At 59.4% G+C, this 230,686-nt stretch carries 198 protein-coding genes, 2 tRNA genes, 4 pseudogenes and 1 riboswitch (1 of these 205 cut by a window edge); of the genes and pseudogenes, 93 read left to right on the forward strand and 111 right to left on the reverse strand.

The window, feature by feature from the left end:
* Positions 1–547 precede the first annotated feature (547 nt).
* On the reverse strand, positions 548–2,041 hold the full coding sequence (locus ACZYSM_RS00005) for a CoA-acylating methylmalonate-semialdehyde dehydrogenase (RefSeq protein ID WP_489067611.1): 1,494 nt from the start codon (positions 2,039–2,041) through the stop codon (positions 548–550).
* 142 nt (positions 2,042–2,183) lie between these two features.
* Positions 2,184–3,533 carry an omega-aminotransferase AptA gene (gene aptA, locus ACZYSM_RS00010; RefSeq protein WP_489067613.1) on the reverse strand — a complete coding sequence of 450 codons (1,350 nt, stop codon included), beginning with the start codon at positions 3,531–3,533 and terminating at the stop codon, positions 2,184–2,186.
* 124 nt (positions 3,534–3,657) lie between these two features.
* Here aptA and ACZYSM_RS00015 point away from each other — a divergent pair, with 124 nt between their 5' ends.
* From ACZYSM_RS00015 to ACZYSM_RS00025, 3 genes are all read left to right on the forward strand, one after another.
* Positions 3,658–4,578, forward strand: a complete 921-nt coding sequence (locus ACZYSM_RS00015; RefSeq protein ID WP_489067615.1) for a LysR family transcriptional regulator — start codon at positions 3,658–3,660, stop codon at positions 4,576–4,578.
* A gap of 102 nt (positions 4,579–4,680) precedes the next feature.
* On the forward strand, positions 4,681–5,343 hold the full coding sequence (locus ACZYSM_RS00020; RefSeq protein ID WP_489067618.1) for a TetR/AcrR family transcriptional regulator: 663 nt from the start codon (positions 4,681–4,683) through the stop codon (positions 5,341–5,343).
* Between the two features lie 13 nt (positions 5,344–5,356).
* Positions 5,357–5,938 carry an IMPACT family protein gene (locus ACZYSM_RS00025; RefSeq protein WP_489067620.1) on the forward strand — a complete coding sequence of 194 codons (582 nt, stop codon included), beginning with the start codon at positions 5,357–5,359 and terminating at the stop codon, positions 5,936–5,938.
* Positions 5,939–6,647: 709 nt separating this feature from the next.
* Here ACZYSM_RS00025 and ACZYSM_RS00030 read toward each other — a convergent pair.
* Positions 6,648–7,127, reverse strand: coding sequence for a hypothetical protein (locus tag ACZYSM_RS00030; RefSeq protein ID WP_489067622.1), 480 nt, complete (start codon positions 7,125–7,127; stop codon positions 6,648–6,650).
* An 82-nt stretch (positions 7,128–7,209) separates the two neighbouring features.
* Here ACZYSM_RS00030 and ACZYSM_RS00035 point away from each other — a divergent pair, with 82 nt between their 5' ends.
* The 5 genes and pseudogenes from ACZYSM_RS00035 (at position 7,210) to ACZYSM_RS00055 (ending at position 11,003) form a co-directional block, all read left to right on the forward strand.
* Complete coding sequence (locus ACZYSM_RS00035; RefSeq protein WP_489067624.1) at positions 7,210–7,560, forward strand: MerR family transcriptional regulator; 351 nt, start codon at positions 7,210–7,212, stop codon at positions 7,558–7,560.
* A 25-nt stretch (positions 7,561–7,585) separates the two neighbouring features.
* Entirely contained in the window at positions 7,586–8,272 is a 687-nt protein-coding gene (locus ACZYSM_RS00040; protein ID WP_489067626.1) for an SDR family oxidoreductase, read from the forward strand.
* A 143-nt stretch (positions 8,273–8,415) separates the two neighbouring features.
* Positions 8,416–9,774 carry an 8-oxoguanine deaminase gene (locus ACZYSM_RS00045; RefSeq protein ID WP_489067628.1) on the forward strand — a complete coding sequence of 453 codons (1,359 nt, stop codon included), beginning with the start codon at positions 8,416–8,418 and terminating at the stop codon, positions 9,772–9,774.
* A gap of 41 nt (positions 9,775–9,815) precedes the next feature.
* Positions 9,816–9,971, forward strand: a pseudogene (locus ACZYSM_RS00050) (2OG-Fe(II) oxygenase); the annotation flags it as partial.
* A gap of 78 nt (positions 9,972–10,049) precedes the next feature.
* Positions 10,050–11,003 carry an adenosine deaminase gene (locus tag ACZYSM_RS00055; protein ID WP_489067630.1) on the forward strand — a complete coding sequence of 318 codons (954 nt, stop codon included), beginning with the start codon at positions 10,050–10,052 and terminating at the stop codon, positions 11,001–11,003.
* Positions 11,004–11,061: 58 nt separating this feature from the next.
* On the opposite strand, the gene ACZYSM_RS00060 is transcribed toward ACZYSM_RS00055, so the two are convergent.
* The gene (locus tag ACZYSM_RS00060) at positions 11,062–12,444 is read right to left on the reverse strand and encodes an MFS transporter (RefSeq protein ID WP_489067632.1); all 1,383 of its coding nucleotides are present in this window, start codon (positions 12,442–12,444) and stop codon (positions 11,062–11,064) included.
* A gap of 131 nt (positions 12,445–12,575) precedes the next feature.
* A complete protein-coding gene (locus ACZYSM_RS00065) occupies positions 12,576–13,505 on the reverse strand; it encodes a LysR family transcriptional regulator (RefSeq protein ID WP_489067634.1) in 930 nt (309 codons plus the stop codon).
* Between the two features lie 136 nt (positions 13,506–13,641).
* Between ACZYSM_RS00065 and ACZYSM_RS00070 the strand changes: the two genes are divergently transcribed.
* The gene (locus tag ACZYSM_RS00070) at positions 13,642–14,655 is read left to right on the forward strand and encodes a zinc-binding alcohol dehydrogenase family protein (protein ID WP_489067636.1); all 1,014 of its coding nucleotides are present in this window, start codon (positions 13,642–13,644) and stop codon (positions 14,653–14,655) included.
* Positions 14,656–14,803: 148 nt separating this feature from the next.
* Complete coding sequence (locus ACZYSM_RS00075) at positions 14,804–14,983, forward strand: hypothetical protein (protein ID WP_489067638.1); 180 nt, start codon at positions 14,804–14,806, stop codon at positions 14,981–14,983.
* Between the two features lies 1 nt (position 14,984).
* On the opposite strand, the gene ACZYSM_RS00080 is transcribed toward ACZYSM_RS00075, so the two are convergent.
* Positions 14,985–16,181: a multidrug effflux MFS transporter gene (locus ACZYSM_RS00080; RefSeq protein WP_489067640.1), complete on the reverse strand. Its 1,197-nt coding sequence runs from the start codon at positions 16,179–16,181 to the stop codon at positions 14,985–14,987.
* A gap of 95 nt (positions 16,182–16,276) precedes the next feature.
* Complete coding sequence (locus tag ACZYSM_RS00085; RefSeq protein ID WP_489067642.1) at positions 16,277–16,474, reverse strand: heavy-metal-associated domain-containing protein; 198 nt, start codon at positions 16,472–16,474, stop codon at positions 16,277–16,279.
* Positions 16,475–16,620: 146 nt separating this feature from the next.
* Here ACZYSM_RS00085 and ACZYSM_RS00090 point away from each other — a divergent pair, with 146 nt between their 5' ends.
* From ACZYSM_RS00090 to cueR, 3 genes are all read left to right on the forward strand, one after another.
* Entirely contained in the window at positions 16,621–17,004 is a 384-nt protein-coding gene (locus tag ACZYSM_RS00090; protein ID WP_489067644.1) for a hypothetical protein, read from the forward strand.
* A 306-nt stretch (positions 17,005–17,310) separates the two neighbouring features.
* Positions 17,311–19,707, forward strand: a complete 2,397-nt coding sequence (locus tag ACZYSM_RS00095) for a heavy metal translocating P-type ATPase (protein ID WP_489067646.1) — start codon at positions 17,311–17,313, stop codon at positions 19,705–19,707.
* Positions 19,704–20,117: a Cu(I)-responsive transcriptional regulator gene (gene cueR, locus ACZYSM_RS00100; RefSeq protein ID WP_489067648.1), complete on the forward strand. Its 414-nt coding sequence runs from the start codon at positions 19,704–19,706 to the stop codon at positions 20,115–20,117. The genes ACZYSM_RS00095 and cueR overlap by 4 nt, the downstream gene beginning before the upstream one ends.
* Positions 20,118–20,294: 177 nt before the next feature.
* On the opposite strand, the gene ACZYSM_RS00105 is transcribed toward cueR, so the two are convergent.
* Positions 20,295–21,188 carry a PA4780 family RIO1-like protein kinase gene (locus ACZYSM_RS00105; protein WP_489067650.1) on the reverse strand — a complete coding sequence of 298 codons (894 nt, stop codon included), beginning with the start codon at positions 21,186–21,188 and terminating at the stop codon, positions 20,295–20,297.
* Positions 21,189–21,833: 645 nt separating this feature from the next.
* Between ACZYSM_RS00105 and ACZYSM_RS00110 the strand changes: the two are divergent.
* Positions 21,834–22,766: pseudogene (locus ACZYSM_RS00110) on the forward strand (cache domain-containing protein); the annotation flags it as partial.
* A gap of 129 nt (positions 22,767–22,895) precedes the next feature.
* Positions 22,896–23,624: a methyl-accepting chemotaxis protein gene (locus ACZYSM_RS00115; RefSeq protein ID WP_489068263.1), complete on the forward strand. Its 729-nt coding sequence runs from the start codon at positions 22,896–22,898 to the stop codon at positions 23,622–23,624.
* Between the two features lie 137 nt (positions 23,625–23,761).
* Here the strand turns inward: ACZYSM_RS00115 and ACZYSM_RS00120 are convergent, their stop codons facing one another.
* Positions 23,762–24,553, reverse strand: a complete 792-nt coding sequence (locus tag ACZYSM_RS00120; RefSeq protein WP_489067652.1) for an AraC family transcriptional regulator — start codon at positions 24,551–24,553, stop codon at positions 23,762–23,764.
* Between the two features lie 83 nt (positions 24,554–24,636).
* On the opposite strand from ACZYSM_RS00120, the gene ACZYSM_RS00125 reads away from it, so the two are divergent.
* Positions 24,637–25,665: a bile acid:sodium symporter family protein gene (locus ACZYSM_RS00125; protein WP_489067654.1), complete on the forward strand. Its 1,029-nt coding sequence runs from the start codon at positions 24,637–24,639 to the stop codon at positions 25,663–25,665.
* On the opposite strand, the gene ACZYSM_RS00130 is transcribed toward ACZYSM_RS00125, so the two are convergent.
* On the reverse strand, positions 25,652–26,929 hold the full coding sequence (locus ACZYSM_RS00130; RefSeq protein ID WP_489067656.1) for an acetyl-CoA C-acetyltransferase: 1,278 nt from the start codon (positions 26,927–26,929) through the stop codon (positions 25,652–25,654). The genes ACZYSM_RS00125 and ACZYSM_RS00130 overlap by 14 nt on opposite strands.
* A gap of 120 nt (positions 26,930–27,049) precedes the next feature.
* Between ACZYSM_RS00130 and ACZYSM_RS00135 the strand changes: the two genes are divergently transcribed.
* Together ACZYSM_RS00135 and ACZYSM_RS00140 are read left to right on the forward strand one after the other, a co-directional pair.
* Positions 27,050–28,402 (forward strand): 3-oxoacyl-ACP reductase, encoded by a 1,353-nt coding sequence (locus ACZYSM_RS00135; RefSeq protein WP_489067658.1) that lies wholly within the window; start codon positions 27,050–27,052, stop codon positions 28,400–28,402.
* Between the two features lie 2 nt (positions 28,403–28,404).
* Positions 28,405–29,259, forward strand: a complete 855-nt coding sequence (locus tag ACZYSM_RS00140) for a MaoC family dehydratase (protein WP_489067660.1) — start codon at positions 28,405–28,407, stop codon at positions 29,257–29,259.
* Between the two features lie 9 nt (positions 29,260–29,268).
* Here the strand turns inward: ACZYSM_RS00140 and ACZYSM_RS00145 are convergent, their stop codons facing one another.
* Positions 29,269–29,718 carry a DMT family transporter gene (locus ACZYSM_RS00145; RefSeq protein ID WP_489067662.1) on the reverse strand — a complete coding sequence of 150 codons (450 nt, stop codon included), beginning with the start codon at positions 29,716–29,718 and terminating at the stop codon, positions 29,269–29,271.
* 168 nt (positions 29,719–29,886) lie between these two features.
* Positions 29,887–30,300 carry a response regulator gene (locus ACZYSM_RS00150; protein WP_489067664.1) on the reverse strand — a complete coding sequence of 138 codons (414 nt, stop codon included), beginning with the start codon at positions 30,298–30,300 and terminating at the stop codon, positions 29,887–29,889.
* A gap of 342 nt (positions 30,301–30,642) precedes the next feature.
* Between ACZYSM_RS00150 and ACZYSM_RS00155 the strand changes: the two genes are divergently transcribed.
* The 5 genes and pseudogenes from ACZYSM_RS00155 to ACZYSM_RS00175 all read left to right on the forward strand — a co-directional run bounded on the left by ACZYSM_RS00155 (position 30,643) and on the right by ACZYSM_RS00175 (position 33,489).
* The gene (locus tag ACZYSM_RS00155) at positions 30,643–31,047 is read left to right on the forward strand and encodes a hypothetical protein (RefSeq protein WP_489067666.1); all 405 of its coding nucleotides are present in this window, start codon (positions 30,643–30,645) and stop codon (positions 31,045–31,047) included.
* Between the two features lie 16 nt (positions 31,048–31,063).
* A complete protein-coding gene (locus tag ACZYSM_RS00160; RefSeq protein ID WP_489067668.1) occupies positions 31,064–32,287 on the forward strand; it encodes a type II and III secretion system protein family protein in 1,224 nt (407 codons plus the stop codon).
* Positions 32,284–32,424: pseudogene (locus ACZYSM_RS00165) on the forward strand (pilus assembly protein); the annotation flags it as partial. The gene ACZYSM_RS00160 and the pseudogene ACZYSM_RS00165, both read left to right, overlap by 4 nt.
* Before the next feature lie 58 nt (positions 32,425–32,482).
* On the forward strand, positions 32,483–33,199 hold the full coding sequence (locus ACZYSM_RS00170; protein ID WP_489067670.1) for a tetratricopeptide repeat protein: 717 nt from the start codon (positions 32,483–32,485) through the stop codon (positions 33,197–33,199).
* A gap of 20 nt (positions 33,200–33,219) precedes the next feature.
* The gene (locus ACZYSM_RS00175) at positions 33,220–33,489 is read left to right on the forward strand and encodes a DUF3613 domain-containing protein (protein WP_489067672.1); all 270 of its coding nucleotides are present in this window, start codon (positions 33,220–33,222) and stop codon (positions 33,487–33,489) included.
* A gap of 279 nt (positions 33,490–33,768) precedes the next feature.
* On the opposite strand, the gene ACZYSM_RS00180 is transcribed toward ACZYSM_RS00175, so the two are convergent.
* From ACZYSM_RS00180 to pbpC, 7 genes are all read right to left on the reverse strand, one after another.
* Entirely contained in the window at positions 33,769–34,548 is a 780-nt protein-coding gene (locus ACZYSM_RS00180) for a response regulator (RefSeq protein WP_489067674.1), read from the reverse strand.
* A 119-nt stretch (positions 34,549–34,667) separates the two neighbouring features.
* The gene (locus tag ACZYSM_RS00185; protein ID WP_489067676.1) at positions 34,668–35,138 is read right to left on the reverse strand and encodes a prepilin peptidase; all 471 of its coding nucleotides are present in this window, start codon (positions 35,136–35,138) and stop codon (positions 34,668–34,670) included.
* A 162-nt stretch (positions 35,139–35,300) separates the two neighbouring features.
* Positions 35,301–35,861, reverse strand: coding sequence for a DUF4136 domain-containing protein (locus tag ACZYSM_RS00190; protein WP_489067678.1), 561 nt, complete (start codon positions 35,859–35,861; stop codon positions 35,301–35,303).
* A 41-nt stretch (positions 35,862–35,902) separates the two neighbouring features.
* Positions 35,903–36,511, reverse strand: coding sequence for a DUF4136 domain-containing protein (locus ACZYSM_RS00195; RefSeq protein WP_489067680.1), 609 nt, complete (start codon positions 36,509–36,511; stop codon positions 35,903–35,905).
* Between the two features lie 24 nt (positions 36,512–36,535).
* Positions 36,536–37,285: a methyltransferase domain-containing protein gene (locus tag ACZYSM_RS00200; RefSeq protein WP_489067682.1), complete on the reverse strand. Its 750-nt coding sequence runs from the start codon at positions 37,283–37,285 to the stop codon at positions 36,536–36,538.
* Positions 37,285–37,587: a MazG-like family protein gene (locus tag ACZYSM_RS00205; RefSeq protein WP_489067684.1), complete on the reverse strand. Its 303-nt coding sequence runs from the start codon at positions 37,585–37,587 to the stop codon at positions 37,285–37,287. Before ACZYSM_RS00205 ends, ACZYSM_RS00200 begins: the two co-directional genes overlap by 1 nt.
* A 163-nt stretch (positions 37,588–37,750) precedes the next feature.
* Complete coding sequence (pbpC, locus tag ACZYSM_RS00210) at positions 37,751–40,087, reverse strand: peptidoglycan glycosyltransferase PbpC (RefSeq protein WP_489067686.1); 2,337 nt, start codon at positions 40,085–40,087, stop codon at positions 37,751–37,753.
* A gap of 117 nt (positions 40,088–40,204) precedes the next feature.
* Between pbpC and ACZYSM_RS00215 the strand changes: the two genes are divergently transcribed.
* A complete protein-coding gene (locus ACZYSM_RS00215) occupies positions 40,205–40,498 on the forward strand; it encodes a hypothetical protein (protein ID WP_489067688.1) in 294 nt (97 codons plus the stop codon).
* A gap of 189 nt (positions 40,499–40,687) precedes the next feature.
* Here the strand turns inward: ACZYSM_RS00215 and ACZYSM_RS00220 are convergent, their stop codons facing one another.
* Positions 40,688–45,589: an alpha-2-macroglobulin family protein gene (locus ACZYSM_RS00220; protein WP_489067690.1), complete on the reverse strand. Its 4,902-nt coding sequence runs from the start codon at positions 45,587–45,589 to the stop codon at positions 40,688–40,690.
* 219 nt (positions 45,590–45,808) lie between these two features.
* On the opposite strand from ACZYSM_RS00220, the gene ACZYSM_RS00225 reads away from it, so the two are divergent.
* Entirely contained in the window at positions 45,809–47,158 is a 1,350-nt protein-coding gene (locus tag ACZYSM_RS00225; RefSeq protein ID WP_489067692.1) for an MATE family efflux transporter, read from the forward strand.
* 278 nt (positions 47,159–47,436) lie between these two features.
* Here ACZYSM_RS00225 and speA read toward each other — a convergent pair whose 3' ends face one another.
* The 4 genes from speA to ACZYSM_RS00245 form a co-directional block, all read right to left on the reverse strand.
* Positions 47,437–49,350 (reverse strand): arginine decarboxylase, encoded by a 1,914-nt coding sequence (gene speA, locus ACZYSM_RS00230; RefSeq protein WP_489067695.1) that lies wholly within the window; start codon positions 49,348–49,350, stop codon positions 47,437–47,439.
* 223 nt (positions 49,351–49,573) lie between these two features.
* Entirely contained in the window at positions 49,574–49,945 is a 372-nt protein-coding gene (locus ACZYSM_RS00235; RefSeq protein WP_489067697.1) for a translation initiation factor Sui1, read from the reverse strand.
* Positions 49,946–50,233: 288 nt separating this feature from the next.
* On the reverse strand, positions 50,234–50,791 hold the full coding sequence (locus tag ACZYSM_RS00240; protein ID WP_489067699.1) for an NUDIX hydrolase: 558 nt from the start codon (positions 50,789–50,791) through the stop codon (positions 50,234–50,236).
* A 3-nt stretch (positions 50,792–50,794) separates the two neighbouring features.
* Positions 50,795–51,862, reverse strand: coding sequence for a DUF2333 family protein (locus ACZYSM_RS00245; RefSeq protein WP_489067701.1), 1,068 nt, complete (start codon positions 51,860–51,862; stop codon positions 50,795–50,797).
* Between the two features lie 292 nt (positions 51,863–52,154).
* On the opposite strand from ACZYSM_RS00245, the gene ACZYSM_RS00250 reads away from it, so the two are divergent.
* From ACZYSM_RS00250 to ACZYSM_RS00315, 14 genes are all read left to right on the forward strand, one after another.
* The gene (locus ACZYSM_RS00250) at positions 52,155–53,825 is read left to right on the forward strand and encodes a diguanylate cyclase (RefSeq protein ID WP_489067703.1); all 1,671 of its coding nucleotides are present in this window, start codon (positions 52,155–52,157) and stop codon (positions 53,823–53,825) included.
* Positions 53,826–54,795: 970 nt separating this feature from the next.
* The gene (locus ACZYSM_RS00255) at positions 54,796–55,839 is read left to right on the forward strand and encodes a methyl-accepting chemotaxis protein (RefSeq protein ID WP_489068264.1); all 1,044 of its coding nucleotides are present in this window, start codon (positions 54,796–54,798) and stop codon (positions 55,837–55,839) included.
* Positions 55,840–56,002: 163 nt separating this feature from the next.
* Positions 56,003–57,787 (forward strand): protein-disulfide reductase DsbD, encoded by a 1,785-nt coding sequence (locus ACZYSM_RS00260; protein ID WP_489067705.1) that lies wholly within the window; start codon positions 56,003–56,005, stop codon positions 57,785–57,787.
* 131 nt (positions 57,788–57,918) lie between these two features.
* Entirely contained in the window at positions 57,919–58,374 is a 456-nt protein-coding gene (aroQ, locus tag ACZYSM_RS00265) for a type II 3-dehydroquinate dehydratase (RefSeq protein WP_489067707.1), read from the forward strand.
* A gap of 24 nt (positions 58,375–58,398) precedes the next feature.
* Positions 58,399–58,857, forward strand: a complete 459-nt coding sequence (gene accB / locus ACZYSM_RS00270) for an acetyl-CoA carboxylase biotin carboxyl carrier protein (RefSeq protein ID WP_489067709.1) — start codon at positions 58,399–58,401, stop codon at positions 58,855–58,857.
* 17 nt (positions 58,858–58,874) lie between these two features.
* The gene (gene accC, locus ACZYSM_RS00275) at positions 58,875–60,236 is read left to right on the forward strand and encodes an acetyl-CoA carboxylase biotin carboxylase subunit (RefSeq protein ID WP_489067711.1); all 1,362 of its coding nucleotides are present in this window, start codon (positions 58,875–58,877) and stop codon (positions 60,234–60,236) included.
* A gap of 272 nt (positions 60,237–60,508) precedes the next feature.
* The gene (gene prmA / locus ACZYSM_RS00280) at positions 60,509–61,387 is read left to right on the forward strand and encodes a 50S ribosomal protein L11 methyltransferase (protein WP_489067712.1); all 879 of its coding nucleotides are present in this window, start codon (positions 60,509–60,511) and stop codon (positions 61,385–61,387) included.
* 30 nt (positions 61,388–61,417) lie between these two features.
* Positions 61,418–62,671 (forward strand): DUF3426 domain-containing protein, encoded by a 1,254-nt coding sequence (locus ACZYSM_RS00285; protein WP_489067713.1) that lies wholly within the window; start codon positions 61,418–61,420, stop codon positions 62,669–62,671.
* A 195-nt stretch (positions 62,672–62,866) separates the two neighbouring features.
* Complete coding sequence (dusB, locus tag ACZYSM_RS00290) at positions 62,867–63,880, forward strand: tRNA dihydrouridine synthase DusB (protein ID WP_489067715.1); 1,014 nt, start codon at positions 62,867–62,869, stop codon at positions 63,878–63,880.
* A complete protein-coding gene (gene fis, locus ACZYSM_RS00295) occupies positions 63,877–64,197 on the forward strand; it encodes a DNA-binding transcriptional regulator Fis (RefSeq protein WP_003186237.1) in 321 nt (106 codons plus the stop codon). The genes dusB and fis overlap by 4 nt, the downstream gene beginning before the upstream one ends.
* A gap of 81 nt (positions 64,198–64,278) precedes the next feature.
* Positions 64,279–65,886, forward strand: a complete 1,608-nt coding sequence (gene purH, locus ACZYSM_RS00300) for a bifunctional phosphoribosylaminoimidazolecarboxamide formyltransferase/IMP cyclohydrolase (RefSeq protein WP_489067717.1) — start codon at positions 64,279–64,281, stop codon at positions 65,884–65,886.
* Positions 65,887–66,040: 154 nt separating this feature from the next.
* Positions 66,041–67,336 carry a phosphoribosylamine--glycine ligase gene (purD, locus tag ACZYSM_RS00305; RefSeq protein WP_489067719.1) on the forward strand — a complete coding sequence of 432 codons (1,296 nt, stop codon included), beginning with the start codon at positions 66,041–66,043 and terminating at the stop codon, positions 67,334–67,336.
* A 99-nt stretch (positions 67,337–67,435) separates the two neighbouring features.
* Positions 67,436–70,237, forward strand: a complete 2,802-nt coding sequence (locus ACZYSM_RS00310; protein ID WP_489067721.1) for a hybrid sensor histidine kinase/response regulator — start codon at positions 67,436–67,438, stop codon at positions 70,235–70,237.
* 39 nt (positions 70,238–70,276) lie between these two features.
* Positions 70,277–70,873 carry a MarC family protein gene (locus tag ACZYSM_RS00315; protein ID WP_489067723.1) on the forward strand — a complete coding sequence of 199 codons (597 nt, stop codon included), beginning with the start codon at positions 70,277–70,279 and terminating at the stop codon, positions 70,871–70,873.
* A 24-nt stretch (positions 70,874–70,897) separates the two neighbouring features.
* On the opposite strand, the gene cobJ is transcribed toward ACZYSM_RS00315, so the two are convergent.
* Genes cobJ through cobG form a run of 4 tightly spaced genes read right to left on the reverse strand, consistent with a single transcriptional unit; the run spans position 70,898 to position 75,261 of the window.
* Positions 70,898–72,598 carry a precorrin-3B C(17)-methyltransferase gene (cobJ, locus tag ACZYSM_RS00320; protein ID WP_489067725.1) on the reverse strand — a complete coding sequence of 567 codons (1,701 nt, stop codon included), beginning with the start codon at positions 72,596–72,598 and terminating at the stop codon, positions 70,898–70,900.
* A complete protein-coding gene (locus tag ACZYSM_RS00325; protein WP_489068265.1) occupies positions 72,598–73,329 on the reverse strand; it encodes a precorrin-2 C(20)-methyltransferase in 732 nt (243 codons plus the stop codon). Before ACZYSM_RS00325 ends, cobJ begins: the two co-directional genes overlap by 1 nt.
* The gene (locus ACZYSM_RS00330; RefSeq protein WP_489067727.1) at positions 73,329–73,955 is read right to left on the reverse strand and encodes a precorrin-8X methylmutase; all 627 of its coding nucleotides are present in this window, start codon (positions 73,953–73,955) and stop codon (positions 73,329–73,331) included. The genes ACZYSM_RS00325 and ACZYSM_RS00330 overlap by 1 nt, the downstream gene beginning before the upstream one ends.
* A complete protein-coding gene (gene cobG, locus ACZYSM_RS00335) occupies positions 73,948–75,261 on the reverse strand; it encodes a precorrin-3B synthase (protein ID WP_489067729.1) in 1,314 nt (437 codons plus the stop codon). Before cobG ends, ACZYSM_RS00330 begins: the two co-directional genes overlap by 8 nt.
* A gap of 131 nt (positions 75,262–75,392) precedes the next feature.
* Between cobG and cbiE the strand changes: the two genes are divergently transcribed.
* The 23 genes from cbiE (at position 75,393) to ACZYSM_RS00450 (ending at position 98,767) form a co-directional block, all read left to right on the forward strand.
* Positions 75,393–76,604, forward strand: a complete 1,212-nt coding sequence (cbiE, locus tag ACZYSM_RS00340; protein ID WP_489067731.1) for a precorrin-6y C5,15-methyltransferase (decarboxylating) subunit CbiE — start codon at positions 75,393–75,395, stop codon at positions 76,602–76,604.
* Entirely contained in the window at positions 76,597–77,694 is a 1,098-nt protein-coding gene (locus ACZYSM_RS00345) for a cobalt-precorrin-5B (C(1))-methyltransferase (RefSeq protein WP_489067733.1), read from the forward strand. Before cbiE ends, ACZYSM_RS00345 begins: the two co-directional genes overlap by 8 nt.
* Complete coding sequence (locus ACZYSM_RS00350) at positions 77,691–78,428, forward strand: cobalt-precorrin-6A reductase (protein ID WP_489067735.1); 738 nt, start codon at positions 77,691–77,693, stop codon at positions 78,426–78,428. Before ACZYSM_RS00345 ends, ACZYSM_RS00350 begins: the two co-directional genes overlap by 4 nt.
* Before the next feature lie 295 nt (positions 78,429–78,723).
* Positions 78,724–79,125 carry a DUF2946 domain-containing protein gene (locus tag ACZYSM_RS00355; protein WP_489067737.1) on the forward strand — a complete coding sequence of 134 codons (402 nt, stop codon included), beginning with the start codon at positions 78,724–78,726 and terminating at the stop codon, positions 79,123–79,125.
* Positions 79,126–79,173: 48 nt separating this feature from the next.
* Positions 79,174–79,668, forward strand: a complete 495-nt coding sequence (locus ACZYSM_RS00360) for a copper chaperone PCu(A)C (RefSeq protein ID WP_489067739.1) — start codon at positions 79,174–79,176, stop codon at positions 79,666–79,668.
* A gap of 54 nt (positions 79,669–79,722) precedes the next feature.
* A complete protein-coding gene (locus tag ACZYSM_RS00365; protein ID WP_489067741.1) occupies positions 79,723–80,127 on the forward strand; it encodes a DUF2946 domain-containing protein in 405 nt (134 codons plus the stop codon).
* 90 nt (positions 80,128–80,217) lie between these two features.
* Entirely contained in the window at positions 80,218–82,353 is a 2,136-nt protein-coding gene (locus ACZYSM_RS00370; RefSeq protein ID WP_489067743.1) for a TonB-dependent copper receptor, read from the forward strand.
* Between the two features lie 250 nt (positions 82,354–82,603).
* Positions 82,604–83,986 (forward strand): PepSY-associated TM helix domain-containing protein, encoded by a 1,383-nt coding sequence (locus tag ACZYSM_RS00375; protein WP_489067745.1) that lies wholly within the window; start codon positions 82,604–82,606, stop codon positions 83,984–83,986.
* 78 nt (positions 83,987–84,064) lie between these two features.
* Positions 84,065–84,853: an ABC transporter ATP-binding protein gene (locus tag ACZYSM_RS00380; RefSeq protein ID WP_489067747.1), complete on the forward strand. Its 789-nt coding sequence runs from the start codon at positions 84,065–84,067 to the stop codon at positions 84,851–84,853.
* Positions 84,850–85,809, forward strand: a complete 960-nt coding sequence (locus tag ACZYSM_RS00385; protein WP_489067749.1) for an ABC transporter substrate-binding protein — start codon at positions 84,850–84,852, stop codon at positions 85,807–85,809. The genes ACZYSM_RS00380 and ACZYSM_RS00385 overlap by 4 nt, the downstream gene beginning before the upstream one ends.
* Entirely contained in the window at positions 85,806–86,816 is a 1,011-nt protein-coding gene (locus tag ACZYSM_RS00390) for a FecCD family ABC transporter permease (protein ID WP_489067751.1), read from the forward strand. Before ACZYSM_RS00385 ends, ACZYSM_RS00390 begins: the two co-directional genes overlap by 4 nt.
* 321 nt (positions 86,817–87,137) lie before the next feature.
* Complete coding sequence (gene urtA, locus ACZYSM_RS00395; protein WP_489067753.1) at positions 87,138–88,403, forward strand: urea ABC transporter substrate-binding protein; 1,266 nt, start codon at positions 87,138–87,140, stop codon at positions 88,401–88,403.
* A gap of 176 nt (positions 88,404–88,579) precedes the next feature.
* Positions 88,580–90,082: an urea ABC transporter permease subunit UrtB gene (gene urtB / locus ACZYSM_RS00400; protein WP_489067755.1), complete on the forward strand. Its 1,503-nt coding sequence runs from the start codon at positions 88,580–88,582 to the stop codon at positions 90,080–90,082.
* Positions 90,082–91,161: an urea ABC transporter permease subunit UrtC gene (gene urtC, locus ACZYSM_RS00405; protein ID WP_489067757.1), complete on the forward strand. Its 1,080-nt coding sequence runs from the start codon at positions 90,082–90,084 to the stop codon at positions 91,159–91,161. Before urtB ends, urtC begins: the two co-directional genes overlap by 1 nt.
* Positions 91,158–92,027: an urea ABC transporter ATP-binding protein UrtD gene (urtD, locus tag ACZYSM_RS00410; protein WP_489067759.1), complete on the forward strand. Its 870-nt coding sequence runs from the start codon at positions 91,158–91,160 to the stop codon at positions 92,025–92,027. The genes urtC and urtD overlap by 4 nt, the downstream gene beginning before the upstream one ends.
* 145 nt (positions 92,028–92,172) lie before the next feature.
* Positions 92,173–92,871, forward strand: a complete 699-nt coding sequence (gene urtE, locus ACZYSM_RS00415) for an urea ABC transporter ATP-binding subunit UrtE (RefSeq protein WP_489067761.1) — start codon at positions 92,173–92,175, stop codon at positions 92,869–92,871.
* A gap of 30 nt (positions 92,872–92,901) precedes the next feature.
* Positions 92,902–93,741, forward strand: coding sequence for an urease accessory protein UreD (locus tag ACZYSM_RS00420; protein ID WP_489067763.1), 840 nt, complete (start codon positions 92,902–92,904; stop codon positions 93,739–93,741).
* Positions 93,742–93,873: 132 nt separating this feature from the next.
* Positions 93,874–94,176: an urease subunit gamma gene (gene ureA, locus ACZYSM_RS00425; protein ID WP_489067765.1), complete on the forward strand. Its 303-nt coding sequence runs from the start codon at positions 93,874–93,876 to the stop codon at positions 94,174–94,176.
* Positions 94,177–94,185: 9 nt separating this feature from the next.
* Positions 94,186–94,719: a GNAT family N-acetyltransferase gene (locus ACZYSM_RS00430; protein ID WP_489067767.1), complete on the forward strand. Its 534-nt coding sequence runs from the start codon at positions 94,186–94,188 to the stop codon at positions 94,717–94,719.
* 6 nt (positions 94,720–94,725) lie between these two features.
* Positions 94,726–95,262 (forward strand): GNAT family N-acetyltransferase, encoded by a 537-nt coding sequence (locus ACZYSM_RS00435; protein WP_489067769.1) that lies wholly within the window; start codon positions 94,726–94,728, stop codon positions 95,260–95,262.
* Positions 95,259–95,564 carry an urease subunit beta gene (locus ACZYSM_RS00440; protein ID WP_489067771.1) on the forward strand — a complete coding sequence of 102 codons (306 nt, stop codon included), beginning with the start codon at positions 95,259–95,261 and terminating at the stop codon, positions 95,562–95,564. The genes ACZYSM_RS00435 and ACZYSM_RS00440 overlap by 4 nt, the downstream gene beginning before the upstream one ends.
* A gap of 140 nt (positions 95,565–95,704) precedes the next feature.
* A complete protein-coding gene (gene ureC, locus ACZYSM_RS00445; RefSeq protein ID WP_489067773.1) occupies positions 95,705–97,405 on the forward strand; it encodes an urease subunit alpha in 1,701 nt (566 codons plus the stop codon).
* Positions 97,406–97,621: 216 nt separating this feature from the next.
* Positions 97,622–98,767, forward strand: coding sequence for a sensor histidine kinase (locus tag ACZYSM_RS00450; protein WP_489067775.1), 1,146 nt, complete (start codon positions 97,622–97,624; stop codon positions 98,765–98,767).
* A gap of 233 nt (positions 98,768–99,000) precedes the next feature.
* Here ACZYSM_RS00450 and ACZYSM_RS00455 read toward each other — a convergent pair whose 3' ends face one another.
* Entirely contained in the window at positions 99,001–99,306 is a 306-nt protein-coding gene (locus ACZYSM_RS00455) for a chaperone modulator CbpM (RefSeq protein ID WP_489067777.1), read from the reverse strand.
* Between the two features lie 23 nt (positions 99,307–99,329).
* Complete coding sequence (locus ACZYSM_RS00460) at positions 99,330–100,280, reverse strand: DnaJ C-terminal domain-containing protein (protein WP_489067779.1); 951 nt, start codon at positions 100,278–100,280, stop codon at positions 99,330–99,332.
* 296 nt (positions 100,281–100,576) lie between these two features.
* On the opposite strand from ACZYSM_RS00460, the gene ACZYSM_RS00465 reads away from it, so the two are divergent.
* Complete coding sequence (locus tag ACZYSM_RS00465) at positions 100,577–101,845, forward strand: Hsp70 family protein (protein WP_489067781.1); 1,269 nt, start codon at positions 100,577–100,579, stop codon at positions 101,843–101,845.
* Positions 101,846–101,992: 147 nt separating this feature from the next.
* Here ACZYSM_RS00465 and ACZYSM_RS00470 read toward each other — a convergent pair whose 3' ends face one another.
* The 3 genes from ACZYSM_RS00470 to ACZYSM_RS00480 all read right to left on the reverse strand — a co-directional run bounded on the left by ACZYSM_RS00470 (position 101,993) and on the right by ACZYSM_RS00480 (position 104,338).
* Positions 101,993–103,003, reverse strand: coding sequence for an AI-2E family transporter (locus tag ACZYSM_RS00470; RefSeq protein ID WP_489067783.1), 1,011 nt, complete (start codon positions 103,001–103,003; stop codon positions 101,993–101,995).
* 172 nt (positions 103,004–103,175) lie between these two features.
* Complete coding sequence (locus ACZYSM_RS00475) at positions 103,176–103,478, reverse strand: PsiF family protein (protein WP_489067785.1); 303 nt, start codon at positions 103,476–103,478, stop codon at positions 103,176–103,178.
* A 71-nt stretch (positions 103,479–103,549) separates the two neighbouring features.
* Positions 103,550–104,338, reverse strand: a complete 789-nt coding sequence (locus tag ACZYSM_RS00480; RefSeq protein WP_489067788.1) for an AraC family transcriptional regulator — start codon at positions 104,336–104,338, stop codon at positions 103,550–103,552.
* A gap of 98 nt (positions 104,339–104,436) precedes the next feature.
* Here ACZYSM_RS00480 and ACZYSM_RS00485 point away from each other — a divergent pair, with 98 nt between their 5' ends.
* A complete protein-coding gene (locus ACZYSM_RS00485; RefSeq protein WP_489067790.1) occupies positions 104,437–105,333 on the forward strand; it encodes a DMT family transporter in 897 nt (298 codons plus the stop codon).
* Positions 105,334–105,364: 31 nt separating this feature from the next.
* Here ACZYSM_RS00485 and ACZYSM_RS00490 read toward each other — a convergent pair whose 3' ends face one another.
* Together ACZYSM_RS00490 and ACZYSM_RS00495 are read right to left on the reverse strand one after the other, a co-directional pair.
* On the reverse strand, positions 105,365–106,255 hold the full coding sequence (locus ACZYSM_RS00490; protein WP_489067792.1) for a lipase family alpha/beta hydrolase: 891 nt from the start codon (positions 106,253–106,255) through the stop codon (positions 105,365–105,367).
* Between the two features lie 75 nt (positions 106,256–106,330).
* Positions 106,331–108,406 (reverse strand): AsmA family protein, encoded by a 2,076-nt coding sequence (locus tag ACZYSM_RS00495; protein ID WP_489067794.1) that lies wholly within the window; start codon positions 108,404–108,406, stop codon positions 106,331–106,333.
* A 388-nt stretch (positions 108,407–108,794) separates the two neighbouring features.
* Between ACZYSM_RS00495 and ACZYSM_RS00500 the strand changes: the two genes are divergently transcribed.
* The 7 genes from ACZYSM_RS00500 (at position 108,795) to ACZYSM_RS00530 (ending at position 113,942) form a co-directional block, all read left to right on the forward strand.
* Positions 108,795–109,220, forward strand: a complete 426-nt coding sequence (locus ACZYSM_RS00500) for a hypothetical protein (protein WP_489067796.1) — start codon at positions 108,795–108,797, stop codon at positions 109,218–109,220.
* 167 nt (positions 109,221–109,387) lie between these two features.
* Positions 109,388–110,020 (forward strand): TetR family transcriptional regulator, encoded by a 633-nt coding sequence (locus ACZYSM_RS00505; protein ID WP_489067798.1) that lies wholly within the window; start codon positions 109,388–109,390, stop codon positions 110,018–110,020.
* Between the two features lie 191 nt (positions 110,021–110,211).
* The gene (ureE, locus tag ACZYSM_RS00510) at positions 110,212–110,712 is read left to right on the forward strand and encodes an urease accessory protein UreE (protein WP_489067800.1); all 501 of its coding nucleotides are present in this window, start codon (positions 110,212–110,214) and stop codon (positions 110,710–110,712) included.
* Positions 110,709–111,383 (forward strand): urease accessory protein UreF, encoded by a 675-nt coding sequence (locus ACZYSM_RS00515; protein ID WP_489067802.1) that lies wholly within the window; start codon positions 110,709–110,711, stop codon positions 111,381–111,383. The genes ureE and ACZYSM_RS00515 overlap by 4 nt, the downstream gene beginning before the upstream one ends.
* 9 nt (positions 111,384–111,392) lie before the next feature.
* Entirely contained in the window at positions 111,393–112,007 is a 615-nt protein-coding gene (gene ureG, locus ACZYSM_RS00520) for an urease accessory protein UreG (RefSeq protein ID WP_489067804.1), read from the forward strand.
* A 42-nt stretch (positions 112,008–112,049) separates the two neighbouring features.
* The gene (locus ACZYSM_RS00525; protein WP_489067806.1) at positions 112,050–112,622 is read left to right on the forward strand and encodes a HupE/UreJ family protein; all 573 of its coding nucleotides are present in this window, start codon (positions 112,050–112,052) and stop codon (positions 112,620–112,622) included.
* Positions 112,623–112,808: 186 nt separating this feature from the next.
* Complete coding sequence (locus ACZYSM_RS00530) at positions 112,809–113,942, forward strand: AGE family epimerase/isomerase (RefSeq protein WP_489067808.1); 1,134 nt, start codon at positions 112,809–112,811, stop codon at positions 113,940–113,942.
* A 19-nt stretch (positions 113,943–113,961) separates the two neighbouring features.
* Here the strand turns inward: ACZYSM_RS00530 and ACZYSM_RS00535 are convergent, their stop codons facing one another.
* From ACZYSM_RS00535 to amaB, 13 genes are all read right to left on the reverse strand, one after another.
* A complete protein-coding gene (locus ACZYSM_RS00535) occupies positions 113,962–114,867 on the reverse strand; it encodes a cation diffusion facilitator family transporter (protein ID WP_489067810.1) in 906 nt (301 codons plus the stop codon).
* 152 nt (positions 114,868–115,019) lie between these two features.
* The gene (locus ACZYSM_RS00540; protein ID WP_489067812.1) at positions 115,020–115,790 is read right to left on the reverse strand and encodes an SDR family oxidoreductase; all 771 of its coding nucleotides are present in this window, start codon (positions 115,788–115,790) and stop codon (positions 115,020–115,022) included.
* Positions 115,791–115,893: 103 nt separating this feature from the next.
* Positions 115,894–117,162: a TerC family protein gene (locus ACZYSM_RS00545; RefSeq protein WP_489067814.1), complete on the reverse strand. Its 1,269-nt coding sequence runs from the start codon at positions 117,160–117,162 to the stop codon at positions 115,894–115,896.
* Positions 117,163–117,200: 38 nt separating this feature from the next.
* Positions 117,201–118,445 carry an Nramp family divalent metal transporter gene (locus ACZYSM_RS00550; RefSeq protein WP_489067816.1) on the reverse strand — a complete coding sequence of 415 codons (1,245 nt, stop codon included), beginning with the start codon at positions 118,443–118,445 and terminating at the stop codon, positions 117,201–117,203.
* A gap of 8 nt (positions 118,446–118,453) precedes the next feature.
* Entirely contained in the window at positions 118,454–119,335 is an 882-nt protein-coding gene (gene hflC / locus ACZYSM_RS00555; RefSeq protein WP_489067818.1) for a protease modulator HflC, read from the reverse strand.
* Complete coding sequence (hflK, locus tag ACZYSM_RS00560; RefSeq protein WP_489067820.1) at positions 119,332–120,366, reverse strand: FtsH protease activity modulator HflK; 1,035 nt, start codon at positions 120,364–120,366, stop codon at positions 119,332–119,334. Before hflK (ACZYSM_RS00560) ends, hflC (ACZYSM_RS00555) begins: the two co-directional genes overlap by 4 nt.
* 804 nt (positions 120,367–121,170) lie before the next feature.
* Entirely contained in the window at positions 121,171–121,887 is a 717-nt protein-coding gene (locus ACZYSM_RS00565; RefSeq protein WP_489067822.1) for an ABC transporter ATP-binding protein, read from the reverse strand.
* Positions 121,884–122,759 carry an ABC transporter ATP-binding protein gene (locus ACZYSM_RS00570; protein WP_489067824.1) on the reverse strand — a complete coding sequence of 292 codons (876 nt, stop codon included), beginning with the start codon at positions 122,757–122,759 and terminating at the stop codon, positions 121,884–121,886. The genes ACZYSM_RS00565 and ACZYSM_RS00570 overlap by 4 nt, the downstream gene beginning before the upstream one ends.
* Positions 122,756–124,039, reverse strand: a complete 1,284-nt coding sequence (gene livM / locus ACZYSM_RS00575; RefSeq protein WP_489067826.1) for a high-affinity branched-chain amino acid ABC transporter permease LivM — start codon at positions 124,037–124,039, stop codon at positions 122,756–122,758. The genes ACZYSM_RS00570 and livM overlap by 4 nt, the downstream gene beginning before the upstream one ends.
* 2 nt (positions 124,040–124,041) lie before the next feature.
* On the reverse strand, positions 124,042–124,956 hold the full coding sequence (locus ACZYSM_RS00580) for an ABC transporter permease subunit (RefSeq protein WP_489068267.1): 915 nt from the start codon (positions 124,954–124,956) through the stop codon (positions 124,042–124,044).
* Between the two features lie 191 nt (positions 124,957–125,147).
* Positions 125,148–126,281: a branched-chain amino acid ABC transporter substrate-binding protein gene (locus ACZYSM_RS00585; RefSeq protein ID WP_489067828.1), complete on the reverse strand. Its 1,134-nt coding sequence runs from the start codon at positions 126,279–126,281 to the stop codon at positions 125,148–125,150.
* Between the two features lie 380 nt (positions 126,282–126,661).
* The gene (amaA, locus tag ACZYSM_RS00590; protein WP_489067830.1) at positions 126,662–127,945 is read right to left on the reverse strand and encodes an L-pipecolate oxidase; all 1,284 of its coding nucleotides are present in this window, start codon (positions 127,943–127,945) and stop codon (positions 126,662–126,664) included.
* A 155-nt stretch (positions 127,946–128,100) separates the two neighbouring features.
* Complete coding sequence (amaB, locus tag ACZYSM_RS00595; RefSeq protein ID WP_489067832.1) at positions 128,101–129,591, reverse strand: L-piperidine-6-carboxylate dehydrogenase; 1,491 nt, start codon at positions 129,589–129,591, stop codon at positions 128,101–128,103.
* A gap of 176 nt (positions 129,592–129,767) precedes the next feature.
* Here amaB and ACZYSM_RS00600 point away from each other — a divergent pair, with 176 nt between their 5' ends.
* The 3 genes from ACZYSM_RS00600 (at position 129,768) to nadE (ending at position 132,967) form a co-directional block, all read left to right on the forward strand.
* A complete protein-coding gene (locus ACZYSM_RS00600) occupies positions 129,768–130,679 on the forward strand; it encodes a LysR family transcriptional regulator (RefSeq protein ID WP_489067834.1) in 912 nt (303 codons plus the stop codon).
* Between the two features lie 230 nt (positions 130,680–130,909).
* Entirely contained in the window at positions 130,910–132,136 is a 1,227-nt protein-coding gene (pncB, locus tag ACZYSM_RS00605) for a nicotinate phosphoribosyltransferase (protein ID WP_489067836.1), read from the forward strand.
* A gap of 3 nt (positions 132,137–132,139) precedes the next feature.
* Entirely contained in the window at positions 132,140–132,967 is an 828-nt protein-coding gene (gene nadE, locus ACZYSM_RS00610; RefSeq protein ID WP_489067838.1) for an NAD(+) synthase, read from the forward strand.
* A 192-nt stretch (positions 132,968–133,159) separates the two neighbouring features.
* Here the strand turns inward: nadE and azu are convergent, their stop codons facing one another.
* Entirely contained in the window at positions 133,160–133,606 is a 447-nt protein-coding gene (gene azu / locus ACZYSM_RS00615) for an azurin (RefSeq protein WP_489067840.1), read from the reverse strand.
* A gap of 344 nt (positions 133,607–133,950) precedes the next feature.
* Here azu and ACZYSM_RS00620 point away from each other — a divergent pair, with 344 nt between their 5' ends.
* Complete coding sequence (locus ACZYSM_RS00620; protein WP_489067842.1) at positions 133,951–134,538, forward strand: cytokinin riboside 5'-monophosphate phosphoribohydrolase; 588 nt, start codon at positions 133,951–133,953, stop codon at positions 134,536–134,538.
* Between the two features lie 68 nt (positions 134,539–134,606).
* The gene (locus ACZYSM_RS00625) at positions 134,607–134,795 is read left to right on the forward strand and encodes a hypothetical protein (protein WP_489067844.1); all 189 of its coding nucleotides are present in this window, start codon (positions 134,607–134,609) and stop codon (positions 134,793–134,795) included.
* 355 nt (positions 134,796–135,150) lie between these two features.
* On the opposite strand, the gene ACZYSM_RS00630 is transcribed toward ACZYSM_RS00625, so the two are convergent.
* The 11 genes from ACZYSM_RS00630 to rnr form a co-directional block, all read right to left on the reverse strand.
* Entirely contained in the window at positions 135,151–136,044 is an 894-nt protein-coding gene (locus ACZYSM_RS00630) for a transglutaminase family protein (protein ID WP_489067846.1), read from the reverse strand.
* Positions 136,044–138,530: a circularly permuted type 2 ATP-grasp protein gene (locus ACZYSM_RS00635; RefSeq protein ID WP_489067848.1), complete on the reverse strand. Its 2,487-nt coding sequence runs from the start codon at positions 138,528–138,530 to the stop codon at positions 136,044–136,046. Before ACZYSM_RS00635 ends, ACZYSM_RS00630 begins: the two co-directional genes overlap by 1 nt.
* Positions 138,531–138,618: 88 nt before the next feature.
* Positions 138,619–141,894 carry a transglutaminase family protein gene (locus ACZYSM_RS00640; RefSeq protein ID WP_489067850.1) on the reverse strand — a complete coding sequence of 1,092 codons (3,276 nt, stop codon included), beginning with the start codon at positions 141,892–141,894 and terminating at the stop codon, positions 138,619–138,621.
* Positions 141,895–142,370: 476 nt separating this feature from the next.
* Entirely contained in the window at positions 142,371–144,674 is a 2,304-nt protein-coding gene (locus ACZYSM_RS00645) for a YgiQ family radical SAM protein (protein ID WP_489067852.1), read from the reverse strand.
* A gap of 211 nt (positions 144,675–144,885) precedes the next feature.
* Entirely contained in the window at positions 144,886–146,280 is a 1,395-nt protein-coding gene (gene dnaB / locus ACZYSM_RS00650) for a replicative DNA helicase (protein ID WP_150640431.1), read from the reverse strand.
* A gap of 111 nt (positions 146,281–146,391) precedes the next feature.
* Positions 146,392–146,838 (reverse strand): 50S ribosomal protein L9, encoded by a 447-nt coding sequence (rplI, locus tag ACZYSM_RS00655; protein ID WP_489067855.1) that lies wholly within the window; start codon positions 146,836–146,838, stop codon positions 146,392–146,394.
* Positions 146,839–146,857: 19 nt separating this feature from the next.
* On the reverse strand, positions 146,858–147,751 hold the full coding sequence (locus tag ACZYSM_RS00660) for a hypothetical protein (protein ID WP_489067857.1): 894 nt from the start codon (positions 147,749–147,751) through the stop codon (positions 146,858–146,860).
* 36 nt (positions 147,752–147,787) lie between these two features.
* A complete protein-coding gene (gene rpsR, locus ACZYSM_RS00665) occupies positions 147,788–148,018 on the reverse strand; it encodes a 30S ribosomal protein S18 (RefSeq protein WP_002551829.1) in 231 nt (76 codons plus the stop codon).
* Between the two features lie 28 nt (positions 148,019–148,046).
* Positions 148,047–148,472, reverse strand: coding sequence for a 30S ribosomal protein S6 (gene rpsF / locus ACZYSM_RS00670; RefSeq protein WP_489067859.1), 426 nt, complete (start codon positions 148,470–148,472; stop codon positions 148,047–148,049).
* A gap of 316 nt (positions 148,473–148,788) precedes the next feature.
* The gene (gene rlmB, locus ACZYSM_RS00675) at positions 148,789–149,556 is read right to left on the reverse strand and encodes a 23S rRNA (guanosine(2251)-2'-O)-methyltransferase RlmB (protein ID WP_489067861.1); all 768 of its coding nucleotides are present in this window, start codon (positions 149,554–149,556) and stop codon (positions 148,789–148,791) included.
* Positions 149,553–152,183, reverse strand: coding sequence for a ribonuclease R (rnr, locus tag ACZYSM_RS00680; RefSeq protein ID WP_489067863.1), 2,631 nt, complete (start codon positions 152,181–152,183; stop codon positions 149,553–149,555). Before rnr ends, rlmB begins: the two co-directional genes overlap by 4 nt.
* Positions 152,184–152,407: 224 nt before the next feature.
* Here rnr and ACZYSM_RS00685 point away from each other — a divergent pair.
* The 4 genes from ACZYSM_RS00685 (at position 152,408) to ACZYSM_RS00700 (ending at position 155,561) form a co-directional block, all read left to right on the forward strand.
* Positions 152,408–152,494 (forward strand) — tRNA-Leu (locus tag ACZYSM_RS00685).
* Positions 152,495–152,661: 167 nt separating this feature from the next.
* Positions 152,662–152,748, forward strand: a tRNA-Leu gene (locus ACZYSM_RS00690).
* 222 nt (positions 152,749–152,970) lie between these two features.
* Positions 152,971–153,996 carry an extracellular solute-binding protein gene (locus tag ACZYSM_RS00695; RefSeq protein ID WP_489067865.1) on the forward strand — a complete coding sequence of 342 codons (1,026 nt, stop codon included), beginning with the start codon at positions 152,971–152,973 and terminating at the stop codon, positions 153,994–153,996.
* Positions 153,996–155,561: an ABC transporter permease gene (locus tag ACZYSM_RS00700; protein WP_489067867.1), complete on the forward strand. Its 1,566-nt coding sequence runs from the start codon at positions 153,996–153,998 to the stop codon at positions 155,559–155,561. Before ACZYSM_RS00695 ends, ACZYSM_RS00700 begins: the two co-directional genes overlap by 1 nt.
* 121 nt (positions 155,562–155,682) lie before the next feature.
* Here the strand turns inward: ACZYSM_RS00700 and ACZYSM_RS00705 are convergent, their stop codons facing one another.
* The 12 genes from ACZYSM_RS00705 to ACZYSM_RS00760 form a co-directional block, all read right to left on the reverse strand.
* The gene (locus ACZYSM_RS00705) at positions 155,683–157,617 is read right to left on the reverse strand and encodes a methyl-accepting chemotaxis protein (protein ID WP_489067869.1); all 1,935 of its coding nucleotides are present in this window, start codon (positions 157,615–157,617) and stop codon (positions 155,683–155,685) included.
* Positions 157,618–157,755: 138 nt separating this feature from the next.
* A complete protein-coding gene (locus tag ACZYSM_RS00710) occupies positions 157,756–159,048 on the reverse strand; it encodes an adenylosuccinate synthase (protein WP_489067871.1) in 1,293 nt (430 codons plus the stop codon).
* 54 nt (positions 159,049–159,102) lie between these two features.
* Complete coding sequence (locus tag ACZYSM_RS00715; RefSeq protein WP_489067873.1) at positions 159,103–160,290, reverse strand: ATP phosphoribosyltransferase regulatory subunit; 1,188 nt, start codon at positions 160,288–160,290, stop codon at positions 159,103–159,105.
* A gap of 276 nt (positions 160,291–160,566) precedes the next feature.
* Positions 160,567–161,436, reverse strand: coding sequence for a protease modulator HflC (gene hflC, locus ACZYSM_RS00720; RefSeq protein ID WP_489067875.1), 870 nt, complete (start codon positions 161,434–161,436; stop codon positions 160,567–160,569).
* Entirely contained in the window at positions 161,436–162,614 is a 1,179-nt protein-coding gene (gene hflK / locus ACZYSM_RS00725; RefSeq protein ID WP_489067877.1) for an FtsH protease activity modulator HflK, read from the reverse strand. The genes hflC (ACZYSM_RS00720) and hflK (ACZYSM_RS00725) overlap by 1 nt, the downstream gene beginning before the upstream one ends.
* Positions 162,615–162,710: 96 nt before the next feature.
* Positions 162,711–164,012 (reverse strand): ribosome rescue GTPase HflX, encoded by a 1,302-nt coding sequence (gene hflX, locus ACZYSM_RS00730; protein ID WP_489067879.1) that lies wholly within the window; start codon positions 164,010–164,012, stop codon positions 162,711–162,713.
* 12 nt (positions 164,013–164,024) lie between these two features.
* On the reverse strand, positions 164,025–164,285 hold the full coding sequence (gene hfq / locus ACZYSM_RS00735) for an RNA chaperone Hfq (RefSeq protein ID WP_419117040.1): 261 nt from the start codon (positions 164,283–164,285) through the stop codon (positions 164,025–164,027).
* A 95-nt stretch (positions 164,286–164,380) separates the two neighbouring features.
* A complete protein-coding gene (miaA, locus tag ACZYSM_RS00740; protein ID WP_489067882.1) occupies positions 164,381–165,352 on the reverse strand; it encodes a tRNA (adenosine(37)-N6)-dimethylallyltransferase MiaA in 972 nt (323 codons plus the stop codon).
* Positions 165,352–167,250: a DNA mismatch repair endonuclease MutL gene (gene mutL, locus ACZYSM_RS00745; RefSeq protein WP_489068269.1), complete on the reverse strand. Its 1,899-nt coding sequence runs from the start codon at positions 167,248–167,250 to the stop codon at positions 165,352–165,354. The genes miaA and mutL overlap by 1 nt, the downstream gene beginning before the upstream one ends.
* 8 nt (positions 167,251–167,258) lie before the next feature.
* On the reverse strand, positions 167,259–168,686 hold the full coding sequence (locus ACZYSM_RS00750) for an N-acetylmuramoyl-L-alanine amidase (protein ID WP_489067884.1): 1,428 nt from the start codon (positions 168,684–168,686) through the stop codon (positions 167,259–167,261).
* A complete protein-coding gene (gene tsaE, locus ACZYSM_RS00755; RefSeq protein ID WP_489067886.1) occupies positions 168,687–169,157 on the reverse strand; it encodes a tRNA (adenosine(37)-N6)-threonylcarbamoyltransferase complex ATPase subunit type 1 TsaE in 471 nt (156 codons plus the stop codon).
* Entirely contained in the window at positions 169,145–170,005 is an 861-nt protein-coding gene (locus ACZYSM_RS00760) for an NAD(P)H-hydrate dehydratase (RefSeq protein ID WP_489067888.1), read from the reverse strand. The genes tsaE and ACZYSM_RS00760 overlap by 13 nt, the downstream gene beginning before the upstream one ends.
* A gap of 63 nt (positions 170,006–170,068) precedes the next feature.
* On the opposite strand from ACZYSM_RS00760, the gene queG reads away from it, so the two are divergent.
* Positions 170,069–171,133: a tRNA epoxyqueuosine(34) reductase QueG gene (gene queG / locus ACZYSM_RS00765; protein WP_489067890.1), complete on the forward strand. Its 1,065-nt coding sequence runs from the start codon at positions 170,069–170,071 to the stop codon at positions 171,131–171,133.
* Here the strand turns inward: queG and ACZYSM_RS00770 are convergent.
* Both ACZYSM_RS00770 and orn read right to left on the reverse strand, forming a co-directional pair.
* Entirely contained in the window at positions 171,130–171,741 is a 612-nt protein-coding gene (locus tag ACZYSM_RS00770) for a trimeric intracellular cation channel family protein (protein ID WP_489067892.1), read from the reverse strand. The two genes, queG and ACZYSM_RS00770, sit on opposite strands and share 4 nt — an antisense overlap.
* A 320-nt stretch (positions 171,742–172,061) precedes the next feature.
* Complete coding sequence (gene orn / locus ACZYSM_RS00775) at positions 172,062–172,604, reverse strand: oligoribonuclease (RefSeq protein ID WP_489067894.1); 543 nt, start codon at positions 172,602–172,604, stop codon at positions 172,062–172,064.
* A 107-nt stretch (positions 172,605–172,711) separates the two neighbouring features.
* On the opposite strand from orn, the gene rsgA reads away from it, so the two are divergent.
* Positions 172,712–173,743 carry a small ribosomal subunit biogenesis GTPase RsgA gene (rsgA, locus tag ACZYSM_RS00780; RefSeq protein ID WP_489067896.1) on the forward strand — a complete coding sequence of 344 codons (1,032 nt, stop codon included), beginning with the start codon at positions 172,712–172,714 and terminating at the stop codon, positions 173,741–173,743.
* A 52-nt stretch (positions 173,744–173,795) separates the two neighbouring features.
* On the opposite strand, the gene motB is transcribed toward rsgA, so the two are convergent.
* Both motB and motA read right to left on the reverse strand, forming a co-directional pair.
* Positions 173,796–174,842 (reverse strand): flagellar motor protein MotB, encoded by a 1,047-nt coding sequence (motB, locus tag ACZYSM_RS00785; RefSeq protein ID WP_489067898.1) that lies wholly within the window; start codon positions 174,840–174,842, stop codon positions 173,796–173,798.
* A gap of 3 nt (positions 174,843–174,845) precedes the next feature.
* Complete coding sequence (gene motA, locus ACZYSM_RS00790) at positions 174,846–175,697, reverse strand: flagellar motor stator protein MotA (protein WP_489067900.1); 852 nt, start codon at positions 175,695–175,697, stop codon at positions 174,846–174,848.
* A 165-nt stretch (positions 175,698–175,862) separates the two neighbouring features.
* Between motA and ACZYSM_RS00795 the strand changes: the two genes are divergently transcribed.
* From ACZYSM_RS00795 to asd, 3 genes are read left to right on the forward strand one after another with little or no spacing between them, the layout of a single operon-like run.
* Positions 175,863–177,401 carry an HDOD domain-containing protein gene (locus ACZYSM_RS00795; protein ID WP_489067902.1) on the forward strand — a complete coding sequence of 513 codons (1,539 nt, stop codon included), beginning with the start codon at positions 175,863–175,865 and terminating at the stop codon, positions 177,399–177,401.
* Positions 177,402–177,440: 39 nt separating this feature from the next.
* On the forward strand, positions 177,441–178,256 hold the full coding sequence (rhdA, locus tag ACZYSM_RS00800; RefSeq protein ID WP_489067904.1) for a thiosulfate sulfurtransferase: 816 nt from the start codon (positions 177,441–177,443) through the stop codon (positions 178,254–178,256).
* A gap of 18 nt (positions 178,257–178,274) precedes the next feature.
* Positions 178,275–179,135, forward strand: a complete 861-nt coding sequence (gene asd, locus ACZYSM_RS00805) for an archaetidylserine decarboxylase (RefSeq protein WP_489067906.1) — start codon at positions 178,275–178,277, stop codon at positions 179,133–179,135.
* A 213-nt stretch (positions 179,136–179,348) separates the two neighbouring features.
* On the opposite strand, the gene serB is transcribed toward asd, so the two are convergent.
* Entirely contained in the window at positions 179,349–180,563 is a 1,215-nt protein-coding gene (gene serB / locus ACZYSM_RS00810; protein WP_489067908.1) for a phosphoserine phosphatase SerB, read from the reverse strand.
* Between the two features lie 134 nt (positions 180,564–180,697).
* Between serB and ACZYSM_RS00815 the strand changes: the two genes are divergently transcribed.
* A complete protein-coding gene (locus tag ACZYSM_RS00815) occupies positions 180,698–182,239 on the forward strand; it encodes an AhpA/YtjB family protein (RefSeq protein WP_489067910.1) in 1,542 nt (513 codons plus the stop codon).
* A 350-nt stretch (positions 182,240–182,589) separates the two neighbouring features.
* Here ACZYSM_RS00815 and ACZYSM_RS00820 read toward each other — a convergent pair whose 3' ends face one another.
* From ACZYSM_RS00820 to ACZYSM_RS00860, 9 genes are all read right to left on the reverse strand, one after another.
* A complete protein-coding gene (locus ACZYSM_RS00820) occupies positions 182,590–183,297 on the reverse strand; it encodes a PqiC family protein (protein WP_489067912.1) in 708 nt (235 codons plus the stop codon).
* A gap of 176 nt (positions 183,298–183,473) precedes the next feature.
* Positions 183,474–185,732, reverse strand: a complete 2,259-nt coding sequence (parC, locus tag ACZYSM_RS00825) for a DNA topoisomerase IV subunit A (RefSeq protein ID WP_489067914.1) — start codon at positions 185,730–185,732, stop codon at positions 183,474–183,476.
* A 10-nt stretch (positions 185,733–185,742) separates the two neighbouring features.
* The gene (locus ACZYSM_RS00830; protein WP_489067916.1) at positions 185,743–186,264 is read right to left on the reverse strand and encodes a retropepsin-like aspartic protease family protein; all 522 of its coding nucleotides are present in this window, start codon (positions 186,262–186,264) and stop codon (positions 185,743–185,745) included.
* Positions 186,261–187,244 (reverse strand): esterase-like activity of phytase family protein, encoded by a 984-nt coding sequence (locus ACZYSM_RS00835; protein ID WP_489067918.1) that lies wholly within the window; start codon positions 187,242–187,244, stop codon positions 186,261–186,263. Before ACZYSM_RS00835 ends, ACZYSM_RS00830 begins: the two co-directional genes overlap by 4 nt.
* Complete coding sequence (gene parE, locus ACZYSM_RS00840) at positions 187,244–189,148, reverse strand: DNA topoisomerase IV subunit B (RefSeq protein ID WP_489067919.1); 1,905 nt, start codon at positions 189,146–189,148, stop codon at positions 187,244–187,246. The genes ACZYSM_RS00835 and parE overlap by 1 nt, the downstream gene beginning before the upstream one ends.
* Positions 189,149–189,193: 45 nt before the next feature.
* Positions 189,194–189,802, reverse strand: coding sequence for a YqiA/YcfP family alpha/beta fold hydrolase (locus ACZYSM_RS00845; RefSeq protein WP_489067921.1), 609 nt, complete (start codon positions 189,800–189,802; stop codon positions 189,194–189,196).
* Positions 189,803–189,930: 128 nt separating this feature from the next.
* Positions 189,931–190,746 carry a 3',5'-cyclic-AMP phosphodiesterase gene (gene cpdA / locus ACZYSM_RS00850; protein WP_489067923.1) on the reverse strand — a complete coding sequence of 272 codons (816 nt, stop codon included), beginning with the start codon at positions 190,744–190,746 and terminating at the stop codon, positions 189,931–189,933.
* A 99-nt stretch (positions 190,747–190,845) separates the two neighbouring features.
* The gene (locus ACZYSM_RS00855; protein WP_489067925.1) at positions 190,846–191,298 is read right to left on the reverse strand and encodes a DUF1249 domain-containing protein; all 453 of its coding nucleotides are present in this window, start codon (positions 191,296–191,298) and stop codon (positions 190,846–190,848) included.
* Positions 191,289–191,906 carry an NUDIX domain-containing protein gene (locus ACZYSM_RS00860; RefSeq protein ID WP_489067927.1) on the reverse strand — a complete coding sequence of 206 codons (618 nt, stop codon included), beginning with the start codon at positions 191,904–191,906 and terminating at the stop codon, positions 191,289–191,291. Before ACZYSM_RS00860 ends, ACZYSM_RS00855 begins: the two co-directional genes overlap by 10 nt.
* 212 nt (positions 191,907–192,118) lie before the next feature.
* Between ACZYSM_RS00860 and ACZYSM_RS00865 the strand changes: the two genes are divergently transcribed.
* Positions 192,119–192,865, forward strand: a complete 747-nt coding sequence (locus tag ACZYSM_RS00865) for an RsiV family protein (RefSeq protein WP_489067929.1) — start codon at positions 192,119–192,121, stop codon at positions 192,863–192,865.
* On the opposite strand, the gene cytX is transcribed toward ACZYSM_RS00865, so the two are convergent.
* Both cytX and thiC read right to left on the reverse strand, forming a co-directional pair.
* The gene (cytX, locus tag ACZYSM_RS00870; RefSeq protein WP_489067931.1) at positions 192,834–194,126 is read right to left on the reverse strand and encodes a putative hydroxymethylpyrimidine transporter CytX; all 1,293 of its coding nucleotides are present in this window, start codon (positions 194,124–194,126) and stop codon (positions 192,834–192,836) included. The two genes, ACZYSM_RS00865 and cytX, sit on opposite strands and share 32 nt — an antisense overlap.
* A 151-nt stretch (positions 194,127–194,277) precedes the next feature.
* Positions 194,278–196,167 (reverse strand): phosphomethylpyrimidine synthase ThiC, encoded by a 1,890-nt coding sequence (gene thiC, locus ACZYSM_RS00875; protein ID WP_489067933.1) that lies wholly within the window; start codon positions 196,165–196,167, stop codon positions 194,278–194,280.
* A 164-nt stretch (positions 196,168–196,331) separates the two neighbouring features.
* A riboswitch (TPP riboswitch) is annotated at positions 196,332–196,437 on the reverse strand.
* 194 nt (positions 196,438–196,631) lie between these two features.
* Between thiC and ACZYSM_RS00880 the strand changes: the two genes are divergently transcribed.
* Positions 196,632–198,071, forward strand: coding sequence for a TolC family outer membrane protein (locus ACZYSM_RS00880; protein WP_489067935.1), 1,440 nt, complete (start codon positions 196,632–196,634; stop codon positions 198,069–198,071).
* Positions 198,072–198,140: 69 nt separating this feature from the next.
* Here ACZYSM_RS00880 and waaA read toward each other — a convergent pair whose 3' ends face one another.
* Together waaA and ACZYSM_RS00890 are read right to left on the reverse strand one after the other, a co-directional pair.
* Positions 198,141–199,418, reverse strand: a complete 1,278-nt coding sequence (gene waaA / locus ACZYSM_RS00885; protein ID WP_489067937.1) for a lipid IV(A) 3-deoxy-D-manno-octulosonic acid transferase — start codon at positions 199,416–199,418, stop codon at positions 198,141–198,143.
* 22 nt (positions 199,419–199,440) lie between these two features.
* Positions 199,441–200,331 (reverse strand): LysR family transcriptional regulator, encoded by an 891-nt coding sequence (locus ACZYSM_RS00890; RefSeq protein ID WP_489067939.1) that lies wholly within the window; start codon positions 200,329–200,331, stop codon positions 199,441–199,443.
* 104 nt (positions 200,332–200,435) lie between these two features.
* Between ACZYSM_RS00890 and ACZYSM_RS00895 the strand changes: the two genes are divergently transcribed.
* The 4 genes from ACZYSM_RS00895 to ACZYSM_RS00910 all read left to right on the forward strand — a co-directional run bounded on the left by ACZYSM_RS00895 (position 200,436) and on the right by ACZYSM_RS00910 (position 203,990).
* Positions 200,436–200,768: a DMT family transporter gene (locus ACZYSM_RS00895; RefSeq protein ID WP_489067941.1), complete on the forward strand. Its 333-nt coding sequence runs from the start codon at positions 200,436–200,438 to the stop codon at positions 200,766–200,768.
* A 230-nt stretch (positions 200,769–200,998) separates the two neighbouring features.
* A complete protein-coding gene (locus ACZYSM_RS00900; protein ID WP_489067943.1) occupies positions 200,999–202,174 on the forward strand; it encodes an NAD(P)/FAD-dependent oxidoreductase in 1,176 nt (391 codons plus the stop codon).
* A complete protein-coding gene (locus ACZYSM_RS00905) occupies positions 202,171–202,983 on the forward strand; it encodes an aldo/keto reductase (protein ID WP_489067945.1) in 813 nt (270 codons plus the stop codon). Before ACZYSM_RS00900 ends, ACZYSM_RS00905 begins: the two co-directional genes overlap by 4 nt.
* A 41-nt stretch (positions 202,984–203,024) precedes the next feature.
* A complete protein-coding gene (locus ACZYSM_RS00910) occupies positions 203,025–203,990 on the forward strand; it encodes a metal ABC transporter ATPase (protein WP_489067947.1) in 966 nt (321 codons plus the stop codon).
* A 10-nt stretch (positions 203,991–204,000) separates the two neighbouring features.
* On the opposite strand, the gene hldE is transcribed toward ACZYSM_RS00910, so the two are convergent.
* From hldE to msbA, 4 genes and pseudogenes are all read right to left on the reverse strand, one after another.
* Positions 204,001–205,425 carry a bifunctional D-glycero-beta-D-manno-heptose-7-phosphate kinase/D-glycero-beta-D-manno-heptose 1-phosphate adenylyltransferase HldE gene (hldE, locus tag ACZYSM_RS00915; protein WP_489067949.1) on the reverse strand — a complete coding sequence of 475 codons (1,425 nt, stop codon included), beginning with the start codon at positions 205,423–205,425 and terminating at the stop codon, positions 204,001–204,003.
* A gap of 103 nt (positions 205,426–205,528) precedes the next feature.
* Positions 205,529–206,140, reverse strand: a complete 612-nt coding sequence (cysC, locus tag ACZYSM_RS00920) for an adenylyl-sulfate kinase (protein ID WP_489067951.1) — start codon at positions 206,138–206,140, stop codon at positions 205,529–205,531.
* A pseudogene (locus ACZYSM_RS00925) lies at positions 206,133–206,837 on the reverse strand (sulfotransferase family 2 domain-containing protein). The gene cysC and the pseudogene ACZYSM_RS00925 overlap by 8 nt, the downstream one beginning before the upstream one ends.
* Before the next feature lie 184 nt (positions 206,838–207,021).
* The gene (gene msbA, locus ACZYSM_RS00930; protein ID WP_489068271.1) at positions 207,022–208,827 is read right to left on the reverse strand and encodes a lipid A export permease/ATP-binding protein MsbA; all 1,806 of its coding nucleotides are present in this window, start codon (positions 208,825–208,827) and stop codon (positions 207,022–207,024) included.
* Positions 208,828–208,986: 159 nt separating this feature from the next.
* Between msbA and ACZYSM_RS00935 the strand changes: the two genes are divergently transcribed.
* Positions 208,987–210,840: an O-antigen ligase family protein gene (locus tag ACZYSM_RS00935; RefSeq protein ID WP_489067953.1), complete on the forward strand. Its 1,854-nt coding sequence runs from the start codon at positions 208,987–208,989 to the stop codon at positions 210,838–210,840.
* A gap of 36 nt (positions 210,841–210,876) precedes the next feature.
* Here the strand turns inward: ACZYSM_RS00935 and ACZYSM_RS00940 are convergent, their stop codons facing one another.
* From ACZYSM_RS00940 to glnE, 17 genes are all read right to left on the reverse strand, one after another.
* Positions 210,877–211,602, reverse strand: coding sequence for a glycosyltransferase family 25 protein (locus tag ACZYSM_RS00940; RefSeq protein ID WP_489067955.1), 726 nt, complete (start codon positions 211,600–211,602; stop codon positions 210,877–210,879).
* A gap of 58 nt (positions 211,603–211,660) precedes the next feature.
* Positions 211,661–212,914, reverse strand: a complete 1,254-nt coding sequence (locus ACZYSM_RS00945) for a capsule biosynthesis protein (RefSeq protein ID WP_489067957.1) — start codon at positions 212,912–212,914, stop codon at positions 211,661–211,663.
* Positions 212,911–213,417 (reverse strand): LbetaH domain-containing protein, encoded by a 507-nt coding sequence (locus tag ACZYSM_RS00950; protein ID WP_489067959.1) that lies wholly within the window; start codon positions 213,415–213,417, stop codon positions 212,911–212,913. The genes ACZYSM_RS00945 and ACZYSM_RS00950 overlap by 4 nt, the downstream gene beginning before the upstream one ends.
* A gap of 16 nt (positions 213,418–213,433) precedes the next feature.
* A complete protein-coding gene (locus tag ACZYSM_RS00955) occupies positions 213,434–214,342 on the reverse strand; it encodes a glycosyltransferase (protein WP_489067961.1) in 909 nt (302 codons plus the stop codon).
* Entirely contained in the window at positions 214,339–215,493 is a 1,155-nt protein-coding gene (locus tag ACZYSM_RS00960; protein WP_489067963.1) for a glycosyltransferase, read from the reverse strand. The genes ACZYSM_RS00955 and ACZYSM_RS00960 overlap by 4 nt, the downstream gene beginning before the upstream one ends.
* Positions 215,494–215,567: 74 nt before the next feature.
* A complete protein-coding gene (locus ACZYSM_RS00965) occupies positions 215,568–216,980 on the reverse strand; it encodes a PIG-L deacetylase family protein (protein ID WP_489067965.1) in 1,413 nt (470 codons plus the stop codon).
* An 8-nt stretch (positions 216,981–216,988) separates the two neighbouring features.
* Positions 216,989–217,885: an antimicrobial resistance protein Mig-14 gene (locus ACZYSM_RS00970; protein WP_489067967.1), complete on the reverse strand. Its 897-nt coding sequence runs from the start codon at positions 217,883–217,885 to the stop codon at positions 216,989–216,991.
* Positions 217,885–219,015 (reverse strand): glycosyltransferase, encoded by a 1,131-nt coding sequence (locus tag ACZYSM_RS00975; RefSeq protein ID WP_489067969.1) that lies wholly within the window; start codon positions 219,013–219,015, stop codon positions 217,885–217,887. Before ACZYSM_RS00975 ends, ACZYSM_RS00970 begins: the two co-directional genes overlap by 1 nt.
* Positions 218,999–220,756: a carbamoyltransferase family protein gene (locus tag ACZYSM_RS00980; RefSeq protein WP_489067971.1), complete on the reverse strand. Its 1,758-nt coding sequence runs from the start codon at positions 220,754–220,756 to the stop codon at positions 218,999–219,001. Before ACZYSM_RS00980 ends, ACZYSM_RS00975 begins: the two co-directional genes overlap by 17 nt.
* Positions 220,757–220,909: 153 nt before the next feature.
* Complete coding sequence (locus tag ACZYSM_RS00985; protein ID WP_489068273.1) at positions 220,910–221,239, reverse strand: YceK/YidQ family lipoprotein; 330 nt, start codon at positions 221,237–221,239, stop codon at positions 220,910–220,912.
* A gap of 95 nt (positions 221,240–221,334) precedes the next feature.
* Entirely contained in the window at positions 221,335–222,801 is a 1,467-nt protein-coding gene (locus ACZYSM_RS00990) for a lipopolysaccharide kinase InaA family protein (RefSeq protein ID WP_489067973.1), read from the reverse strand.
* Positions 222,802–222,920: 119 nt separating this feature from the next.
* Complete coding sequence (rfaP, locus tag ACZYSM_RS00995) at positions 222,921–223,727, reverse strand: lipopolysaccharide core heptose(I) kinase RfaP (RefSeq protein ID WP_489067975.1); 807 nt, start codon at positions 223,725–223,727, stop codon at positions 222,921–222,923.
* Complete coding sequence (locus ACZYSM_RS01000) at positions 223,727–224,848, reverse strand: glycosyltransferase family 4 protein (RefSeq protein WP_489067977.1); 1,122 nt, start codon at positions 224,846–224,848, stop codon at positions 223,727–223,729. The genes rfaP and ACZYSM_RS01000 overlap by 1 nt, the downstream gene beginning before the upstream one ends.
* Positions 224,848–225,912 carry a lipopolysaccharide heptosyltransferase I gene (waaC, locus tag ACZYSM_RS01005; RefSeq protein ID WP_489067979.1) on the reverse strand — a complete coding sequence of 355 codons (1,065 nt, stop codon included), beginning with the start codon at positions 225,910–225,912 and terminating at the stop codon, positions 224,848–224,850. Before waaC ends, ACZYSM_RS01000 begins: the two co-directional genes overlap by 1 nt.
* A 1-nt stretch (position 225,913) precedes the next feature.
* Positions 225,914–226,948 carry a lipopolysaccharide heptosyltransferase II gene (gene waaF, locus ACZYSM_RS01010; protein ID WP_489067981.1) on the reverse strand — a complete coding sequence of 345 codons (1,035 nt, stop codon included), beginning with the start codon at positions 226,946–226,948 and terminating at the stop codon, positions 225,914–225,916.
* A gap of 71 nt (positions 226,949–227,019) precedes the next feature.
* The gene (locus ACZYSM_RS01015; protein WP_489067983.1) at positions 227,020–227,943 is read right to left on the reverse strand and encodes a branched-chain amino acid transaminase; all 924 of its coding nucleotides are present in this window, start codon (positions 227,941–227,943) and stop codon (positions 227,020–227,022) included.
* 101 nt (positions 227,944–228,044) lie between these two features.
* Positions 228,045–230,686, reverse strand: partial view of a bifunctional [glutamate--ammonia ligase]-adenylyl-L-tyrosine phosphorylase/[glutamate--ammonia-ligase] adenylyltransferase gene (gene glnE / locus ACZYSM_RS01020; RefSeq protein WP_489067985.1) — the 3' portion only. It continues 298 nt past the right edge of the window; the window shows 2,642 of its 2,940 coding nt (coding positions 299–2,940); the start codon falls outside the window, past its right edge — the gene reads right to left on this strand; the stop codon is at positions 228,045–228,047.

The raw sequence follows: 230,686 nt of genomic DNA on the forward strand, positions 1-230,686 counted from the left end.
TTGTGATGCTGATAATCTTGTTGACTATCAGTCTGACTCCACAAGCACCCACACGAATTGCTTGATTCAGTTGTTAAAGAGCGGTTGGTTAAGATCTTTCGTCTCAACCGAGGCGCGCATTCTACGCCTTCCTCTGTCTCTGTCAAGCGGTTATTTTTCGAAGCTTTCAAAGTTTCCTTTGTAACTTCAACCACTTGGCGCTTCCGATCACTCGTTAGCGGGAGGCGAATTCTACAGCGTTACTCGCTGCTGTCAACACCTCTTTTACACCGCTTTCGACCGAGTGGATCGAACCGTTAATGGAGTCCAACAACACGACTCCAGCAACTCCTTCGGACCTCGATGAACTGAAGCGTAACCGCTGTCGAAAACTGCGTAACTCTTTGTTTTCCAAGGAGTTTTCCGTTTCGACTGCGCCGGAAGTGGGGCGAATTATAGACTTACAGAATCTGCCGTCAAGCCCTAACTTCACAATTCTGTCATATGAGTCAAAAAGACCCAGAAAAGCAAAGGCCGGTCCCAAGGGACCGGCCTTTTACCCTTCTACTTATAAGCTCGGGAAAGCGAACTGCGAAGCTTCGTGGCTGGCACGTTGCGGCCAGCGCTGGGTAATCGCCTTGCGGCGAGTATAGAAGCGCACACCATCCGGGCCATAAGCATGCAGGTCGCCGAACAGCGAACGCTTCCAGCCGCCAAAACTGTGGTACGCCACTGGCACCGGCAGCGGTACGTTGACGCCCACCATGCCGACTTCGATCTCGTCACAGAACAACCGGGCCGCTTCACCGTCACGGGTAAAGATGCAGGTGCCGTTGCCGTACTCATGATCGTTGATCAGCTGCATAGCCTCTTCAAGGCTGTTCACTCGCACAATGCACAACACCGGGCCGAAGATCTCTTCTTTATAGATGCGCATCTCTGGCGTGACGCGATCGAACAGGCAACCACCGAGGAAGAAGCCCTCTTCATGACCCGCTACGCTCAGCCCACGGCCATCGACCACCAACTCAGCGCCGGAAGAAACACCGTCTTCTATATAGCCACTGACTTTGTCGCGAGCCTGACCGGAGACCAATGGCCCCATGTCCAGACCACAGGAAGTGCCTGCACCGATTTTCAGCGCCTTGATTTGCGGCACCAGTTTGGCAACCAATGCATCTGCCACCTGATCGCCGACACACACGGCCACCGAGATCGCCATGCAGCGCTCGCCGCAGGAACCATAGGCTGCGCCCATCAAGGCACTGACCGCGTTGTCCAGGTCCGCATCCGGCATCAGCACCGCATGGTTCTTCGCCCCGCCCAAGGCTTGCACGCGTTTGCCGCGCTTGGTGGCTTCGGAATAGATGTACTCCGCGATGGGTGTCGAGCCGACAAAACTCAGCGCTTTAACTTCTGGCGCTTCGATCAACGCGTCCACCGCGCCCTTGTCGCCGTGCACCACGCTCAGCACACCCTTTGGCAAACCGGCTTCCTGCAGCAATTGGGCGATCAGCAAAGTTGAACTTGGATCACGTTCGGAAGGCTTGAGGATGAAACAGTTACCGCACACGATCGCCAATGGATACATCCACAGCGGAACCATGGCCGGGAAGTTGAATGGAGTAATGCCGGCAACCACGCCCAACGGCTGGAAGTCGGACCAGGCATCAATGTTCGGGCCGACGTTACGGCTGTACTCGCCCTTGAGGATTTCCGGAGCAGCGCAGGCGTACTCAACGTTCTCAATACCGCGCTTCAATTCACCGGCTGCGTCCTCCAGAGTCTTGCCGTGCTCTTCGCTGATCAACTGGGCGATGCGCGCTTCGTTCTGCTCGAGCAATTGCTTGAAACGGAACATCACCTGAGCACGCTTGGCCGGTGGCGTGTTGCGCCACGCCGGGAATGCGGCCTTGGCGGTGTCGATGGCTTTTTGCACGGTTTCGCGGCTGGCCAGAGGCACTTTGTGAATAGACTGGCCAGTGGACGGGTTGAACACGTCAGCGCTGCGACCGTTGTCGGTCACCATTTCGCCGTTGATCAAATGCTGGATAAGGCTCATGCGGGGCTCCTGAAAAGTTGTCCACAGGCGCCTAACATGGGGCACCTGCTAAATAAAGATGGCTTTTTGTAGGTGCACGGCTTGCCGGCGATGGCGTCTTTGAGGCCACCATCGCGAGCAAGCTCGGCTCCTACAGGCTGGATCAGTCGATCTTGTTCAGCACTTCGCCGACCGCGTCGAACAGACGATCAAGGTCCTGCGGCTTGCTGTTGAAGGTTGGCCCGAACTGCAGGGTGTCGCCGCCGAAGCGCACGTAGAAACCTGCTTTCCACAACGCCATACCGGCTTCGAACGGACGCACGATGGCGTCGCCGTCACGCGGGGCGATCTGGATCGCGCCGGCCAGGCCATAGTTACGGATGTCGATGACGTTCTTCGAGCCCTTCAAACCGTGTAAGGCATTCTCGAAATGCGGCGCGACTTCAGCCACGCTTTGCACCAGGTTTTCTTTTTGCAACAGATCCAGTGCAGCCAAACCAGCCGCGCAAGCCACCGGGTGCGCCGAGTAGGTGTAGCCGTGGGGGAATTCCACCGCGTATTCCGGCGTCGGTTGATTCATGAAGGTCTGATAAATCTCAGAGCTGGCAATCACCGCGCCCATCGGAATCGCGCCGTTGGTGACTTGCTTGGCGATGCACATCAAGTCCGGGGTCACGCCGAAGCTGTCAGCACCGAACATCGAACCGGTGCGACCAAAGCCAGTGATGACTTCATCGAAGACCAGCAGAATGTTGTGTTGATCACAGATCTCGCGCAGACGCTTGAGGTAGCCCTGAGGTGGAACCAGCACGCCGGCGGAACCGGCCATCGGCTCGACGAACACGGCGGCGATGTTCGACGCATCGTGCAATTCAATCAGCTTGAGCAGTTCATCAGCCAGAGCGATACCGCCCAGCTCTGGCATGCCACGGGAATAGGCATTGCTCGCCAGCAAGGTGTGCGGCAGATGGTCGACATCCATCATCGCCTGGCCGAACATTTTGCGGTTGCCGTTAACGCCACCCAGGCTGGTGCCCGCGATGTTCACCCCGTGGTAGCCACGGGCACGACCGATCATTTTGGTCTTGGTCGCCTGACCTTTCAGACGCCAGTAGGCGCGAACCATCTTCACCGCAGTGTCAGCGCACTCGGAGCCGGAGTCGGTAAAGAACACGTGATTCAGGTTACCCGGCGTCAGCTCGGTGATTTTCTCTGCCAACTGGAAAGACAGTGGGTGACCGTACTGAAAGCCCGGCGAGTAATCGAGGGTGCCCAACTGCTTCGAAACGGCTTCCTGGATTTCCTTACGGGTATGCCCCGCGCCGCAGGTCCACAGACCGGACAGCGAGTCATAGATCTTGCGACCTTTGTCGTCGATCAGGTAGCTGCCTTCTGCGGCGACGATCAGACGCGGGTCGCGCTGAAAGTTGCGGTTGGCGGTGTAAGGCATCCAGTGGGCATCAAGCTTGAGTTGGCTGGCCAGGGAGACCGGAGCGTTTTCGGGCAAGTTCATGAGCAAAACCTCGCAAGACAAAAAGCAGCGTAGGGATCAAAAGCGTTCTTGCAGCTAAATTGCCACGGGGATAAAGTCGGTGAAATCCAACTTTTCTAACCTTCAGTCAGGTCACCACTAAACTATGAGCAGCCGTCGCCCCGATCCGCTGGCGCAAGTCAGTGACTTTGATATCCGCCTGCTGCGCATATTTCGCAGCGTGGTCGAATGCGGAGGCTTCTCCGCTGCAGAAACCGTATTGGGGATCGGCCGTTCAGCCATCAGCCAGCAGATGAGTGACCTTGAACAACGCCTCGGCCTGCGTCTGTGCCAACGCGGTCGCGCAGGGTTTTCACTGACCGAGGAAGGGCGTGAGGTCTATCAATCGGCCTTGCAGCTATTAAGTGCGCTGGAAAGCTTCCGCACCGAGGTCAACGGCTTGCACCAACACCTGCGTGGCGAGTTGACCATCGGTCTGACCGATAACCTGGTCACCCTCCCCCACATGCGCATCACCCATGCCCTTGCGCAATTGAAGGAGCGCGGGCCGGATGTGCAGATCCAGATCCGCATGATCGCCCCCAACGAAGTAGAGCAAGGTGTACTCGACGGCCGTCTACATGTCGGTGTTGTGCCGCAAGCCAGCGCACTCTCTGGCCTGGAATACCAGCCGTTGTACAGCGAGCGTTCGCTGCTCTACTGCGCGGTCGGGCATCCGTTGTTTTATGTCGATGACAAACAACTGGACGACCAACGCCTCAACAGTCAGGACGCCATCGCGCCGACCTTCCGTTTGCCCTCCGAGATCCAGGCGCATTATCAGGCGCTCAATTGCACCGCCAGCGCGTCGGATCGGGAAGGCATGGCATTTCTGATTTTGACCGGACGCTATATCGGTTATCTGCCGGACCATTACGCCAGCCTCTGGGTGCAGCAAGGCCGACTGCGCGCATTGAAACCCAAGGTGCGGTTCTATGACCTGAGCCTGGCGTCGGTCACCCGCAAGGGGCGTCGCCCTCATTTGGTGCTGGAAAGCTTTCTCGAGAGCCTCGCGGCCACGCGGTAAAACGAACGGCTTCGAGGCTTTTATGGTGACAAGACTTGTCTGATTCTTGTGGGTGCGCTATCAACGCATTGGTTGCACCCACAGAACTGCTCGGAAACGTCTATGACCCTTGAAGTCCCAGCCCACGCCGGTGCCCATTCCGGAAAACCTGCCAGCCGAATTCGTCAAAAGAACGAAGAAGCGATCATAAAGGCCGCCGAAGATGAGTTCGCTCGTCACGGATTCAAAGGCACCAGCATGAACACCATTGCGCAGAATGCCGGGCTGCCCAAGGCCAATCTGCATTACTACTTCACCAACAAGCTTGGGCTTTATGTAGCGGTGCTGAGCAACATCATCGAGTTGTGGGACAGCGCCTTCAACACGCTGACCGCCGAAGACGATCCTGCCGAAGCGCTCACACGCTACATCCGCGCCAAGATGGAGTTCTCCCGCCGCCAACCGCAAGCCTCACGGATCTTCGCCATGGAGATCATCAGCGGTGGCGAATGCCTGACGGAGTATTTCAGCCAGGACTATCGCACCTGGTTCCAGGGCCGCGCAGGCGTATTCCAGGCCTGGATCGAGGCCGGCAAGATGGACCCGGTCGATCCGGTGCACCTGATCTTCCTGTTGTGGGGCAGCACTCAGCACTACGCCGACTTCGCCACACAGATCTGCCGCGTGACAGGCCGCACCAAGCTGACCAAGCAGGACATGGAAGACGCTGGTAATAACCTGATCCGTATCATTATCAAGGGCTGCGGCCTCAAGCCCACCCTTTAAAAGATCCTTGCGCATGCCTTTTACCCTCGCTGGCCTTTGCGAATATCGCGAAGAAATTCGTAAAAGCCGCTTCATTGCCCTCGCGGCACCGATCGGCAGCGCTGCCGAGGCGCAAGCGTTCATCGAGCAGCACAGCGACTTGAATGCCTCGCACAATTGCTGGGCCTGGAAACTCGCCGATCAATACCGCAGCAGTGACGACGGTGAACCGGGCGGCACCGCCGGGCGACCGATTCTGGCGGCCATCGAAGCGCAGGATTGTGATCAAGTCGCGGTGGTGGTGATTCGCTGGTACGGCGGCATCCAGTTAGGTACCGGCGGCCTCGCTCGGGCCTACGGCGGCAGTGCCAACAAGTGCTTGCAAGCCGCCGATCGCATTGCGCTGATCAGCCGGGTGCAGCTGCGTTGCGCCTGTGGTTTCAGCGAATTGGCGCTGGTCAAACTGCGGGTGGCGGAACTCGGCGGCTTGATGCTGGAGGAAGTTTTTACCGCCAATGGGGTGGAGCTGCAACTGGCCGTCGGTGATGCGCAGATCGAAACCTTGCAAAGCCAACTGGCGGACCTGAGTCGTGGGCGGATTTTGTTGCAGCGATAAAAGACAAGATCAAAAGATCGCAGGCTGCGCCAGCTCCTACAATGGATCGCGTTCCGCCGAAGGCTGCGATCTTTTGGAGCAGACCCGGTTTCCAATACACCGAGGAACTTGCCCACATCTGCTGTGCACCCGACTGTGGATAACCTGAGTACATTCCCCTGAACCCCTTCTGCAACGTGGCTTTGCGGCCGTTGCTCATTTTTCATCCAATCTCCCTTCAACCCGATTAATTTAGCCGTAAAACAATCAGTTAGAGCGGTTTATCACCTTTAGAAGAAAGCCTCGCAGTGCTTATGCCCATGCCTTTGGCTTGCGCACAAATACTGTGGAGCAATCTGTGGATAACCCGTGCAAGGCTGGCTCAGTGGCACAGGTGGCAACGCTTCCCGTCGGCTGTTCATTTTTTAACCAGTTTGATACGGACAAAACCGGGGCCTTACCAACGAGCTTGCCCTGAAACAGTGCCGGGGCTGGGATCAAAATATTGCGAAAGAGGTTCCGGCGCAGGCAGAACAACGACGATTCCGGATTTTCCTGACTAATTGGACATGAATCTGCGTTATCCACAGGCATAACTTCAATCGTCCCTAGTCTGTCATGCCAAATCCCATGCCGATCCCTGATCAAACACCCCCACTGCAATTGCGCAGATGAGTCTGAACCTGCCGCAAGCCATCACTCAATTGTTCCAGAGTCTTGAACCAGATATTCAACTGGCTTGACGGACTGGCTCAGGACATGACGCAGCCGAACGCAGGCTTCGCCAGCTGCTACGGGGGCTTCGTTCGTCTGAGGGATGTGTGATTGGCAAGAGTTGAGCAACGCCCCACGCCAGTTCGAAGAACAGGAAAACCGCCAGTAATGAGCTGGCGCCGTGGGTTAATGCGTAGATCTGCCACGTTGCGAACAAAAACCGGCCGGCCGCGTCATAGCGGCCGAACGCTTGCTGCGGATCACGAATCCGTAGCACCGACCAGACGCAAACGATCGAGCCCAACAGATTCGCCATCAACAGGTGCATCGGCTCGAACGGCGGCAGTTCGCCGGATAGATTGAATGCCTGAGAAAGACTCAGCAGCAACCCGTGTAACACCACAAAACTCCAGGGCGTGACGAAAGCGGCGGTCACGATCAGGTCGTACCAGCCGCTCGCGCGGACCAGTTGACGGTATTGGCTTGCAGTCCACATTGAAGCGTCTCCATTTATTCAAGGAGCACGCAGGCTAAAGCCTGGAGTATGCTCCAGGGTCAAGCCTCAAAGAGTCTTCAAGATGCGTATCGGTGAATTAGCCCAGGCCAGCGCCGTCAGCCGCGACACGCTGCGTTTTTACGAGCAACGTGGATTAATCGCTGCGCAACGCAGTGCCAACGGCTACCGCGACTACCCGGCCGAGATGGTGCAACTGGTGCTCTACATCAAGACCGCTCAGCGCTTGGGTTTCAGCCTCGGCGAAATCGGCAGCAGCGTGGCCGCTCTATGGCAGGCCAAAGACCCTGACAGCGCCGTGACCCAATTGCTGCAAGATAAACTGAGCCTGATCGAAACCCGCATTGCCGAACTCGGCGAGCTGCGCCATGAATTGCAACTACGGCTCAAGCAGAGTTGTCCATTAAGACCGTGATCCTCTTTTCCCAAGGAACCCACTTATGAACGCTGCAAAAAACGCACTCATCATCGGCGCCTCCCGTGGCCTTGGCCTCGGGCTGGTGAAACGCTTGCTGGCCGACGGCTGGCAAGTCACCGCCACCGTGCGCAACCCGCAGAAAGCCGAGGCCTTGCAGGCACTGGGTAAAGTGCAGATCGAGCAACTGGACATGGATGATCAGCACGCCGTCATCGCTCTGAGCCAACGCCTTAAAGACCAGGTCTTCGACCTGCTGTTCGTCAACGCCGGCGTCAAAGGACCGGACGATCAGACGCCAGGCAAGGCAACCCTCGCCGAGGTCGGACAGTTGTTCTTCATCAATGCCGTGGCTCCGATCAATCTGGCCCAGCGCTTCGTCGGACAAATCCGTCCGGACAGCGGTGTGCTGGCGTTCATGAGTTCAGTGCTCGGCAGCGTGACCATGCCTGACGCCCCGGAACTGGCGCTGTACAAGGCCAGTAAAGCCGCACTGAACTCCATGACCAACAGCTTTGTCACTCAGTTGGGCGAGCAGAAAATGACCGTACTGTCGTTGCATCCGGGCTGGGTGAAAACCGATATGGGCGGTGAAGGTGCGGACATCGATGTCGAGACCAGCACCCGCGGGTTGATCGAGCAGGTGAATGCTTATGCCGGTAAGGGCGGGCATCATTTTGTGAACTACAGAGGCGAGACGATTCCCTGGTAATTCATCCGTAGATCAGCGGCCCTATGTAGCCGACCAAGAATGTGAGTAAACTCTGCACTTCGCCCTCCCCGGCGACCCTGGATCAGCAGACAGGGCAACACTGAGCTGGCGAACCTGAACCCAACTTTCAGAGGAGCCGGCCAATGCCTGCGACCCGTATCTGGTTAAAAAACCCCCTGGCCATTTTCACTGCCAACGCGCTCGATGCCCGTGGCGGCTTGGTGCTGCAAGACGGTTTGATCGTCGAAGTGCTCGGTATCGGGCAACAACCGGCCACTGCCTGTGGGCAAGTTTTCGATGCTCGTGAGCATGTGATTCTTCCCGGGCTGATCAACACCCATCACCACTTCTATCAAACCCTGACCCGCGCCTGGGCGCCAGTGGTCAATCAGCCGCTGTTCCCGTGGCTGAAAACCCTGTATCCAGTCTGGGCTCGACTGACCCCGGAGAAGTTGGCGCTGGCGACCAAAGTCGCTTTGGCCGAACTGCTGCTGTCCGGCTGCACGACGGCCGCCGATCACCATTACTTGTTTCCCGAAGGCCTGGAAAACGCCATTGATGTGCAGGTCGAAAGCGTTCGCGAACTGGGCATGCGCGCGATGCTCACCCGTGGTTCGATGAGTCTGGGCGAAGCCGACGGCGGGTTGCCACCGCAGCAGACCGTACAGCAAGGTGAAGTGATTCTCGCCGACAGCCAGCGGCTGATCGCCGAGTACCACGAACGCGGTGACGGGGCGCAAATCCAGATTGCTTTGGCGCCCTGCTCGCCGTTTTCCGTCACCCCGGAAATCATGTCGGCCAGTGCTGAGCTGGCCAACAAGCTCGACGTGCGCCTGCACACTCACCTCGCCGAAACCCTCGACGAAGAAGATTTCTGCCTGCAGCGCTTCGGCCTGCGCACCGTGGATTATCTGGACAGCGTTGGCTGGCTCGGACCTCGCACCTGGCTGGCCCATGGCATTCATTTCAACCCCGATGAAATTGCCCGTCTGGGCGCAGCTGGCACCGGCATCTGCCATTGCCCTAGCTCCAATATGCGTCTGGCTTCAGGTATTTGCCCGACCCTGGATTTGATCGCAGCGGGTGCGCCGCTGGGTTTGGGGGTAGACGGCTCGGCCTCCAACGATGCGTCGAACATGATCCTCGAAACCCGCCAGGCGTTGTACCTGCAACGCCTGCGCTACGGCGCGGAAAAGATCACCCCCGAGTTGGTGCTCGGCTGGGCCACCCGCGGTTCGGCGCAACTGCTCGGGCGCACCGATATCGGCGAACTGGCAGTGGGCAAGCAGGCGGATCTGGCGTTGTTCAAACTCGATGAGCTGCGCTTTTCCGGCAGCCATGATCCTTTATCGGCGCTGCTCCTGTGCGGCGCGGATCGGGCAGATCGGGTGATGGTTGGCGGTAAATGGCGGGTGATTGATGGCCAGGTTGAAGGACTGGATCTGAAGGGGCTGATTGCCGATCACAGTCAGGCGGCCAGGCAATTGATCGGCGGCGTCTGATCACCATTGTGGCGAGGGGGTAAGCCCCCTCTCCACAGTCTCCGCGCTCGGTCCAGGATCATCCCTTTAGTCAACCTGCCCGGTTGCCAGGAAGTGAGCACCCGGCGAAATACCCGACCATCACCTGCGCCGAACTCCTGCTGTCGCGCTTTGCCGACACCTACGCTTATCGGCGAGAACAGGAAGCGATCGGATGAACCGGCTGGTCAGGTTTTACCAAATATTTCAGCACCGACCTGTAGAATGCCGTCATTGCACCTGATGAGAATTCAATAATGTACGACTGGCTGAACGCCCTGCCCAAGGCCGAACTGCACCTTCACCTGGAGGGCTCGCTGGAGCCTGAGCTGCTGTTCGCCCAGGCTGAACGCAACAAGATCGCCCTGCCGTGGGACGACGTCGAAACCCTGCGCAAGGCTTACGCCTTCAACAACCTGCAAGAGTTTCTCGACCTGTATTACCGGGGCGCGGATGTGCTGCGCACCTCTCAGGACTTCTATGACCTGACCTGGGCTTACCTGCTGCGCTGCAAGGCGCAGAACGTGATTCACACCGAACCGTTCTTCGACCCGCAGACCCACACCGACCGTGGCGTGCCATTTGAAGTGGTGCTCAACGGGATCGCCAGCGCGCTGAAAGATGGCGAGCAGCAGCTGGGTATCACCAGTGGCCTGATCCTCAGTTTCCTGCGTCACTTGAGTGAAGAAGAAGCCGAGAAAACCCTTGATCAAGCGCTGCCATTTCGCGATGCGTTTATTGCCGTCGGCCTCGACAGCTCGGAGATGGGACACCCACCGAGCAAGTTCCAGCGCGTATTCGATCGCGCCCGCAACGAAGGTTTCCTGACCGTCGCCCACGCCGGTGAAGAAGGCCCGCCCGAGTACATCTGGGAGGCCATCGACCTGCTGAAAGTCCAGCGAATCGACCATGGCGTGCGCGCTATTGAAGATGAACGTCTGATGCAGCGGATTATCGACGAGCAAATTCCGCTGACCGTATGCCCTCTGTCCAACACCAAGCTTTGTGTGTTCGACGACATGTCGCAGCACAACATCCTCGACATGCTTGAGCGTGGCGTTAAGGTCACGGTGAACTCGGATGATCCGGCGTACTTCGGCGGTTACGTCACCGAAAACTTCCACGCGCTGCATACCCATCTTGGTATGACGCAGGATCAGGCCAAACGCCTGGCCCAGAACAGTCTGGATGCGCGGCTCGTTAAACCATAAGGTTCGCCGCGGATCCAATGTGGGAAGCGTCGCCCGGCCCTTCCCACAGTGTCGGTGTTCAACGGACTGTCACTGCTCCGCTCAATTCCTCCAGCGTCTTGCCCCGGGTTTCCATCCCGAACAGCCAGACTACCGCTGCGGCGATCGCAAAACATAGAGCTCCCAAGGCAAATACTCCGCCCTGCCCGGTTATCGGGAACACCAACCCGGTCACTAAAGGCCCGAGCAGCGATCCGATCCGCCCGATCGCCGAGGCGAAGCCTGATCCGGTAGCCCGCGCCGACGTCGGATACAGCTCAGGTGTGTAGGTATAAAGCACTGCCCACATACCGAACAGAAAGAACTGCATCAGCAAACCCGAGCCAATCAGTAGGCTGACATTGCCACCGAACACGGCGCTCTGCCCGTAAAAGAAGGCCATGATCCCACCACCGAGCAACGTGACGATGCACACGGGCTTGCGTCCCCAACGCTCCACCAGCCACGCAGCCATCAAAAAGCCGGGGATCCCGCCAAGGGAGATCAGCACGGTGTAATACACCGACTGCGTCACGGCAAAACCCGACTGCTGCAGCAACGCACTGAGCCAGGAAGTGAGACCGTAAAAACCGAGCAAGGCAAAGAACCAGACGCTCCAGATCATCATCGTGCGCTGCCGATAGAGTGGCGACCACAGCTCTCGGAATGCCGAAAAGAAGGTCACGGGGTGGATGGCGATGCGTGGCAGACGAATCGGTTCAGGCAAATCGGGCCGATTCAACGAGGCGCGAACCCGCTCTTCGATGCGCAGCAATACCTTGTCTGCCGCGTCATGATGCCCGGCCTGTTCCAGCCAGCGTGGTGACTCCGGAATGAAAAACCGGATGGCCAGAACAAATACTGCTGGCACCGCCAACACCAGAAAAATGTCTCGCCAGCCAACGACGGGTAACAGGAAGTAAGAAAGAATCCCCGCCGCTACAAACCCGATGGGCCAGAAGCCGTCCATCAACGCGATGTAACGTCCCCGCCCCTTGGCTGGAATCAACTCGGAGAGCATTGATTGGGCAATCGGAAATTCCATGCCCATGCCAATCCCCAGCAGGATACGGAACAGCGTAAGCATCTCAATTGTCTGCGCCGTGGAGCACAGGTAACTCGCCAGTCCCCACAACACGATGCTCCACTGAAACACCGGCTTGCGACCGAAACGATCGGCCAACATACCGGACAAGGACGCCCCCAGAACCATACCGAAGAAGCTCGAACTGGCCAGCAACCCCGCCTGTGCCGTGCTCAGTCCAAACTCGGCTTTGATCGAGCCAAGCAGGAAGGTCATCATTGCCAGGTCCATGGAGTCGAAGAAAAACGCCAGGGCAATGATGATGAAAATAATTCGGTGGTAACCACTGATGGGTAACCGTTCCAGACGCTCAGCAGCGCTATATCCTTGAATCCCCATACCCTCTCCCCCGAGCCGATAGTCTTCGAATCGAGTGTGCGGGATCGTTTACCGGGTTTGTTGCTGGATGCGACTTGTCTGCATCTGTTAACGACGCTTTAAACCCAGGGACACAGACGTCTTATGGGCGGTTAATCACCAGAGACAAACAATGTTGGGCATTGACTGGATAACGTCTCACAGCGTGACTTAATCATTTCACGCAATAAGTTCACCGGTTTACTTAATTGCGCGCGATGGGCGCACAACAAATTCAGCGGTGCACGCTCACACAACAATTCCGGCATCAGTATTCGCAAGCGTCCCGCGAGTACATCGGCGGCCACATCGAGCCAGGACTTGTAGGCAATCCCCGCACCCGCCACGGCCCATAAACGCACCACATCGGCATCGTCACTGAAGCGATCGCCGCTAACGGTCAGGCCCACTTCGCGCTTGCCATCATGAAAACTCCAGTGATCGTGAACCCGGCTGCCGAGCATGAACAACAGGCAATTATGCTGGGCCAATTGCTCCAGTTGCCGAGGCTCGCCATGCCGGGCCAGATAGCTGGGAGCGGCGCACAACACTCGGCGGTTCTGCGGTGCAATTGGCAACGCCACAAGGCTTGAATCTTCCGGCTCACCGTAACGCAGGGCGATATCCACCGGCTGACGGAACAGGTCGGCGATCCGGTCTCCCAACAGCAAGCGCACCGTGAGTTTGGGGTGTTCACGCTGGAACTCATCCAGCCAGGGCAGCAACACGTTGCGCCCGAAATCGGAAGGTGCCGACAGCTGCAGAATCCCGCTCACCTGATCCTGCCCGCTGGCCAGCAAACGACGACCCTCATCGAGGTTGCTCAGTGCGGCTCTGGCGTATTCAAGAAAACCTTCTCCCTCTGCCGTCAGACGCAGGCTGCGGGTCGAACGTGCCAGCAGCCGGGCACCCAATTGCTGCTCGATACGTTTCAACGCGGCACTGGCCACCGCCGCCGACATATCCATCACCCGTGCCGCTGCAGACAAACTGCCCAAGTCTGCCGCGCGCACGAACAACTGCAGGTCATCGAAACGCAACATCGTTAATCACCGACCGATTATCAAAAAAATATTGAAAGAGACTGCTGTTTTAGCGGGTTTTATCTTCGAGAGAAATAGCCAATGATCTTCCCATCGACTTTTTACTCTTCAGTGAATTTACCCCTCAGGAGCTTCCATGAAAGCCATTGCCTACTACGCGTCCTTGCCCATCAATGACCCCAAATCCCTGCAGGACATCGAACTGCCAGAACCGGTGGCCGGCCCACGGGATCTGCTGGTGGAAGTCAAAGCCATCTCGGTCAACCCGGTGGACACCAAAGTCCGCCAGAACGTCCAGCCCGAAGGTGGCGCTGCCAAGGTGTTGGGTTGGGATGTGGCCGGCGTGGTCAAAGCCGTCGGTAGCGAAGTCAGTCTGTTCAAGGCTGGCGACAACGTGTTCTACGCCGGCTCCATCGCCCGTGCCGGCGGCAACAGCGAACTGCACGTCGTGGATGAACGAATTGTCGGCCACATGCCGAAAACCCTCGGCTTCGCGCAAGCCGCTGCGTTGCCGCTGACTGCGATTACCGCGTGGGAATTGCTGTTCGAACGGCTGCAAGTCCGTGAAGGTAAAACCGACCAGGGTCAAAGCCTGCTGATCGTTGGCGCCGCCGGTGGCGTAGGGTCGATCCTGACCCAACTGGCCAGTCAACTCACCGCACTGAAAGTCATCGGCACCGCGTCGCGCCCAGAAACCCAGAGCTGGGTGCGTGAGCTGGGGGCTGATCTGGTGATCGATCACAGCCAGCCGCTCAGCGAAGAACTCAAGCGTGCCGGCCTGACTCACGTGACCCACGTCGCCAGCCTGACCCAGACCGACGATCACTTCGATCAACTGGTCGAAGCACTGGCGCCCCAAGGCAAACTGGCGCTGATCGATGATCCAAAGGCGTTGGACATCACCAAGCTCAAACGCAAGAGCCTGTCGCTGCATTGGGAGTTCATGTACACCCGTTCGCTGTTCGAAACCGCAGACATGCTCGAACAGCACAAGCTGCTCAACCGCGTGGCTGAGTTGATTGATGCCGGCACGTTAAAAACCACTGTCGGCGAACACTTCGGCACCATTAATGCGGCCAACCTGCGTCGTGCTCACGAACTGCTGGAAAGCGGCAAGTCCAAAGGCAAGATCGTACTCGAAGGTTTCTAAAACGCAGTGGCCTGGGAGTCATCCGCACCGATGCGCAATGCGGATGACACCGTCAGTCAGAGACTTGACCTCGGTCATATTTTTGAACGCATTCGGGGACTACACTTGGGTCCTTTGCAATGTTGTCTTTTACGTGAGGAGGTCAGCAATGAAGATCCTGATAAAAGAACTGGCAAAATCCCATGGCCCTCAATGGCAAGTCCGACTCGACCAACACGCGGTGACATTTCGCAGTGAAGCCGAAGCCCGCGCCTTTGCCCATACGCTGGAAACCCGACTACAAGCCCCCCATCGATTTCCCGACCGTCAGCAGCACGCTGCTGGCTGAGTCAGGCCACCGTTTGCGCTGCGGTCCGGGCGATTTGCAGTCGGCGGGTGACCATGGCCACGGTCACCGCAAGAATCCCGCACAAGCTGATCACCATCGCCATCGGCATTGCGCTGCCGTCATGCAGAACGCCTACCAGTGACGCCGCCCCGGCGGCAACACTGAACTGCAAACAACCCAGCATGGCCGAGGCACTGCCCGCGCGTGCGCCTTGACCGCTCATGGCGCAGGCCGAAGCATTGGGAATGATGCAGCCCAAACTCGCGATGCAGATGAACAGCGGCACCAGCAGCGGCCACAACTCAGTGGTATGCAGCGCGCTGACGCCCAGCAGCGTCAAACCGGCCGCCAGATAAATCCATACTGTACGCGCCAGCAAAAAGGCCGGCCCACGCCTGGACAGCATCCGCGCATTGATCTGCGCCACCAAAATGAAGCCCGCCGCGTTGCTGCCGAACAGCCAGCCGAAGTGTTCGGCCGGTACGCCATAGAGCTTGATAAAGACAAAGGGTGAACCGGCGATGTAGGCAAACATCCCGGCAATCGCGATCCCGCCGGTCAAGGCATGACCAAGAAAGACCTTGTCCGACAGCAGCCGACCATATTGGCGCAGAGCGCCCGACAATGGTTGACGCGGCTGATTGGCCGGCAGGCTTTCCGGCAGTCCAAGCGCCACGGCCAGTGCAGACAGTGCACTGAACAGGGTCAGCACAATAAAGATCGATTGCCAGCCATACAGGTTGACCAACAGACCGCCGAGCATCGGCGCGAGGATTGGCGCCAGGCCCATCACCAGCATCAGTTGCGAGAAGACTTTGGCCGACGCCACGGCATCGCACCTGTCGCTGACCACCGCCCGAGAAATCACCATCCCCGCGCAACCGCCCAAGGCCTGGACGAAACGCGCGCCGATCAGCCAATCGAGGCTAGGCGCAAAGGCACAGGCCAGAGAGGCCAGGGTGAACAGCATGACCCCGGCCAGCAGCGGAATGCGCCGACCGAAGCGGTCCGCCACCGGACCGTAAGCCAGCTGCCCGATAGACAAACCGAGAAAATAAGCTGCCAGCGTCAGCTGAATATGTTTTTCATCAGTACCGAAAGCCAGCGCCATCGCCGGAAAACCCGGTAGATAAAAATCGATCGCCAGCGGTGCGAAAGCGCTCAAGGCGCCGAGAATCAGGATTGTTCGGAGGTTCATCAGGCATCCAGGTTGAGCGTCAGTCAGCAGCCCGACAGTCTAGCCGGGCTTGGATGCCTTGAACATTCCGATAGGTCGCTAACTAATAAAAAGACTCAAGCGAGCGTCACCGCGTAGCCTTCTTCGCTGATCAGGTTGATCACCTCATCTGCCGACAGAGCGCTTTCAACACCCACCTCTTTCGCAGCGAGATCGACGCGAACACTGGCCGCCGGGTCCTTGGCTTGCACCGCTTGAGTAATGGCCCGAACGCAGTGGCCACACGACATACCTTGAACGTTGAATACTTGCATGACATTTCTCTTTTAATGAGGGATGTGGCCATCCTCGACCTTGACACGATGGCAAGGTCAAGTTCTGAAGTGATCTGCCGGGCTGGCAATCGGCGCCATGCTCGGCCAAGCTGCGTCATCCATGACACGACCAGGAGATTCAGCCCATGCGCTGGTCAGCCTTTAGCCTATTGAGCATCCTCAGCCTTTTCGGTGCCGCGCAAACGGTCAGTGCCGCCGGAGAAAATTACGGCGTGCTGATTATTTCCCGCGAACGCCTGGAAGTCGCGACCTCCTGCGAGATCGGTGTGTACATCCAGGATCAGCTGTCTGCGCGACTGTTTCAGGAACAGAGCACTTCGTTCAATTTGCCACCGGGCAACGTTTCGCTACGGCTCAAACTGCTGCCGGGCCAGGCGCCGGGCTGCAACCCCGGGATGCTGGCTCCTGGCTCGCAGAACATCACCCTCAAGGCGGGTGACATTCTCAAGTTCCGTATCGCCATGACCCAGGCAGGTATGTACCTGAAACCGGCGGCGCTGGAGTATTGATCACTCTGCGAGGCTTGCCTGCTTCGCGCATTCCTCGTAGCAGCTGCCGAAGGCTGCGTTCGGCCGCGCAGCGGTCGTAAAATCAGACGCTGTGGTGTTACAGGTTAACCGTGGCGGCATGATTTGCGACTGCTGCGCAGCCGAACGCAGCCTGGCGGCAGCTGCTACGGACCACGTCATTGTTCATCGCGAGCAATCGAGCGTCGACCGGCTGCTCCTACAGTTACTGCGTCCGCAGATTGGCGCTTGACCTTGCCAGCATGGCAAGGTTGATCCTGTAGTTAATTTCTACAGGGAGTATTACCCATGCCCGAATCAACCACCTTCGATCTGCCGATTGCCGGCATGACCTGCGCCAGTTGCGCCGGGCGTGTCGAACGCGCCCTGAGCAAGGTCATCGGTGCCAGCGCCGTCAGTGTCAACCTGGCCACCGAACAGGCTCGCGTCCAGGCGCCCAGCGACAGCCTCCCAGCCTTGATGGAAGCGGTGCAGCAGGCCGGTTACAGCGTTCCTGCCCAGAGCCTGGAATTAAGCATCGGCGGCATGACATGCGCCTCCTGCGTCGGGCGAGTCGAACGAGCACTGGGCAAAGTCGCCGGGGTGAAGAGCGTCAGCGTCAACCTGGCCAATGAACGCGCGCACCTCGAACTGCTAGGTCAGGTCGACCCCGCCCTCTTGATCAATGCCGTCAGCAACGCCGGGTATTCCGCCAGCCTGTGGCAAAGCGAACAATCGACTTCCACCGTTCAAGAACAACGTTTGCATCGCGAACGCTGGGCCTTGCTGCTGGCGATCGCCCTGGCACTGCCGCTGGTGTTGCCGATGCTGGTGCAACCCTTCGGTCTGCACTGGATGCTCCCCGCCTGGGCGCAATTTATGTTGGCGACGCCGGTGCAGTTCATCTTTGGTGCGCGTTTTTATGTCGCCGCCTGGAAGGCCGTTCGGGCCGGTGCCGGGAACATGGACTTGTTGGTGGCTCTAGGTACCAGCGCCGGTTATGGACTGAGCCTTTATGAATGGGCCACCGCCACCACCGGCAGTATGCCGCACCTGTATTTTGAAGCGTCGGCGGTGGTGATCGCTCTGGTACTGCTCGGCAAATACCTGGAAAGCCGAGCAAAACGCCAGACCGCCAGCGCCATCCGCGCCCTTGAAGCCTTACGGCCGGAGCGGGCGATCCGAGTCATCGACGGCCGCGAGCAGGACGTCGCCATCAGCGATTTGCGCCTCAACGATCTGGTCATGGTCAAACCTGGCGAACGTTTCCCGGTGGACGGCGAAGTCATCGAAGGTCAGAGCCATGCCGATGAAGCACTGATCAGCGGCGAAAGCCTGCCCGTGCCGAAACAGCCCGGCGACAAAGTCACCGGTGGCGCCATCAATGGCGAGGGCCGGTTGTTGGTACGCACATTGGCTTTGGGCGCGGAAACCGTTCTGGCGCGGATCATTCGTCTGGTCGAAGACGCCCAGGCCGGCAAAGCGCCGATCCAGAAACTGGTGGATAAAGTCAGCCAGGTGTTCGTGCCCATCGTGCTGTTGCTGGCCTTGGCAACACTGATTGGCTGGTGGATGTATGGCGCACCACTGGAGATCGCTGTCATCAATGCGGTCGCGGTCTTGGTGATCGCCTGTCCTTGCGCGCTGGGTCTGGCCACTCCGACGGCGATCATGGCCGGGACCGGCGTTGCGGCGCGCCACGGCATTTTGATCAAGGACGCCGAAGCACTGGAACACGCCCATGAAGTCAGCGCGGTGGTCTTCGACAAGACCGGCACATTGACCTCCGGCACTCCGCAAATCGCCCACCTCAGTGCCATCGACGGCAACGAAAGCACACTGCTGCAACTGGCCGGCGCCCTGCAACGCGGCAGCGAACACCCGCTGGCCAAAGCCGTACTGGATGCCTGCGCCAAGCGCGATTTACCCGTGGCCGATGTCAGCGCCAGCCAGTCCCTGACCGGTCGCGGCATCGCTGGCACCCTTGACGGCCGCCAGCTCGCACTGGGCAATCGGCGCCTGTTGGAGGAAAGCGGCTTGAACGCCGGCACGCTGAAAGAGTCCGCTCAAGCATGGGAATTCGAAGGCCGGACACTGTCATGGCTGATTGAGCAAAGCCCACAACCCCGCGTGCTGGGTCTATTCGCGTTTGGCGACACTCTCAAGCCCGGCGCCCTGCAAGCCGTGCAAGCGCTGAACGCCCGCCACATCAGCAGCCACCTGCTGACTGGCGACAACCGTGGCAGCGCCCGGGTCGTCGCCCAAGCGCTAGGGATTAGCGACGTACACGCCGAAGTGCTGCCAGCCGATAAAGCCGCCACCGTCGCCGAGCTGAAAAAAACCGGCGTGGTGGCCATGGTCGGCGACGGAATCAACGACGCCCCGGCGCTCGCGGCTGCCGATATCGGCATCGCCATGGGCGGCGGCACGGACGTCGCCATGCATGCAGCCGGAATCACCTTGATGCGCGGCGATCCGCGACTGGTGCCGGCGGCGCTGGAGATCAGCCGCAAGACCTACGCGAAGATTCGCCAGAACCTGTTCTGGGCCTTCGTCTATAACCTGATAGGGATTCCGCTGGCAGCGTTCGGTCTGCTCAACCCGGTACTGGCCGGCGCCGCCATGGCGTTGTCCAGCGTCAGCGTGGTGAGCAATGCGCTACTGTTGAAAACCTGGAAGCCCAAAGACCTGGAGGACACTGAATGAACATCGGTCAAGCAGCCCGTCAGAGCGGCCTGAGCGCGAAGATGATCCGTTATTACGAGTCAACCGGCCTGCTCAAAGCGGCCCATCGCACCGACAGTGGCTACCGCGTGTACGGTGACGTCGACCTGCACACCCTGGCCTTCATCAAACGGTCACGGGATTTGGGTTTCTCGCTGGAAGAGGTCGGCAAACTGCTGACCCTTTGGCAGGATCGGCAGCGGGCCAGTGCCGACGTCAAGGCACTGGCTCGCCAGCATATCGAAGAGCTGAACCTGAAGATCCGCGAGCTGGGACAGTTACGCGACACCTTGCAGGATCTGGTCGAACACTGTCATGGCGATCATCGACCCGACTGCCCGATCCTCAAGGACCTGGCCTCGGGCGGATGTTGTGAAAAGGGTGTTGCCTGATCTGACGCCTTCGCGTGTCTACACAAACCTGTAGGAGCGAGCTTGTTCGCGATGGAGGCCGATATGTCGCGGCTCTCAAGAGAGGTCGCGTTATCGTTTAAGCCCATCGCGAGCAAGCTCGCTCCTACAAGATCAACAGACAAAAAAATCCGGCCGAGGCCGGATTTTTTTAACCAATCACTGCATCCAGGGTGGAGGCGGCTCTTCGGCTTTGTTCGGTGGCGCATCGTCAGCGGCACGCACCGCTTGCCGACGTTCTTCATCGAGCCGTGCGGCTTCGATCTCACGCATGATGCCGCCAACGTCCGCCAGCTCTTCCGGCTCGTCGAACTCACCGGTCAATACGCTGGCCGGGTGCAAGGTGCCAGCCTCATACAAGGCCCACATTTCCTTGGCGTACTTGGTGCCTTTCAACTCCGGGGCAAAACGCCCGAAGTAAGACGCCATGTTGCCGACATCCCGTTCCAGCATGGTGAACGCGTGGTTGTTACCCGCAGCATCCACCGCTTGCGGCAGATCGATGATCACCGGGCCGGTCGGCGTCAACAACACGTTGAACTCGGACAAGTCGCCGTGCACCAGACCGGTACACAACATCAGCACGATCTGCTGGATCAGGAAAGCGTGATACTCAAGCGCCTGGTCCGGTTCCAGCACTACGTCGTTCAGACGCGGTGCCGCGTCGCCGTATTCATCGGCGATCAGTTCCATCAGCAGCACGCCTTCAAGGAAGTCGAACGGCTTGGGAACCCGCACACCGGCACTGGCCAAACGGAACAAAGCCGCCACTTCGGCATTCTGCCAAGCGTCTTCGGTTTCTTTCTTGCCGAACTTGGAGCCTTTGGCCATCGCTCGAGCCTGACGGCTGTTGCGCACCTTGCGGCCTTCCTGATACTCGGCCGCCTGACGAAAACTTCGTTTATTCGCCTCCTTGTAAACCTTGGCGCAACGTAACTCGTTGCCGCAGCGCACCACATAAACAGCTGCTTCTTTACCACTCATAAGTGGGCGCAGCACCTCGTCGACCAGACCGTCCTCGATCAGGGGTTCAATGCGTTTTGGAGTCTTCATCAGCTTTTATTGTGGGTCCTTTATTACCAAACACGCGAATGTCACTCGTTATACGGCAATCCTCTCACAGCGGGGAGGGGTTGCCGACCTATGAACACCTCAGAAGTACTCAATGTGCCAGATTAATCAGCCAAACCTGCCGATATCGATCGACCGCCCCGAATCATAGCCGAGTGCTCTGCTCTTGTTGGCAACCAGATGCAACGGTATTTCCGACAGAAGCTGACACCACGGTGCCAGGTCTGCGCAGGTTTTTTTTCAAAGAGCCTCAATTTTCCCTACCACCAGCCGAAGTCATCAGAGACAAACGGATTTTGTCTGACAATCAGAATAAAGACGCCAGCGTACCGCATTGGCTCTCCTTGATGGAGACCGCCCACGTCGCAGGGTGAAAGGGACTGCAAAAAAACACCGCAAGGCTGTTACGGCTGCCGTTAATCCGCGAGTCATCAGCACTTCGTGGGCTTATAAGAAAAATCTGGAGCGCGGATGAACATCAAACAAAAACTGACGTGGGCGTTTGCAATCATCGCCTGCCTGCCCGTCATCCTGGTCGCCACCCTGGTGGTGCTGAACCTGCGCAGCGATGCGAAAGACAGTTTCGTCGACGGCAGCGGCCGTGAGATTCGTCAGGTCAGCAACGCCATGCAAATATTCTTCGATGGCATCAGCCAGAACGTCAACTATCTGGCCAACCAGCCGCTGATCAAAAACACTGATGACAGCCTCAAAACCTACATCAGCGCCAACGCGGTAGACATTCCTCAAGGGGAAATGGACAAACAGGTTTTTACCCTGCTCGAGAGCATGGGCTCCAGCCATCCGGCTTATGCCTATGCGATCGTGGGAACCAATGCCGGCGGTTACGTCTCCTGGCCTGACGATGCAAAGCTGACCAACTACGACCCGCGTCAGCGCCCCTGGTACAAGGCCGCCATGGCCAATCCGGGCAAACCGTTTCGCACAGAAGCTTATTACTATGCCGCCGACGACACGACCTATGTCAGTACCGTGCGTACCATCGGCAACAAGTTGGGCGCCACGGGTGGCGTGGTCAGCATCGATGTGACGCTCAAGCAGCTCACCGAGATCGTCAAACAGATCAAACTCGGCGAAACCGGCTACCTGATGCTGATGGAAAACAACGGCACGGTACTGGTCGATCCCAAGCAACCCGAACACAACTTTAAGGCCTTGAGCAGCCTGGGCGATGGTTATGCCCAACTGGCCAAGGCCGGTAAAGGCCTGGTAGAAGTCGAGCTGAACGGCGAGCGCTACATGGCCAACGTCTGGCCGTCGGAACAGCTGGGCTGGACCTTTATCGGTCTGATAAAACAAACCGAAGTGATGAGCTCGGCGACCCAATTGACTTGGTTGATCGCGATCATCGCTGCCGTGTTGGCGGTGATCTTCGCCGTAGTCGGGGCGAGTTTCGCCAGCCTCATCGTGCGGCCGATCCGCAGCGTCGCCAGCGGACTGGAAGGGATTGCCCAAGGTGAAGGTGACCTGACGAAGAACCTGCAAATCCGTGGCAACGATGAAACCGCGCAACTGGCCAACTGGTTCAACCAGTTCCTGGCCGCCATCCGCAGCCTGATCCAGAACATCGGCCAGGCAGCGAACAAGATCCTCGCCACCTCCAAGAGCTCGACCCAAGTCTCCAGTGACATGGCCGAAGCTGCCGGGCGTCAGCGCGAAGCAGTGGACATGGTGTCCACTGCGTTCCACGAAATGGTCGCCACCGCCAACGAAGTCGCGCGTTCCTGCAGCCAGGCCGCCGAGTCGGCCGACAGCGGCCAGCGCCAGGCCCGCGAAGGCCAGCAACAGATCGATGACGCGGTCAGCAGCGTCGATCAGTTGAGCCAGGAGATCGAGCAGTCAGCGCAGTCGATGCAGCAACTGGAGCGAGACAGTAATGACATCCAGTCGATTCTGGGCACCATTCGTTCCATCGCCGAGCAAACCAACCTGCTGGCCTTGAACGCCGCCATCGAAGCCGCTCGTGCGGGCGAGCAAGGTCGCGGTTTTGCGGTGGTTGCCGATGAAGTGCGAGCCCTGGCCAAACGTACCGCCGACTCCACTGCCGAGATCGATGGTCTGCTCGGCAATCTGGCCAAGCGCACCAGCCAGGTCACGCAGCAGATGCACGCCAGCCTCGAAGTGTCGCAGCAGTCGGTCAGCCGCATCGGGTTGGCGCGTAGCAGTTTCGGGCAAATCCGTGAGTCAGTGGATGTGATCCGTGACATGAACACCCAGATCGCCACCGCAGCCGAAGAACAGCATCAAGTCGCTGAAGACATCAACCGCCACATCAGCCAGATCCATGGCGATGCGCAGTTGGTGGCGGAACTGGCCAACTCGGCGCGACTGGATTCCCAGAGCCTGGCGGGATTGTCCGATGAGCTGGATGTTCTGGTGAGAAGGTTCCGCACGTAAGCGAGCGAGGGGCAAGCCCAAATCTGTAGGAGCGAGCTTGCTCGCGATGGATGTTAACGATAACGCATGTTTTCTGAATAAACGCGCCGCCCTTGAGTCCATCGCGAGCAAGCTCGCTCCTACAGGGCGCGGCGTACTTATTGTTTGAACAACTCCCCTGGGGTAAATCCGAACAACCCCTTGAACGCCGCAATAAACGCCGAGGTTGAGTCATAACCACAGGACAGCGCGGCGGTGGTCACGCTGTCGCCCTCCTCCAATGAGCTGAGTGATGACAACAAGCGCATGCGCTGACGCCAGCCCCGGAAGCTCAGACCTGTCTCGCGTTGAAACAAGCGCATCAAGGTTTTCTCCGAAGTCCCCAAGCGCTCTGCCCATTCGTGCAAGGTGACGCTTTGCTCAGGGCTGGCGATCAGCTCGTTGCACAGCGCAAGCAAGCGTGAATGGCGCGGCAGCGGCAGAGAGAATCCAACCTCTGGCAAGCTCGCCAATTGGTCCATCAGCACCTGCACAAGGCGTGCTTCACTGCTATCGCCCTGTGGATAATCCACCGGCAACTGGCAAAAACTCTTGATCAACTCCCGCGCCAGCGACGTCACCTCCAGCACCCGGCAACGCTCAGGTGCCCATGTGCAATCTTCACGACGCACATAGAGGCTGCGCATTTCCGCGCGCATCGAAGTCACCACTTGATGCTCTAAGTCGGCAGGAATCCAGATCCCCCACTGTGGCGGCGCAAAGAAGCTGCCCTCGGCGGTGTGCACGCCGAGTACGCCACTGATCGCGTAGGAAAACTGCACCCAATCGTGGCGATGAGGCGGCGTCCATGACCCGGCGCTGAGACTTTCAGCCCGGGCATACAGCGGGCGCGGCAACGCCGTGAGGGCAGGAATTTGCCGTTCGAGTCCACGTTGTCCGTTAGTCGGCATTGATTGGCCTTATGTCGCAAGACGGCTTGTTGCATCGACGTTAGGCTAAGTCATCAATTCTTACAATCCTATCGGTGCCTGATATGCATGCCTTCAAACACCTCAAACGCGTGGTCACCGACTGGTTCTTGTGCGGCATGCTGGTGGCGACCTTGCTGTCTTATCTGTTCCCACGCTTTGGCGCTTCGGGCGGAGCGATGCATGCCGAATGGGTGATCAACATTGGTGTGTTTCTGGTGTTCTTCCTGCATGGGGTCAACCTTTCCAGCGAACAGATCAGACATGGCCTGAAGAACTGGCGCCTGCACGTCATGGTGCAGAGCTTCACCTTTATGGTGTTTCCGCTGATCTGGCTGTTGAGCGACAAACTGCTGGGCTCTCATGTCCCATCGCTGTTGATGCTCGGTTTCCTCTACCTGTGCGCCCTGCCCTCGACCATCTCTTCCTCTGTGGCCCTGACCGGCAGCGCTGGCGGCAACGTGCCGGCGGCGATTCTCAATGCCAGCCTGTCTAGCGTGTTGGGGATTTTCATCACGCCGTTGCTGGTGAGTTTGGTGATGGGCAGCGGCGCGGGCGGGATCGACCTGGGCTCAACCCTGTTGGACCTCTGCGCAATGTTGCTGCTGCCGCTGGTGCTCGGCCAGTTGCTGCGGCCGTTGTTCGGCAGGTTTTTCGCTCGGCACAAGCGCTACACCAACATCGTCGACAAGCTGGTGATTCTGCTGCTGGTCTACGCCGCGTTCTGCAACTCGATGGTTTCTGGGATGTGGCAGCAGCAGGGCAACTCGGTGATTCTCAGTGCCCTGATTGGCAGCGCAGTCCTGCTGGCAATCATTCTCTGGATGACCACCCGCACCGCCCGCGCCTTGAAGTTCAGCCCGGCCGACGAGATCGCCGCGGTGTTCTGCTCCAGCAAAAAATCGCTGGCCGCCGGTGCACCGATGGCCGCGTTGATCTTCGGCGCCCACCCGGGTCTGGGCCTGATCTTGCTACCGATCATGATCTATCACCCCTTGCAGTTGATCGTCTGCTCGGTGATGGCCGAAAGTTACGCCAACCGCAATCGGTTGATCGCCGAGCAGCAACGCGGCGCTGCGATCAACGCTCAATAATCGCCGTCACACCCTGCCCGCCGGCGGCGCAGATAGAGATCAAACCTCGACCCTGCCCCGCGGCGTCCAGCAGCTTGGCCAGGTTGGCGACAATCCGCCCGCCGGTGGCAGCAAACGGATGCCCGGCAGCCAATGAGCTGCCTTTGACGTTGAGCCGACTGCGGTCAATGGCGCCCAGCGGCGCGTCCAGGCCGAGGCGGGTTTTGCAATATTGCGGATCTTCCCAGGCCTTGAGCGTACACAGCACTTGCGCGGCAAAGGCTTCGTGAATTTCGTAGTAATCGAAGTCCTGCAACGTCAGACCGTTACGCGCCAGCAAGCGCGGTACCGCATACACCGGCGCCATCAACAAGCCTTCAGCGCCTTTGACGAAATCCACCGCCGCCGCTTCGCCATCGCGCAGATAAGCGAGGATCGGCAAGCCGCGCTCCTTCGCCCACGCCTCACTGCCCAGCAACACCAGCGACGCGCCATCGGTCAGCGGCGTCGAATTGCCCGCGGTCAACGTGCCTTTTTCACTGCGTTCAAACGCCGGTTTCAGCGACGCGAGCTTTTCCAGGGTCAGGTCGGGGCGCAGATTATTGTCGCGGGTCAGGCCGAGGAACGGCGTCATCAAATCGTTCTGCCAACCCTCGGCATAGGCTGCAGCCATTTTCTGATGGCTTTCCAGCGCCAGCTGATCCTGCTCGACGCGAGGGATGCTCCAGGTTTGCGCCATCAACTCGCAATGCTCGCCCATGGACAAACCGGTGCGTGGTTCGCCGTTGCGCGGCAGTTCGGGTTTGAGGTGATGGGGCCGCAGTTGCAGCAGGGCTTTGAGTTTTTCGACAGTGGTCTTGCTGCGATTGACCTGCAACAGAATTTTGCGCAGCCCTTCATTCACGCCAATCGGCGCATCGGACGTGGTATCGACGCCGCCAGCGATGCCGCACTCGATCTGCCCCAGGGCAATTTTGTTCGCCACCAGCAGCGCCGCTTCAAGGCCAGTACCGCAGGCTTGTTGAATGTCGTAGGCCGGGGTGGTCGGTGACAGTCGCGAGCCAAGCACGCATTCGCGGGTCAGGTTGAAATCGCGCGAATGCTTGAGCACCGCGCCAGCAACCACTTCCCCCATGCGCAGGCCGTGCAGGTTATAGCGTTCGATCAGCCCTTCGAGTGCTGCCGTCAGCATCGCCTGGTTGCTCGCAGTGGCGTAAGGACCGTTGGAGCGGGCAAAGGGGATACGGTTCCCGCCGATAATTGCGACGCGGCGCAGCTGAGTCATGAAAAGCTCCCTATTCTGTGAGTGGTACACCCCCACAAGCGTAGGCCGTATCTCGCTGATCGAACGACTGATGATCATCCGTGGTCCACACTTTGAACCCCTGCTGCAGGAGAGCGTTCCATGTCAGACCGCTATATCGACTTCGCCAACTCGACCATCGGCCATCGCCTGGTCGCAGCCCTTGGCCTGCCGTCACCGGTACGTCTGGAGCGCTGGCAGGCCGGACGCCTGCGGCCCATCGAAGGCGCGCTGCTGATGGGTGGCGGGCCGCTGGCGCAGAGTATCAGCGTGTTTGGCAACAAGCTGACCGATGCGGTTTACAGCTACGGTACCGAGCCGCTGGTGGCGCCCGCCTGGATTCCCGGCCACGGGCCCAAACTCAAGGCCGTGGTGTTCGATGCGAGCGCCATTGTCCAGACCGATCAACTCAAGCAACTGCGCGAATTCTTCCAGCCACTGTTGAGAAACCTGGATCAAAGCCCTCACGTGGTGATTCTCGGACGCGCACCGGAAAGCTTGAGCGACCCGTTCGCCGCCAGTGCCCAGCGGGCGCTCGAAGGTTTCAGTCGATCGCTGGCCAAAGAACTCCGTGACGGCGGCACCTTGCAGTTGTTGTATGTGGGCGAAGGCGCCGAAGAGCAGCTCGAAGGCGCGCTGCGGTTTTTCCTTTCGCCGAAAAGTGCCTATGTGTCCGGGCAAGTGCTGCGTCTGAGTGCCTGCGACACCCAAGTGCAGGACTGGAGCCGCCCACTGGCCGGGCGTAAAGCCTTGGTCACCGGCGCAGCACGCGGCATCGGTGCATCAATCGCGGAGACCCTGGCCCGTGATGGCGCCGACGTCATTCTGCTCGACGTACCGCCAGCCAAAGCCGATCTCGACGCCCTCGCCGCACGCTTGGGCGGGCGCAGTATCGCGCTGGATATCTGCGCAGAGGATGCCGCGGCGCAACTGATCGAACAGCTGCCGGACGGCATCGATATCGTGGTGCACAACGCCGGGATTACCCGCGACAAGACCCTGGCCAATATGACCCCGGAATTCTGGGATGCAGTGCTCGCGGTCAATCTCAACGCGCCGCAAGTGCTGACCAAGGCGTTGCTGGAGAGCAGCACTCTGCGCGATAACGGTCGAGTCATTCTGTTGGCCTCCATCAGCGGCATCGCCGGCAACCGCGGGCAAACCAACTACGCCGCGAGCAAGGCCGGGCTGATCGGCCTCGCCCAGGCCTGGGCGCCGCTGCTGCATGAACGCGGTATCAGCATCAACGCGGTGGCGCCGGGTTTTATCGAAACCCAGATGACTGCACATATTCCGTTCGTGCTGCGCGAAGCCGGGCGGCGCATGAGTTCTCTAGGTCAGGGTGGCCTGCCCCAGGACGTCGCCGAAGCGGTGGCCTGGCTCAGCCAGCCGGGCAGCGGCGCGGTCACCGGGCAAGCATTGCGCGTCTGCGGACAAAGCGTATTAGGAGCATAACCATGGCGGTGAACTGGCATGCACTGAACCGAGCCCCACACCTGGCCGAGCTGTATGTTCGGGCAGCCACGCGGCGCAAAATCACCGGCACCACGCTGCCTGAAGACGGGCTGCGTTGCTGGGTCGATGTCGACCCGAAACGGTTGGTGTCTTATCGAAAGGTCTGCGGCTTTACCGAAAACGGCTTGCTGCCGCCGACCTATCCCCATGTGCTGGAGTTCGCCGTGCAGATGCAATTGCTCACCGCCAAGGACTTTCCTTTCCCGCTGCTGGGGTTGATTCATTTGGCCAACCGCATCCGCGTAATACGGCCCATGGGTGGCGTCGGCAGCGTGCGGGTCAGTGTCCAGGTGCAAAACCTGCAACCTCACGCCAAAGGTGCGGTATTCGATCTGATCACCACCCTCGAAGATCCGCTCGGCCCGCTGTGGCAAGCCGAAAGCCGCATGCTGTGCAGAGGCGTCGAATTACCGGGTGAACCCATCATCGAACAGGACAGCCCGACAGTTGCCTTGAGCGAACTGACGCACTGGTGGGCTCCCACCAACATCGGCCGTCAGTACGCCAAGGTCTCCGGCGACTACAACCCGATTCACCTGAGTGCTGTCAGCGCAAAAATGTTCGGTTTCCCCAAGGCCATCGCCCATGGTTTGTGGAACAAGGCGCGCACCTTGGCAGCACTCAGCGAGCACCTGCCGGCGGCCAACGTAGAAGTCGCTGTGGAGTTCAAGAAACCGGTGCGCTTGCCCAGTGAGGTCACATTACTGACCAGTGCACCGGGCTCCAGTGGGGATTTTCGATTGATGGGTGCCGGGGATCTGGAGCACATGACGGGCAGTTGGCGACCGATTGCCTGAGGCCGCGACTCAACCACGCCGAATCATGAACACCCCGGCCAGGATCAACACCAGCCCGGCCACCTTGCCGGCGCTGATCGGCGTCTCGCGAAAACCGGCCCAGCCGAAATGGTCCAGTGCCAGGGCCATGCCCAACTGACCGGCCAGCACCAGCGCCATGAACAACATGGCGCCGATTCGCGGCCCGGCAAACGCGGCGGTGGTGATGAAGAACGCGCCGAGCAGACCGCCACTCCAGTGCCACCAGGTCAGGCTTTTCAGCGCGTTCAACGTTGGTACTTCACGTTGAACCATGACCAGAATCAGCAGCGCCATGGTCCCGACAAAAAACGAAACCAAAGCCGCAGCCAGAACACTGGACACCTGCTTGGCCAGTTGACCATTGATCCCCGCCTGCAACGGCAGAAAAGCACCGGCAATAAAGGGCAGGCAAAGCAGCCACCAGACAGGGGCAGGCATAGCGTTCTCCAGCTAAAAATAGGGGGACGCAGTATACGGCAATGCCTCTTATTAAATGATCGGCACGCGTACGCCCACAACATTACAGGTGTACGCAAGTCCATTGTAGGAGCTGACGCAGCCTGCGATCTTTTAAGAGTTGTCGTGTTATCACCGGGAGAATGCAGCCTAAGGATTAACCGAATACACCTGCGGCTGCGGAAACAGGTTGTTCAGGGTTTCCAGTAAACGCACGTGATAGATGGGCTTGCGAAACAGGTCCAGTACCTGCAAGCGCAGCATGTCGCTGACATCGTCCATATCGGCATGACCGGAAGTCACGATCACCGGCAGGTGTTGGCGGGAGGTGTGTTCACGCAGACGCTTGATCAGCGACATGCCGCTTTCTTCCGGCATGCGCAGATCGGTGATGACCAGCGCGATATCCGGGTTACGGGTCAGGTGATGCAGGGCAAGTTTGACCGAGGTTGCGGTGAAGCAACAAAAGCCCTCGCCCTCCAGCAGTTCCACCAGCTCCAGAAGCGCGTCCTCTTCGTCGTCCACCAAGAGAAGCTGTTGCCGTGGGGATGAAGAGGGATTCATGGGCAATACCTGTGACTGAGGAAGCAAACACGTTGGTGCAAGATAAACGGATTACGGAACAGGTCTCCTCTATGCCATCAGAGCATTGTCAACAAACCCCTCTCCAACAACTGTAAGAACTGATTAATCACAAAGTATTAGTACAAAGGTTCTCGCCTGATACAGACCGCTGTGGCAAAAAATCCAGACGTCTTCAAGGTTATTTATTATGAATGATGGCGTTTTGTCGTGGCTGGGCTACTTTCAAATAGCGAAACAGTTGCATGTTCATAGCTACCTGATTGCGAAACTGACTCGGTTGAAAATACGGGCAAGTGATGCAGCAGGAGGGGGAGAGCCATCATGAACAGTCGCTTCACCCAGGGCCTGGCCGGACTACTTTTAGTGGGGGCCATTTTTGTCGGCTATTGGGGGCTGGTACTCAGCCACTCACCGGCGCTCGTCGCTGAAACGGTGATCCCGCCCACTGCCCCCATCGCGGTAGACATACCGATGCTCGCAACTCAAGTCGCAACGTTGCGCCTGGCCGTACACAGCAGCGAAGAATGGCGTCTAGCCCGCTATTGGGCTGGAGAGAGCGATTTGCCAGCCACCATCTACACTGCCAACAGTCACCTGTTCCAATTCACCCAACTGGCCCTTGGTGCTGCGTCCAATGGGCTGGCTAGAAACGATCCCGTTGCTACGCTGCACCCACTATCGAGATCACTCGTGGCAACCAGACAGTCCGACAAACCCCTTGATTAAGCAAGGATGCACACACATGCGCAAACATTCCGTGCCAGAGTTCAAACGTCTGATCTGCGCCATGATAGTGGCCGGATTACCTGTCGATATTGCGCTAGCCGCCTCCAGCAATTGCGACGCATTAAGCCAAATGCCAGCAACGATTGAAGTCGGCGAAGGCCTCCAGCAAGAGGTGCATTCGCCTGTGGCGATCACTCGCCTGGCGGTGGGCGATCCGAAAACCGCCGATGTGCACCTCAATGGCAGCAACGCTTTTCTGTTGACGGGTATGGCCCCGGGCGCAACCAGTCTGATGGTCTGGACCGCCTGCGCTGGTGCTCCTCGTCAGAGCATGGTGTTCGTTCAGGGCAAAGCCAGCACCGCCCTGACCAGCACCTCGTTATCACCGTCTGAAGACCCGTCGCTGCCCAGTCAGGTGCAAACCGATATCCGCTTTGTCGAAGTCAGCCGCACCAAGCTCAAGGAAGCCTCGACTTCGATTTTCGGGACCGCCGGCAACTTCCTGTTCGGCGCACCGAGAACCCTGCCGACGATCAACGGAGTGGTCACCCCCAGTGCACCGGTGAATAACGGCCAGTTCAACTTCTCCTGGGTCGGCAGAAAAGCCCTGGTGATGATCAACGCACTGGAGGGCAGCGGCTTTGCCTACACCCTGGCGCGTCCAAGCCTGGTGGCCCTCAGCGGCCAAAGCGCGAGCTTCCTCGCTGGCGGCGAGATTCCAATTCCAGTGCCCAGCTCCGGCAGCGATAACGTGTCCATCGAATACAAGGAATTCGGCATCCGCCTGACCCTGACCCCGACCGTTATCGGCCGCAACCGCATCACCCTGAAGGTAGCACCGGAAGTCAGCGAACTCGACTTCACCAACGCTGTGGTTATCGCTGGCACCACGGTGCCGGCACTGACGGTGCGGCGCACCGACACCAGTGTTTCTCTGGCCGATGGCGAAAGCTTCGTGATCAGCGGCTTGGTCAGCACCCGCAACAATTCCCAGGTCAACAAGTTTCCCGGTCTGGGCGATATCCCGATCCTCGGGGCTTTTTTCCGCGACTCGACAATCAACCGCGAAGAGCGCGAATTGCTGATGATCGTCACCCCGCACCTGGTCCAGCCACTGGCGGCCGATGCGAAACTGCCGTCGCTGCCTGGCGAAAAACTGCGTAATTACGACCCGAACTTCTACCGCATGTACTTCCTGGAAAACGGCGACTTCGACGCAAAAAGTGGACTGTCGCAATGAGTCAAAGCCTGAGTCAGACCCTCCTTGCGATCACTCGCAACAGTACTGACTTCGAGTGGTTGCAAGGCGTACTGGCGCCACTGGGGCAAGTGGTCAACGCCGGTATCGGCAGTCTCGATGAATGGGTCGAGGTCGTACTGGCCGGCCCAGGCTTCTCCGCCACCGCCCGTGCATTGGCTTCCTAGAGGGAACGTTATGAAAGCAATGATTGCTGTACTAAGCTTGCTGATGCTAGGCGGTTGCGCCACCAACGGCCAAGGCTCCTGGTCCTCCCCTCCCGGTCCCTGTGCCAAATTGACCTCCGAACAGGATCTGTCGCTGAGTCTGGCCGACGACATGGTCAATGACGGCAAGCTGCACGCCGGCCTGGCCAACCTGCAAGGCCTGCCCGACAACCTCAACCAGGTGCGTTTTCGCAAGGCCAGAATTTACCGCTTGCTGGGCCGTAGCGAAGCCGAACCGTTGTACCGCGACCTGCTCGGCACCTGCATGGCAGCCGAAGCGGAACACGGCCTGGGCCAATTGGCCGCGGCCAAAGGTGACAACGACCAGGCCTTGTTACATCTACAGCGTGCCGCGCACTTCTCGCCCACCGACGAGAAAATCCGCAACGACCTGGGCGTGGTTTACCTCAACCAGCTGCAGATCAACGAAGCACGCTTTGAATTCCTCACTGCCATGGAACTCAAGCAGACTGACCAGTTGGCCGCGGTGAATCTGGTGAGCTTGCTAATCTATCAAGACAACTGGGGACAAGCCTCAGAGGTGGTCACCCGCGCCGGCCTGAGCCCTGAACAATTCTCCAGTGCCCGGGCACGCGCCGAGCAGCTCAAAACCCGGGTCAAAGCCAAACCGGCAGTACGCGATCAAGTCGCGGCGGTCAGCGATCCACAACAACCGAGTATCAAGTAAGCACAAAGAGAGAGGCCGTGATGAAACTGAATATCCTCTGCTATGTGGGCCTGCTGAGCCTGCCATTGACCGCCGTGGCCATCGACTCCGGGCCTAACTCGCAGTATCAACAAGAAACCGAAAACTGGCTGCTGCTGCAAAATCACGACGCAGTGGCGTCGCGAACGCCGCAAACCGCAACGCCCGCCGAACGCAATCTGAGCATGCAGCGCTGGCTGGACAGCTTTAAGCATCCAATTCCTGCCTTGTATGAGCAGAAGGCGGGGGGGGAGATGAGTACCAACAAGTAGTGGAGCTGAGGGGTGATGCAGCCTCGCTGAATGGTGGCGGTCTTCGTGGACAAGCCCCAAGCCGGAGTCAGTTAAGCTTTACGCGGTCCGTAGCAGCTACCAAAGGCTGCGTCCGGCCCTGTGGCGAGGGAGCTTGCTCTCGCTGGGTCGCGGAGCGGCCCTAAAACCAGCAGTCGCGGCTTTTCAGATAGATCACGTCAGCCGGATTTACGACTGCCTCGTCCGAGCGAGGACCGGCCAGCGGGAGCAAGCTCCCTCACTACAATGAGTGACCAAACTCTAATGCGTCGTCACCCGCTGACGCATCCCCGGATGACCCGGCGACAACGCCAACGCCAATTGCGTGCGGTTGTTCATGTGGGTCAGGCGCAGCACTTGGGACACATAGAGCTTCACAGTGTTTTCGGTGATGCCCAGTTCGCAGCCAATCTGGTAGTTGGTCTGACCCTTGCCCACCAGACGGGCGACATCCAATTGCCGGGGTGATAGCTGATTGAAGATGGCCGGTGTTTGCGCTTCACGGCTCCCCTCGCCCGTTAAGTTCGACAAATGAATTCCCTGCTTTGGCCGAACCTTGTCCAGGTCCCGGTAAAGGTCGTCGATGGACTCAGAGAGGCACTGTAGCTTCTGGTTCAGATGGCTCAATTGAAGGGTTTTATAGCGCTCCTCCAAGACTGCTTCCTGGCGTTGCAGGCCTTCGAGCAATTCATCCAGATCGACAGGCCTCTGGTAGTAGTCGGCGAAGCCGGCACGCAGTGCCTTGATCACATCCTGCTTGTGGGCATTCCCGGTCAGCATGATTGCTTCAAACACCCGCAGCTTGCCGGCAATGCGCTGCAGCTCCTGAACCAACTGGATGCCATCCAGCTCGGGCATGTGCAAATCGCACAGCACCAGACCGATTTCAGCGTCTTCATTGAAACGCTCGATGGCGTGTTGGCTGGACTCACAAGGGACGGTGCGGTAACCGTTTCTTTCGAGAAACACGCAAAGTTCTTCCACATTCAGCGGCTGATCGTCGACCACGAGTACTTTTATCCGGGACGTAAGCTTGTTCACGCGAGACTCCATGCCTGGCAGGCCAAAGCCTGGCCTTTCCTGTACCGACAGCCACTGGCTGTATAGCTTCCGAATGGAAAGTAGACCTGATTTTCGACTCTGTACATGCGCTGATAGCGCTAGGGAATCCAGGCAACCGCCAGGAGCATGCCGACAAAAATGAACGGCGCAAAGGGTTGTTGTGCCGACTCTTTCGGACCGAAGTATTGCAAATGGGCTTTCAGCTTTTTATTCATAAGCGGCCAGAGTCTAGGAGCAATCAGCAGCCAGACCACGCTGGCAATGCCCGCGCCAATGAAGGTTTCTAACAGATGCCGGTTGTCGGTCGCGAGCCCCAGTGCCGCCATCAACTTCACATCGTCCGCCCCCAAACGCCCAAACGCATAGCCCGGCAAAGTGAAGGCCAGCGCAAGGAAGAACGCCCAGACACCCTGCTCCGCACTTGCGCCTAGCCAGGTTGTACCGTTCCACAGTAGATACACCAGGGACACGACCGTCGCACCAAGGGTCAAGCCATCGGCAATTTGGCGTTGATGAATATCCTGCACTGCGCAGACAGCCAACCAGATAAATAGAAGAAAGCTCTGCATCAGGTAAAAAGCGTCCCTTTTGGCTGAAAGATTCTATGCGGACATGGCGTAGTACTTGTCAGGGTAGACGACTGGCGGAGTATCGGTGGGAGGTAAAAAAAGATCGTCCGAACGCGGCCGCAAATTCGGGCCGCATTCGGGCGATCTTTGTCGGGATTTCGATTACCGCGGTGGATAGTTCTCCAGGATCCTGCCCACTGTCGCGCGCACTGCGGCGCTGCGGTCTGTCGGGTTCGGTGTGCTGCTGAGCATTTGTTCGTCACTACCTCTCCAGACCAGCTTGCCGTCCTTGCCATCGAGCAGGTCGATCTGAATAGTCGCAACCTTGTAGGTGACGTTACGGGTTTCGTTGTACATCGGCCCGCCCCAATAGCCGTTCCATGGGCCACCCCAGGCACTGCCACCATAGTTGGTGGTCACTTGTTGCTGACGGTTTTCGACAATCAGGTACGTCTGCACCTTAAGGTCAGCCTTGGTGCCGGCGGCAGCCGGACGCAGACCGCGTTGATCCAGCTGTTCGCTGACCGCCTGGCGGATGCGCTGCTCAGTCAGGTCACTTTTGATCCGAGGATCATCGGGGCGGTATTGCAGGGCGGGTTCTTTCCAGCTCCAGCTACGGTAGGCGGCGAAGTCGCGGCTGGCGTCGAAATCGTGGTTGACCTGATTGGAAGCACAAGCGCTGAGCAGCGCAGCCAAAGCCAGTAAAGCGAGACGGCGGAACATGATCTTTCTCCTGTCGAAGACATGAGTCTGACGGGTTGTTGCTAACTAGGAGGATACGCCGACAGAGCCTTTTCCACAGCTTCGCGTAATGCATCGACATGCTCGCTCAGACTGCCCTGGCTACCGGTTTCGGCGCTGGCACTCCACACCGGTTGGCCGCTGTTGCCGTCGAACATATCGACCCGCACGACCACTACTTGCACCTCGTACGTGCGCACGATCGGCACCGTGTTGTACATCCCGTAGCCACTGCCATAACGGTTGTAACCGCCATAGCCGCCGTACCCGGAGTCGTCCTGCACCTGACGCAGACGTTTCTCCAGATGCAGATCGGCGCTGATCCACAGGTCTGCCGGGCGGCTGTCATGCAATGGGCGCAAGCCACGTTGGTCGAGAGCATTGCTGACCGCTTCGGCAATCTGCGCAGAGTCGGCCCAGGCCGAGCCTGTGGGCAAACGGCCATTGAGCCAGGCCCAATTGCGGTAGCGACCGTAGTCCCGTTGCGGCGCCGGATAGGCGCTGCGGTCGAAGGTGTTGGCAGCTTGCGGCGGTGCTGGCGGAATCGGGTTAGAGCTGGCGACATAAGGATTGCTGCCCTGGCAAGCGCCCAGGCCCAGGCATAACACGACTAATCCGAGACGGCGTTTCATTTTGCTCTCCACTGACTGGGCCGCTTAAACCGGACGACAGATCCAGTGCAAATAACGCCCAAGCCCGGCAAAGCTTGGGTGACGACGATGGGCCAGTTCCATTTCCAGCAAATCCAGCAACTCGGCGCGGGCCTGGAACTCCACCGGCATGTAATCGTGAAAAACCCGCACCCCGCTCTGGGTTTCGACCTGCCAAAGGCCTTCAAGTTGCGCTGCCAGCTCACGTGGATCAAGCGGCTGCTGAGGCGTCAGGCTCTGCTTCTCACCGGCCATGTCGTTCTTACGCATCTTGCGGAAGTGGCCCTTGAGCAGGTTGCGATAAATCAGCGCATCGCGGTTGTAGAACGCCAGCGATAGCCAACCTTCCTTGGTCGTAAGCTGATGCAGCACCGGCAGGATTGCGTGGGGTTCTGCCAACCATTCCAATACCGCATGGCAAAGCACCAGGTCGTAAGGTTCGGTGAGCTGACCGAGCAGGTCCTGCCATGGCGCCTGAATGAACGTCGCGGTTTGACCGGCCTCGGCGAAACGCTGGCGCGCGCCTTCGAGCATCGGTTCGGCAGGTTCGGCCAGCGTCACCACGTGCCCACGCTCGGCCAGCCACAGCGACATGTGGCCAAGACCGGCACCAATATCCAGCACCCGCAATGGGCGGTCCGGCAGGGTTTCGGCCAGATCGGCCTGGAGCACCGCGAGGCGAATCGCGCCTTTGGCCCCCCCGTAGATTTTCTCGGCGAAACGGGTCGCCAATTGATCGAAATGACGGTCATTCATTAGCTGAACCTCCGTTCGCTGTCTGCCAGCTTACTGCGCACGACCTGTTCCATGTCCAACCCCAGTTCGCTGCACAACAGCAATAGATAAAGCACGATGTCGCCCACTTCCTGACCGGCATGGGCGAGTTTCTCCGACGGCAACTGCCGCGACTGATCCTCGCTGAGCCACTGGAATATCTCTACCAGCTCAGCCATTTCCACACTGGCGGCCATGGCCAGGTTTTTCGGGCTGTGGAATTGGCGCCAGTCGTTACGGTCGCGGATGGCGTGTAGGCGTTCGGTCAGTTCGTCAAGGTTCATCGGGCTCTCCTGAAGGCGTATAGCTTCGGGCGGATGGCGAGTGAAGGCAAGCGCCGAACATGACTGTCGCTTCGCGACAGATCCTGAGCACGCTCGCGCCTACACTTGGCCGCGTACTCCTGTAGGAGCCGCCGGTCGACGCTCGATTGCTCGCGATGGCGGACTAATCAACAACACTGAACTCAACCCGTGCGGTCTGCCCGCCCTCATCCAGCACGCTGAGCTGGTAGCGACCGAGCTGATCGAAGGTTGCGTTGATACTGTCTTGATTGGCGCTGTCGCCCAGCGGTGCGCCATTGATGAACCACCATCGTCGACCGCTGCCGCCCAGGGCCGAGAGTTTCAATTGCAGCAGTTCCTGGCTGGCGGCCGGGCGGCGCAGTTGATCGCCTTCGCGCACGCCGACAATCGATAACGGCGAGGCAGCAGCCAGCATCGGTCCCGGGCACTCTGGATCGTTGGCCGGTAAACGTGCTTCCCGACGTTCCACCCTCGGCAACCATGGCTCCAGCGGTGCTGGCCACAACGCAATGTCACGAGCCACGGCGCCCGGGCATTTGGCGTCGACCCGCTGGCCCTTGGCATTGACCCAGATTTTCTCCAGCAAGCCGACACCCAGCGGTTGGTCCAGTGCCTGCAAGGTTGGCGGGGTGGTGCGGTCCAGGGTCCAGGCGAAACGCTGGAGCCGGCAATTAGGGTCACTACGACTCATGGGCTGCCCCAACGGCCAGCAGATCGCCGCTACTGCGACATTCATCGGCACTGGCTGTACCGGCGCGGGGATTCCCCGCTGGCTATCGCGGTTGATCAACACGTCGTGCACTTGCAGCATCAGCGGCGCTGCCGAAGCCAGGCCAAACTGCCCCGGCACCGGCGTACCGTCCGGGCGGCCGATCCAGATGCCAATCAGGTAACGCGGGCCGACGCCAATCGCCCAGGCATCGCGAAAACCGTAACTGGTGCCGGTTTTCCAGGCCAGTACCGGGCGCTGCACCAACTCGGCACGCGGATCGCGATCCGGTCGTGCCTGACCGCTGAGAATCCGCCGCACAATCCACGCCGAACCCGGCGACAGCAACGGCCGCTCACGCAGCACATCGTCGGGCTGCAAACGAAGGTTGGCGCTTTTGCCGCCACGGGCAAATGCACTGTAGCCACTGACCAAGTCCTCCAGACGACTACCGGCCCCGCCCAAAATCAACGCCAGGTTCGGTTCGGCCAACGCTGGCAGCGTCAGCGGCACACCGCCAATGCGCATCTGGGCGGCAAAACGTTTCGGCCCGTAGGCTTCGAGCAGTTGCACCGCCGGCAGATTCAGTGACGTGGCGAGCGCGGCACTGGCCGACACGGCGCCGCTGAAACCCATGGAAAAATTACCCGGCCGATAGTCACCGTAGCGCCTCGGCACGTCCTGAAGCAGTGATTCGGAATGGATCAGCCCGGCATCCATGGCCATGCCGTAGAGGAACGGTTTGAGGGTCGAGCCGGGGGAGCGCATGGCACTGATCATGTCCACATGGCCGAAGCGCCGAGCGTCGTTGATGTCCACCGAACCCAGGTAGGCGCGCACGGCCATGGTCTCTTCTTCGACCACCAAAATCGCCGCGGACGTATGCTCCGGCAAGCGCGCACGCCAACCCAGCAGCAAGTCTTCGAGACGCCGCTGCAAGGTGGCATCAAGGGTGGTGCGGATCAGCGGCGGGCTGTCCGGACGATTCAGCCGTCGAGCCAGCAACGGCGCGAGGCTTGGCTCCAGGCGCGGTGCCAGCAACAGGGGTTCTTCCAGCGCTTCGTTCACCGCTGATTGCGGCCAGACATGGAACTGCGCCAGCCGCCGCAAGACTTTGTCCCGTGCTGCTTGGGCTCGCGCCGGGTGGCGGTCCGGGCGCAAACGGCTCGGCGCCTGGGGCAAAACCGCCAGCAGCGCAGCTTCGGCGTGGGTCAATTGCTGTGGTGATTTACCGAGGTACGCCCAACTGGCCGCAGCAACGCCTTGCAGGGTGCCGCCGAACGGCGCGCGGTTGAGGTACAGGCTGAGGATCTGATCCTTGGACAGATGCCATTCCAATTGCACGGTGCGCCAGAGTTGCCGCAGCTTGCCCGATAGCGTGCGCGAGTGTGGATCAAGCAAGCGCGCCACCTGCATCGACAAGGTGCTGCCACCCGACAATACGCGGCCACCGGTGAGGTTCTGCCACACGGCTCGGCCCAACGCCAAGGGATTCACGCCAGGGTGCTGATAAAACCAGCGATCTTCGTAGGTCAGCAGTGCGTCGAGGTAATACGGCGAAACCTGATGGGTCTCCACCGGGTAGCGCCATACGCCATTGGCATCGGCGAACCGCCACAGCGGCGTGCCGTCTTCAGCCAACACCACACGCGCCTGGTCGTCTTGGGGCAAGGGTAGCGGCCAGATACGGTCGGCGAGCCAGAGCAGCGCGATCAGAAGCAGCAAGGTCATGACCAACCCTCGCAAGATTCTGACCCAGCGGCGCTGCATAACTAATCTAAAACTCAAACCCACGAACCTCTATGCTTTAAGGGAACTCGCCAACGCGATTAATGGCCCAAGGTTCAGGTCTGGCAACGACGCCACCCCTTTCATCAGGACACACACATGCAGGTAGAAAGCTTTTTCAAATGGCTCGGCCAGGCACTCGGTTCAGTCATCCGGTTTATCGTCGATGGGCTCAATGGTCTGTTCAATGCCTTGTCTCACGCCAGCGGCAATTTTATCGAAGGACTTTCCCGGACGCTGGGCATGGACACCTCTGTCATCAGCATCCTCGCGCTGATCATCGGCCTGATGCTGTTGTACTCGGCGATCCGCGCCTTTATGCACGCCTCGATCATTATGGGGATCATCTGGCTAGTGCTGGGGCTGTGGTTGTTGAGCTGGATTATTCATTGAACCCGAGAACGACACGATACCTGTAGCAGCTGGCGAAGCCTGCGCCCGGCTACAGCGGTCGTTAATGGCCATACCGCGTTTTAAGCCAAAGATTGAGTCGTCTGGATTGCGACTGCTGCGCAGCCGGACGCAGCCTGGCGGCAGCTGCTACAAAGGGGCTGTGTTCACCGCAACCCCTCGCGATCTGCCCTATCTTCCCTTGATCACCATCTGCGCCGGTGTTTCGCCTACGGCCTGCCAGTTCGGCCGGTACATGGACTCCACTTGCGGTGGCGGTACGCGGTAGGTGCCCGGGGTTACAGCGCGCGCCAGGTACAGCAGGTGCGTAGTGCCGTAACCGTCCAGGTTCATCGCCGCCACGTAGCGGTCATCGCGGAACTCCTGATGCTTGAGGCTGGCGTTCTGCATCGACACACGCCATTCCTTGACCTTGCTGCTGGCGTTTTCCAGGCTTGCGGCGCTCTGTGCCAGGTTCTGGTTTTCCAGCTCCAGTCCGGCGGGCAACAAATCCACCACCAAGGCATCTGGTACTCGCTGCTTGGCGCTGACCGCCAAGTGCACCAACACCAGATCACCACTGACCAAGGCCTTGAGATTCAACGGCTGGCCGTTCATGCCCAGGTATTCGCGGCGAATGCTCAGGTTCTCGCCACCGGCGACCGGCGCCTGTTGTGGGTAACCCGAAATAGTCAGCTGCTGATACACAGGCTCGCTGCCTTCGTTGTGTAAGGACAGGGGCGATGCCAGAAGCGCACCTTCAAGTTTCAGACCCGGTTGGCTATTGCTCAGCTCACGGACTTCACCGCCGCTGCTCAGTTGCGCGTTCCAGTTGGCTTCCGGTTTGCCCAGCAAACCGCGGCCGGCGAGGAACAGCGAGTTGCGCTCCTGGGTCGACAGGTATTGGCTGGCGGCCAGTTGATCGGACAGCTCGAACAGACGCTCTTCGCGCTTGCCCTTGGCCAGGTCGTTCTCTTCCAGCAGTGCCAGAATCAGTGCCTGATCACGCAGTGGGCTGCCGTAATCGGCGAGCCAATCCTTGCTGTTGCGTGACGTAGCCAACCCTGCGATCAAGGCTTGATCAGCTCGCGGCTGGTCGCCCATTTTCTGCAAGGCGATGGACAGTTGCACCAGCGGCAGACCGGAACGGGCATCGGTGCGACGCTCGAACAGACTGCGCAGCGCACCCAGCGGCGCCTGTTGGCTGCGGGCCAATACCAAACCGGCATAGGCCTGCACCGCGAAACGCGTGTGCTCGGCGTTTTCGCTGTAGTTCACTTCGATCAGGTTGCGCTCCTGCACGTAACGCAGCAGCCGTTCACTGGCTTTTTTCAGCGCCTGGGGCGGAACCGTGAAACCTTGCTCGCGAGCACGCAGCAGGAAGTCGGTGACGTAGGCGGTCAGCCAGTACTCTTCTTCACCGTCCGCGCCCCACAAACCGAAGCTGCCGTTGTAACGCTGCATGCCCAGCAAGCGTTCGATGCCCAGCTCGATCTTGCGCTTGCGGTCGGCATCCGGCTCGCCTGCAAGACCCAGGCGTTTAAGGCTCGCGGCGTCTGCATAAAGCGATGGATACAAGCCGCTGGCAGTTTGCTCCAGGCAGCCATAGGGGTAAGCCTTGAGCGCACGAATCTGTTCGCCAAGGTTTAACGGCGGTCGGCTCGACAAGCTGAGCAAGGCCTCACGCCCGGCCGCTTCGAACAACGACAGCTCTCCTTCCGGCAAGCTCCACGGTTGATCTTTAAGCACGGCGCGATAGTGCTTGAGCAGGGCCGGATAGGCCGGGCGCACGCCCAATGTCCATTCGCGAGTGAACGGAGGCAGGTTCTCGCCCGGAAGGTCGAGTCCATTGACCAGCACGTTGACTTTGCCTTGTCCGAAACCGCCCAGCGCCTGCACCGGGATCTGCAAAGTAGTGCGCTGGCCTTGGGTCAGTTGCACGCTATGGGTCGCTTCGCCGAGCAGGTTCAACTGGCCCTCGGCGCTCAGTTGCACCGTCAATTGCTGTGCCTTGCCAGAGAGGTTCGACAGGTCCAGCGCCAGCTTCGTCTGGTCACCGCCAGCGAGGAAGCGCGGCGCCGAGAGCTCTGCGATCAGTGGTGCGGCGATCACGGTTTTGCCTTCGGCCATACCGTAGCGATCGTCGGTCCAGGCCTGAGCCATCAGACGCAGCTCGCCGTTGAAGTCCGGGATATCGACGCTGACTTCGCCTTCGCCCTGTTCGTTCAGGGTCACCGGCGCGCTTTGCAGGGCAACGATGGTCACGCTGGTGTCCGGGCGCTTGCCGCCCTTGGCAAGCGCCGCGTCACCACCGAAGGCGAGGCTGGCCAAACGGCCCTGCCCGGCTTCGATCAGCTGCCCATAGATGTCCAGTTGATCGGCGCCATAGGCCTTGCGACCGAACAGGCTGGAGTACGGGTCCGGCGTCGGGTATTCGGTGATATTGAGGATGCCCACGTCCACCGCGGCCAGCAGCACATGCACTTGTTTCGGTACGCTGCCGTCGGCATTTCTCGCCTGAATCTTCACCGTCAGCGGCTGTTTCGGACGCATTTTTTCCGGCGCACTCAGGGTCAGGCCGAGTTTGCGCTGGGTGCGATCCAGCGGCAGGTGCAGTACGCCGACCGCGCGTTTCGGGGTGACATTGGCTTTGCGTTCACCGGGACGAATCACTAACGCACTGACATACAGATCATGCCGCGACCATGTCGGATCGAGTTTGACCGCGAAGCTTTTGCCCTCGGCCGGCACGTCGATTTCCTGCCACCACAGTGGTCCGTCGCTGGACTCCACCAGCAGATAGCCTTTACCGGCAGCCGGCGGGGTGACGGTCACGTTGGCCGTATCACCATTGCCATAGGCCGGTTTGTCCAACGCCAGCTTGACCTGGTCTGGACGCACCGCGCCGCCTTCGGCATTGTCCTGCGAACGGTAGCCGGCCCAGAAGCGCAGGCTGCTGACCAAACCGGTCTGCGGGTCTTCGACTTCGACGCGGTAGGGGCCCCACTCCACCGGGAAGCTGATCTTCGCGGTATCGCCAGCTTTGATGCTGACGGTTTCTTCGTCGAGGTTGAGGAACTTTTCGTTGAAGTGATAGCTCCAGCCATCGCTCTCCGAGTAGTTCCAGTAATAGTCACGGCGCTCGCGCACCAGACGGACCTTGAGGTTGTCCGCCGCCAGTTTCTGGCCTTCATTATTGGCCACCAGCAGCTCGAATTCGACCGGGCCATCGCCGTTGGTTTCTTTGCCTTCGAACAACGCTCGCAGCCCCGGCAGGCGATCCGCCGGCCACACCGGCTGCATCACTCGACGGGTGATCGGGCGACCGCCGGACTCTTGCAGACTGGCCTGAACGATCAGTTGCAGCGGTGACTTGGCTTGGGCCCATTTGCTTTCCAGCTCGATGGTCGCCTCGCCATTGGCGTCCAGCGTGCTTTCGTCGAGTTCCAGATCCTGGCTCAACTCTTCTTCGGTGACCGAGCCGAACTGATAACCAGGCAAAGCGTTGACCGCCTCACGCAGCGGGCGCACATACACCTGGCTGCTCAGACGATTACCGGAGGCTGGCGCGCCATACAGGTAGCGGCCATTGACGCTGAATTCAGCGGTATCGGCCGGTTTGATCGGGGCATCGCTGCCTTTGAGCTCAAGGGCCAGACGCTCGGGCAGGAAGTCTTCAACGAGGAACTCATACAGCTGCGGCTTGCCGTCACCCAGATCGAACACCAGTTGCCAGCGCCCGGTCGGCGCTTCACCGGCCAGTTGCAGTGGGTATTGATAGAGGCCGGACGCATCGGCGTCCCAGACGAATTTGCGGCTGACCTGTTCATCCGGACGACGGACTTCGACGCTGACCGGTTGCGGTTTGACCGCATGACCGTCCTTGTCCCGCAGCAAGGCATTAAGCAGCACGGTTTCGCCGGGGCGATACAGATCGCGCGGGCCAAACACAAAAAATTGCAGGGGGTGAGCTTGCGGCCCGCCGATATTGAACTCGGCCAGGTCCAGCGCAGCGCTGTTCAGTCGCAGCATGCTGGTCTGCTCGCCCTGATGGGCCAGCAACACTTCGGCTTTTTTCGGCAGCGCCAACTCGGCATGGCCGCCCTTCTCGGTCTTGCCTTGGCCCACTACCCGGCCCTCGCCGTCGAGCAGTTCGAGGCTGACGCCATCCAGGGCTTTGCCGCCTTCCAGCGCTTGAGTGAAGACGTCCAGACGGTTCTGGTAACGGTGCACCGACAGGCCGATATCGCTCAGGGTGAACAGGGTCGCCGGTTGCGAGTAGTTGTAGGTGCCGGAAGCACGCATCACCGCCAGGTATACGCCGGGTTGCTGCAATTGCTTGAGGCCGGCGATCGGCAGTAACAGGGTTTCCCGGGTATTGCGCGCAGGGTTCAGGTCGAAGCGGCCGCCGTAGACCAGATCGGCCATCGGCAGCAGTTCACGCGATTCATAACTGTGCAGGCTGGTGCTGCGGCCCCACTGCGCCAGAAACGCCGGCAAGGATTCGGGCTTGATCCGGAAGAACTCGACGTCGATCTTGTCGACGTTCAGCGCGATCACCGGCAGCCCTTCGGCCAAACGGGTCGGCAGCAAGGTGCCACGACTGGCGAAGCCTACGGTGGGTTGCAGGTCACGGGTTTCCAGGCGGCTGACGTATTCGGCGGTAAGCTTGGCGTCGTTAATCCCACGCAGCCCGGCATCGACGGTCAGCACCAGTTTGCGCTGCGGCTCGAGGTGACGCAGACGCAGTTCCATCAGGTTATCGGAGAGTTCCCAGGCGCCATCGACCTTGCCGGTCTTGCTGTCCACCAGGTGCAGTTTTTCGTCGAACTTCTGCTCTGGGTCCAGCGGCACCGAAAAACTCACCGACAGCGTGCTGGCGCCATCGAGCTGCACTTCGGAAACGTCCACCACGCTTAACTCACGGCCGACGTAGCGCTGCCTCAGAGCCGCAACGTCCTGAACCGCTTTGGCCTTGGGCGCTGAGACCGTCGCTGCGGGCGCGGCGGTGGACGGCGCTTTATCGGAAGTCGACGAATCGCAAGCGCTTAGCAGCGCCAACGCACAGGCCAGAAACAATCCTTTGTTAAGCATGGGGCACTCATTGGCGGGGGTATCGAAGGGTTGAACTATATATCACTGACGCCAAACCGCCGGTCACATTGATCGACGGAGGGCAGAGGAACAGACCCAGAGACTTTCGGTGCGATCTTTTGGGGACGCTGCGTGTTTAACTCACCAGCATCGGAGCAAGCTCCCTCGCCACAAAAAAGCGGATCTGCCGCTACAATGCCGGCTCAACAAGGAGCCTGCATGTCCACCCTGATCACCGACTGGCGCCACCGCCCAACCCATCGCCGTGTCTGGGCACTCGCGGCGCCGATGATTCTGTCGAACATCTCCGTTCCACTGGTAGCCCTGGTCGACAGCACGGTGATCGGCCATCTGCCCCACGCCCACCAACTCGGTGCCGTGGCTATCGGCTCCAACCTGTATCTCTTTCTGGCCTGGTCGATGGGCTTTCTGCGCATGGGCTCCACCGGTTTCGCCGCCCAGGCCGCCGGGCGTGGAGACGGCGCAGCACTTCGACAAGTCCTGCTGCAAGGCTTGCTGTTGGCCATGGGCTTGGCGCTGCTGCTGGGTGTCATTGGCGTGCCGCTGAGCGGTATCGCTTTAAACCTGATGCACCCCTCTGCCGAACTCGACCAAATGACCCGGGACTTTTTCCATACCCGGCTGTTCGGCCTACCCGCGGCGCTGGCCAGCTACGCACTGGTCGGCTGGTTCCTCGGCACCCAGAACGCCCGCGCACCGCTGGCGATTCTGCTGAGCACCAACCTGGTGAACATCGCGTTGAACCTGTGGTTCGTCCTCGGACTGGACTGGGGAGTGGTCGGCTCGGCGCGGGCTTCGGTCATCGCCGAATGGACCGGTGCCCTGATTGGCCTGGCCATGACCCGCAAAGCTCTGCGCGCCTACCCCGGCCACATCGTGTGGGCCGCGCTGGCGCTGTGGCAAAGCTGGCGACCACTGCTGGCGGTCAATCGGGACATTTTCATTCGCAGTCTGGCGCTGCAATCAGTGTTTTTCCTGATCACCGTGCAAGGCGCACGGTTGGGCGACGCAACCGTCGCGGCCAATGCCCTGCTGCTCAACGGTTTACTGCTCACCGCCCATGCCCTCGATGGCCTGGCCCATGCCGTGGAGGCCCTGTGCGGTCACGCCATCGGCGCCAATGACCGGCAGGCTTTGCGCCGCTCGCTGGTGGTGGCCTGCGGTTGGTCGTTGCTGACAAGTCTGGGCTTCGCCGTGATGTTTATGTGTGCCGGTCATCTGTTCATCGAGATGCAGACCAACATCCAGAGCGTGCGCGACACCGCATTCATCTATTTGCCTTACCTCGCCGCGCTGCCGATGATCGCGGTCTGGAGCTACTTGCTCGACGGCCTGTTCATCGGCGCCACCCGCGCCAGGGAAATGCGCAACGGCATGCTGCTGACCGTAATCATCGTGCTGCCGGTCGCCTGGGCGCTACAGGGCTTTGGCAACCATGGTCTGTGGCTGGCGTTTCTGCTGTTTATGCTGCTACGAAGCCTGACCCTCGGCGCTTTTGCGTGGCTCATAAGCAAAAGCGATGGCTGGTTTGGCGTCAACGCCCGCTGAGCAGGTGCTGTACGAACACAAACGATTCGTTGACTGGAATTGGCGTCTCTCGACAGAAGGGGGGACGTGGGACTCTCGCTGAGAGACATCGTTGATGTAGAGAGCCTGGTACAGATCAGGACGCGGCCTGAATGAAATGAAGAGCTGCGCTCTTTGATCCTTCGAAAATAAATGGCTTGTGCCCTAGACGCCTGAAAAAAAAGCCGCGTCAGGCCATCTGAAAAAACACACGGGTTGCAGTGCATTTTTCAGACAGCCTGAAACGGCTGTTTGTTACCTCAAGAAGACAGGTAAGACGAGCGAGTCAGGCCCAGACGCAGAGCGTCGAGGTATTGAGTGCGTTCGGCCGGGCTGATTTTCGCGCTGGCGACTTTGTCACGGTAGTGAGTCATCAGCTCTTCTGGAGACAAATGCACATAACGCAGCATGTCTTCGATGGTGTCGTGGGTTTCGATACCGGCGCTGTACACGCTGCCATCCGGGTTCTGGTAGAGGTTCACCGAGTCGGTATCACCGAACAGGTTGTGCATATCCCCAAGGATTTCCTGATAGGCGCCTACCAGGAAAACCCCCAGCAGGTAATCTTCACCGTCGTTCAGCGCATGCACCGGCAGGCTGGTTTCGATGCTTTGTTCATCGACGTACTGCTTGATCTTGCCATCGGAGTCGCAGGTCAGGTCTTGCAGCACGGCACGACGCATCGGTTCTTCATCGAGACGGTGCAATGGCAGAATCGGCAGCACCTGGCCGATCGCCCAGGTGTCCGGCAGGCTCTGGAACACTGAGAAGTTACAGATGTACTTGTCGGCGAGCTTGTCATTGAGTTCGTCGAGCACCTGACGGTGGGAACGCTGACGGGCTTTCAACGAGTTGTGCAGGCGGCGGCAGACCGCGAAATAGCACTGCTCGCCCAAGGCTTTGTCGGCCAGGGTCAGTTTGCCATCGGCGTACTGGGCAGCGATGTCGCTCATGTAGTGCGTGGCGCGCCAGTAGGTCTCGGTGACCATCTCGATGTCGGTCGGACCCAACAGGTCAACCAGCCATTGCACGGTTTCCGGCAGTTCTTCCTTGTTGTCGATCAGCGGCACGTCATCGTTGTGTTTCTCGACGTCGGTCACCTGGACCACCAGCATGGCGTGATGGGCGGTCAGCGAGCGCCCGCTCTCGGAGAAGATGTTCGGATGCGGCAGGCTCTGCGCGTCGCAGAATTCCTTGAGCATGCCGACCACGACACCGGCGTAGTCGTCCATGTCGTAGTTGATCGAGCTGGCATTGCGCGAGTGGGTACCGTCGTAGTCAACACCCAGGCCACCGCCGACGTCGATGTGATCCACCGGCAAGCCGAGGTTGCGCAATTCGCCGTAGTAACGGATCGCTTCCTTGAAGCCGTGCCGGTAGTCATCCAGGTTGGCGATCTGCGAGCCCATGTGGAAGTGCAGCAAACGAATGCCCTGGTCCAGGCCGGCCGCGCGGAAACGCTCGACCACCGACAACAGTTGCGCCGCGGACAGACCAAACTTGGATTTCTCACCACCGGTGTCAGCCCACTTACTCGAGGCCAGGGACGACAAACGCACCCGCAAACCGACCTGTGGCTTGACCTTGAGCGAGGCGGCTTCTTCGATCACCAGACCGACTTCGGATTCTTTCTCGATCACGATGAACACGTTGTGACCGAGCTTCTGGCCCATCAGCGCCAGACGAATGAACTCGCGGTCCTTGTAACCGTTGCAGACGATGGTCCCGCCCTTGGGCGCCAGCGCCAGTACCGCCAGCAATTCCGGCTTGGAGCCGGCTTCCAGGCCAATAGAAACGTCCTGGGTGGCGATGATGCTCTCGATCACCGCTTCCTGCTGGTTAACCTTTATCGGGTACAGCGCGGTGTACTTGCTCTGGTATTCCAGACGCTCGATGTTAGCGTCGAACGCGCCGGTCAGCTGACGTACGCGGTCTTGCAAAATGTCCGGGAAGCGCACCAGCAGCGGCAACGACAGCCCGCTTTTACGCAGTTCCTCGACTTGTTCGAACAGGTCGATAGGTGAGCTGCTCGGGCCGTTCGGACGAACTTCAACGCGACCGGCGTCACTGATCGCGAAATACCCGGCCCCCCAATGGCGAATCCCATAAACACTGCGACTGTCCGCAACTGTCCATTGGCTGCCATCGTCTTTGCGTGTGCGTCGTACGGACATCGAAGTCCCCTATAAATGAAGTCAAAAAGCGTCGCCCGAATCCAGGCTGGCGCAGTCTAAAGAGTAAAAGTGACGATTAGCCTGCATTCGAGGGGGATAGACCTCGCCTGCAGCGCGGAGTTTAGAAACCGGTATTGAACAGGCTCTGTGAAAACCATGGAGACGACGGCAACCTGAATCGGATCAGGACTGCGTCAAGTCGGGGTGGTCTTCACAGAGGCTGCTAGCCGCCGGACTTCTTCGCTTTGAAACCGAGTTTGATCAGCTCTGCCAAGAGTAGCTCGACATGTTCGCCCTGGATCTCGATGATCCCGTCTTTCAACGCGCCACCGGTGCCGCAACGCTTCTTCAGCGTCGTGGCCAGCTCCTTTAGCGCGTCTTCGGCCAACGGCACGCCGGTGATGGTGGTCACCGTCTTGCCGCCACGGCCCTTGCTTTCGCGACGCACGCGAGCGATGCCGTCGCCAGCAGGGATAACGGTTTGTTTGCAGATGCAGGCATCCACCGGCTGGCTACAGTCCGGGCAATGTCGACCTGCGTCGGTGGAAAATACCAGGCCACCAAGGGCGGCGAAGGATGCGGCTTTTTTGGCCACCGGCAATCCTCTTGGGAGGACAAAGACTGGTCGAAGCACTTTGGCAAGTGCCATCGACCGCGAAGCCCCACTCAGGCAGGGGCAGCGCTACTGAACCAGGTAACCCTGTAGGAGCGAGCTTGCTCGCGAAGAACGCAAGGACGACGCGTGCAGTCTGAATGCACGCGTTATCGTTAACGTCCATCGCGAGCAAGCTCGCTCCTACAAAAAGCAAAACCGGTCCAGCTTGAAAAGGTCGCGCAGTGTAACGGCAAAAAGCGCACTTGCTAAGAGCCAATCGGCGCCAATTTATGCATCTTTTGCGACGTGTCGGCCCTGTGAGCGCAGATAGCGCTTCAACGCCGCCAGAGAGTCCGGGCAATAAGGCTTTTGCGCAATTTCCTGCATCACCTGGTCGATCGGCATGAAGCGCGCTTCCAGCACTTCTTCGGGCTGCAAACGCAACGGCCCGTCCCAGACCGCCGAGAACGCCGAACACCACAGCCGATTGCCGGTGTCTTCAAAGAAAAAGTGATCATGTGCCGTCAGCTCCACACCGCTCACCCCAAGCTCTTCTTCCAGCTCACGAGCCGCCGATTCGGCATAGGTCTCAGTCGCCAACACCATCCCGCCGGCCGCCACATCCCAGAACCCTGGATAGATGGCTTTGCTCAAGGTGCGCCGATGCACGCACAACTCACCGGCAGAATTGAACAGCATGATGTAGGTACCGCGTCCGATCAGCCCGCGCTCACGCAAATCGGACCGGACCAGGGCACCCAGCAAGTTGTCTTGCTCATCGACCCAGGCGATGTGTTCGGCATCCGAGGCCGCGCGATGTGCGGCCTCTTTAGAGGTAGCGACCATGACTCAGCCTTGGGAAAGCAGTTGACGCAAATCGATGACCGCCGCATTGGCCCGCGAGATGTAGTTGGCCATGACCAGCGAGTGGTTGGCCAGAATGCCGAAGCCGCTGCCGTTAAGGATCATTGGGCTCCACACGGGTTCCTGGGAGGCTTCCAGCTCACGAATGATCTGACGCACGCTGACCGTGGCGTTTTTCTTGGCCAATACGTCGGCAAAGTCGACTTCGATGGCCCGCAGCAGATGGGACAACGCCCAAGCCTGACCGCGTGCCTCGTAGAACACGTTGTCGATCTGCAGCCAAGGGGTTTCTACCACCTCTTCATCTAACTGCGGCACCTGACCGGGTGCCAGTGTTTCGGTTTTCAGCGCGGTGTTGAGTTTGACCCGGCCGACGCTGGCCGACAGCCGCTGCGACAGCGAGCCCAAGCGAGTGGCCACATCACCCAGCCAGTTATTGAGATTGTCGGCTCGGGCGTAGAACAGGGCGTTTTTCTGTGATGGATCTGACAGGCGCGCCTGATAGCGACTCAGCGAATTAATGCCTTCCTGATACTCGGACTCACTGGAAGGCAGCATCCAGCTCTTGTTGTCGAAGTTGAAACGCGGCTCGGCCTTGGCCAGATCAGCGTCTTCAGCGGATTGCGATTGCGAACGGGCGAAGTCTTTGCGCAGGGCACGGGTCAGGTCGCGGACCTGTACCAGCACGCCATATTCCCAACTAGGGATATTGTCCAGCCAGACACCCGGCGGAAAGCGATCATTGGAGAGGTAACCGCCGGGCTTGTTCAGCAGCGTACCGGCAACGGTCTTGAGGGTTTCCACCGTGGTGTAACCGACGACCATCTGCTTGCCTTCCTTCTCGGCCGCCATTTGAGCGTTCTGCTGAACCGGAAACAGTGCCGGCTCCTGGCTCCAGTACCAGCCTACAGCGATGGTCACCAGCAGATACAAACCCACCACCGTGGCCAAGGCACGGCTGAACAGCAAGCCACCGAAATAGCTGCGGGTTGCCGACTTCGGTTCAGCGGCACGTTCAGGCGCGCTGCCTGCGCGGTTCTTCCAATCCAGCATGGCTATATCCTTTCAATCACTTAAGTTCATGGATTCGACCACAACCCTACTCCATCGTGCTTCGGATCGAGCGGATTAAATCAGCCGTCAATCAACGCGCCGCACAATAATCGCGCATCAAGCGGCGACTATCAATGAAGCACAGCCGCCAGCCTGTGCGACCAGCCGGTCAAAAAATGAATCAAGTCGCTTTGCAGATTATTGACCTACGGCACTCATGCGACCGAAAAGAGGTGCTAGCATAGCGCCACCAGTCAATCTCAGCATGCCCCCCTAACTAGTAGTTCAGGATATGACCGAGCCAGAAGACCCCAGCCGTGAGCGCCTCAAGCACCACTTTGCCCAGCGGGTAATTCATCAGGCACGTCAAATTCTTGAGATATGGCAACGCCTGCAGCGAAGCGAATGGTCGACCACCGACCTGTCGGAACTGGCCGAGGCCAACTTGCGTTTGCTGCGGTTTGCGGAACGTTTTGAACAACCTGAACACTGTCAGCTGGCACGCAGCATCGGCCATTCGCTGGAAGCGGTAGATGCCAACCGCGGGCGCCTGAGCAGTGGCCTGATCACCGATCTCAATCGCTTGATGCAACGCTTGTCCCGCACCGGCCTGCGTCATGGCGATCAACTCGAACAAACCTACCTGCCACCGCTGCGCAAGCCGATCTACGTGATGCTGCAAGATCACGACCGCGCCGAGCGGTTGGCCAAACAGCTTGAGTTCTTTGGACTCTGCGCTCAGTCGTTGGACAGTGTGGCGGCATTCCGTTCCTCACTGGTCGAACGGCTGCCCGCTGCGATCGTCATGGACGTCGACTTCTGCGGCACCGGCATGGGCCTGCAACTGGCGGCCGAAGCCCAGGAAGGCCTTGAGCACAAACTGCCGCTGCTGTTCTTCAGCCTGCACGAAACCGATACCCCGACCCGTCTCGCAGCCGTGCGCGCCGGCGGTCAGGAGTTTTTGACCGGCACCCTTGAAGCCTCGAGCCTGCTGGAAAAGATCGAAGTACTGACCTGCGTCGCCCAGTACGAACCGTACAAAGTGCTGATCATCGACGATTCACGCGCTCAGGCATTGCACACCGAACGCCTGCTCAACAGCGCCGGAATCGTCACCCGCACCCTGATCGAGCCGATTCAAGCGATGGCCGAGCTGGCGGACTTCCAGCCGGACCTGATCATCCTCGACATGTACATGCCGGCCTGCACCGGTACGGAACTGGCCAAGGTGATTCGCCACAACGATCGCTATGTCAGTGTGCCTATCATCTATCTGTCAGCCGAAGACGATCTGGACAAACAGCTGGACGCCATGAGCGAAGGCGGCGACGACTTCCTGACCAAGCCAATCAAGCCGCGGCACCTGATCACTACCGTGCGCAACCGCGCGGCCAGGGCGCGCAATCTCAAGGCGCGGATGGTTCGCGACAGCCTGACCGGTTTGTACAACCACACCCATATCCTGCAATTGCTCGAAGACTGCAGCTTCCGCGCCCGTCGCGAAAGCAAGCCGCTGAGCTTCGCGATGCTCGACATCGACCACTTCAAACGGGTCAACGACAGCCACGGCCATCCTATGGGCGACCGCGTGATCAAGAGCCTGGCGCTGTTTCTCAAGCAACGCCTGCGCAAGACCGACTTCATCGGACGCTATGGCGGCGAAGAGTTCGCCATTGTCATGCCCGACACCGATGTCGAATCGGCCTACAAAGTACTCAATGAAATCCGTCAGCGCTTTGCAGAAATTCATTATCCAGCGCAACCTCAGGATCTCTGGTGCACCTTCAGCGCCGGCGTCGTAGAGCTGCGCGAGGATTCCGACGGTCTGATGATGGCCAGCCAGGCAGACGAGGCGCTGTACCGCGCCAAGCACGCTGGGCGAAATCGTGTGCAAGCTGCTCTGCAATCAAAGCAAAGTGCCACCTTTTCATCGGAATTCACCGACTCAGTCATAACGCTGTAACATAAACGCAATAACTTCAGGCACTTACCATTCTGTCGCTGGTAGACCTTTGATGCGCCTGAAGCTGCTGACCAATCTCAATACCCTCCTTTTAGTCGCCGTTTGCCTCGCCTTGGGTGCCACGCTCTGGTGGTCGCAACGAGCGCTGGAACGACCCTATCTGCTGATGGAGCGCTACTTGGGCCTGTCGCAGCAGTTCCAGAATCAGGTGGCGCGCAATATTGAGGACTACCTGGCCAGTGGCGACGCCCTGCGCTTGAGTGCCGCCAACCAATCGCTCGAAACGTTGCAAAAAGAACTCGGCGAGTTGCCTGTCGACCTGGCGCAAAGCCTGCGCCCAAGCCTTTCGAGCCTGGATGACTTCAGCAAGACCGACCTGCTGGCCGCTGGCAAACTCGCCGGTGACCCGCAAGCGCTGCTGCTGCAGGCGGAGCGAGAGCTGGGCGCCAACCTGGAACAGCTCAGCCAGTACGCCACCGGTGCCAATACCCCGAATGCCTCAGGTTACTTGCCGTTGTTACTGGCAGCGTCGCAGCACTTGGCCAAACTGTCGCTGGCCCGGGACAAACTGGTCAGCAGCGGTCGAAGCGAACTGACTGCCGACGTCGAGCGTGAGGTCACCAGCATCCGCGCCCAAGCTGAACAGCTGGAGGCCCTGCCATTGTTAGGTGTCACCGCCAGCAGCGAATCGAATACCGGCGACTTCGCCTCCCTGATGGGGCTGGAGAGCACTGAAAAAAGCACCGCCGAAGACACTGGCGTTGACCTCAAGCGCGAACTCAACAGCCTGCTGACACGTTACCCGGCCGAACTGAGCCGCACTCGCGAGCAGATCCACAAACGCGCCGAACTCAGTGACGCCACTCACCTCAAGATCACTGCCGTTGCGCAGGCAATAGCCGGCCTGGAACCTGCCGTTCGCGCTCAACACGGGCAGATTCAGGGCGAAGTGCGGATCATCCAGGGACTGATGATTGGTCTGATCCTGTTGATCGCTTTGCTCATTGATACCTTGCAGCGACGTCTGGCTCGTGTATTGACCAACCTCGCGCCGGCCTTGTCGACCTGGGCCGAAGGCGACTTCAGTCAGGATATCCAACTGGGCGCCACCAACCGCGAGCTCCACGATATTGAAGCGTCGCTGAATCGCCTGCGGGCGTACCTGGTCGACCTGGTGGGGACCATCCGGCAAAACGCCGAACAGGTCGCCGGCAGCAGCCGCGCCTTGGCCGAGTTGAGCAGCGGCCTGCACAGCGGTGCCGAACGGCAGGCCGGGGATACCGCACAAATACGCGACTCATTGGGCGAGCTGGAAGCCACCATTGTGCAAGTAGCCGGTGATGCCAGCCAAGCAGCCGACGCCAGCCGTCACGCAGGGCTTGCGGTCGAACACGGCCAGAAAGTGATCGGCCTGAGCCTCACTGGGCTGCATGCTTTGGTGGGCGAAGTACAAGGCAATGCACAGATGATCGAACACCTGGCCGAAGAGTCGGCGACCATTGGCGGCGTGCTCACAGTGATCCGCTCAATTGCCGACCAGACCAATCTGCTGGCGCTGAACGCCGCCATCGAAGCCGCTCGCGCAGGGGAGATGGGCCGAGGGTTTGCGGTGGTCGCCGAAGAAGTCCGCTCCCTGGCACAACGTACCGCGGGTGCCACCGCCGAGATCCAGACGCTAATCGCTGGCCTGCAAACAGCGGCCCGGCAATCGGTGGAAGGCATGCGCGCCCAGGTCGAACACGCCGAAGCCACTGCCAACCAGGCACAAGCAGCTGACGGTGCGCTGGATGAAATCGTCGGGGCGATCCAGACCATTTCCGATACCGCCGTGCGCATCGCCGATGTCACCGCCCAGCAGAGCGGTGCCGTCAGTGAAATCCGCGATCACAGCGAGCGGATTCACCAATTGGGTGGGGATAATTTGCTGAGGATTGGCGAAGGGCGTGAGCACGGGGATAATTTGTTGGTGCTCGGAGGGCGGCTGCATACGGCTGTTCAGGCTTTCCGCGTCTGAGGTACCGCCATCGCGAGCAGGCTCGCTCCCACAGGGGTACGCATTCCAATGTGGGAGCGAGCCTGCTCGCGATGGCGCCAGAACAAACACTACAAAACTCCAGGCCCGGCACACCCGCCTGCTGTCCGCTATCATGCGCACACTTTTGATACGCGAGATCGCTATGCGCCGTCTGCTCTGTCTGATGCTGTTATTGCTCACCCTGCCGGTGACCGCCGCCGGGCTGCTGGACAGTCGCCCCAGTTCGACCTTGGGCGCGATCAACAACAGCGCCGACTTCCTGCCGGTACGCGAAGCCTTTCAGTTGAGCCTGGTAGAAAGTACCCCGCAATCGATCAAACTGCGCTTCGTCGCCACCGAAGGTTATTACCTCTACCGCCATCGCTTTCAGTTCCGCGCCGAGCCTGCCGACGTCACGCTTAGCGCCGCTCAACTGCCGCAGGGCGAGAAAAAACATGATGAGTATTTCGGCGACGTCGAGGTCTACCACGGCATTCTCGATGTAGAACTACCGCGCACGCCCGGTGATCAGCGCGCCTTTACCCTGGCGGTCACTTATCAAGGTTGTGCCGATAAAGGCCTCTGTTATCCGCCAGAAACCGAGCGACTGAGCATTGATGGCAAACCCACTTCAGTCATTAGCGCCGAGATGCCAGCGACCGGCCACCAGACCCGCTGGAACTGGCATGAGCTGGCATTGTTCTTCCTCGCAGGTTTAGGCCTGACCTTCACCCCTTGCGTACTGCCCATGCTGCCGATCCTTTCCGGCGTTGTGCTGCGCGGCCAGGTCGGTGGTTTGCGCGGTTTTAATCTGTCGTTGGCCTACGTGCTCCCGATGGCGGCCTGCTTTGCCTTGCTCGGTGCACTGATGGGGATGTTCGGCGCACAACTGAATCTCCAGGCTCGCTTGCAATCAGCCTGGGTGCTGTTGCCGTTTGCGCTGTTTTTCGGGGTGTTCGCCCTGGCCATGTTCGGCATCTTCGAACTGAAACTGCCGCACGCCATCAGCAGCCGTCTGGACCGCGTGGCGAACCGCACCGAAGGCGGTTCTCTGTGGGGCGCAGCGGTGCTTGGGGTAGTTTCCAGCCTATTGGTTTCGCCCTGCGTTTCGGCACCATTGGCCGGCGCTCTGCTTTATATAAGTGCCAGCGGCGATGCGCTGGGCGGCGCACTGAAACTCTTCGTGCTGGGCCTGGGCATGGGCGCTCCGCTGTTGCTGGTCGCCACTGGCGGAGCGGCCTGGCTGCCGAAAAGTGGCCCATGGTTGGTCTACGTTAAACATGCCATCGGCATTCTGCTTCTTGGGCTGGCAATCGGTTTGCTCAGTCGCGTGCTGCCAGGCCAGATCACCTTGCTGCTGATCGGCTTGCTGGCCGCCGGTGTCGGTCTGTTTCTCGGTGCCCTGGAGTTCATCTACAAGGCCCCGAGACAGCGCCTGACACAGCTGCTAGGGCTGTTACTGTTGTTCTATGCGCTGTCCTGCTGGTACGGCGCATTCAGCGGCCAGAGCGACCCGTTGAACCCGATCGGGCGATCACTGACCGTCAATTCGGCCAGTAGCGCACACGCTCAGAACACCCACCAATGGCAGACTATCAATACGCCTGTGGAGCTGGATCGCGTCCTCGCCGAAGCCAAAGCTGCCAGCACCCCACTATTGCTCGATTGGTACGCCGATTGGTGCATCAGCTGCAAAGTCATCGAGCATGAAGTGCTTACCGACAGCAGCGTCATCGAACGGCTCAAGAACTATCGGCTGATCCGCTTCGACATGACTGCCAGCAACCGCGAACAACGTGCCCTGCTCGACCGCTACAAACTGTTCGGACCTCCCGCACTGATGTTTTTCGGCAAGGATGGCGTCGAACGTGGTGACGTGAGGGTGATCGGCGAGATCAATGCAGCAGACTTCGCCGAACGTGTTGCGAAAGCGAATGACCTGATTTAATCAGTTGGTCATATATTTCGCGCAAACATCGGGCATTGTGCTGGCTATTGCAGAGAACTGGACAGTCACAAAGGCTTTGCGGCATAGTCGCCGGGTTCTGACAACTGCACACAGATAACAAGGAACAGCTGATGGCGACCTTACTGGTTCTGCACGGACCCAACCTGAACCTGCTCGGCACCCGCGAACCGGGTGTCTACGGTGCAGTAACCCTGGCTGAGATCAATCAGGATCTGGAACAGCGAGCCCGCAGTGCTGGCCATCATTTGCTCTATCTGCAAAGCAACGCCGAGTACGAATTGATCGACCGCATCCATGCCGCACGCGGCGAGGGTGTGGATTTCATTTTGATCAATCCAGCAGCTTTTACACATACAAGCGTCGCATTACGTGACGCGCTGCTGGCGGTGAGCATCCCATTCATCGAAGTGCATTTGTCTAACGTGCACAAACGCGAACCTTTCCGCCATCACTCTTACTTCTCCGACGTTGCGGTGGGAGTGATCTGCGGCCTTGGCGCCAGCGGTTATCGACTGGCCCTGGAGGCCGCCCTGGAACAGCTTGAACAACAAGCTAAACGCCCCTGACCGACCCTTGGGAGTTGATGATTCATGGATATCCGTAAAGTTAAGAAACTGATCGAACTGCTGGAAGAATCCGGTATCGACGAGCTCGAGATCAAGGAAGGCGAAGAATCCGTACGGATCAGCCGTCACAGCAAAACCCCTGCACAACAGTTCTACGCACCAGCACCAATGGCCGCTCCGGCTCCGGTTGCCGCGCCAGTCGCCGCTGCTCCAGTGGCCGCTGAAGCTCCAGCAGCACCGAAACTCAACGGCACTGTGGTTCTGTCCCCGATGGTCGGTACGTTCTACCGCACCCCGGCACCAACTTCGCCAGCCTTCGTTGAAGTTGGCCAGAGCGTGAAAAAGGGCGACACCATCTGCATCGTTGAAGCGATGAAAATGATGAACCACATCCAGGCCGAAGTCAGCGGTGTGATCGAATCCATCCTGGTAGAAAACGGCCAGCCGGTTGAGTACGACCAACCGCTGTTCACCATCGTTTGAACCGCGGAGAACCAACGATGTTGAAACCTGCGAAGCTGGAAAAAGTCCTGATCGCCAACCGCGGTGAAATTGCCCTGCGGATCCTGCGCGCTTGCAAGGAAATGGGTATCAAGACCGTCGCGGTTTACTCGACTGCCGACAAAGAGCTGATGCATTTGGGTCTGGCCGACGAAAGCGTTTGCATCGGCCCGGCGCCTGCCAATCTGTCTTACCTGCACATTCCGGCAATCATCGCGGCAGCTGAAGTCACTGGCGCCACGGCGATTCACCCTGGCTACGGCTTCCTCGCGGAAAACGCTGATTTCGCCGAACAGGTCGAAAAATCCGGTTTCGCCTTCATCGGCCCGAAAGCTGACACTATTCGTCTGATGGGCGACAAGGTTTCAGCCAAGGCCGCCATGAAGCGCGCCGGCGTACCGACCGTGCCAGGTTCCGACGGCCCGCTGCCGGAAGACCCGGAAACCGCTATCGGCATTGGTCGCGAAGTCGGCTACCCAGTGATCATCAAAGCCGCTGGCGGCGGCGGTGGTCGCGGCATGCGCGAAGTGCACAACGAAGAAGACCTGATCGAAGCGGCCAAGCAAACCCGGGCCGAAGCTGCTGCCTGGTTCAGCAACCCGATGGTCTATCTGGAAAAATTCCTGACCAACCCACGTCACGTGGAAGTCCAGGTACTTTCCGATGGCCAGGGCCATGCCATCCATCTGGGCGACCGCGATTGCTCGCTGCAACGCCGTCACCAGAAGGTTCTCGAAGAAGCGCCGGCACCGGGCATCGACGAGAGAGCTCGCCAGGAAGTCCTCGCTCGTTGCGTGAAAGCCTGCATCGACATCGGCTACCGTGGCGCCGGCACATTCGAGTTCCTTTACGAGAACGGCCACTTCTACTTCATCGAGATGAACACTCGAGTCCAGGTAGAGCACCCGGTATCGGAAATGGTCACCGGGATCGACATCGTCAAGGAGATGCTCAGCATCGCCGCTGGCAACAAGTTGTCGTACACCCAGGACGACGTAAAGATCCACGGCCACGCACTGGAATGCCGGATCAACGCCGAAGACCCGAAAACCTTTATCCCTTGCCCAGGCATGGTCAAGCATTTCCATGCTCCGGGCGGCAATGGTGTGCGGGTCGATTCGCACCTTTACAGCGGCTACAAGGTTCCATCGAACTACGACTCCCTGATCGGCAAGCTGATCACCTGGGGAGCGACGCGCGATGAAGCCATGGCGCGTATGCGCAATGCGCTGGATGAAATCGTTGTCGACGGGATCAAGACCAACATCCCGCTGCACCGCGATCTGGTCCGCGATGAAGGCTTCTGCGAAGGTGGAGTCAACATCCACTACCTGGAACACAAGCTGGCCAAGCAGCACTAAGCTTGATCCAGACCAACAAAGCCGCTTTCGAGCGGCTTTGTTGTTTCTGCTTCTATCTCCTATGCAGGAGCAGCCGGTCGACGCTCGATTGCTCGCAATGAAGCCTGACGCCCCGCAGCGTTCTCAGGCTCATCGCGAGCAAGCTCGCTCCTACAAGCGCACGGGACGGGCGTTTATCGTTTTTGAATACACGCAGGCGCTGAGCTCGCGTAAACTTGCGCGCTTCTCGCAGCCCGCTAGGCTGCACATTATATTTTTCAAAGGTGCCCGCCATGCCTTGGCTGCAAGTCCGTCTCGCCATCAGCCCAGAACAAGCCGAAACCTACGAAGACGCCTTCCTTGAAGTCGGCGCCGTTTCGGTGACCTTCATGGACGCCGAAGACCAACCGATCTTCGAGCCGGAACTGAACACCACCCCACTGTGGTCCCACACTCATCTGTTGGCGCTGTTCGAAGACGGCACCGACGCTGCGAGCGTGCTGGCCCATATGGAGCTGCTGACCGGCGGTCCACTGCCTGAACATCACAGCGAAGTGATCGAAGACCAGGACTGGGAGCGCAGCTGGATGGACAACTTCCATCCAATGCGCTTCGGCCAGCGTCTGTGGATCGTCCCGAGCTGGCATGCCGCGCCGGAGCCGGACGCAGTCAACCTGCTGCTCGACCCAGGCCTGGCCTTCGGTACTGGCACCCACCCGACGACCGCACTGTGCCTGGAATGGCTCGACGGTCAGGACCTGAAGGACTGCAATGTGCTGGACTTCGGTTGCGGTTCGGGGATCCTGGCGATTGCTGCTCTGCTGCTGGGCGCCAAAGAAGCCGTCGGCACCGACATCGACGTGCAAGCACTGGAAGCCTCCCGCGATAACGCCGGGCGCAACAACATTGCCGAAGAACTGTTCCCGCTGTACCTGCCACAGGATTTGCCGCAGGTTCAGGCCGACGTACTGGTTGCCAACATCCTCGCAGGCCCATTGGTTTCCCTGGCTCCGCAACTGTCCAGCCTGGTCAAACCGGGCGGCCGTCTGGCTCTGTCGGGCATCCTCGCCGAGCAAGGCGAAGACGTCGCAGCGGCCTACGCTCATGACTTCGAGCTGGACCCGATTGCCAATCGCGAAGGTTGGGTGCGCATCACCGGCCGTCGGCGCTAGAATGAGTGCCTGCACAGACCGGATTGCCGCATGACTGACAGCTTCGTCACCCAGTGCCCGCATTGCCAAACCAGCTTTCGCGTCAGCCACGCCCAATTGAGCGTGGCCCGTGGAGTGGTTCGATGCGGCTCATGCCTGCAGGTGTTCAACGCCGCACGGCAGTTGCTCGAGCAACGCACTGGCAAGGAAGCCGTCGCACCCGACGTGGCTGCACCGGTTGAATCACCGCCTCAGCGAGCTATCAGCCAGAAACAATGGACGGCCGCCGAACTCGATCTGGACAACCTCGACCTCGACGAAGAACTCGCCAAGCTCGAACAACGGGAAATCCAGCCGACCAAGGAGTTCGGGCAAGAGCGCAAACACAAAGAGGACTCGCTGAGTGCGCGCCGGGATACAACCGACGGCGAGGAAGAGCAATGGTCCGACAGCCTGTTCAGCGGATCGGCTGCCGAACGCGCAGAAGCGATTGAGCCCGCTCAGCCTCCAACCAACACAAACAGCAAGCCGACAGCCCCGCCCGTCGAACCGACCAAACCCAGCCGCACTGAGCCCTCACTGTCTTTCGAGCTGGCCGATCTGGACGACGACCACACGGTGCCGTCTATGCGCCCGGACCATGAGCCGCAAGCGCACGAACACCACGAACGCCTGTCGGCAACGGATGATGCCGACGAAGAACCGCTGGAGGCCAAACCTCCGCGCAAAAAGCGCGCACGCAGTGAGCCCGGCGTGCACGACGAGGTGCTACAGGACCTGGTCGACGAGCCGGTGCACCTTGATTGGCAAAAGCGCCGCTCGCCTTGGGGCAGACGCTTCTTCTGGGTATTACTGATTCTGCTCGGCGCCGCCGCACTGGCAGGTCAGTACATCGCCTACCATTTCGACGAGCTAGCCCGTCAGGACCAATACCGGCCATGGTTCCAGCAACTGTGCCCGAAAATCGGCTGCACGGTGCCGTCCAAGGTAGACATCGCACGCATTAAGAGCAGCAATCTGGCGGTACGCAGCCATCCGGATTTCAGTGGTGCACTGGTGGTCGATGCAATTATCTACAACCGCGCACAATTCTCTCAGCCATTCCCGTTGCTGGAGTTACGCTTTGCAGACCTCAACGGACACCTGATCGCCAGCCGGCGCTTCAAGCCGAGCGAGTACCTCAACGGCGAGCTTGAAGGTCTGGCAGAAATGCCACCACAGACGCCGATCCATATCGCCCTGGACATCCTTGATCCCGGCCCCAAAGCCGTCAACTACAGCCTGAGCTTCCATTCGCCCGAGTGAAACGCGTCAGTCAATCGGCACGGCTACGCCTTGACGGCGGCTTTCTGACTCCCCAGCGCCGAGCCAAACTGCGGGTGACAACAGAATAACTGTTCAGATTTTATCCAATTCAGCCTTTATCCAGTCATCGAGAGCGGGTATCATGCCAACCCTTTTTCGAACTCTAATGATCCGGCCCCACAACAGGGAAGTCCTATGTCGGCGGTACGCATCGGTCCATATACATTGCCTAACGGCTTGATTCTCGCGCCCATGGCGGGGGTCACTGACCAGCCCTTTCGTCAGCTGTGCAAACGGTTGGGCGCAGGCCTTGTAGTCTCGGAAATGGTCACCAGCGACATGAGCTTGTGGAACAGTCGCAAATCGCGTCTGCGCATGATCCACGAAGGTGATCCCGAGCCGCGCTCGGTACAGATCGCCGGCGGTGATGCACAGATGCTCGCGGATGCGGCCCGCGCCAACGTCGAGTTGGGTGCACAGATTATTGATATCAACATGGGTTGTCCGGCGAAGAAAGTCTGCAACAAGGCTGCCGGCTCCGCGTTGCTGAAAGATGAAGACCTGGTGAGGGAGATCCTGCACGCCGTCGTGGCCGCAGTCGATGTACCGGTCACCCTGAAAATACGCACCGGCTGGGATCGGGCGAACAAGAACGGCCTGACGGTGGCGAAGATCGCCGAACAGGCAGGAATCACGGCGCTGGCGGTCCATGGCCGGACCCGCGCCGATCTGTACACCGGTGAAGCCGAGTACGACACTATTGCCGCGATCAAGCAGGCAGTGTCGATTCCGGTCTTCGCCAACGGCGATATCGATTCGGCCGAGAAAGCCCGGTACGTGCTCCATGCGACCGGCGCCGATGGTCTGTTGATTGGTCGGGCCGCCCAAGGGCGACCATGGATTTTTCGTGAGATCGAGCACTTTCTGCGTACCGGCGAAACACTTCCGGCACCGGAGTTGTTCGAGGTGGAACGTATTCTGCTAGAGCATCTGGCCGCGCTGCATACCTTCTATGGGGATGTCATGGGCGTACGCATTGCTCGCAAGCATGTGGGCTGGTATCTCGCAACCCTGCCGGGCGCCAGGGAATTTCGCGCCCACTTCAATCGTTTGGATGATACGGAAGCACAGTGCGCCAACGTTCGTGAGTTTTTCGCCGAACGTTACAAGAGCCTTGTGACAGGGGACGGAGAAGGGGTGGCCGCATGACGATGATGACCGAGACTTTAGTGAGTGGAACAACACCCGTGAGCGACAATGTGAATTTGAAACAGCACCTCAATACACCGAGCGAAGAGGGTCAGACCCTTCGCGGGAGTGTCGAGAAGGCGCTGCACAATTATTTCGCCCACCTTGAGGGCGCTGCCGTCACGGACGTGTACAACCTGGTGCTCTCCGAAGTCGAGGCTCCACTGCTCGAAAGCGTGATGAACTACGTCAAGGGCAACCAGACCAAGGCCAGCGAGTTGCTGGGGCTGAACCGCGGCACCTTGCGCAAAAAACTCAAGCAATACGATCTGCTGTAAGCATTCAATCAAACCAGAAAGGCGCCCGCTTGAAACCGGCCGCCTTTTTTGCTGACTCCTTTGCTTTTGATGGAAATTGAGATGACCGACCAGACTACCCGCCTGCCGATCCGCCGCGCGCTGATCAGCGTTTCCGACAAGACCGGGATCCTCGATTTTGCCCGTGAGCTGGAAGCCCTGGGCGTTGAGATCCTCTCCACCGGTGGTACGTTCAAGCTGCTGCAGGACAATGGCGTGGCCGCAGTGGAAGTCGCGGACTACACAGGTTTTGCAGAAATGATGGACGGTCGGGTCAAGACCCTGCACCCGAAAATCCATGGCGGGATCCTCGGTCGTCGTGGTATCGACGACGCTATCATGAACGAGCACGGCATCAAGCCGATCGATCTGGTCGCGGTCAACCTCTACCCCTTCGAAGCCACCATCAACAAGCCAGGTTGTGATCTGCCGACCGCGATCGAGAACATCGATATCGGCGGCCCGACCATGGTTCGTTCCGCAGCCAAGAATCACAAAGACGTGGCCATCGTGGTCAACGCCAGCGACTACAGCCAGGTGCTGGAAAGCCTCAAGGCCGGTGGCCTGACTTACGCACAGCGTTTTGACCTGATGCTCAAGGCCTTCGAACACACTGCCGCCTACGACGGCATGATCGCCAACTACCTGGGCACCGTGAACCAGGCCGCTGAAACGCTCAGCACCGAAGGTCGCAGCCAATTCCCGCGCACCTTCAACAGCCAGTTCATCAAGGCTCAGGAAATGCGCTACGGCGAGAACCCGCACCAGAGCGCGGCGTTCTACGTGGAAGCCAAGCCTGCCGAAGTCGGCATCGCCACTGCGACCCAATTGCAAGGCAAAGAGCTGTCGTACAACAACGTGGCTGACACCGACGCCGCACTGGAATGCGTAAAGAGCTTCGTCAAGCCAGCCTGCGTCATCGTCAAGCACGCCAACCCGTGCGGCGTTGCGGTCAGCCCGGACGCCGAAGGCGGTATCCGTCAGGCTTACGAACTGGCTTACGCGACCGACACCGAGTCAGCGTTCGGCGGCATCATCGCCTTCAACCGCGAACTGGACGCTGAAACCGCCAAGGCGATCGTCGAGCGTCAGTTCGTCGAAGTGATCATCGCTCCAAGCGTCACTGAAGAAGCCCGCGCCATCGTTGCCGCCAAAGCCAACGTACGCCTGCTGGCCTGCGGCCAATGGTCGGCTGATCGCGCCGCTGCCTGGGACTACAAACGCGTCAACGGCGGTTTGCTGGTACAGAGCCGCGACATCGGCATGATCGGCAGCGAAGACCTGAAAGTGGTGACCAAACGCGCTCCGACCGAGCAGGAGATCAACGACCTGATCTTCGCCTGGAAAGTCGCCAAGTACGTCAAGTCCAACGCCATCGTCTATGCCAAAAACCGTCAGACCATCGGTGTCGGCGCCGGCCAGATGAGCCGCGTCAACTCCGCGCGCATCGCCGCGATCAAGGCAGAACACGCAGGCCTGCAGGTTCAGGGCGCAGTCATGGCCTCGGACGCATTCTTCCCGTTCCGCGACGGCATCGACAACGCGGCCAAGGTCGGCATCACTGCGGTGATCCAGCCAGGCGGCTCGATGCGTGACAACGAAGTGATTGCAGCGGCTGATGAAGCGGGCATTGCCATGGTGTTCACCGGCATGCGCCACTTCCGTCACTGATACACCGATCAACTGTAGGAGCGAGCTTGCTCGCGATAGCGTTCTTTCAGACACATTGATGCTGGATGTGCCGTCGCCATCGCGAGCAAGCTCGCTCCCACAGAAAAGCAGCTGCTTGGCTGCATCAAGAATTAGCGTCATCGAGGTTTTTGAAATGAATGTTTTGATCATTGGCAGCGGTGGCCGTGAACACGCCCTGGCCTGGAAAGTGGCTCAGGATCCGCGTGTCGTAAAAGTATTCGTCGCTCCGGGTAACGCCGGTACCGCCATTGAAGCCAAGTGCGAGAACGTCGCTATCGACGTGTTGGCCCTTGAGCAGCTTGCAGATTTTGCCGAGAAAAATGTTTCCCTGACCATCGTGGGCCCGGAAGTGCCACTGGTGGCTGGTGTTGTCGATCTGTTCCGCTCCCGCGGCCTGGATTGCTTCGGTCCGACTGCAGGCGCCGCCCAGCTGGAAGGTTCCAAGGCTTTCACCAAGGACTTCCTGGCACGCCACAAGATCCCGACCGCCGACTACCAGAACTTCACCGAGATCGAGCCGGCCCTGGCTTACTTGCGTGAGAAAGGCGCACCGATCGTAATCAAGGCTGACGGCCTGGCTGCCGGTAAAGGCGTGATCGTTGCCATGACCTTGACCGAAGCCGAAGACGCCGTACGCGACATGCTCGCCGGCAATGCTTTCGGCGAAGCCGGTTCGCGCGTAGTCATCGAGGAATTCCTCGACGGCGAAGAAGCCAGCTTCATCGTCATGGTCGACGGCAAGAACGTTCTGCCGATGGCCACCAGCCAGGACCACAAACGCGTCGGCGACGGCGACACCGGCCCGAACACTGGCGGCATGGGTGCTTACTCCCCTGCTCCGGTGGTCACTGCCCAGGTACATCAGCGCGTCATGGACCTGGTGATCTGGCCGACCGTGCGCGGCATGGCCGAGGAAGGCAACGTCTACACCGGTTTCCTCTATGCCGGTCTGATGATCGACAAGGCTGGCAATCCGAAAGTCATCGAGTTCAACTGCCGCTTCGGCGACCCGGAAACCCAACCGGTGATGCTGCGTCTGCAGTCGAGCCTGGTGTTGCTGATCGAAGCCGCTCTGGCTCAGGCGCTGGACAAGATCGAAGCACAATGGGATCCACGTCCAAGCGTGGGTATCGTTCTGGCAGCCGGTGGCTATCCTGGTGACTACGCCAAAGGTACGGTCATTGAAGGTCTGGATGCAGCCGCCACACTGGAAGGCAAAGTCTTTCACGCGGGCACTGCACTGAAAGACGGTCAGGTCGTCACCGCTGGCGGCCGAGTGCTGTGCGCCACCGCATTGGGCCAGAGCGTCGACGCAGCTCAGCAGCAAGCTTACAAACTGGCGGCCAAAATCGATTGGCAAGGCTGCTTCTACCGTAAGGACATTGGCTACCGCGCCATTGCCCGCGAGCGTGGCGAAAACCAGGAATAAGCTATCCATTCGGATAGGCAAGGGTCTCTGGCCCTTGCCGTACTATTCCAGCCCCGCGCATAGTTGTAATCTGGCATTAACCTACGAAGGGATTTCGCCGTGCGCTGGCTCAGGATTGCCATAGGTTTCACCGTCAGCCTGCTGACTCTGCTCTGTTTGTTACCGGCTCAGGCCGCGCAAGGCAGTGGCTGGACGGTATTGCTCGACGAAACGGCCGACCTGCAACTGAGCGACATCCGCTCCACCCGCTACACCAATCAATTCAGCCCGATCGAACTGAACCAACTGACCGCTGCCGAGCCTGACGGCGCCTTATGGCTGCGCTTCAAACTCCAGCCAGGCGAACACGAGCAACTGCTGCGCATTTTCGCACCTGATCTGGCGCACCTTAATTTATACGTGCTCGACGACGACAAGCTGATCGAGCAAGTGAACACCGGCAACACTCAGGCTCAGGCCGATAGACCGTTGCCCAGCAGCGACTTCATGCTGGCACTGCCGCAGAGTCAAAAAAACCTTGATGTCTATCTGCGGCTGGTTTCCGAACACCAATTACGTCCTTATATCACTCTGCAATCAGCGGTCATGACTGCGGCCGATCAAGGCCAGACACTGATCTACGGCCTGCTGTTCGGCTGCCTGGCGATGCTGATCCTGCATAACCTGACCCGCTACGCCTACACCCGCTCCAGGAGTAGCGTATGGTTGGCCACCTGCGAAGGTCTGTTGCTGCTGAGCCTGTTGCTTCTGCTGAATCTGGCTAGCCCTTGGCTTCCCGACTGGCACGCCGTACAAACGCCAGGCGCGTATCTGGCCTTACTGCTGACAGCACCTTGCGGCCTGATGTTCGCCTACCGATTCTTCGCCCCCCTTGGCCCACATCCACTGAACAAACTGTTGCTGGGCAATATTCTGTTCATCACCTTGTGTGGCTTGCTGCTGTTGTTTGTCGATACCCTGCCGCTGAACATCATTACTTATGCGCTGGTGGCTCTCGCCGGCCTGAGCATGCTGTTCGTCGCGGCTTATCACTGGCAGAAAGGCTACCGCCCGGCACGCCTGTTCGTTGTGGCCATGGTGATCTTCAACATCGGCACCCTGATCATTCTGCCAGCACTTTTGGGGCTGACCCTGGTGGCTCCGCAAGGTCTGATCATGACGTTGCTCAGCGTCATCTGCATCAGCGGCCTGCTGATGAGCATCGCCTTGGGCGAACGTCAGCGCAGCATCACCGAAGCCCGTTTCAGCGTCAGCCGTGACCTGGCTGCCAGCAACGCCGAGATCAACGCCAAGGCCGAGTTCCTGGCGAAAATCAGTCACGAGATCCGCACACCGATGAATGGTGTGTTGGGCATGACCGAACTGTTGCTGGGCACACCACTGTCCGTCAAACAACGGGACTACGTGCAGACCATCCACAGTGCCGGCAACGAACTGCTCACGTTGATCAACGAGATTCTCGACATCTCCAAGCTCGAGTCCGGACAAATCGAGCTGGACGATGTGCAGTTCGATCTCAACGCCCTGATCGAAGACTGCCTGAGTATTTTCCGGGCCAAGGCCGAGCAACAAAATGTCGAGCTGATCAGCTTTATTCAGCCGCAAGTACCGCGGGTGATCAGCGGTGACCCCACACGTTTGCGCCAGACGCTACTGAGCCTGCTGGAAAACGCGCTGAAGAAAACTGACGAAGGCGAAATCCTGATCGTCGTCGCCCTCGACGAACGCAACGCCAAACCGCGGCTACGCATCGCAGTACAAGACAGCGGCGTACCGATGGACGCCAGCGAACGCGATGCCTTGTTGCATGCTGAGCTGCACAGCAAGAACTTCCTCTCCGCTACGCGTTTGGGTGGCAACCTGGGGCTGGTCATCGCCCGCCAGTTGATCCTGCTGATGCACGGTGAATTCGGTATCAAAAGCGGCAACAATAGCGGCAGCACATTGTGGCTGACGTTGCCCCTGGACCCGGAGCGCCTTGAACACCCCACCTCGGACCTTGATGGTCCACTGCAAGGCGCCCGAGTGTTGGTGGTGGATGACAACGACACCTGCCGCAAAGTCCTGGTGCAGCAATGCAGCGCCTGGGGCCTGAACGTCAGTGCAGTCCCCACCGGCAAGGAAGCGTTAGCTCTATTGCGGACCAAGGCGCACCTGCGCGACTACTTCGATGTGGTCCTGCTGGACCAGAACATGCCCGGCATGACCGGTATGCAACTGGCAGCGAAGATCAAGGAAGACCCGAGCCTGAACCATGACATTTTGCTGATCATGCTCACCGGCATCAGCAACGCACCGAGCAAGATCATTGCGCGCAACTGCGGGATCAAACGCATCCTGGCCAAACCTGTCGCTGGCTACACCCTCAAGACCACCCTGGCCGACGAGCTGACCCAACGCAACAAAGGGCTCGCCATTCCCTATCACGCACCATCAGGCGTGCCTGTACCGATCAAGGTGCCAAGCGACTTTCGCATCCTCGTCGCTGAAGACAACAGCATCTCGACCAAAGTGATTCGCGGCATGCTGGGCAAACTCAACCTGCAACCGGACACCGCCAGCAACGGCGAAGAAGCCCTGCGCGCAATGAAAGCCCAGCGCTATGATCTGGTGCTGATGGATTGTGAAATGCCGATCCTCGACGGGTTTTCCGCCACGCAACAATTACGCGCCTGGGAAGTTGGCAACCAGCGCATGCGCACGCCTGTGGTGGCGCTGACCGCGCACATCCTGACCGAACACAAGGAGCGCGCTCGTCAGGCCGGTATGGACGGGCACATGGCCAAACCGGTCGAGCTCTCGCAACTGCGCGAGTTGGTCGAGCATTGGGTTGCCCAACGTGATGTGCAAAATCAGCCACCCGCTCAAACGTCCTTAGCCGACAGACTGCGCAACGCCTGATAGACTCTCCGTCGCCCTCCTCCGCTGCGAGCTCCAACCATGCTCCACGTGCTGTTCAGCGTTTACCTGAAGATGCTGGTGCTCTACAGCCCCTTCTTCGTTCTGTCCTGTTTCATCAGCCTGACCCGTGGTTATTCCAGTAAGGAACGTCGGCGTCTGGCCTGGAAAGTCGCACTCGCGACGCTGGTCTCCAGCGTCTTGCTGTATCTGTTCGGACGGGTGATTTTCAGCGTGTTCGGCATCACCGTGGACGCCTTCCGCATCGGGGCGGGGAGCGTGCTGTTCATCTCGGCGTTGGGCATGGCTCAAGGCAAGTCGGTGGTGCAGACCGATAACGTGCAGCAGGATGTGACCATCGTTCCGCTGACCATTCCCCTGACAGTCGGCCCCGGCACCATCGGTGCACTGCTGGTCATGGGCGTCAGCCAGCCACACTGGGACGACAAACTCACCGCCATCCTCAGCATCGCCCTGGCCAGCCTTACCGTTGGGGTGGTGCTCTACCTGTCGAACCGCATCGAACGCATTCTTGGCGATCAGGGTTTGCAAATCGTCAGTCGGCTGATGGGACTGTTCGTGTGCGCCTTGGCGGCGCAGATCATTTTTACCGGGGTCAAAGGGTATCTGGTGCCGTAGATCGCTCGGCACCCGCTTCCCGATCTACGGCTTTTCCCCGTACCACCTTGGCGTATACACCCACTCACCACCGTCTGCACGCGGGAACACGCAGGTGGTGGATGAACCAATCAGCACCATGGTGCGCATGTCCACTTGATCGGGTGTCAGCTCGCCAAGGGTGGTCACTCGCAAGGTTTGACCAGGGCGACCGATATCACGCCCTAACACCACGGGTGTTGCGCCCGTACGGTGCTGCGCGACGATTTCCAGTGCTCGACCAAGCTGCCACGGCCGCGAACGGGAGATCGGGTTGTAGAAAGCCAGCGCCAGGTCGGCTTGCGCGGCCAGGTCCAGTCGCTTCTCGATGATGTCCCAAGGTTTGAGGTTGTCCGACAGCGACAGTACGCAGAAGTCGTGACCCAGCGGTGCACCGGCTTGTGCGGCGGTGGCCAGGGAGGCGGAAACACCCGGTAAGATCTCCAGGTCGACGCTGTGCCAGCTCGGCTCACTTGACTCATGCAGGGCTTCAAGCACCGCAGCGGCCATGGCGAACACACCAGGGTCACCCGACGAAACCACCACCACTGAACGCCCTTGGGCGGCCAGTTCGAAGGCATGGCGGGCACGCTGCATCTCTTCGCGGTTGTCGGTGCAGTGCAGCACTTGATCGGCGCGGAACGGCCCGGCCATGCGCACGTACGTTTCATAACCGAGCACATCGTTGGCCTTGGCCAACTCAGCCTTGACCGCCGGCACCATCAGTTCGGCAGCGCCTGGACCAAGACCAATGACCGCAAGACGACCACGGGCGCGACCAACCTGCAACGGATCCAGCGGTTGATTGGCCACTGCGATCGCAATTCCATTGCCGACACACAGTGGCGGCAACAGCTGTGGCACCGCATGCTGCGCCAGCTCGCTGACACTGGCCGCAGCTGCAGCAAAACGCAGGGGCACACCCAGTTCAATAGCCGCTTCACGCAACTGAGGACTGGCCATTTGCGTGTCGGCAGCCAACAGGCACGCGACCGATTGAACGGCGATCTTCGCTTCATGCAGGGCCGCGCGAATCGCTGGCGCAAGATCCACCACGCTGGCGCTCACCGCCACCAACACACTGCGTGGATAGATCAGCAGTTCATTGGCCGCAGGCTCACGCTCGGCACAGCCGACATGGATCGCCAGCCGCGCGTGTTGATCTTCCGGCAACTGCGCCTTGGCCAGCCAAGGGGCCGCACCTTCGATACGCACGCTTTCGCCAGCGAGCAAATCCGAGACAAAGCGCTTGCCCAACTCCAGATCACCCAAGGCATAGCCGCTGGGTGGGTTGAGCAGACACGTGCCAAAGCGCAATTCACCGCTGGTGGTGATGGCTGCCGCGACGCCCAAACCCTGGGCAATTTCTCGCGCAAGGACGTTCACCCCGCCAAGCCCGCCGAGTAACGGCACCACTGCGCTACCGTCTTCAGCGACGGCCAATACCGCAGGCTCGGCGCCTTTCTCCAACAGCAACGGCGCCAGCGTCCGGATCACGATCCCGGCAGCGCACAAAGCGATGATCGGCGTGTCCTGTTGATAGAGCTGGCGCAAGGTCGCGCCGAATTCGTGATAGGTCCGATCGGCGCCTTCGACCCGTTCGGCCAGGCCGTGGATCAAAGCGTCCGGGTACAGCTGCTGGATCTTGCGCGCAGTGGCGAGGCTGCCATTGCCCAGAATGACAATGGCCGGAGCAGAACGAGTCATCAGCCTTGCCACCTTTCGCCGGGAACAATGATCAGCGAGAAGTACGGCGAGGACATCGGTTCAACCTGATCCAGTGGCACGATCTTCTGGTTGGCCATGGTTGCACGCTCGACATACAGAGCCCGATTCGCCAGCCCTAGTTCTTCCAGTACCTGACGAACCTTGGGGAAGTTGCGCCCCAGCTTCATGATGACCGCCGCGTCAGCATCGGCCAAACGGCGCTTGAGGTCTTCGGCGGGCAACACACCGGACAACACCGACAGGCTCTGATTGCGATACACCAACGGCGCACCGAGCACCGAAGCGCCGCCGAGCATCGAGCACACGCCCGGTACCACCTCGGCGTCGTAGCGCTCGGCCAGACGGTCATGCAGGTACATGTAGGAGCCGTAGAAGAACGGGTCGCCTTCGCAGATCACCGCCACGTCGCGGCCTGCATTCAGATGCGCGGCGACTTCCTCGCTGGCAGCGTCGTAGAAATCGCTAATCACTTGCTCATAAGACAACGGCGCCGGCAGTGCTTCGGTGGTCACCGGGTAGACCAGCGGCAGCAAGGTTTGCGCGTCTTGCAGGTGAGCTTCGATGATACCGAAGGCATTGCCCTTTTTGCCCTTGGCGACAAAGTACGCCACCACCGGCGATTCGCGCAGCAGGCGCAGGGCTTTAACCGTAATCAGCTCCGGGTCACCCGGGCCGACGCCCAGGCCAATCAAGCGTCCAGGTTGCTGCATCATTCGATCTCCGTAGCGAGGGCGTTGACAGCGGCGGCGGCCATGGCGCTGCCGCCCAGTCGGCCTTGCATGATCACAAAGGGCACGCCACGGCTATCCGCGGCGAGCATGGCCTTGGACTCGGCGGCGCCGACGAAACCCACCGGAAAGCCGAGAATCAATGCCGGTTTCGGCGCGCCGGCATCGAGCATTTCCAGCAAATAGAACAACGCGGTCGGCGCGTTGCCGATCACCACCACACTGCCTCCCAGATGCGGACGCCAGAGTTCCAGTGCGGCCGCTGAACGGGTGTTGCCAAGCTCGCGCGCAAGGTCCGGCACGCTCTCATCGCGCAGGGTGCAGATCACCTGATTGTTGGCGGGCAAACGCGCGCGGGTCACACCCTCGGAGACCATTCGCGCATCGCAGAGAATCGGCGCACCGGCGGCCAGCGCATCGCGCCCGGCCTTGCCCGCACCCGGGGAGAATTGCAGACCATCGATCGCGTCGACCATCCCGCAGGCGTGGATGACGCGTACCGCGAGTTTTTCCAGGTCGGCCGGGATTCGGTCCAGGCGGGCCTCGGCGCGAATGATCGCGAAGGAGTTGCGATAGATCTCCTGACCGTCGCGGATGTAATCAAGCATCAACGTTGCTCCGTGGGCAGGCGTCGAGCAATGCGCCTGCCGCTTCAATAGTGAGGTTGCGCGCGTGCAGGGCGCCGAAACCCGGCTGCCCTGCATCGCGAAAATAGAGATCGTATTGGCCGGAGGCGACGGCCAACAAGGTAACTGGCGCACTGTGCGCGGCGGCGCACGAACGCGGGCAGCCGGACAGATGAACGTTCAACGCAATGCCTTGGCGTTGCAGCAGCGCAGCCAATTGCAGCGCATCGCCCTTGGTGTCGGCCAGGCCTTTGCCGCAGCCACTTGAGCCGGTGCAGGCGATCAACTGCGCCAACGCCTGATCGGTCGAACACAGCAAACCGAGTTGTTGCAGGCGTTGCGTCACTTCAGACGCATCTTGCGTGCGGATATTGGGTAACAGCAGGCTTTGCCAAGGGGTAAACCGCAGGCTGCCATCACCGAACTCGCTGGCCAGTTGCGCAGCACCGCAGAGCATCGCCGGATCGAGGCGACCCAAAGGCGTGACTGCGCCGACATAGACACGCCCCGTTTCGCGCTGTGGATAAGTGCCGGTATGCAACAGCTTCGGCGCGTGCGGCCGCTGCCAGTCATTGATAGCGATTGACGGCACACTCAAGCGCTCGGCCAACATCTGTAAAAAGTTATCCACCGGCAGTTCTGCCAGCAGATGGCGCATGCGTGTCTGCTCCGGGCGAGCCAGGTCGAGAAACAGCTCCAGCACCGCGACCACCAATTCATGCCCTTGAGCGAGCGGCACTGCGGCCAATGGTTGGTCTATCGGACAACCCGCCAAACCGAAGGCCAGCAGCAACTCACCGTTCAACTCACCCGCCGACAGCCACAGATCATGAGGATGTTCGAGCATTGTCAGCGCTTCGCCGCCATCGAGCTGCACAGCGAACTTGGCCGACAAGTCGTGGAAGCGCTCATGGTTTTGCAGAGTGGCGAGAATCTGCTCGGCGAGCGGCCGAGTGTCGATCAGCATGCGTCGGTCGATCCCGGCGCTTGGGCTGAGCATCAGATTGCGTACATCGTCACCAGCCGCCGTGGTCGGGCCGAGACCGGCGGCGAGCAGGCTGTGGATCAATGCCGTCTGCTCGCTGCCAATCCCGCGAATCTGCAGGTTGGCGCGGTTGGTCGCCTCGATCACGCCACCGGCGTAACGCTCGGCCGCGTCGGCCACCGCACAGGCTTGCGCCGCGCTAATCGAACCGCCAGCCAGCTTGATCCGACAGATGCCGCCGTCCAATGCCGGGACGATACGCAGCAACCCCGGACAGGCCGAGGGGCGTAAGGCGGTGGACATCTGACGTTCGTTCAAAGGGGCAACCGGCTGAGAGGTAGAAGCACTTCGCGGGCGAAGGCGCGGTATTATGCCTGCTTTGTCCGAAGGCATGAAAAGCCTGCCCGTCGGAACGTACAGTTTGAGGAATATAGATGCTGCCCTGGCTGACAGTAGTGGGAATCGGCGAAGACGGCTTCAGCGGTCTGGGCAAGAGCGCCCGACGCGCTCTGCTGGGCGCTTCACGGATTTTTGGCGGCCAGCGGCAACTGGATTTGTTGCCGGTGTGCATCCGTGGTGAGCGTCAACTGTGGTCCAGCCCGTTCTCCCTGGAGCCAGTGCTGGCGCAGCGCGGCGAGCCAGTCTGCGTACTGGCCAGCGGTGACCCCATGCTATTCGGCGTCGGCGCGAGCCTGGCGCGGCAGGTGGCAGGCGATGAGATGCAGGTGTTGTCCGCGCCGTCCTCCTATTCACTGGCGGCGGCTCGATTGGGCTGGCCGCTGCAAGAGGTGGTGACGCTCTCGGTGGTCGCCCGCCCGGTCGCGGCGCTGAGCGCACAACTCTTTAGCGGCGTTCGCCTGCTGGTACTGAGCAACGACGGCCAAAGCCCCGCCACCATCGCCGCGCTGTTACGTGAGCGGGGGTTCGGGCCGAGCCGGATCACGGTGCTGGAGCATTTGGGTGGCCCCGCTGAACGACGTGTCGACGGCATCGCCAACAACTGGAGCGAGGCGTCCATCGCAGATCTGAACCTGGTCGCCATAGACTGTCTCGCCGACCCCAGTGCACCACGGTTGTCGCGACTCGCCGGGTTGCCGGATTCAGCCTTCAAACACGATGGGCAACTGACCAAACGTGACGTTCGCGCCATCACCCTCGCCCGTCTGGCCCCGGTGCCTGGCGAGTTGCTGTGGGATGTCGGCGCCGGCAGCGGCTCGATCAGCATTGAATGGATGCGCGCTCACCCCAGCTGTCGCGCCTTGGCCATCGAGGCCGATGACGGTCGTCAGCAACTGATCGAACATAATCGCGATGCCCTCGGCGTGCCCGGGTTGCAATTGATTCGCGGCAGCGCGCCGCAAGCGCTGGCAGGTCTGGAGCGACCGGATGCAATTTTCATTGGCGGCGGCGTCACCCGCGATGGCGTGCTCGATACGTGTTGGGAGCAGCTGCGCCCCGGTGGCCGGTTGATCGCCAACGCCGTCACCTTGCAAAGCGAAATGACCTTGATGGCTTGGCGCGAACAGCATGGCGGTGAACTGACCCGCATTCATATCGCTCAAGCACAGCCCTTGGGAGATTTCGATACCTGGCGCCAGGCGTTGCCGATTACGCTATTAGAAGTGACGAAACCCTTCGATGCGTGACGAAACCGCCGAACAACCCGCACCGCTGCGCAGCGGCCTGACCACTGGCAGCTGCGCCACCGCCACCAGCCTCGCCGCCGCCCGGTTGTTGCTCAGCGGTATCAGTAACGATGCCGTGGAAATCGTCCTGCCCAAAGGCAAGTACGTGCAGATGCGCCTGGAGTTTTGCCGCCTGACCGAAGACGGCGCCGAAGCCGGAACAATCAAGGATGCTGGCGATGATCCGGACGTCACCCACGGCGCGTTGCTCTATTCCCACGTGCGTTTGAGTGCCGAACCAGGCATACGTTTCAGTGCAGGATTTGGCGTTGGCACGGTCACTCGGCCGGGATTGGTTTTGGGCGTCGGCGAACCGGCGATCAACCCGGTGCCGCGCAAGATGATCACCGATCACCTGCTGCAGTTGGCGCAAGAGCACCATTACGGCGGCGGTTTTGAGGTCACGGTCAACGTCGAGGGCGGCGAAGCCCTGGCACTGAAAACCATGAACCCACGGCTGGGCATCCTCGGCGGGCTGTCGATTCTCGGCACCAGCGGTATTGTCCGTCCGTTTTCCTGCGCGGCCTATATCGCCTCGATCCACCAAGGAATCGACGTCGCCACGACCAATGGTTTTATGCACATCGCTGCGTGCACCGGCAACGCCAGCGAAGACACCATGCGCCGCGTCTACGACTTACCGGAAATCGCCCTGATCGAAATGGGCGACTTCGTCGGTGCGGTGCTCAAGCACCTGCGCAAAGTGCCTGTGGATAAACTCAGCATTTGTGGCGGCTTCGGCAAGATCAGCAAACTCGCTGCCGGACACATGGACTTGCACAGCCGTCATTCGAGCATCGACCTACCGCAGCTGGCGCAATGGGCTGCGGACGTCGGTGCTGATGACACCTTGCAACACGCCATCCGCGAAGCCAATACCAGTCAACAAGCCTTGGCCATGGCCAGCGCCGCGGGCATCTCCCTTGGCGACGCCGTGTGCCAGCACGCGCTGGACTTCGCCCGCAGCGTGGTTCCTGCGCAGGTTCAAGTCGAGGTGTTTGCCATCGATCGTCAGGGCGGCATCGTCGGTCATGCCGGAGGTTTTCAATGAAACGTTTGCTGCTGCTCGGCGGCGTCACCGAAGCCTTGGCGATTGCCCGTACCCTTGGCCCGCAACATGTCTATAGCCTAGCGGGCGTCGGCCGCGTGCCGACTGACTTGACCTGCCAGGTCCGCGTCGGCGGCTATGGCGGCGCGACAGGCCTGGCACAGTTTATCCAGGACGAAGGCATCGACTTGCTGCTGGACGCCACCCATCCCTACGCCGCGCAAATCAGCCAGAACGCCGCGACCGCTGCGCAACTGAGTGGCATCCCCTGTTGGGCACTACGACGCCCGGCGTGGCAAGCACAGGCGGGTGATGACTGGCGGGAAGTCAGCGATTGGGCCGAGTTGGTTGAAGCGCTCAAACCCTTCAAACGTCCGCTGTTCACCCTTGGTCGCGAGCCGTTGCAGCATCTGGATGAAATCCCGGACGGGCAATTCTGGACCTTGCGCGCGCTCGATCCGTATCCCGGCAATGAGCGCTGCGAAGTCATCGGCGCTCGCGGGCCTTTTTTGATCGACGATGAGCGGATGCTGTTCGAACGGTGCCAGATCGATGTGCTGATCAGCAAAAACAGCGGCAGCACTGCCACCGAGCCCAAGCTGGAAGTGGCGCGGGAACGTGGGGTCCCGGTGTTGATTTTGAAAAGGCCGGAGTTGGGGGGGGTTGAGCGGGAGTTTGGGACTGTCGCCAATACGCTCGAGGCGCTGACACAGCAAGGTTATCTGCTACCCCATTAAACTTCTGTGCGGCAGTCATCATTGCGAGTGCTGCGCACTCGATCGCAGGCAAGCCAGCTCCCACATTGGACCGCGTCGATCACGACACCTGTGCCGGGCCAAAACCGGTATTCGCCCAGGCATTACGAATCGAAGCCGCTACACTCTTTCGAAACGGTGAGCCAGAAGTCGCGCGCAGGCCTTTGCAGCTGCTGACCAAAGCACTGCGACACCAAACCGCACGCGGTCTTTTTACTTATCGCCCTTGATCAGGCTAAATACCCCGCTTGATCGTCCACCTCAACGGATCTGACCGATGTCCCGACAACGGCTTGCACTTGCCTGGATCGCCTGCTTCGCAGTGCTGTTCAACATGCTCGCCATGCCGATTTCCGGGGCGATGGCACAGGCTGCGAATCAGTCACCTGCCGAGCAGTTGTTGTGGGGCAGTTTCTGCTCTTCCAGTGGCACCAGACTGGTGGCGATTTCGCTGGGTACGTTTGAGCAAAAAGCGCCGCAAAACGACGATCACTCCAACATGCAGCATTGCTGGTGCTGTTCGGGCTCGGCGCCGTTGGTGGCGTTGCCGGGGCATGTGCCGCAGCTGTATTTCGCTCGATTTGAATCCAGCCAAAGCCTGCCATCTTACTCACTCGAAACACCCACACCGCGCCAGCAATGGCCGAGTCTCAATCCCCGCGCTTCCCCTCTGGTCTGATTCCTACTCGCAATTGATCTGCGTTTTGAATCGTTCTGGAGAACTGCCATGTTGAAACAATCCCTGGTGAAGCAGTCTTTGCTTCTCGCCGCGTTGCTGTTGCCTGCCTGCTTTGCCAATGCTCACGAATACGCTGCCGGCGAGTTGCACATCGCTCATCCGTGGTCGCAGGAGCTGCCGCCGAATGCCCCGACTGTCGCGGCTTATTTCGTCATTCACAACAACGGTAAAACCGCAGACCGCCTGCTCAGCGTGGCCTCGCCGATTGCAGGCCTGGCTCAGCTGCACGAGCATGTGATGCAAGGCGATCTGATGAAAATGCAGCAAGTGCCCAGCGTGGAAATTCCTGCCGGCGGTGAGATCACCTTCGCTCCGATGGCGTATCACGTGATGCTCCTGGAGCTCAAAGACCGCAGCCTGCTGATCGACGGAAAGCGCTTCCCGCTGACCCTGCATTTCGAAAAGTCCGGTGACGTAACGGTTGAGGTCGCAGTGCAGAAACAAGCGCCCGATGGCATGCAAGAGCACATGCACGCCCAGTAATCACAGACCACAACACCTGTGAACGTCCTGCGCTCGCCAAGCGTCAGGCGATCAGTGCCGCCTCGACACTCATTGCGAGTCAAACGCGGCAGCTGGATCAGCCTGTTCGCCATGCTGATGATCTTTATCGGTCCGCTGATTTCCCAAGCGATGCCGATGAATCATGCCATGCCGATGAACATGTCGATGGACATGCGCATGGACGAGCCCGGCTGCCACGGCTCTTCGCAACACGACTCAAAACCCGCCAAGGCGCCTGCCGAGCATCAAATGCTCTGGGAGAAGTGCGGGTACTGCAGTCTGCTGTTCAACTGTCCTGCGCTGCCCGGCAGCCAGTCATTCGCGGTGTTCAATACTCCGCCGCCTACTGGTTTCATCAGCCCTTCCCCGCGCCTGGGTCATGCCCGGCAGACGGTCTTCCCCGGTGCCCGCACCCGCGCCCCGCCCATCGTCACGTAAGCACCCGCACCCCACATCACCCGGCCGACTGTAGAAAAGACAGCCGCAGGCTGCTGGCCGTGTTGTTTACGATTGATTGATGGAACCTTTATGTCCAGGTTTTCTGCTGACACCCGCTTGCGCTTTACTCCGGCACATTCTCTTTTGGCCCTGAACGAGCCAGGTCTTCGCTTCAAACAGGCCATCGCCGTACTCTGCGGCGCGCTGCTGACACCGCTGGTTTTGGCGGCCGAGCAAGCCGATGAACACGCCCAAGATACAAACGAATTGAGCCCGACGGTGATCACCGCCATCGCCCCTAGCTCGCCGCTGACGGTGGTCACCAACCCGAAAGACCCGCGTCAACCCGTGCCGGCGAGCGACGGTGGCGACTACCTGAAGACCATTCCCGGCTTTGCCTTGGTGCGCAACGGCGGCACCAACGGCGACCCGGTGCTGCGCGGCATGTTCGGCTCGCGGCTGAACATCCTCACCAATGGCGGCATGATACTCGGCGCCTGTCCCGGCCGAATGGACGCGCCGACCTCGTATATTTCACCGGAAACCTACGACCGCCTGACGGTGATCAAAGGCCCGCAAACTGTGCTCTGGGGCCCCGGCGCGTCCGCCGGGACGGTGCTCTTTGATCGTGAACCGGAGAGTTTCGGCGAGTTGGGCACACGGGTGAATGCCAGCGTGCTGGCCGGCTCCAATGGCCGCTTCGATAAAGTCGTCGATGCGGCCGCTGGCGGCCCGCTGGGTTATGTCCGGGTGATCGGCAATCAGGCCCACTCCGATGATTACAAGGACGGCAACAACGACACCGTGCCGTCACGCTATGACAAGTGGAACGGCGACGTCGCGGTCGGTTGGACCCCGGACGCCGATACCCTACTGGAGCTGACGGCTGGCAAGGGTGATGGCGAGGCGCGTTCTGCCGGTCGCGGCATGGACGGTTCACAGTTCAAGCGCGAGAGCCTGGGGCTGCGCTTCGAAAAGTCCAATATCGGTGACGTGCTGGATAAGGTCGAAGCCCAGGTCTACTACAACTACGCCGACCACGTGATGGACAACTACACCCTGCGCACACCCTCCGGTACCGGGATGATGGCCGGGCCCATGGCCTCCAACGTCGACCGGCGCACCCTCGGCGCACGGATCAAAGCCACCTGGCGCTGGGCCGATGTGCAGTTGATCAGCGGCATCGATGCGCAGACCAACGAACACCGTCAGCGCGCCAGCATGGGGATTAACACCTATCAGGACTTGCCGCGCAACAAGGACGCCGACTTCCACAACTACGGGGTCTTCAGCGAACTGACCTGGTACGCCGCCGACCGTGATCGAGTGATCACCGGCGCGCGTCTGGACCGCGCTGCAGCCAAGGATTTGCGCCAGACCACGGGCTCCGGGATGATGGCCAAGCCGAACCCGACCGCCGACGAAACCCGCGCCGACACGCTGCCCAGCGGCTTTGTGCGCTACGAGCACGACCTGGCCGACAGCCCGACCACACTCTACGCAGGGCTAGGTCATGTGCAGCGCTTTGCGGATTACTGGGAGCTGTTCTCGCCCAAGTCCGGGCCCGTCGGCTCAGTGAATGCCTTCGACTCGATCAAGCCGGAAAAGACCACCCAGCTCGACTTCGGCCTGCAGTACAAAACCGAGGAGCTCCAAGCTTGGGCCTCCGGCTATGTCGGGCAAGTGCGTGATTACATCCTGTTCGACTATACGCCCGGGATGATGGGCGCGACCTCGCAAGCCGAGAACATCGACGCGCGGATCATGGGCGGCGAGCTCGGTGCGGCGTACCAACTCACGTCCAACTGGAAGGCCGATGCGACCCTCGCCTACGCCTGGGGCAAGAACAGCAGCGATGGCAATGCCCTGCCGCAAATGCCGCCACTGGATACGCGTTTCGGCCTGACTTACAGCCAGGACAACTGGAGTGCCGGCGCCTTGTGGCGGGTGGTCGCAGCGCAAAACCGCATCGATCAGAACAAAGGCAACGTGGTCGGCAAGGACTTCGACACAAGCTCAGGCTTCGGTGTGTTCTCGCTTAACGGCGCGTACCGCATCAACAAAAACTTCAAGGTCAGCACGGGCGTCGACAACCTGTTCGGCAAGGCGTACTCCGAGCACCTGAACCTGGCCGGGAATGCCGGGTTCGGTTTCCCGGCCAATGACCCGCAAGCCATCAACGAACCGGGGCGCACGCTCTGGACCAAGGTGGATATGAGTTTCTAGAAGCAAAAAGACATCGCCCCCTGTAGCAGTTGCCGAAGGCTACGTTCGGCTGCGCAGCGGTCGTAATTCAGGCGACGCCTTCTACCTGAATAACCGCGTTCTGCGGTTCTACGACTGCTTCGCAGCCGAACGCAGGCTTCGCCAGCTGCTACAGGAGTATGCGATTGAGCTCGAAAATACATATTGATGAAGTGGCCGTAACGCGGTCGCAAAAAAAACAACAGATCCATGCCAAAGCGGAGCGCTCCTGATGAGTCAACCTAAAGTGTCTTTCTACAACCTGGCCTGGCGTTGGCATTTCTATGCCGGGCTGTTCGTCGCGCCGTTCATGGTGATGCTGGCCCTGACCGGGATCATCTACCTGTTCAAGCCCCAGCTCGACCCGTTGATGTACGGCAACCTGCTGAACGTCCCGGCCGGGCATCACAACCTCAGTGCCGACGAACAACTTCGACGCGTGCAGATCGCTTATCCACAGGGGCAGATCAAGCAATACCTGCCGCCGGTCAACGCGGAACGTAGCGCACAGTTCGTGGTGCAAAACGACGGTCATGAACTGAACGTCTTCATCGATCCGTATCGCGGAGAAGTCCTCGGCGACCAGGACGCCAAGAAAAACCTGCAAGCCATCGCCCGCGCCATTCATGGCGAGTTAATGATCGGCACCGTGGGTGATCGGTTGGTCGAGCTAGCGGCTGGCTGGGGCATCATGCTGGTGGTTTCCGGCCTGTACCTGTGGTGGCCGCGAGGCAAGTCGTCGGCCGGCGTGTTATGGCCGCGATTGAGCAATCGCGGGCGCTTGTTCTGGCGCGACCTGCATGCGGTGACCGGTTTCTGGGGCGCGGCATTTCTGCTGGTGATGCTGCTCAGTGGCATGACCTGGACCGGCTTCTGGGGCAAGCAATACGCCGAGCTCTGGAACCGTTTCCCGGCGGCCATGTGGAACGAGGTGCCGAAGTCCGATCAAGAGGCTCGCAGCCTCAATACCCCGACGCGTCAGACCGTGCCGTGGGCCATGGAAAACACACCGATGCCGATGTCCGGCGACCATGCCGAACACATGGCTCACACAGGCAACTCAACCGCTGCGGCCGCGCCGACAATCTCGTTGCAAGACGTGCAGAACATTGCCGTCCAACGTCAGGTAGAACCGGGCTACAGCATCACCTTCCCGACCACCGCCACGGGTGTTTTCACCATCGCCGTGTTCGCCGACGACCCACGCAACGACGCGACGCTGCATGTCGATCAATACACCGGCCGCGTACTTGCCGATGTGCGTTGGCAGCACTACAGCAACGTCGCCCGCACCACGGAAATGGGCGTGATGCTGCATGAAGGCAAGATGTTCGGAGCGTTCAATCAGATCGTGGTCCTGCTGGTGTGCCTGATGATTTTGCTCAGCGCCGTCAGCGGTATGGTGATCTGGTGGAAGCGCCGTCCACAAGGTCGGCTCGGTGTTCCGCCATTGCGCCATGACCTGCCGAAGTGGAAAACCGCGATGCTCATCATGTTCGCATTGGCCGTGGCATTTCCGTTGGTGGGGGCGTCGTTGATCGTGGTGTGGCTCTTCGATCGGGTACTGCTGTCACGACGAACGGGGAAAACCGAGTCGGCCTCATCTTCAACCTGAAGACTGCGAGATACATGAAAAGGCTTTGTAGGCCCTACAATGCCGGCCCGCAAAATTTCTCAACGAAAAGAAAACCGCATGACCTCGCTGAACCTCACCAACCTGACCTGGACACCTCTAGGCCATGGCCATTGTCATCACCAGTTTCAACTGCGTGAGGCCAACCTGCAGGTGGCCGCGGGTGAGTTCGTTGGTTTGATCGGGCCTAACGGCAGCGGCAAAACCAGCCTGTTGCGTTGTGCTTATCGCTTCAGCAAACCGGAAAGCGGCGAGGTCAAACTCGAACATCACAATGTATGGAAGCAGTCGCCTCGCTGGTGCGCGCAACGCATCGCGGTGGTGCTGCAAGAATTCCCCGATGCCTTTGGCCTGACTGTCGATGAAGTGGTCGCCATGGGGCGCACGCCGCACAAAGCTCTGTTCGACGGCGACACCCGGGAAGACCGCCGCATCAGCCGGCAAGCGCTGGAATCGGTCGGCCTGCTGGGCTTCGAGGACCACGCTTTCGCCACCTTGTCCGGCGGTGAAAAGCAGCGGGTAATCCTCGCCCGCGCCCTGGCTCAGCAACCGCAGTTGCTGATCCTCGACGAGCCGACCAACCACCTCGACCCACGCTATCAACTGGAGTTGTTGCAACTGGTCAAACGCTTGCGGATCGGCACCCTCGCCAGCATCCACGACCTGAATCTCGCTGCAGCATTTTGTGATCGGCTGTACGTCATCAACGGCGGGCGCATCGTCGCCAGCGGTACACCGAGCGAAGTGCTGACCGTCCCCTTGCTGCGCGAGGTGTTCGGTGTCGAGGCCCTGATCGATCAACATCCGCTGTCCGGCTACCCACGAATCACCTGGATAACCCAACCATGATTTTGCGTTCCCTGCTGCGTACCAGCCTGTCCATCGCTTTGCTATCGGGCACGGCCCAAGCATTCGCCGAGGCCACCCATTACCCGCTGACGATCCAGAGCTGCAACCGGCAGGTGACCTTTAAGCATGCGCCGAAACACGCCCTCAGTCACGACATCAACATGACTCAAATGATGCTCGCCCTCGGCCTCAAGCCGAGCATGGCCGGGTACAGCGGCATCAGTGGCTGGAAAGCCGTGACACCCGAGATGCAGACCATCCTCGACGGTTTGCCGGAACTGGCGAGCAAATATCCGTCGGTGGAAACCCTGCTCAACGCCAACGTCGATTTCTTCTTCGCCGGTTGGGATTACGGCATGCGCGTGGGCGGCGATCTGACGCCGCAGACCCTCCGCCCGCTGGGGATCAACGTCTACGAACTGACCGAGTCCTGCGCCTTCGTGATGAAGCGTCCGCCGGCCACGCTGGAGGACACTTACAACGACCTGCGCAACCTCGGGAAGATTTTCGACGTGCAGGACCGCGCCAACCAGTTGATCGCGCAGATGCAGGAACAGGTCGCCGACGTTCAGAAGGACCTGCCTGCCGAAAAACCCAGGGTGTTCCTCTACGACAGCGGCGAAGACCGCGCCATGACTTCCGGCCGCCTCGGTATGCCACAAGCGCTGATCGACGCCGCTGGCGGGCGCAACATACTCGATGACGTCGACGCCAGCTGGACCCGGGTCAACTGGGAGAATGTAGTCGAGCGCAATCCGCAAGTGATCGTGATCGTCGACTATGGCGAAGTCAGCGCCGAGCAAAAGCAGCAGTTCCTGGAAAACAACCCGGCGCTGCAATCGGTGGACGCGATCAAAAATCAGCGTTTCATCGTCATCCCCTATGTCCAGGCCACACCGGGAATCGACAACGTCGCGGCGATTGAAACCATGGCCAAGGGTTTCCACGGCGAATGATCAATCGTCGTTATGCCTTGCTGCTGATCAGTCTCGGCGCGCTGCTGCTGGTGTCCTGCGTGGTCTCGCTCGGTTTTGGTTCGGCCCGGGTGCCGGTGGACGTGGTCTGGCGGATCCTGCTGTACAAGGCGTTCGGTCTCGGCGAAGTGAGCTGGAGTGCCGGGCAGGAACACATCGTCTGGCTGATTCGCGTGCCGCGGATGTTGCTCGGTGCGCTGGTGGGCGCCGGCCTGGCATTGATTGGCGCGGTGCTGCAAGCGGTAACCCGCAACCCGCTGGCCGACCCACACCTGCTGGGCGTGACTTCCGGCGCCACGCTGGGCGCAGTGATCGTGGTGCTGCATGTCGGCGAAATCGTCGGGCTGCTGACCCTGCCGATCGCGGCGTTTATCGGTGCATTGCTGAGCATGCTGGTGGTCCTGGCCATTGCCAATCGCAATGGTCGTCTGGACAGTGATCGCCTGCTGCTGTGCGGCGTCGCGGTGTCCTTCGTGATGATGGCAATCGCCAACCTGCTGTTGTTTCTTGGCGATCACCGGGCAAGCTCGGCGGTGATGTTCTGGATGCTCGGTGGCCTCGGTCTGGCGCGCTGGGAACTGCTGGCGATTCCTGCCGCCAGCGTATTGCTCGGGCTGATTTTGCTGCTGGGCATGGCGCGCCCGCTGAACGCCTTGATGGCCGGCGAACAGACGGCCGTGACCCTGGGTCAGAATGCCCGCACCGTGCGTTTGCGGGTGTTTTTGATCGCCTCGCTGATGACCGGCGTACTGGTATCCATCAGCGGTTCGATCGGTTTTGTCGGACTGATGGTGCCGCACATCGCCCGTCGATTGGTCGGCGCCGAACATCGGCGATTGCTGCCGGTGTGCGTGTTGCTCGGCAGTGTTTTTCTGGTGTGGGTCGATGTGGCGGCGCGCACGCTGATCGCGCCTGAAGACATGCCGATTGGCGTCGCTACCGCTGCGATTGGTGGTCTGTTCTTCATCGGTCTGATGCGCCGACGTTGAACCAGCACCGAACCTGTGGGAGCGAGCCTGCTCGCGATGGCGACGGCATCTCTAACATCACCGCGGCTGACACACCGCTATCGCGAGCAGGCTCGCTCCCACATTGAGCCAGTGTTGTCCGTAAGTTCTGCGCCCTAATGTGGCGCGCCTCAACGCACCAACGCGCCAGACACGTCCCTTCATGGTGCGCCGCCAAACGGCGCAACCCCTCTAATACGACATTTCCTTGCCTTTCGCCGACTGGGCACAGCCCTTGCAAAAGCTCCTTCAGCGTTCACATCTGCCAACCAAGAAAAATCTTAAATTCATGGAGATCGCACAATGAAGCGTCGTAGCTTGATCAAGGCTTTCACTCTGTCGGCATCGATTGCCGCAATGGGCATGACCTGGAGTATCCAGGCCGCCGAGACCATCAAGGTCGGGATCCTGCACTCGTTGTCGGGGACCATGGCGATCTCTGAAACCTCGCTTAAAGACATGGCGCTGATGACCATTGACGAGATCAACGCCAAGGGCGGCGTCAACGGCAAGATGCTGGAACCGGTGGTCGTGGATCCCGCCTCGAACTGGCCGCTGTTCGCCGAAAAAGGCCGGCAGTTGCTGACACAGGACAAGGTCGCCGTGGTGTTTGGCTGCTGGACCTCGGTGTCACGTAAATCGGTATTGCCGGTGTTCGAAGAACTCAACGGTCTGCTGTTCTACCCGGTGCAGTACGAAGGCGAAGAGATGTCGCCGAACGTCTTCTACACCGGCGCGGCACCGAACCAGCAGGCAATTCCGGCGGTGGAATACCTGATGAGCGAAGAAGGCGGCAGCGCCAAGCGTTACTTCCTGCTGGGCACCGACTACGTTTACCCGCGCACCACTAACAAAATCCTGCGCTCGTTCCTGCATTCCAAAGGCGTGGCGGACAAGGACATCGAAGAGGTCTACACCCCGTTCGGCCACAGCGATTACCAGACCATCGTCGCCAACATAAAAAAATTCTCGGCCGGCGGCAAGACTGCGGTGATCTCCACCGTGAACGGCGACTCCAACGTGCCGTTCTATAAAGAGCTGGCCAACCAGGGCCTGAAAGCCACCGACGTCCCGGTCGTGGCGTTCTCGGTCGGCGAAGAAGAGCTGCGCGGCATCGACACCAAGCCGCTGGTGGGCAACCTCGCCGCGTGGAACTACTTCGAATCGGTGGAGAACCCGGTCAACAAAAAATTCGTCGCCGACTGGAAAGCCTACGCCAAGAAACACAACCTGCCGGGCGCGGATAAAGCCGTGACCAACGACCCGATGGAAGCCACTTACGTCGGCATCCACATGTGGGCGCAGGCGGCGGAAAAGGCCAAGTCCACCGACGTCGACAAGGTTCGTGAAGCCCTGGCCGGCCAGACCTTCGCCGCGCCGTCGGGTTACACCCTGACCATGGACAAGACCAACCACCACCTGCACAAGCCGGTGATGATTGGCGAGATTCAAGCTGACGGTCAGTTCTCGGTGGTCTGGCAGACCGACGGCCCGATCCGCGCCGAGCCGTGGAGCCCGTTCATTCCGGGTAACGACAAGAGGCCGGATTATGCGGTGAAGAGCAACTGATCCGGGCCCCGAGCCTGATGCAATTCCCTGTAGGAGCGAGCTTGCTCGCGATCGGCCGCGAAGCGGTCGTAAAAACGGCCATAGCCGAAGGTCCTGCGGACCTTATCGCGAGCAAGCTCGCTCCTACAGTGTCCAGGTTTACCGCCAGGTAACCGGACACCTTCAAGGACATTGATATGCCCACTGCCCTCTACCGCTTCATCCTCGCCCTCGCGCTGTTATTGCCGATAGCCGCTCACGCCGGCGACGCCGAAGACTTCGTCGCGGCCAATCCCGTCCAGCAAGCCAAGCTGCTGGAGACCTGGGCCGCGCAGCCCGACCCAGCCCGTATCGAACTGATCAACGCCTTGCAACAAGGCCAGCTGACCCTCGACGGCGAAGCCAAAACTTTGCGTCTGAACAACCGCCTGCGCGGTCTGATCGACACCACGTTGGCCAGTCATCAACTGCTCGCCACTGACGCCAAGGTGCGTCTGACCGCCGCGCAGCAACTGCAAAAAAGTGCCAAACCGGCGCAGCTGAAACTCCTCGACCAGCAACTCGCCGGAGAAAAAGACGAAAGCGTTCACGCTGCTCTGAGCCTGGCGTTGGCTAACCTGCAACTGGTCGACAGTGATCCCGCCGTACGTCTGGCAGCCGTAAGGTTGCTTGGCGAAACCGGTGACCCGCTGGCCCGCACACGCCTTGAAGGCTTGCTGGAACCGGGGGTTGAAGCCGACGTGACGGTTCGCACTGCCGCCGAAACCAGCCTGGCACAGGTCAAACGCAAACTGATGGTCGGCGAGATGCTCGGTCAGGCTTTCAGCGGCATGTCCCTGGGTTCGATTCTGCTACTCGCGGCGCTCGGACTGGCGATCACTTTCGGCCTGCTCGGCGTCATCAACATGGCCCACGGCGAAATGCTGATGCTCGGTGCCTACTCGACTTATGTGGTGCAGTTGCTGCTCCAGCGCTTCGCCCCGCAAGCCATCGAGTTCTATCCGCTGGTGGCGCTGCCGGTGGCGTTTTTTGTGACGGCCGGGATCGGCATGATTCTCGAGCGCACGGTGATTCGCCACCTCTACGGCCGCCCTTTGGAAACCCTGCTGGCGACCTGGGGCATCAGCCTGATGTTGATCCAGTTGGTGCGTTTGGTGTTCGGTGCACAGAACGTCGAAGTCGCCAACCCGGCCTGGTTGTCTGGCGGCCTTCAAGTGCTGCCGAACCTGGTGCTGCCGTACAACCGCATCGTCATCATCGCGTTCGCCCTGTTCGTTGTGGTGCTGACCTGGTTGCTGTTGAACAAGACCCGCCTCGGCCTGAACGTGCGCGCGGTGACTCAGAACCGCAACATGGCCGCCTGCTGTGGCGTGCCCACCGGACGCGTGGACATGCTCGCCTTCGGCCTTGGTTCGGGCATCGCAGGGCTCGGCGGGGTCGCGTTGAGTCAGGTCGGCAACGTCGGACCGGACCTGGGCCAGAGCTACATCATCGATTCATTTCTGGTGGTGGTGCTCGGCGGTGTTGGCCAACTGGCCGGTAGCGTGCTGGCGGCCTTCAGCCTGGGCATCGCCAACAAGATTCTTGAACCGCAGATCGGCGCCGTGCTCGGCAAGATCCTGATCCTCGCGCTGATCATTCTGTTCATCCAGAAACGCCCGCAAGGACTCTTCGCACTGAAAGGACGGGTGATCGACTGATGAACCAGCCTCTGATGCTCACGGCTACGCAAAAAGCCGGACCAAAAGTCACTCTGATTGTCGGCGGAGTGATGCTCGCACTGCTGCTGGCGTTGCCACTGTTCTCCCTGTTGTCAGCGGATAATCCACTGCATGTCTCGGCGTATACCCTGACGCTGATGGGCAAGATTCTTTGCTACGCGATTGTCGCCTTGGCGCTGGATCTGGTCTGGGGTTACGCCGGGTTGCTGTCCCTTGGCCATGGCCTGTTCTTCGCCCTCGGTGGTTACGCCATGGGCATGTACTTGATGCGTCAGGCATCGGGCGATGAGTTGCCGGCGTTCATGACCTTTCTGTCGTGGACCGAGTTGCCCTGGTACTGGGCCGGCACCAGCAGCTTCCTTTGGGCGATGTGCCTGGTGGTGTTGGCGCCGGGTTTGCTGGCGTTGGTGTTCGGTTTTTTCGCCTTCCGCTCGCGGATCAAGGGCGTGTATTTCTCAATCATGACCCAGGCCCTGACCTTCGCCGGAATGCTGTTGTTCTTCCGTAATGAAACCGGTTTTGGCGGCAATAACGGCTTCACCAATTTCCGCAGCATTCTCGGTTTCGGCATCACCGAACCGAGCACTCGGGCAGTGCTATTTGTCGCCACGGTGCTGTTGCTGGTGGTCAGCCTGTTCATCGGCTGGCGCCTGGCGCAAAGCAAGTTTGGTCGGGTGCTGACGGCCCTGCGTGACGCGGAAAACCGTCTGATGTTCTGCGGTTATGACCCGCGCGGCTTCAAGCTGTTTGTCTGGGTGTTAAGCGCAGTGCTGTGCGGTTTGGCCGGTGCCTTGTACGTGCCGCAAGTGGGAATCATCAACCCCAGCGAAATGTCCCCGACCAACTCCATCGAAGCGGCAGTGTGGGTCGCCCTTGGCGGGCGTGGCACGCTGATCGGTCCGCTGCTTGGCGCGGGCGTGGTCAATGGCATGAAGAGCTGGTTCACCGTGGCGTTCCCTGAGTACTGGCTGTTCTTCCTCGGCGCACTGTTTATCGTGGTGACCCTGTACTTGCCCAAAGGCGTGATCGGCCTGCTGAAGAAAAGGGGCGAACAATGAGAATCACTGCGACGGCTGAATTCATGCTCGAACCGGTGTTTTTCCCACCGGAGCCCAATAAGGACGCCGGCAGCAGCCGCGACGCAATCGGCCTCGGCCAGCGTGCCGAGAAAGGCCTGAACACCCGCCACGGGACCATCCTGACCCTGGAAGACATCAGTGTCAGCTTCGATGGTTTCAAGGCCCTGAACGATTTGAACCTGTACATAGGCGTCGGCGAATTGCGCTGCATTATCGGCCCCAATGGCGCCGGCAAAACCACGCTGATGGACGTGATCACGGGCAAAACCCGGCCCAGCCACGGCAAGGCCTGGTTCGGCGAAACTCTCGATTTGACGCAGATGAGCGAAGTACAGATTGCCCAATCCGGAATCGGTCGCAAGTTCCAGAAGCCAACGGTGTTCGAAGCGTTGAGCGTGTTCGAAAACCTTGAACTGGCGCAGAAAACCGACAAGTCGGTCTGGGCCAGCCTGCGGGCCACACTCAATGGTGAGCAGAAAGATCGTATTGCCGAAGTGCTGGAGACGATCCGGTTGACCGCCTCAGTGCACCGTCCGGCAGGTTTGCTGTCGCACGGGCAAAAGCAGTTTCTCGAGATCGGCATGTTGTTGATGCAAGACCCGCAGCTACTGCTGCTCGACGAGCCGGTAGCAGGCATGACCGACGCCGAAACCGAATTCACTGCCGAGCTGTTCAAGAGTCTGGCTGGCAAGCATTCACTGATGGTGGTGGAACACGACATGGGCTTCGTCGGCTCGATTGCCGACCACGTCACTGTATTGCACCAAGGCAGTGTGCTGGCCGAAGGGTCGCTGGAGCAGGTGCAGGACAACGAGCGAGTGATTGAGGTTTATCTGGGCCGCTGAGGGTTGTGGAGGTTGCTTTTATGTGGGAGCGAGCTTGCTCGCGATGGACGTTAACGATAACGCGTGCTGTCTGAATGAACGCGTCGTCCTCAGGTTCATCGCGAGCAAGCTCGCTCCTACAAAGGGAATTGAGGAGAATTCAAACATGCTACAAGTCGACAAGCTGCACCAGTATTACGGCGGCAGCCACATCCTGCGGGGTCTGTCGTTTGACGTGAAAGTCGGTGAGGTCACCTGCCTGCTGGGGCGTAACGGCGTCGGCAAGACCACGCTACTCAAATGCCTGATGGGCCTGCTGCCCGCCAAAGAAGGCGCAGTGAACTGGGAAGGCAAAACCATCACCGGTTTCAAACCGCATCAGCGGGTCCACGCTGGAATCGCTTACGTGCCGCAAGGTCGGGAAATCTTCGGCCGGCTGACGGTGGAAGAGAACCTGTTGATGGGCCTGTCGCGATTCCCGGGCTCCGAGGCCAAGGAAGTTCCGGCGTTTATCTACGAGTTGTTCCCGGTATTGCTGCAAATGAAGCAACGCCGCGGCGGCGATTTGTCCGGCGGTCAGCAACAACAGTTGGCCATCGGCCGCGCCTTGGCCAGTCGTCCGCGACTGCTGATTCTCGATGAACCTACCGAAGGCATTCAGCCGTCGGTGATCAAGGAAATCAGCGCGGTGATCAAGAAGCTTGCGGCACGCGGCGACATGGCAATTTTGCTCGTCGAGCAGTTTTACGATTTCGCCGCCGAATTGGCCGATCAGTACCTGGTGATGTCCCGGGGCGAGATCGTCCAACAAGGCCGTGGCGAAAATATGGAAGCCGAAGGTGTGCGCGGGCTGGTTACGATCTAGTCTGTAGCGTCCTGACGATAATTAGAATTCATGAATTTACCTGCCCCTTCCGCCCACTTCACTCCCAGCTGGCTTGCCGAGCTGGAGCTCGGCTATGCCCGATTCGGCGACAGCACGCGCCCGGTCCAGCGCCGGCACAAAGGCCCGCTGCGGGTGCAGAAGCATTTGTATGCCGAAGGTCCGCAAGTCTGCCAGCACATCATCGTCCACCCGCCGGGCGGGATTGCCGGTGGTGACCGGCTGGACATCAGCGTCCATGTCGGTGCCGATGCCTGGGCCCAATTGACCAGCCCCGGCGCGGCCAAGTGGTATCGCGCCGCCGGACCGGCTTACCAGAAGCTGGATTTGCACGTCGCGGCAGGTGCGACGCTGGAATGGCTGCCCCAGGAAACCATCATCTTCAGTGCCGCTCAGGCTGAACTCAGCAGCACCATCGACCTTGAGGGCGACGCCCGATTGTTCTACTGGGATGTGGTGGCGCTGGGCCGACCGGCCAGTGGAGAGCGCTTTGATCTGGGGCATTTCCAGTCGCAGCTGGATATCCGCCGCGACGGGCAGTTACTCTGGCATGAACGCCAGCGCATTGTCGGTGATGACGGTTTGCTCGACTCACCAATCGGGCTCGACGGGCAACCGGTGTTTGCGACATTGTTGGTGAGCGGTGAAATCGACAGTGAGCTGCTGCAAGCCTGCCGCTCGTTGCCCAACCCGGTGCGCGGTGATTTGACGCAACTGCCGGGATTATTAGTCGCCCGTTGTCTGGCCAGTGAAGCCCTGCAGGCGCGAGGCTGGTTGATTGATTTGTGGCGGTTGCTGCGGCCGGTGTTGCTCGGCCGTGAAGCCGTTCCACCCAGAATATGGAACACATGAACACCGCCATCCCTGTAGGAGCGAGCTTGCTCGCGATAAGCGCTAACGATAACGCGGTCAGCATCGATGACTGCGGTGCCTTGGCGTTTTTCGCGAGCAAGCTCGCTCCTACCTAATAACGGACTTCAAACGATGGACCTGACCCCACGCGAAAAAGACAAGCTGCTGATCTTCACCGCCGGCCTCGTGGCCGAGCGCAGACTCGCCCGCGGCGTGAAGCTCAACTACCCGGAAGCCATGGCCTATATCTGCGCGGCACTGCTCGAAGGCGCCCGTGACGGCCAGACAGTCGCCGAGTTGATGCACTACGGCACTACCCTGCTCAGCCGCGAACAAGTGATGGAGGGCATCCCGGAAATGATCCCGGACATCCAGGTAGAAGCGACCTTCCCCGACGGCACCAAACTGGTCACCGTCCACCAACCCATCGCCTGAGACCGCGCCATGACTTACAGCATTCGTGATGCGCAACATGCCGACCTGCCGGCGATCCGCGACATCTACAACGACGCCGTGCTCAATACCACGGCGATCTGGAACGAACAGGCGGTCGACCTCGGCAACCGCCAGGCCTGGTTCTGCGCCCGGCAGTCTCAGGGTTATCCGATTCTGGTGATTGTCGACGGCGACAACAGCGTACTCGGCTACGCTTCGTTTGGTGACTGGCGGCCTTTCGATGGTTTCCGGCACACCGTCGAGCACTCGGTGTATGTGCGCAGCGACCAACGCGGCAACGGCCTCGGCCCACGGCTGATGGAAGCGTTGATCGAACGCGCCAGAGGCTGCGACAAACACGTGATGGTCGCGGCCATCGAGAGCGGCAACGCGGCCTCGATTCGCCTGCACGAACGGATCGGTTTCATCACTACCGGGCAGATGCCGCAAGTGGGCACCAAGTTCGGCCGCTGGCTTGACCTGACCTTCATGCAACTGACCCTCAACCCAGGCGCGGAACCGCCGATCGCCAAAACGGAGTGACCCTCGATGAACACCGCCCAACTGCGTCGTGTCCATGCCGAAAGCTTTGCACACTACCGCCAGGGTTTGATTGATCTGCTGCTCGACTGCGTGAGTAACGGCGCGTCGATCGGCTTCATGGCGGATCTGGATGCCCGCCAGGCACAGGCCTACTACGATGAGGTCCAGGCAGAACTCGAACAAGGCAGTCGCCTGCTCTGGGTGGTGGTCCATGGAGAACAGGTGATGGCCAGTGTGCAATTGAGCCTGTGCCAAAAGGCCAATGGTCTGAACCGCGCCGAAGTACAGAAACTACAGGTGCGCAGCCACACCCGTCGCCGAGGTCTTGGCCTGCAGTTGATGCAGGCACTGGAGCAGACAGCTGTGCAATACAAGCGCGGCATGCTTTTTCTCGACACCGAAGCGGGCTCGCCGGCCGAAGCCTTATATCAATCGATGGGTTACATCCGTGTCGGTGAAATACCGGACTACGCCTGCCGACCGAACGGTCAATACCACCCCACCGCCATCTATTACAAAATCCTGCGCGGAGCGAACCTATGATCCCTGGCGAATACCAGATCACGCCCGGTGAAATCGAACTCAACGCCGGGCGCCGCACCTTGAGCCTTAGCGTCGCCAACAGCGGTGACCGGCCGATCCAGGTCGGCTCGCACTATCATTTTTTCGAAACCAATGACGCCTTGACCTTCGACCGCGCTGCCAGCCGTGGCATGCGCCTGAACATTCCTGCCGGTACCGCCGTGCGCTTCGAGCCAGGGCAGAGCCGCGAGGTCGAGCTGGTGGACCTGGCCGGGCATCGCCGGGTGTTCGGGTTTGCAGGGCGGGTCATGGGTGATCTGTAAGTAATGCGGAGCCTGCACCGACCCCATCGCGAGCAAGCCCGCTCCCACAGTGAAACGCGCTCCCCTGTAGGAGCTGCCGAAGGCTGCGATAGCGAGCTACGCGAGCGGTCTCAAACTCAATTGAATCTCAAGGCAAACCCATGAAAATCTCCCGACAAGCCTACGCCGACATGTTCGGCCCGACCGTTGGCGACAAGATCCGTTTGGCCGACACCGAGCTGTGGATCGAAGTGGAAAAAGACTTCACCACCTACGGCGAAGAAGTGAAATTTGGCGGCGGCAAGGTGATCCGCGACGGCATGGGCCAGGGTCAACTGCTGGCGACGCAAGTGGTCGACACACTGATCACCAACGCGTTGATCATCGACCACTGGGGCATCGTCAAAGCTGACGTTGGCCTCAAAGATGGCCGCATCGCCGCGATCGGCAAGGCCGGCAACCCGGACATCCAGCCCGATGTGACCATCGCCATCGGCGCCAGCACTGAAGTGATCGCCGGTGAAGGCATGATCCTCACCGCCGGCGGCATCGACACCCACATCCACTTCATCTGCCCACAGCAGATCGAAGAAGCGCTGATGAGCGGCGTCACCACCATGATCGGCGGCGGCACGGGCCCGGCCACTGGCACCAAAGCCACCACCTGCACCTCCGGCCCTTGGCACCTTGCGCGCATGCTCCAGGCGGCCGATGCTTTTCCGATGAATATAGGCTTCACCGGTAAAGGCAACGCCAGCCTGCCGGAGCCGCTGATCGAGCAGGTCAAGGCCGGGGCCATCGGCCTGAAGCTGCATGAAGACTGGGGCTCGACGCCGGCGGCCATCGACAATTGCCTGAGCGTCGCCGACCAGTACGACGTGCAGGTAGCGATCCACACTGATACCCTGAACGAATCCGGCTTTGTCGAAACCACCCTCGCCGCCTTCAAGGGCCGGACCATCCACACCTACCACACCGAAGGTGCGGGCGGCGGTCACGCCCCGGACATCATCAAGGCCTGCGGTTTTGCGAACGTGCTGCCGAGCTCGACGAACCCGACCCGACCGTTCACCCGCAACACCATCGACGAGCATCTGGACATGTTGATGGTCTGCCATCACCTTGATCCGAGCATCGCCGAGGACGTGGCCTTCGCCGAAAGCCGTATCCGTCGCGAGACGATTGCCGCCGAAGACATCCTGCACGACCTCGGTGCGTTCTCGATGATCAGCTCCGACAGCCAGGCCATGGGCCGTGTCGGTGAAGTCATCATCCGCACCTGGCAGACCGCCGACAAAATGAAAAAGCAGCGCGGCCCACTGCCGGGTGATGGCGAAGGCAACGACAATTTCCGCGCCAAACGCTACATCGCCAAATACACCATCAACCCGGCGATCACCCATGGCATCAGCCATGAAGTGGGCTCAATCGAAGTGGGTAAATGGGCCGATCTGGTGCTCTGGCGCCCGGCGTTCTTCGGCGTCAAACCAACGCTGATCCTCAAGGGTGGAGCGATTGCCGCCAGCCTGATGGGAGACGTCAATGGCTCGATCCCTACCCCCCAGCCGGTGCATTACCGACCGATGTTTGCCAGTTATGGTGGCTCGTTGCACGCCACCAGCATGACCTTTATCAGCCAGGCGGCGCAGGACGCCGGCATTCCCGAAAAATTGGGCCTGAAGAAAAAAATCGCCGTAGTCAAAGGTTGCCGCGAGCTGAAGAAAACCGACCTGATCCATAACGACTACCTGCCGAACATCGACGTCGATCCGCAGACTTATCAGGTCAAGGCTGATGGTGTGTTGCTCTGGTGTGAGCCTTCGGATGTGTTGCCGATGGCGCAGCGGTACTTTTTGTTCTGACACCGGGTTATGTTCCGGACAAAAGAAAGCCCCAAAAGCAAAGGCGCTAACCGTTGCATTCGGGGCCTTATTCAGGACGAGCGTCCGCTCCCAGGCTCAACCGTAAAATCCTCTTGCGGTATAGCTGGCGTCTGTATCAAAACCAAATATAGTTTTCAAAGGAGCTAAGCTACTTCACGTTTCAACACTATCGCCGCCCCAGCAAGGTAACCGGCCATGCACCTACCTGAGTTCATCGTGCAACACATAGACCGCATCGTTGATGAATGGGAGCAGTTCGCCAAAACCATCACCCCTGCTGCCGACTCGATGGACCGGGCTACATTGCGTGATCACGCCAAATCGATCCTGATGGCCGCTTCAAGGGACATGACGACCGCACAAACAGCCCGCGAGCAAGCCGCGAAAGCCAAGGGTGACGGGCCAGAGAAAACCCCGAGCCTGGATGAAGCGGCCGCCAGTCACGGTGAACTGAGGCATACCGTAGGCTTTGACCTGGTACAGATGACGTCGGAGTTTCGGCATTTACGCGCCTGCGTGATTCGCTTGTGGGTCAACAGCCTGGAGTCGCCGGAGCTGGCCTATTTTCAGGACATGATTCGCTTCAACGAGGCCATCGACGAAGCCCTGGCCGAGTCCACAGCGGCGTATGCCGAACAGGTGAATCGTTCACGGGATATTTTTTTGGCCATCCTCGGCCATGACCTGCGCGCACCGCTGCAGGCGGTGAGCATGTCCACCGAGATGCTGTTGCGCAAAGTCAAACTGGATGCTGATGCACAGGGCTTTGTAGCCAATATCAAAAATGGCGCGCGGCACATGGCCGTGATGGTCAGCGACCTGCTGGAGTTCGTGCGCAGCCGTCTGGGCAGCAGCCTACCCATCGAACCGGCGCCCATGGACCTCGCCAGTGCCGCTCAAGCTGCCATCGACGAAGCCTGCGCTGGACAGCCCGGCTGCCAGGTGCTGTTGAACATCAAGGGGGAGACTCAAGGTATCTGGGACCGCGGGCGGCTTGATCAACTGCTGCAAAACCTGATCGGCAACGCGTTGCAGCATGGCACCAATCGACGCCCGGTCACCTTGACGGTCACAGGCTGCGAAGACCAGGTGATACTGACCATGCATAACTATGGTGCGCCGATCCCCGCGGACGCCATTGGCACTATCTTTGACCCATTGGTGCGCAGCGCCAGCGAGGAGGTCGCCGGTGCCTCCACCAGCCTTGGCCTGGGGCTGTTTATCGTCAAGGAAGTGGTCACCGCCCATCAGGGTACGATCGAAGTCAGCTCGAACGAGACCGACGGTACGACCTTTACCGTGGTACTGCCCAAGCGTTCGCGGCCTGCGCAATCCCTGTAGGGATGGTTGGTTTTTTCTGTCAGGTTTTGAGGGGGACAACCCAAAGGAGAAATCCCCCTATCACACCTGAAACCAGCCTGTCAGATGGACATTCGGTGAATTGAAGATCCATCGCGAGCAAGCTCGCTCCTACAGTAGATTTGTGTCGAGTCACCATTGATGGCCCTACGCATATTCATTGTAGGAGCGAGCTTGCTCGCGATAGCGGCCTCAAGGCCAACAATAATCCCGGCTTATTCCACCACCAAACGCCCCAATCGCTGTTTGAGCATCTGATTCTCCGCCCGCAGTTGCTGGACCTCTTCGAGCAGGTCCAGGGCCAGGGCGACTCCTTCCCATTCGAGTTCCAGGTCCCGACGCAGCTTGGCTGCGCGCTTGGCCACGGCCAGTTCGTAGTCGGTGAAAAGCCAATCCTTGGGCGCTTTACCCTGAGGTTCGAGGATGCCGTGCTCGACGATTTCGATCACGTAGGCTGCCGACAAGTCAGTCACCTCACAGAATTCTTCCATGCCCAGTTGAACGATCAGGGTACTGCTCATGATCAGTTACTCCGTCTCTCTAATCAAAAGTGTTCTCTTGGGTCGAAAGCAGCTTTTTGCGCCAACTCCTGCCACAACGCCTTGACCGCGTCGTCGCTGTGTTTGGGCATGACCACTTTCAATTGCACAAACAGATAACCGCGCTGACCGGCCTTGTTCAGCAGGCCATGGCCTTTGGCGCGCATGCGCTGGCCGTTCTGACTGCCGGCCGGAACCTTCAGATGGATCTTGCCGGTCAGGGTCGGCACCGCGACTTCAGTGCCCAGCGCCAGCTCCCAAGGGGCCAGCGGCAGGGTGATGATCAGGTTTTCGCCTTCGACGTCGAACTTGGGATGCGACGCGAAGCGGATGGTCAGGTAGAGGTCGCCATTGGCCCCACCACCCACGCCCGGAGCACCCTGGCCTTTGAGGCGGATGCGCTCGCCGTCGGCCACGCCGGCCGGGATCTTCACATTCAGGCTTTTGCTGGTATTGCTGACGTGCTGGCCAGCAGCGTTGTACTGCGGTACCTGGAAACTGACCTTCTTCGACTCGGCCGAGAGGGTTTCTTCCAGAAAAATCGGTAATTCCATTTCCACATCTTGTCCTCGACGACCGGCACTACGGCCTGATTGCCCACCGCTGAATCCACCACCACGCGAGCCGAAGATCGAACTGAAGAAGTCCGAAAAATCGCCAGTGTCCTGCCCATAACCACCTGCACCCGCGCCGCCACGTCCCTGCCAACCCGGCGGGCCCTGGAACGGCTGGCCATGCTGGCCGTATTTGCGCAGATCATCGTATTCGGCGCGTTTGTCAGCACTTTTCAGCGCCTCATACGCCTCGGACGCGTCTTTGAACTTGCTCTCGGCGTCCTTTTCCTTGCTGACGTCGGGGTGGTATTTGCGTGCCAGTTTGCGGTACGCGGCCTTGATTGCCTTGTCGTCCGCCGTCGGCTCCACACCGAGAATCTTGTAATAGTCTTTGAAGTCCATCTAAGGATCACCATCCGTTATCGATATCGCGCAGCCAGGCATAGCATGCTCTCTTTGGCGGCGTTTGGATTGACCGATCTCAATCTTGTGACCGAGCGTCGCATCAGAAGTTTATCGGCAGCCGGCGCACATATTTTGATCATACCGAGGCTGCCAGGCCCATGCCTGCAAGTTTGGGGGTGAAGGATAGTCTTTCAAGTCTGCTTAATCGCGTGATTTAGCAGATAGTCGGCCTACGATTATTCGGCGCACTGGCATACACTGCGCGGCCGTTTTTTAACCGGAACTCGAAAGACATGAAAAACGCATCTCCAGCCCGTGCCTGCGGCATCGACTTCGGCACGTCCAACTCCACTGTCGGCTGGCTGCGCCCCGGCATGGAAACGCTTATCGCGCTGGAGGACGACAAGATCACCCTGCCATCGGTGGTCTTCTTCAACATCGAGGAACGCCGCCCGGTCTACGGCCGGCTGGCGCTGCACGAGTACCTGGAAGGCTACGAAGGCCGGCTGATGCGCTCGCTCAAGAGCCTGCTGGGCTCCAAGCTGATCAAGCACGACACCAGCGTGCTCGGCACGGCCATGCCGTTCAAGGATCTGCTCGGGCTGTTCATCGGTCAGTTGAAGAAACGCGCCGAGGCGACCGCCGGTCATGATTTCGAAGAAGTCGTGCTCGGCCGGCCGGTGTTTTTTGTAGACGATGATCCGATGGCCGACCAGGAAGCTGAAAACACGCTGGTGGACGTGGCCCGGGCTATCGGCTTCAAGGATGTGTCCTTCCAGTACGAACCGATTGCCGCGGCCTTCGACTATGAGTCGACCATCGAACGCGAAGAGCTGGTGCTGATCGTCGACATTGGCGGTGGTACTTCGGACTTCTCGCTGGTGCGTTTGTCCCCGGAGCGCCGCGCCCTGGACCACCGCCAAGACGACATCCTCGCCACCGGCGGTGTGCATGTGGGCGGGACCGACTTCGACAAGCAGCTGAGCCTGCAAGGCGTAATGCCGCTGTTTGGGTACGGTAGCCGGATGAAGAGCGGCGCCTACATGCCCACCAGCCAGCACATGAGCCTGGCGACCTGGCACACCATCAACTTGGTCTACTCGCAGAAATCCCAGATCGCCTTGGGCAGCATGCGCTATGACATCGAAGACACCGGTGGCATCGACCGTCTGTTCAAGTTGATAGAACAGCGCGCCGGGCACTGGCTGGCGATGGAAGTGGAAGAAACCAAGATCCAGCTGACCCACGCCGAAAGCCGCCATTTGCCGCTTGATCGCATCGAACCAGGTTTGAGTGTGGAGTTGAGCCGGGCGCTGTTCGAGTCGTCCATCGATAACCAGCTGGAGCGCATCCGCAACAGCGTCACCCGGTTGCTGAGCGATGCCGATGTACGCGTCGATCAGGTCGACACAGTGTTCTTCACCGGCGGTTCGAGCGGTATCCCGGCCCTGCGCCAAAGCGTCTCGGCAATGCTGCCGAACGCGCGGCATGTTGAAGGGAATATCTTCGGTAGCATCGGCAGTGGTTTGGCGATTGAAGCTATGAAGCGGTACGGCTGTTGAGTCCTGCCTGACAGACCGAGGCGACTCCATCGCGAGCAAGCCCGCTCCCACAGGTCCGTGTCGAAGCACGATGTTGTGATTGACAGCGATTGTGTAGGAGCGAGGCTTGCCCGCGAAGGCGTTAGCTCAGGCGACTCAACCTACAGCCTAAACCAACCCCACCTGCTTCAACTCACTTTTCAAATACGCGTAATAAATCGGCCCCGCCACCACTCCCGGCAGGCCGAATGCGGCTTCGAACACCAGCATTGCCAGGAGCAACTCCCAAGACTTGGCACTGATCTGCCCGCCGACGATCCGCGCGTTGAGGAAGTATTCCAGCTTGTGGATAAAGATCAGATAACCCAGCGCCGCCACCGCCACCCAGATCGACAGCGACAAACCGACGATGGTGATCAGTGTGTTCGACATCAGGTTACCGATGACCGGTAGCAGGCCGAGCAGGAAGGTCAGCACGATCAAGGTTTTGGTCAGCGGCAATTTGATCCCGAACATCGGCAGGATCAGCGCGAGGAAGATCGCAGTGAACGTCGTGTTGAGCAGGGAAATCTTGATCTGCGCGAAGACGATATTGCGAAACGCCTGCACCAACAGGTGCAGCCGATCAAACAACGCCGCCGCCAGCGGTTTACGCGTGGTGAGGTCCGGCGCCCGCTGCAAGGCAATGATCGCACCAAGCACCATGCCGATCAGCAGTGTCACAAACATGTGCGCTGCGTCCTTGCCGACCAATTGCAGATCGCTCAGGTGTTTGCTCAGCCAGTCGCCGATAGCTACGCGAAATTCCGCTGCGCTGGCCGGCAGATAGGCGTCGATAAACGGCGGCAGTTGCTCGCGAGCCTTGTCCACCACGCCCATGAATTTATCCAGGGAAGCGCCAGGGTTCTCTGCTTCATGCAGCAGGAAACTGATGGCCCCGGCAAAGATCAGCGCCAGCACACTGACCACCAGAGTGCCGAGTAACGCCACTGCCAACCAGCGCGCCCGTCGCCCTTCAATCAGTCGTTGCAGTTGCGGGGTGAGCATGTTGACCAGCTCGAACACCAACAGCCCGGCCAGAAGGCTCGGCAACAGCCGCAGCGGCAAGACCAGTAACAAGCCACCAAAAATGATCACCCAACTGAACAACAATAATTGACGCTGCGAAAACGTTGGCATAAAGCCTCAAGACGAACGGTGCTAAAGGATTGGCAGTCTGCCAGCGTTCAGACGATGAAGCGAGTGGATGAGTTGCCGGGCGTGTTGCGCTGACAAGATCCCAGGCTTCGGCAGATCCTACGCAAATCGCATTTTTATGTAGGAGCTGGCGTAGCCTGCGATCTTTTGATCTTTACTTTTTCTTCAGGCAATCACTCATGAAGGCTTTGCGTGCATCGCCTTTAAGCGCCTGAGTAGCAGCCGTGGCGTTGCAGGTTTTCATCTTCTCTTGTTGAGGAGTCATTGGTTTGGCTGCTTCTGCCGGCGCGGCTTTCAGACAGGTGCTCATGAACGCTTTGCGCTCGTCGCCCTTGAGAGTTTTCGCGGTGGCGTCAGCGTTGCAGGTGGTCATTTTGTTCTGTTGGGCAGTTGCAGCAAAGCCTTGGGAACAGATCAGCAAACCCATCATCAACAAAGGGATACGCAGCATCTTCATGGAGTTTTCTCCTTGTTACCGCACCGAGGGGCACGGCCTATCTCGCAGTGTAGACAACCGCTGTTACACCCTTACCTAATCTGTATGTGGGTCCGACGATAGTGCTCCGGAGTGCAGCCCGCCTGGCGCTGGAACATCGCGATAAACGCCGAAGCGGTGCTGTAACCCATGTCAAACGCGACTTCCTGAATGCTGCGCTGACTGTCCAGAGCTTCGATTGAAGCCAGAAAACGCAGGCGTTGACGCCACTCGCCAAAGCTCATACCCAGCTCGCGAACGAATTGACGGGCCAGGGTGCGCTCGCTGACATGCACGTGGTCAGCCCAGTGTGCCAATGGACGGTTGTCACCCGGCTCGGCCTGCAGCGCTTCCAGCACACTGAGCAGGCCGGGGCTGCTGGCATAGGGCAGATAGCACGTATGCACCGGCGCCTGCTGCAGTTGGTCGACCAGCACCTGGGCCAGCCGAGCGTCGGTCTCATGCTCGGGAATTTTCACATCACGAGCCGCGAAGTCCTTGAGGATCGCCTTGAGAATATCGCTGATCGCCAGTGTGCAGGCTTGCTGCGGCAAATCGCGACACAACTCCGGTGCCAGGCAAACCGCGCGATAAATGATCGGCTGGGCGCTATAGAAACTATGCTCGGTATCGGGCGGCACCCACACCGCGTATTGCGGTGGCGACATAAAGCGGCGCCCGGCAATTTCCATGTGCATCACCCCAAAAGCCGAATACTCCAGGGTGCCCCAAGGATGGCGGTGAGCCGAGGCGTGGCTGTGGGCATCGAAATCGGCGTAGCGGAAATACACCGGCGCCGGTAAATCGCTGAAATCCAGGAGGTCGATGTGTTTTTTGTCCATGCTGTCCGAATACAGAGGCGGGTTGTCTGGATCGAAGTATAGGCATTGATTCGGACAGGCGGATAATCCCCCTTCATTAACGTTCTGGTTTTTCCCTCATGCAATACGCTTATCCATTACTGGCCATTTTCATCTGGGCCGGCAATACCGTGATCAACAAACTGGCGGTCGGGGCGATTTTCCCGGCCGAGATCGGTTTCTACCGCTGGCTGCTGGCGGGCATTCTGTTCACGCCCTTCATGCTCAAACCGGTCATCGCCCATTGGGCTGTGATCCGCCCGAATCTGGGAAAAATCTTTGTCCTCGGTGTGCTCGGCATGGCGGTCTATCAGAGCCTGGCCTACTTCGCCGCGACCCTGACCTCGGCCACCAACATGGGGATCATTCTGTCGCTGATGCCGTTGATGTCGCTGGCTATGGCGATTGCAAGCCTTGGTCAACGGCTGACCGCCGGTGCCTTGGCCGGAGCCGTACTGTCGTTTGCCGGTGTGCTGGTGGTGGTGTCCTCGGGCAGCCTCGGTGCGCTGCTGGAGCACGGCGTGAACCTGGGCGATGCGATGATGCTGATCGCCACCCTGGCCTATGCGATCTACAGCACACTGCTGAAAAAATGGCAGCTGCGTTTGCCACCGCTGGTGCTGCTCTATCTGCAAGTGCTGGTGGCCGTCGCGGTGTTGTTTCCACTGTTCCTCGCCTCACCGAAAGTCGGCCCGACCCTGCAGAATATTCCGCTGGTGCTCTACGCCTGCTTGCTGGCGTCGATGCTCGCCCCGCTGGCCTGGATGCAAGCGGTGATACGCCTGGGACCGAGTCGCACCACGTTGTTCTTCAACTTGCTGCCGCTGATCACCGCGCTGATTGCCGCTGTGGTGCTCAATGAACAACTGGCGCGGTATCACCTGGTCGGTGGTGCGCTGACGCTGGGTGGGGTGATTATTTCGGAGCGTTGGAGGACGGTGTTGGGGCGAAAGGTCAGCGTCGCTTGCTCGCGATGAACGATAACGCGGTTAATTTGAAGAACCGCAACTACACCCCCGCCGCCTTCAACCTCTGCGCATGCTCGACAAACAACCGAATCGGCTCAGCGCCTTTGCCCACCAGCCCCAGTGACTGGTTGACGATGTCGAAGTGATCCAGTGGGTACTCGTCGCCGATCACCGTGCCCAAATGGGAGCTGTAGCGCCCGACCATTCCATCGCAGTGCCCGGCTTCGTGGACGAAGGTTTTGGCAAATAACCGGCAACTGCGGTTAGTGCAATCGAACAGGTTGCGCCCGCGATCAGTCTTGCCCGGTTGCAAGGTTCCGGACCAGGAGTAATAGCGCACACCGTTGACCACTTCAGCGCCGTGCCCGCCCCACGTGTCGGGCAACCCTTGCGGGTATTGCCGATTGAACAGCGCCACACCCTCACTGGTCAGCGATTGGTGTGAGGCCTGGATATCCACCGGCAATTTCGGCCCGCGATAGCCGGTTTCCAGCAGGCTCATCAACGCCCCAATCACCCACAGAGCGAAGCTCAGCAGACGCCCGCGAGGACTGTCGGACGGGTAATGGGTGTGTAGGTAGTCCGCCAACTCTGACCCATGATTCGGACCCGCCACCGAAGTCACTGAGGCCACCCAGTCCGGGCGTTTGGCGGCGGCATAACGCGCGGTGAGCGCCCCCTGGCTGTGGCCAATCAAATTGACTTTGGCGGCGCCGGTTTCGCGCAGAATCTCTTCGATGCGCATCAACAACTGCTCACCGCGTACCTCACAGGAGTTGAGCGGTGAGACCTGCACTGCGATCACCGTCGCCCCACTTCGGCGCAAGGCCGAAATAATTCCGTACCAGTACGGGTAGAGCAACAAGCGGATAAACCCCAACATCCCTGGGACCAACACCAATGGATAACGCGTGGCAGATTCTTGCGACATGGGCGAGCGTCCCTGACCTGAGCTGAGTTTCCCATCCTAGACATAATGATTGGGGAATGAGCAAGGGCAAGCCCATCACTTACTCGATTTGACCGTCACCGGCGCCTTACCCGCCTTCATCTGTTCCAGCAGCGGCGCACATTGATTCGGTTCCCCAGCGCTTGGCGCCACCAAAGCCAACAGCCCTGCAGCAGGCCCCGCAATCACTCCCAGCGTCACCATCCCGGCACCGCGCAACATCAACGCCCCCCCTTTCACGCCGGCATCCGGTTTGATAAAGGGCCCGCGTACATACAGCGGCGAACGCAACGAGAGCAGGCGCATGCCCTTGGACTCGGGGGTGATCGTCAAATCCAGCTGCTCGCTGGTCATGTTGGCCGTGCCGTCGATATAGACGATCGCGTTCTCGGTGTCGAAGACGAACAAACGAGTCGTGGCCAACCCGGTCTTGATATCAAAGTCCGCCGCCGCACAGTTGATCTTCACTTCCTTGTCGCCAAATATTTTCCCAACCACGTAGTTACCAACGTTAAGCCCGGCGAGCTCCATCAGTTCCCGGCTGATGGCGCCATCGTTGATCAGCATTTTCAGATTTCCATTGGCGGTCCCCAGCAACGCCGCCACCGAGTTGCCGCGCCCCGCGATATCCGCATCACCGTTGAGCGCACCAAAGCTGGTTTTCATCGGTTCGAACGTCGGGAACAGCTGTTTGAGCTTGAAGTTGCGCGCCGTCAGTTTCGCCCGTCCTTCCAGCGGCGCCGCACGTCCGTCAAGACGAATCTGCGCATCCAGCTTGCCGCCGGCCACGCCAAAACGCAGCGGCTCAAGGCTCAGTTGGCCGTCATTGAGCATCAGATGAGTGTAGAGATCGGTGAACGGCAGCTTCTCACTTTGGACAATGCGATTGCCGGTGAACTCGACATCTGCATCCATATCGCGCCAGCGCTCGGTACGAAACTCTTCGACCGGCAGCACTTTGGTCGCCGGCTGCTTGCTTTCGCCGCCACGGGCTTTTTGCTTGGCGTTCGAATCGGCACCAATCAGCGGCGCGAGGTCAGCGAACAGCAATTGATCGGAGACTAGTGCGCCACTGAGTTTGGGCCGCGGTTTACTGGCGACATAGGCCAGATTGCCGTGAATGTCGCTGCTACCGATCTTGCCGTTGAACTCTTCATAACGAAACGAAGCGCCATCCGGCTCATGCAGCTTGGCGATCAGATGACCGTCTGTGGCATAGGGTGGTGAATCCGGCAGTGTCACGCCAGTCAGGGGATAGAGATTACCCAAGCTGGTGCCGGCCAGTTTCAGACGCAAATCCAGCGCGCCGAGATTGAGCGGGTCAGTCAGGGTGCCCGCCAGTTCGACGCTGGTGTCTGCGATCCTGGCCTGGGCTTGCAGCGGGAATGGCTTGGCGGCGTCCTGCAAAGCCAGCAGCCCACCGATCTTGCCGGTACCGGCGAGATTCTGGCCGTGGTATTGGCCTTTGACCTTTAAGGCAAACGCGTAATCCTGTGGCGCGGAACCCTTCTCCAGTGCCTTTTTCGCCGCTTTGTCGCCAACGATGTCGCTGAACGGAATCGGCTTGCCCAACGGATCGATCAGTAAGTCGAGCTGGGTCTTCAGGCGTTGATCGTTGAGGGTGACGTGGCCTTTGTCGAAACCGATGGCGCCAATGTCTACTACCCAGCTGGAGGGCTTGGCGTTCGGGTCTTTCGGATCAAACTGGAAGACCCAGTTGGCGCGACCATCGGCCAAGCGCTCCAGAGTGGCATTGGGCTCAGAGAGATCAATACGCGGGATCACCACCCGCCGGGCCAGCAACGCCAGCGGCGAGATGCGCAACTCGACGCGCTTGAGGTTGACCATCTGCGGACTTTTCGACCAGTCCGGGTTGCCCAGGGTCAGGTCTTCAGCCACCACATGCGGCCACGGAACCAAGGCTCGCCAGCTACCCTCGTCGGGCTCTTGTTGCCAAACCACCGCCAGATTGCCATTGATGGCGAAGGGTCGGTGCAACTCTTCAGAGACTTTGGCGTTGAGTGGAGGCTTGATCCGGTTCCAATCGAAAAACGCGATGATCAAAACCAGCATGGCTAGCAGAAAAACAAAACTGGCGACCGTCCAGACAAGAATTTTACCAGTGCGCTTCATTGCACAAGGCTCCTGAGTATGGCTGAGCGCCCCAGTTGCGACGCACGTGTGAAGCGGCAGGCCTGGCATCGACCCGCTATAGAAACTACGACCGACAAAAGGCTCACTGGTTTAACACCAAGACCCATTCAAGCGCAAATACCGGTGATTTTCTGACCGATCAGACAGTTTCTCGTTACCAAAAACGCACTATTGCAAGGTGCAGGCAGGTCGAAAATACCCACTTCAGTGCAAAAACGCTCGCCGAAAACGCCCGTCCTAGAGCCTTTACGCAGAACAATCAATTCTGTTGATTATTACCATTGCCCTTATGAGCTTTTATATCGATTTAGCGAGAGTAGCATTGGCTCCGTACCCACTTTATCGCCCTCCCAAGGAGCAATCCATCATGAAACGCCAATTACTGCTTAGCCTGACCCTCTCAATTCTGGCCGCCAATGCTTTCGCACTACCAGCCGCCGAGCAAGCCACGCCTCAAGTGAAAGCCAGCCACTCGGTTTTCAGCCAGACCGTCGCTGAAGGTGGTTCGGACCGTTTGATCGAACGTAACAAAGTCGCTGCCGATGGCTACGACCGTACTCCACAAGCTCAAACCGTTGCCGAAGGTGGCTCGGACCGTTTGATCGAACGTAACAAAGTCGCTGCCGATGGCTACGAGCGTACTCCACAAGGTCAAACTGTTGCCGAAGGTGGCCGTGATCGTCTGGAAGAGAAAGGCCTGGTAGAAGATGGCTACAACCGCACTCCACAAGGTCAAGCTGTTGCCGAAGGTGGCGGTGATCGTGTAATCGAACGCAACAGCGCTGTGAGCTAAGCCCATGGCGGCCCTGAAAAAAGCCCGATCCCTGGATCGGGCTTTGACTTTCTGTAAATTGCGCCTTCTTGCTTCACCCTGCCCTTATCTCCTCGACTCAAGTTCGACGCCGGCAAGGTTGATTTGCTAGAGTGCGCCGCTATCTTTGACCAGAAATCAGTCACCCGATGCTGCCCCGCGCCGAACAGAAACAACAGACCCGCAACGCCCTGATGGACGCTGCCCGCCACTTGATGGAATGTGGCCGAGGATTCGGCAGCCTGAGCCTGCGCGAAGTAGCGAAAACCGCCGGGATCGTACCCACAGGTTTTTACCGGCACTTTGCCGATATGGACCAATTGGGTCTGGTGCTGGTGAGCGAAGTCGGCCAGACCTTCCGTGCAACCATCCGCCTGGTGCGGCACAACGAGTTTGTCATGGGTGGCATCATCGATGCCTCTGTGCGGATTTTTCTCGATGTGGTCGCGGCTAATCGCTCGCAATTTCTGTTTCTCGCCCGCGAACAATACGGCGGCTCGCTGCCAGTGCGTCAGGCGATCGCCGCCCTGCGGGAAAACATCAGCTCGGACCTGGCAGCAGACCTGGCCTTGATGCCTAAACTGCAACACCTCGATGTCGCCGGCCTGACGGTCATGGCCGACTTGATCGTCAAAAGCGTGTTCGCCACCCTGCCGGACATCATCGACCCGCCTGCCGAGGCACTGCCAGAGCACCTCACGCCACAGGCGAAAATCACTCAGCAGCTGCGGTTTATCTTTATCGGCCTCAAACACTGGCAAGGTCTGGGCAGCACTGAGTAGCAAGCGATCGCTCCATGCGCCACAAAGTGGTGCATATAAAAACCATCACGCACCAAACTCACCCAAGCTCCCGCCAAATCACGCAACATTCAGAAACATCCTCTATGCTCCGACAGGGATTTCCTACGCCTCGGCCGATTGGCAAGCCCCTTGCTCTAGCCTGAGCATTGTCCTTTGCTGGAAGCCTTCCAATGCTGGTGATTCATCGCAGAATCGACCCTCAACCCGTCTGGGCCGCCGAGTTGCACCTGAACTTCGAGGCGCGCAGCAAAAGCCGTCTGCGCTGTTTCAGTGCCGAGGGTGAAGACGTTGGGCTGTTTTTGGAGCGCGGTCAGCCACCGCTGCATGATGGTGAGTGCCTGCAAGCCGAAGACGGACGCATCGTTCGCGTCTGCGCTCGCCCCGAACAACTGCTGCATGTCACCTGTGCCAACGCGTTTGAACTGACCCGCGCCGCCTATCATCTGGGCAATCGGCATGTTGCACTGCAAGTGGGTGATGGCTGGTTACGCCTGCTCGATGACTACGTACTCAAAGCCATGCTCGAACAGCTTGGCGCCCAGACCGAGAACATCGAAGCACCGTTCCAGCCAGAGCACGGCGCCTATGGCGGCGGTCATCATCACTCGCGGCACGGTGATGAGGATTTCAATTACCCACCGCGTCTGCACCAGTTCGGCGTGCGTACATGAATCCAGCCTGGGCCTTATTGCGCCTGGCCAGTCCGCAACTGCCGATTGGCGGCTACAGCTATTCCCAAGGCCTGGAAATGGCCGTGGAACAAGCGCGCGTGATCGACCCACAAAGCGCCCGACGCTGGATCGGGGATCAGCTGCTGCTCAATCTGGCACGTTTCGAAGCACCGCTGTTGCTCGCCCATTGCACCGCCGCAGCTAATGACGATTGGGCAGAACTGCTGCAACTCTGCGAGCAACACCGCGCCAGCCGCGAGACCCGTGAGTTGCACCAGGAAAGCCGGCAGATGGGCTATTCCCTGCAACAACTGCTTAACGGCTTGCCGGAACTCGACGACCCAGCCAGGGACTTTCTGGCACAGCGTCCTGAACCGCACCTGGCCCTCGGCTGGGCACTGGCCGCCCGTGCCTGGCAGATCAGCCCGCAGGACGCGCTGGCCGCCTGGCTCTGGAGCTGGCTGGAAAACCAACTGGCAGTGCTGATGAAGACCATGCCCCTCGGCCAGCAAGCCGCTCAACGCCTCACCAGCGAACTGCTGCCGCTGCTACAACAGGCTCAGCAACATGCGTCGAACATCGCTCCCCAGCATTACGGCAGCGCCGCTTTCGGCCTGTCCCTGGCGTGCATGGCCCATGAGCGCCAGTACAGCCGTCTATTCCGTTCCTAGGAGAAACACATGAACGCACAACCGTTGCGCGTTGGTATCGGCGGCCCAGTCGGTTCCGGCAAGACTGCCCTGACTCTGGCCCTGTGCCTGGCCCTGCGCGAGCGCTACAACCTGGCGGTGGTCACCAACGACATCTACACCCGCGAAGATGCTGATTTTCTGGTGCGCAACGAGGCGCTGGCGCCGGAGCGGATCATCGGCGTAGAAACCGGCGGCTGTCCGCACACCGCGATTCGCGAAGATGCTTCGATCAACCTGGAAGCAGTCGATCAACTCAATCGACGCTTCCCGGGGCTGGACCTGATTCTGGTGGAGTCCGGCGGCGATAACCTGTCGGCAACCTTCAGCCCGGAACTGTCCGACTTGACGATCTATGTGATCGACGTCTCGGCCGGCGACAAGCTGCCGCGCAAGGGCGGCCCAGGGATCTGCAAATCCGACCTGCTGGTGATCAACAAAATCGACCTGGCGCCGCTGGTGGGCGCATCGCTGGAGCTGATGGACAGCGACACAAAACGCATGCGTGGCGATAAGCCGTTCGTCTTCAGCAACCAGAAAACCGGTCTGGGCCTCGACGCGATCATTGCCTTTATCGAACGCCAGGGGCTGCTGACTGCGGTCTGACGCCTCGATGGACAAAGAACATCAACAAGGAAAGCGTAATCCATGAGACTCAAACGTATCCTCGGCGCCCTCGCCCTATTGCTCACCCCGGCCCTCGCCCTCGCCCACCCTGGCCATGGCGACAACGGTTTGATCGCCGGTATCAGCCACCCGCTTGGCGGCCTCGATCACCTGCTGGCGATGCTCGCGGTCGGTCTGTGGGCCGCGCAACAGCAAGGCGCAGCGCGCTGGGCGCTGCCGGGCACCTTTGTTGGCACCCTGCTGATCGGCGGCATGCTCGGTTTTGCAGGGCTGGACCTGCCAGCGCTGGAGAGCGGGATCGCCGCTTCGGTGCTGGCGCTGGGCCTGGCTGTGGCATTGGCGGTACGGCCACCATTGAGCCTGGCGATTGGCGCAACCGCGCTGTTTGCCCTGTTTCACGGCGTAGCGCACGGCCTGGAACTGCCGGACATGTCCAGCCCTTGGGCGTATGCGGCGGGTTTCGTTGCCGTCACCGCTGCGTTGCATGCCGTCGGTTACGCGGTAGTGCGCGTATTGCCGCAAGCGGCTGGGCCACTGGTTCGCCTGGCCGGCGCAGCGTCGGCGGCGACTGGGGTTGGGTTGTTGGTGGGCTGATTGTTCTATCGCCTGGGCGGACCTCATCGCGAGCAAGCTCGGCTCCTACAGGTGATGTGTCGTCCGCCGCAAATCCTGTAGGAGCCGAGCTTGCTCGCGATGGCGGCCTGACAGACACCGCATCTCTCAGGCCAGCCTCTCTGCTACCATGTCGCGCAAACACCCCTGCCGTGACGACGCCAGCCGATGCCCGATGTTTCCAGCTCTGCCTCCCAGCCTGAATTGACCGCCCTGTTCGCCTCGGTGCAACAGCACTTCCAGGACGTGATCGTGCCACTCTGGCAAGGTCCCGGCTGGAACGCAGAACTGGCGCTGCCTTACGAAGCGCTGGACGCCGAACATCGGCCATTGCCGCCACAACGCTACCGGGCCATGGCTTGCGCGCGTCAGTTGTACTTGTTCTCAAGCCTGATTGGACAGCCCGGCGCACCTGCCGCCCAGGACCGTGCTGGCGCATTGTTCCGCTCCTTGCAGCGGCATTTTCACGATGCCGAGCATGGCGGCTGGTTCTACAGCATCGACGCCCATGGCGCGCCGCTGGACAAGCGCAAAGACCTCTACACCCACGCCTTCATCATCTTTGCCTGCGCCCATTACTGGGCCAAGGTTCGCGAGCCGCTGGTGGAATCGGTACTCAACGCTGCTCTGGAAGTCGTGGCCGAGCGCTTCGCCACAGACGACGGGTTGTACGAAGCCAGCCTCGACCAGGACTGGTCATCGCTCAAATCAGGGCCACTGCAGAACCCGTTGATGCACCTGGCCGAGGCTTTCCTCGCCACGTTGTCGGTTCGCGAGGACACCTCTGTGCAAGCGGCCCTCGGCACCTTGTGTGAAGGCATGCAAAAGCGGTTCATCGATCGCCAGCACGGCGTGATGATGGAGAAACCGCTGGGGGCTGTGGATAACTGGTTCGAACCGGGGCATCAGTTCGAGTGGTTCTTCCTGCTTGAGTCTTCCCCATTGCTCAAAGGCATGGCGCTGCATTCCTCGCTGGAACGCGCCTTCGCCTACGCCGAACACGTCGGTGTCGATCCGCAAACCGGCACTGTCAGCGGCATGTTGGATATCAACGGCACAGTTCGCGACGGCACCCAGCGCATCTGGGCACAGGCTGAGTACTTGCGGGCGCTGACGTTGCAGCCTGACAGCCAGGCGCGACTAAAACGCCAATTGAACGCGCTGCAACAGCGCTTTCTGCATGTCGGCGGCTGGTATGAGTGTCTGGATGCAGCCGGTACAATCAGTCGTCGGGATATGCCATCGACCACCCCTTATCACTTGGCGACCTGTTATCGCGGGTTGATCGACTATTTCGGCTAACGGCTAGACCGCTATCGCCTCAGGCAATCCACTTGCGGTCACCCGTAAAGCTGATGGTCAGCCAACGCGCTGAATCAGCCTTACCGAGCTTCTCCGAGATCTCTTCGCGGATCCGATCAAGCTGCCCTATACCGTCCAATCGATACTCCGTCGGCAGCACGATATGAATTTCGATGAACCGCGCCCGACCATGCTTTTGCACGTATGACACATAGTCATCGAAACCATGCTCGACTTTGGCCTCGTCCATCACCTGACGGACCTTGTCATCCAGTTGGTCAGGAGCAATCCCCAGCACGTCGCGCAAAGCCGGCGTGAGGATTTTGAATGCCGGCGCCAGCATGCTCAGGGCTAACAGAATCAGGATCATCGGGTCGACGTAGACCGCCCACTCGGCGTAGCCCTGATGTTTGAGCAGCAATGCGGTGAGAAAGCTCACCAGCAAGCCGACCGAGAGCATCGCGTCCACCAACCAACTGATGTTGTCGAACTGGATCAGCGATGATTTCAGGCTGCGATTACGGTGGCGAACATAGAAGAAATACGCGAACTCAACGACGGTAAACACCGCCGCGTAGATGATCACCAGCCCCAACTCGATCTCGCGCCCACCATTGATAACGCCGAACACGCCGTTGAGAAATGCGTAGATCGCAATCAGCAGCAAGAAACTGCCCTCGATCAACAACACCATGGGCTCCAGGTGCCAGAAGCCGAACTGGAAACGCTGGTTACTCTCCTTGGCGATCAACTTGGCGGTGATCAGCATCAGGACTTTGATGAAGGTTGCGATCAAAGAGAAAAACCCATCAAACAGGATGGATTGGGAACCAGAAATAAAGCCGGTGACAATCCCGGCGATCGCCACAGCGAGCATCAGTGCGGTCGATTGTTTGAGCAGCGCCTGCTCACCTCGGTTACTCAAAAAGCCTCCCATCAATCCTTATGCCGTGTATTGCCTGTTCCGGCCCCATCGCGAGCAAGCTCGGCTCCTACAGGTCACGCGTCGTTCGCATCATCGCGACACGACACAATCCTGTAGGAGCCGAGCTTGCTCGCGATGGCCGTTACCCGGTACTACTTCTTGCCACCAGTACGCTCAATGGTGAAACCGCCCCAGGTCTGGCTCACCGGCATCAGCTCCAGGCTGTTGATGTTGATGTGCGCCGGAGCGTTGAGGACCCAGAAGATGGTATCGGCGATGTCCTGCGGCTGGATCGGTTCGGCACCGGCGTAGGTGGCATCGTAGCGGGCCTGGTCACCGGCAAAACGCACCAAAGAGAACTCGCTCTCGCACAGGCCGGGCTCGATGTTGCTGACCCGCACGCCGGTACCTTGCAGGTCGCAGCGCAGGTTCAACGAGAACTGTTTGACGAAGGCTTTGGTCGCGCCGTAGACGTGGCTACCCGGGTACGGATAGTTACCGGCGATGGAGCCCAGGTTGATGATCCCGGCGCCGCGGCCGTGAGCGATCAGCCGTGGCAGCAACAGGCGAGTGCTGTACATCAGTCCTTTGATATTGGTATCGACCATGGTGTCCCAATCGTCCAGATCGCACTTGGGTGCTGGATCAACGCCCAAGGCCAGGCCTGCGTTGTTGATCAGCCCGCGCAGTTTGGCGAAGGACGGCGGCAGGTTGGCAATCGCGTCCTCCATGGCCTTGCGATCACGCACGTCGAGCACCAGGCCATGGACCTCGGTCTGCTTCGACAACTCGGCGCACAAGGCGTTGAGGCGCTCTTCACGACGGCCCGTCAGCACCAGTTTCCAACCGGCCTCGGCAAAACGACGGGCGCAGGCTTCACCAAAACCGGAGGTCGCGCCGGTAATAAACAGGGTGTTGGACATCGTGTTCTCCTTGCTGGGCCTGAATCAGCCATCATTGAATAAAAGTCGCCTTGCAGCATGCCCGGCTGGCGTCGTAGCGGCAACCGGGTCTTATCCGATCGCGTCACTGGGTAAGCGCACACTGGATCTGCGAGAAGCTACCACCACTGAGCGTGACGATAGTGGCGCTGGTTTTTTCAATCTCGCTGGGCGGTGTCAGGTGCAGTTCCTTGATTGCATTTTGCTGGTTCTCCCAGAGAATTTTCTTGTAACTCACGTAACCCGTGGCTTCACCGCCGCCGGTGACCATCCGTATCGAGCTGCCGCCGGGGCGATAATAAAGGGTGGTACTGGCACCCGTGCAGACGTAGACGTTGTCCTTTTTCGGCGTAGGTATAAGACCGCCGGACAGACCGCCAATCAAGCTGTACAGCAGCCCGCTGATCAAGAAAATCCCACCGAGCCCCGCCAGCACCGTCACTAACCCACTGTAGGCGCCGAATATTCGACCTGGCGGCCGGGGCGACAGGTCGACCGCCTCGGCGGCACAGGCCTCCAGCGCAGGTGCTATGGGTTGCGATTGGGGGTCAGTCACGGCAACCTCGCACGCGACTACCTGCGGCGCAACCGGCTCACTGAGCGGGCTGTCAGGCTCGACCTGCTGCACTGGCGAGGGCATGGGCCGCAGCCTGGGTGCAGGCTGCGGCAGCCGTGCGCGCTGGCGACGGATGATGCGCGCCTGGACCAGCACAAAGGTCGCACACAGCAGCGGCACCATCTGATTGAGCGCAGGCGATTGGCTGTTGACCCAGCCGACGACGACCGGATCAGAGACCGCGATATCCCCCGCGACATAACCCAGCAATGCACCGCCGATCGAGACCAGAAACGGCTGACGCTGAAGCAGACGGGTGATCTGCAGGCTGCCGAACATCAACAGCGGCACACTCAATAGCAACCCCAGCACCAGATAGAAGACACTGCCCTGAGCCACGGCCGCCAGCCCGACCACATTGTCCATGCTCATGATCAGGTCTGCGGTCAACACGGTCACTACCGCGCCACTCAGCGTCGACAGTGAGCTGTCCGCCAGATGGCCCTCCTCGTCCGACTCCTCTGCGGTCAATAGCCGAATCGCGATCACCAGCAACAGCACCGCGCCGGCCAGCTTTAGCCAGGGCACCAACAGCAGCCAGCCGGCCAGCGTGGTCAGCAGCACCCGCAGGACAATAGCGCCACCGGTGCCGATCATCACTGCCCGTCTCACCTGCTGCTGCGGGAGCCCGCGACAGGCCAGAGCAATCACCAACGCGTTGTCGCCTGACAGTATCAGGTCCAGCAGGAACACCTGAAAAGTCATGCCCAGCGCGTGCAGCGCACCTTCAAATAACATGGAGTGGTTTCCCGACAAGAGAATGCGTCATGGGAACATCATCCCAGCGAACCGCTCAGCCCGGCGTACAGTCCGAGCGCCGAGGTCAGCGTGAAAATGACAGCGACAGCCAGCGCGTAATGCCCGCGCAAACGATGTACAGGCGGCAGGGCGCTACGCGCCAGCAAGAACAAAAACAGCAACATGAATGGAATCAACAACGCATTGAGCACCCCGACCGCAATCGACAGCCGGATCAGGTTGACGCCGGACGCCACCAGCAGTGCCCCGGCGATCAACAATACGGCGAAGGGGCCGTAGAACCACGGTGCATCCAGCGGATGTTGCTCCAGCGAGTGATGCACCCCAAGCGCCTCACCCACTGCCCAGACGGCGCTCAGGCACACCACAATAGTTGCCACCAGCGCGCCGCCGGACAGCCCGATAGCGAACACCAGCTTGCCCCAGGTCGGCCCGATCAGTGCACCAAAGGCTTCACCAATCTGGGCGATGTTGTCCAGACCAGCACCATGGCCGCCCAGTGTTGCTGCAGCGGCGATGACGATGGCGGCGGTCAGCACCTGACAAAACACCGTACCGACCAGCGTATCGATCCGCGCCAGCCGCAGATGATCCGGATTCAAGCCTTTATCGATCAACGCCGACTGCTGGTAGAACACCGTCCATGGCATCACGCTGGTGCCGAGGTTAGCCGCCACCAGGTACAGATAATCATGGTCGTCGAGCGGCATCTGTGTGACGTCGTGCAGAATCTGCCGCAAATCGGGTTGCGCGTTGAATGCCATCACCAAAAACGCCAGGCCGAACAGGCCAACAGCAAGGGTTACGCGCTCGACCGAGCGGTAGGAGCCGGTCAGCACCATGCCGAGGATAAACACCACCAGCGTCAGCAAAATAAGCCAGGCCGGAATGCCGAACAGGCTGCCCGCGCCCACCAGACCGCTCATCTGGGTAAGCAGCGCGCCAAAACAGCTGAGCAGCAACACCACGGCGGAGATCATCGCCAGCCCCCGCCCAAAGCGCTGGCGCACCAGTTCGACATAACCTTTGCCGGTGCACAACCCCAGTCGCACCGTCAGTTCCTGAGCCATGAACATCAACGGAACTAACAGGAACTGTAGCAACAACAAGCGATAGCCCCACTGCGCACCGCTCTGCGCAGCAGTCACCACGCTGCCGGCCTCGGTGTCAGCCATCATCACCACCAGCCCCGGCCCCATAGCCGCAAGCAAGCGGGTCAGGCGTTGCCTGAACGCTCTGTGGTCTGCTGGAAGGTCGCTCATGGCTATCGCTACTTGGCGCTGGTCGCTGCCGGCCCGGTGCGAAATTGCTTGAGAAACTCGGCGTCCGGCGTCAACACCAGCATGGGCTGGCTGTCGGCCAGTGACTGACGGTAGGTCTGCAGCGAGCGGTACAACTTATAGAACTCAGGGTCCTTGCTGAAGGCCGCCGAGAGAATCTGGTTGGCATCGGCATCCGCTTCACCATGGGTGATCGCCGACTGGCGTTGGACCTCGGACAACAGCACCGTGCGATCGCGGTCGGCCTTGGCCTGGATCTGCTGCGCCCATTCAAAACCTTGTGCGCGTAGCTCCTTGGCTTCGCGTTGACGCTCCGATTTCATCCGGTCGTAGATCGCCTGGCTGGCCTCCAGCGGTAGGTCGGCACGGTGCAGGCGCACTTCAGTCACCTCGATGCCGAGCGCCCGGGCCTTGTCCGCAACGTCCTTCTCGATGGTCGCAACTTCCTCCTGGCGGGCCGGCGACAACAACGAGCGCAGCGAGATCTCGCCCAGCTTACGCCGTAGCGAGGAGCTGACCATTTGCGTCAGTTGTGCATTGGCTTGATCCAGAGTCCCCACAGTCTGATAAAACCTTAGCGGATCACTGATGCGAAAGCGGGTGTAAGTCTCGACTTCAATGCGCTTCTGGTCGCCCAGAATCACCTGCTCGGCAGGGGACGCGAGGGTTTGCAGGCGGCTGTCGTAGAACACCAGCGAATCGCTGAACGGCACTTTGAACTTCAGCCCTGGCTCCCCGGCCACACCCATGGGCGCACCAAAACGGATAATCAGCGCCTGTTGCGATTCGTCGACCACATACATTGATGCGGCCAATGCCCAGAGCGCAGCAGCGCCCAGTGCCACGGCCAGCCATTTGAGCTTGAGGTTCATGGTCGGGCCTCCTTCTGCACAGGTTTTCCCTGATCGCTCAGCGGCATATAAGGCACCACACCGGACATGCCCTTCCCAGAGGAGTCAATGATGACCCTGGAGGCTTTTTTCAGGACTTCGTCCATGCTTTCCATGTAAAGACGCCAGGCGGTGACGTCCCTGGATTGCACATAGCTGTTGTAGACCGAGAGAAAACGTTTGGCCTCCCCCTCAGCCAGGTTGCCGACTTGGGCCTTGTAGGCCTCGGCATCCTGAGTGATGCGCGCCGCATCGCCGCGAGCCCGGGGAATCACGTCGTTGGCATAGGCTTCGGCTTCGTTGCGCGCGCGCTCCTGGTCGGCGCGAGCACGCTGCACGTCGTTGAAGGCGTCGATCACCTGCGGCGGCGGGTCGACCCGCTGCAACTGCACCTGGGTGATAAGGATCCCGGCCTGCTCGCGGTCCAGCAGCTGTTGCAACAGGTCGCGGGTTTCATCGGCAATTTGTGCACGCTTGTCGGACATCACCGACTGAATCGGCGTGCGCCCGATGACTTCGCGCAGGGCACTTTCGGCTGCGATCTTCACCGACCGCTCCGGGTCACTGATTTTGAACAGGTAGAATCGCGCGTCCTTGATCCGCCAGAACACCGTGCAATCAGCCTCGACGATGTTCTCATCGCCGGTCAGCATTTGCTTGTCGCGCGAGCCATTATTGGCGGAGGTCAGTGCGCTGCCGCCGCTGCCCAACTGCAGTTGATTGACCTGGGTGATTTTGGGCAGCAGTACGGTTTCAATGGGATAGGGCAAGTGATAATGCAGCCCTGATTCAGCGGTCTGCTGCCAGCGGCCGAAGCGCAGCACGATACCTTGCTCGTCCGGCTGAACCTTGTAGATGCCGGAGGTGATCCAGGCCAGCAAGATCAGCCCGCCGATCAGCATCAGGCCGCGCCCTCCGAGGTCCAGCACAGCCACGTTGTAGGTGATTCGCTCGCGCAGCCTGGCCATCGGGCTGGCAGGCTCGACAGGAACAAAAGCGGGACTATCGGTCATGCAGTTGCTCCAAGTCGTCAAATGACGAACGCCCATATGGAGGCGCCAAGGCGCGCAGAGTACCTGAACCCAAAATCACAATAATGAAGATTGTGTCATGTCAGCTGTACAAAAAACGACCAGACACGCCAGCGTCATGTCCACCGCGGCTTGCAGCCAACTGCACGCATCTTATCCACAGGCCCGTCCACAGTCTTTGGGGGCAAGTGCAAAATGCTCAAAGCCACTATCCACAGGGCCTGTAGCGCGAGCCTGCAAGTTTTTTGCTTGACCTGCAGAGCGCCACATGTAGCAGTTTCGAATCCGCGTAACCATACCGTCATCAGGACGATGGCGCCAAGCCAGTAACTACGCCGCCTTGCCGAGTCTTTCCAGAGTTTAACCACAGACTTATCCACAGGCTGCCCCACGCCTTTTTGACCCTTTTCCTGTGACAATAAAAAGATTGACAACACCCATTCAAAGCCACGTAAAAACGCCTGATCAAAAAACAACCACCTCACTGCAAGCCACGCCAATCAAGGCTTACAGCCAGCTACTCCCACGTTACCCACAGCCAGCTCCACAGCAAACGGGGACAAGTCAAAACCGTGATAAAACAACTATTTGCAGCGGCTTTATGTCGCGTTTTAACAGGTTGTGAAATTTGTTTTCCACAATTTGCCGGTGCACGATCTTCAGGGGGAAAAGCAAAAACAAGATCAACAGATCGCAGCCTGCGGCAGCGCCTATGGATGGCTGTCATACACGCAAAAAAACGCCCTGACGGATAACCCGTCAGGGCGCTTTTATTACGACAGTTGCTTAGTGACCGCCGAGATAAGCGTTGCGCACCTCTTCGTTGACCAACAACTCCTCGCCGGTGCCGGTCAAGCGGATTTTACCGTTGACCATCACGTACGCCCGATCCGACAACTTCAGCGCATGGTTGGCGTTCTGCTCCACCAGGAAGATAGTCATCCCGGAGGCTGCCAGTTCACGCAGGGTATGGAAGATCTGCTTTACGATGATCGGCGCCAGCCCCAGCGACGGTTCATCGAGCAGCAGCAACTTGGGTCGACTCATGAGTGCCCGAGCGATAGCCAGCATTTGCTGTTCGCCGCCGGACATGGTCATGGCGCGCTGATTGCGACGCTCCTTGAGTCGCGGAAACATCTCGAACATGCGCTGCATGTCTTCCGTGGCGAACTGGTCGCCGATGGGGATGGTGCCCATCAACAGGTTTTCCTCGACGGTCATGTCGGGGAACACCCGCCGCCCTTCCGGCGACTGCGCAATGCCGTTGGAGGCGATGTAGTGCGAGGACTTGTGCGTGATGTCGACGCCGCGATAGATGATCTGCCCACTGCTGGCCCGCGGCTGACCGAAGATCGACATCAACAGCGTCGACTTGCCGGCACCGTTGGAGCCGATCAGGCTGACGGTTTCACCTTCGTTGATGTGCAACGATACTTTTTTCAGCGCCTGGATCGGTCCGTAAAACACTTCGATCTCTTTTAGTTCGAGGATCGGTTCGCTCATACCAATTCCTCTTCATCAGCACCCAGGTACGCAGCAATCACTTTCGGATCGTTGCGGATCTGGTCCGGACCACCTTCGGCAATCACGTTGCCGTGATCAAGTACCACGATGTAATCGGAAATACTCATGACCATGCCCATGTCGTGCTCGATCAGCACCACGGTCAGGTCGTGTTCGTCGCGCAGTAACCGAATCATCTTGCTCAGGGCTTCGGTTTCCTGCGGGTTGAGGCCGGCAGCCGGTTCGTCCAGGCAAATGATCTGCGGCCGTGTGCACATGGCCCGGGCAATTTCCAGACGCCGTTGTTGGCCGTAGGACAGTTCCCCGGCCAAACGGTTGGCGCAATCCACCAGGTCCACCACTTCCAGCCAATAGAACGCATGGTCCAGTGCGTCGCTTTCGGCTTTGCGGTAACCCTTGGTGTTGAGAATCCCCGCCACCAGGTTGCGATTGACCCACATATGCTGGGCCACTAAGAGGTTTTCCAATACCGACATTTCCCGGAACAGACGAATGTTCTGGAACGTCCGCGCCAGACCCGCACGATTGATCAGGTGCGTGCCGCCGAACATCTTGTAGAACAGACGGCTGCCAAAGGCTTTTGGCGAGACGAAATCGGTCGCCTTGAACGGCTCACCCAGCAGCTTGATCACATTGGTGTTGGTGCCACGGCTGTTGAGCTGGATGCGGCCGCCCGTGGCCTTGTAGAAGCCGGTCAGGCAGTTGAACACCGTGGTCTTGCCCGCACCGTTGGGGCCGATCAGGGCAGAAATCGAATTGCGTTTGATCTTCAGGCTGACGTCACTCAGGGCTTTGATCCCCCCAAAGTGCATCATCAGATTCTCGACCGAGAGAATGACATCGTCGTTCATGGCGCCACTCCTTTACGCGGGGTCACACCGGTACGGCTGATACGAATCAGACCACGCGGTTTCCAGATCATCATCAGTACCATGAGGATGCCGAACAGCAACACTCGGTATTCCGCGAAGCTGCGCAACAGTTCCGGGGCGACAGTCAGCACGAACGCGGCGATCACCACTCCGACGGTAGACCCCATGCCGCCGAGCACGACGATGGCGAGGATCAAGGCCGACTCGAAGAACGAGAACGAGGTCGGGTTGACGAAACCTTGATAGCTGGCGAAAAACACACCGGCCAGACCGGCAGTGGAAGCCCCCAGAGTAAAGGCCGACAGCTTGACCAGTACATGATTGAGACCCATGGCGCGGCAAGCGATTTCATCTTCGCGCAAGGCCTCCCAGGCACGACCGACGGGCATGCGAGTCAGGCGATGCTTGATGTACAGCACCAGCATCACGACGAGGAACAGCACGCCATAGATGAGCATGAACTTTACGTTCGGGTTGTATTCAGTCCCGAAAAATTGATGGAAGGGTATCCCGCCATCCTTCGCCACACGCCCGAACTCAATACCGAAAACCGACGGTGATGGCACCGGCATACCGTTCGGCCCGCCCGTGAAGGACAGCCAGTTGGTCAGTATCAGGCGAATGATTTCACCGAAGCCCAGGGTCACGATGGCCAGGTAGTCGCCGTGCATGCGCAACACGGGAAAGCCGAGTATGCATCCGGCCATCGCCGCCATGAGTGCCGACAGCGGCAACATGGTCCAGAAGCCCAGGCCAAGGTAGTGATAACCCAGTGCCAGGCCATAAGCGCCGATGGCGTAGAACGCCACGTAGCCCAAGTCGAGCAGACCCGCCAGACCGACCACGATGTTCAGGCCAAGGCCCAGCAACACGTAGATCAAGCCCAGGATCACCACCGTCAGCAGGTACTTGTCGGCGAAGATCGGAAACACGATAGCGATCACGATCAAACCCGGGATGATCAAGCGCAGCCGCGACTTGTAATCAGGCGGCAGCACATGCACGCCTGAGCCGGTGACTTCGAAGCTTTGCTGGACCTTCACGCCCGTGGCGGTCTGCATGAACAGGCTCAAGACAAAACGCCCGATCATCACCGCCCCGACCATCCAGGCCACACGCGTCGGCTGCAGGTTGTAGCTATAACCTTCAAGCACTACGCCCACGATCGGGCCGAAGACAATCAGGGCAATCAACCCAGCCAGAACGGTGTCGATCAGACTTTTTTTGACGTCGATAGGTTTGTTATTAGTTGCTGACATACTTACACCTTCGCCACGAGTGGGCGACCCAACAGGCCTTGAGGACGGAAAATCAGGATCAGTACCAGCAGCGAGAAGCTGAAGACGTCCTTATAGTCAGAGTTGATCACGCCGGAAAACAGCGACTCGGAGATGCCGAGAATGATCCCGCCGAGCATGGCGCCAGGCAGCGAACCAATCCCGCCGAGCACCGCAGCGGTGAAGGCTTTTATGCCGATCACGAAGCCTGCGTAGAAATCGAAGGTGCCGTAGTTCACCGTGATCAAGACACCGGCCAGCGCAGCCATGGCGGCACCGATGATGAACACGTAGGAGATCACCCGGTCGGTATTTATCCCGAGGATCGAGGCCATCTTGCGGTCTTGTTGGGTCGCACGACACATGCGCCCCAACTTGGTGTATTTGATGATGTAGGTCAGCAGGGCCATCCCGACAAACGCGGCGACCAGAATAAAGATCTTGGTGTAGGTGATCTGCACAAAACCAGTACCAATATCGAATCTCAGCCCACCGCTCAGCAGCGTAGGAATACCCTGTTGCCGTGAACCCTGAGCAATCTGTGCGTAGTTCTGCAGGATCAGAGAAACGCCGATAGCACTGATCAGCGGTGCCAGTCGGGTGGAGTTGCGCAGCGGTTTGTAAGCGATGCGTTCGATGACCCAGCCATACACACCGGTCACGAAGACAGTGAACAGCAGGGTGCCCAGGATCAACAACGGAAAGGATTCGATACCGAAGTAGGACAGTAGAGCCAGGCTGATCGCCGCGAGGTACGCGGAAATCATATAAACCTCGCCGTGGGCGAAGTTGATCATACCGATGATGCCGTAGACCATTGTGTAGCCGATGGCGATCAGGCCGTAGACTGACCCGAGAGTCAGACCATTGATAACTTGTTGCAGGAAAATACCGTCCATCATGCACTCTCACTAACTTGAGAGGCCATCGCGAACCCGGTGTCGATGAGCCCTTGTGAGGCGCACCTGGCCGGGTTCATGTGGCTCAGAAGAAAAATACCGGGTCGGCACGTTTGCAGAACCCATGACCAAAGCCGGGCCTGCGCCCCACGACGTGTATCGAGGGACCCAAGCCTGGCGATGCGTTTATCTCACTTCTGTTTTTCCAACTGGTGGTATTTGCCCGCAGCATCCCACTGGTAAACCACGTAGTCAGAGATTTTCAGGTCGCCCTTGCCATCCCATTCCTTCTTGCCCATCACGGTTTCCACCGGGTGCTCTTTCAGCCATTTGCTGGCTTCTTCACCTTTGTTCGACTTGGCACCGTTGAAGCCGGCAGCCAGGGCTTGCACCGAGGCGTAGGCATACAGGGTGTAGCCTTCAGGCTCGTAACCGGACTTGCGGAAGGTTTCTACAACAGCCTTGCTGTCTGGAATCAGACGCGGGTCAGCACCAAAGGTCATGTACACACCGTCGACGTACGGAGCACCACCGGCAGTAGTCACCATTTCGTCAGTCACGATGCCGTCATCGGACATGAACTTGACGTCTTTCAGACCTTGCTCACGCAGTTGGTGAACCAGTGGGCCGGCTTCCGGGTGCAGGCCGCCGAAGTAAAGGACATCAGCCCCTACCGAACGGACTTTGGTGATCGTGGCGCTGAAATCTTTCTCGCCACGAGTCAGACCCTCTTCAAGAACCGGCTTCACGCCACGTGCGGTCAACTGCTTGGAAGTCGCGTCCGCCAGGCCCTTCCCGTAGGTGTCCTTGTCGTTGATGACGGCAACTTTCTTGCCTTTCAGGACGTCGACGATGTAGTTACCCGCGACGATACCTTGCTGGTCATCACGCCCGCACATACGCAACATGGCGGGCAGGCCGCGCTCGGTGACCGCAGGGTTGGTAGAACCCGGAGTGATTGCGATGATGCCTGCGTCGGAGTAGACCTCAGAAGCAGGGATAGTCGACGACGAGCAGAAGTGCCCGACAACGCCAATAACCTTGTCCTGCACCATTTTGTTCGCGACAGCCACAGCCTGTTTCGGCTCGCAAGCGTCATCGCCCTGGACCAGTACAATTTTTTCGCCGTTGATGCCGCCCTTGGCGTTGATTGCATCCGCCGCAGCTTGCGCGCCTTTCATGTATTGCAAGCCGAAGGAAGCGCTAGGACCGGTCATCGGGCCCGCTACACCAATTTTGACATCAGCCTGAACAAACGAAGAAACACCCAATGCAGTAGCAACTGCCATTGCCAGAAAACCTTTCCTGTAAAACGTCTGCGACATGTGATGGTGCTCCTGAGGTTTTTTAGTTAGCACAGCAACTTCAGCGGAAGCTTTGATTCAGCTACAAGCGCAGAGCAAGTGGCGTGCCATTGGTTTTTTATTCTGAAAAAAGTCGCTCTTTTATTGTTATATCGACTGTTTTGAGCCCATTTTCATTGGGCGTGCAACCGTCTAAACCGCGAGAGGTAAAACCTTTATTTTTAAAAGGCGCAACCAGCAAGTGCCATCATTGCAACCAAGACACTTAATGATGTGCAACTACCCTGTAACAGCCTGCGTCACCGAAGTGCACACTTACGGTGCGAGACTGCTACAACCCGCACCACTACAGGCTAGCCGCTTCGCTGAAAAGCGCCGCATCCAACAACACATTTCGACAATCAGATAACGATCCGCAGGCACTGGCCTGCGTGATACAGGGAGAAGCCCGCCTCGTACAAACAGCTGCGCAACCCAACCCCGGCCAGTGGTTGCATGGGCGCGAAGGGAATCGGCAACGCTTGAGGATTTCCATTACACAGGTAATCGGCGAAGGCTTTGCCGACCACGGTGCCGGTGGTCACGCCGCGACCGTTGTAGCCAGTGACTGCCACTAAACCGGGCGCTGGTTCAAACAAACGCATCAAATGATCGGGCGTAAAGGCGATGCAACCGGTCCAGGTGTATTCCCATTCCACTGGTTTGAGGTAAGGGAAGTAGTGCTGCTGAACCCGATCGGCCCAGGATTTCAGGAACCAGGTCGGCTTCTGATTGCCATTACCCAGGCTGCCGAGCAAAAGACGCCCATCGGCATCCCGACGAATACTGCTCAGTACCTGACGGGTATCCCAGGAGCCCTGGCCGCCGGGCAAAATCTGTTGCGCCGCTTCTTCGGTCAGTGGTTTTGAGGCCACTTGATAGTAATAACCGGGGAAGAAGTTACGTCGCAGTTCTGTCCAATCGCCTTCCGTGTAGGCATTGGAGGCGATGACGACTTTCTCGGCCAGCACCGAACCCTGCGCCGTCTGCACCGACCAGCGTTGGCCTTGACGTTCCAGTCGAGTGACCGGCGAATGGTCGAATAACTGACCGCCCAAACCGACCGCAGCCTTGGCCAGACCAGAGGTGTAGGCCATCGGGTTCAAGGTGCCCGCTCGCCGGTCGAGCAAGGCTGCGGCAATTTTTTTTGTGCCCGTGGCGGCTTCGCAGGCCGCACCGGTCAACAACTCCACCGGAGCACCGCGACGTTTCCATTGCTCCTCGCGACTGCGCAGGTCTGCTTCGCCACGGGCGTTGTGGGCCATGTGCAGCGTGCCCTCGCGACGCAGCTGGCAGTCGATGTTGTATTTGTCGATCAGGCTGAACACCAATGATGGCGCCGCGCCGAGCATGCGATTGAGCTGGCTGCCAACCGCCTTGCCGAAACCCGCTTCGATTTCGTCCGGAGGAATCCACATCCCGGCATTCACCAGCCCGACATTGCGCCCCGAACCGCCATGGCCGGCGCGATGGGCCTCCAGCACACAGACGCTTTTGCCCTGCTCAAGCAAATGCACCGCCGCCGACAAACCGGTGAAACCTGCGCCGATCACGCAGACATCCACCGTCACCTCGCCTTTGAGCGCGGCATTGTCAGGCCTTTGCGGCGTCAGTTTTTCCCACAGACATTCTTCGCGTAACGGCATTGCCAGACTCCGAAAATGAAACCTAACCACCACACAATTCAGTGTGGGAGCGAGCCTGCTCGCGATGACGGCGGCACATCCAGCATTGATGTGACTGACAGACCGCTATCGCGAGCAGGCTCGCTCCCACAGGGGATATCCGTTTGACTCAAGATTTAGTCAAACGTAATCCCCTGGGCCAACGGCAACTCCAGCGAGTAGTTGACGGTGTTGGTCTGGCGGCGCATGTAACCGCGCCATGCATCGGAGCCGGACTCACGGCCGCCACCGGTTTCTTTCTCGCCGCCAAAGGCGCCGCCGATTTCCGCGCCGCTCGGGCCGATGTTGACGTTGGCGATGCCGCAGTCGCTGCCCACCGCCGACATGAACTGCTCAGCCTCACGTACGTCAGTGGTGAAGATGCACGACGACAGACCTTGTGGCACCGCATTGTTCAAACGCAATGCTTCGGCGAAATCCTTGTAACCGACCACGTACAGAATCGGCGCGAAGGTTTCAGTGCAGACCACATCGCTCTGCTCCGGCATCTCGACGATCGCGGGCGACACGTAGTAGGCGTTGGGGAATTTGTCTTCCAGTTGGCGTTTGCCACCAAACACCCGGCCGCCTTCGCTCAGTGCCTGCTCCAGCGCGTCCTGCATGTTCTCGAAGCTGTGTTTGTCGATCAGCGGACCGACCAGATTGCCTTCCAGCGGATGACCGATGCGCACTTTGGAATAAGCGGCTTTGAGGCGGGTAACGATCTCTTCCTTGACCGATTCGTGAGCGATCAAGCGACGCAGCGTGGTGCAACGCTGACCGGCGGTACCGACTGCGCTGAACAGAATCGCCCGCACGGCCATGTCGAGGTCGGCGCTTGGGCCGAGGATCATCGCGTTGTTGCCACCCAGTTCAAGAATACTGCGGGCGAAACGCGCGGCGATTTTCGGTGCCACCTCGCGGCCCATGCGGGTACTGCCTGTGGCGCTGATCAACGCTACACGCGGGTCGTCGACCAACGCTTCACCGGCATCGCGACCGCCGATGATCACTTGGCTCAGGTACTCAGGTGCATCACTGAAATTCTTCAGCACACGCTCGAACAGCGCCTGGCAAGCCAGTGCGGTCAACGGGGTTTTCTCCGACGGTTTCCAGATCACCGCGTTGCCGCAGACCAGCGCCAGCGTGGTGTTCCAGGCCCAGACCGCGACCGGGAAGTTGAACGCGCTGATCACCCCGATCACCCCCAGCGGATGCCAGGTTTCGCGCATGTGGTGGCCAGGACGCTCGGAAGCGATAGTCAAACCGTACAGCTGACGAGACAGGCCGACAGCGAAGTCGCAGATGTCGATCATTTCCTGCACTTCACCCAGACCTTCCTGAGTGATCTTGCCGGCTTCCCAGGACACCAGCTCACCGAGGTCTGCCTTGTATTCGCGCAAAATATCGCCCAACTGGCGCACCAACTCGCCACGGCGCGGCGCCGGGACTTTACGCCAGAGCTCGAACGCATGCTCTGCGCGACTGACCTGCTGCTCGACTTGCGCGGCACCTTCCCAGTTCACAGAGGCGATACGGCTGCCGTCGATCGGCGTATGCACGGGCTGTTTACCGGATTGATACAGGGCCGGATTTACACCAAGACGATCAAGCAATGCGGCAACCATAGGTCACTCCTTAAGCATGAAAAACAGAAATTTCGTAGCCGGTAAACGCGACTATTCAGACCTGTAGTTGTAGCCGGACTGAGACTTGCCAACAAACGACGTTTAGGCGAGATATCATTCCGTTTATTCATGCTGCAACGGCACAGCAGCGCTGAGACAAGAATAAGGGCCCACCCATGCTGAATAAACGCTACCTGCCATCGATCACCGCGTTGCAGTGCTTCGAGGCGGTCACCCGTCACTTGAGCTTCACCCGCGCCGCTGAAGAGCTGAACCTGACCCAAAGCGCGGTCAGCAAACAGGTCGCGCAGTTGGAGGAATTGCTCCAGCACCTGCTGTTCCGTCGTGTTCGCCGACGCCTGCAAATGACCCCGGCCGGGGATCTGTACCTGGTTGAAGTGCGCAAAATCCTCACCCAGGTAGAGATGTCGACCCATTACCTGCGCTCCTACGGCGGCGAAACAGAAGTGCTGCGGGTCTCGACGCCCTCGACCTTCGGTGCGCGCTGGCTGGTACCGCGGCTCAAGGGCTGGCGCCTGCGCCATCCGCATATCCATCTGGACCTGTGCAACGAACAGGAAGCCGACGATTTGCTGCAAGGCCGCAGCGACCTGGCCTTCTACTTTGGCCAGGGCTCGCGACCCGGCACCGAGAGCCTGAAGTTGTTCGGCGAAGAGCTTGTGCCTGTGTGCGCGCCGAGCAGCCTGCCAGACAAACCGTTCACTGATCCGACGCAACTCAGCGAACTGGTGCTGCTGCAAAATGCCTCCCGGCCCCAGGCCTGGCACGACTGGTTCGACAGCCAGGGCTACCATACCGAACACAGCTATCACGGCCCGCGTTTCGAAACCTTTTACATGTGCATCCGCGCCGCCCAGGTCGGCTGTGGCGTGGCGCTGTTGCCACGGTTTCTGGTGGAAGAAGAACTGGCCGACGGCAAATTGGTGATCCCGTGGCAATACGCGATGCCCAGCAACGACGCCTATTACCTGGCCTACCCGGAGCATTCGGCGGAAGTGCCCAAGGTCCGGGATTTTGTGAAGTGGATGCTGGAGCAGCTCGATAGCCCGGATGCCCCGCAAATTTGAAGCTTCCCATAATCCCTGTGGGAGCGGGCTTGCTCGCGAAGGGGCCGGCACATTCAACATTAATGTTGGCTGGAATTACGCCTTCGCGAGCAAGCCCGCTCCCACAGGAATCTGCTGCGGTCTAAAAAATCACTGGCAATACCCACCACCGATATGCGCCACTAGCCCCATTCATTGAAATAGCTGAACGGTCGCGGCCTAAAGCAGCGACCCGTCTGGAGATTCCCGTTATGAGCGAGAGTGTGTTTGCCGATCGCATCGTGCAGAACCTGCTCGACACCGACTTCTACAAACTGACCATGATGCAGGCGGTGCTGCACAACTACCCCAACGTTGAAGTCGAATGGGAGTTCCGCTGCCGTAACAGCGAGGATCTGCGCCCGTATCTGGCGGAGATTCGTTTTCAGATCGAGCGTCTAGCCGAATTGAGCCTGAGCGCCGATCAACTGAGTTTTCTGGAACACATCAGCTTCATGAAGCCGGATTTTTTGCGCTTTCTCGGGCTGTTCCGCTTCAACCTGCGCTACGTCCACACGGGCATCGAAAACGGCGAGTTGTTCATCCGCCTGCGCGGTCCGTGGCTGCATGTCATCCTCTTCGAAGTGCCGCTGCTGGCGATCGTCAGCGAAGTGCGTAACCGCTATCGCTACCGCGAGATCGTCATGGAGCAGGTCCGCGAGCAGCTGTACCGCAAGTTTGACTGGCTGACGGCCAACGCCAGCGCCGATGAACTGGCGCACCTGCAAGTGGCCGACTTCGGCACCCGCCGGCGCTTCTCCTACCGGGTCCAGGAAGAAGTGGTCAACGTGCTCAAGCACGATTTTCCCGGGCGATTCGTCGGCACCAGCAACGTGCACCTGTCTCGCGAACTGGACATGAAGCCGCTGGGCACCATGGCCCACGAATGGATCATGGCCCACCAGCAACTCGGCCCACGGCTGATCGACAGCCAGATCGCTGCGCTCGATTGCTGGGTCCGCGAGTACCGCGGCCTGCTGGGGATCGCCCTGACCGATTGCATCACCACCGATGCCTTCCTGAGCGATTTCGATCTGTACTTCGCCAAGCTGTTCGACGGCCTGCGCCACGACTCCGGTGACCCGATCCTCTGGGCTGAAAAAGCCATCGCTCACTACCACAAGCTGGGCATCGAGCCGATGAGCAAGACGTTGGTGTTCTCCGACAGCCTGACGCTGCCCAAGTCCCTGGAGATATTTCGCGCGCTGCGGGGTCGGATCAATGTCAGCTTTGGCATAGGCACCAACCTGACGTGCGATATTCCCGGTGTCGAGCCGATGAACATCGTGCTTAAAATGAACGCCTGCAATGGCGAGCCCGTCGCGAAGATCTCCGATGAAGCGGGCAAGACCCATTGCACGGATCCAAACTTCGTCGCTTACTTGCGCCACGTTTTCAAAGTACCTGCCGCCCTATTTGGCACATCAAGCAAGGAGTGAATCATGCAAGCCGTACAGCGTGAGATTGCTGAACAGCTCAAGGTCCAACCGCCCTTTACCGACCACGCCGCCCTCGAGGCGGAAATCGCCCGGCGGATTACCTTTATCCAGGACTGCCTGCTCAATTCCGGGCTCAAAACCCTGGTGCTGGGTATCAGTGGCGGTGTCGATTCCCTGACCGCTGGCCTGCTGGCCCAGCGGGCGATGGAACAACTGCGCGAGCAAACCGCGGACCCGCAGTACCGCTTTATCGCCGTGCGCCTGCCCTATGAAACCCAGTTCGATGAACACGACGCTCAGGCATCGGTGGACTTCATCGCACCGGACGAGCGCCACACCGTGAATATCGGCCCGGCGGTCAAGTCCCTGGCCAACGAAGTCGCGGCCTTTGAAGGCAAGCATGCGGTCTCGGTGGATTTCGTCCTGGGCAACACCAAGGCGCGGATGCGCATGGTCGCGCAGTACACCATCGCTGGCGCTGCTCATGGTCTGGTGATCGGGACTGACCACGCGGCGGAAGCGGTGATGGGCTTCTTCACCAAGTTCGGCGACGGCGCCTGCGATCTAGCGCCACTGAGCGGGCTGGTGAAAAATCAGGTTCGGGCCATCGCTCGACACTTCGGCGCCCCGGAGTGTCTGGTGGAGAAAATCCCGACCGCCGACCTGGAAGATCTATCGCCCGGCAAACCGGACGAAGCCTCCCACGGCGTGACTTATGCCGAGATCGATGCCTTCTTGCACGGCCAACCGGTGCGTGAAGAAGCGTTCAAAATCATCTGCGACACCTACAAGAAAACCCATCACAAGCGTGTGATGCCGTTCGCGCCGTAAACCACGGTAGGACGCAGGCGAAAAAAAGCCCACTGAAGAGTTAAACCTCAGTGGGCTTTTTCTTGGCTGAATCTTGCGTTGATCATTCAGCCGCCATCGCGAGCAAGCTCGCTCCTACAGGTTATGTATTGAACCATGTAGGAGCGAGCCTGCTCGCGATGAACGATAACTCGGTCTGAATGAAGCAGCCGATCACTTAAGGACAACAGCGCCTTTCATCATCGAGTTGTGACCCGGGAACGAGCAGAAGAACTGGTAGCTTTCGCCGGCGGTCAGTTTCGAGACGTCGAAGGTCACCGAGTCTTTCTCGCCAGCGCCAATGATCTTGGTGTGGGCGATGATGCGGGTGTCGCCTTCTTTCAGGTAGTTCTTGTCGATACCGGCGGCCATGCCGTCAGTGGCGATACCAGCCATGTCTGCGGTTTTGCTCAGTACCCAGTTATGGCCCATGACGTTTTTCGGCAAGCTGCCGGAATGCGCAAGGTTGACGGTGAAGGTCTTGCAGCTCTTGTCGATGGTGATTTCCTTGGTGTTGAAGGACATCTGATCGGTGGAGTCGACATCGACCTTACACTCGGCAGCCATCAATTGGCTGCTGGCCAGTGTCAGCAGGGAAACCGCAACGAGTTTGGCAAACATGGTGAATCTCCAAGGCAGGGTTAACAAAAAGGCATATAGAGTGAAGACTGCCTGAAATCCCGGCAAGTTCCTATGACCTGAATCAAGAAATTGTATACAACTTTCAGGCTATGACACTGATCGAAACAATCAACCAGCCAGACGCCCGGCACGGACCTATGATCAGGTCGTCATCACCTTCTGGAGCGTCTGTCATGCACCTTAGTAGCCTGTTTCGCAGTTTGCTTGCCGCTTACGCCTGCGGTGCCAGCGGCACCTACGAAAAGCCGCAACGCGAGGTTTAACACTTGGAGAGCCGTCCGCCAGCCATTACTCTGAGGTCGTCACTGACCACGGAGTAAGGCATGTCTTTAGCGTCTGTTTGTGTATTTTGTGGTGCCAGTACCGGCACTAATCCGGTTTACCGTGAAGCCGCCGTTGCCTTGGGGCGCGAGCTGGCCAAGCGCAAGCTGACCCTGGTCTATGGCGGCGGCGCGGTCGGCTTGATGGGGATCGTCGCCGACGCTGCACTGGCGGGGGGCGGTGAAGTGATCGGGATCATTCCAGAAAGCCTGAAGAACTCGGAAATCGGCCACGAAGGCCTGACCCGCCTGGAAGTCGTCGACGGCATGCATGCGCGCAAGGCCCGTATGGCTGAGTTGAGCGACGCCTTTATCGCTCTGCCTGGCGGTTTGGGCACCCTGGAAGAGGTGTTTGAAGTCTGGACCTGGGGTCAGTTGGGCTACCACGGCAAGCCGCTGGGGCTGCTGGAAGTAAACGGCTTTTACGAGAAACTCACCGGTTTTCTTGATCATGTCGTCGGCGAAGGCTTCGTTCGCGACCATCACCGTGCCATGCTGCAAGTGAGCGAATCGCCGCAGCATTTGCTGGACGCGCTGGATGCCTGGAAACCTTTGGTACCGCCAAAATGGCCCGGACAAAAACCCAGCTAACCCTTGCACCCTGTTTAAAGGCAGAATACGCGCCGCTCAACCTCACCTTCGACCCCAGAGGATCGCCCATGGCTAAACCTAATTACTCGTTCGCCAAACGTCAGAGAGACTTGGCTAAAGAGCAGAAGAAAGAGGAAAAGCTTCAACGCAAGAAAGCTACAGCTGAAGAAGAAGCAGCTGCACTGAACCCGGATGCAGAAGGCGAAGTGGTTGCTGATGATGTTGAAGCACCGAAAGATCAGGCTCCTGAAGCCTGAGTCCCTCCGGGCCCGATGATCTGATCAGGCCCACCGGATCTGTGTCCAGGGTCAGCAGTTACGCTGCTGACCCTCACAGTCCCACAATCGAATTGCACAAATCCCCGAAGCAGAAAACCATCCGGCATTGATCGCCCGCGAACCTTGTGGCGAGGGCGCTTGCACCCGCTCGGCTGCGTAGCAGTCGTGGAATGCCAAACCGTGTTTTTACTGTAAGAGTCGGAGTGACTGATTTTGCGACCGCTTCGCGCTCGATCGCGGGCAAGCCTCGCTCCTACAGAGGCGGTGCAATACCAGTAGGAGCGAGGCTTGCCCGCGAAGGCGGCTGCACAATCACTACAAGTGCCGACTGGCGTCACGCCTCTAAAGGCATCACCGTCACCCGCACCTCCGGATCATGACTCCCTCCCCCCAGAATCACTCCCCTCAGAGGCGACACATCGGAAAAGTCCCGGCCCCAGGCCAGAGTGATGTGCTCCAGCGCTGGCTGCACATTGTTGGTCGGGTCAAAGTCGACCCAGCCCAGCACCGGACAAAACACCGAAACCCAGGCGTGGGACGCGTCCGCCCCGATCAGGCGCGGTTGGCCCGGCGGTGGCTGGGTCAGTAGGTAGCCGCTGATATAACGCGCCGCCAACCCACGGGAACGCACGCACGCGAGCATCAGGTGAGCAAAGTCCTGACACACCCCTCGCCGACGCTCCAGCACTTCCACCAGCGGCGTTGCAACCTGGGTGGCCTCGGCATCGAAGGTAAATTCGCTAAAGATCTTCTCCATCAACGCCTGAACCCCTAGCAATAAGGGCCGACCAAGAGGAAAGCAGCTCTCGGAAAACTCAACGAAGCTGCTCTTCAAATGCACGTAAGGCGACTCAAAGCGATAGCGACAGGCTTCCAGCAGCGCCGGTGAAATCGGCTGGCTGCTGTAGGTCAGCGCACTGCGGGTCGCGTCCCAGGCCAAAGACTGGTTGAAATTCAGTGCTGGCCTGGCCAACACCTCGACCGTCAGTCGGGCGTTGACCAGCAGTTCATCGTGGGGCCGCTCAAAGGCCAGGCGAGTCAACGGGTTGCCGAACACATCCAGCTCATCGCGCCGCGAGGTCGGCTCCGGGCTGATCAGCAGTTGCTGCTCGGTACAGCGCTGCCAGGCACAAGGTCGCGGCCATAAGTGAGCAAGCTGCTGGGCCAGTGAGACAGGGCTGTCGTAGTGATAATGGGTGTCGTGGAGAATCTGGTAATGGGCGCTCATCAGACAGACACCGTTTGCTGGCTGATATCATCAACGTGGGCGAAATGCCGCAGCGCCAAGCGGTCGGACACTTGCCCGCTGGCGTCGGCGACTTCTTGCAGCAGGTCCGCCAAGCCATCAAGGGCGGCGCGCACACTGGCCTCGCCGAACAGAGCGTTTTCCAGGCAGCTCAAGTCAAAGCACGCCAGGCGTTCCACCAGTCTGGGCAGTCCCACCTCGCCCGGCACGCCGAAGTCGTCGTTCAAACGCTTGAGGGTGCGTGCCACCAGCTTCAACTGAAACAGCACCGCGTGGGGATTCTGCTCATCGAGCAGCAACAGGTCGAGCACCGGAATCAACTGCGCCACCGCGAGGTAGCGCGAACGATAAGTGATGCTGCTGTTGCCCAATTCCAGCAGCCATTCCAGCCCAGCCTGATCAAAAGCTGCAGCACCGCGCAAGAATGCAGCGAGACTGCTACTGAGAAACTGCAGCCGCTCAAGTCGCCGACCGATCATCAAAAAACGCCAGCCTTCGTCGCGAGTCATGTCGTCCAGGGCAAAGCCGGACAGCGCCGCCAGCGACATCACCAAACGGTTGAGGAAATCCAGCAACTCGCCAAAATCCGGCTCTTCGGTTTCCAGCGCCATGGCTTCGCGTTGCAGTTCCACCAGCGCCTGCCAGTTCTCCCGCGAGAGTTTGCCGCGCACCTGGGAGGCCGCCCACTGCAAGCGCTGTAGATTGGAGCGCAGGCTGAACGCCCAGTCATCGCCGAGCAACGCTGCCAGCAGCCGCTCAGGCAATTCGCCTTCCTCCGGTAGCAGCATCAGGCTCTCACCCAGATCGACCGCCGCCTGCAATGCTTGCGGATCATCACCGTCGATATACCGCGCCAGCATGATCCGCAGCAGTCGGGCACTGTCGTCGCAACGCTCGCAATAACGGCCGAACCAGAACAGGTTCTCCACCACCCGCGAGGGCAAGTACGGATCTCGGCGCACCAGATCGTGCACGCCAATGGTCCGTTGGGTCTTCCATTGCTCGCCGTTCGGCGCGCGCTCACCCAGCACCCAAGTGTCCTTGCTCGCACCGCCGCGCTGCATCGACACCACCTCGGCATCAGCCTCGGCCGCCACCCGAGTCAAGCCGCCGGGCAGCACGCGATAACCGTCGTCACTGGCCACCGCATACACTCGCATGCCGATGGCACGCGGCTGCAACTGGCCGTCTTCAGCCTGCCAAATCGGCGCATGGGACAGCTGCGCCAATTCCTGCGCGACGTAGGCGTAAGGCCGGGCCTGCATGCGCTCGATCAAGGCCTGGCGCTGCTCGTCACTCAGATCGCGACCGAACACCGGAGCAAAACTTTGTGAGGGGAAGGCTGGTTTGATCAGCAGCTCCGGCATCTTTTCCAGCGCCTGAGCCAACACCGGCACCTCGCCACACCACCAGGTGGCAATCGACGGCAAGATCAATTCTTCGCCGAACAAAAATTGATTGATCCGTGGCAGAAACCCCAGCAATCCCGGCGACTCCAGCACCCCACTGCCCAAGGCATTGGCCACCAACACCCTACCCACGCGGACTGCCTCAAGCAGGCCCGGCACACCCAGGGCCGAGTCGGTGCGCAGCTCCAGCGGGTCGCAGAAGTCATCGTCGAGCCGGCGCATGATGGCGTGGACCCGACGCAGACCGCTCAGAGTCTTCAGGTAGACCGTGGCGTTGCGCACGGTCAAATCACCGCCCTCGACCAGTGGATAACCAAGCTGGCGCGCCAGATACAGATGTTCGAAATAACTCTCGTTGAAACGCCCCGGCGTCAGCAGCACCACCAACGGTGCTTCATCATCGCTCGGTGCCTGGCGAGCCAGGGTTTCCTGCAAGGTGCGGAAAAATCCGGCCAGATGCTGCACTTTCAGATCGCGGTACAGCTCTGGAAACGCTCGCGAGACGATGGTGCGGTTTTCCAGTGCATAACCGGCGCCGGATGGAGCTTGAGTCCGGTCAGCCGTCACCCACCAACGACCATCAGGGGCGCGCGCCAGATCCACGGCGTACAGATGCAGAAAGGCCCCGTCAGGTGGCTGAATGCCCTGGCAAGGCCACAGGAAATTGTTGTGACCGAACACCAGTTCGGCCGGCAGCAGCCCTTCGGCGATCAAACGTTGCGGGCCGTACAGATCCGCCAACACCGCATTGAGCAACCGCGCGCGCTGGGCTATCCCGGCGGCGAGTTGCTGCCACTCATCGGCGGCAATCACATGGGGCAGCAAATCCAGCTCCCACGGGCGATCAGCGCCCTTGGGGTCGGCGTAGACGTTGTAGGTCACGCCGTTTTCCTGGATCTGCCGAGCCAGCAGCGCCTGACGCTGCACCCGTTGCGCCGGGGTGCTGCGTTGCAATTGGTCGAACAGCCGACGCCAGTGCGGGCGCACCGCGCCGCTGTCGTCGAGCAATTCGTGATAAGTCCCCGCCGTCAGCGGGTAGCGGTCAAGCAGGTCAGGCATGGAAAACTCGGCAGATACCAAGGAAAAGGCAGATTAGCGCAGACAGATGACGCCCGGATATGCGAGAAATCCGAGCGTCGTGTCTGCTTTAGAAACGTCGCAAATCGAGCGTCATCGGCAGCTCGTCGTTGATCGTCAAAGTCGGCACCGGCAACTTTCCGGGGCTGTGGCCGAGGCGGAAGAAGCGCGCCATCCGCCGACTCTCGGCTTCGTTGGCATTCACCGGCAAACTGTCGTAGTTGCGCCCGCCCGGATGGGCGACGTGGTACTGACAGCCGCCCAGCGAGCGCTGCATCCAGGTGTCAAACAGGTCGAACACCAACGGCGCATGCACCGGGATGGTCGGTTGCAGGCAATTGGCCGGCTGCCAGGCGCGGAAACGCACGCCAGCGACAAATTCGCCGACCCGCCCGGTCGTTTGCAGCGGCACCGGGATGCCGTTGCAGGTCAGCAAATAGCGCTGGGTTGGCAGGCCGGTGAGCTTGACCTGCAAGCGCTCCAGCGACGAATCGACATAGCGCACCGTGCCCCCGGCCGTGCCCTCCTCACCCAAGACGTGCCAGGGCTCGAGGGCCTGGCGCAGCTCCAGCTCGATACCACTGACCGCGTAATCGCCGACCTTCGGAAAGCGGAACTCCAGATGCGCGGCGAACCACTCAGCACGCACGGCATAGCCTGCGGCGTTCAGGTCGACGATAACATCGGCGAAGTCCTGCTCGATAAAGTGCGGCAGCAGGAAGCGGTCATGCAGTTCGGTGCCCCAACGGGCCAGCTTGGCCGGCGCGTAAGGCTCACGCCAGAACCGCGCCACCAGCGCCCGCAGCAGCAGTTGCTGAGTCAGGCTCATGCGTGCATGGGGCGGCATTTCGAACGCTCGCAGCTCCAGCAGCCCAAGGCGACCGGTAGCGCCATCAGGCGAATACAACTTGTCGATGCAGAACTCGGCGCGGTGGGTGTTGCCGGTCACGTCGATCAACAGGTTGCGCAGCAAGCGGTCGACCAACCATGGCGGGCATTCTTCACCCGGTTCGGGCATTTGCGCGAAGGCGATCTCCAGCTCATACAACGCATCGTTACGCGCTTCATCCACCCGCGGCGCCTGGGACGTCGGGCCGATGAACAATCCAGAGAACAGGTAGGACAGCGACGGGTGGTTATGCCAGTAGCTGATCAGGCTGCGCAGCAAGTCCGGGCGACGTAGAAACGGAGAGTCGGCCGGTGTCGCACCACCCAGTACGAAATGGTTACCGCCGCCAGTTCCTGTGTGGCGACCATCGATCATAAATTTCTCGGTGGTCAGTCGCGTCTGCCGCGCCTCTTCGTAGAGAAATTCGGTGCGCTCCACCAGTTCGTCCCAACTGGCGGACGGCTGTACGTTGACCTCGATCACACCCGGGTCGGGGGTGATGCGAAAGTTGCTCAGACGCGGATCGCTCGGCGGCTCATAGCCTTCCAGCAACACCGGGCAATGCAGCTCCTCGGCGGTGGCTTCGATGGCACTGACCAATTCCAGATAGTCTTCCACCCGCTCCAGCGGCGGCATGAACAGATACAACCGCCCTTCCCGCGCTTCGGCGCAGAACGCGGTGCGGGTCAGCCAATCGGCGGACTCATCAAGTTCAGGGGTGCGCTCATCGGCGAGTGCCGGATCGCCGTGGATCTGCAACTGCGCAGTATTGGGCAACTCCGGCAGGTCCTGATTCGGATCGGTGGGATGCACAAACGGATATTCCGCCGCCGTCACCCAAGGCTGTGAAGCCAGCGGCAAGCGATAACCCAATGGCGAATCGCCCGGCACCAGTCGGCAATGGTTTTCACGCAAGTACCAACGACCGCTCTGCCATTGATCGCCCTTGGCGGTACGCGCCAGCGGCAGGACCTGGCCAATAACTTTGTCCAGGCCTTGGCTGAAGACTTTATGCAGGCGCGCACGTTCGAGTTCGTCGCCCAGGCGTGAGTCTTCGGCGCTGACGTTCAGCGGCAAGGCGCCTTCGCGCCAGAGATAATAGAAATTGTCTTCGTAGGCCGGAAACACAAAGCGTGTCGGCAGCTTCAGACGTTCGGCCACACTCGCCAGAAAACGCCCGGCCAACTCACCATCAGCGCCGTAGTCTTCCTGCTCATCGGCAATCAGCGCGCTGTTGTGCCAGATCGGCACGCCATCGCGCCGCCAATACACGTTCAGCGACCAGCGCGGTAGCTGCTCGCCGGGGTACCACTTGCCTTGGCCAAAATGCACCAGTCCCTTGGGGGCGTAGTGTTTGCGCATGCGTTGAAACAGCTCGGCGGACAACGTGCGCTTGGCTGGCCCCAGCGCCGCGGTGTTCCATTCAGCGCCATCCGGATCGTCGATAGAGACGAAGGTCGGCTCACCGCCCATGGTCAGCCGTACATCGCCTTCAAGCAGGTCGGTATCGATCTGTCGGCCCAGGGTCTGAATCGCCAGCCACTGGTCTTCGGTGTAGGGCTTGGTGACCCGCGGCGCCTCCCAAATCCTTTCCACTGACATTTCGTGGGTAAATTCGCACTTGCACGGTTCGACCAAGCCACTGATTGGCGCGGCAGAGGACGGATCGGGGCTACAGGCCAACGGAATATGCCCTTCACCGGCAAACAGCCCGGAGGTTGCGTCCAGGCCGATCCAGCCGGCACCCGGCAAGTACACCTCGCACCAGGCATGCAGGTCGGTGAAGTCCACCTCTGTGCCGGATGGCCCGTCGAGGGCTTTAACGTCGGCGGTCAGTTGAATCAGGTAACCGGAGACAAACCTCGCCGCAAGGCCGAGGTTGCGCAGCAATTGCACCAACAGCCAGGCTGAATCGCGGCAGGAGCCGGAAGCATTCTCAAGGGTGTGCTCGGGCGTCTGCACACCCGGCTCCATACGAATCAGGTAGCCAATGTCTTCGCTCAGGCGCTGATTCAGCGCGACCAGAAAATCGACACTGGGCAGTGGCGTACGGTCGATACCGTCTAGATACGCTTTGAGTTTCGGCGTCAGCGGCAGCGTTTCCAGATACGGCGCCAGCTCACGCTGTTCGTCAGCGGCGTAGGCGAAAGGAATCTTTTCCGCGTAGGGCTCAAGGAAGAAGTCGAACGGATTGAACACTGCCATCTCGGCCAGCAGATCGACCTCGATCCGCAGCTCTTTGGTTTTTTCCGGGAATACCAGCCGTGCCAGGTAATTGCCCTGGGGGTCTTGTTGCCAATTGATGAAATGCTGCTCAGGCAAAACCTTCAGCGCATACGACAAAACTCGCGTGCGACTGTGGGCCGCCGGACGCAGGCGAACGATCTGCGGACCGAGCTCGACCGCACGGTCATAGCGGTAATGCGTGACATGGTGCAATGCGACATGGATCGACACGGCGTGCCTCCTGCGAGCCTGAACGTTATCGAATGCGGCGCAAGACTTATGCCATCCAGACAAGTCAGGTGCTTTCTTCGATTGCTCAGGGCAGTACAGCACCAAAACCGCGCAATGCAGGATTTTGCTTTGGGAGAGTTGCACGCAAATGAGGCGGCGGACAGGCAGGTAGCTCGCTCGACTCAAGATCCACCCTCACCCTAGCCCTATCCCCAAGGGGGAGAGGGGACTGACGGGGGTGAACTTAAGAAGTACTGCGACCTGATAGATTGAGTCGCCCTCAGGTTTTATGAAGTCAAAACTCGACTCGGTTTTTCAGGTCGCAGCATCTCCACCAAACGCCTCGCTCAGCTCCCTCTCTCCTCTGGGGAGAGGGTTAGGGTGAGGGGTGGAGCTTTCTGACACCCAAAACCACCCAGCCCCACAACGCAAAACGCCAACCCGAAGGTTGGCGTTCTGTTCAGAGCAAGCTGCGCTTAACGCGGTACGACCGGCTTGCGATCAGGCTTCTTGCCTTTGCCTTTGGCCGCGTCCAGACGCTCCTTGGCTGCCTGCTTGTTGCGGGCAAACGCCGCAGCCTTGGCCTGTTCACGCTTGTCCCACGGGTTGCCGCCATCGCTCGCGCGTGGAGGCAGGCCAGTGTGCTGAGTCAGGATCTTGGTGGTCGTGTCCTTGGCCACTTTATGGCTGCCAGCCGGCGTCGAGTTCTTGCGACGGGCGCTCTGGTAGCTGTCGGTCGCCGGCTGATGCAGCGGGATCAGCTGGTTCTTGCCCGGCCCGATCAGGTCGGCACGCCCCATGCGGGTCAAGGCTTCACGCAGCATCGGCCAGCCTTTAGGGTCGTGATAACGCAAGAACGCCTTGTGCAGACGACGCTGCTCTTCGCTCTTGACGATGGTCACGCTGTCGCTCTTGTAGGTGACCTTACGCAGCGGGTTCTTGCCCGAGTGGTACATGGCGGTGGCAGTAGCCATCGGCGACGGGTAGAACGCCTGCACCTGGTCGGCACGGAAACCGTTGCCCTTGAGCCACAGGGCCAGGTTCATCATGTCTTCATCGGTGGTTCCCGGATGCGCAGCAATGAAGTACGGAATCAGGTACTGCTCTTTCCCGGCTTCCTTGGTGTACTTCTCGAACATCCGCTTGAACTTGTCATAGCTGCCGATGCCCGGCTTCATCATCTGGTTGAGCGGACCTTCCTCGGTGTGTTCCGGGGCGATCTTCAGGTAGCCACCCACGTGGTGGGTCACCAGCTCCTTGACGTACTCCGGCGACTCGACCGCGAGGTCATAGCGCAGACCGGAGGCGATCAGGATCTTCTTCACGCCCGGCAAGGCGCGAGCGCTGCGATACAGCTGGATCAGCGCAGAGTGGTCGGTGTTCAGGTTCGGGCAAATACCAGGGAACACACACGAAGGCTTGCGGCACGCGGATTCGATTTCCGGGCTTTTGCAGGCGATGCGGTACATGTTCGCGGTCGGGCCGCCGAGGTCGGAAATGACGCCGGTAAAGCCTGGAACCTTGTCGCGAATCTCTTCGATTTCGCGAATGATCGATTCTTCCGAGCGGTTCTGGATGATCCGACCTTCGTGCTCGGTGATCGAGCAGAAAGTACAGCCGCCGAAGCAGCCGCGCATGATGTTCACCGAGAAACGGATCATGTCGTAGGCCGGAATTTTTTCCTTGCCGTACGCCGGGTGCGGAACGCGCGCATAGGGCATGCCGAACACGTAGTCCATTTCTTCGGTGGTCATCGGAATCGGTGGCGGAGTGAACCAGACGTCCACGTCGCCATGCTTCTGAACCAGCGCACGGGCGTTGCCCGGGTTGGTTTCAAGGTGCAGCACGCGGTTGGCGTGGGCGTAAAGAACGGCGTCACCACGGACTTTTTCTACCGATGGCAGACGAATCACAGTCTTGTCGCGGGTCATCCGAGGGCTCGCCAGCAGTTGCACGACCTTGGCTTCCTGCGGATCCTCGACCGGACCCTTCTCTTGCTCGATAGCGCAGGCCTGGGTGTCCTGGGTATTCACGTACGGGTTGATGATCTTGTCGACCTTGCCCGGACGGTCGATACGCGTGGAGTCGACCTCGTACCAGCCTTGCGGCGTGTCACGACGAATGAACGCGGTGCCGCGAACATCGGTGATGTCTTCGATCTTGTGACCGTAGGACAGACGCTGGGCGACTTCAACGATCGCGCGCTCGGCGTTGCCGTAAAGCAGAATGTCGGCGCAGGCGTCGATCAGGATCGAGTTACGAACCCGGTCCTGCCAGTAATCGTAGTGGGCGATGCGGCGCAGCGAAGCTTCGATGCCGCCGAGAACGATCGGCACATTCTTGTAGGCTTCTTTGCAGCGCTGGCTATAAACCAGGCTCGCGCGATCCGGACGTTTGCCAGCCATGCCACCCGGGGTGTAGGCGTCATCGGAACGGATTTTCTTGTCGGCGGTGTAGCGGTTGATCATCGAGTCCATGTTGCCGGCCGCGACGCCGAAGAACAGGTTCGGCTCGCCGAGCTTCATGAAGTCGTCTTTGGACTGCCAGTTAGGCTGCGCGATAATGCCGACGCGAAAGCCCTGGGCCTCAAGCAAACGGCCGATGATCGCCATACCGAACGATGGGTGATCGACGTAGGCATCACCGGTGACGATGATGATGTCGCAGGAATCCCAGCCAAGCTGATCCATCTCCTCCCTGCTCATTGGCAGGAATGGCGCTGGCCCGAAACATTCGGCCCAGTACTTGGGATAGTCAAATAACGGCTTGGCTGCTTGCATGTCGATGACCGGTGTTGGCTTTCAATGGGACTCTTTGTTTCCAAAGAATTTCGCGGGCGCGGAATATAGCACAAAATTTAACCAATTCCGACCGCAATGGTCGGAAATGGGTGTCGACCCCATTCGCGGGCAAGCCTCGCGCCTACAGGACTCAAATTATCCGTAGGAGCGAGGCTTGCCCGCGAAGAGGCCCGACCAGACGCCGAAGAGCTTACTCGTCGTCGAAGTTGTAACTGCCTGGCGCGAGGTTTTCGAAACGGGTGTATTTACCGATGAACGCCAGGCGCGTGGTGCCGATCGGGCCGTTACGCTGTTTGCCGATGATGATCTCAGCGATGCCTTTGTGCTCGGTTTCCGGGTGATACACCTCGTCCCGGTACACGAACATGATGACGTCGGCGTCCTGCTCGATCGCTCCGGATTCCCGCAAGTCGGAGTTGATCGGGCGCTTGTTCGGACGCTGCTCCAGGGAACGGTTGAGCTGCGACAGCGCAACTACCGGGCAGTTGAATTCCTTGGCCAAAGCCTTCAACGAGCGAGAAATCTCGGAAATCTCGTTGGTCCGGTTATCACCACCGGAGCCTGGAATCTGCATCAATTGCAGGTAGTCGATCATGATCAAGCCAACTTCGCCATGCTCACGCACCAGTCGACGAGTACGCGCACGCATCTCCGACGGGCTGATGCCGGCGGTGTCATCGATGAACAGCTTACGATCGTTGAGCAGGTTGACCGCCGAGGTCAGGCGCGGCCAATCATCGTCCTCCAGGCGACCGGCACGGACCTTGGTCTGGTCAATCCGGCCAAGGGACGAAAGCATACGCATGATCAGCGATTCGCCTGGCATCTCCAGCGAGTAGACCAATACAGCCTTCTCGCTTCGCAGTACGGCGTTCTCCACCAGGTTCATGGCGAAGGTCGTTTTACCCATGGACGGTCGGCCGGCGACGATGATCAAGTCGGATGGTTGCAGGCCGCTGGTCATTCCGTCGAGGTCGGTATAACCGGTGGACAGGCCAGTAATGGCGTTGTCGGTATTAAACAGCGTATCGATACGGTCGATGGCCTTGGTCAACAGATCGTTGACGCTGACCGGGCCGCCGGTTTTCGGCCGCGCTTCGGCGATCTGGAAGATCTGCCGTTCGGCTTCGTCGAGGATCTCGGCAGCTGAGCGGCCTTCCGGGTTGAAGGCGCTGTCGGCGATTTCGGTGCTGATGCCGATCAGCTGACGCAACGTCGCTCGCTCGCGAACGATCTGCGCATAGGCCTTGATGTTGGCAACCGACGGAGTATTTTTCGCCAGCTCGCCCAAATAACCGAGGCCGCCGACTTGCGAGGTCTGACCTTCCTTGTCCAATTGCTCGGCAAGCGTCACGACGTCGATCGGCGAGTTTTGATCGGCCAGTTTGGCGATCGCACGGAAGATCAGACGGTGGTCATGCCGATAGAAATCGCCGTCAGAGACTTGATCGAGCACGCGTTCCCAGGCGTTGTTGTCCAGCATCAGACCACCGAGCACGGCCTGTTCGGCCTCGATGGAATGCGGCGGCACCTTCAGGGCAGCGGTTTGCAGATCGTATTGCTCAGGAGCAGAGATATCGTTCATGGCCACTTGGAATTAGAGGTTCTACAGAAAGACAAAGGGCACGACCTGTAAACAGGATCGTGCCCGATGTTAACCGCCTGACGAACATGTCGCCAGACGATCAAGTGCTGCTTAAGCAGCCACCACAACAACGCGTACGGTTGCTTCAACTTCAGCGTGCAGGTGCACGGCTACGTCGAATTCGCCTACGTTGCGGATGGTGCCGTTCGGCAGACGAACTTCGCTTTTTGCAACTTCAACGCCAGAGGCGGTCAGTGCATCAGCGATGTCGTGGGTGCCGATCGAACCGAACAGCTTGCCTTCGTCACCGGCGGTGGCAGTGATAGTCACTTCCAGCTCAGCCAGTTGGGCAGCGCGGCTTTCAGCCGAAGCTTTTTTGTCTGCAGCCAGTTTTTCCAGGTCAGCACGACGCTCTTCGAACGCAGCCAGGTTGGCAGCGGTCGCAGCGGTAGCTTTGCCGTATGGCAGCAGGAAGTTACGACCGTAACCGGCCTTAACATTCACTTTGTCGCCCAGGTTGCCCAGGTTGGCGACTTTTTCCAGAAGGATCAGTTGCATGTGAAAATCCTCTTAACTTTTAACCTTCACCGTTCGCGTTATCGGCGTCTTTCGGCGCCGAACGACCGCGAAAATCAATCAGGCTGTCGACAATGGCCAACACCACGAGTAACGGATAGATCAGCTGCATAAACAGCAACAGCGTTACGTACAACCCCACCAGCCAAAATTTGGCCAGTCGCTTTTCAGCCACCAGCCCGTGAATCAGGGCCAGCCCGGCGAACACCAGCGGTACGCTGCACAACGGCGTCAACATCGCCATCTGCGAACCGAAATTCGGCCCCAGAAGCATGCACGCCAGCAGCAACATCGCCGGCCCCAGCGGGATTCTAATGGCGCGAAACTCGCGACCAAAACCACCGGGGTTGTACAACAACGCCTGCCAGTAGCGCCCAAGAATCAGGCTCAGCACACTGACGATCTGCAACAAAGCCGCTATCAGGCCGGTCAGGACCGGTGCAATCAGTGACGCCAGACGCGCTCGCTCTTCTACCGAAAACCGCTGGTAGAGATCACCGAGCGCCAGCGGCAGGATTTTTACCAACTCCTGCGCCAGGCTGTCGATCTGAGGGCGGAAAGCCGCACCCAACACCACAGAAAACACCAATCCCATCGCTATGCTGACCAGCAGCACGCGGTTCCAGGATTCACTTGCGCGTAAAACCAACGCAAGGCCCGACGAACCGAGCAACACCATAAGTGCGCGTGGATCATCAGAATAAAGCCACCAGATCAACGCCGGCAGCAGTCCCAGAGCAAGGACGCCAAGGGCATCCTTCAATCCGCGCCGCAGGAGCACAAAGCTTCCCGCGGCAGCACCCAACCAATACAACAACGGCAACGCTGCACATCCGGCCACTACCAGAGTGGCCTGCATACGGCCGCGCATGATGAACTCAGCTAAGGCGCGCATGCATTCAATCCCTTACTACGTGTCGACTGCCCGGTCTCAGCGGCCGTGGCTGTCGGTGTAGGCCAGCAGGGCCAGGAAGCGGGCGCGCTTGATAGCGGTGGCCAGCTGACGCTGATAACGAGCTTTGGTACCGGTGATGCGGCTTGGAACGATTTTGCCGGTCTCGGATACATAAGCTTTCAGAGTGTTGAGATCTTTGTAATCGATCTCTTTCACGTCTTCAGCGGTGAAGCGGCAGAATTTACGACGACGGAAGAAACGTGCCATGTAATTGGCTCCTCAAAAGGTCCGTGGATTACTCGTCAGCGTTATCGCTGGCGTCGCTGTTGTCACCGTCATCGCCATCGGCGCTGTCGGAGTGCTCAGGACGGTCACGACGCTCACGGCGCTCACTGCGGTTTTCTTCAGCCTTGAGCATCTCGGATTGGCCGGTAACGGCTTCTTCGCGACGGATGACCAGGTTACGGATCACAGCATCGTTGTAGCGGAAGTTGTCTTCCAGCTCGGCCAGGGCCTTGCCAGTGCACTCAACGTTCAGCATCACGTAGTGAGCCTTGTGAACATTGTTGATTGCGTAGGCCAGTTGACGACGGCCCCAATCTTCCAGACGGTGGATTTTGCCGCCGTCTTCTTCGATCAGCTTGGTGTAACGCTCAACCATGCCGCCGACTTGCTCGCTTTGATCCGGGTGGACCAAAAAGATGATTTCGTAATGACGCATGAATGCTCCTTACGGGTTGTAGCCTGCCGCTCAAAAGCGGTCAGACAAGGAGTGAATGACACTTATGGACTTGCCAGCGATAGACACATGCGTGCCTGCCGTCACAGCAAGGGGCGCAATTGTAGAGAAGGGGCGTAAGAGGCGCAAGGCAATTGGTGATTATTTGAACAGCTCGTTCACACCACAACCTTTCGCCCTGACACAAACCATTGTGGGAGCGAGCATGCTCGCGATGGGGGCGCAACATTCAATATTTATGCTGAATGTTACACCGCTATCGCGAGCAGGCTCGCTCCCACAGGAGATCTGCAGCAGATCAGGACTTCTTGGTAGTTCCAGCAGCCTTGACGCTGCGCTGACGCAGCGCTTCGAACAGGCAAACACCGGTCGCCACGGAAACGTTGAGACTGCTGACGCTGCCAGCCATCGGCAGGCGTACCAGGTAGTCGCAAAGATCGCGCGTCAGGCGACGCATCCCGCTGCCTTCCGCGCCCATGATCAGGATGGTCGGGCCGGTCAGGTCTTGCTGATACAGATCCTGCTCAGCCTCACCCGCCGTTCCGACGACCCACAAGCCACGCTGCTTGAGTTTCTCCAGGGTGCGCGCCAAGTTGGTCACGGCCACCAATGGAATCACTTCCGCCGCGCCACAAGCGACTTTTCGTACCGTCGGGGTCAGCGTGGCCGACTTGTCTTTCGGGACGATCACTGCCAGCGCACCGGCCGCATCGGCCGAACGCAGGCACGCGCCGAGGTTGTGCGGATCGGTCACGCCGTCGAGCACCAGCAGCAACGGTGCACCTTCGGTGCGATCGAGCAGCTCGTCGAGCATCGCCTCGCCCCAGACCTGGCTCGGACTTACATCCGCGACCACGCCCTGATGCACACCCTCGACCCACGCATCCAGCTCACGACGTTCAGCGTTGCCGACGGCGACGCGATTTTCGTTCGCCAGTTCGATCAGCGTCTGAACCCGCGGATCGCTGCGGCCTTCAGCCAGCCAAATCTGCTTGACCCGTTTTGGGTGATGACGCAACAACGCTTCTACAGCATGCACGCCGTAGACTTTTTCCAACTGACTCATGACTTGGCCTTAGGTTTACGCACTCCGCCGCTTTTCGCGGCAGGAGCCGAGCCCGCTTTCGGCGGGCCTTTACGGTGTTTACTCGGTTTGGCTGGCTTGCCCGTCGAACTGGCTGGCCCCGACCTTCCGGACTTTCCCTCAGACGCCGCTTTACCGCCGCTTTTCGCGTCGTTCAGCAATGCCTGCTTCATTTCACGACTTTTGCGCAGCTCGGCGTTTTTTGCCGCAGCGTCGCTTGGACGATAAGCCTCACTCGATTTCTTCTCGGCAGTGCCACGACGCCCGGTTTTCGCCGTCGCTGGCTCTGGAATAGGCGTCGCCGCAGGCACATCAACGCCCGACGTACGTTTTTTACGGCCGATCGGCGCGCTGATGGTTTTTTCCGCCATCTCGAAGTCGATCTTGCGCTCGTCCAGGTCAACCCGCATGACCCGCACTTCTACGGTGTCACCCAAACGGAAGCTGCGACCGGTACGTTCACCGGCAAGGCGATGGTGCACAGGATCGAAGTGGTAGTAGTCACCCGGCAAGGCGGTGACGTGCACCAGACCCTCGACATAGATATTGGTCAGCTCAACGAACAGGCCAAAACCTGTCACGGCGGTGATCACACCCGGGAACGACTCGCCAACACGGTCTTTCATGAACTCGCACTTGAGCCAGTTCACAACGTCACGAGTCGCTTCGTCTGCACGCCGCTCGCTCATCGAGCATTGCTCGCCGAGCTGCTCCAGCGCCGCCTCATCGTACGGATAGATACGCGCTTTCGGAATGGTCATCGCACCGGCGCGTTTGACGTGCGGGGTGTTCTGCTTGGAGTGGATGACACTGCGAATCGCCCGGTGCGTGAGCAGGTCCGGGTAACGGCGAATCGGCGAAGTGAAGTGGGTATAGGCTTCGTAATTCAGACCGAAGTGGCCCTGGTTATCGGCGCTATAAACCGCCTGACTCAACGAACGCAGCATCACAGTCTGGATCAGATGGAAGTCCGGACGATCCTTGATGCTGGCGAGCAGAGCCTGGTAGTCCTTAGGCGACGGACCCTCTTTGCCTTTATGCAACGACAGACCGAGCTCACCAAGGAAGGCGCGAAGTTTTTCCAGACGCTCCGGCGGCGGACCATCGTGGACCCGGTACAACGCAGGGATTTCGTGCTTCTTGAGGAATTGAGCAGTGGCCACGTTGGCCGCCAGCATGCATTCCTCGATCAGTTTGTGCGCATCGTTACGAACAGTCGGGGTGATTTCAGCGATTTTGCGCTCGGAACCGAAGATGATTCGGGTTTCCATGGTTTCAAAATCGATCGCACCACGGACATGCCGTGCGCCGAGCAACACTTTGTACAGCGCGTAGAGCTGCTTGAGGTGCGGCACGACATCCGAGTATTCGTTACGCAGCTGTTTGGCTTCGCTGGCTTTCGGCTGCTCAAGGATCGTGCTGACCTTGTTGTAGGTCAGCCGCGCCTGAGAGTGGATCACCGCTTCGTAGAACTGGTAATCGGTCATCTCGCCGGTTTTCGAGATAGTCATCTCGCAGACCATGGCCAAACGGTCGACTTTCGGGTTCAGCGAGCACAGTCCGTTGGACAACTGCTCCGGCAGCATCGGTATCACGCGCTCGGGGAAATACACCGAGTTGCCGCGTACCTGGGACTCAGTATCCAGCGCCGAACCGATCTTCACGTAGCTGGAAACGTCGGCAATGGCCACGTACAACTTCCAGCCACCGGAGAACAAACGCAGCTTGCCGGGCTTGGCTTCGCAATAGACCGCGTCATCGAAGTCGCGTGCATCTTCACCGTCGATGGTGACGAACGGCAGATGGCGCAGATCGATGCGCTTCTCTTTGTCTTTCTCTTCGACTTCCGGCTTGAGCTTGGCGGCTTCTTTGAGCACCGCGTCAGGCCAGACGTGAGGAATGTCGTAAGTACGCAGCGCGACATCGATCTCCATGCCCGGCGCCATGTAGTTGCCCACGACCTCGACCACGTCGCCTTGCGGCTGGAAGCGTGGCGTCGGCCAGTGAGTAATCTTCACTTCAACGAACTGACCGACTTTGGCGCTGGCGTTACGGCCCGGCGTGACCAGCACTTCTTGCTGGATCTTCGGGTTGTCCGCAACGACAAAGCCGATGCCGCCTTCTTCGAAGTAACGACCAACGATGCTTTCGTGGGCACGGGTAACCACTTCGACGATCACGCCTTCACGGCGGCCACGACGGTCCAGACCGGAAACCCGGGCCAACGCACGGTCACCGTCGAACACCAAGCGCATTTGCGCCGGGCTCATGAACAGATCGTCACTGCCGTCGTCCGGGATCAGAAAACCGAAGCCGTCACGGTGACCACTGATGCGACCGAGGATCAGGTCGAGCTTGTCCACCGGCGCATAAGTACCACGGCGGGTATAAATCAGCTGAGCATCGCGCTCCATGGCGCGCAGGCGGCGACGCAGGGCTTCGAGCTGGTCTTCTGTGGTCAGACCAAACTCCTCCACCAACTGCTCGCGGTTAGCCGGCGAACCCCGATCAGCAAGATGCTTGAGGATCAGTTCGCGGCTAGGAATAGGGTTTTCGTATTTTTCCGCTTCACGAGCGGCCTCGGGATCGAGGGACTGCCAATCGGCCATTAGAGAGTTTTCACCTTGTCTATATGCGGGTTAGTTTGGCATACGCGTATTGAAACGGGAAATTTCAGGCTCGGACAGCACTTGAAAAGCCCTTTGCCAAGCATAGAAAGCTCACGTGAATGCCGCTCGCGAAATTTTCCAGGTATTTTTGATAACAGGGGTTTACAGTTAAATAGGTGGTCCGTATAGTGCGCGCCATCGACGACGGAGACGTTGTCGATATTGCCCAGATGGTGAAATTGGTAGACACGCCAGCTTCAGGTGCTGGTGACCGCAAGGTCGTGGAAGTTCGAGTCTTCTTCTGGGCACCAATTTAGAGCTGGAGATTACATGAATCTTCAGACTCTCACAAAAACCCGCGAAAGCGGGTTTTTGGCATTCTAAGTATTTGATTTATTAAAACCAAAACAGGGGTTTACAGATCAAAACGCTCTCCGTATAGTGCGCTCCATCAACAGCGGACAACGCTGCTGATACTGCCCAGATGGTGAAATTGGTAGACACGCCAGCTTCAGGTGCTGGTGACCGCAAGGTCGTGGAAGTTCGAGTCTTCTTCTGGGCACCAATTCAAACTTCAGAGCATCGCTTTGAAGTTTCACAAAAACCCGCGAAAGCGGGTTTTTGCGTTTCTGGCGTTCGAATCTGCAAAGCCTACCCCCAACACCCTCAACTCAATACCCCCTTTAGACCCACAAAGTCCAAACCTCCGCCTCCAAGCGCACATGAGAAACAATATCGTTTATCATTGTTACAAGTTTTTGCGATACGACAGTGAGGAATCCTGCGAATGATGTTTCGAAATACCCTGCTCTCAACATCCCTTCTGCGCGGCCTGACCATCACTCTGCTGGGCCTGACCCTGACATCTCCTCTCACCCAGGCGGCCGATCCGGTTTCTCTGACGCTTTATAATGGTCAACACAAGGAAGTAGGCGACGCCATCGCCAAGGCGTTCGAAGCCAAGACCGGCATTCACGTCAACGTGCGCAAAGGCAGCAGCAACCAGCTCGCCAGCCAGGTCGTCGAAGAAGGTAATCGCTCCCCGGCCGACGTGATTTACACCGAAGAATCACCACCGCTGAATAAGCTCGGCGAACAAGACCTACTGGCCAAGATAGACACCACCACCCTCGATGTCCTGCCTAAAGAATACGTTGCCGGCAATGGCACCTGGATGGGGGTCACCGCACGGGTTCGGGTTGTCGCGTTCAACCCGAAACTGATCGCCGAAAAAGACCTGCCAAAATCAGTCATGGAGTTCTCCCAACCGGAGTGGCAAGGCAAAGTCGGCTTCGTCCCAACCAGTGGCGCCTTCCAGGAACAGGCCGTGGCGATCATCAAAGTGCACGGAATGGACGCCGCCGAAGAATGGCTGACCGGCCTGCGCGCCTTCGGCAAGATCTACAGCAACAACATGGTGGCCTTGAAAGCCGTGGAGAATGGCGAAGTCGCCAGCGTCCTGGTGAACAACTACTACTGGTTCGCCTTGCAGCGCGAAAAAGGTCAGCTCGACTCAAAACTGCACTACTTCACTGGCGGCGATGTCGGCGGGCTGATCACCGTCTCCAGCGCGGCGGTGCTCAAGTCCAGCAAACATCCGCAAGAAGCCCAGCAATTCCTCGCCTTCATGGCCAGCGAAGAAGGCCAGCGCGTCATCACCCAAACTTCGGCGGAATACCCGCTGCGCAAGGGCATGGAGTCGGACCGAGGCCTGAAACCCTTCAGCGAACTGCAACCACCCAATGTAACCCCGGCGGATCTGGGCAATGCAGAGCAAGCACTGGACCTGGAACGTGACGTTGGCCTGAACTGATGAGCGCATCGCTGCCCGCCTCCGCCTCGCATGGAGGCTATGCGCCACGGCGCAAACGCCCGTCGATCTGGCTGCTACTGCCGGTTCTGCTGCTGGTCGCCCTAAGCCTGCTGCCATTGCTGTATGTCGGGCTCAAGGCTTGGCAGGCAGGCTGGGCTGAGGCATTGCATCTATTGTGGCGGCCCTACGTATTCGGCCTGCTGCGCAACACGCTACTGCTGATGGTCGGCGTTACTCTGGCCTGTGCAGTGATCGGCCTGTCGCTGGCCTGGCTGCTGGAGCGCAGCAACTTGCCCGGTCGCCGCTTGTGGGGCGTGGTGCTCTGCCTGCCATTTGCGGTGCCAGCCTTTATCAGCAGTTTTACCTGGGTCTCGCTTAGCGCGAATTTCGAAGGTTTGGGCGGCGCTATTCTGGTTATGACGCTATCCAAATACCCGCTGGTTTTCTTGCCGGTGGCAGCTACGCTGCGCAACCTCGATCCATCGCTGGAAGAGTCCGCGCGAACGCTGGGGCAAAACCGCTGGGGTGTATTTTTCAGGATTACCCTGCCCTTGCTTTGGCCATCTTTATTGGCCGGGTCACTGCTGATCGCCCTGCACATGCTGGTGGAGTTCGGCGCCCTGTCGATCATCGGCCTGAAAACCTTTACCACAGCGATCTACCAACAGTTCGAACTGGAATTCAGCAACGCCAATGCAGCGATGCTGTCTGCTGTATTGCTCGCGCTGTGTCTTGTGCTGCTGTGGCTGGAGTTGCGGGTTCGCGGCAAGGGCCGTCACGTGCGGATCGGCCAAGGCGCGGCGCGACATGCCGAGCAGGTTCGCCTGGGAAAATGGGCAACTGTCGGTCAGCTGTACTGCCTGTTGCTCGCGATCATTGGCAGCGCAATTCCTTTGGGCATGTTGGCGTATTGGCTGGCAGTGGGCTCGTCGGCAGCATTCCCGGTGGCCGCCATTAGCGAAGCCCTGCTGTCTTCGCTGTCGTTATCTTTGTGCGGCGCAGCGCTGTGCCTGGTGCTGGCCGTGCCGGTTGGTTTGCTGGTGGTGCGCTATAAAGGCCGACTGGCGTTGTGGGCAGAGCGCCTGCCCTACTTGCTGCATGCGCTGCCGGGACTAGTGATCGCACTGACGCTAGTGTTCTTCGCGCTGCACTATGTACCAGCGCTGTATCAGACGTCAGCTCTACTGCTGATCGCCTATGCGCTGCTGTTTCTGCCGCTGGCGCAGGCGCCGATCCGCACCGCCCTGAACAAGGCTGCGCCGCAGCTGGAAGAAGCCGCCCGAACCCTCGGAGCGTCTTCCTTCAGCGCGTTTGTCCGGGTGACTCTACCGATCATCTTCCCGGCACTAGGGGCAGCGTTTGCACTGGTGTTTCTAGATGCGATGAAGGAGCTCACGGCTACCTTGCTGCTCAGCCCGACCGGACTCAACACACTGGCGACGGAAGTCTGGGCACATACGGCGAATGTTGAATTCGCGGCAGCGGCACCTTATGCGGCGTTGTTGATTCTGGTGTCGGGGTTGCCGGTCTACTTGCTGACGACGCGGATGTATCTGAGCCGCTGAGATTGTCATCGCGAGCAAGCCCGCTCCCACACTAGGTCTTCTGTCAGCACACTATTTGTGAGCAGCAGAGATCAAATGTGGGAGCGGGCTTGCTCGCGAATGCGATAACCCAGACAACAAGTCAGGCCCTGAACTGCCCCAGGCTCGCTTTCAACTGCGCCGCCAGACCATCCAGTACTTTGCCGCTGGCGGTTGTCTCCACCACCGCCTGAGCCGCGCGCTCCGCCTGAGCATGGATGGTTTCAACCCGCCCGCGTACCGCGTGTGCACCCCGCGCTTGATGGGCGGCAGCCTGGGTAGCCAGACCAATTGCTGCGTGCACTTGTTCAACCGATGACTGCACCGACTGCTGCAACCGCGCACTATCACGCAACACCAGCAAACCTTCGCTGGCCTGACGACCCGCCTGGCCAATCGCCGCTACCGCTTCACGCGCACCCTGCTGCAAGGCGCCGATATGCGCCTGGATGTCGCCGGTAGAGCTTTGGGTCTTGCTCGCCAGTGCCCGAACCTCATCGGCCACCACCGCAAAGCCGCGTCCGGTTTCACCGGCACGCGCCGCTTCGATGGCTGCGTTCAGCGCCAACAAGTTAGTCTGCTCGGCGATTCCGTGAATCACCGTCAGCACCACCTCAATCTGCTCGCTTTGTTGCGCCAGGCGCTCGATCACTTTGGCGCCGGTTTCCACTTGCCCGGCCAACGCTTCAATCAGACTCCCGACCTGCGCGGATGTACGCGTGTTCTCGTCGGTCGCCTGACGGATATCCACCACTTGTTTCAAAGCCGCCTGCATGGCATGACTTTCGGCCTGTGCCTCATCGGCCATTTGTGACAACGCGCGCAAGCTTTCTGCCACCTCGTCTCGCTGCGACGCTGCCGCCGCATCGGCACCCGCATTGCGCAAGGTCATGGCGCCGATCTCTACACCCGTGCGCTGCGCCACATCGCCCGCCTCGCGCACTATCGGCTGCAACTTATCCACAAAGCGATTGACCGCCGCGGCCATTTCGCCGATCTCGTCCTTGCTGTTGAGCTGCACGCGCTTGGTCAAATCGCCCTCACCGGCCGCCAGATCATTGAGCGCGGCGATCAACAGATGCAACCGGTTGACCACCCGACGCCCCAGCACCACCGCCAGCAACAACAAGACACCAAAACCAACCAACGCCAGGCCCATGCCGATCCGCCAGCGCAAGGTTGCTGCCGCTTCCTGCACGGTGCTGGTGGTGTTGTCCTTCATCTGCGACGCGGTGGCTTGCGCCGACTGTAATCGCGCTCGCATCGCCGTGGCGCTATCAGCCGCCGCGCCCTTGAGGCTATCGTCAACCAGTTGGTCACTGCTGGCGATCAAAGCAGAGAAGCGCTTATCCAGCGCCGCCAGATCAGTCTCGACTGACGCCGTGGAGACGCCCATCAAGACCTTGCCGATTTCCACCCCATTGGGACTGATCGAGGCCTCGAGGTAGTAGACCGATGGATCGTTTTTCGCCGCATTCAGCACTTTATCCATCGCTCGCTCGCCCTGGCCTTTTTCCAGCAGGGCCTTGTTGATCGGGTTTTCCCGATTCATATAGCGAGTCAGGTGTTGGCCGGTGGCGTCGTCATAGACCACGAACAGCACGTTGGGATTACGCTGGGCACGTCGAGCGAACTCGGAAAGGGTCGGGACGTCGCTGTCCCACATCGCGCGCGGAGCCACAGAAGCAAGAAGCTGGGCCATGTCATTGGCCGAGTCCTTCAAATCCTTCTCCAACGTCGCACGCAGTTGCACCTGCTCCTCTTTCAGTCGCGAGGACAGGCCCGCCGTGAGGCGCTGACGGGTACTGGTGGACAGGCTGTCGAGGCTCGACGTGACTTCGCGTCCCGCCTGCTCGAGCTCGCCAGAGAGCTTCTGACTATCGACGCCCAGGCGATTACCGAGATCGGCTTCCAATGCGGTCACTGTGCTCCGAGTCAAAGCCACAGCCACCAGCACCTGCACCAAAAGCGCGATACCAAGCGTAACGAATACAGGCCGCAGCAAACGGCTTTGTAACAGTGAGAGAACGGCCGACACAGGAAATCCCTCTACTTTGGCGCCATTAAATTGATGGCACCCTGGAAAGGATAATCACAGCAAAGGTCGTGCCGCCCAACAGACAGAAACGACAAAGGGCCCCATAAAGGGCCCTTTGTCTTTTACATCAACGACTTATTAAGCGAACGGGTGACGCAGAACGATAGTCTCGTTGCGGTCCGGACCCGTCGAAATAATGTCGATCGGCGCGCCGACCAACTCTTCGACGCGCTTGATGTAGTTGCGAGCAGCCTGAGGCAGCTCCTCCAGGGTCTTGGCACCCAGGGTCGACTCGGTCCAGCCCGGCATTTGCTCGTACACTGGCTCCAGGCCGATGTAGCTGTCAGCGTCGGTCGGTGCGTCGATGACTGCACCATCCTGGTTCTTGTAGCCCACACAAATATTGATGGTCTCAAGACCGTCGAGCACGTCGAGCTTGGTCAGGCACAGGCCGGAGATGCTGTTGACGTCGATAGCGCGACGCAGGATCACGGCATCGAACCAGCCGCAACGACGGGCACGGCCAGTGGTAGCGCCGAACTCGTGGCCACGCTTGGCCAGGAACGCGCCAATGTCATCGAACAGCTCAGTCGGGAATGGACCCGAACCAACGCGAGTGGTGTAAGCCTTGGTAATGCCGAGGATGTAATCCAGGTACATCGGACCAAAACCCGAACCGGTAGCGATGCCACCAGCCGTGGTGTTGGAGCTGGTGACGTACGGATAAGTACCGTGGTCAATGTCCAGCAGCGAGCCTTGGGCACCCTCGAACATGATGTCCTTGCCTGCGCGACGCAAGTCGTGCAGTTCGGCAGTCACGTCGAGCATCATCGGCTTCAGCAGCTCGGCGTATTCCATGCACTCGTCGAGTGTCTTCTGGAAGTCGATCGCCGGCTCTTTGTAGTAATTGACCAGTACGAAGTTGTGGTAATCCAGCAACTCGCCCAGCTTCGCGGCGAAACGCTCACGATGGAACAGGTCACCGATACGCAGGCCGCGACGTGCAACCTTGTCTTCGTATGCCGGGCCGATGCCACGACCGGTCGTACCGATCTTGAGCTCGCCACGGGCTTTTTCACGGGCCTGGTCCAGCGCCACGTGGTAGGACAGGATCAGCGGGCAGGACGGGCTGATACGCAGGCGCTCGCGCACCGGTACGCCCTTCTCTTCCAGCTTGATGATTTCACGCAGCAAGGCGTCAGGTGCAACCACCACACCGTTACCGATCAGGCACTGCACGCCTTCGCGCAGTACGCCCGACGGGATCAGGTGCAAGACGGTTTTCTCGCCGTCAATCACCAGAGTGTGACCCGCGTTGTGGCCACCTTGATAGCGCACTACGGCGGCAGCATGTTCGGTCAGCAGATCAACGATCTTGCCTTTGCCCTCATCACCCCATTGGGTGCCCAGGACTACGACATTCTTACCCATAACACTTGTCCTCATTCGCGCAAACTTGGTGCCGGCAACGGCCGGCAGGAAAACTCAAGAAGCCAGCGGCAATACTTGCCAAAGCCCGTTCTGCAGAATCAATTGCCGGTCGCAGTCCGCTTCACGGGCGGCGGCCAAAGGTTGCCCAGGCAACGCCTGAACGACACGCTGACCCTCACTGCGCAACTGGCAAACCTGCTGCCAGAGTGCCGCGTCCGTACTGTCAGGCATCCAGATACCGCCAGACGGTAGCTCGATTTCAGCACGCCCCAGGGTCACCAGGGTTTTCAAATCGGTAGAGAATCCAGTCGCCGGACGGGCACGACCGAAGTCGGCGCCGATATCGTCATAACGACCGCCCTGAGCGATGGACTGGCCAACACCCGGTACGAACACCGCAAACACCACGCCGGTATGGTAGTGATAACCGCGCAACTCACCCAGGTCGAAGTACAGCGGCAACTCAGGGAAACGTGCGGACAAACGTTCGGCAATCGCCAGAAGGTCGTCCAGCGCGGTCAGAACCGGCGTCGGCGCATTGGCCAGACGCTCGCGGGCCGCAGCCAGCACTTCACGACCGCCACACAGATCAACCAATGCCCGTAGCATGCCCGACAAATCGGCAGGCAGGCCTTCGGTCAAGGTAATGACTTCATCGATCGCCTTGCGCTGCAGGGCGTCGAACAACTGTTGCTCCACTTCACCGGACAAACTGGCGGCACGGGCCAGACCGCGATAGATGCCAACATGACCGAGGTCCATGTGCACATCCGGCACGTCGGCCAGTTGCAACATCGCCAACATCAAGCTGATGACTTCAACGTCGCTGCTCGGACTGGCATCGCCGTACAACTCCGCGCCCAGTTGAATCGGGCTGCGCGAGGACGACAAAGCGCGTGGCTGCGCATGCAAAACGCTACCGGCATAGCATAGACGGCTCGGACCTTCGCGCCGCAGGGTGTGCGCATCGATGCGCGCCACCTGCGGCGTGATGTCGGCGCGAAAGCCCATCTGCCGACCCGACTGCGGGTCGATCACCTTGAAGGTCCGCAGATCGAGGTCCTGGCCTGCACCAGTCAGCAGCGATTCCAGGTATTCGATATGCGGGGTGACGACGAACTCATAGCCCCAGCTCTGGAACAGATCCAACACCTGACGACGCGCGACTTCGATGCGCGCTGCTTCCGGTGGTAGTACTTCTTCGATGCCATCTGGCAGCAGCCAGCGGTCTACCGTTGCCATTACGCCATTCCCCTGTGATCCGGGCGGCACGCTTTTGGGCGAGCCTTGAGTGAAGCAGAAAGTGTTGCATTCGGCGCGAGCCCAGCCGAACTACAGCCTGAAACCCAGGCTACACATCACTTTCCTCGAAAAATCTTGCCGGGTTCTTAAACGAACTTCAGCCAATCAAACGTGCAGACGCAAAAAAGCCGGGAATTTCCCGGCTGCCGCATCATACACTCGTTTTCCCAAAGGATCACCCCGCCAAGCGCTTTAGCCGCCCGGCGGGGTGCGCCATCAAGGCTTGGCTTTTTCCAGATAGCGGAAGAAGTCACTGCTTGGGTCCAGAACCATGACGTCGGTTTTGTTCGCGAAGCTTTCACGGTAGGCACGCAGGCTACGGTAGAACGCGTAGAACTCCTGATCCTGACCGTAGGCCTTGGCGTAGATCGAGGCCGCCTGGGCGTCGCCATCACCGCGAGCCTCTTCCGACTCACGATAAGCCTCAGCCAGCAGCACGCGACGCTGACGATCGGCGTCGGCACGAATGCCTTCTGCCAGCTCGTTACCTTTGGCGCGATGCTCGCGAGCTTCACGCTCACGCTCGGTGCTCATACGCTCAAACACGCTGCGGTTCACTTCCTTCGGCAGATCGATGGCCTTGACCCGAACATCGATAACTTCGATGCCCAGTTCTTTTTCAGCCATTTTGTTCAGCGAAGCAGTGATGTCAGCCATCAGCGCGTCACGCTCACCGGAAACCACTTCATGCAGGGTACGTTTACCGAACTGGTCACGCAGGCCCGATTCCAGACGACGCGAGAGGCGCTCATCAGCAATCTGCTTGAGGCCGGATGTCGCGGTGTAGAAGCGCTCGGCATCTTTCACGCGCCACTTGGCGTAGGCATCGACCATAACGGCTTTCTTTTCCAGCGTCAGGAAGCGCTGTGTCGGTGCATCAAGTGTCATCAAGCGCGCGTCGAACTTACGCACCTGGTTAACGTAAGGCACTTTCACATGCAGGCCCGGCTGAACGTCAGCCTGAACCACGCGACCGAACTGCAGCAACACCGCTCGCTCTGTCTGAGCCACGATGTAGAAGCAGTTCCAGGCAACGATAGCCACGACGACGCCGACAATAAGGGCGATCAGCGATTTATTGCTCATCAGCGACTCTCCCTGGTACGCGTTTGCTGTTGCTGCGAATCCGCTGCGCTGCGCGTGCTCACATCGTTGCTGCCAGCTGCTGCCGCGCCCGTTACCGGCGCAGTACCGCTACGACCACCACCTTCGATCATCTTGTCCAGCGGCAGGTAAAGCAGATTGTTCTGCCCGCCCTTGTTGCCGGTCACAAGAACCTTGCTGGTGTTGCTGAAGACTTCCTGCATGGTGTCCAGATACAGACGCTGACGGGTCACTTCAGGGGCTTTGCGATACTCAGCCACCAGTTTGGTAAAGCGATCAGCCTCACCCTTGGCACGAGAGACGACTTCATCGCGGTAACCGTTGGCATCTTCAAGGATGCGCTGGGCTTGACCTCGGGCTTCCGGCACGACGCCGTTGGCGTAGGTTTCAGCCTGGTTGCGCGAGCGCTGCTCATCTTCACGAGCGCGGATCACGTCATCGAAGGCTTCCTGGACTTCACGCGGTGCAGCAGCGCTCTGAACGTTGACCTGAGTGACGGTGATACCGGTGCGATAGGTATCGAGGAAGCGTTGCAGACGCTCCTTGATTTCGCTGGCCATCAATTCACGACCTTCGGTCAGCACCTGGTCCATCGCGGTGGAACCCACCACATGGCGCAGGGCGCTCTCGGTCGCATGTTGCAGGCTGATTTCCGGCTGATCGACGTTCAGCACGAAGTCCTGCAGATTGGTGATCTTGTACTGCACGGTCAGCGGCACTTCGACGATGTTTTCGTCTTCAGTCAGCATTTGACCCTGCTTGGTATAGGCACGCTCACGCGTGACGTTTTCCATGTACTTGCGATCGATCGGCGGGAAGTAGATGTTCAGACCCGGGCCGACGGTTTCATAGTACTTGCCGAAGCGCAGCACTACGGCCTGCTCCTGCTCGTCCACTACGTAAACCGCGCTGTACAGCCAGATGGCCGCCAGCACGACAAGACCGATACCCAGCAAGCCGTAACCACCACCCTTGCCCGAACTACCGCCGTCGTCACTACCACGTTTCTTGCTACCACCGAACAACCCATTCAGGCTTTCCTGCAGCTTACGGAAGGCCTCGTCGAGATCTGGCGGCCCCTTGCGGTCGCCATTATTGCGGCGTTTACCACCCCAAGGATCCTGATTATTCGAGTTGCCACCCGGCTCATTCCAAGCCATAGCGCTCTCCATCTGATAAAGCAAAGACGCACCCACGGCGCGCCGACCAATGCTACAGAATGCCTGCCACAGCGGCACAACCGCTTTTTCAGGCTTTTATTGCAAAGTGTGTTGCTCGATGAATTCCAGCGGTTGCATTCCTTCGCGACTCACCAGTCGATTCAACTCGACCCGTGGCAAGCGAACAGCCAGCAAACTGATGCCGTCTTCGTCGTGTTCTTCTTTCTGTACTGCGCCCAAGGCGAAGAACTGAGCACGCAGTCGAGCAAAACGCTGCGGCAAGCGCAAGGTGCCGACGAACAAATCGTTGCCGAGCAATTCTGCGACAGCCTGTTTGAGCAGATCCAGACCCTGACCGTCCCGCGCCGACAACCAGACCCGTAGCGGTTTGCCATCGGCATCACGCTGGATCTGCGGCTCAACGCCTTCGAGCAAATCGAGTTTGTTATAGACCTCAAGGATCGGCAAGTCTTGAGCACCGATCTCGCCAAGCACCACCATGACCTGTTCAATCTGCGCCATGCGCTCAGGCTCATGGGCATCGATCACGTGCAGCAACAGGTCGGAGTTGCTCGACTCCTCGAGCGTAGCCCGAAAAGCCTCGACCAGTTTGTGCGGCAGATGGCGGATAAAGCCCACGGTATCGGCGAGCACGATGGGACCGAGGTCGTCGAGCTCAAGCCGGCGCAGGGTCGGATCGAGGGTGGCGAACAGCTGGTTGGCCGCGAAGACGTCGGAGTCGGTCACCGCGTTGAACAGCGTCGATTTGCCGGCGTTGGTATAACCCACCAGTGAAACCGTCGGAATGTCAGCACGCTTGCGGCCGCGACGCGATTGCTCACGCTGGCTGCGGACCTTTTCCAGTCGCCCTTTGATCTGCCGCAGACGAACCCGCAGCAGACGCCGGTCAGTTTCGAGTTGGGTTTCACCCGGGCCGCGCAGACCGATACCGCCTTTCTGCCGTTCAAGGTGAGTCCAGCCACGAACCAATCGCGTACTCATGTAATCAAGCTGGGCCAGTTCGACCTGGAGCTTGCCCTCATGAGTGCGTGCGCGTTGGGCGAAGATATCGAGAATCAGACCCGTACGGTCAATCACGCGACACTCGAAAACACGTTCGAGGTTACGTTCCTGACTGGGCGTGAGGATGTGATTGAAAATCACCAGATCTACCTGTTCGGCTTTGACCAGGTCGCGTAACTCTTCGACCTTGCCACTGCCAATCAGGTATTTAGCGGTTGGCCGATGACGCGGCACGTTAAAAAACGCAACGGTCTCGGCGCCAGCCGATATAGCCAACTCCTGAAACTCCTGCGGATCTTCGCGCGCCTCAGGGTCCTGACCATCCAAGTGAACGAGAATTGTCCGCTCACCACCACCGTGGCGCTCAAAGAACAAAGGAGACTCCTATCAGGCGTTACCTGGCTCAGCGTCGCCCTGTTCGGTTTCGGTTGCGCTAGGCAAACGAATTGGACGAACCGGCACCACTGTCGAGATAGCGTGCTTGTAAACCATTTGGCTGACGGTGTTTTTCAGCAGGATCACGAACTGATCGAAGGACTCGATCTGACCTTGCAACTTGATCCCGTTGACCAAATAGATGGAAACCCCAACTTTCTCTTTACGTAAAGTATTCAAGTAAGGGTCTTGTAGCGAATGCCCTTTTGACATGTGCCGCACTCCTTTAAGGATCAATAATAAAAAATCAGAAAAAACAGATGTCTTGGCCGTCACACCCCCAAAGGATAGACGGCAATTGCAAGGACTCAGCTCAATATGGAGACCGTTCCCAAGTATTTCAAGGCGCGCGGCAGATTGTCGCAATCCAGGCTGTCCAGCCAATGCAGGTCAGCCCAGCTGCGTAGCCAGGTGAACTGGCGCTTCGCCAATTGGCGCGTGGCAATGATGCCGCGCTCCTGCATCTCGGCTGACGTCAGCTTGCCATCCAGATGATCCCAGACTTGTCGGTAGCCTACAGCACGTATAGACGGCAACCCGGCATGCAGGTCACTTCTTGAACGCAGAGCTACGACCTCGTCAATGAATCCCTGTTCCAACATTTGTGTAAATCTTTGTGCAATTCGCTGATGCAGTACCTGACGGTTCGCCGGAGCGATGGCCAAGTTCGCGACAGTATAGGGCAATTGTCCGCGTCCCGAAGCGGCTGCTTCAGTACTTTGCGCAGATTGTCGCTGTCGATGGGCCGTCATGCTCAGGCCACTGACTCGATAAACTTCCAGTGCCCGGCTCAGCCGTTGCGGATCATTGGGATGGATTCTCGCCGCAGATTCCGGGTCGATCACCGCCAGCTGGTCGTGCAGGGCTTGCCAGCCAAGGCGTGCAGCTTCTTCCTCAATGTGTGCGCGGACTTGCGGATCAGCCGCCGGCATATCCGCCAGACCTTCGAGCAAAGCCTTGTAATAGAGCATTGTCCCGCCTACCAGCAGCGGAATATTGCCGCGCGCGGTGATGTCCGCCATCGCCGCCAGGGCGTCGGTACGAAAATCAGCCGCTGAATAGCTTTGCGCCGGGTCGAGAATATCGATCAACCGATGGGGAAATTCGGCCAACAGCTCTTTCGATGGTTTGGCGGTGCCGATGTCCATGCCGCGGTAAACCAGCGCTGAATCGACGCTGATCAGCTCGCAGGGCAACACCTTGGTCAGCTCGATAGCCAGATCAGTCTTGCCCGCAGCGGTCGGACCCATCAGAAATATCGCTGGAGGGAGCTGGCTCATCAACGACCGCGCAAGAACAGTTTGTCCAGATCGTCCAGGCCCAATTGGGTCCAGGTCGGTCGGCCATGGTTGCATTGACCGCTGCGTTCGGTGTTTTCCATGTCACGCAGCAAACCGTTCATTTCCGGCAAGGCCAGACGTCGATTGGCACGAATCGCACCGTGGCAGGCCATGGTCCCGAGTAACTCATTGAGATGCGCCTGAATCCGGTCACTGGTGCCGTACTCCATCAGATCCGCCAGGACGTCATGGACCAGACGGTTGGCTTCGGCCTGCTTCAACAGTGCCGGGATTTGCCGGATTGCCAGGGTTTCCGGGCCCAGCCGCTGCAACTCGAAGCCCAGACGCTGGAACCAGTTGACGTGCTCTTCAGCGCAATCCGCTTCGCGCTGGCTGACCGCAATCGACTCAGGCACCAGCAATGGTTGGCCACTCAGACCTTCGCTGGCCATCGCAACCTTCAGTCGCTCATACATGATCCGCTCATGGGCTGCATGCATGTCCACCAGCACCAGGCCCTGGGCGTTTTCCGAGAGGATATAGATGCCTTTAAGCTGCGCCAGTGCATAACCCAAGGGGGGAATATCACCCTGGCCGTCCGGCAACGATACTGCCCCGCTTTCTGGCAGGGGCGCATAAAACTCGCGATAAGCGCTCTGAGCTTCGGCAGCCGGCAACGTCGATTGAGGTCGTGGCGTGTATTGGTACTGATAACCCGCCCCGGCGCCTGAACCCGGCGCATTGAATGTCGGTTGAGGCTGGGGTTGTTCCAGCAGCAGATTGGCCGCCAGACGCATTTCGCCCTGCGGCCCGAACTCGCCGGCTTCAATTCCGCTTGGCCGGACAATGCCGGCAACAGCAGCTGGAGCGGCCAGATGATCTTCCGGACGCACGTCGCCCAAGGCCCGGTGCAAGGTGCCGTAGAGGAAGTCGTGAACCATGCGCCCGTCACGGAAGCGCACTTCGTGCTTGGTCGGGTGGACGTTGACGTCCACAACCGCCGGGTCGACTTCAAAAAACAGCACAAAGGTCGGGTGCCGACCATTGAACAACACGTCACGGTAAGCTTGGCGCACTGCGTGGGCTACCAGCTTGTCGCGCACCGCTCGGCCGTTGACGTAGAAATACTGCAAATCCGCCTGGCTTCGGGAGAACGTCGGCAACCCGACCCAGCCCCATAGGTGCAGACCATTGCGCTCGACCTCAATCGGCAGTGCTTGCTCGAGGAATCCCGCACCGCAAACCGCCGCCACACGCCGGGCGCGAGCCGCGTCGTCATGGGCTTCGTGCAGGCTGAGAATGGTCTTGCCGTTGTGGCGCAAATGGAACGCCACGTCGAAACGTGCCAGCGCAAGACGCTTGATCACTTCTTGCAGGTGATCGAACTCGGTTTTTTCGGCCTTGAGAAATTTGCGCCGGGCGGGCGTGTTGAAAAATAGATCGCGCACTTCCACCGAAGTCCCGACCGGATGCGCCGCCGGCTGTACACGCGGGGCCATGTCGCGGCCTTCGGTCTCGACTTGCCAGGCCTGGTCGGCATCGCGGGTGCGAGAGGTCAGGGTCAACCGCGCCACCGAGCTGATGGACGCCAGTGCTTCACCACGGAATCCCAGGCTCATCACGCGTTCGAGATCTTCCAGGTCGCGGATCTTGCTAGTGGCATGTCGAGCCAGTGCCAACGGCAGGTCATCCGAAGAGATGCCGCTGCCATCGTCACGCACTCGCAACAGCTTGACCCCGGCTTGCTCGACATCCACATCAATGCGCTTGGCACCGGAGTCGAGGCTGTTTTCCAGCAATTCCTTGATCACTGATGCCGGGCGCTCGACAACCTCACCGGCGGCGATCTGGTTCGCCAACCGCGGACTGAGCAGCTCAATACGCGCGTTATTGCTCAGCATCTCACTCATTCCTTGGCCGCCAGTTCAGTGCCCGGAATGGTCAGGATCTGACCGATTTTCAGTTCATCGCTGCTCAGATTATTGGCGCTGCGCAAGGTGGAGGCCGAAACCTGATAGCGCACGGCAATCATCGCCAGCGTTTCACCCGGACTTACCCGGTGATCACGTGGCCCTTGAGCGATTTTTCCAGAATCACGCAGCCAGGCAATGTAAGTGCCCGGTGGCGGGTTCTGCTGGAAGAACTGGCGAACACCGCTGCTGATAGAGCGGGCCAGCGCTTGCTGATGGTTGGACGCAGCCAGTTTTGAGGCTTCGTTGGCATTGGAGATAAACCCGGTTTCCACCAGGATAGATGGAATATCCGGCGATTTGAGCACCATGAACCCGGCCTGTTCGACACGCTGCTTGTGCAGTGGCGTGACCCGACCAATATTGCTCAGAACCTTCTGCCCAACGTTCAGGCTTGAGGTGAGCGAAGCGGTCATGGACAAATCCAGGAGCACACCAGCAAGCATTCGGTCTTTGTCATCGAGACTGACATTACCAGCCCCGCCGATCAGGTCGGAGCGGTTTTCACTGTCGGCCAGCCAACGAGCGGTCTCGGAGGTGGCACCGCGCTCTGACAAGGCAAACACCGAAGCACCGAAGGCGGCTGCCGACGGCGCCGCATCAGCGTGAATAGAAACGAACAGGTCCGCGCCCTTCTTGCGGGCAATCTCGGTACGACCACGCAACGGAATGAAGTAGTCGCCGGTTCGGGTCAGCTCGGCACGGAAGCCTTTCATACCGCTGACCTGACGCTGCAACTCCCTGGCGATCGCCAGCACCACGTCTTTTTCCTTCTGACCACGGGAACCGGAAGCGCCCGGATCTTCACCACCGTGACCGGCGTCGATAACCACAATGATGTCGCGCTTGCCGGCCGGCGCAGGTGGAAGCTTGATCGCCGGCTCAACCGGAGTAACCGGGACCACGGGCACAGTGGCAACGTTGGTCGGAGGCGGGATCGGCGCGGCATCAGCGGCGCTATCGAACAGGTCAACTACCAAGCGGTTGCCGTACTGTGCATTCGGCGCCAGGATGAAACTTTTCGGCGTGACGGCTTTTTTCAGGTCGATGACCACCCGCAGGTCGGTCGGCGTACGCTGGGCCGAGCGCATGGCGGTGATCGGCGTGTTGGCGGTGGAGACCTTCAGCGACCCGCCCAAGGTCGCGCCATTGATGTCGATCACCAGACGATCCGGGGAAGTCAGGGTAAAAACGCTATGCTCCACCGGACCGGACAGGTCGAACACCAGTCGCGTGTTATCCGGCGCGCGCCACAGCCGTACGCTGCGCACCTGTGTAGCGGCCACAGCGTCGACGGCCAATGCCGTAAGCAACAGTCCTACGACAGCAACCAACGCGCGCATGCGCATACCTAACCCCATCATTTATTTAATTTCCAATGCCAAAGCGGCACACCACGACTCGCCACGCGAGCCTTGGGGCAACAAACTCAGCGAACGTCCGCTATTATGCGGGCTAATGGTAATGGTCAGGTCGGGCTTTGGCAAAAAGCCTGCACCACGCTGGGGCCATTCGATCAGGCACAGCGCATCACCTTCGAAGTAATCACGAATACCCAGAAACTCTAGCTCCTCCGGATCAACCAGCCGATACAGGTCGAAGTGGTAGGCTCGCAGCTCACCGATTTCGTAAGGCTCTACCAAGGTAAAGGTCGGACTCTTGACCGCCCCCACATGCCCCAAGCCCCGGATGATACCCCGCGACAAGGTGGTTTTCCCCGCCCCCAGATCACCGTCCAGGAAAATCACCCCAAGTCCTTGGGTGACCTGAGCGATACGCGCCCCCAACTTGATCATGGCTTCTTCATCGGCCAGATACAGTGTTACTTCAGACACGGTGATTGCTCCTCCAACAACTGACGAATGACTGGAATCAAATCACTGGCCGCCAGCCCCCGACCCAATTTTCCTTGATGCTCGCCGGCGCTGGCATGCAGCCAGACCGCCAGGCAGGCTGCTTCGAAAGCGTCCATGCCCTGAGCCAGTAGCGCGCCGACCAATCCGGCGAGCACATCCCCCAGGCCTGCCGTCGCCATTGCCGGATGGCCACGACCACACAGCGCCAGGCGACCGTCCGGGCTGGCGATCAGGCTGCCAGCGCCCTTGAGAATGACCACCGCCGAGTACTTCTTGCTCAGTTCGCGCGCAACAGTAAGACGATCTGCCTGAACGTCGGCTGTCGAAAGCCCCAACAGACGCGCCGCTTCACCCGGATGCGGAGTGATCACACAGCCACCTGGCAATTTCAGCCCACCCTTGGCCAGCAGATTCAGCGCATCGGCATCCCAGACTTGCGGCAACGACGCATTGGCCGCCGCCGACAACAAACTCCGCCCCCAAGCAGCCTGCCCCAACCCCGGACCGACTACCAATACCGATGCCTGCTCAAGCAACCCCATCAGTTGATTGGCGGAATGCGTGCCCACCGTCATGACTTCCGGCAACCGCGTCAGGGCGGCAGGCACGTGCTCACTGCGGGTCGCCAAAGAAACCAGGCCCGCGCCACTGCGCAGGGCGCTTTCAGCACTTAATAGGATGGCACCACCAAAACCGCGGTCGCCGCCAATCAACAATACATGGCCGAACTGACCTTTATGAGCACTCAGCGAGCGCGCAGAAAGCGGCGGCAAGTTGCCAGGCGCGAGGTGCTGAACGTCGGGTAAATCGTGTTTTGTCTGCGGCATGCTTCTTCGGGCTCCGATGTCTGGCAGAATTATACGCATCTCAGCCCCGGTTTCTCTCGCCTCATGCCTGCTATTACCACAGACCTTCCCGCCCTCGCCCAATCGATCAAGGATTGGGGCCGCGAGTTGGGCTTTCAACAAGTCGGCATTAGCGGCCTGGACCTGGCCGAGCATGAGCAGCACCTGCAACGCTGGCTCGACGCTGGGTACCACGGCGAGATGGACTACATGGGGGCCCACGGAAGCAAGCGCTCCCATCCTGAAGAACTGGTGCCAGGTACGCTGCGGGTGATTTCGTTGCGCATGGACTACCTGCCGGGCGATACCCACATGGCCCAGCGTCTGGCTCAGCCGGAAAAAGCCTATGTCTCGCGATATGCCTTGGGTCGGGACTATCACAAGCTGATTCGCAAACGCGTGCAGCAGCTGGCAGATCGCATCCAGCAGGTCATTGGTCCGTTTGGCTATCGCGCCTTCGTCGACAGCGCCCCCGTGCTGGAAAAGGCCATCGCCGAACAGGCCGGGCTTGGCTGGATCGGCAAAAACACCCTGGTGCTCAACCGAAAGGCCGGCAGTTATTTCTTTCTCAGCGAGCTGTTTGTCGACTTGCCTCTACCAGTGGACCCACCCCATGCCACTGAGCACTGTGGTCGCTGTACTGCTTGCCTCGACATTTGCCCAACCAACGCCTTCATCGGCCCCTATGTGCTGGACGCACGGCGGTGCATTTCCTACCTGACCATTGAACTGAAAACCGCGATTCCCGAGGATTTGCGGCCGCTGATCGGCAATCGGGTGTTTGGTTGTGATGATTGCCAAATTGTCTGCCCGTGGAACCGCTTCGCCCGCCCTTCAGGGGAGAGCGACTTCAAGCCCCGGCACAATCTGGACAATGCCGAGTTGGCCGAGTTGTTTATGTGGGATGAAGAAAAGTTTCTCAGCAGCACCGAAGGTTCGCCGTTGCGGCGAGCCGGTTATGAGCGCTGGTTGCGTAATTTGGCAGTGGGATTGGGCAATGCGCCTTCAAGCATTCCGGTACTGGAAGCGTTGAAGGCGCGACGGGATTACCCGTCAGAGCTGGTGCGCGAGCATGTGGAGTGGGCGCTGAAGCAACACGCCAACCGTTAGTGCTCGTCGTTGTAGACGAACTTCGGCATTTCCCAGTGAAAACGGATCGCCAACAAACGCAATAAAAACCCGCCAAACAAGGTAATCAGAATCGCCTGCTCGCTCGGCAATTGCAGGTAGACGCAAAACAGATAGCACCACGCGGCAGCGAACGAGACGCTGGCATAGAGTTCGCGGCGGAAGATCAGTGGAATGTCGTTGCAGAAGATGTCCCGCAAAATACCGCCGAACACTCCGGTGATCACTCCGCTGACCGAGGCCACCAACATGCCGTGGCCCATTTCCAGAGCGATCATGCAGCCGATCAGGGTGAAGGCCACCAAGCCTATGGCGTCGAGCACCAGGAACAATGAGCGCAGGTGGCGCATCCACCGCGCGATGACGATCGTCACCATCGCCGCAATCGAGGTCAGCACCAGGTATTCCGGGTGCTTGACCCAAGTCAGAGGGTAATGCCCCAGTAGCACGTCGCGCACCGAACCACCGCCGAGCGCCGTCACGCAGGCGATCAGTACCACACCAAACCAGTCCATGCCGCGGCGACCGGCAGACAAAGCCCCCGTCATGGCTTCAGCGGTAATGGCAATCAGGTAGAGCATTAGCAACATGGAGGGCAGTCCTTGCGAGAAGGCGCGCAGTCTAACCAGATCACCAGGGCACCAAAAGAGGGCAAGCGTTAATCTCGGTCATTGATCAGCTCCTACGAAGACCGCAACCTTGCGCAAAACAGCCGACAAAGGGCTAATGCCGATCAGTTAAGCGCAATCCCTGTGGGAGCGGGCTTGCTCGCGAAGAGGGTGTGTCAGTCGACATTAAGGTTTACTGACACACCGCCATCGCGAGCAAGCCCGCTCCCACAAGGTATTGCGGCGTTCAAATCCTTAACTGACTGGCATTACGACAAAGGGCGTCCTTCAAAGCACCGCTCTCAGAACTTGATGAAGTGCTGGCGGTAATGCTGCAACTCGGCGATCGACTCGCGGATGTCGTCCAGCGCAAGGTGAGTGCTGCCCTTCTTGAAGCTGTTGAGCACATCCGGCGCCCAGCGTGCGGCCAGCTCTTTCAAGGTCGACACATCAAGATTGCGGTAATGGAAGTAGCTTTCCAGCGCTTTCATGTGGGTATAGAGAAAGCGGCGATCCTGACAGATGCTGTTGCCACAGATCGGCGACTTGCCCTTGGGTACCCACTTCTCCAGGAAGGCAATGGTCTCGGCTTCGGCTTCGGCCATGCTGATGCGGCTGTCGCGAACCCGTTGAGTCAGGCCAGACCCTCCGTGTTGACGGGTATTCCACTCATCCATACCCGCGAGGATTTCGTCGCTATGGTGGATGGCGATGACAGGGCCTTCAGCCAAGGTATTGAGATTGCTGTCAGTAACAATGGTCGCCATCTCGATGATGACGTCGGTGTCAGGGTTCAGACCGGTCATTTCCAGATCGATCCAAATCAGATTCTGCGGGTTTTGCATGTGTCGGCTCCTCGGCGTAGTTGTGCAGTTTAGCCTAGAGGACATCCCCGGCGTGCTAAACTCGCGGCCGTTTTACCTAACCGCTGCATTATCGACACGGATCACCCATGGCCAAACGCCAGCTCAATCGTCGCCAAAACTGGCGCATCGAAAAGATTCAAGGTGAACGCGCTGCCCGCGCCGCCAAACGCGAATCCTCTGCTGTGGAAGCACTTGAGGGCGGCGATCTTGGCCCCGAGCAAACCGGGTTGGTGATCGCCCACTTCGGTGTGCAGGTCGAGGTCGAAGCCCGCGACGGCGAGCTGGCTGGCCAGGTTTTCCGCTGCCACTTGCGCGCCAACCTGCCCGCGCTGGTTACCGGCGACCAAGTGGTCTGGCGTGCCGGCAACCAGGGTATCGGGGTCATCGTTGCGCAGTTGCCGCGCAATACCGAACTCTGTCGCCCGGACAGTCGCGGCCAGCTCAAGCCAGTCGCGGCCAACGTCGACATGATCGTGATCGTTTTCGCCCCATTGCCTGAACCCCACGCCAACCTTATCGACCGCTATCTGGTGGCCGCTGAGCACGCCGGTATTCGCCCACTGTTGCTGCTGAACAAGGCCGATCTGATCGATGAGCAAAATGCTCCGGCGCTGAATGCCTTGTTGGCGGTCTATCGACAACTCGGTTATCCGCTGCTGGAAGTGTCTGCCCACCAAGGCGACGGAATGGAGAAGTTGCAAGCGCAACTGGACGGCCGCATCAGCGTGTTCGTCGGCCAGTCCGGTGTCGGCAAATCCTCGCTGGTGAATAGCCTGCTGCCGGAAGTCGAAGCCCGAGTCGGTCCGCTGTCCGAACTGTCCGGCCAGGGCACGCACACCACCACCACCGCACGGTTGTTCCACTTCCCGGGCGGCGGCGAGCTGATCGACTCCCCGGGGATTCGCGAATTCGGTCTCGGCCATGTCAGCCGTGCCGACGTCGAAGCCGGCTTCATCGAGTTCAACGACCTTATCGGCACCTGCCGCTTCCGTGACTGCAAGCACGACCGCGAGCCCGGTTGCGCGCTGCTCAAGGCGCTGGAAGAAGGCCGTGTGCAGCAGCAGCGGATGAACAGCTATCGCTCGATCATCGCCAGCCTGCCTGAAAACAGCTATTAAATAGCTGCGTGCGAAAACAAGAAGGCCGCGATGATCGCGGCCTTTTTGGGTGTCACTGCTTTGGATTGTCCGCAGCTTTACCCGTCTCATCCATCTTCAACACGCCATCCTCAAAGATGTTCAGCTTCTGCCGAACCTCGTGAGCCGGCAGTGGCTCCTTGTCCGCCGGCAAGGCATTCGGGTCGATCGCGGCGCCCGGCACCTCACCTGGCGCGCCCTGCCCTGGTATCGGCGTTGGCGCAGGCTCGGCACCTTGCTCACCTTCGATGGCGCGCTGGGCTTTTTTGGTCAGCACAACGATATCGATCCGCCGGTTGACCGGATTGAACGGATGCTCGCGGTCAAACAGCGCCGACGAAGCGAAACCCACTACCCTGGCCACTTGCTTATCCGGATAACCACCGGCAACCAGCGCTCGGCGCGCGGCGTTCGCACGGTTGGCCGATAGCTCCCAGTTACCAAAGTCGCCGGTGCCTGTGTACGGCTTGGCATCGGTGTGACCACTGACGCTGATCTTGTTCGGCACCGCTTTGATGGTGTCGGCCATGGCCAACAGAATGTCTTCAAAATACGGTTTCAGACGTGCACTGCCGGAGTCGAACATCGGCCGATTCTCGGCGTCCATGATCTGGATGCGCAAACCGTCCGGGGTGATTTCGAAGAGGATCTGGTCCTTGAATTTCTGCAGCTGCGGGTTCTCTTTAACCTTGTTCTGCAATTCTTGCAGCAGCAATTCGAGGCGTTCGTGCTCAACCTGTTCGGCCATGCCTTCGACCTTATCGGTGTCGATGATGACTTTGTCTGGCTGTGGCTGGGACTTGACCTCAGGGTTGAGGGTCTTGTCCGGCGCCAACTCCGGCGAGCCACCCAGATCGATGATGAATGGCGTGCCACTTTCGGAGAAGCCGATCGGATCCTTGAAGTAACCAGCGATGGCGATTTTTTGTTCCGGAGTCGCGGTGGACAACAGCCACAGCACCAAAAAGAACGCCATCATTGCCGTCGCGAAGTCGGCGAAGGCGATTTTCCAGGAGCCCCCGTGGTGCCCACCGGCATAGCGCTTGACGCGCTTGATGATAATCGGCTGATTGTTTTCCATGACTTAGCGACCGCGAACCGCTTGTTCCAGCTCAGCGAAGCTAGGACGGTGCGACGGGTACAGCACCTTGCGTCCGAACTCCACCGCCAGCGACGGCGGCATGCCGGAAGCCGATGCCACCAACGAGGCTTTGATGGCTTCGTAGACGTTCAATTCTTCCTTTGCATCGTGAGCCAACGCGTGGGCCAGCGGGCCAAAAAAGCCGTAGGCCGCGAGAATACCGAAGAAGGTACCTACCAACGCCGCACCGACGTGCATGCCGATGGCTTTCTGGTCACCGTCACCGAGGGAGGCCATGGTCACCACGATACCCAACACCGCCGCGACAATACCGAAACCGGGCATGGCATCGGCGATACCATTGACCGCGTGAGAAGGATGCTCCAGATCTTCTTTCAGACTGAACAATTCCATGTCGAACAGGCCTTCAAGCTCATGGGGAGCCATGTTGCCGGAGGACATGATGCGCAAGTAATCACAGATGTACGCGGTCATGCGCTCATCTTTGAGCACGGCTGGGTACTTGGCGAAGATCGGGCTGGCGGAGGCGTCTTCGATGTCGCCTTCAATCGCCATCATGCCTTCGCGGCGGCTCTTATTGAGGATCTCGTAGATCAGGCCCAGCACCTCCAGATAGAAGGTGTGCGTGAAGCGCGAACTGAACATCCCCAAGGCTTTCTTGATGACGTGCTTCGTCATGTGGCCTGGGTTGGCCTGGAGGAACGCACCGAAGGCCGCACCGCCGATAATCAAGACCTCGAAAGGCTGAATCAGGGCAGCAATCTTGCCGTGGGAAAGTACATATCCGCCGAGCACGCTCGCGAATACGACGATGATGCCGATAATTTTAGCCATAGGTAGGAAAGTACTTATTGAGTCGGGTTCAAGGTCATATTCGGAAGTTAATAAAACTCTTCTTCTACTTATCGGCAAAACTGCGCCAGACTATAGGCCGTTAAGGCGAAAAGCCAGCTGCCCCCTTCTGGGCGTGTTAATTGTGAATGATGATCGCGCCCAACCATGGCTAATGAAACGACAGTCCCAACTCCAAAACCGAAGACTCTCGAAGGCTGGATAAAGCGCCTCGACGCGGTACGTTTACCGGTGCCGCAAACCAGTCATGACCGGGTGCGCAAAGCCATCGCCGACAGCCGCAGTTCAATACGCGATATCGCCGAGTTGATACAAGACAGTCCCGCGCTGGCCCTCAGCGTGATTCGCGAAGCCAACCACCACACCCACGGCAGTATGACCGAGCCGGCCGAGAACCTTGAGATAGCGATCAATCGCCTCGGTTTGAAGCGCACAGAAGAATTGCTCGCGCATCTGCCAGTCCTGCCTCAGGAAGAAATTCCGATCGCGTTGCGGCAATTGCAACTGATCAGCCAACACGCCACGCAGCAGGCCAACGGCCTGTTCGCCAGCCGCCTCGCACGCCTGTGGCAAGACATCCATTGGGGCAGTTTACTGTTCCTTTCCCCGCTTTGGCCGCTGACGCTGACGCATCCGCAATTGTTGGAAGAGTGGGAGCTGCGGGTGATTCACAAGGGCGAATCGGCGAGCACGGTGGAGCAGGAACTGTTCGGCGTGCGCCTGCTGGAACTCTGCCAGGCCCTGGCCGAAGTCTGGCGCTTACCGGTCTGGGTACAGCAGGGTTATCGCCTGCTGCTCAACGAGCAACGGGTACTGGTCAAGGTTCTGCGTATCGCCCGTGACAGCGATCACCGTCTACGTCAGCAGCAACGGCTGGACGCCGATCCGGCCTTGCGTCGCTGGCTGAATCAGCCGGCCAACACCGTGCTGCTGGCCAACGGTCTGGCGCTGTCGACGCAGCATGCCTGGGACAGCCCGCACACTCTGCGCTGGCAGTACCTGACCAGCCTTTATCTGCAAATACCACAGGATGAATTGCAGCAGCAGCTGCACCAGCAAGCCGCGCAGAGTGCACGCAACCATTCAATGCCCGACCTCTGGCACCCGGCGCAAGCGTTGCTCTGGCCCTGGAACACACGCCGTATCCATCGCAGCCTGCTCCCTGCGGCACCGCCCTCGGCCGAAGACCTGGTGATGTGGCGCAAACACTGCGCTGAGTTGCTGGTTGAGCCGAGCCGCTTCACCAACGCCATGCACCTGACCACCTGCGCCCGTGATGCATTGGTGGCCAGCGGAATGCGTCGGGTGATGCTGTTGATGGCCGACCGCAGCCAGAGCAGTCTGCGAGTCCATCAGATTGCCGGCCTGCCCAAGGAGTCCGCCACGCTGAACCTGCAGGTCAGCCAAAGCACGGTGCTGCAACGCCTGCTCGCACAACCGGTACAAGTTCGCCTGACACCGGCCAATAACGCACAATTTTCGACGCATCTGCCCAATAGCCTGCGCAGCCAGTTCGGCGGCGAGCATCTATTGTTGCGCTCACTGAGCAGCAACGGCCGGGTGGTGATGTTGATGGTGGCCGATCAAGGCGGCGGACCCTTCTCGGAAATCACCGTGCAGGCCTTCGGAAAAACCGCACAGTGTATTGAAAAGGCACTGCACAGCTTTACCAACCGCGGCAACTGACGCGCTACAATCCCCCCTTTTGTGCTCTGGAGACCTCACATGTCTGACTTCTCTGGCTTGCCGTTGGTGATCGAGCCCAGCGACCTGCTCGCTCGCCTCGACGCCCGCGAAATGATTCTGGTCGACCTGACCAGCAGCGCCCGCTACGCCGAGGGACACATTCCCGGCGCACGCTTCGTCGATCCAAAACGTACTCAGCTTGGCCATGCGCCTGCGCCCGGCCTGCTGCCGACACACGCTGCTCTTGAAGCGCTGTTCGGCGAGTTGGGGCACAACCCCGATGCGGTCTATGTGGTCTATGACGATGAAGGCGGCGGATGGGCCGGGCGCTTTATCTGGCTGCTGGATGTCATTGGCCATAGCAAATATCACTACCTTGATGGCGGACTTCACGCTTGGCTGGCGGATGCTTTGCCTGTGTCGACCAAAATCCCGGCGGCGGTCGGCGGCCCAGTCGCCTTGACCTTGCACGACGAACCCACCGCCACCCGCGAATACCTGCAAAGCCGTCTCGGCGCTGCCGACCTGGCGATCTGGGATGCACGCGGGCCGCTGGAGTATTCCGGCGAGAAAGTGCTTGCGGCCAAAGGCGGGCATATCCCTGGTGCGATCAATTTCGAGTGGACGGCGGGTATGGATCAAGCGCGCAACCTGCGCATCCGCACCGACATGCCGCAGATCCTCGAAAAACTCGGCATCACTAAAGATAAAGAAGTGATCACCCACTGCCAGACTCACCATCGCTCTGGCTTCACCTATCTAGTAGCCAAGGCGCTCGGTTATCCGCGAGTCAAAGGCTACGCCGGCTCTTGGGGCGAATGGGGCAACCACCCCGACACGCCTGTTGAGATTTAAGGTTTTTAAGGACAGTTAATGAAAAAGCGTTTGTTTATCCTCAGCCAGTACCTGCTGCCTCATCACCTGCTCTCGCGTCTGGCCGGCTGCATTGCCGAATGCCGCGTACGCTGGTTCAAGAATGCCTTCACCGCCTGGTTCGCCAAGCGTTATCAGGTGGACATGTCGCAAGCGCTGGTCGAAGACCTGACCGCTTACGAGCACTTCAACGCCTTCTTCACCCGCGCCCTGAAAGAAGGTGCACGGCCGCTGGACCAGACCCCTGGCGCGATCCTCAGCCCGGCAGACGGCGCGGTCAGCCAGCTCGGTCCGATCGAGCACGGTCGCGTATTCCAGGCCAAAGGCCACAGCTTCAGCGTGCTGGAACTGCTCGGCGGTGATGCCGCTGCAGCCGCACCGTTCATGGGCGGAGATTTCGCCACTATTTACCTGTCGCCAAAGGACTACCACCGCGTTCACATGCCGCTGACCGGCACCCTGCGCGAGATGGTTTATATCCCAGGCCGGATTTTCTCGGTCAATCAGACCACCGCCGAAAACGTCCCGGAATTGTTCGCTCGCAACGAACGCGTGGCGTGCATTTTCGACACCGAGCGCGGGCCGATGGCTGTGGTGTTGGTGGGCGCGATGATTGTCGCCTCGATCGAAACAGTCTGGGCCGGGCTAGTCACACCGCCCAAACGCGAGTTGAAGACCGTGCGTTACGACGAAGCCGCGCGTGCGCCGATCCATCTGGAGAAAGGTGCTGAACTGGGACGTTTCAAACTCGGTTCTACCGCCGTCGTGTTGTTCGGACCGGATCAGGTGAAATGGGCTGAAGAATTGGTTGCCGGCTCGCCCGTACAGATGGGCCAAGGTATGGGCTTGGCGAAGGCATAAGTACTTCTTTTCTCCTCACCCTCTGTCCCTGTGAGCACTGCGGGACAGAGGGCCAGGTGAGTCGGAGGATTCTCAGGGCGGCCAATCGCCGGCAAGCCTCGCGCCCACAGGTTAAAGGTTGATCACAATATTGTGACCTGACACATACCTTGTAGGAGCAGGGGGGACGCCTGGTTCTTGCCCGCGAAGAGGCCCGGTCAGTCAATACAGCACTCAGAGCTGACCATCACGGTCACGAAACCCCAACAGATACAGCACCCCGTCCAGCCCCAGTGTCGAGATCGCCTGCTTGGCCGATTGCTTGACCAGTGGCTTGGCGCGGAACGCTACACCGAGACCGGCGATCGCCAGCATCGGCAAATCGTTGGCACCGTCGCCAACAGCGATTGTCTGCTCCAGGCGCAAGCCTTCCTTGTGGGCCAGTTCGCGCAGCAAGTCGGCCTTGCGCTGAGCGTCAACGATCGGCTCGACCGCCACACCCGTGACCTTGCCGTCGACCACTTCCAACTCGTTAGCGAACACGTAATCAATGCCCAGCCTGGCTTGTAACTGCTTGGCGAAGTAGGTGAAGCCGCCCGACAGAATCGCAGTCTTGTAGCCCAAGCGTTTCAGTTCGGCGAATAGCGTTTCAGCCCCTTCGGTCAACCGCAGCGAAGCGCCAATCGAATCCAGCACATTGACATCCAGCCCCTTGAGCAAGGCCAGGCGCTCCTTGAAGCTGGCACGGAAGTCCAACTCGCCGGCCATCGCCCGCTCGGTGATCTCGGCTACGCGGTCACCGACGCCAGCGGCTTTGGCCAATTCGTCGATGACTTCTGCCTCGATCAAGGTCGAGTCCATGTCGAACACCGCCAAACGGCGGTTGCGACGGAACAGCGAATCTTCCTGGAACGCGATGTCGACGTTCAGCTCTTGCGCCACGCTGAGGAACTCGGCGCGCAATGCTTGTGGGTCAGCCGCTTCGCCGCGAACGGAGAACTCGATGCAACCCTTGCCCTTGTCCGCCAGAGTGTCCAGCGGCATGCGCCCGGACAAACGATCAATGTGATCAATGTTCAAACCGTATTTAGCGGTGATCGAACTGACTCGCTGCAGTTGTTCGGCGGTCACCTTGCGCGTCAATAACGTCACGATGTGACGCTTCTTGCCCTGACCTCCCACCCACTGCTGATAATCCGTCTCCGACACCGGCGTGAACCGCACTTGCTGATCCAGCTTGTAAGCCGTGAACAGGATGTCCTTGAGCACGGAAGAACCTTGCTCGGTACTCGGAATTTCAACCAGGATGCCGAACGACAGAGTGTCGTGGATCACCGCCTGACCGATGTCGAGAATATTCACACCACCCTGGGCCAAGACGCCAGTAATAGCCGCAGTCAGACCCGGACGGTCGACACCCGTGATGTTTATCAGGACGATTTCGCGCAAGGCGCACCCCCGCAAGTGGAAAAAAACCGCATTCTACCCACATTCAGTGACCATCGGGCACAGCCAGCGCTTTGCCGGCCTAGGGCCTATCGCTATACTGCGCCTCAACTTCACGGACAAAAGAGCCGAGCTCAGTGAACCGGCCAACGCCAGTTAAAACCGATAACTTCTTTCTGCTGATCTTCCGGGCACTGCGCCACCGCCGTGTACCGATCGCATTGCGCATTGCCAGCCATAACGTGATCCTGGTCGCCTTGGCCCTGGTGATCTATGCCTGCGTGATGGGTCTGCAGTTCAAACAGGCGATGCACGAGCAGGCAGATGCCCTCGGCCAGAGCCTGACCACCCAAACCGCCACTTCAGCAACCGAACTGCTGGTGTCCAACGACATCCTCAGCCTCAACGTACTGCTGAACAACCTGACCAAAAACCCGCTGGTGGCCCACGCTGCAATCTATAGCGTAGACAACCGGATTCTTGCCGAAGCCGGCCAACGCCCAAAAAACGGACTGTTGGGTGAGGCTGAAGGTCTGTATCAGACCAAGATCACGTTCCAGGACGTGACCGCCGGGCACCTGCGGATCAGCCTCGATATGGAGCAGTTCCAGCAGCCGATGACCATCAGCCTGCAAAGCATGGGCATCCTCAGCGCGATTTTGCTGGCGCTCTCCCTGGCCTTGAGTTTGCGTCTGGGACGGAATATCTCCACGCCACTGATGCAATTGCGTGTTTGGCTACGGGATATTGACGAACATACCCCGGCAACTCAGCGTCAGGACGAAATCGGTGACCTGGCCCGTCAGCTCCACGCCAATTTCGCGCCTGAGAAGGTTGAGCCTGAGCCTGTGCCTGAAGCGGATTACGACGACAGCGATTACGACGAAGCAGAAGAGGCCGAACCGGCTTTCGAGGTGCGCAATCTGCGCGACCCTAGCTTCGACGAAACCGCGCCAGTCGCCGGGCTCAAGCCAGCGCCACGGCATATTGTCAGCGCCGAAGAAGACGACCAGGACGAAGAAGACCCATTCGCCGACCTGCGCGACCACTCTGTAGCGACAGCCCCGAAACAGCTGCCAAAACCGGTTGCCCCGGCACAGCCGCAGCGCAGCGCAGTCCTGGCCGTGCAACTCGGTGCTCAGGATCAACTGCGTCGTCTGCCCCGCGCGCGCCTGACGGAACTGCTTGAACGCTATCGCGACTGCCTTGATCAGGCTGCTTCGCTCTACCAGAGCGAATTGCACACCCTGAATGACGGCAGCACGCTGATGCTGTTCCACGGCGAAGACAGCGGCGATGATTACCTGACCAACGCGATTTGCTGTGGCGAACTGCTCAGGGCGCTGGGCCATGCCCTGCAAATCGAAGTCGCGGACAGTGGCATCACCTTGCAACTGCAGCTTGGACTGACTCTGGGCGACGAACTCTTCGGCCTGAGCCAGATCGATCTGCTGCTGACTGAAACCGCCCAGGACGCCCTCGCCCTGTCCCAACACAGCCGCAACCTGCTGTTGGTGGAACGCAAGATCAGCGATGACGTGCTGATCCGCCAACGTGCACGTATTCGCCCCATCGCCAGTCCTGAAGGCGCTTGCTGCGTAGAGCGCCTGATGGAGCCTTACCCGTCGATGCTCGAACGGCAACTGGCACGGATGCATGAGACTCGGGCCAAACTGTAAGCCGAGCCGAGCGCCCATCAAAAAGCTTCCTGTAGGAGCGAGGCTTGCCCGCGAGGGGCCAGAACAATCGCTCAAAATTTCCGCCCAACAGAAACAAAAAGCCCGCAGACGAGTAATCGCTGCGGGCTTTTTGTTGATTCGGGAGGAGTCGGGGGTGCCCCCGAAAAGATCGCAGCCTGCGGCAGCTCCTACGCCACCCGCGCATAGCGCGATATAGCGGGTGTACGAATATCCCGTAGGAGCTGCCGCAGGCTGCGATCTTTTGACGGCTAACCCAATCCCTGATCCTTGACTCTTCCCAAAAACAACAAAGCCCGCATCAACGCGGGCTTTGTCTTGTATCAATCACCTTAGAACCGAAACACTTCCATATCCGTACGAATCGGCGAGGCCATCGGAATTTTCGGCTGTCTCTCTTGTTCGGTTGCCTTTGCCGGTGCAGGTGCCGACTTGTGGGTTTCAGCTACAGGCGGTTGATTGGCCAGCGGCTTGAGCGCCGCAGACAGTTGTTCGGCCAGTCGCTGGAGCAATACGCCTTGGGCCTGAACCTGAGCGGCCGTGCTGCCTGTATGTTGCTCCTGCAAGTGAACAATGCGGTTGTCGCGGACCTGGCCACGGCGATCTATCAAACGCCATTGAGCATCGAGAATCGCCGGTTGTGAAGCCCCCGAATCCAGACGGGTGATCGACAACAGAACCTGTACATCCGGCGTGAAGCCGAGGGTTGCTGGCGCAAGCACTACCCGCTGACTGTCTAGATGCCCGGCAACCTGGCGCAATAACAGCTGATCAATGTCGGAAGAAAGGCTACCCGCCCAACGACCGTCGGTCGCTGCTTGCAGGCTGCCGTCAGGCTGGCGCTGCAACAGCGTTTCGCGTTGCAGATAATCGGCTATCAGCACTGGGCCAAGCAATACGGCCATACCAGCGCTTTGTGCTGGTTGAGTTGGGCTTCCACTGTCCAACTGATACAGCGACACCGGCTGGTGTACGCTGCAACCCGCCAGGCCAAATACGCCAGCGAGCAACAAAATAAAAGGAAGGCGCAGAGCAATCATCATCCCATCCAAGTGGCGGCCACAAGGCGAGCCACAGTGTAAATACTCAAAAATTCTAAAGAACGCTCAGCCACGCCGGCGCTTGAAAGGCTATATCATCCGTGAATATGCGCCGCGACTCCAGCGTTGTAGCGTCGATCTACGGGTTAAATCGTAGATCGAGCGCTCTACACAGCCTAATTGAGAGTTTCTACCAATAGTGCGTCCACTCGCTGGAAGCCACGCGGCAGCTTGTTACCACGGCGCCCACGCTCACCTTTATAGTGCTCGAGGTCGTCAGCCTTGAGTGACAGTGTGCGCTTACCGGCCTGCAATACCAGCGTCGCGCCGTCAGGTAGCACCGCGATATCAGTAACATATTCCTCACGGCTGGCCACCCGTTCGCCGGAAATCCCGATGATCTTGTTGCCCTTGCCTTTGCCCAGTTGCGGCAAGTCGCTGATCTTGAAGATCAGCAGACGACCTTCGGTGGTCACCGAAGCCAGCCAGTTCTGTTCGCGATCACTGACCGGACGCGGCAGGATCACTTTGGCGTTGTTTGGCAGACTCAGCAGTGCCTTGCCAGCCTTGTTTTTGGCTTGCAAGTCTTCGCCCTTGACCACAAAACCGTAGCCAGCGTCGGAAGCGATGACGTACAGCGCATCGTCTTCAGGCAGCAATACACATTCGAAACTCGCCCCAGGCGGTGGCGTCAGACGACCGGTCAGCGGTTCGCCCTGGCCCCGCGCCGATGGCAGGGTGTGGGCCGCCACCGAGTAACTGCGCCCAGTGGAGTCAATAAATACCGCGAACTGGTTGGAGCGTCCGGCGGCCGAGGTTTTGAAGCCGTCCCCGGCTTTATAGGACAGCCCGGTAGCATCAATGTCATGACCCTTGGCGCAACGCACCCAGCCTTTTTCCGATAAAACGATGGTGACCGGCTCGGTCGGCATTAGCTCGTTTTCCGACAATGCCTTGGCTTCAGTACGGGAAACGATCGGCGAACGGCGGTTATCGCCATAGGTTTCGGCGTCGTTGATCAGTTCAGTGCGCACCAGTTTTTTCAGCTTGGTTTCGCTGCCGAGCAACGCCAACAGCTTGGCTTGCTCCTTGCGCAGCTCATCCTGCTCGGAGCGCAGCTTCATTTCTTCCAGCCGTGCCAACTGACGCAAGCGGGTGTCGAGGATGTAGTCGGCCTGGATTTCGCTCAGGGCGAAACGCTCGATCAACTTGGCTTTTGGATTTTCCTCGGTACGGATGATGTGAATCACTTCATCCAGATTGAGGTAAGCGATCAACAAACCGTCCAACAGGTGCAGACGACGCTCGACCTTGTCCAAACGGAACTGCAAGCGGCGGCGTACGGTGTTGACGCGGAACTCCAGCCATTCGACCAGCAGGGCCCGCAGGTTTTTCAACTGCGGCTTACCGTCCAGACCAATGATGTTGATGTTCACCCGATAGCTGGACTCAAGCTCCGTGGTGGCGAACAGATGCTGCATCAGCTCATCGAGATCGATCCGGTTGGAGCGCGGGATGATCACGATGCGGCATGGGTGTTCGTGGTCCGACTCATCACGCAAGTCAGCAACCATCGGTAGCTTTTTGGCCTGCATCTGGGCAGCGATCTGCTCCAGCACCTTGGCACCCGAGACTTGATGCGGCAGCGCCGTGACGACAATATCGCCATCTTCGATGCGGTACACCGCGCGCATACGGACCGAGCCACGACCGGTTTCGTAGATTTTCAGCAGATCGGCACGCGGCGTGATGATTTCCGCTTCGGTCGGGTAATCCGGGCCCTGGATATGCTCACAGAGCTGCTCGACCGTGGCTTTTGGCTCATCCAGCAGCCGCACGCAGGCCGTCGCGACTTCCCGCAAGTTGTGCGGCGGTACGTCAGTGGCCATGCCCACGGCGATGCCGGTGGTACCGTTGAGCAGAATGTTCGGTAACCGGGCCGGCAACACCAGAGGCTCGTCCAGGGTGCCGTCGAAGTTCGGACCCCAATCCGCGGTACCCTGGCCCAGCTCGCTGAGCAGCACTTCAGAGTAACGCGACAGCCGCGCCTCGGTATAACGCATGGCGGCGAAGGACTTCGGATCATCCGGCGCCCCCCAGTTACCCTGGCCGTCCACCAGCGTGTAGCGGTAGCTGAACGGCTGCGCCATCAGCACCATGGCTTCGTAGCAGGCCGAATCGCCGTGGGGGTGGAATTTACCGAGCACGTCACCGACGGTCCGCGCGGACTTCTTGTGCTTGGAGTCAGCGTCCAGCCCCAGCTCACTCATGGCGTAGATGATTCGCCGTTGTACCGGCTTCAGGCCGTCGCCGATATGCGGCAAAGCACGGTCCATGATCACGTACATGGAGTAGTTGAGGTAGGCATTTTCGGTGAAGTCAGCCAGCGATCGGCGCTCAACGCCATCTAAGCTGTCTGCAAGGATGTCACTCATGCGGGCCTCATTAATTCGTTGTCTGGCGCAGCAGCAAGGTGCCACCACGCTGGGTAAATTCAAGTTTTTTCAAGGCACTCATGCCCAGCAGCACTTGATCGCCGCTCAAGCCTGGCGCCACCAGCGCGCGGACATCGTGCAAGACGATATCGCCCAATTGCAGGCGGTCGATGCGGGTTCGGTAACCCTCGCTGCGACCGTTGGCGGTGCTCAGTGTCACCGCAAAGCCCTTTTCCAGGTTCAGGCGTTCAGCCAACCCGGACGGAATCGACACATCAGTCGCCCCGGTATCCAGCATGAAATCAACCGGCTGACCGTTGATCTGGCCGCTGGCAACGAAATGCCCCTGACCGTTGCCCACCAGTTTCACTTCGATATAACCCTCGCCTTGTTGCGAGGTCACGACAGCATTGGGATTTTCCTGACGCTGCTCCCATTGCCCGAAAAACCGCGTCGCCAAAAACAGCCCTGCCCCCCAGGCCAACACCAGCAGCACGCGTCCGGCTCGTTTGCCGGGCGGTTGCTGACTCATGGCTTGGCGCTCCAGCCATCGGTCGGCGCGGCAAAGCGCCAGACAATCGGCCGTTTCTCACCGTCGGCGCGGACATGGCTGCCGTTGTCGACGCCGATCCAGGCGCCGTCATCGTCGATAGTCAAAGCCTCTGCCATACCGTATCTGGTTTTGTAGCGCCGACTGTCAGTCAGCGCTTCATTGGCGAACGACCAGCAGCGCTCAATCTCGCCAGAGGCCGGTGTACGACGACAAATACGATAGGCCATGCGTTCAAGGGTAAACAGCTTGTCCTTGTAGAACACCAGGTCGGAAAAGTCTTTTTGTTGCCCGCCAGTCACCTTGACCTGAGGCGGCGGCTGTTCAGGCCCACCTTCGTTCATCACGACACAATTGCTGTCACAATCCCAGACCGTCTGCTGCTTATGCACAACCAGCAAACCACGACGCTCGCGTTCGGCCGCCAGCCACAACAGGTTGCCAGCCGGATTGATGGCAATCCCTTCGAACACGGCATTGAAATGCAGCAGCATGCCACTGGCACGCGCCTGACGGACCATCAGCGGCGAGATTTTCAACCATGCGGGAGCGCCCGCTGGCGGCACTTGCAGAACGGCTGCATGGGCCTCGCTGACCACATAGCGATTACCGGCGCTGTCGCAGGTGATACCTTCGAAATCCAGATCGCCGCCACGCAATGGAGCGACCGCCCAGGTGCGCATGCGCAATCCCCAGGGCAGCCCACTGTCGGGCACTGGCGGCACGTCGATACGCACCGTTTCGGCCTGCCAGACGGTTTCGCGGGTATCCAGCCGATAGATCTGATCGTCATCGCGATCAGACACCGTCCACAGCGCTGTACCGCACTGCGCCAGCCCGGACAGGTTTCCGCCGCGCATACCTTCCACCGGATGCTCTGCGAGCAGCGCCAGCTCAGGCAAAGGCGCCGCCACAACCGAGGTCGCCAACAACAGAAACGCCAGGGCGAAACCGCTCCGCATCAGGCCAAAACCTCGGCCAGGTTTCCTTTGGACTCCAACCAGGATTTGCGATCACCTGCGCGTTTCTTAGCCAACAGCATGTCCATCATTTCTGCGGTAGCTTCGTAATCGTCCAGGGTCAGCTGGACCAAACGCCGGGTGTTGGGGTCCATGGTGGTTTCGCGCAATTGTGGCGGGTTCATTTCACCCAGACCTTTGAATCGGGTGACCTGCGGTTTACCGCGTTTCTTCTCGGCCACCAGACGATCGAGAATGCCATCGCGTTCAGCTTCATCCAGCGCGTAGAAAATTTCTTTGCCGAGGTCGATTCGGTACAGCGGCGGCATCGCGACGTAGACGTGGCCGGCATCCACCAGTGGACGGAAATGCTGGACGAACAAGGCACAGAGCAAGGTTGCGATGTGCAGACCGTCGGAGTCGGCGTCGGCGAGGATGCAGATTTTACCGTAGCGCAGCTGGCTGATGTCCGCCGAGCCCGGATCGACACCAATGGCCACGGCGATGTTGTGCACTTCCTGGCTGGCGAGCACTTCGCTGCCGTCGACTTCCCACGTGTTCAAAATCTTCCCGCGCAACGGCAGAATTGCCTGGAACTCTTTGTCCCGCGCCTGCTTGGCCGAACCACCTGCGGAATCACCTTCCACCAAAAACAGTTCGGAACGCATCGGGTCTTGCCCGGCGCAGTCTGCGAGTTTGCCCGGCAGCGCCGGACCTTGAGTGATGCGTTTGCGCTCGACCTTCTTGCTGGCTTTAAGGCGTCGGCCAGCGTTGTTGATTGCAAGCTCAGCCAGTTGCATACCCAGTTCAGGGTGCTCGTTGAGCCACAGACTGAAGGCGTCCTTGACCACACCGGAAACAAACGCCGCCGCCTCGCGGGAGGACAGGCGCTCTTTGGTCTGGCCGGAGAACTGCGGTTCCTGCATCTTCATCGACAGGACGAAAGCGATCCGCTCCCAAACGTCTTCCGGTGCCAGCTTCACGCCACGCGGCAGCAAGCTGCGGAACTCGCAGAACTCGCGCATCGCGTCCAGCAAACCCTGGCGCAGGCCGTTGACGTGGGTTCCGCCCTGAGCGGTGGGAATCAGGTTGACGTAACTTTCTTGAACGCTGTCGCCACCTTCCGGCAACCACAGCAGGGCCCAGTCCACAGCTTCTTTATTGCCAGCAAGGCTGCCACAGAAAGGCTCATCCGGCAGACGCTCAAACTCGGTAACCGCGTCTACCAGGTAGGAGCGCAGGCCGTCTTCGTAATGCCACTCGATTTTCTCGCCCGTGGCCTTGTCTTCAAAGCTGACCAGCAGGCCCGGGCACAGAACGGCCTTGGCCTTGAGTACGTGCTTGAGGCGGCTGACGGAGAATTTTGGCGAATCGAAGTACTTGGGGTCCGGCATGAAGTAGACGCTGGTGCCAGTATTGCGCTTGCCAACGGTGCCGACCACTTCCAGATCCGTGGCTTTGTAGCCATCGGCGAAAGTCATCTGGTACTCGTTGCCATCGCGTTTGACACGCACCCGGACCTGGGTCGACAGGGCGTTGACCACGGAAATACCCACCCCGTGCAGACCGCCGGAGAACTGGTAGTTCTTGTTGGAAAACTTGCCGCCCGCGTGGAGCTTGGTGAGGATCAGCTCGACACCCGACACACCTTCTTCCGGGTGAATGTCCACCGGCATGCCACGGCCGTCATCGCTGACTTCCAGGGAGTGGTCGGCGTGCAGGATGACCTGCACCGATTTCGCGTGCCCGGCCAAGGCTTCGTCGACGCTGTTGTCGATGACTTCCTGGGCAAGGTGGTTCGGCCGACTGGTGTCGGTGTACATGCCCGGGCGTTTGCGCACCGGGTCGAGGCCCGAGAGGACTTCGATGGCGTCTGCGTTATAAGAGCTAGCGCTGGGAGTGGCCATGGGGTCTCGTCGTTAGTCGTTCAATGAAAATAGAGGCCAGGGATTTCACAGTGCGGTGAAATCGATCGCCTGATACAGATCTGCGCCGATGCCGGCAAAACTCAACAAGGCCGGGAGTTGCCCGGTAAAGCCCTGGAAACTATGGTCACCGCCGGCCTGAATGCGCAAGGCACAGGCTCGGTAATACTGCTGGGCGAGGCGATAGTCCAGGGTCTCGTCACCTGTCTGCAACCATACCTGAAACCGCTGCGGGTCCTGGGGCGCCGGCACTTCCAGTTCGGCCAGGGCCGTGACATGGTCGTGGGTCAATTCCCAGGTTTCATCGGTATACAGGTTTTTCTGGCTGCCCAGGTATCCGTCGAACATCCGATGGGGGCTGACGGCGGGGTTGATCAACAAGGCTTTAAGGCCATGGCGCTCGGCAAGGTGAGTCGCATAGTAGCCGCCGAGGGAGCTGCCGACCAGCAGTGGCCGACCAAGTTCGGCAATCGCCTGTTCCAGCTGGCCAATCGCCTCTCGCGGGTGGTGATGCAAGGCTGGCACCTGCAATTGCTCACTCAAACCGAGGCTGTCCATCACGCTGATCAACTGACAGGCCTTTTTCGACGCAGGCGCACTGTTGAAACCGTGGATATACAGGATCGAACCGGACATGCGAACTCCCTCTATGCATCAGCCAAAGATGGAGGGCAGTTTACAGGGACTGGCGCGGATTGACTTGCTCTGAGATGTATCTGACCTTCGTAGCAGTTGGCTCCGCCAGCGGCTACAAAAAGCTGACCTCAATAACCAGTGCTGCCGTAATCGACTTGAAAATCGAAGCCGGTCACCCGCTCAACCCCGGTTTCCAACCGACCATCGGGCAACAAACGTAGCCAGCGATAGCCCGGTGCCAGGTCATCGACTTTGAAATCCTTGCTGCCGGGCTCGAACTGGATGCACGTTGACGGCGAAGCCAGAAGACGCACGCCATTGCGCAGTTGATCGATTTCCTGGTGTACATGCCCCCACAGTACCGCGCGAACCTGGGGAAAGCGGTCCAGCACGGCGAACAGCGCCTCCGGATTTCGCAGACCGATCGGCTCCATCCAGGCGCAACCGATGGAAACCGGATGATGGTGAAAGCACACCAGATGATGACGCTCCGGGGCCTCGCTCAGGGATTGGGCGAGCAACTGCAATTGCTCGTCCTGCAAATATCCCGGCACCGAACCTGGCACTGCGGAATCCAGCAGGGTAATCCGCCAATTGCCGATATCCACCACGGATTCGAGCAACTGGCTCTGGGTGGCCGCCCGGGCCATTACCTGCGGCTCATCATGATTGCCAGGGATCCAGCGGGCAGGCGCGTCGACCTGCCGGGTCATGTCACGAAACTGCTGATAGGACTCAAGCGTGCCGTCCTGGGACAAATCGCCGCTCGCGATCATCAGATCAATCCGCGGTTGCTGCGCCAGTACCAACTCGATCACCTTTTGCAGGCTCTCGCGGGTATTCATGCCCAGCAACGTCCCTCGCGCCTCGGCGAACAGATGGCTGTCAGACAGTTGCACCAGCAACACAGAATCGGCTGAGGTTAAAGTGGATACGCTCGGCAAGGCGTTCTCCCAAGGCGTGATCACGGAATTGGATGAAGGGCGCAATTATGCTGGGGGAAAGTCAAAAGGGGAAACCTGCGAAGCGGACGCAGTTCACATCTATCGCACAGCTTCGAACTCATGGCCGCAGGCCAGGCAGTGACTCAGCCATTCGCCGAGGAACACATTGAGCTGGGCCTTCTCATCTGGCTGGTGCATGAACGCATTGGGATACGGATAAATGCCGCGAAAGCGTCGGGCATTTTCGGCACTGACAACCTCGGCCATGCGCGCGTCGTGGTAGACCTGAACTTCCAGTTGCGGGATCGGCAGCCATGGCAGGCTGTGTTCCTGACGCACTCGCAGGGTGGTGGTGTAAGGGCAGGCTAGCAGCACTTCAAGCGCCAGTACGCCGAGCATCTGGTCACCTTGGGTGACGGCAATACGCCGCGCGACAGGCTGGTTACGCATGTCTGGCAACAGACGCATCAATCGAGCGTAGTTCGCCTCACAGGAGGCTTGCAGCCCGACCAGATCAACTCGGTAGCGATCGCGCAACTTATTTACGACCATAGCCCCCTCACTTCAGCGCGGTTCAAAGCCAACCATTGCAAGGCAATGATGCTTGCCGCGTTGGAAATCCGTCCGTCGCGTACGGCTTGCAGGGCATCTTCGAACGCCCAGACCGTCACGCGGATATCTTCTGCCTCTTCCTCCAGCCCATGTAAGCCGCCGGCCCCAGTACTGTCACAACGCCCCAGAAACAGGTGTACGTATTCGGTGCTGCCACCCGGCGACGGAAAATACTGGATCATCGGCCAGAGTGCAGAGAACGTAAGTCCAGCTTCCTCCTGCGCTTCGCGGTGAGCAACTGCTTCCGGTTGCTCATCCTTGTCGATCAGACCAGCTACCAACTCAACCAGCCACGGATTGGCAGTCTTACCCATTGCACCGACGCGAAACTGTTCGATCAACACCACTTCATCACGCTGTGGATCGTAAGGCAGGACACAGACTGCATCGTGGCGAACAAAGAGCTCGCGACTGATCTCACGGCCCATGCCACCGGCAAACAGCTCATGGCGCAGATGCAGGCGATCAAGCTGATAAAAGCCTTGAAAGCATTTCTCGCGCCGAATGATATCGACGGCTGTCGGAGTGGCGTTGGCAACGTCAGTCATATCTATCCTCGTTCTTGCAGTCCGATCCGAGGATATCCCTCGACTTCGCGCCATCCTAACGCGCTCTCGCCTGTTGATGCAGCCCCTTTCCAGTTGCCGGGATAGACGGCTGCACCTAAACCAACTCTAATTAGCTTAGTGGCGAACTGACTGCTCCGCTGACAGTCGAAGCCGGTAACTTTTTGCCTTTCCCTGGTTTATGAAGGACGCACATGTCGCTTGTTAAAATCGCCTCCGTGGCCTGTATCGCCCTGACCTTAGGCGCCTGCCAAAGCCTGTTTCAGCCCAATTATCGGGCACCGCTGGAAACCACCCGCGATGCCTCGGAACAGATCAAACCGGGTTGCGACAATCCTGACTGCCCGCTGGTGAATATCGATACGCTGCACTTTCCCGCCGAGCCACAACTGGACGGCATCATCGAAAAGCGCCTGCTGCAAATGACCCGCACCTCACCGGACGCACCGCTGCCGGCGAGCCTCAAAGCTTATCAGGAGCAATTCCTGCGCGAGTCCGGCAGCAGCTACAGCAGCTATTTGCAGGCCAAGGTACGTGAGCAACATGACGGCTTGGTGATCATCGAGGTGTCCAGTTATCTGGACGCCGGCGGCGCCCACGGCCAGCCTGGACGCGGCTTCATCAACTACTCACGCCAGCAACACAAGGTGCTGAACCTGTCGGACATGCTCATGCCGGGTCAGGAAGAGGCATTCTGGAAGGCCGCTCAAGTCGCTCACAACAGCTGGCTGATCAACTCGAATCTGGATCGGGATCCGGACTTCGTGAAAAGCTGGCCATTCCAGAAAACTCCAAATGTCGCGTTGACCTCTGATGGGGTGATCCTCAAGTACAACGTGGACACCATTGCGCCCTACGCCATGGGTCTCATCGAACTGAAGATCGCCTACCCGCGCCTGAACGGCATCCTCAAGCCTGAACTGGTTCCCGGCCGTAACTGAAAGCCCGGCCCAGCACGAACTGCAACAGCCCTGCCAGTACCAGTGACGGCAGGGTTGCGCCGATCTCCGGATAGAGATTGGCCAGCAAGTGATAGGTGCTCACCCCGCCCAACCAGGCCAACAACGCCGGCCAGCGCAACGCTGACGACGCCACTTGTGCACTGCGTTTGCGCAGGATGAAGTGATCCATCAGCACCACACCGAACAGCGGCGCGAACACCGAGCCGATCAACAGCAGGAAGTTCTGGTACTGCGCCAATGGCGCAAAGCACGCGATCAGCGTGCAGATGACGCCGATAGCCAACGCCAGATGTTCGACCTTCAAGCGCAACAGAATCCCGCTGGAGACCGCCGCCGAGTGAATGTCGGCGAAGGCGTTTTCTGACTCGTCCAGCAGAATCAGCAGCAGCGGGATCCCCAAACCTGCACCGGCCAGCGCCAGCAACAAGGCATTCACTTCACCGCTCGGCGCGAACGCCAGGGTATAGGCCACGCCCAGGCTCATCAGCCAGAAGTTACCGATAAAGAACCCCAGAGCCGTACCACCGAACACGCTTTTGGCGCGCTTACCAAAACGCGAGTAGTCGGCAATCAACGGCAACCAGGACAGCGGCATGGCAATGGCGATGTCGAAACCCACCGCAAACGGCAGCGAACCATCACCGGCCTGCGCCCACAACGCGGCCAGATCAGCCTTGGCAAACAGATTCCAGGTCAGCCAGATGCAGGCCGCCAACAGCAGCCAGATGCCCCATTTGCGCAGGATCTGCCGCACAAAGGTCAGTGGCCCGCTCACCGCAAGCAAGGTTGCCAAGGCGCCGAACGCCAAGGTCCAGAGCAGCGGATTGGCCAACAAACTACCGTCGCTGAAAGCCCGTGCGCCGAGCAGGCTGGCGGCATCGCGCATGACGATAATTTCGAACGAACCCCAACCGATCAGCTGCAGCAGGTTCAACAACGCCGGCAGGCTCGCACCGCGAGTGCCGAGGCTGAGCTTGAGCGCAGCCATGGATGACAGACCGGTGTCGCTACCGATCACGCCGACAGCGGCCAGCAGCAGAACGCCTACCGCTGTGCCGAGAAAAATGGCCAGCAACGAACCGGACAGGCCCAAACCAGGCGCTAGCAACGCGCCGGTCTGCAACACCATCAGGCCAATGCCTAGGGAGAACCATAGGGAAAACAGATCGCGGCCGCCGAAGACACGTTTGTCGGTCGGCACCGCGATGTCGGGGGAGTAAGTACTGGGTTGAATGCTCAAGGGTGTTATCTCAGAGGGACATTTGTTGTTTTTTTGATCGCTATCGCGAGCAGGCTCGCTCCCACAGGGGATTTGTGAACGACACAGATCCAATGTGGGAGCGAGCCTGCTCGCGATGAGGCCTTTTCAGACCCCACCCTTTCAGGTCAGATCAAACCTTCTTGTACAGCTGACTGCCTTCTTTCTTGAACCGCTCGGACTGCTCGCGCATACCTTCTGCAACGTCTACATCGACGGCTTCAATCAGCTGGTTGGCCGCATACTCGCGGACTTCCTGAGTGATTTTCATCGAGCAGAATTTCGGCCCGCACATGGAGCAGAAATGCGCGACCTTGGCCGAATCCTTCGGCAGGGTTTCATCGTGGTACGAACGTGCGGTGTCCGGGTCCAGACCGAGGTTGAACTGGTCTTCCCAACGGAATTCGAACCGCGCCTTGCTCAAGGCGTTGTCGCGAATCTGTGCGCCCGGATGCCCTTTGGCCAAGTCCGCCGCGTGGGCCGCGATCTTGTAGGTAATGATCCCGGTCTTCACGTCATCCTTGTTCGGCAAGCCCAAGTGTTCCTTCGGCGTGACGTAGCAAAGCATGGCGCAACCGAACCAGCCGATCATCGCTGCACCGATGCCCGAGGTGATGTGGTCGTAACCTGGCGCGATGTCAGTGGTCAGCGGGCCGAGGGTGTAGAATGGCGCCTCGTCGCAGCACTCGAGCTGCTTGTCCATGTTCTCTTTGATCAACTGCATCGGCACGTGGCCCGGGCCTTCGATCATGGTTTGCACGTCGTGCTTCCAGGCGATCTTGGTCAGCTCGCCGAGGGTTTCCAGCTCACCGAATTGCGCTTCGTCGTTGGCATCGGCAATCGAACCCGGACGCAGGCCATCGCCCAGCGAGAAGCTGACGTCGTAGGCCTTCATGATTTCGCAGATGTCTTCGAAATGGGTGTAGAGGAAGTTTTCTTTGTGGTGCGCCAGGCACCACTTGGCCATGATCGAACCGCCACGGCTGACTATCCCGGTAACGCGTTTGGCAGTCATCGGCACATAGCGCAGCAACACACCGGCGTGGATGGTGAAGTAGTCGACGCCCTGTTCGGCCTGCTCGATCAGCGTGTCGCGGAACAGCTCCCAGGTCAGGTCTTCAGCGGCGCCGCCGACTTTTTCCAGTGCCTGATAAATCGGCACGGTACCAATCGGCACCGGCGAGTTGCGGATGATCCACTCGCGGGTTTCGTGAATGTGCTTGCCGGTGGACAGGTCCATGACCGTGTCCGAACCCCAGCGAATACCCCAGGTCAGTTTGGCCACTTCCTCTTCGATCGAAGAACCCAGCGCACTGTTGCCGATGTTGCCGTTGATCTTCACCAGGAAGTTACGGCCAATGATCATCGGTTCCAGTTCGACGTGGTTGATGTTCGCCGGGATGATCGCGCGACCGCGGGCGATTTCTTCACGAACGAATTCCGGGGTGATGATTTTCGGAACGCTGGCACCGAAGCTGTGGCCGGCGTGCTGTTGCTTCAGCAGTCCTGCAGAACGGGCCTCTTCAAGCTTCATGTTTTCGCGGATGGCGACGTATTCCATCTCCGCGGTGATGATGCCCTTGCGCGCGTAGTGCATTTGGCTGACGTTGGCACCGGCCTTGGCCCGACGTGGGTTGTTCACGTGGGCGAAACGCAGGGCAGTCAATTCCGCATCGGCGAGGCGTTCCTGGCCGAAGTTCGAGCTCAGGCCGGACAGGCGCTCGGTGTCGCCACGGGCGTCGATCCACGGCGAACGCACGTCGCCCAGACCTTTGCGCACATCGATGATCACGTTCGGGTCGGTGTAAGGGCCTGAGGTGTCATACACCACCACCGGCGCGTTGATCTCGCCACCGAACTCGGTCGGGGTGACATCGAGGCTGACTTCGCGCATTGGCACGAGGATGTCCGGGCGTGAGCCCTGGACGTAGATTTTTTGCGAGCGGGTAAAGGGCTGAACCGATTGCTGATCGACCTTGGCCGAATCACTTAAGTTAGCGGTGTTTTTTAGTTTTGTACTCATCACGGGCTCTCCAGACACACATCCAGGCAGTGGATTTTTTGTCGGAGCGAACCTGTAACGAATGGAAGCACTCATCGCACGAAAGTACGGGTGCTGTGCTCAATGCACGAGGGCTGTTCGATTGTCGAACAACATCCCGGACGAAGCACAAGAGGACTCGCCGGGTGACGAGAAATCTTGTTCCCTACGCAGGCATAAACCTGATCAGGTTCAACGGGATCCGAAATTATTCGATCTCAGCCTCATAGCAAGGCACCCCGACAAGAACTCGGCCAGTCTAGACACAACTCACAAAGAACGCCAATACCGGTGCAAACAGCGTGATGAATGGCGCAATTACAGGATTGTTGCCGCAAGCACGCGCTACTACACTCGCTACGCTGTGCCTGGCCTTGACGCTCTGCATCGCGCGCCGTAGCCTTGGCGTTTAAATTATCGTCGTAATATTCACTAGGGATCGCCTCATGCTGCGCAAACTCTCACTGGCCCTCGCCGTGTCTTGTGCGTCCAATGGAATGGCCTGGGCAGCAGAAGCGCCCTTATCGACCAAAACCGATCTGGTCAGCGTCTACCAGGAAGCGCTGGACAATAACGCCGATCTGGCCGCCGCCCGCGCCCAATATGGCGCGCAGAAAGAAGTCGTACCCCAGGCCCGCGCCGGTCTGTTGCCGAACCTTTCGGGTGACGCTGAAGTCGCCGACATCCGCACAAAAATCGACCAGCCGTCAGCCATCGCCAACCGCAGCGCCCACTTCTATCAAGCGACGCTGGCCCAGCCATTGTTCCGCGCCGATCGCTGGTTCCAGTTTCAGGCAGCCAAAGATGTCAACGAACAGGCATCGCTGCAACTCTCGGCGACCGAGCAGAACCTGATCCTGCAAAGTGCCGAAAACTACTTCAATGTACTGCGCAGTCAGGACAACCTGGCGTCGACCAAGGCCGAGGAAGCGGCCTTCAAGCGTCAGCTCGACCAGTCCAATGAGCGTTTCGATGTGGGCCTCTCGGACAAGACCGACGTACTACAATCGCAAGCGAGTTACGACACCGCACGCGCCAACCGAATTCTCGCCCAGCGTCAGGTGGATGACGCCTTCGAAGCGCTGATCACCCTGACCAACCGTCAGTACAACTCGATCCAGGGCATCGTCCACACCTTGCCGATCTTGCCGCCTGCGCCGAACGACGCCAAGGCCTGGGTCGACACCGCCGCCAAACAGAACCTCAATCTGCTGGCCAGCAACTACGCGGTGAGCGCCGCCGAAGAGACGCTCAAGCAGCGCAAGGCCGGGCACGCACCGACCCTCGACGCCGTGGCGCAGTACAAGACTGGTGACAACGATGCGCTGGGCTTCAGCAACCCGAGCCCCTTTGGACAGCCGTACGGTGGCACCGTCTCGCAAAGTACAGTCGGCCTGCAGTTGAACATTCCGATCTACAGCGGTGGGCTGACCAGCTCGCAGGTTCGTGAGTCGTACTCGCGGCTGGACCAGAGCGAACAGCAACGCGAAGCTCTGCGTCGGCAAGTGGTGGAAAGCACCCGGAATCTGCACCGAGCGGTGAACTCCGATGTCGAGCAGGTGCAAGCACGCCGGCAGTCGATCATCTCCAACCAGAGCGCGGTAGAAGCGACGGAAATCGGCTATCAGGTGGGCACGCGCAACATCGTCGACGTGCTCGATGCCCAGCGCCAGCTGTACACCTCGGTGCGCAACTATAACAACAGCCGCTACGACTACATCCTCGACAACCTGCGCCTGAAGCAGGCTGCCGGGACCTTGAGCCCAGGGGATTTGCAGGACCTGTCGCGTTACCTGAAGGCCGACTACAACCCGGACAAAGACTTCCTGCCACCGGACCTGGCCAAGGCTGCAGCGGAACAGCTGAAGGCTAATCCGGGGTATTGAGTTTTATCCCGGCAAAGATCAAAAGATCGGGCCGCGTTCGGACGATCTTTTTCGTAAAAACAACTCGGTCTAACGGTCGATCAACCGTCCCAACCCATCCAGCAAGCGCTTTAGCGCCCCCTGATTGGCACGCATCACCTTCAGCCCCGCCTCAGCCATCTTCTGCGCATCGCGCGGCAACTCGAACAGCCGCTGCACCGCCACCGCCAAACCTTGCGCATCGTCCACTTCCTGCAACGCTCCCGCCTCACGCAACAGCGCCGCGATTTCGAGGAAGTTGAACAGGTGCGGCCCGCTCAGCACCGGTTTGGCCAGCGCGGCCGGTTCCAACAGGTTATGCCCGCCGCTGGCAACCAGGCTACCGCCGACAAAGGCGCTGTCCGCCAGCGCATAGAGAAACAGCAGCTCGCCCATGGTGTCGCCGAGCAACACCGAAGTGTTCGCGGTGACCGGTTCAGCCGTGGAACGGCGCACCGTGGCAAAACCCTGCTGCCGACACAACTCGTACACCGAGTTGAAACGCTCCGGATGGCGCGGCACCAGAATCAGCAAGGCATCCGGATGGCTGGCGAGCAACTGTCGATGGGCCGCCAGCACCACGTCGTCTTCACCTTCATGGGTGCTGGCGGCGATCCACACCGGACGCTCTGCGGCTTGCCATTGGCCACGCAATTCGGTGGCGCGCACCAGCAACTGCGGATCGATGCTCAGATCGAACTTGATCGAGCCGGTCACCTCGACCGTTTCAGGCCTCGCACCAAGATCACGAAAACGCTGCGCCTCAGCCTCGGTCTGCACCGCGAACCAGCTCATTTCGCCGAGCATCGGCTGAGTCAGCTTTGCAAAACGACCATAGCCCTTGGCCGAACGCTGCGATAACCGTGCGTTGGCCAGCGCCACCGGAATCCCGCGCTTGGCGCATTGATGGATATGATTAGGCCAGAGCTCGGTTTCCATGATCACTGCCAATTTCGGTTGGACCCGATCGAGAAACCGCGCCGCCGCACAAGGCAAGTCGTACGGCAGATAGCAGTGTTGAATCTGCGGTTCGCCGGCGAACATCTCCCTGATCCGCTCCGAGCCGGTCGGGGTCATGCAGGTCACAGTGATCGGCAGCTGTGGATAACGTTCGAGCAAGGCGCGGATCATCGGTGCGGCGGCGATGCTTTCGCCCACGGAGACCGCGTGCACCCAGATCCCGCCTGGCCGCATCGTTGGCAGGCCGACGGAGAAACGTTCGCCAATCCGCTTGGCGTAGGCCGGCGCCTTGCGCGCCCGTAGCCACAGACGCAACGCCACCAACGGCAGCCCCAGATAAAACAGCAAGGTATAGAGAGTTCTATTCATGGCGGCGGAGTTTATCGGTTTTTTAGCCGATCGCCTGCAAGTGCACGGCAAAACGTTCCGCCAGCCAGCGCGCGGCCGGGCCAAGGGGTTCGTCGCGACGCCACACCAACTCCACCACCAGCGCCGGCGGGGTCCATTCGCTGAGCAGTTCGACCATCTGCCCCTGATACGACGGGTACTGCACCACATGGCGTGGCAACCAGGCCCAGCCCAGGCCACGCATCAGCCATTCGGCCATCACGTAAAAGCTGTCGGCGCGCCAGACCTGCGGGCTGGCCTGCTCGCTGCCGGGATAGACACTGGATTGCGTGGACATCAGCAACTGTCGATGCTGCGCCAGTTGCTGGCAGCTGACCTCGGCTTGAGCCGCCAGCGGATGCCCCACGCCGCACACCGTCACCATTTCGACACTGCCCAGCACCCGCCGCTCGAGGGCTTCGGGAATTTGGTCGTGATAAAACAGCAAACCCAGATCGGCTCGACGCTCCACTAGCTTGCGCGCCACATCGCCTTGGGCAGCGCTGGTCAGTTGCACTTCAAGGCTGGGAAATTGTTCGGCCAATGCTTCGAGGCTGTCGATCACCGGTTGATAGGGCATCGCCTCATCCTGCGCCAGCCGCAGACTAGCCTCCTCGCCACGCATCAACGCCAGGGCCCGACCGTTGAGGCGTTCGCACTGACGCAAGACTTCCCGGGCCTCTTCGAGCAGGGCATGGCCCGCTTCGGTCAATTTCGGCTGACGACCGCTACTGCGGTCGAACAGGCTGACGCCAAGGTCTTCCTCCAGCAAAGCGATGGCACTGCTGACCGCCGACTGTGCCTTGCGCTGGTTGCGGGCCGCCGCCGAAAACGAGCGTTGTTCGGCGACGCTGACAAACATTTGGATCTGTTCCAGATTCCACTGCACGCTCATGACCTAGCCCATCTTTAAATCAGATAGGTAATGACTTTACCCCATCTCAATAGTCTCTAGAATGCCGACCTCATCAAGCAGGCCAAAAACACGAGGAACCGCCCATGAACGCTTACTACTATCTGGCCATCGCCATCTGCGCCGAAGTGATCGCCACTGTTTCGATGAAAGCGGTCAAGGGCATCAGCACTCCGATCCCCCTGCTGTTGATCATCGTCGGTTATGGCATCGCCTTTTGGATGCTGACCCTGGTCGTGCGCACCATCCCCGTTGGCGTGACCTACGCGGTCTGGGCCGGCATGGGCATCGTGATGGTCAGCATTGCGGCGTTGTTTATCTACGGGCAGAAACTCGATATTCCGGCCATCATCGGCATGGGGATGATCGTTCTGGGCGTGGTGGTGATCCAGCTGTTCTCGAAAACTGCCGGACATTAAAGAACGCGACCGAACTGCTTTGTGTAGCAGCTGCCGAAGGCCGCGTCCGGCTGCGCAGCAGCCGTAGAACCTGAAGCTGCATTGTGTCGGTAAAATGAATTTGCCGATTCCGCGACCGCTTCGTCCGAATGCGGCCCAGATCGAACGCAGCCTCGGTAGCTGCTACAGAGGATCGCGGTGAATATGAATATGTATACTGCGCCCCTAGTCTTGAACACTGAGGTCGCTGCATGCCATCCGTTATTTCCACCGACGTTCTGATTGTCGGCGCCGGGGTTGCCGGCCTCTGGCTGAACGCACGCCTGCGTCGCCAGGGCTTTTCGACTGTGCTGGTGGAAAGCGCCAGCCTCGGCGGCGGGCAAAGCGTGAAGTCCCAAGGGATCATTCACGGCGGCGCCAAATACGCGCTGCACGGCGCGCTGACCGGTGCCTCTGAAGCCATCGCCGACATGCCACGCCGCTGGCGCGAAGCCCTGGCCGGAACCGGTGAGCTGGACCTGTCCGGCGTGCGCTTGCTCTCTGAAGCGCACTACCTCTGGTCCCCTGGCACGATTGCGGGCAACCTCACCAGTTTCTTCGCCAGCAAAGCCGTGCGCGGCCGGGTCGATCAGGTCAAGGGCGATCAGTTGCCGCCAGCACTGCAAGACCGCCGCTTCAAGGGCAAAGTCTATCGCCTGGCGGAGTTGGTGGTCGACGTGCCGAGCCTTATCGAACGCCTGGCCCAATTGGCCGGTGATGGCCTGCTGGCAGGTCAGACAATCGAACCTCTTCTGGACAACGGTGAACTGGTCGGGCTGCGGATCGACGGGCGGGAAATCCGCGCGCAACGCATTGTCCTCAGCGCTGGCGCCGGCAATGCCGACGTGCTCACGGCCTTGGGCCTGAACCAGCCGGCGATGCAACGTCGACCATTGCACATGATCATCGTCAAAGGCCCGACCCTGAAGCCACTGTACGCCCACTGCCTGGGTGGCGGGCCGAAGCCGCGAATCACCGTCACCACGCACCCGGCGGCCGATGGTCAGTGGGTCTGGTATCTGGGCGGTGATATTGCCGAAGCCGAAGGCGTCGCCCGCGAACCGGCCGCGCAAATCGCTGCAGCGCAGAAAGAACTCGGCAATCTGCTGCCGTGGGTCGACCTGAGCCAGGCGCAATGGGCAACCTTGCGGGTTGATCGGGCCGAGCCGGCGCAGTCGGGCCTGACCCGTCCAGACAACGCCTTCCTCGCCGAGCAGGATCGTCTGCTGGTGGGTTGGCCAACCAAACTGGCGTTGGCGCCGGACTTTGCTGATCGTGTACTGGCCGCGCTGGACCGAGACGGCATTCAACCAAGCCACCCGGCGGCCTTGCCCGAACTGCCAAAACCGCCGATGGCCCAACCGGCCTGGGAACAACTGCTGCCATGAGCCAACCCACATTGCACGACCTGCATCGCCCACTCGGCAGCACCGGCCTGCTGGTCTCGCCGCTGGGCCTGGGCACCGTCAAACTCGGTCGCGACCAAGGGGTGAAGTATCCCAACGGGTTTCAGATTCCCGACGATGACGAAGCGCGCATGCTGCTCAAATTGACCCGCGATCTGGGCATCAATTTGATCGACACCGCCCCGGCCTATGGCCGCAGCGAAGAGCGCCTCGGCCCGCTGCTGCGCGGCCAGCGGCAAGAGTGGGTGATCGTCAGCAAGGTTGGTGAAGAGTTCGCCAATGGCCTGTCGCACCACGACTTCAGCGCCAAACACACGCGCTTCTCGGTCGAGCGTAGCCTGCAACGCCTGGAAACCGATTTTATCGATCTGGTGCTGGTGCACTCAGACGGCAACGACTTGGCCATTCTCAATGACAGCGAGGTCTATCAGACCCTTGCCGAGCTGAAACGCGAAGGCAAAATTCGTGGTTTCGGTTTTTCCGGCAAGACTGTCGACGGCGGTTTGAAGGCTCTGGAACAAGGCGATTGCGCCATGGTCACCTACAATCTCAACGAACAGGCTGAGCTGCCGGTCATCGACTATGCTGCCGCCCACGGCAAAGGCATTCTGGTGAAAAAGGCCTTGGCCAGCGGTCATGCCTGCTTGAGCCCGGGAGTTGACCCGGTCCGCGCCAGCTTCGAATTGCTGTTTGAGCATCCCGGTGTTGCCAGTGCTATTGTCGGGACAATTAATCCGCTGCACCTCGCCCACAACGTGGCGACTGTCGCGCAGGTTTTGCGCAGAAACTGACGCCGCTGACGCGGCCGCCCCCGACGCAAGAAGGAGCTGAGATGCCGCGCACGCTCATTAGAAAGAACCCCAGCAACTTCAAAACCCTGCCCCTGATCGTCGAAGCGACTCCCGAAGGCCTGAACTATCAGAGCCTCGGGATGCCGCTTAATTTTTCGCAAACCCTGCAGCGTCGTCGTCCGGTGGCCGTCGCTGATGCGGAGCGTTTCTCACTCGAACTGGCCAACCTCGGGGTATCGGTTCGCCTGACCCTGCACTGGCAGAATCGCGATTACTGGGTATTGGTTCGTCAGCGTCGTCAGGACCGTGGCGACGTAGTGCTCAAGTTGATCTCTGGTTATGTACCAGCCCACGAATTGAACCTGCCGCTGCACACCGCGATCCAGGAGATTGCGGAAGAGTGCCTGCTGGAAACTCCGGAAGGCTGGCTCAGCGGGCGCTTCAACGACACCTGGCTGCCGGCACCTTATGCGACGGCGCTGCATTACCGCGAAGCCCTGCCCTTTCGTCTGACGCCGTTGTCGGGCGCGGCGCGCCCGGTGCGTTGCGCCAAGATGCAACTGATCGAACGGCCAAGAGCCTACGTTCATTTGCCTACGGCTTCGCTGCAGTTGATTTACGATTTGCGTCTGGAGGTGCCAAGAGAAGCCAAATCCCTGAGCCTGTTCCACGTCGATGAGCGTCTGGAGGGGGATCAACTGGTCGCTCGCCTGGACCGCAAACGGCCTGACTTGTACCTGATGCCGCTTGAGGATGGTCAGCCCCTGGCGGAGCTCTATACCTTGAAAAAGGATCATCTATACCCGGCCAGCACCCGTGGTCTGTATCTGGCAGAAAGCTTTGCCCTGCAGGAAGGCTGGCTAGTACGCGATGAGCGGATTCGCTGGAAGGACTGGCTCAAGCAGCAAGGTTTGAGCCAACCGGGCAAGGATTCGGGCTTCAAACGCCTGACCAGCAAGGCCAGGCAACTGCTGAAGAAGATGGTGCCGAGGAGCGCTGCGCGCTAAACGCAAAAGATCACTCGGACTTGCGGATTTTCTCGACGATAGCGGTGGTCGAACTGTTCTCAACCAGCCCCAGCACCTTCACCGTGCCGCCATAGGCGGTGACGATATCGGCACCGACAACCTGGTCAATACCGTAATCGCCACCCTTGACCAGCACATCCGGCTTGACCTGAGCCAGCAGGTTTTCAGGCGTGCCCTCAGGGAAGCTGATTACCCAGTCCACCGCGCCCAGACCCGCCAATACCGCCATGCGCCGGTCGACGCTATTGATCGGTCGACCCGGCCCTTTCAGGCGGCTGACCGAAGCATCGTCATTGACCGCAACGATCAAGCGATCACCTTGCGCCCGGGCTTGCTCGAGATAGGTCACGTGCCCGGCATGCAGGATGTCGAAACAACCGTTGGTAAAGACAATTTTCTCTTTATGCGCACGCGCATCGTCGATCGCCAGCAACAACTGGTCGAGGCTCAACACACCGCGCTCGGAGCCTTCCTCACGCTGGATGGCGCGACGCAGTTCCGGCGCGCTGATCGCCGCCGTACCCAACTTGCCGACCACGATGCCTGCCGCCAGATTGGCCAGCGCCACGGCATGCGGCAACTCTTCACCGGCAGCGATAGCCGCTGCCAAGGTGGAAATCACTGTGTCACCGGCACCGGTGACGTCGAACACTTCACGAGCACGAGCCGGCAAATGCAATGCCGGGTGATCGGGGCGTAACAGCGTCATCCCATGTTCGCCACGGGTCACCAGTAAAGCGCCCAGCTCGAGGTCGTGCATCAGTTTGGCGCCCTTGGTCACCAACTCATGCTCATCGGCGCAACCACCAACGATGGTTTCGAACTCACTGAGATTTGGCGTAATCAGGCTCGCACCGCGATAGATCGAAAAGTCTTTACCTTTCGGATCAGCCAGCACCGGAATGCCACGCGCGCGCGCAGCCTGGATCAGCACCTGATGATTCTTCAACGCACCTTTGCCGTAGTCAGACAACACCAGCACCTTGATGCCTTCAAGTAGGCCGTCGACCTCGGCAGCCAATGCCAGCGCATCGGTGGCGAAGGGTTCTTCGAAGTCGATCCGCAGCAGTTGCTGGTGACGACTCATGACCCGCAGCTTGACGATGGTTGGCTGGTGGGGGATGCGCTGGAACAGCGCCCGCACACCTGCGCCACGCAAGCTGTTGGCCAGGCTATCGGCGGCCTCGTCATCACCGGTCACACCGACCAGTGAAGCGGGAGCACCGAGAGCGGCAATGTTCAAGGCAACGTTGGCGGCCCCGCCGGGGCGGTCCTCGATTTGCTCGACCTTGACCACCGGCACCGGCGCCTCAGGGGAAATCCGTGAGGTACCACCATGCCAGTAACGGTCGAGCATGACATCGCCGACCACCAAGACAGGGGCTTGATCGAATCGCGGCATGGACAACTTCATGGAGCAACCCACATACAAAATGAACAGGGGCGCGATATTAACACAGGGTGAACGCTACCTAGTTCGACGGCTTCAATGGGCTTGAATCACACGAAACATTTGCTCATTTTTTGAGCAAAACATCCATCACCCCCTGGATAGCATCCGACAGCTCCACCTCGTCAGTATTGATCTCACAGTCAGCCTGCTGCGGCACTTCGTAAGGGCTGTCGAGGCCGGTGAAGTCCTTGAGCCGCCCTTGCAGCGCTGCTTGATACAAACCTTTGGGGTCACGCCGGGCGCAGACATCGAACGGAGTGCTCACATAGACCTCAAGAAACTCATCCGTCCGGAACAAGGCGCGGGCCGCCGAACGATCGGCACGGAACGGTGAAATCGCCGAGACAATCACAATCAACCCGGCGTCGACCATCAACCGCGCCACCTCGGCAATGCGCCGGATATTTTCCTTGCGCGCCTCCGGGCTCATGCCCAGGTCATTGCATAACCCGTTGCGCACGTTATCGCCGTCGAGCACAAAGGTGTGCAAACCATGCTCATTGAGCTTCAGCTCAAGGGCATTGGCCAGGGTCGACTTGCCGGCACCGGACAGTCCCGTCAGCCAGACACAACTCGGCTGCTGATGCTTGAGCACAGCCCGGGCGGCCGTCGACAGCGACAACGCATAGGGGCGTATCTGTGGAAGTTGTTCGTAGATAGACGACGATTTATTCATAGCCGAGCAACTCATAGTCACGTTGGTAGACACGTCGCACCAAACGGCGGGTGCGTACCGAGCAAAAATCACGAGCGGGCGCCAATTGGCGATGCTTAGAGCCATTCCGATGGGGTAATGGCGAGACAACCCCTAAATGCTCAGAAAGCAGTTGGAAGTCACGATCCAGATGCTCCTGATACCCCACGAAATCCATCGCCATATGTCCCATGGAGTCGATCAGGAAGTCGGTCTGGGGAGCGAAATGCAGCGGCTTCTGGATATTCTCTGGATTCAGCCAGCGACCGATGAAGTCATCGAAATCACGGTAATGGCTGACCAGCGCCTAGGCCGCTCGGTCGCGCCGCCCCAGTTCGTTGCCACGCAGGAAAGCGTAGGCCGAATAGGCCCGCTCCAAAGGGTCACGAACGAAGGCGAATTTGAAACTGCGGGAAAACTGCTCGGGAAATTACTGCTCATACCAATACAGCGGCAAATGCCCAGGCATCCAGCCGTCGAATAGCGCGGAGCAAATGCTGCTCCCGGCACACTTGGGGATGTGAATGAACACACAGGAGCGCTGCTGGAAAGCCTGAGGGAAGCGCACATTGGCCGACATCGACTTGTTCACGACTTGCCGATCCACAACCGACAAACGCCCCAGCAGGAACGTTCGTTGCTGTTTGGGTAATAACTTCCATAAAAAGCGCTGCAACATTCCGGTACCCACGCGAGGCGGATAGCCACCCCGAAGCCAATGATTCAGGCTTGAACCGTATCAGGCGAAATGCGGAAATTTATTTAGACATAGTCAAGAGTGTAAGGATCTGGATATAAATGCCCTGAGCGCGTTGCACGCCGAGGCGGTTTCAGGGTGAGCATGGCTCACCCTGAAGTGGGTATCAGACGATACCTTGTGGTGCGGGCTCATCGAGGCCCAGTGCATTCAATCGAGCGTAATAGCCATTCTTCGCCAGAAGCTCGGAATGGGTACCGCGCTCGACAATCCGGCCCTGATCCATGACCAGGATCAGGTCGGCTTTTTCAATGGTCGACAAACGGTGGGCTATCACCAGCGTCGTACGGCCTTTCATCACCTGATCCAGAGCTGCCTGAATATGCCGCTCGGACTCGGTATCAAGGGCTGACGTCGCCTCGTCGAGAATCAACAGCGGAGCGTTTTTCAACAGCGCGCGGGCAATCGCAAGACGCTGACGCTGGCCGCCGGACAACAGCACACCGTTCTCGCCAACCTGGGTGTCCAGGCCTTGAGGCAACTGCGCAATGAAGTCCATGGCATAGGCATCCGTCGCTGCTTTCTCGATATCTTCACGGGGAGCACCAGCAAGGTCTCCGTAGGCAATGTTGTTGGCCACCGTGTCACTGAACAAGGTGACATGCTGCGTCACTTGAGCGATATGCCGACGCAGGTTCAGCAGTTTGTACTGCTCGACCTCAGTCCCATCGAGAAGAATCTCGCCTTTATCGTGGTGATAGAAACGCGGAATCAGATTGGCCAGGGTCGATTTACCACTCCCTGAACGGCCAACCAGGGCGATCATTTGCCCCGGGTCGGCAGAAAAGCTGATGTCATCGAGCACCTGACGGTCGGTACCCGGGTAGGTGAAGCTGAGGTGACGCACCTCGAGTCGACCCGTGACAGAGTCACGCTCAATACTGCCTTTGTCGATTTCGGGCTCCACATCCAATTGCTCGAAAATGCTCTCGGCACCGGCAACGCCCTTCTGGATCGTCGAGCTGACTTCCGAAAGCTGCCGAATCGGTTTAGGCAGCAAGCCGGCAAGGGTGATGTACGCCACCAAGTCGCCCGCCGACGCATCACCGCGCAGGGCCAACACCAGGAACATCAGCACCGCCATGGCGGTGTAGATCACCAGCTGCAGCATCGGCGTGTAGATGGCGCTGGTACGGGTCATGCGCAGCTGCTTGTCGGTGTTGCTCTGGCTCGCGCGCTCGAAACGGTCGCGCTCATAGATTTCACCGCCGAAGCTGCGGACCACGCGATAACCCTGGATGGTCTCGGAGGCCACGTGGGTCACGTCGCCCATCGCCACCTGGATCTTCTTGCTCTGCTTGCGGAACTTGGAGCTGGCGCGGCTCACCATGAACGCAATCAGCGGCAGGATGGCAACCATCACCAGCGTCAGGCGCCAGTTCATGATCAGCAGGGAGATAAACAGGAACACAACCGTCATGCCCTCCCGGAATACGACCTTGATCGCATCTGTCGCCGCTCCCGTGACCATGGTCACGTTGAACGTGATGCGTGAAATCAGGTGCCCGGAGTTGTGCTTATCGAAGTAACGATTCGGCAGCACAAGCAGGTTGTTGAACAGCTGCACTCGCAAATCATGAACCAGGCCCAACGAGACCTTGGCCAGGAAGAAGTTGCCCAGGAATGAACCGGCGCCCTGCCACGCGGCGATCAGAATAATCAGCAAAGGGACGGCATGCATCAATGGCATATCGCGCAGATAGGGTATCGAGGGGAACAACGCGGCCTCGGGATTGGACAGGCCATCGACGAAATACTTGAGCACGTAGCCAAGCATCGGCTGAGTCGACGCGAAAATCAGGAAGCCGACAATACTCAGCATGAACAGGCCGATGTAAGGCCGTACGTAACCGAGGAGTCGGAAGTAGATTTTCAAGCTCGAAGGGCTTGCGGAGAGACTGGAGTCGGTCATATCACGCGAAGTTTTCAAAAAAAGGACGCTGACTTTATCACAGGTTCCTCCGGTCTCAGCCGGGATCGTTCGAACCGGTGGCTCGCTGGCAATATTCCGGCGGACCAGGGTAGACAGATACGTTAGTATTGCCGGCCCTTAATCGGAATACAGTTCAGTATGCCATTCAGCAGGATCAACACCAACGCGACCCGGGTTTTCGATTTCATCTGCCTGTGGGTGCTGCCGCTCGGCTTTTTTCTTTTGCTTTGCGGGCTGTTTTTTCTGCCTACGCGCGGTGTCTATCAAAAGCTGTTCTACGGCCTCGTGAGCGCCCCCGCTCTGATCGCCCTGTGCATACGCCCCGGCGAACTGAAGACCATCTTGCGAGAGCCGCTGGTTCAGGCATTCCTGCTTTATTCCGGGTGGGCGCTACTGTCGCTGAACTGGAGCCCTACGCAAGCCAGCCTGACGAGCCTGGCAAAACCACCACTGTATATTTTCATGCTCTTTGCCGGTGCCAGCCTCCTGCTGCGCTACCGCGCCGAAAGCCTCAAGCCCGTCCTGCTGGCCGCGGCCCTGATTGCGTTGGCCGCCAGCGTGTTCAATCTTTATATTTTCCTGTCGCACTATGCACCGGGCGATCGGATGATCGGCGGGGGGGCCTTTGACAACCCCTTGCTCAGCTCCCACCTGTTCGGCTTTTTCTGCACCTACTGGTTTTTTCTGGGCATGACCGTGCGCAATCCGAAGCTGCTGCTCGGCATTGTCCCTGCCTTCCTGATCATGTTCGCGGCCGTCCTGGCAACCAGCTCCAGAACACCTCTGGTTGCCATCGTCATGGCAGGCCTCTGGCTGGCATTCATTTGCTGGAACCGTCGCTCACTGTTGCTGCTGGCCATCATGGGCATCACTGCCGCAAGCGTGCTGGCCACTTTCCCGGACATGATCCTGGCGCGCGGCGACTCCTACCGCTTCGAAATCTGGAGACAGGCGCTGCATCTGATCGCTGATACGCCCTGGATTGGTCATGGCTATGACGCGACCCTGAGCATCTATCCGGAGGCTGGGTATGCCTTCAGCGAACCCCACAATTTTGCCTTGGGCGTACTCTTCTATGTCGGCATCATCGGGTTCCTGCCTTGGCTGGCCATGCAGCTTCGAGGGCTGTTCGACTGCTGGCGCCAGCGCTCGCAACCGCTGTTTATCCTGGCGTCGACCCTGATGGTATTCGGTATCGGGGCCAGCCTGACGGAGGGTGGCGATATCCTGTACACCCCCAGGGAGCATTGGTTCCTGCTGTGGATTCCACTGGCACTGATGGCTGCGCTGAGCATTGCCCAGCGTACGAATCGTCTGTCGAGGCTTTCGGTTCGCAGCCTCGCTGCCGACGACGCTCAACGCATGACAGTCAACGCTCAGGTGGTCGAAGAAGACGGCCTAGGGCCTAAAGTCCTCAAACTCGAGGATGGCAGCTTTCTGAAGCTGTTCCGTGCCCGCTGCTGGTATACCTATGGCAGCTTCTACCCCTATTCCGAGCGCTTCGCCGAAAACAGCCAACGCCTGGCCCGTACAGGCCTGAATACCCCAGCGATCCTCGAGCTGTACCGCATGCCCGATGGCAGCAGCGCCGTACGCTACCAGCCCCTGTCAGGCAGAACCTTGCGCCAGGTGCTGCAAGCCATGCCCAGCGTGAGCATTCGCCAGGCACTGGTGCAACGTTTCGGGCGCTTTCTGGCAGAACTGCACGAACGCGGGGTCTATTTCCGCTCATTGCACCTTGGCAACGTTCTTTTGCTGGAGGACGGCGAGTTCGGCCTGATCGATCTGGCCGACTTGCGCCTCCTGCACTCGCCCTTGAGCCTGGAACTTCGTCGACGCAACCTGTGCCATATGCAGCGTTACACGGAAGACCGCCGCTGGCTGTTCGACGCGCATTTTACCGATCTGCTTCAGGGCTACGCCGTCCTGGCACCGGACAACGCAGTTAAATGCATGCACAAGCAAGTGCATTCCCTTGGCTTGGCGAGCTGATTGAACCTGCGGTGCCTCCTCGCTACTGCCGGCACATTATCCGAACAGGCCGTAGCGAAGGCGCGCAGCCAGTCGGCCCAGGAGTTGTCGGGTCTTGAGCTTGGGCTTGCGCACCACCTGCTCGATATCACTCATGACCATCAGGCTCTGCCGGGCCAGCAGGGGCCGCACAAGGAACGCGCGAGTCGTGGGCAGGAGGCTTTCCGAGTAATACCAGTCGAGCGGCAACCCACTGAGAGGGGCCTCCTGCAGGATCCGATCATAGAGCTCCGCCCTGACCACGTAGGCATGAGCCAGGCGCACCCGGTTGACCGCCACCAGGTTGGCTGAAACCTTGCGCGCCTGCCCACCCTTCTTCAGCGTGCCCCCCAGGTACAGCATGGTCCAATCCCGCGACGACAACTGTGCCGGCACCCGCCGCAGGACCGCAGGCGCATAGGACTCAAACTCGCAATCGTCCTCCAGGACCAGCACCTGCGGCCAGCCGCGAGCCTTGGCCATGGCAATCACCGCAAGATGGCTGCGCATGCAGGCCCAGGTAGCGCGCAACTTGTGTTCGAACCTGTCGCTGTCACCATCGACGCGCAGCAGAAATTCGCGCAGTTGCGGCGAGGGAGGGTCATCGCCCAACCGATGCATCGACACCGCGCTGAAGCGCTCGGCCTGCAGCCCCAGACTGTGCAAGTGTGCCTGTATGCGGGCCCAGCGATCCTTCCTGCTGTCGAGATTGATGACGCAGGCATGTGCAAAAGGCCAAATCATTTCCGTTCACCACCGCAACCGTGATTATTAATGTGCATGGCCTGACTCTCGGCCCCTGCTAAACGGTGCCCTCAAGCACCTGAGAGGGCACAGGTTCTGCCTGCAGCAGACCGACCAACAACCCGATCGTGGTATCCAGCCCTTCTACCCCGTGCGCCAGGTGAAACTCGGCGAAATGCCGGGCCCGCTCCAGGCACTGCTGATAGTTGCCCTGGATCCAGACTACCCGCTCGGCCAGCTCTGCAGCCGTGGTGACACGCTCGCCCAGGAAGCGCTCTTGGGAGAAAATGTCGTGATGTTCACCCGCATTGACATAAATGACCGGGCGCCGCGCCAGCGCAGCCTCGATAACCGCGTTAGACATGATGTTCACCACGATCGAAGCCTGCTCCAGCGCTGCGGCCAGACCGACTCCGCGGTCCAGGACCTGCACGTTGGGCAGTGCAGCGGCCGCGCCGTGCCAAAACGGCACCTGACTACGGGGATGCGCCTTGATCAGCATCTGGTACTCCGGGTGCTGCGCCGCCCAGTCGCGCAGCAGGGTGTAGGTTCGCTGGTAACCGCGCTCCTTCTCTTTGTCCGGGCCGACGCCCAGGACCAGCAGCACCTGTCGCTCGGGGTCGGGCGGCGGCAGGTCGTAGGCAACGTCAATCATGTGCGAACCGGACAGTACCGCATTCGAACTGCCGAAGCGCAGCGGGCGCGACTGCAGGGCCTCCAGCGAACTGCGACCGAACATGAAGTAGTAGTCGTAGTCGTTCATGCCCAGACGTCTCGAAGACTCGACCGTGGTCGCGTGCGCCAGGTGCACCAGCAGCTGATGTCGCCGGTTCAGCGCCAGACGCAGGAAAGGTGCGTACAGGCTGCCGTTGCGGTCGTTGAGCAGAATCTTCGGCTGGTGGTGGGCCACCAGCCACTCGGCATGCGCGGCATAGCCAAAATAGCGCAGCGGCACCGGCTGCTGCGGATGCTTGAGCAGACGCTGGGCAAGAATGGTCTCTGGCACCTGCAGTGCGGTTTCCACCAGTGAGTGACCACTAGCGCGCAGGGCCGCAATCAGCAGTTTCTTGCGCTGCAAGGCAATGACTTTGGATGCCGACTGCAGCAACAGGAAATCGCAGGGCTCGGCCACGACCTCGGCCGCCAGGCGCGCCTGCGCCCTCCAACCGAACATCCAGTCTACGCAAGCATCACGGCCAAAGCGCAAGAGGCTTCCCAGCCAGGAATGACGCTCGCGCAACCGCCGCCAGCGATAGCGGTCCAGCGCATGAGCCTTGTCGGCCCAGCTGTTGCCGGAAACATCCAGGATCATGCGGACCTCAACACACAGCAGCCATAGCCCTTCGCCAAGCAAGCCCCAATGACCATGGATGTAGTCTGCTTGCTGTCAACGTACGGGGCCTCGGACAAGGTATGACCGAGGGCGCCATAGCCAATGGTCACACCGGGAAGGATGGTGCCGTTCGAATAGAGCCAGACGTCACTGCCAATCACCACATCGCCACGACTGAAGACATGGCCCTTGAAGTGCTCAGCCTCAGGCAGCATTGCAGGGAACGGGTAAGTGGTGACCCAGTCGGCGCGGTGATGCCCCCCCAGGAATATCTGCACACCTTCGGCTATCGAGCAATAGGCGCCAATGCTCAACGTCGAGCCTTCCTGCCAGTCGTGTACCAGTGGTAAGCCGTAGCTCCCCGTGCCGAACGCGAAGCCCGGGTAACGCTGGCGAAAGCGCGCCCCTCCCCGCTCGATCCTGGGCAGCTTGCGAATGGTGCGCCTGGCCCGTTTAGCGAAAAAATCCTGAATCCACCCCACACTGGTTCCTCCGCCGCTATTTGGCACTTGAACGAATACCCAGCGCGCTCTTCACGGCGTGCCCCGCCCAGCGCATCAGGCCTCGAAAGGTTTTACGGTTCCACCACTTGATCGGGATGGCGGCCAATAACTCTCGCGCCAGCACAGTGTCGCGGTTGGCGGTTTTAAGAAACATCGAGTTGAGCGCCTTGTACTTCACGGCTTCATACTCGGGGTGATCGCTGAACAAGGCGAACGTGCGCAGAATGTTGTCGATCATGAAGCGGTTGTTCTTATAGGTATTGGTCGCGTGCTTGCGGTAGCGCGCCATCACTACACCCAACCCATCGATGTAATACCCGGCCCGGGTGATCTTCAACTCGATCAGCAGGTCCTCCAGGCGGATGCTCGGATCGAACCCACCTACCTTTTCCAGCGCCTCGCGACGAATCAACAGGGTGGGGGCCGGCGGATAGGGCTTGCGCTCCAGGAACATGTCGTCGAAATCCATGCGACGAAACGGCACATTCCGTCGCTGACGATGCACCGGAAACAACTCACCGTTCGAATCGATCAATTCGATATCACCGGCACAGATTCCCACTTCAGGTTTGTCCACCATATGCGCCACCTGAATCGCAATACGATCGGGCATCATGATGTCATCGGAGCCAAAAGGGGCAATGAACTCGCCCTTGGAACGCGCAATTGCGCCGTTGAGGGTATTGGTCAATCCCTGGTTTTCCTGCACCCGGAAATCGAAACCGTGTTCGACCTGCAAACGGGTGATCCGCTCGACGCTGTCGTCCGTGGACCCGTCATCGATGACCAGCAATTCGATGGGGCTATAGGTCTGCGCCAGTACGCTGAGGATACTTTCCTCAATGTAGAGGCCATGGTTGTAGGAAGCGATAATCACTGTGACCAGCGGAGAGTGACTCGTCATGCCAGCTCCTTACCCGCCTGACGCAGCCCGGACTGAATAAGATCCAGGTACTCCTGACGGAACACCTCGATATCATGCTGTTCTTGCAAATAACGGTAGGCCTGATCGCCTTTGGTTTTGAGGTCCTCGTCCGAAAGCCCCAGATACGTATCCAGCGCCCTGACAAGAGACGGGACATTCGCGGGCTCGACGGCAAGACCACCAGCGCCCTGAACAAGCGGAAGCATGGCAGGCACATTCGAGGCAATCACCGGTAAATGGCCGCTCATGCCTTCGAGTAATGCCAGGCCCAATCCCTCAGCCAATGAGGGCATAGTCCAGATATCAAACGCACGAACATACTGCAGGGCGTTTTCCTTGAACCCCAAGAGATGCGCGCGGCCGCTCAGACCCAATCGCTCAATTTCACAGGCCAACCGCGCTTCTTCGCGACCGGCGCCGATGATCGCCAGCTGTGTCTGGGGATATTTGTCTTTGAGCGCGGCAAAAGCCTGCAATAAATAGATATGGCCTTTAACCGGTACCAATCGCCCAAGCGCACCGATCAGGCGCACCGATGGATCAATCCCCAACAATTCGCGCGAACGCTCACGAGAGTGCTGCAAACCTTCAGCCTGCTCGATATCAATGGCATTGGTAATGGCATAGGTATTGTGATCAGTGAAGCCACAATCACAATCCAGCAAGTACTGTTTGACCGCTGGCGACACGCCAACAAAACGCCAGTGGCCGTCGACGCGGCTCTGGACCTGACGCCGCCGGTAAAAACGGTCGTACTCGCCGAAGCCATGAGAGATGCCGATACACAATGGTATTTTCAGCCAGCGATTAAGTTGTAGCAGCATGTTCACCGGCTTGAAGCGGTTGCAAATGACCACATCAAACTTTTCTTTTCGGCAAAACTGATACAGCCGCCACATGGCTCGCAGGCGCATCCCCTTTAGGGATTTGTCGGAGAATTCGAAATAGACTGAACGAGCGGCACGGCTCACAGCCTCGCCCTGCCCCGGCCGACCGCGCAAATATGCCGCTGTCACGTCAAAACGTTCTGTCGGCAGGGCTTTGACGATCTGCTCCGCAAGGTCGGCAAAATCGTGCGCTTTAACGTTGTAGTCAGGCTGCAGCTGCAGGACCTTGGAACGCTGATTCATAGCTCATCCCCGATGAAAACCTGTTACATCAATGACCGAGACCGGCTCGGCAGCCAGGCTTTACCCGTGTTGTTTTATTTAAGCTTCAGCAGCCAGAACAGCTCATGACGCCTGACAGCCTTGCGGAAAAACTCATTCTCTCCGAGAGGCGACGGCGCTCTGCCAGCCAGGAGCCACTGTATCGAGCGGCGCAAGCGACGCTTGAACGGCATTCGCGGTTGCAGGTCATGCATCATCTCCAGCGCCATGGCTTTATCGTGCTGCTGCGCGACAGACAAAGGCAAAGAGCACGGTTGCAGCACTTGCGTCGAGTCGAACACCGGCGGCAAGGCGATGCCGGCACCTGAGTCGCCCATCGGCCAGCGATCATTGTCATGCAGGTGATTGGCGTATCCAAGCAAGGTTGTAGGTTGCCAGTCCAGCCCCTGCAACGCTTCCAGCACTGCAGCCTGAGCACAGAGGTGGTCCGGGTGCGGGTCCAGCGACGGGTGCGGCAACACAATGACTTGCGGGCGGGCTTTGAGCAGCAACTCGCGCAAATCGGCCAGCAGATTATTCCAGGTCGGTGCGCCGTCGCTGTCGCCGGGCAGGGAGAACGGGTTCAATTGGCGGAACAGCCGGATATCGCTCAAGTCCGCTTCCCGGGAGGCGACTGGCTGATCCGGCGCAGCCTGCATGGCAGCCAGTTGCAAGCAGAAATACCCCAACTGCACACAATGCGCCTCGGGCACCCCCGCCCAGCGCGGCACGGCAATGCTGTCCCAGGCACGCAAGCGGCCCTTGATTCGCGCTGCATCGACAGGGCTCAGGCCCATGTGTTGATAGTGCTCAGCTTCGATTTCACCGGCCGTCAACGTGACGATCCAGGCTTCATCGGCCTGGCTGTACAAACCGAAGGCGGCCAGCTCGGCATCGTCGGCGTGAGGCGCAATGACCATCACCCGCTGACGGCGGCAATCCACAGACTTGAATGACCACAACGTCGGCTCACCGAGCAGTCGGCAAAAGCGTCCGTGAAGGTGCAACTCGCCGTTCGCCAAAGGTCCGGCCAAGCCACTGAGATTGAGGTAGCGCAAGCCATTCACGCCGCGCTCGAAGGTCTGTCGGTCCGGGCCCTGGATACCCAACAGCTCAACGGCCGGGTCCAGGAAACGCCCCAGCCAGTGACTCTTGACCTGGATCGCCAACACCAGGGTTTCGTCGCCCGTCAGGCCCGATGAGTCGTCCAGCAGCACGCGCCCACCGTCGAGGCGGACCTTGAGCTTTTTGCTGTCAACCGGGAAGCCGTAGTCGTAGTCATCTTTGGCCGAGTAGAACAGATGGTCGGCGAACCATGCCTCGTGGGCCACCCAAGCCAGTACGCCGAGCAACAACGGCAGCCACCAGGCTACCAGCACGCCAATCGCGATCAACAGCACCAGACCGATCAGCAGGCCAATACGCTTGTTGCGCCGATGGCGCTTGAGCAATTGCTGTTTGCGACTCATACCTTGGCTCATACCTCGAACACCGGCACAGGGTTGCACCAGCGGTCCTTGTATTCCCGGTCGGCGCGACCGAAGGAGAATCGCAGCGGTTTGCCGATCGCCCGTGCGTGTTCCCAGGCGCTTTGGGTGTTGAGGAAACTCAGCACGCTACCCGGGCTGAACTCACGGGTCTCGGGGTCGACGCCACCGTTGATGTACTCGACACTGATCCACTCGGGGGCTTCGACGCGGTAGACCAGTTGAATCGCAATCGGCGCATCGTTGAGGAAGATCACCGAGCCGATCAGCAGTTCGCGCAGCAGCTCGACCACCTCAGCCATACGCTCGGCGCCAGTGGCAGGAAAGCCCCAGCGACGCTGGAACAGGTCGCAATAGATAGCCGCCAGCTCGCGACTTGAAAACTCGCTGACCGGACGCACCACCCCGCCGGCCTCTTCCAGCAAACGCAGTTCGCGGCGCTGGTTGTAGCGAAATTTTTTCGACAGCTCTTCAGGGGTGCGGGCCATGGCCAACTGTTCGGCTTGCACTTTGAGGGCGGCAAAGCGGCCTTCATTCAGGGCCGAGAGGTAGCGCCCGCGGTGGCGCAGGGGAACCTGCGCATCGGCGGCAGCCGGGAGGATCAACTCAGCATTGCCGAGGTCGAACAACCCTTTCTTGCCGCTGCGCTTGAGCACATCCTTGGACAGAGCCAGGTCGCGGCCCCAGGTCGGAATCGCGGCTTTCAGCTCACCGTTTTGCTCCCAGGCCAAATAGCGCACGGGGATATCGGCCAACTGAGCCAGACGTTCAACGACCAGCGGATGGGTCGCAACACTACCGCCAAACCGTTGCCAGGCATCGGTGTAAGTCGACGCATCGACAACGGACCAGCCGCGTTCGCGCCAGCCTTTAAATCGGTTGAGCATCAGGTCCTCGCGGCCAGGTCGGTGACTTGTGGCAAACGCCAGAACGCGTCGCGCACCGCCCGATCCGAGAAACACTCACGCAAGCGATCGAGCATCAGCTCGGCGCAGACCTGACGCTGCTCGTCGTTCATGTTGGCAAGACGCTGCAGTCCTTGGGCCATGAGCTCGGCATCGCCCAACGGAAAAAGAATGCCCACGCCTTCGACCACTTCCTTGGCCCCACCGCAAGCGGTCGCCAGCAAGGGCACGCCGGCAGACATGGCCTCCAGCAGCACCATACCGAATGGCTCATGGTCGGAGCTCAGGGCAAACACATCAAATGCGCGAAAATAGCGCCGCGCCCCAGGCACCTGACCGAGGAACAACACGCGATCACCGATACCCAGTTCGCGGGCCAGCTCTTTGAGGTCCTGCTCCAGGCGACCGGTACCGAGGAGCGCCAGTTGGCTGTTCGCCGGTAAACGCGGTAATGCAACAGCAAAGCCCTGCAACAGCGTAGCCTGATCCTTGTCTGGATGCAGCCGCCCTACGTTGCCGACAATCCAGGCATCCGGCGACAGGCCCAACGCGTTACGAGCCTCAAAGGCCGGCAACTGACTGGCCTGCAAGACCTCGATATCGATGCGGTTGTAGAGCGTCTGAATCCGGCCAGTCGGCCAGTTCGGCAGGCAACGACGCATGTCATCACGTACCGCGTCGGACACCCCAAGCAGGCTCAGGCGCTTACGGAAAATATGCGCAAACAATTTGCGGGTACGCCGCTGGTAATCACCAAATGCGTGATGCACGCCGATCACCGGCAATGAGGTACCCAGCAAGGCGATATAGATCGGTTTGAAACGATGAGCGATGCAGAAACTGAAGTTACGCGACGCGACAATTTTGCGCAGATCGCGAATCGCGCCCAGCTTCAGGCCACGAATGGCCTTGGAGCTGTACTCCATGAACAGCACGTCGTCGGAGCCGCAGCTCGCGGCGACGTCGGCATCGGCAACCCCGGTCAAAAAGACCGTGGTCACCCGATAGCCGGTCCCTGCGAACAGGCTGGCGTATTGCCGGACACAGTCCAGGAACGGCCCGTCATAGCCGTGACAGAACTGCAGCACATGACGCTCAGCCGAGCGAGTCATAAGCGTCCACGCCGTCTTTGACCACCAGAATGTCTTCCATGATCAGGTACTGTAGGTCGGAACCGAAGAACATGTTCAGGGCGTCGGTCGGTGAGCAGATCATCGGCTCGCCACGGCGGTTCAGCGAAGTGTTCAGCGACACGCCGTTACCGGTCAGCACTTCCAGTGCTTTCATCATGTCGTAGTAGCGCGGATTGTACTCGCGCTTGAGCACCTGGGCGCGGGAAGTACCGTCTTCGTGGACGACTTCCGGAACACGGGTTTTCCATTCCTCGGACACTTCAAAGGTGAAGGTCATGAACGGCGCTGGGTGATCGATCTTGATCATCTGCGGTGCAACGGTGTCGAGCATCGACGGGCAGAAAGGCCTCCAGCGCTCGCGGAACTTGATCTGATGGTTGATCCGGTCAGCCACGCCAGTGGCGCTCGGGCAGCCAATGATTGAACGACCGCCCAACGCACGCGGACCGAACTCCATACGGCCCTGGAACCAGGCTACCGGGTTGCCGTCGACCATAATTTTGGCGATGCGCTCCGGGGTGTTGTCGATCTGACGCCAGGCTGGCTTGCTCGGGTGACGGGCACAGGCGGCGATCACGTCTTCGTTGCTGTAGGACGGGCCGAGATAGACGTGTTCCATCTTCTCCACCGGTACGCCACGAGCGTGGGAAACGTAGGCTGCTGCGCCGACCGCGGTACCGGCATCGCCGGACGCTGGCTGAACGAACAGCTCCTTGATGTCGTCACGAGCGATGATCTTCTGGTTCAGTTTGACGTTCAGCGCACAGCCGCCAGCGAAAGCCAACTTGCCGGTTTCCTTGAGGACGTCGCCCAGGTAGTGGTCAATCATCTGCAACGCCAGTTTCTCGAACAGCGCTTGCATGCTCGCGGCATAGTGGATGTAAGGTTCGTCAGCGATGTCGCCTTCGCGCTTGGGACCCAGCCACTCGATCAGCTTCGGTGAGAAGTAGAAGCCTTTGCCCTTCTCTTTGTAGCGGCGCAGGCCGATAACGTTGGCGTAATCGGTGTTGATCACCAATTCGCCGTTTTCAAAACTGGCCAGACGCGAGAAATCGTATTTGCTGGCATCGCCGTACGGCGCCATGCCCATGACCTTGAATTCGCCGTCGAGCATCTCGAAGCCGAGGAATTCAGTGATCGCGCCGTACAGGCCGCCGAGAGAATCCGGATCGAAGAACTCTTTGATTTTGTGGATTTTGCCGTTTTCGCCATAACCGAAGAAGGTCGTGGCGTACTCACCCTTGCCGTCGATCCCGAGGATCGCGGTTTTCTCTTTGAAACCGGAGCAGTGGTAAGCGCTGGAAGCGTGAGCCAGGTGGTGTTCAACCGGTTCGATCTTGATTTTCTTCGGATCAAAGCCCAATTGTTCCAGGCAAAAGACGATCTTGTTGCGATAACGCTTGTAACGGCGGTTGCCCATCAGAATCGCGTCGAGGGCGCGGTCCGGGGCGTACCAGTAACGCTTGGCGTAGTGCCAGCGAGCCTTGCCGAACAGGCTGATCGGAGCGAATGGAATCGCCACCACGTCAACGTCGGAAGGTTTGATACCGGCCTGTTCCAGGCAGAACTTCGCCGATTCGTAAGGCATGCGGTTCTTTGCATGTTTATCGCGTACGAAGCGCTCTTCTTCAGCGGCCGCAATCAGCTTGCCGTCGATATACAGGGCTGCGGAAGGATCATGGCTAAGGGCGCCGGACAGGCCAAGAATCGTCAATGCCACAGGGGTCTAGCCTCTATTAGTCTGCATGCAGGCGGCGGGCGCCTGAGAAAAATGTGTCCTCGCAAAGCGGCGAGAAACAGCTAAAGGGCGAGATTATAGCGTAAAAGCAGTGGCAAGCCTCTAGCGGCAAGCTTCTAGCGCTTGGCTCGCCACTCAGCGAATATCAATGTTGCCATCGGTACTTTGCCGATAAATCGTGTAGGGCAGTACAAGGGTGTCGAAAACGCCTGACACCAAAAAGTCAAAGTACACCCAAGGCACACCGGATATCGTCACTGCCCCCATGGAATCAGGCGGCCCGTTCAACACACAAAAATCGTAGGCCACCCCGCTGTAGACGCGGGGGATAGACTGACAATAGGTTTTTTGTTTCTTGAGATCGCGGGCCGCCTCAGCATCATCTTGCAGCACCGTACTAACGGTACCGCAGCCAGCCAGGGTCAGTGAGAAAACGCCGAGCAAAACAGCCACTTTATTAGTCAAAACCTGCCCTCCGAGAACGTCAGGCAAGCTAGCACCACGGCTATTTACACTACAGGTCATGACCTCCCCAAGTTACGTAGGAAATGTCATAACAATTAGTCGCCCATATGGCCCTCTTCGCGGGTAATCGTCCTGGGCAACCGCTGATCAATCACTTGATACAACGCGCTGCTCTCAGGCCAGTTGCGCATAAACCGTGCACGATCCCGCGCGTAGGCCGGGGCGAAGCTGCTGGCCGAGTGGTGCTGACACATTGAGTCCAGATCAATCAACGCCCAACGATCGTGATGCCAAAACAGGTTATGGCCTTTGAAATCGCCGTGACTGATACGTTCGCGGATCAGCTCGGCGAACAAGTCATCCAGCGCCTGCAACTCGACCTGCGGCGCGTCACCGGTTTCAACAAACGGCGCAAAGCGCTCGATGATGTCCGGCCCGGGCAAGTACTCGGTGATCAGATAAGCACGACTGCGCAGCCAGAAAAAACGCCGCTCCAGCAACGCCAGCGGCTTGGGTGTGGCAATCCCCAGGAACGCCAGGCGATTGCCTTCGCGCCACGAATGCCAGGCCCGGCTCGGGCGCCAAAAGCGCTTGAGCCAATGGGCGAAGCCTTTGATGTTGTAGCGCTTGATTACCAGCGAACGACCAGCTACTTCAACCCGCCCGACACTGGCGGCGCCGCCGGTTTTGTACAAGTACCCCTGATCGAGCAAGGCATCGGCCTGATCCAGCACTGGCAGCATCGCCGACTCTTCCTCGCGACGAATCGCCCGCAATATGAACGCGCCACACTGCACGCTGAACAGTGTGCAGTCACGGCCGACCTTGTTGAGGATGTCTTTCAGACGCCAGCTGCGTACTTTGCTCACCTGTTTTTGCAGTGCTTCCAGCGGCAAGGCATGCTCGCCATTGCTCAATAGGTAATGCACCAACAACTCTTCGGTGAACGGCTCGAAAGCCTTCGGCAGTTGCGCAAAAAAGACGCCGAGGTTTTCCAGGACTTTTTGCCGAGACAGCGGCTTACCCGCTTGCTCGACGCAGATCCCTGCACCATCAATCAAATACAGCTGACCTTGATGCCGCAGCAGGTTGTCCAGATGCAGGTCTTCCTGCCATAGGCCTTTGCTGTGCAGTTGACCAATGACCGTCAACGCTTCAGCCAGGACCGCTTGCTGTTCGTCGGCCAAAACCGGCAGCACTTCGACACGCGTCCAGGCATCGCCCAGACTTTCAGCCCCGTCGAGAAAATCAAACAGCAACCAGCCACCTTCGCCATCCTTCAAGCCGTCGGCCAACAGCAGCGGCGTGGTCATGCCTTGAGCTGCGAGCAGACGCACGCCATCCAACTCACGCTGGAAGTGCCGAGCCGCCTTGCTGCCCACCAACAGTTTGGCCAGGACCGTGCGCCCGCGCCAAACCCCGGCGCCGACATAACGCTGTCCTGGCAACACCCGCAGCAAGCTGAGGAGTTGCAATTGGGCCGGGCCCGCAGCATCCGCCAGCTCCAGACTCAGCGGCAGATTTGGCGTGCGGCCCGCATTCTTCAACTCAGACAAACGCATCAGTGGGTCTCCTTGTGACTGCTACGCGCGGTCAGACGCCGAATCCAGGCATCAACCATAGGACTGCTCAAAGGCTGATCCAGATAAGTGGCGAGCAAGTTCCAGCTTCAAATCCGCCATCAGAGCGCATCTCCATAGCGCTGTTTACGCTCGTAGAGTTTGCTGGCCTTACCTTCCAGACGGGCAAGCAAGGACGCTTCATCCCGCAGAATTTGTCGCAATGGCAGCAGGAAGTAACCCTTGAGGAAACGCAGCTTGTCGCGGCGGGTCAGGCCGATATCCAGCGCCGAGAAATACAACCCCGCCAGATCCTTGTTGCGCCAGCGCTTGGTGATCGCCGAGCGGGTCTGTGCACGGTGCAGGTCAATTACGGAAAGTTTCAAGTCGTCGGCAGTTACCGGCTTATCGGTGTGCAGCAGAAAATGGCAGATATAGCAGTCGCGGTGATTGACCCCAGCGCGGTGCATCATGCCGGTCATTCGCGCCACTTCAGCGATCAGTGCGCGCTTGAGCCTGGGTTCTGGCGGCTGCTTGACCCAATCAATGCTGAAGTCTTCGAGGCTGACGGTCGGCGCCAGCTCTTCGGTGACAATGAACGAATGCTGATCCGCCGGGTTGCTGCCGCGCTCGCCATAGGCGACGGCGGTCATGGTCGGCACACCGGCTTCGTGCAGGCGCTCCAGGGCCCGCCATTCCTGGCCAGCACCGAGCACCGGGAGTTTGGCGGTGAGCAAATTCTTGAAGATTTCGCCCCAACCGATACCACGGTGGATTTTCACAAAATAACCGCGCCCGACAACTTCAGTGCGCAAGGTACGGCGCGCTTCCAGCTCACGGTAAACCTGACCGTTCAGCCCCTCGACTTCGGCGAACGCATCGCGCCCGGCCCAAAGGGTCTTGAACGGTTCGGCAAGAATCAACTTCATCAGTGTTGCTCCGCCAGAATCACATCCGCAGCGTGCTGCGGCATGCTATAGAGGTCGGCCGTCTCGGCAAAGGCCAGACCATTACGGCTCCAGGCCATGCGTGCGGCATCGTCGCTCAACATGCTGCTCAGGTATTGAGTGAGCTGCGCCTGTTCGAACGGTTCATCCAGCACCAGACCGCTCTCGGCCTCGGCGATGTAATGGGCGTAGCCGCAGACCGCGCTCACCAGCACCGGCAGCCCTGCCACCAGTGCTTCGAGCAAGACGGTACCGGTATTTTCGTTGTACGCCGGGTGGATCAACAGATCGGCACCGAGCAGAAAGCGTGGAATATCGCTGCGACCCTTGAGGAACTGCACATGCTCACCCAAGCCCAGTGCAGCGCTCTGTAATTGGAATACTTTGGGATCGTCCTGGCCAATTACAAATAGCTGGGTGCGCTTCTTCAATTCCGAAGGTAATGCCGCTAGCGCCTTGAGGCTGCGATCGACGCCTTTGGTTTTGAAGCCGGAGCCGATCTGCACCAGCAGCAAATCATCGTCGGCCAGCTTGAACTCCCGACGGAATTCGGCGCGAACCTCGGCCGCATTGGCCGGTGCGCGACGGTCCAGAGCGATGCCCGGCGGCAACAAGTGGAAGCGCTGCAAAGGCGTATCGTAATGCTTGATGAACAACGGCTGCTGGACTTCGGAAATCATCAGGACTTCGGTTTTGGCGTCCTTGGCGAACACCGCGCGCTCGTACTCGGCGAAGTGCCGGTAGCGGCCCCAACGACGATAGAGCGAGTTGCGCAGGGTCTGCGCCTTTTCCTCAAAGCAGCCGTCGGCGGCGTAGTACACGTCCAGCCCCGGCATTTTGTTGAAACCAATCAAGCGGTCCACCGGGCGTTTGGCCAGATCGGCCTCCATCCAGGCGCTGAGTTTCTCGTTGCGCCGATGATTGAAGATTGCCTTGACCGGCGCCACCAGCACTTCGAAACCCGGCGGGATATCGCCTTCCCAGATCAGCGTGTAGACACGAATCTGATGCCCTCGCTGCTGACACTCCAGGGCAATGCGCATGAAGTCGCGCTGCAAACCGCCAAACGGGAAATATTTATAAAGGACAAAAGCCAGTTGCATCAGCGCAGCTCCTCAGCCAGTAACAACGTGCTTAATCGGCTCGCGACACGCTCGGGATTCAGGCGAGTGAAGCACAACGGCCACTCGCGCTTCAGGTCAAACCGCTGCTGGTCTTCAGCAGTCGGTTGATAGGTACATTTCTTTTGCAGGCAAGGCGCGCAGCTTGGAAAATCGCTCGCCAGATGGATCTGACTCTTGCCGTAGGCGCCAGTCAGGCCCGGATTGGTCGGACCGAACAGCGACAGGGTCGGCACATCCAGCGCTGCCGCCAGGTGCCCGAGGCCGGTATCGACCGCGACACACGCCTGCGCGCTGGCCAGAACCTTGGCCACACCGGCCAGATTCAGTTTGGGCAAGACTTGGGCATTATTCAGACCGCTGGCAATCCGCTCAGCCCGGGCCTTTTCGGCCGGGTTGCCCCACGGCAGTTTCACCTCGACGCCCAACTGGCCCATTCGCTCAGCGAGCTCACGCCAGTAGGCTTCCGGCCAATGCTTGGTGTCCCACGTGGTGCCGTGCAGGAACAATACAAACGGATTTTTGCGCGGCAGCTCAACCAGTTTCTCCACGCTCAAACCGTAGTCGCCGAGGCCTTTGGGCAAGTCGTAACCCAACGCCACCGCAAACAACTGACGCACCCGTTCTACCGCGTGCTGCCCACGGGCCACCGCCAAACGTCGCGAATAAAAACGCGCGGCCAAGGGTTCGCGGGCCGACTGCTTATCCAGCCCGGCCACCGGCGCCTGGACGTAACGGGTCAACCAGGCGCTTTTCAGCAAGCCTTGAGCGTCGATCACCAGGTCATATTTAGTCGCGCGAATGCTTTGCTTGAAGCGCCGCCATTCGCCGCTTTTGATGGTCTGCCAGATGTTCTGGCGCCAGCGACGAATCGCCACCGGAATCACTTTGCCAACAGCCGGGTGCCAGGTGGGAATCTCGGCAAAGCCTTCTTCCACCACCCAGTCGAATGTGATCCCCGGGATCGCCCGCGCCGCATCGGTCAATGCCGGCAAAGCATGAATCACATCGCCCAGGGAGGACGTCTTGATCAACAGTACCCGCAACTTACTTAACCTCGACCACAGAGCCCTGCAACCGCTGCAAGGCATCGGCCACAGGTTGCGGCATGAGCTGACGCAAACAATTGTAATGGCCAAAACGGCAGGTGCGATCGAAGCATGGGCTGCACTCGATACCCAACCGGACAATCTCGACCTTCTCGGCCAACGGCGGGGTGAAACCTGGCGACGTCGAGCCGTAGACCGCCACCAGCGGCCGGTTCAGCGCGGCCGCCACGTGCATCAGCCCGGAATCGTTGGACACGACCGCATCAGCGCATGACATCAAATCGATGGCTTCGGCCAGCGAGGTGCCGCCACTGAGGTTCACCGACTCTTCACGCAGGCCGGGAATCAGCCGCGCGCGAATGTCTTCGCCGACCGCGTGATCGTTCTTCGAACCGAACAGCCAGACTTGCCAGCCCTCGCGAATCTTCAGCTCGGCAACTTTGGCGTAATGCTCGGACGGCCAGCGCTTGGATTCACCAAACTCGGCGCCCGGGCACAGCGCCAACACGGGCCGGTCCAGCTCCAGGCCAAACTTGGCCAGCGCAACATCGCGAGTGGAGTGGTCGATTTGCAGGGCCGGACGCGGATACGGCTTGGGTAGCTCGGCGCCGGGATCAACAGCCAAGGCCATGAAGCGCTCGATCATCAGCGGGTAACGCTCTTTATCGAGCGTGCGCACATCGTTGAGCAAGCCGTAGCGGAACTCGCCACGCCAGCCGGTGCGTTTCGGGATCCCGGCGAAAAACGGCACCAGCGCCGATTTGAGCGAGTTGGGCAGCAAAATCGCCTGGTCGTACTGACCGGCCAAAGACTTGCCAATACGCCGACGGGTCGCCAGTTCGAGCACGCCATGGCCGAGCGGAAAGCTCAAGGCTTGCCGCACTTCGGGCATGCGTTCAAGGATCGGCCGGCTCCACTCGGGAGCCAGCACGTCGATTTCGCACTGCGGATGGCGCTGTTTCAGACACTGAAAAAGTGTCTGCGCCATCACCATGTCACCGACCCAGCTGGGCCCAACGATCAGAATTCTCATAGTTATCCACAAACGAGCGGGGAGGCATGACCAGTTGACCCGGTTGCCTCCCCGTCTTATTTATCCAGGCTTTATTTGACCAGTGTACGCCACTCGGCATGGGCGGACGTTTCGCCGCTGACCAGATCGAAGTAAGCCTTTTGCAATTTCTCGGTCACCGGCCCCCGACTGCCAATACCTATACTGCGGCCATCGACTTCACGGATCGGTGTCACTTCCGCAGCGGTACCGGTGAAAAACGCCTCGTCAGCGATGTACACCTCGTCGCGGGTAATACGTTTTTCGACAAACTTGATCCCCAGTTCACTGGCCAGGGTCAGAATCGTGCTGCGGGTGATGCCGTTCAGGCAGGCCGTAACGTCCGGGGTGTATAGCACGCCATCCTTGACCAGAAACACATTCTCGCCCGAGCCTTCGGCAACAAAACCTTCCGGGTCCAGCAACAGCGCTTCGTCGGCACCGCCGGACAAGGCTTCCTGCAACGCCAGCATCGAGTTGATGTAATGACCATTGGCCTTGGCCCGGGTCATGGAAATGTTCACGTGGTGCCGGGTGAAAGAACTGGTGCGGACCTTGATCCCGGTGCGCAGCGCTTCTTCGCCCATGTACGCACCCCAGCTCCAGGGCGCAATGATCACGTGGACTTTCAAACCGGTGGCACGCAGCCCCATGGCCTCCGACCCGTAGAACACCATCGGGCGGATGTAGGCGCTGTCGAGCTTGTTCTCGCGCACCGCGACACACGTCGCTTCATTAATGTCGTCTTTAGAGAACGGAATCTTCATGCCCATGATGTGGGCCGAGTCGAACAGACGATCGGTGTGCGCCTGCAAGCGAAAAATCGCCGTGCCTTGTGGGGTGTCGTATGCGCGCACGCCTTCGAACACGCCCATGCCGTAATGCAGGGTATGGGTCAGCACATGGGTGGTGGCGTCTCGCCACGGGACCAGCTTTCCGTCATACCAAATTACGCCATCACGATCGGCCATCGACATGATTCAGCTCCTTAGCAATCCTGCCCGAAAGCCGTAGCCACCGGGCAAACAGGACGAGCCATCAGCGGCCCGCCGGATACGTTCTATCGCTTTACTCAGTGCTAGCTCAACCCCAGTTCGGCCCAAATCCGCAGCACTTCTCGCCTTTCGGCCTCGAATTGATCACCGCCAATCACCCCGGCCTCGTTCTGCAAAGCCTGACGGTGAGCGGCCGCACGGTAGGCCTTATAGGCTTCGCGTAACAGGCTGGCATCGGTGGCAGGCATCAGCCCGACCTCCTCCAACCCTTCAAGAATGCGGATATTGTCGGTATAGCGCAGCAGCAACGGGTGCTCTTCGGACCACGCCAAGGCCGCGTATTGCACCATAAATTCAATATCGACGATACCTCCGGCGTCCTGCTTGAGATCGAACGGCGCCGTGGCCTCGAAGGCGTTTGCCGCGGTTCCGGCAGCCGTCGCTTTACTCCCAAGGTTGTCGCGCATCTTGGCGCGCATCTCGCTGACTTCCAGTCGCAACTTGGGCAGATCACGCTCACGCCCCAGCACCTGCGCCCGGACTTTCTCGAACGCCGCCCCAACCTGTTTGCAACCGACCAACACCCGCGCCCGCACCAACGCCTGATGCTCCCAGGTCCAGGCTTCATTCTGCTGATAACGCTCGAAAGCGCCGAGCGAACTGACCAGCAGCCCCGAAGCGCCGGACGGTCGCAGGCGCATATCCACCTCATACAACTGACCCGAGTTGGTCTGGGTGGTCAGCAAATGGATGATCCGCTGGCCCAGTCGGGTGAAGAACTGCGCACCATCGATGGGTTTGGCGCCATCGGTTTCCGCTTGCGGGTCGCCGTCGTGGATAAACACCAGATCCAGGTCGGAACCATGTCCGAGCTCCAGGCCACCCACTTTCCCGTAACCGACAATGATGAAGCCCGGATCGCACAAGGTGCCATCCGCGCGCTGCGGCGAACCGTATTTGCTCACCGTCTGACGCCAGGCCAGTGCCAGCACTTGTTCGAGAATGGCTTCGGCCAGCCAGGTCAGGTAATCGCTGACTTTCATCAGCGGCAAGCTGCCGGCGATTTCCGACGCAGCTACCCGCAGGCGGTGGGCCAGTTTGAAGTGACGCAAGGCTTCCATCTGCTGTTCGAGGTCATCCTCGGGGATTCGCGTCAGCCGTTCGCGCAGCTCGGCGGCCAGTTCCGGCGCCAACGGCGGTTTGAACAAACGACCTTCGTTGAGCAATTCGTCGAGCAACAGCGGGAAGCGGGTGATTTGTTCAGCGATCCACGGACTGGCCGCGCACAAGGTCAGCAGTCGGCGCAAGGCTCCCGGGTTTTCCGTGAGCAGCACCAGATAGGCAGATCGCCGCGCCACTGCTTCGACGAGTGGCAGCACCCGCTCCAGCACCAGATCCGGATTGGCATGTTCCACGGCCTGCGCCAGCAAGCGCGGAATAAATGCATCGAGCCGCTCACGGCCGAGGCGCTGCATGGCACGCAATTGCGGGCTACCGCGCAGACCGGCCAGCGTTTTCAACGCTTTCGGCCCGTCGACGAAGCCGCCTTCCTCCAATTGTCGGCAAGCGACATCTTCGTCCTGAGCCTCTTCCCACAAGGGTAGCCACTCACCGCCGACCACCACTTCGCCTGCGTCGCCCTCTTCTTCATCAGGGTCAGCGATCACCTGACGGAAGTGCCAATCCACCCGTCCACGCCAATACATAAGTTGTTCATGGAACGCCGTCCAGTTGGCAAAGCCGAGCATGAAGGCGATTCGCGCCTGATCCCGCTCACCGTCCGGGAGCATTTGCGTCTGCCGGTCGGCAATCGCCTGAATCGCGTGCTCGGTGTACCGTAAGAACTCATAACCTTCACGCAACTCGCTGATCACTGCGGGCGGCAAGTAACCTTGCCCTTCCAGAGTACTCAATACTTTTAATAGCGGACGCTGCTGCAAGCTCAGGTCGCGGCCACCGTGAATCAACTGGAACGCCTGGGCGATAAACTCGACTTCGCGGATCCCGCCGGAACCGAGCTTGATGTTCTCGGCCATGCCTTTGCGCCGGACTTCCTGCTGGATCAGCTGCTTCATGGTACGCAGCGCTTCGATCGCGGAAAAATCCAGATAACGCCGATAAACGAACGGTCGTAGCATATCGAGCAATTGCGCACCGGCGACCTGATCCCCGGCCACCACCCGCGCCTTGATCATCGCGTAACGTTCCCAGTCGCGGCCCTGGTCCTGGTAGTACTGCTCCAGCGCGTTGAAGCTCAACACCAAAGCGCCAGATGAACCATATGGACGCAGGCGCATGTCGACACGGAACACAAAGCCGTCGACGGTCATCGGGTCCAGCGCCTTGATCAGCCGCTGACCAAGACGAATGAAGAACTCCTGATTATCCAGCGAACGTTTCACGCCGACGGTCTCGCCGCCTTCGGGGTAAGCGAAGATCAAATCAATGTCAGAAGAAAGATTGAGTTCCACGGCGCCTAGCTTGCCCATACCGAGGATGACCATCTGCTGCGGCTCGCCACTGCGCCGGCCAGTCGGCGTGCCGAATTGCTGGCAATGGCGCGAATACAACCATTGATAGGCCTGGTCGATACTGGCGTCTGCCATGTCCGACAGATCGCGGCAGGTCTGTACCAGATCCGCCTGGCGGTTCAGGTCGCGCCAGATGATCCGCACCTGGTGCCGGGCGCGCTGGCGACGCAGGGCACGCCCGAGCTCATCGTCGC

Source organism: Pseudomonas sp. F220, from assembly GCF_057813935.1.

Bases quoted from the DNA above. Each gene is read 5' to 3' on its own strand.
- ACZYSM_RS00430 (WP_489067767.1), top strand. From the start codon at position 94,186: ATGACTTACAGCATTCGTGATGCGCAACATGCCGACCTGCCGGCGATC.
- ureA (WP_489067765.1), top strand. From the start codon at position 93,874: ATGGACCTGACCCCACGCGAAAAAGACAAGCTGCTGATCTTCACCGCC.
- ACZYSM_RS00940 (WP_489067955.1), bottom strand. From the start codon at position 211,602: ATGATTTGGCCTTTTGCACATGCCTGCGTCATCAATCTCGACAGCAGG.
- ACZYSM_RS00090 (WP_489067644.1), top strand. From the start codon at position 16,621: ATGCGCTGGTCAGCCTTTAGCCTATTGAGCATCCTCAGCCTTTTCGGT.
- miaA (WP_489067882.1), bottom strand. From the start codon at position 165,352: ATGAGCCAGCTCCCTCCAGCGATATTTCTGATGGGTCCGACCGCTGCG.
- asd (WP_489067906.1), top strand. From the start codon at position 178,275: ATGAAAAAGCGTTTGTTTATCCTCAGCCAGTACCTGCTGCCTCATCAC.
- motB (WP_489067898.1), bottom strand. From the start codon at position 174,842: ATGGAAAACAATCAGCCGATTATCATCAAGCGCGTCAAGCGCTATGCC.
- fis (WP_003186237.1), top strand. From the start codon at position 63,877: ATGACGATGATGACCGAGACTTTAGTGAGTGGAACAACACCCGTGAGC.
- urtA (WP_489067753.1), top strand. From the start codon at position 87,138: ATGAAGCGTCGTAGCTTGATCAAGGCTTTCACTCTGTCGGCATCGATT.
- ACZYSM_RS00120 (WP_489067652.1), bottom strand. From the start codon at position 24,553: ATGCCGACTAACGGACAACGTGGACTCGAACGGCAAATTCCTGCCCTC.
- ACZYSM_RS00695 (WP_489067865.1), top strand. From the start codon at position 152,971: ATGATGTTTCGAAATACCCTGCTCTCAACATCCCTTCTGCGCGGCCTG.
- ACZYSM_RS00935 (WP_489067953.1), top strand. From the start codon at position 208,987: ATGCCATTCAGCAGGATCAACACCAACGCGACCCGGGTTTTCGATTTC.
- ACZYSM_RS00645 (WP_489067852.1), bottom strand. From the start codon at position 144,674: ATGCAAGCAGCCAAGCCGTTATTTGACTATCCCAAGTACTGGGCCGAA.
- ACZYSM_RS00485 (WP_489067790.1), top strand. From the start codon at position 104,437: ATGCAATACGCTTATCCATTACTGGCCATTTTCATCTGGGCCGGCAAT.
- ACZYSM_RS00470 (WP_489067783.1), bottom strand. From the start codon at position 103,003: ATGCCAACGTTTTCGCAGCGTCAATTATTGTTGTTCAGTTGGGTGATC.
- ACZYSM_RS00515 (WP_489067802.1), top strand. From the start codon at position 110,709: ATGAATCCAGCCTGGGCCTTATTGCGCCTGGCCAGTCCGCAACTGCCG.
- ACZYSM_RS00285 (WP_489067713.1), top strand. From the start codon at position 61,418: ATGACTGACAGCTTCGTCACCCAGTGCCCGCATTGCCAAACCAGCTTT.
- waaA (WP_489067937.1), bottom strand. From the start codon at position 199,418: ATGAATAGAACTCTCTATACCTTGCTGTTTTATCTGGGGCTGCCGTTG.
- ACZYSM_RS00795 (WP_489067902.1), top strand. From the start codon at position 175,863: ATGGCTAATGAAACGACAGTCCCAACTCCAAAACCGAAGACTCTCGAA.
- ACZYSM_RS00160 (WP_489067668.1), top strand. From the start codon at position 31,064: ATGCGCAAACATTCCGTGCCAGAGTTCAAACGTCTGATCTGCGCCATG.
- ACZYSM_RS00115 (WP_489068263.1), top strand. From the start codon at position 22,896: ATGGTGTCCACTGCGTTCCACGAAATGGTCGCCACCGCCAACGAAGTC.
- ACZYSM_RS00945 (WP_489067957.1), bottom strand. From the start codon at position 212,914: ATGATCCTGGATGTTTCCGGCAACAGCTGGGCCGACAAGGCTCATGCG.
- ACZYSM_RS00075 (WP_489067638.1), top strand. From the start codon at position 14,804: ATGAAGATCCTGATAAAAGAACTGGCAAAATCCCATGGCCCTCAATGG.
- ACZYSM_RS00435 (WP_489067769.1), top strand. From the start codon at position 94,726: ATGAACACCGCCCAACTGCGTCGTGTCCATGCCGAAAGCTTTGCACAC.
- ACZYSM_RS00905 (WP_489067945.1), top strand. From the start codon at position 202,171: ATGAGCCAACCCACATTGCACGACCTGCATCGCCCACTCGGCAGCACC.
- ACZYSM_RS00460 (WP_489067779.1), bottom strand. From the start codon at position 100,280: ATGGACTTCAAAGACTATTACAAGATTCTCGGTGTGGAGCCGACGGCG.
- ACZYSM_RS00970 (WP_489067967.1), bottom strand. From the start codon at position 217,885: ATGCTCAACCGATTTAAAGGCTGGCGCGAACGCGGCTGGTCCGTTGTC.
- ACZYSM_RS00185 (WP_489067676.1), bottom strand. From the start codon at position 35,138: ATGCAGAGCTTTCTTCTATTTATCTGGTTGGCTGTCTGCGCAGTGCAG.
- cbiE (WP_489067731.1), top strand. From the start codon at position 75,393: ATGCTGCCCTGGCTGACAGTAGTGGGAATCGGCGAAGACGGCTTCAGC.
- amaA (WP_489067830.1), bottom strand. From the start codon at position 127,945: ATGCCGTTACGCGAAGAATGTCTGTGGGAAAAACTGACGCCGCAAAGG.
- pncB (WP_489067836.1), top strand. From the start codon at position 130,910: ATGAGCGAGAGTGTGTTTGCCGATCGCATCGTGCAGAACCTGCTCGAC.
- purD (WP_489067719.1), top strand. From the start codon at position 66,041: ATGAATGTTTTGATCATTGGCAGCGGTGGCCGTGAACACGCCCTGGCC.
- ACZYSM_RS00770 (WP_489067892.1), bottom strand. From the start codon at position 171,741: ATGTTGCTAATGCTCTACCTGATTGCCATTACCGCTGAAGCCATGACG.
- hflK (WP_489067820.1), bottom strand. From the start codon at position 120,366: ATGACCGATAGTCCCGCTTTTGTTCCTGTCGAGCCTGCCAGCCCGATG.
- ACZYSM_RS00005 (WP_489067611.1), bottom strand. From the start codon at position 2,041: ATGAGCCTTATCCAGCATTTGATCAACGGCGAAATGGTGACCGACAAC.
- ACZYSM_RS00355 (WP_489067737.1), top strand. From the start codon at position 78,724: ATGTCCCGACAACGGCTTGCACTTGCCTGGATCGCCTGCTTCGCAGTG.
- ACZYSM_RS00750 (WP_489067884.1), bottom strand. From the start codon at position 168,686: ATGATGGGGTTAGGTATGCGCATGCGCGCGTTGGTTGCTGTCGTAGGA.
- ACZYSM_RS00040 (WP_489067626.1), top strand. From the start codon at position 7,586: ATGAACGCTGCAAAAAACGCACTCATCATCGGCGCCTCCCGTGGCCTT.
- pbpC (WP_489067686.1), bottom strand. From the start codon at position 40,087: ATGCAGCGCCGCTGGGTCAGAATCTTGCGAGGGTTGGTCATGACCTTG.
- aroQ (WP_489067707.1), top strand. From the start codon at position 57,919: ATGGCGACCTTACTGGTTCTGCACGGACCCAACCTGAACCTGCTCGGC.
- ACZYSM_RS00880 (WP_489067935.1), top strand. From the start codon at position 196,632: ATGCTGCGCAAACTCTCACTGGCCCTCGCCGTGTCTTGTGCGTCCAAT.
- ACZYSM_RS00150 (WP_489067664.1), bottom strand. From the start codon at position 30,300: ATGAATCCCTCTTCATCCCCACGGCAACAGCTTCTCTTGGTGGACGAC.
- ACZYSM_RS00155 (WP_489067666.1), top strand. From the start codon at position 30,643: ATGAACAGTCGCTTCACCCAGGGCCTGGCCGGACTACTTTTAGTGGGG.
- purH (WP_489067717.1), top strand. From the start codon at position 64,279: ATGACCGACCAGACTACCCGCCTGCCGATCCGCCGCGCGCTGATCAGC.
- ACZYSM_RS00420 (WP_489067763.1), top strand. From the start codon at position 92,902: ATGAATTTACCTGCCCCTTCCGCCCACTTCACTCCCAGCTGGCTTGCC.
- ureC (WP_489067773.1), top strand. From the start codon at position 95,705: ATGAAAATCTCCCGACAAGCCTACGCCGACATGTTCGGCCCGACCGTT.
- ACZYSM_RS00660 (WP_489067857.1), bottom strand. From the start codon at position 147,751: ATGCGCGCCTTAGCTGAGTTCATCATGCGCGGCCGTATGCAGGCCACT.
- hflC (WP_489067875.1), bottom strand. From the start codon at position 161,436: ATGAGCAATAAATCGCTGATCGCCCTTATTGTCGGCGTCGTCGTGGCT.
- parE (WP_489067919.1), bottom strand. From the start codon at position 189,148: ATGGCCACTCCCAGCGCTAGCTCTTATAACGCAGACGCCATCGAAGTC.
- motA (WP_489067900.1), bottom strand. From the start codon at position 175,697: ATGGCTAAAATTATCGGCATCATCGTCGTATTCGCGAGCGTGCTCGGC.
- rplI (WP_489067855.1), bottom strand. From the start codon at position 146,838: ATGCAACTGATCCTTCTGGAAAAAGTCGCCAACCTGGGCAACCTGGGC.
- ACZYSM_RS00630 (WP_489067846.1), bottom strand. From the start codon at position 136,044: ATGAGCGCCCATTACCAGATTCTCCACGACACCCATTATCACTACGAC.
- ACZYSM_RS00635 (WP_489067848.1), bottom strand. From the start codon at position 138,530: ATGCCTGACCTGCTTGACCGCTACCCGCTGACGGCGGGGACTTATCAC.
- ACZYSM_RS00475 (WP_489067785.1), bottom strand. From the start codon at position 103,478: ATGAAGATGCTGCGTATCCCTTTGTTGATGATGGGTTTGCTGATCTGT.
- orn (WP_489067894.1), bottom strand. From the start codon at position 172,604: ATGCAAAACCCGCAGAATCTGATTTGGATCGATCTGGAAATGACCGGT.
- ACZYSM_RS00325 (WP_489068265.1), bottom strand. From the start codon at position 73,329: ATGCAGCAACCTGGACGCTTGATTGGCCTGGGCGTCGGCCCGGGTGAC.
- ACZYSM_RS00225 (WP_489067692.1), top strand. From the start codon at position 45,809: ATGTCCACCCTGATCACCGACTGGCGCCACCGCCCAACCCATCGCCGT.
- ACZYSM_RS00250 (WP_489067703.1), top strand. From the start codon at position 52,155: ATGACCGAGCCAGAAGACCCCAGCCGTGAGCGCCTCAAGCACCACTTT.
- ACZYSM_RS00385 (WP_489067749.1), top strand. From the start codon at position 84,850: ATGATTTTGCGTTCCCTGCTGCGTACCAGCCTGTCCATCGCTTTGCTA.
- waaF (WP_489067981.1), bottom strand. From the start codon at position 226,948: ATGAGAATTCTGATCGTTGGGCCCAGCTGGGTCGGTGACATGGTGATG.
- ACZYSM_RS00865 (WP_489067929.1), top strand. From the start codon at position 192,119: ATGTCGCTTGTTAAAATCGCCTCCGTGGCCTGTATCGCCCTGACCTTA.
- ACZYSM_RS00245 (WP_489067701.1), bottom strand. From the start codon at position 51,862: ATGCTGGATTGGAAGAACCGCGCAGGCAGCGCGCCTGAACGTGCCGCT.
- ACZYSM_RS00175 (WP_489067672.1), top strand. From the start codon at position 33,220: ATGAAACTGAATATCCTCTGCTATGTGGGCCTGCTGAGCCTGCCATTG.
- ACZYSM_RS00030 (WP_489067622.1), bottom strand. From the start codon at position 7,127: ATGTGGACTGCAAGCCAATACCGTCAACTGGTCCGCGCGAGCGGCTGG.
- ACZYSM_RS00260 (WP_489067705.1), top strand. From the start codon at position 56,003: ATGCGCCGTCTGCTCTGTCTGATGCTGTTATTGCTCACCCTGCCGGTG.
- ACZYSM_RS00035 (WP_489067624.1), top strand. From the start codon at position 7,210: ATGCGTATCGGTGAATTAGCCCAGGCCAGCGCCGTCAGCCGCGACACG.
- ACZYSM_RS00020 (WP_489067618.1), top strand. From the start codon at position 4,681: ATGACCCTTGAAGTCCCAGCCCACGCCGGTGCCCATTCCGGAAAACCT.
- ACZYSM_RS00125 (WP_489067654.1), top strand. From the start codon at position 24,637: ATGCATGCCTTCAAACACCTCAAACGCGTGGTCACCGACTGGTTCTTG.
- ACZYSM_RS00105 (WP_489067650.1), bottom strand. From the start codon at position 21,188: ATGAAGACTCCAAAACGCATTGAACCCCTGATCGAGGACGGTCTGGTC.
- ACZYSM_RS00495 (WP_489067794.1), bottom strand. From the start codon at position 108,406: ATGAAGCGCACTGGTAAAATTCTTGTCTGGACGGTCGCCAGTTTTGTT.
- ACZYSM_RS00565 (WP_489067822.1), bottom strand. From the start codon at position 121,887: ATGAGCGAACCGATCCTCGAACTAAAAGAGATCGAAGTGTTTTACGGA.
- aptA (WP_489067613.1), bottom strand. From the start codon at position 3,533: ATGAACTTGCCCGAAAACGCTCCGGTCTCCCTGGCCAGCCAACTCAAG.
- nadE (WP_489067838.1), top strand. From the start codon at position 132,140: ATGCAAGCCGTACAGCGTGAGATTGCTGAACAGCTCAAGGTCCAACCG.
- ACZYSM_RS00135 (WP_489067658.1), top strand. From the start codon at position 27,050: ATGTCAGACCGCTATATCGACTTCGCCAACTCGACCATCGGCCATCGC.
- ACZYSM_RS00545 (WP_489067814.1), bottom strand. From the start codon at position 117,162: ATGTTATTTGAAGGTGCGCTGCACGCGCTGGGCATGACTTTTCAGGTG.
- ACZYSM_RS01015 (WP_489067983.1), bottom strand. From the start codon at position 227,943: ATGTCGATGGCCGATCGTGATGGCGTAATTTGGTATGACGGAAAGCTG.
- ACZYSM_RS00700 (WP_489067867.1), top strand. From the start codon at position 153,996: ATGAGCGCATCGCTGCCCGCCTCCGCCTCGCATGGAGGCTATGCGCCA.
- cobJ (WP_489067725.1), bottom strand. From the start codon at position 72,598: ATGACTCGTTCTGCTCCGGCCATTGTCATTCTGGGCAATGGCAGCCTC.
- ACZYSM_RS00080 (WP_489067640.1), bottom strand. From the start codon at position 16,181: ATGAACCTCCGAACAATCCTGATTCTCGGCGCCTTGAGCGCTTTCGCA.
- ACZYSM_RS00835 (WP_489067918.1), bottom strand. From the start codon at position 187,244: ATGCGGAGCGGTTTCGCCCTGGCGTTTCTGTTGTTGGCGACCTCGGTT.
- ACZYSM_RS00390 (WP_489067751.1), top strand. From the start codon at position 85,806: ATGATCAATCGTCGTTATGCCTTGCTGCTGATCAGTCTCGGCGCGCTG.
- urtE (WP_489067761.1), top strand. From the start codon at position 92,173: ATGCTACAAGTCGACAAGCTGCACCAGTATTACGGCGGCAGCCACATC.
- rlmB (WP_489067861.1), bottom strand. From the start codon at position 149,556: ATGAGTCAGTTGGAAAAAGTCTACGGCGTGCATGCTGTAGAAGCGTTG.
- ACZYSM_RS00170 (WP_489067670.1), top strand. From the start codon at position 32,483: ATGAAAGCAATGATTGCTGTACTAAGCTTGCTGATGCTAGGCGGTTGC.
- rhdA (WP_489067904.1), top strand. From the start codon at position 177,441: ATGTCTGACTTCTCTGGCTTGCCGTTGGTGATCGAGCCCAGCGACCTG.
- ACZYSM_RS00960 (WP_489067963.1), bottom strand. From the start codon at position 215,493: ATGAATCAGCGTTCCAAGGTCCTGCAGCTGCAGCCTGACTACAACGTT.
- ACZYSM_RS00900 (WP_489067943.1), top strand. From the start codon at position 200,999: ATGCCATCCGTTATTTCCACCGACGTTCTGATTGTCGGCGCCGGGGTT.
- ACZYSM_RS00065 (WP_489067634.1), bottom strand. From the start codon at position 13,505: ATGTTGCGTTTCGATGACCTGCAGTTGTTCGTGCGCGCGGCAGACTTG.
- ACZYSM_RS00550 (WP_489067816.1), bottom strand. From the start codon at position 118,445: ATGAGCGACCTTCCAGCAGACCACAGAGCGTTCAGGCAACGCCTGACC.
- ACZYSM_RS00140 (WP_489067660.1), top strand. From the start codon at position 28,405: ATGGCGGTGAACTGGCATGCACTGAACCGAGCCCCACACCTGGCCGAG.
- ACZYSM_RS00375 (WP_489067745.1), top strand. From the start codon at position 82,604: ATGAGTCAACCTAAAGTGTCTTTCTACAACCTGGCCTGGCGTTGGCAT.
- azu (WP_489067840.1), bottom strand. From the start codon at position 133,606: ATGTTTGCCAAACTCGTTGCGGTTTCCCTGCTGACACTGGCCAGCAGC.
- hldE (WP_489067949.1), bottom strand. From the start codon at position 205,425: ATGAAGTTGTCCATGCCGCGATTCGATCAAGCCCCTGTCTTGGTGGTC.
- ACZYSM_RS00095 (WP_489067646.1), top strand. From the start codon at position 17,311: ATGCCCGAATCAACCACCTTCGATCTGCCGATTGCCGGCATGACCTGC.
- ACZYSM_RS00240 (WP_489067699.1), bottom strand. From the start codon at position 50,791: ATGGTCGCTACCTCTAAAGAGGCCGCACATCGCGCGGCCTCGGATGCC.
- urtC (WP_489067757.1), top strand. From the start codon at position 90,082: ATGAACCAGCCTCTGATGCTCACGGCTACGCAAAAAGCCGGACCAAAA.
- ACZYSM_RS00965 (WP_489067965.1), bottom strand. From the start codon at position 216,980: ATGAGTCGCAAACAGCAATTGCTCAAGCGCCATCGGCGCAACAAGCGT.
- ACZYSM_RS00570 (WP_489067824.1), bottom strand. From the start codon at position 122,759: ATGAACGACGATGTCATTCTCTCGGTCGAGAATCTGATGATGCACTTT.
- ACZYSM_RS00255 (WP_489068264.1), top strand. From the start codon at position 54,796: ATGATTGGTCTGATCCTGTTGATCGCTTTGCTCATTGATACCTTGCAG.
- ACZYSM_RS00715 (WP_489067873.1), bottom strand. From the start codon at position 160,290: ATGGCAACGGTAGACCGCTGGCTGCTGCCAGATGGCATCGAAGAAGTA.
- ACZYSM_RS00500 (WP_489067796.1), top strand. From the start codon at position 108,795: ATGAAACGCCAATTACTGCTTAGCCTGACCCTCTCAATTCTGGCCGCC.
- dnaB (WP_150640431.1), bottom strand. From the start codon at position 146,280: ATGAACGATATCTCTGCTCCTGAGCAATACGATCTGCAAACCGCTGCC.
- ACZYSM_RS00070 (WP_489067636.1), top strand. From the start codon at position 13,642: ATGAAAGCCATTGCCTACTACGCGTCCTTGCCCATCAATGACCCCAAA.
- ACZYSM_RS00220 (WP_489067690.1), bottom strand. From the start codon at position 45,589: ATGCTTAACAAAGGATTGTTTCTGGCCTGTGCGTTGGCGCTGCTAAGC.
- hfq (WP_419117040.1), bottom strand. From the start codon at position 164,285: ATGTCAAAAGGGCATTCGCTACAAGACCCTTACTTGAATACTTTACGT.
- ACZYSM_RS00530 (WP_489067808.1), top strand. From the start codon at position 112,809: ATGCCCGATGTTTCCAGCTCTGCCTCCCAGCCTGAATTGACCGCCCTG.
- dusB (WP_489067715.1), top strand. From the start codon at position 62,867: ATGTCGGCGGTACGCATCGGTCCATATACATTGCCTAACGGCTTGATT.
- ACZYSM_RS00205 (WP_489067684.1), bottom strand. From the start codon at position 37,587: ATGAACCTTGACGAACTGACCGAACGCCTACACGCCATCCGCGACCGT.
- ACZYSM_RS00975 (WP_489067969.1), bottom strand. From the start codon at position 219,015: ATGACTCGCTCGGCTGAGCGTCATGTGCTGCAGTTCTGTCACGGCTAT.
- ACZYSM_RS00130 (WP_489067656.1), bottom strand. From the start codon at position 26,929: ATGACTCAGCTGCGCCGCGTCGCAATTATCGGCGGGAACCGTATCCCC.
- ACZYSM_RS00890 (WP_489067939.1), bottom strand. From the start codon at position 200,331: ATGAGCGTGCAGTGGAATCTGGAACAGATCCAAATGTTTGTCAGCGTC.
- ACZYSM_RS00525 (WP_489067806.1), top strand. From the start codon at position 112,050: ATGAGACTCAAACGTATCCTCGGCGCCCTCGCCCTATTGCTCACCCCG.
- ACZYSM_RS00315 (WP_489067723.1), top strand. From the start codon at position 70,277: ATGCTCCACGTGCTGTTCAGCGTTTACCTGAAGATGCTGGTGCTCTAC.
- accC (WP_489067711.1), top strand. From the start codon at position 58,875: ATGTTGAAACCTGCGAAGCTGGAAAAAGTCCTGATCGCCAACCGCGGT.
- ACZYSM_RS00215 (WP_489067688.1), top strand. From the start codon at position 40,205: ATGCAGGTAGAAAGCTTTTTCAAATGGCTCGGCCAGGCACTCGGTTCA.
- cueR (WP_489067648.1), top strand. From the start codon at position 19,704: ATGAACATCGGTCAAGCAGCCCGTCAGAGCGGCCTGAGCGCGAAGATG.
- thiC (WP_489067933.1), bottom strand. From the start codon at position 196,167: ATGAGTACAAAACTAAAAAACACCGCTAACTTAAGTGATTCGGCCAAG.
- ACZYSM_RS00955 (WP_489067961.1), bottom strand. From the start codon at position 214,342: ATGACGAGTCACTCTCCGCTGGTCACAGTGATTATCGCTTCCTACAAC.
- ACZYSM_RS00910 (WP_489067947.1), top strand. From the start codon at position 203,025: ATGCCGCGCACGCTCATTAGAAAGAACCCCAGCAACTTCAAAACCCTG.
- ACZYSM_RS00860 (WP_489067927.1), bottom strand. From the start codon at position 191,906: ATGACTGACGTTGCCAACGCCACTCCGACAGCCGTCGATATCATTCGG.
- ACZYSM_RS00895 (WP_489067941.1), top strand. From the start codon at position 200,436: ATGAACGCTTACTACTATCTGGCCATCGCCATCTGCGCCGAAGTGATC.
- ACZYSM_RS00055 (WP_489067630.1), top strand. From the start codon at position 10,050: ATGTACGACTGGCTGAACGCCCTGCCCAAGGCCGAACTGCACCTTCAC.
- ACZYSM_RS00990 (WP_489067973.1), bottom strand. From the start codon at position 222,801: ATGCGTTTGTCTGAGTTGAAGAATGCGGGCCGCACGCCAAATCTGCCG.
- cobG (WP_489067729.1), bottom strand. From the start codon at position 75,261: ATGTCCACCGCCTTACGCCCCTCGGCCTGTCCGGGGTTGCTGCGTATC.
- ACZYSM_RS00145 (WP_489067662.1), bottom strand. From the start codon at position 29,718: ATGCCTGCCCCTGTCTGGTGGCTGCTTTGCCTGCCCTTTATTGCCGGT.
- ACZYSM_RS00540 (WP_489067812.1), bottom strand. From the start codon at position 115,790: ATGTCCAACACCCTGTTTATTACCGGCGCGACCTCCGGTTTTGGTGAA.
- ACZYSM_RS00025 (WP_489067620.1), top strand. From the start codon at position 5,357: ATGCCTTTTACCCTCGCTGGCCTTTGCGAATATCGCGAAGAAATTCGT.
- ACZYSM_RS00195 (WP_489067680.1), bottom strand. From the start codon at position 36,511: ATGAAACGCCGTCTCGGATTAGTCGTGTTATGCCTGGGCCTGGGCGCT.
- ACZYSM_RS00060 (WP_489067632.1), bottom strand. From the start codon at position 12,444: ATGGGGATTCAAGGATATAGCGCTGCTGAGCGTCTGGAACGGTTACCC.
- ureG (WP_489067804.1), top strand. From the start codon at position 111,393: ATGAACGCACAACCGTTGCGCGTTGGTATCGGCGGCCCAGTCGGTTCC.
- accB (WP_489067709.1), top strand. From the start codon at position 58,399: ATGGATATCCGTAAAGTTAAGAAACTGATCGAACTGCTGGAAGAATCC.
- amaB (WP_489067832.1), bottom strand. From the start codon at position 129,591: ATGGTTGCCGCATTGCTTGATCGTCTTGGTGTAAATCCGGCCCTGTAT.
- urtB (WP_489067755.1), top strand. From the start codon at position 88,580: ATGCCCACTGCCCTCTACCGCTTCATCCTCGCCCTCGCGCTGTTATTG.
- ACZYSM_RS00760 (WP_489067888.1), bottom strand. From the start codon at position 170,005: ATGCCGCAGACAAAACACGATTTACCCGACGTTCAGCACCTCGCGCCT.
- ACZYSM_RS00580 (WP_489068267.1), bottom strand. From the start codon at position 124,956: ATGGACGGTATTTTCCTGCAACAAGTTATCAATGGTCTGACTCTCGGG.
- ACZYSM_RS00455 (WP_489067777.1), bottom strand. From the start codon at position 99,306: ATGAGCAGTACCCTGATCGTTCAACTGGGCATGGAAGAATTCTGTGAG.
- ACZYSM_RS00855 (WP_489067925.1), bottom strand. From the start codon at position 191,298: ATGGTCGTAAATAAGTTGCGCGATCGCTACCGAGTTGATCTGGTCGGG.
- ACZYSM_RS00370 (WP_489067743.1), top strand. From the start codon at position 80,218: ATGTCCAGGTTTTCTGCTGACACCCGCTTGCGCTTTACTCCGGCACAT.
- ACZYSM_RS00085 (WP_489067642.1), bottom strand. From the start codon at position 16,474: ATGCAAGTATTCAACGTTCAAGGTATGTCGTGTGGCCACTGCGTTCGG.
- rnr (WP_489067863.1), bottom strand. From the start codon at position 152,183: ATGGCCGATTGGCAGTCCCTCGATCCCGAGGCCGCTCGTGAAGCGGAA.
- ACZYSM_RS00480 (WP_489067788.1), bottom strand. From the start codon at position 104,338: ATGGACAAAAAACACATCGACCTCCTGGATTTCAGCGATTTACCGGCG.
- ACZYSM_RS00015 (WP_489067615.1), top strand. From the start codon at position 3,658: ATGAGCAGCCGTCGCCCCGATCCGCTGGCGCAAGTCAGTGACTTTGAT.
- ACZYSM_RS01000 (WP_489067977.1), bottom strand. From the start codon at position 224,848: ATGCAACTGGCTTTTGTCCTTTATAAATATTTCCCGTTTGGCGGTTTG.
- ACZYSM_RS00830 (WP_489067916.1), bottom strand. From the start codon at position 186,264: ATGAGTCAGCAACCGCCCGGCAAACGAGCCGGACGCGTGCTGCTGGTG.
- ACZYSM_RS00490 (WP_489067792.1), bottom strand. From the start codon at position 106,255: ATGTCGCAAGAATCTGCCACGCGTTATCCATTGGTGTTGGTCCCAGGG.
- ACZYSM_RS00820 (WP_489067912.1), bottom strand. From the start codon at position 183,297: ATGATTGCTCTGCGCCTTCCTTTTATTTTGTTGCTCGCTGGCGTATTT.
- rpsF (WP_489067859.1), bottom strand. From the start codon at position 148,472: ATGCGTCATTACGAAATCATCTTTTTGGTCCACCCGGATCAAAGCGAG.
- ACZYSM_RS00345 (WP_489067733.1), top strand. From the start codon at position 76,597: ATGCGTGACGAAACCGCCGAACAACCCGCACCGCTGCGCAGCGGCCTG.
- prmA (WP_489067712.1), top strand. From the start codon at position 60,509: ATGCCTTGGCTGCAAGTCCGTCTCGCCATCAGCCCAGAACAAGCCGAA.
- msbA (WP_489068271.1), bottom strand. From the start codon at position 208,827: ATGACCGACTCCAGTCTCTCCGCAAGCCCTTCGAGCTTGAAAATCTAC.
- ACZYSM_RS00380 (WP_489067747.1), top strand. From the start codon at position 84,065: ATGACCTCGCTGAACCTCACCAACCTGACCTGGACACCTCTAGGCCAT.
- ACZYSM_RS00465 (WP_489067781.1), top strand. From the start codon at position 100,577: ATGAAAAACGCATCTCCAGCCCGTGCCTGCGGCATCGACTTCGGCACG.
- hflK (WP_489067877.1), bottom strand. From the start codon at position 162,614: ATGGCTTGGAATGAGCCGGGTGGCAACTCGAATAATCAGGATCCTTGG.
- ACZYSM_RS00585 (WP_489067828.1), bottom strand. From the start codon at position 126,281: ATGTCGCAGACGTTTTACAGGAAAGGTTTTCTGGCAATGGCAGTTGCT.
- ACZYSM_RS00450 (WP_489067775.1), top strand. From the start codon at position 97,622: ATGCACCTACCTGAGTTCATCGTGCAACACATAGACCGCATCGTTGAT.
- ACZYSM_RS00045 (WP_489067628.1), top strand. From the start codon at position 8,416: ATGCCTGCGACCCGTATCTGGTTAAAAAACCCCCTGGCCATTTTCACT.
- ACZYSM_RS00440 (WP_489067771.1), top strand. From the start codon at position 95,259: ATGATCCCTGGCGAATACCAGATCACGCCCGGTGAAATCGAACTCAAC.
- cysC (WP_489067951.1), bottom strand. From the start codon at position 206,140: ATGAATAAATCGTCGTCTATCTACGAACAACTTCCACAGATACGCCCC.
- ACZYSM_RS00625 (WP_489067844.1), top strand. From the start codon at position 134,607: ATGGCTAAACCTAATTACTCGTTCGCCAAACGTCAGAGAGACTTGGCT.
- ACZYSM_RS00845 (WP_489067921.1), bottom strand. From the start codon at position 189,802: ATGTCCGGTTCGATCCTGTATATCCACGGTTTCAACAGTGCGCCTGCG.
- rpsR (WP_002551829.1), bottom strand. From the start codon at position 148,018: ATGGCACGTTTCTTCCGTCGTCGTAAATTCTGCCGCTTCACCGCTGAA.
- queG (WP_489067890.1), top strand. From the start codon at position 170,069: ATGCCTGCTATTACCACAGACCTTCCCGCCCTCGCCCAATCGATCAAG.
- ACZYSM_RS00360 (WP_489067739.1), top strand. From the start codon at position 79,174: ATGTTGAAACAATCCCTGGTGAAGCAGTCTTTGCTTCTCGCCGCGTTG.
- ureE (WP_489067800.1), top strand. From the start codon at position 110,212: ATGCTGGTGATTCATCGCAGAATCGACCCTCAACCCGTCTGGGCCGCC.
- ACZYSM_RS00600 (WP_489067834.1), top strand. From the start codon at position 129,768: ATGCTGAATAAACGCTACCTGCCATCGATCACCGCGTTGCAGTGCTTC.
- ACZYSM_RS00190 (WP_489067678.1), bottom strand. From the start codon at position 35,861: ATGTTCCGCCGTCTCGCTTTACTGGCTTTGGCTGCGCTGCTCAGCGCT.
- rfaP (WP_489067975.1), bottom strand. From the start codon at position 223,727: ATGAAGTTGATTCTTGCCGAACCGTTCAAGACCCTTTGGGCCGGGCGC.
- ACZYSM_RS00620 (WP_489067842.1), top strand. From the start codon at position 133,951: ATGTCTTTAGCGTCTGTTTGTGTATTTTGTGGTGCCAGTACCGGCACT.
- ACZYSM_RS00710 (WP_489067871.1), bottom strand. From the start codon at position 159,048: ATGGGTAAGAATGTCGTAGTCCTGGGCACCCAATGGGGTGATGAGGGC.
- hflC (WP_489067818.1), bottom strand. From the start codon at position 119,335: ATGAACCTCAAGCTCAAATGGCTGGCCGTGGCACTGGGCGCTGCTGCG.
- speA (WP_489067695.1), bottom strand. From the start codon at position 49,350: ATGTCCGTACGACGCACACGCAAAGACGATGGCAGCCAATGGACAGTT.
- urtD (WP_489067759.1), top strand. From the start codon at position 91,158: ATGAGAATCACTGCGACGGCTGAATTCATGCTCGAACCGGTGTTTTTC.
- ACZYSM_RS00330 (WP_489067727.1), bottom strand. From the start codon at position 73,955: ATGCTTGATTACATCCGCGACGGTCAGGAGATCTATCGCAACTCCTTC.
- rsgA (WP_489067896.1), top strand. From the start codon at position 172,712: ATGGCCAAACGCCAGCTCAATCGTCGCCAAAACTGGCGCATCGAAAAG.
- livM (WP_489067826.1), bottom strand. From the start codon at position 124,039: ATGTCAGCAACTAATAACAAACCTATCGACGTCAAAAAAAGTCTGATC.
- ACZYSM_RS00505 (WP_489067798.1), top strand. From the start codon at position 109,388: ATGCTGCCCCGCGCCGAACAGAAACAACAGACCCGCAACGCCCTGATG.
- parC (WP_489067914.1), bottom strand. From the start codon at position 185,732: ATGAGTGACATCCTTGCAGACAGCTTAGATGGCGTTGAGCGCCGATCG.
- ACZYSM_RS00350 (WP_489067735.1), top strand. From the start codon at position 77,691: ATGAAACGTTTGCTGCTGCTCGGCGGCGTCACCGAAGCCTTGGCGATT.
- ACZYSM_RS00200 (WP_489067682.1), bottom strand. From the start codon at position 37,285: ATGAATGACCGTCATTTCGATCAATTGGCGACCCGTTTCGCCGAGAAA.